Raw genomic sequence first — 230686 nt, 5'->3', positions numbered from 1 at the left:
CTTCCTGGGCGCCGACTCCCGGCTCGGCGGCACGGTCGACGACATCTCGCTCCTCACCTGGATCCCGGTCCTGGTCACCGTGCTCGCCCTGATCGTCGGGCGCCGCACGCTCCCCCGCACCGCGACGGGCTGGTCGACCTGGCTCACCGAGTCCATGCCGCGCTTCTCCAGCATCGGCGCACTGCTGTTCTTCGCCGTCGCCGCCAGCCAGGTCCTCAGCGAACTCGGCCTGGAGAACGACATCCAGCACGTGCTCGACGGCATTCAGCTCAACAAGTACGTCACGGTGCTGATCGTCGGAGTGCTGGTCGCCGTCGTCGCCGGACCGCTCTCCTCCACCGCCACTCTCACCGCGGTCGGCAAGGTCTCCCTGCTCGCTCTGGTCGGCGTCGGGGTCGACCCGGTCCTGGCCGTCACCGCGATCCTCGTCTTCGCCTCCACCGAGGGCGCTTCGGCCCCGGCATCCGGCTCGATCTTCGTCGCCGCCGGACTGACCGGAGCCAAGCCGGAGAAGACGTTCATGCCGCTGCTTGCGTACTACATGCTGCCGATCCTGTTCATCGGCTGCCTCATCGCCTGGGGCGTCCTGCCCGTCTTCGGCGCCTGACGACTCCAGCGACTCCAGCGGAAGGAAGAGGACATGTCCGCCACCACTACCACCGTCCCCCGGACACAGACCCTGTGCCGGAGGGCCTTCGTCACCACCCTCCTCATATTCCTGACCCTTGCCGCGGTCCTGGTCGGCACCCAACTCCTGGGCGTCGTCCTGATGCTGCCCGGATGGGTGTCCGGCGCGTCCGACGTGCTGCTCGTCCCCGCCATCACCGCCGCCGTCGCCTTCGGCCTCGTCGGTTTCGTCAGCAGTTACCTTGTGCCGAAGCCCGAAGACGCGGACGGCTGACCGGCCCCGTGACACCCCGCACGCAAGTACGGCCTACGAAGGCGTAGCTGCGCACGGCCAGTTGACGGAATCCGGGCACGTCGGGGGCCGCCGGCGTCCTTCCAGCTGAGTTCCGGCGGAGGTCTACGAGCTGCGGGGCTCGTGCTCGGCGGCTCGGCCGGCCTCTCGGGGTGTGAGCGTCCAGGAGGCGAGGAGGTCGAGGGCTTGGCGGGAGGCCGAGTCCGCTTCGGTGGTGTAGAGGAAGAGCGTGGTCTCGGAGTCGCCCGGCAGGGTGAGGGTTTCGTACTGCACGGTGAGTTCGCCGACGAGAGGGTGCAGCAGCCTCTTCGTGCCGTGCGTGCGCTGGTGTACGCGGTGCTGTCGCCACCAGCGGTCGAACTCCTCGCTGTGCTCCCGCAGTTCGGTGATGAGTTCGTGCGTGGCCCGGTCGCCGGGCGCGCGGCCGGCGTCCAGGCGGAGGTTCTCCACTGCCGCCCGGGCCTGGACCTCCCAGTCGATGAACAGCACCCGTGCGTCCGGGTCCAGGAAGAGCCAGCGGGCGTAGTTGCGCCCGGCCGGCGGCAGGGCGTCGAAATCGGTGAACAGCGCCTTGCCCATACGGGTCGACCCCAGGACGTCGGTACGGCGGCCCAGCACCAGGGCGGGTGTGCCCTCCAGGGAGTCCAGCAGCTGATGGAGGCCGGGGCGCAGGCGCTGCACGGTGGGCGGGCGGTGCTGCGTGGGAGCGACGGCGGTGCCGATGAGGTCTTCGAGATGCGCCTGTCCCGCGGCGTCGAGTTCCAGGGCCTGGGCGAGTGCCTCGACGACCGCGGGTGAGGGGACGATGCGGCGGCCCTGTTCGAGGCGGGCGTAGTAGTCGGCGGAGACACCGGCCAGTCGTGCCACCTCCTCGCGCCGCAATCCCGGCACACGGCGTACGCGGCCGTCGGGCGGCAGCCCCGCTCGCGCCGGGTCGCACTGGGCGCGGGCCTGTCTGAGGAAGTCGGCCAGCTCGCGGTTGCGGGAGGTCATGGAAACCAGTGTGGCCCGACGCGGCGAGCGCGAGCCCGCCTTACCTGGGACTGGCAGTCCCAGGTTGCCGGGACCGAGTCCGGGAAGGGCCGCTGATGGCGGCTTTCGGCAGGTGGAGGCGGGAGACAGTGGATTTCGCGCCGGGTCCGTCCGATCCGGCGGACCGGTCCTGAACGGACCGGTCGACAGCGAGATGCGAGGAAGAACTCATGGGTCGCATTCTGATCGTCATGTCCGCAGCCGATGTCTGGGAGCGCACCGACGGATCCTCCTACCCGACGGGTTACTGGGCCGAGGAACTGGCGGCCCCGTACGAGGCGTTCGTCCGCGCCGGGCACACCGTCGACTTCGCTTCCCCCGGCGGCGTGCTCCAGCCGTTGGACGAGCACAGCGCCGACCCCGAGATCGCCGGTGAGGACTGCGCCCGCCATGTGGCGAACGCCGAGAAGGCGCTCGGCGACTTCGGGCCGCTGCTGAAGCTGAACGAGGTCTCCGTCGATGCCTACGACGCTGTCGTGCTGCCCGGCGGACACGGGCCTGTCGTCGACCTCTTCCAGGACGGCGACCTCGGCCGGCTCCTGGCCGACGCCGAACGGAAGGGAAAGATCGTCGGTGCCGTCTGCCACGGCCCGGCCGGGCTGCTCAGCGCCGTCGACGAACAGGGCCAGTGGGTCTTCGCCGGACGCCGGATGGCCGCGTTCACCGACGAGGAGGAGCGGATGTTCGGCACCGCCGACAACGCCCCGTGGCTGCTGGCCGGCCGGCTGCGCGAGAAGGGCGCCCATCACGAGTACGGCGAGCCCTACCAGGCCTTCACCGTTCAGGACGCCAACCTCATCACCGGCCAGAACCCGGCCTCCAGCACCCCCATGGCCGACGCGGTCAACGCTGCGCTGGCAGCGAGGTGACAACTGCCCCGGCCCCAACTCCTTCGCGATCCGCCAGGAGTTGAGCCGTTCGCGCGACATCTGCGGCGCCGAACGCGGGCCCGTGCCGGTCGTACTGGTGCTGCGGAGCAGCTACAGCGCCGAACAGGATGCCCTGGTACGCATGTTGCGCAAGGAGGCGGCCGGTCCGGGCGTCGCGGTGCTCGAGTCGGTCGACCGAGCCATCGCCGCACTGGGCCGCGTCCGCCGGCTCAACGCCCGGCACAGCTGACCCCGGAGGCCGATACGTGACTCCCCCGACCACTAGTACGCCGCTCGACTCCACGCCGCGCACCAGACCGGCCACCGCGCTCACCCTGATCGCCCTGGCCACGTTCTTGTCAATGAGCGTCTGGTTCTCCGCCTCCTTCGTCGTCCCACAGCTGCAAGACCTGTGGAACCTGAGCAGCGGGGAAAGCTCACTGCTGACGATCGCCGTCCAACTGGGCTTTGTGGTCGGGGCTCTCGCCCTGGCCGCGACCGGTCTGGCCGACGCCCTTCCGGGCCGGCGCCTGATGTGCCTGGGCGCGCTGGCCGCCGCAGTGATGAATCTGGTGCTGCTGTGGGCGCCGGGCTTCACGGTCGCCGTCCTCCTGCGGGCGCTGACCGGCGCCTGCCTGGCCGCGGTGTACCCGCCGGCTCTCAAAGAGGTCTCGACCTGGTTCCGCACCGGGCGCGGCACCGCACTGGGCGTCATGATCGGGGCGCTCACGCTCGGCTCCGCGGTACCTCAACTGGTCAAAGCTACCGGCGGACTCGAGTGGCACGTGGTGATCGTCGCAACGTCGGTCCTCACCGCCACCGGCGCACTGTCGACCCTGCTGCTGCGCAGCTCCGGGCCCTACCCCTTCCCCAAATCCACCTTCAGCCTGCGAGCTGCGCTGCGGGCCGGCCGCAGCCGCCGCGTCGTGCTCGCCAACATCGGCTACGCCGGGCACATGTGGGAGCTGTACGCCATGTGGGCCTGGATCGGCACGTTCCTCGCGGGCCTGCACGGCTTCGCGGAGCGCCCGAACGGCGCGCAACTGGCCGCGCTGGCCGCGTTCGGCTGCATCGGCGTGGGGGCCGCCGGCTGTCTGATCGGCGGACGCATCAGCGACCGGTACGGGCGGGCCCAGTCAGCGCTGATCAGTCTCATCTGCTCGGGAAGCGCCGTGATCGTGCTCGCGTTCGTGCGCACCCTGCCGCTGCCGGTCGTGCTGGTGGTGTCCGCCTTCTGGGGGTTCTGGGTGATCGCGGACTCCGCCCAGTTCTCCGCCATGGTCACCGAGAGCGTCGACCAGCGCTACGTCGGCAGCGCCGTATCCCTGCAACTCGGAATCGGCTACGTGACCACCGCGGTGACGATCTACCTCGTCCCCGTCCTGGCCGACGCCAGCTCGTGGACTCCGGCACTCCTTGTCCTCGCACTGGGCCCCCTCGTCGGCATCGGGGCCCTCGTCGGCTATCTCCGCTCCTCCGCCCCACCGGCATGACACCGGCCATGCACGACACGGCCATGCCGTCCGGCCCTGCGACGCAGCCGCGCCCCTCAGTCCTCCACCACCCTGCCCCCACCCGAGGAGACCCTGGCGGCCGGCGTGAACTACAACATCGTCTGGGCGGCCTGCCTGCGCTTCGGGCACAACTTCTGCGTAGCGGTGGGGAGTCGGGAGTCGGTCGGTCATTGCGGGATGTCGGGGCGGGCCCACGGTTTGGTGCTGTTCAGCGGCGTTACGAGGCAGGTGTGCGGGGTGAGTTCTTCCGGGCGGTGAGGATGACTGCGGGGAGGAGAGACAGTGCGAAGGCGGCGCCGGCGAGAGCCAGGAGGGGGTAGCTGGCTGCGGCGACGACGATGCCGGAGGTCATGCCGCCGGTGGCGCCGGCGATGGCTATGGCGACGTCGACAACGCCCTGGGTCTTGGCGCGGGTGGCGAGGGGGACGGCGTCGGTGATGATGGCGGTGCCGCTGACGAGGCCGAAGTTCCAGCCGATGCCCAGCAGGACGAGGGCGAGGGTGAGCAGGAGGACGGAGTCGGCGGGCGCGGTGGCGGCGAGGATGCCGGCGGCCAGCAGGGTCAGGCCGGAGGCGGCGGCCATGGAGGTGGGGCCGTAGCGGTCGGCGAGGATTCCGGTCAGGGGCGAGGGCAGATACATCGCGCCGACGTGCAGGGCGATGACGAGGCCGGAGGCCGCGGTGCTGTGGCCGTGGGCGTGCATGTGCACGGGGGTCATCGTCATGATCGCGACCATGACGAGCTGGCTGAGGACCATCACCAGCACCCCGAGAGGCAGGCTGGGGCGGCGGCGTTCTGTGGACTGCGGGGTTTCGTGGGCCGGGTCCGCGGCGGTGCGGTCTGCCGCCTGCTGGTCGGCGGGGAGCGTACGGGCGAGTACGAGGGGGTCGGGCCGCAGCCAGACGAGCAGGGTGACCGCGGCCAGGGCGAACGCGACGCTGGAGATGAGGAACAGGCCGGTCAGGCGGGGCAGGGCCAGGGCGGTGGCGAGGTGTCCGGCGGGGGCGGTGAGGTTGGGGCCGACGACGCCGCCCAGGGTGGTGGCGACCAGGACGGTGGACACGGCGCGGGCACGGCGACGGGGAGTGGCGAGGTCGGTTCCGGCGTAGCGGGCCTGGAGGTTGGCGGCAGTGCCGGCGCCGTAGAAGAAGAGGGAGACGAACAGCAGGGCGGGGTTGTCGAGGGTGGCGGCGGCGATGACTCCGGCGCCGCCGAGGGCGCCCGCGACGTAGCCGGCGGCCAGGCCGGGGCGCCGGCCGCGGGCGTGGGAGATGCGGCCGATGATGACGGCGGCGAGGGCGGACCCTGCGGTGAGCAGGGCGCTGGGAAGTCCGGCCAGGGTGGTGGAGTGGAGCATGTCCTGGGCCAGGAGGGCGCCGACGGTGACGCCGGCGGCGAGCCCGACTCCGCTGAGGATCTGGGAGATCAGCAGGATGACCAGGGTGCGCTTTTGCGTCTCGGGTATGGAGGCGGGCGGGGTGGGCGATGAGGCGTCCGCCGGTGCGGCGGGGGACGTGGCCGTGGTGTTGTGCATGGTGACTCCGTTGCGGGCCTTTCGGTGACGTGGGTGGGTCACCAAGTGATCGGGATGGTGGGCCTCTTCGGCGCAGGGCGGTGTGGCCGGCCCGCAAAGCGCCCTGGGGGCCGGGGCGTTGAGGCGGGGCCGTATCAGCGCGTGGCGTTCGGTTCCGGCAGGTGCGGCAGGGCGTAGGCGTCGGCGAGGAGTTCGGTGGAGCGCAGCAGCGCCTCAGGGGTGTGGCCCACGGTGGCGAGCATGATCTCGTCGGGACGGGCTTCCTCGTGCAGACGGTTGAGGCGCGCGGTGACCTGGTCGGGTGTGCCGTGCAGGACGCTGCCGGTCCAGTGGTCGAGGATCTGCCGTTCGGCCGGGGTACAGGGGTGGGCGGCGGCCTCGTCGGGGGTGGGCAGGAGGAAGGACTTGCCGTGCAGCATGCGCATCATGCTGTGGGCGTAGCTGCGCGTCTGCCGCAGGGCCTCGTTCTCGTCGTCTGCGGCCATGACGGCGAAGCTGGCCAGTGCGTACGGTTCGGCGAGGGCTGCCGAGGGGGTGAACCGGTCGCGGTAGAGCTGGAGCGCGGCGGCGACGTCACCGGGAGAGAACTGGGCGGCGAAGGCGAAGGGCAGGCCGAGGTGGGCGGCGAGTTGGGCGGAGTAGCCGGAGGAGCCCAGCAGCCAGACCGAGGGCCGGCCGGTCGTCTGTGACAGTCCGTTCTCCTTGTCCTGGCCCGGTCCGGGGACGGCGTAGACGCGTCCGCGGTAGGGGTGTTCTGCGGGGAAGTCGTCGTCGAGGAAGTGCAGCAGTTCGTTGACCTGCTGCGGGAAGTCGCCGCCCGCTCCGGAGCGGCGCAGGGCTGCGGCGGTGGCCTGGTCGGTGCCAGGGGCGCGGCCCAGGCCGAGGTCGATGCGGCCCGGGGCGAGGGCCTGGAGCAGGCCGTACTGCTCGGCGACGATCAGTGGCGGATGGTTGGGCAGCATCACTCCGCCCGCCCCGAGCCGCAGCCGCGTGGTGTGGGCGGTCAGCCGGGCCAGCAGGACGGCGGGGCTGGAGGCGGACACACCGGGCATGGCGTGGTGTTCGGTCACCCAGTAGCGGGTGAAGCCGCGCCTGTCGGCGAGTTCGGCCAGTGCGATGCTGCCGGACAGCGCTTCGGCGGCGCTGATGCCGCGGCCGGCGAGGGCGGTGTCGAGGACGGACAGCGGCGCGGGAGCGGATCCGCGCGCCGTGCCGGTGATCGGGTCGTTCACGGGGGTTCCTTGTGCGGTGTCGCCGGACCGGTACGGGGGGTGTCGGGCCGGGGAAGGGGCCGCTGCGGTGCGCTCGTGGCGCACCGCAGCAGGGGTGTTCGGGGTCAGGCAAGTTCCACGCGGTCGATCAGGCCGGCGGTGGTGAAGGCGTCCACCAACTGCTCGCGGCCCTCGGTGAAGTGGGCCCAGCTGTCGAAGTGGACGGGCACGATGCGGCGGGCGCCCAGGACGCGTGCGGCCTCGGCGGCCTGAGTGCTGTCGAGGGTGAGCAGTTGGCCGTCCAGGGTGGGGGTACGGACCGCGCCGGCGAACAGTACGGCGGTGTCCACCGGGCCGAAGCGGCCGGCAATCTCGTGTACGAGCGGGAGTTGGGCGTTGTCGCCGCTGACGTAGACGGTGGGCAGGCCGTCACCGGTGAGAACGAAGCCGACGACCTCTCCGACGACCGGTTCGAGGTCCTCGCGCGCCCCGGGGCCGTGCAGGGCCGGAACGCCCGTGACGGTGATCGTGCCGCCGCCGGGGCGGTCCAGCTCGACGGACTCCCAGTCCTGCAGGGGGCGCGCCGTGCCGCCGAGACGGCCCGCGCCGCCGGGCGTGGTGAGGGTCAGGGGGACGTCGGCGAGCAGCGCGCGCCCCGAGGTGTCGAGGTTGTCGTCGTGCTCGTCGTGCGAGAGCAGCACGGCGTCGATGTGGCCCATGTCGGCGGGCGTGGCGGAGGAGGGTGCGGTCTTGGCGAGGCCCGAGGTGTAGGTGCCGGGGGCGTCGAAGGTCGGGTCGGTCAGCAGCCGCAGCCCGCCGTACTCGATGAGTGCGGTCGGGCCGCCGAAGACGTGGACGGGACTTGCTCGCTGGACGCGCCGGTTGCTGCCATGACGGAAACACCTCACGGATAGACTTGATGACATCCGTGACCATAGGCGTTTGTCACGGATAGAGGCAAGCTGTAACGTGAGATTCGTGAGTGAGACCGCCGCCGCCGACACCATCGATCCGGGGCTGCCACCGGCGCCGGGCGCCGAGCAGTACCCCGCACTCGACCTCGCCAACAGCGCCATCGCCCTGCCCAACGGCCAGTTCCTCGACTCGCTGGGTACGCCCTCCGGCGCCAACCAGTGGCTGGTCGACCACGACTTGGCCCCGGCGGACGCCGGCATGCAGGAGATCTGCGCGGCACGTATGCGCTCACTGCGAGAGCATGTGCGCGCCCTGCTCTCCGCCCAGGTCGGCGGCCACCCCGCACCCGCCGGCGCCCTGGCCGCCGTCAATGACGCCCTCACCCGGGTTCCCACAGCCGCTCCGCTCGACTGGGACCCCGCCCGCGGTCTGCACCGCACCGCCCCCCACCCCATCGACCAGATCGTCGACCAGGCCCTGGGCATCCTCGCCGCCGACGCCGCCGACCTGCTCACCGGACCCGACGTCGAACGCCTGACTGCCTGCCCCTCCACCCCCTGCAACCGCTACCTGCTCCGCGCCGGCCGCCGCCACTGGTGCTCGGTCCGCTGCGGCGACCGCGCCCGCGCCGCCCGCGCCCACGCCCGCCGCACCCGGGCCGCCACCGACTGAGCCCCGGCCCACTCCCCCGCCCCGGTCCGACCGTCACCGGCGACTGCCCGGGCGCGGCCCCGTACACCCTCAAGCCCCGGCATGGGCGCCCCCTGCCCTCACACCGGATATTTCCCCCTATCAACTGCTAAGGAATACACGCCCCATGAGCGCCACCTTCACCCTGCTGACCTCCGGCTACGACAGCCTCGACGCACGCAACGCCGACCGCGACGGCCGGCACAAGCCGTGGCACGTCGCCTCGACGGTCTCCCTCCTGCGCGACGGCGACACCACCGTCGTCGTCGACCCCGGCATGGTCGAGGACCGCAAGATCATCCTCGACCCGCTCGCCGCCGCGGGGATCAGCCCCGAGCAGGTCACCGACGTGGTCTTCAGCCACCACCATCCCGACCACACCCTCAACGCCGCCCTCTTCCCCCACGCACACGCCCACGACGTCTGGGCCATCTACCGCGACAACCTCTGGTACGACCGGCCCGCCGACGGCTACCAGCTCTCGCCCGCGATCCGCCTGATCGAGACTCCCGGCCACACTCCCCAGGACATCTCCACCGTCGCGGAGACCGACGAAGGGACCATCGTCCTCACCCACGCCTGGTGGACCGTCAACGGCCCCGCCGACGACCCCACCTCCGACGACCGCGAGGGCCTGCGCGCGTCACGCCGCAAGATCCTCGACCTCGAGCCCGCCCTGATCGTCCCCGGCCACGGAGCCCCCTTCACCCCCGACGAGAACACGCCCGTCTGACCCGGGAGTTCAGCCCCAGGACCGGCTCCGGCACGCCGCCGTCGCCCACCGTCTCCCCTGAGGTCCCCGGCTGACGCAACAGCCATGGCCCCCGCGAATCACAGCTGATCGCGGGGGCTTTGGCCGATCGGGCCGGCCTCCCCGACGGGGAAGGCCGGGCGCCAACTGGACCGGTACGGGGCCGAGTTCGCCGCAACCAGCCGCTGCTGTTGGTCAGGTGACGGCCGACACCTGATCATCCCCGCCAGGCGTCGGGCGCGGTCAGTTGGCGACGCGGCCGACGTGCTCGATATGGATGCAGCTGTTCGCATCGTCGATGCGATAGAGCACGCGCCAGCGATCGTGGCGCAGACGGCGGTGATCGGTGCCCCACGCGGTGGAGCCCGCAGGGCGCGGGTTGTCGGCGAGCGCGTCCGTGGCCCGGATCAATGCCGCCGCGCCCTGCGGGTCGTTCTTGAGGAACCCGGCTGCCTGATTGAGTGCGTCGGGCTCCCAGGTGACGCCGAAGGTCACAGGTCGTCCTCGGTGATGCCTGCCGCCTTCATGAGCATCTGCCGTGCTTCATCGTGCGAGACGGGCTCGGGGTTGTGGCCGCGCGAGCGCTGGAGCTCCAAGCGGGCGAGGGCCAGGGAGTCTTCGAGGTCTTCGTACTCGGCGCAGCTGATGAGCATCGCGGTAGGGGTACCTCGGTCGGTGAGGGTGATGTGTTCGTGCTGCCCGGCGCGGCGTACGAGATCGCCGAGCTGGGCGCGGGCGTCCGCAATCGCGTAGGTATCGGCCATACATCAAGTGTAACACTGGATTACACTTCGCGGATGGTGGACGGTGCCGCCAACTGCGCCGATGAGCAGCGAAGACGAAGTGGCCGTCGCGCGATCTCCGAATCTCTCGCCCGCATCGATTCCGGCGCAGCGAACTGCCCGTTTCGCCCGCCGGCCCGCCGCTCAGCGCGCACACCCCTCCCGGCCCGAAGCGACCGGAATCGCACCCCTGAACCCTCGCTCGCCCGATTCCCCCCCCGTCCCGCATCCCGGTTCCGGCGCGACGGTCCCCCGCGAAGCACACCGGAGCGTCATATTCGCCTTACGCCTCGGTGGCATCCGCAACGGGGTGGTAGCGCACATCGACCTCGGCGACGGGTTGTGAGCCGTGGGCGTGGCGCAGGCGGACCGGCCGGCCGCCGGGGTTGTCGAAGAGCCGGATGCCGTCGCCGAGCAGGACGGGGGCGATGTGCAGGTCGATTTCGTCGATCAGGCCGCGTTCGAGCAGTTGGCGGCCGATTGTCGGGGAGAGGACTTCGAGGTTCTTGCCGTCGGCGGCCTCCAGGCCGATGCGTACCGCCTCGGCCACGTCGCAGTTCAGGAACGTGACGCCGTCGGCGGGCTTGGCGTCTTCGGGGTGGTGGGTGAGGACGAAGATGGGGCGGTCCCAGACCAGACGAACGGCCCGGACTCATCACCGCGTTCCGGGCCGTTCGTCCGTCTAACCCGCAGGTCACGCCCACCGCGACACCGCAGTTTTGCCCCCGCCTCGCAGGGCGGGGCCAGCACGCCGACGTCCTCAGCCGGCTGTTACGGCGTCAGCGCCTCCTCCGCCTGGGCTGCCCGGGTCACGACCGTTGCGCCCTCCTCCCTCGTGAAGAGGTCGGCGGCGATCCAGGCGTCCGTGGTCTTGCGCACGTGGCGGAGGAAGTCGCCATGGGTGGCGAACGGGGCGGCGTCCCATACGGCGTCGAGGAAGGTGAGGCCCTCGTCGCCGGGTGAGGTGACGCCGTCGACGGGCACGTCGTAGTCCGGCAGGTTGTCGTCGCGCTTGCGGTTCGGCACCCCGGTGCGGACGGTGCCGAAGACGACCTCGGGCTCGGCCCGTCGGAAGTAGGCGGACTGGGGGCGGGTGTCGCCCGTGTAGTGGGGGCGGAGGGTGCGGCCGCCCGCCTTCAGGGTCATGTCGCCCTGCGGCGTGATCGCCGCCCGGGAGTAGTCGCCGTCGCGCTTGAGGTGGTGATAGAGCGTCAGCTCCTGGTACGAGCCCTCGGCCACCTCGCCGAGTACGGGCATCAGCAGCGGGCCCCAGAAGACGGACTGGGTGTCGGGGCGGTCGATCGCCCGCTCGACGCGGACGGTGAACGGCATCGACACCTCGACGGTGTCACCGGGGCTCCAGGTCCGGCTCAGCGTGAGGTGGCTGCCGGGCCGGGCGGAAGTACCGGGCACACGGCGGCCGTTGACCGAGACCGCGAAGCCGTCCGGGGTGCCGGCCGCCCAGCCGGGGACGCGCAGCTTGATGTCGAGCGGGCCGCTTCCGTCCACGGTCAGGGTGGTGCCCTGCTCGCGGGGGAAGTCGGTCCGCTGGGTGACGGTGAAGCCGCGCTCCTCCCAGTGCAGGGTCGACGCGACGTACAGGTTGACCCAGAGGGTCGAGTCGTCGTCGGAGCGGAAGTAGACGGTCTCCTGGTACTTGGTGCTGCTTTCCAGGCCGCTTCCGCCGCAGCAGGTCCCGGTGTTGTCGTACGCACGCTTGGCGCCGGGCGTCAGGGGCTGGAAGTACGCGAGTTGGGGGTTGTCGGTCAGGTCGGTGTCCGCTCGCTGGCCGAGCATCATGTTGACCAGGCCGCGCTCGTAGTAGTCCAGGTAGGCCGGGTCGGGGTCGAAGAGGAAGAGGTTGCGCGCCAGTTTGAGCAGGTTGTAGGTGGTGCAGCTCTCGGCGCCCTCGCCGGCGATGGCGTGGGCGATGTTGTCGCGGTTCTGGAAGAGCTCGGGGTTGGTGTTGCTCCCGGGGACGGTCCCGCTGGTGCCGCCGTGGGCGAACATGCGGTGGGGCACCACCATGCCGAAGAAGTTCTCGGCCGCGCGCCGGTAGTCGTCCTCGCCGCTGTGCTCGTGAATCCGCAGGTAGCCGACGAAGTTGGGCACGTGCGTGTTGGCGTGCAGGTGGTTCTTCCGCATCCGTCCGGGGCGGTTCGCGTCCGTGGTGACGAGGATGTCGCGGTCCTCGACGCAGGCGTCGAAGAGGGACTCGCGGTTGTCGAAGAGCTTTGCCGTCTCCAGGTACCGGTCCTCGCCGGTCAGCGCGTGGATCTCGGCGAGGACCTCGTTGATGCCGCCGTACTCCCCCGCGATGTACGTGTCCCACATCCGGTTGAGGTCGTCCCTGGTGACCGGCCCGGCGTAGTCCGGGTGGCCGATGTCCCCCCGCGTCAGCGCCAGATGGGCCCAGTCCGCCATGGTGCGGGCGACATCGAGCGCCTGCCGGTTGCCGGTGAGGGTGTACGCGTCGAGGAGGCCCCGCATGATCTTGTGCTGGGTGTACCACGGCGCCCAGGTGTCGGTGTCCGGGTCCTGGCCGTACACCGCGAACCTCGGCGGGCCCGCGCGCAGCACAGTGTCCTCGGGGAGTGCGCCCAGGTAGCCGGGGTGGACGGTTTTGCCCTCCAACGCCTTCTGGCATGCGGCGAGTTCGCGCACCATCCAGTCGAGCTTGTCCTTGTAGACCTGCTCACCCTGGTCGGCGTGGGACTGCGCGAGGCCGGTCAGATAGTGCCCCGCCCAGTGGCCGCTCAGCAGCCCGCCGTCCTCCCATCCGCCGGGTACGTCGACACCGGGCGGGTTGGGCCGCCCCGCGGTCTTGTTGAACAGCACGAGGAAGCGCCGCTCGTCGTACTCCCGCATGAATGCCTTCAGCCGGTCCCGCTTCTCCTGGAAGACACCGCGCCCCAGGGCCACTTCGGACAGCTGGAAGGGCCGTATCGGCGCGGTGCTGCCCGCCCCGACGTACCGCGGGAGGCCCTGCGCGGGCAGGCGGGACGGCGGGGGCCCCGGCGCCGCGGCGTACGCGGACGCCGGCAGGGCCCCGGCCCCGGCCATGGCGGCGGCGCCCGCGACGGAGGCGGCCATGAAGTCGCGCCGTCTTATCGGCCGACCGGAATGCGTCATGATGCGCTTGCCCTTCCTCGAACGAGTGGGAATGTGCGAGATTTCGAACTGCATTTGGCACTTCGAACCAGTCCCTTGATCTAGTGGCGGCCGGACCGCGCGTCAACACCTTGAACGAAGTGCGGTACGCGTACCGGCCGTTGGGATGGGCGTCGCGGAGGGCGCTTCGCGCTGTCCGCCGCAGCGGAGACCGGCAAAACCCCGGCGCCGGCGGGCCGGGAGACGGCCGGGGCGGCACGGATAGGATCACCGTTGGCCGAGCCCGTCGACCGCTGCCCGACGTCGAAAGGATTCCGATGTCACCCTCGCCGTTCTACGACAGCACCGCCGACTATCCCCGCGATCTTGTCGGCTACGGGCAGGACGGGTACGACCCGGAATGGCCCGGGGGTGCGCGTATCGCCGTGCAGTTCGTCCTCAACTACGAAGAGGGCGGGGAGAACAACGTGCTCCACGGGGATCCGGCGTCCGAGACGTTCCTGTCCGAGATGTTCAATCCCAGCGCCTATCCCGACCGGCACATGTCCATGGACGGGATCTACGAGTACGGCTCGCGCCAAGGGGTCTGGCGCGTTCTGCGGGAATTCGACCGGTTCAATCTGCCGCTCACCGTGTTCGGAGTCGCCACGGCCCTCGAACGCAATCCGGATGTCACCGAGGCCTTTCTCGACCGCGGCCACGACATCGCCTGTCACGGGCTCAAGTGGATCCCGTACCAGGAGGTGCCCGAGGAGACCGAACGGGCCCACATGCAGCAGGCACTCGGCATCATCGAGAAGCTCACCGGCAAGCGGCCGGTGGGCTGGTACACGGGACGGGATTCGCCGAACACCCGGCGTCTCGTCGTCGACGACGGCCGGCTCCTGTACGACTCCGACTATTACGGTGACGATCTGCCGTTCTGGATGCAGGTGAAGAACTCCGCCGGCGAAGCGAAGCCCCATCTCGTCGTGCCCTACACGCTCGACTGCAACGACATGCGTTTCGGTCTCCCCCAGGGCTACAGCGACGCCGAGCCCTTCTACCGCTACCTCTGCGACCAGTTCGACACGCTCTACGACGAGGGCGATCCGGCAGGGCTCGCCCGCCCGAAGATGATGAGCGTCGGGCTGCACTGCCGGATGGTCGGACGGCCCGGCCGGCTGCCCGCCCTGCGCCGCTTCCTCGAGTACATCGCGGCCAAGGACGACGTGTGGGTAACCACTCGGGGTGCCATCGCCCAGCACTGGCTCGACCACCACCCGTGGCCGGGGTCGTGACCGTCCGGGCCGCAGGGTGCGGGGGCCTCACCCGGCCGTGACCGGTGAGCGTGTCGCTGCTGCCCTGGTCATCCCCCGGCTTCGCCGAGTTGACCGGTGAGTGGTTTCGGTGGCTGGAGCTGCTGGATAAGGCCGTCGCCACCGACTCGGGCCATCTGCTGGGCCGGTGGACGGCCGAGGCCCGCTCCTGGGGCGCCGGCCGCGAGGAGCGGGACCGGCTGGCCTACGACGCCGAGTCCCTGCTCACCGTCTGGGGCGCCCGGCAGGCCGCCGACGGGGGCGGGCTGCGCGATTACGCCAACCGCGAGTGGTCCGGGCTGGTTTCGGGGCTCTACGCGCTGCGCCGGCGCACGTACTTCGGCGAGCTGGCCGCCGCCCTCGCCGAGAACCGCGAGCCGGAGCCGGTGGACTGGTACGCGCTGGAGGAGGAGTGGCTGCGCGGCCATCCCCCGTACGCCACCGAGCCCACCGGGGACATCGTCCGGATCGCCGGGGAGGTCAGGGACGCGCTGGGTCTGCATGCGCCGGGCCCGGACCGGGGCTGAGCGCGCCGGCTCACCGGCGACGGCGGGCGGTTCGGCCGGTCGCACGTGAGGCCGTCTTGACGCGCTCACATCACTGCGGATTGGATCAACGAGGCCGTACTGCAAGGCCGTTCAGTACGGCCGTACTCCGCTCGTCGATCCGAGGAGCCTCATGCGCACGTCCGCAGCGATATCCAGATCCGGCGCCCTCTGCACTGCCCTCACCCTCACCGTCCTCGGCGCGACGGTCGCCCTCGCGCCGACCGCCCGTGCCACCCCGCCGATCGACACCTGCGAGGTCCAGGAGAACCCCTCGTGGGACGGCTGGACGGACTACGGCGAGCTGACCCGTAGCCTGCGCTCCATCGAGCGCCGCGGCGAAGGGCGCGTACGAGTGGACAAGGCCGGGAGAACGACCGAGGGCCGCACGCTGTGGCGGGCGCGGGCCGGCCACGGCAAGAAGACCGTGCTGGTCACCAGCGCCATCCACGGCAACGAACGCACCGGCACCGAGGCCCTGTTGGAGATCCTCGACCGCCTCGGCACCTCCGGGGACCGGGACACCCGCGCCCTGCTCCGCAAGATCACCTTCGTGGCGATGCCGATGGTCAACCCGGACGGCGGCGAGCTCAACCGCCGTATGAACGTGCTCTCCTGGGACCGGGTCACCGACCGCTTCCCGCAGCTCGCGGGCGCACCGAAGGCCTGGTACCACGCGGAGGAGGGCGACGGCATCAAGAAGCCCGGCTTCGACCTCAACCGCGACTTCAGCCCTCATCTGAACTACGTGCCCAAGGCGTCGGACCTGCCGGGCAAGCAGACGGACACGGGCTTCTTCCTCTCGCCCGAGTCGCGCGCGATCCGCGACACGTACGTGCAACTGCGGCAGGAACAGGGCCGCGTGGAGACGTACGTCGACCTTCACCACATGGGCCCGTGCGACCGGCTGACGAGCGGACCGCAGGCGGGGAAGCTCATTTCCATGGCGATCGACTATCCGCCGCTCGGCGTCGAGGGCGGGGCCGAGTACAAGAAGGACTGGCCCGCTCTCGACCAGGACAAGTCGCGGCGCTACGCGCTCGCCGCCGCCAAGGGGATCCACCGCGAATACGGCATGAACCAGGCCGAGTCGGCCATCGGCCGGTACGTCCACCCCGACGAGCGCGAGTACCCCGGGCAGGGCCGCTCCGCCTTCGCGCTGAACGGTACGGGCACGGTGCTGTTCGAAGTACGGGGGCAGGCGGACGACTTGGGCGAACAGCACAAGGAAGTGTTCACCGCGTCCGTCCGCACCGGCGTGGAATCCATCATGAAGGGGGTCGCCACGGGCAGCGCCGAACGGCTCGACGGCGACGAGTTCTTCGGCCTGCCGACCTACGGCTGGGACAAGCCGAAACCGTAGGCCGGAGATCCGTCGTACCGGCCCTGTAAGGATCCGGCGGGCCCAGGACATATACGGGGTGTGGAGACCTTGAAGAGGCAGAGCAGCGACCGGGATCGCGCCGCGCGGTTCACGGCCTTGTATGTCCGCGAGCACGCGCGAGTGTGCGCCTACGTGCACCGGCGGTCGGGCGACCGGGGAGCAGCGGAGGAACTGACAGCCGAGGTCTTCCGTACTGCCTGGGAGCGCATGGTGGCGGGGCAGGACGTCGGGGCGGGATGGCTCTTCGTCACCGCACGCAACCTTCTGAGCAATCACTACCGCTCGGTGGAACGCCTCAAGGAGTTGCACCGCACCATCTCCGAGGAGTGGAGCCGCCCGCCCGCGTCCCCTCAGGACGACGCCGTTCTCGACGCCCTCGACCGGCTTGCGCCCGCACAGCGTGAGGTCCTGCTGCTGACCTACTGGGACGGGCTCAGCGCCGCGGAGGCCGGGGAAGTCCTCGGGTGCCGGGCGACGGCGGTCTGGGTCCGGCTGCATCGCGCACGCAAAGCGTTCCGTGACGTCTACGATCTGCCTCAGGAGTCCGTGTCATGCGCGTGAAGAACCGGATCAGGAATGCCAACCCCGTACCCGCCGCGGCGCCCGGGGAACTCTCGGACCGCGCCACCGGTGAACTCGCCGAGCTCGTCGGGTCCGTCGACGCCGCGCCTCCCGCGGCCGCTCAACGGCCGCGCAGGCGGGGCCTCTTGATGGCTGCTGCCGCCTGTGGCGCCGCCGCTGTCATCGGCACCACCGTCTTCACTCTCCAGCCCGACTCCCCCGGCCCCGGAAGCGACCCGGCGGGGCCCGTCCAGGGCCCGGGGGGTGGCGGTGCCGCTGCCGATGAGCCCTATTTCGACAGCACGGCCAGGCTGGAAGGAGCGGCGAACGTGATCGTACGGGCGCGGCTCGGCGACGGGCGCGAGGAGACGGCCGGCGGGGAGAGCACGACCGTGGCCCCGGCCGAGGTGCTCGCGACCGCCAAGGGCAAGCCGTCGGGGAAGGAGATCGAGGTGACCTACACGACGCCCGGTTCCGGGCCCGAGACCGCCGGGTTCACCGCCGGCGGCGAGTACGTCCTGCTGCTCGAGAAGAGCGAGGACGGAGGCTACTTGCTGGTGAACACCACACAGGGCTGGTACGGGGTCGAGGGCGGCACGGCCGTCTCCGGAAAGGACAACGACGTGGACCTGAGCGCGGGCGTGCGCAAGGCGCTCCGGCTCACCCAGCAGGAGCGGTGACACCGGACCGGTGCACCACGCATGGAGCGTGGTGCACCGGTCGGTGCGGCGCCGGGCGGCTCACCGCGAGCGCGGAGCCCGGCAGTGTGCTGACTGCGTGTTCACGGTGCTTGCCCAACTCGCTTACTGCGTACCGCTCTTGGTGCTTACCGTGTACCGCTCTTGGCGATCCTGTCCGCCCGGGTCGCCAGTTGGCCGACCTTGCCCGCGTTGTCGAAGCCTTCGCTCGACACGGCCTTGACCGTGCCGTCCTTGGCAGCGGTGTAGAGCGCCTGCTCCGGGTTGACGAGGTCGTACGGGTTCTTGCCGCCGTGGTCCGCCAGCATCAGCACGTACTGCTGCCCGCCCTTGGCGAGCCCGGTGGTGCTCTGCTCTTTGTACGTGGCGCCCTTGTAGGTGCCGCCGAGCTGGCTGACCTCGATGGTGTCCCCGGAGGCCACGTCTCCGGAGAGCGCCTGGGAGACCTTCACCTTGGACACGGTGACGATGACCGGGTCCTCTGCGGCTTCCTTCTCGGCCTTCTTGGCCTCGGCGCGTGAGAGGCCGGCCTGCGGGTCGGTGGCAGGATCGCCGCCGCCGGAGGGCTTGTCGGGCCGCATCTGCTCCACCCGGCTGCTGACGACGGTTCCCTTGACGACGGCGTCGGACTTCTTGATGACCTCGTCGAGTGAGGAGTACGCCGGGTAGTCCGCGTGGTAGACGACCGTGTCCGAAGTCGCGGCGGATTTGCTCCCGTTCGTGGACGTACTGTCCGTGGAGCAGCCGGCGGCGCCGAGTGCGGCGAGCACTGCCGTGCCCGCGATGAGGATGTTCCGTGTCGCGGTCACTTGTAGATCCTCTTCACCTCGGACTTGTCATACGACAGCGGCTTCTGCACCTTCGAGCGGTTGCGGTTGTGCTTCATGAGCGACGACTTCCTCGTGCTCGGGTTGTCGTCGAGGCTCAGCGCGTGCCCGAGTTCGTGCGTGGTGGTGCTCCGCACCCACTTGTCGTACGTGGAGATGGAGCCCGTGTCCCTGTCGATGGTCCTGGCGTTCACCTTGATCGTGAAGGACCGGTTCTTGCGGGATCCGGCCGGCGCGTACAGGCCGTACCAGCTGCTGTTGTAGCGGCTGGCCGTGAACTTGGACTTGGCGCCGGACGTGCGCTTGATGTTCGCTCCGACCTTGGCATTGTTCCAGTTGCCGCGGCCGGTGTTGAAGTACTTGACCCACTCGCCGTTGATGCCGACGGTCTTGACGCTGAACGACCGCTTGGGCATTCCGCCGCTGTAGTAGTCCGCGTGGGCCGGCGTCGAGCCGGCCAGCGTGCCCGTGACGGCCAGTGCGGCACACGCCGTGAGAGTGACCGACGCACGCGTCAGTCTTCTGGCAGCTCTTTCCATGCAGTTGTCCCCCGTTTTTCGCCATGGAGCGCGAACAACCCTCATTGCAGGGAGTGTTCGTTGCGGCCCCCTGATGGGATGCGCTGTTGCGCAGGCACAACCCTGCTGAGCCGACATGTACCAGTCAATCGTCCCCGGTCCTTTTGGCGAGAAACAGGCGCCCCTCAGGCATCACGAACTACCCGGGCACACCTCTCATCTCGCGCATACCTCATGATGATCGAGGGTGCGGGCCGCGGTCGGCGCCCACAGGAGGGGGCGGACCGTATTGGCCGGTATGCATAACAGCGCGCGGCGTCGCAGGGGATCGCGACGCAGGTGGCGCGCAGCAGGACCGGACGGCCGAACGTCAGCCATTTCCGGTCATTCTGGGCATAGTTGACCGGTTACGCCGAGTACGGGGAGACACTCGACGCGGACCCGGGACTGCCACGCCCCTCACGGAGGATCCATGGAGATATCGCCGTTCCTCGACCGGAAACTGGCCCGCCGTTTCGCCACCTACGACAGCGACGGTGACGGCTTCATCGAACGGGAGGACTTCACCTCGGCCGTCGCCCGCATGGCCGAGGAGTTCGGCCATCGGCCCGGCTCACCGGCCCGGCAACGGCTGCACGACCTGAGCCTCCAACTGTGGTCGCACCTGGCCAAGGTGGCCGACACCGATGGTGACGGACGGATCAGCAAAGCCGAGTACAAGGCCGCCTTCGCCGCCGGGCTGCTGGAAACCCCCGGCTCGTTCGACGACGGCTACCGGCCGTTCCTGGACGCCGTCATGGACATCGCGGATGCCGACGGCGACGGGAAACTCACCCAGGACGAACACGTGCGCTGGACCGGCGCCTTGATGAATCTGCCCGCCGCCGACGCGGCCGAGGTCTTCCGCCGACTGGATGGGGACGCAGACGGCTTGATCACCAGGAGCGACCTGCTGGAAGCCATCCGCGACTACTACTTCGACGACGACCCGCAGTCCACCGGAAGTTGGCTGCTCGGCCCCCTCCCGCCCCGCTGAACCTGCCACGCCCGGCGAGAGCCGCGGCGACACCGCGAGACCAGCCGGCTGCGTCGGTCTCCGGCCCCACGGCGTACGCATCGAGCTGAGGCGGGCGTGTCATGCGAGGGTGCCGGGCACCGGCCGTGCGGGGCCGGGGCGGGCGCCGGGTGTGTCAGGGACGCAGGCCGGTGAGGCGGGACTTGGTGTGCCGGACCTCCTGCTTCGAGGGTGGCACGGAGCCGGCCGCCCAGCGGTCCGCGCCCCAATTGGCGGTGAGCAGGGAGACGGAGACGCCGTGCGCGGCGAGTGCCGTGGTGTCGGCGTTGGGGACCGGCTCGGGCGCGTGCGGGTCGTAGCGGAGCTGCGGCCGGTAACACGTCGCGCACGTACCCGTGTCCGGGGCGTAGGAGACGGAGACGGTGCGCGCCGTACCGAGGTTGGTGAAGGCGACCGGACCGTCCGGCCGCGCCGGGTAGTTGACGTTCAGCGCCGTACCGGCAGGCAACAGGGGGCCACGGCCTGCCGTGGCGGCGAGCCGCTCCACGACGCGTTCGGTGAACGCCGCGGCCCGGGGTACGGACGGGTAGCGCTCCTCCTCCGCGGCGGTCAGATCCGGGCCCGCGCTCACGGCGATCGCCGGGATGCCCGCGTCCGAGGCGGCGACTGTGGCACCGACCGTTCCCGAATGATTGGCCGTGGCCCCGGTGTTCGGGCCGGCGTTGACGCCCGAGACGACGAGGTCGGGCTCGGCTCCCCGGAACACGTGCTCGACGCCGAAGGTGACCGCGTCCCCGGGCGTACCGGTGACCGACCAGATTCCCCGTTCGGCCTGCTCGGCACGGAGGGTGGCCTTCGGGGTGAGCGTCATGCCGGTGCCGCGGCCGCTCTGGTCCTCGGCGGGTGCGACGATCACCGCCCGGTGCCCCGCGTCCTTGAGGGCCGCCTGCAACTGCCGGATGTACGGGTGGCGGTAGCCGTCGTCGTTACTGATCAGGATCCGCAGCGGACGGCCGGACTCCCCCTGGTCCTGCGGCTGTTGGGCGGTGGCCGGGCCCGACCCGGTCACCAGGACGGTCGCAGCGGTCACGCTGCCGAGCACAGCGAAGGCTTGTCGTGCGGGTCTCCACATCGGTCCTCCCCGGAAGAACGGCGTCACGAGTGCGCAGCACTACAGCGCCACCCGCTCCAACTGTCAATCCGACCGGTCGGTAGGTCGGTAACGGTCCGGTGGAGACGGCCGGCGGACGCCTGCCGCCCACTCGCCGGTACGGGGGCCGCGGGGCACGCCGGGCACACGCCCGGCTGACGGGACACTCCCCCGCCCCGTGGTTGAATGTGGCCGATGTTGCGCCGTGAACTCCCCTCCGAAACCGGCGGCCTCGTGGTAAAGCACCACCCCTTGCCGCCGCTGCTCGGCTGGGGGCTCATTGCCGTCGCCTCGGTTCCGTTTCCCGCCCTGGCACTCCTGGGCGGGGTGAGCGTCGCGATTGTCGCCGTTATCTACGTGGCAGTGTTCGTGCTGCTGGCCTACGTGCTCGCGCCGAGCGCGCTGCTCGAGCACCGCCTGCACGAACACGCGGTGGTCTTCCGTACGTTGCTGCCGGGCACTCCGGTTTACGTCATTCCGCATGACACGATCCGGGCGGAGTCCATCCGGGCCGAGGCCGAGGCCGAGCGCGAGCGCGCCCAGTTGACGTTGATCGATGTTCCACAGCACCGCACGGGCGTACGCCCCCTGCCCAGCGTGGTCCTGACGGGACTGGACGTGAAACCCGCCCGCTTGCTCGGCAAGGGGCGCATCAGCTGGGACGAAGCCCGGCGTCAGGGCGAAGAGCAGCAACCGGCGGAAGGCGACGCCTCGTTGAGCAGGCTGTGCGACTGGAGGGCCGACTACCCGGACGCGGAGCGCCAGGTACAGCTGATCGGGGAAACGGTGCTCGCCGACCGGAAGGACCCGCACGGACACCCGTGAACCTGCGCCACCGCACGACGGTGACGCCCCGTTCCGGCGGGCCCTCGGTCGCGGAAGCGGGCTCTCAGTCGCGGAACGAGCCGTCGGCTCGGCGCGCATGGCGTGACAGCAGGTGGCGGCACTGCGGGCAGTGCCGCATCACGCCCCGCTTGACCACGAACGCGACGCCGGCCGTGCAGAGATACAGCAGGCCGACCGCCAGCCCCTGCACCACCCGGCCCAGCCACGACTTCGTACACGTAGCGCAGTCCCGACATCCGTCCGCCATCGCGAGTCTCCTGTTCCGCGCGTCCTCCGTGGAGCGCCGTTCTGGTGATCGGGAAGACGTGGGGAGGGTGACGGAACGTTGCCCGGGGAGCCGAGCCGGTACGCGGCGGTTACATACGACCCCCGCACGACGCACGGGCCCCTCCCCGCGCCCTGCCGGTGGAGACTCGCCGAAACCGGAATCTAACGAATTGCTACCGAACGTGGGGCCGGCCGGGAGTGCCGGGACGCCTCGGGGCTGTCGGCGTGGACAACCTGGAGCTCTCGCGTCATAACAGGTCACACGGCACATCTTCGCCGGCAGGGCACAGACGGAACATCATCGTCCTGTGAATCAACCTTCAAAAGCCGAGCACAAGTTGCACGCATCACCATCTTCAGACAGGCCCCGATGGTCTACATTGGCTCTGCTTCACATGTTTGGACACGAGGGGACAAACGATGACCCATAGGTCAAGCGCCTAGGAGAGTCGGCAGGCATGTCCCCGGCGCCGGGCGTGGGGGTCATGCTCTCGGGGCCCGGGAGGGGCCTCGGGTGTGGGGAGCACCCGAGGTTTCGACGGGTTCCCGCACACCTCGAGAGGCCGGCAGGACAGGCGAGTCCGCTGCCACCCGGCCGGGGTGTTCACATAGCGCTGCGACAGCCGGGATCGGCATGCGCGGGAGGCGGGGGGGGGCCTCCCAGGGGGAGGAACAGTGCGGCGCGGGAGGCGGGGGCCTCCCGAAGAGCGGAACACTGCGGGAGGCGGGGGCCTCCCGAGGGGCGGAACAGTGCGGGGGGCGCGAGCCTCCCGGGGGGAGGAACCGTGTGGAGCGAACACGTCGAGCCCACCGATGACTTGGGTGGCTCTGCGCAGCCGGGGGATTTAGCCGGCCCCCGTTCACCGGCGCCCGGGCGTCCGGCGGGCGGGGCGTTCGGACGGCCGGCGATCGACTGGGAGCAGCGGTACCGCCGTACCGTGATCACCAGCGATACCGTGGCCACCGCCTTCGTCGTGGCCGCGATCGGCGGCTTCTTCGGGGTCCGGGACGCGGCCAACTGGCACGAGAAATGGGGAATTCTCGCCTTCGGCACCGAACTGCTGATGCTGGGCGCGCTTGCGATGAGCCGGGCGTGGGCTCCGGCCGTGCTCGGCCAGGGCGCCGAGGAGTTCCGCCGGCTCGGACGCTCACTGTTCGCGGCGGCCGTCGTGCTGGCGCTCGGCGGGATCGCCCTCACCTCCCACAACATCAAGCTCTGGATCTTCGTCGCGATCCCGGCGGTCGCGCTCGTCACCATGACCGAGCGGTATCTGCTGCGCCTCCGGCTGCACAGACTGCGCAATGAGGGACGGTGTCTGAGACCGGTACTCGCTGCGGGGAGCCCGGCCACCGTGCTCGATCTGATCGGCCGGGCCCGCAAGTTCCCGCACCTCGGCTGGCGGGTGGACGCGGTCTGTACGACGGACGGGCTCGGAATCGACGGTGACCGGCTGGACGGAGTGCCGGTCGTCGGCCGGCTGACGGACGTCGCCCAGCACATCCGCCGCGACGGCTACCGGGTCGTCGCGGTCACACCGGACCCGCACTGGACACCGGACCGGCTGCAGCGGCTGGCCTGGAATCTCGAAGGCAGCGACACCGAAATGGTCGTGGCCCCCGTGCTGATGGAGGTGGCCGGGCCGCGGCTGCACGTCGACGCGGTGCTCGGGATCCCGCTGCTGCGGGTCAGCTTGCCGACCTTCACCGGGGGCCGCCGGGTGGTCAAAGAGGTCGTCGACCGGACGGCCGCGGTACTCCTGCTGACGCTGTTCGCGCCGCTGATGGTGCTCGTCGGGATCGTCGTGCTGGTGGACAGCCGGGGCGGGGCGCTGTACCGCCAGCGCCGGGTCGGCAAGGACGGCCGCGAGTTCACCATCTTCAAGTTCCGCACCATGGTCACCGGGGCCGATGCGGCACGTGCCGCACTGGCCGGCCTCAACGAGGGCTCGGGGCTGCTGTTCAAGCTCCGCCGGGATCCGCGGGTGACCCGGGTGGGAGCGGTGCTGCGCCGGTACTCGCTCGACGAACTGCCGCAGCTTTTCAACGTGCTCACCGGATCGATGTCGCTCGTCGGTCCGCGGCCTCCGCTGCCGGAGGAGTCCGCGGCGTACGCACCGGACATCCGGCGGCGGCTGCTGGTCAAGCCCGGGCTCACCGGCCTGTGGCAGATCAGCGGACGCAGCGACCTGCCGTGGGAGGAGGCGGTCCGCCTCGACCTGCGGTACGTGGAGGACTGGTCGCTCGCCCTGGACACAGTGATCTTGTGGAAGACGCTGCGTGCGGTGCTCCAGGGGCAGGGGGCGTACTGATGCGCGGGGGTCCGGGGTTCAACTGCCCGGCCGGCACACGAAGCGCAGGCCAAAAGGGTCTGCCTGGGGGGAGGAACGGGATATGAGGGTCAGTGTCTTAGGGCTCGGCTACGTGGGCTGCGTGTCGGCCGCGTGTCTGGCCGGCCTGGGCCACGAGGTCATCGGGGTGGACGTGAACCAGGCGAAGGTCGACCTGGTCAACGACGGCAAGGCCCCGGTGGTCGAGGAGCGGATCGGCGAACTCACCGCCGACGTCGTACGGACCGGGGCGCTGCGCGCCACCACCGACGTCCGCGAGGCGATCATGGGCAGTGACGTGTCGCTGGTCTGCGTGGGCACACCGTCCGAGCCCAACGGCAGCCTGTGCACCACGTACTTGGAGCGGGTCACCGAGCAGATCGGCGCCGCGCTGGCCGAACGCGAGGGGCAGGGCGGGCGGCACACCGTCGTCTTCCGCAGCACGATGCTGCCGGGCACCTGCCTGGACCTGCTGGTGCCGCTCCTGGAGAAGTCCGTCGGCGGCACGACCGGGGTGGACTTCGGGGTCGCGGTCAACCCGGAGTTCCTTCGCGAGGGCACGAGCGTGCGGGACTTCTTCGACCCGCCCAAGACCGTCATCGGCGAACTCGACCCGGCGAGCGGCGACGTGGTGGCGGCGCTGTACGAAGGCCTGCCCGGCGAGGTGTTCCGGGTGCCGGTCCCGGTGGCCGAGGCGATCAAGTACGCGGACAACTCGTTCCACGGCCTCAAGATCGGCTTCGCGAACGAACTCGGCGCGGTGTGCCAGGCGTTGGGGGTGGACTCGCACCAGGTGATGGACGTGTTCCTGGCCGACCGCAAGCTCAACATCAGCCCCGCCTATCTGCGGCCCGGCTTCGCCTTCGGCGGCTCCTGCCTGCCCAAGGACCTGCGCAGCCTGGTCCACGCGGCGCGGCGGGCCGACGTCTCGGTGCCGATCCTCGCCCACGTGCTGGCCTCCAACGCCGACCATCTGCAGCGCGCCGTTGACCTGGTCGAGCGCACCGGCAAGCGCCGGGTGGGCCTGTTCGGGCTGTCCTTCAAACCCGGCACCGACGACCTCCGCGAGAGCCCGCTCGTCGAGCTGGCGGAGAGGCTCTTCGGCAAGGGCTACGAGCTGAAGATCTACGACGCCAACGTGAGCCTCTCCCGGCTGATCGGCGCGAACCGCGAGTACATCGAGAACCGGCTGCCGCACCTCGCGCAGCTGCTCGCCGACTCCGTCGACGAGGTGCTCGAACACGCCGAGGTGTGCCTGGTCGGCACGAAGGACCCGGCCGTGCTGTCGGCGCTGCCCCCGGGCGGCGCTCCCGACGGACCCGTGATCGTCGATCTCGTCCGCCTTCCCGACGCCGCGGCGCGCCGGACCGAACCGGGGTACGTGGGCCTTGCTTGGTGACCCGAGGAGTGACGCGGCCGGTGGCGACGGACACGGCCGGCGTGCGCTGATCCTGGTGGAGAACCTGTCGGTGCCGTTCGACCGGCGGGTGTGGCAGGAGTGCACGACGCTGCGCGACGCGGGCTGGGAAGTGCACGTCATCTGTCCCCGGGGGAACAAGCGGGACACGGAGCCGGAGGCGGAGATCGACGGGGTGCGGATCCACCGCTACCCGCTGCGCGCGGCCACCGGAGGTCCTGCCGGCTATCTGCGGGAGTACGGAACGGCGTTGTGGCATACGCTCCGGCTGGCCCGGAAGGTCGGCCCGGTCGACGTGGTCCACGCCTGCAATCCGCCGGACCTGCTGTTCCTGCCGGCGCTGTGGCTGAAGCGGCGCGGCGCGCGGTTCGTCTTCGACCAGCACGACCTGGTGCCCGAGCTGTATCTCTCCCGGTTCGGCCGCGGCGAGGATCTGCTCTACCGCGCCGTGTGCGCGCTGGAACGGCGTACCTACCGGGCGGCGGACGTCGTGCTCGCCACGAACGAGAGCTACCGGGACGTCGCGGTGCGCCGTGGCGGCCGGCGGCCCGAGGACGTTTTCGTGGTGCGCAGCGCGCCCCAGACCGACCGGTTCCAACCGGTGCCGCCCGAGCCGGAGTTGAAGCGCGGCAAGCCTCATCTGCTGTGCTATCTCGGCGTCATGGGGCCGCAGGACGGCGTCGACTACGCCCTGCGGGCCCTCGCGAAGCTGCGCGACGAGCTCGGACGTACCGACTGGCACGCGGTGTTCGTCGGCTCCGGCGACGCCTACGTCGCGATGGTGGAGCTGTCCCGGCAGCTCGGGCTCGAGGAGCAGGTGCAGTTCACCGGGCGCATTCCGGACGCCGACCTGGTGCGCTACCTGTCCACCGCCGACGTGTGCCTCTCCCCCGACCCGCACAATCCGCTCAACGACGTGTCGACCATGAACAAGGTCCTGGAGTACATGGCCATGGGCCGGCCGATCGTCTCGTTCGACCTCCGCGAGGCGCGCGTCTCCGCCGGTGACGCCGCCCTCTACGCGCCCGCCAACGGCGAGGCCGAATTCGCCAAGCTCATCGCACTGCTGCTGGACGATCCGGAGAAGCGGGCGCGGATGGGCAAGATCGGCGAGGAGCGGATCAGCGGGCGGCTCTCCTGGCGGAACTCCCAGCGGTCGCTGCTCGCCGCCTACGCCGCTGCCTGCGGTGACCACGCTCCGGTATCGGCGGACGACCCGGGCAGGACAGGGAAGAGGCCGCACCGTTGAGCGAGGACACGATACGCCTGGTCACGATCGGACGGATTCTCCGTCGGCGCTGGCGGCTTCTCGCCGTCATCGCCATAGTGGGCGCGCTCGTCGGCTACGGCGCCTCCCTGCTGTTCCCGCCGCGGTACACGACGTCGGCGTCCGTGCTGCTGACGGGGCAGTGGGAGGAGCGCGAGCTGCTCACCCAGGCGGAGATCGCGGCCAGTTCGGCGGTGGTCGACCGCGCTGCCGTCGCGCTCGGCCCGTCCGGCGGCAGCGGCAGCGAGCTGCGGGACCGGGTGAGCGCCACGGCCGCCGACGGCAACATCATCAAGATCTCGGGTACGGCCGGCACCCCGGAGGGCGCACGGCGGCTCTCCGACCAGGTGGCCCAGCAGTTCGTCACGTTCGCCGCGCGGATCGCGGGCGACGACACCAGCTCCGAGGCGTCGGCGGGGCCCGAGGCGTTGCGGCAGAAGGTCGTGCAGACCAACCGCCGCATCACCGACCTGGCCAATTCCGCCGATCCGGGGAAAACCGTGGAGGGCGTGCAGGCCCGCACCGAGCTCGAGAAGCTGCGCACCTCGCTGCAGGAGGCCATGAAGAAGCTGGACGAGGCCGACCCGGCGACCGACAAGGCCAACATGGTCGTCATGGGGCCGGCCGCCCGGCCGACCGGCGAGGCGCCGCCGACGAGGATGCAACTCATCGTCGGCGGGGCGCTGTTGTTCTCCCTGTTCGCGGTCATCGGCCATCTCGCCGCCGCACGGGTGAACCGCCGGCTGCGCACCGAACAGGAGATCGCCGCGGCGCTGGGCTCGGCGCTGCTGGGCACCGTCGACGTGCCCGGTGAACGGCCCACGCACCGGTCCAAGGGCCGGGGCCCGCGGGCCGGGATCCGCCGGCTGCTGGGTCTCGACATCCGGTGGGACACGCCGGCCCCGCGGACGTCCGGCGACGAGGCCGGCAGACGCATCCGCTATCAACGGGTGTACGCGCGCCTCCGTGACCAACTGCCGGTCCCCCGGCGGCTGCTGGCCGTCGTTCCGGACGGCGACGAGATCGCCCGGCGGGCCGCGGGGCAGCTCGCCGCCGAGGCCGGGAGCGACGCTTCCCGGGGCTCTTCGAGCGGCGCGTACCCCGCGCTGCGGGTGGTGGGGGTTTCGGTGGACCGGCCGACGGTGCCGGACCGCGACGCCGAGTCCGGCGTGCTGGTCGTACTCAGCGCGGGCCGCTGGACCGCGGACGAGCTCGCCGGTATCGCCGCGGCGTGTGCGGACGCGGGGCACGAGGTCGTCGGCACCATCGTCGCCGGCCCGGTCCGGGCCCGGCCGGCGCAGTCCGCAGGCCAGGCCCCTCCGGACGACGCCACTTTGGCGCTCGCGGTCCACGGCCACGCGACGGGAGGTTCGGCATGACGAACACGACTTCACAGGCGTCGGCCGTCGCTCCGCTGCTGAATCTGCAGGCGCTGGTGGCGGCCGTGCGCAGACGCCGCCGTCTCTGGTGCTCCTTGGCGCTGCTGGGTCTGCTGGCCGGCGCGGTGGTGACGGTCCTGCTGCCGTCGCCGCCGACCGCGGAGACCAAGGTGCTGGTCGCGCATCAGGAGGACCAGCCGAACGACACCGGAACGCTGATGCGTACGGACGTCGAGCTGCTGGGGACCACGCGGATCGCCGAGCTGGCCCTGCATGACCTCAAGTCCCCGGAAAAGCCCGAGGACTTCATGGAGGACTACCGGGGCACCGGCCTGACCAACAACCTGCTGCAGATCGATGTGACGGGTGACAACGACGCCGACGCGGTGGCCCGGGCCGAGGCGCTGGCCGACGCGTTCGTCACGGACCATGTGCGGCGGATGCAGGCGGCCGCGAAGGCCGAGGCCAAGGCCCTGCTCCAGCAGCGTGACCGCATGCGGAACGAACTCGCCCAGGTCAACAAGGCGATCGGAGACCGGTCGCCGGAGACCGGCGCGAAGGCGCCGGCGAGCCTCGAGTCGCTCTTCGCCCGCCGGGCCGAACTCAACTCGCGGATCGCCGATTTCGACCAGCGCGCCGCGGACGCGCGCACCGGCACACCCAGGATCATCGCCGGTACGCAGATCGTGGACGCCCCGCACGCGGTACGGAAGTCCCTGGCCAAGTCCGCTGCCACCAACGCCGGCATCGGGTTCGCCCTCGGGCTCGTCCTCGGCCTCTCGCTGGCCGCGGTCGGCACGGTGGTGGCGGACCGCCCGGTACTGCGCCGGGACATCGCGGCGAACCTGGGCGCCTCGGTCATCGCCGAACTGCCGCCGCGGCGGGGCAGGCTGTGGCCGCGCCGACGGGCCCGGGCGGCGGGGACAAGGCTCACCACGACCCTGGCCCGCACCGTGCGCGACTCCGCGGAACCGGTGTCGCTGCTGGAACTGGGCTGTGCCGGCAGTACGAGCGCGATCGCCCTGGATGTCGCCAGGGAACTGGCGCCGGAGAAACCGGTGGTCGTCGTCGACGGTCTGCCGGGCTCGCAGCTCGCCAACAGCCGCCGGCAGACCGGAGATCCGGACGTGGTCGGCGGCGAGGGTGCCGCGGCTGTGCCGCACTCGACGCGCCGGCTCGGCGTCGGTTCGGTCGCGCCCGGCACGGCGTGGACCGACCTCCGGTTCCTCGGCGGCCGGACCGTGCTCGTCGTACGTGCCGGGCACGGCAGCGCCGCATGGCTGCACACCGTGGCACGGCAACTCGCCGACCTGCGCATTCCGGTGATCGGTGTGGTGCTGATCGACCCCGATCCGCGTGACCGGACCGACGGCACGCTGTGGGACGGGCTGCGCACCGCGCTGCGCGGCCGGAGCGAGCGGCCGGCCCGGCAGAACGGCGGGGGTGCCTCCCACGCCGTCGAGGCAGTGGGGGAAGGCGGGCCGCGGACGGAGCGGCAGCCGGTGTGGACGGGCCAGGAAAACGACCAGGAAGCGCGGTAAGACATGTGTGGCATCGCTGGGACTTACCGATGGCCGGAAGGGAAGGCCGTCACCGACCGGCTCACCGAGACCCTGGCCCACCGCGGTCCGGACGGGGCCGGCCGGTACGGCCACCCCGTCGGTGACGGCGAAGTGCAGCTCGGGCACCGCCGGCTGGCCATCATCGACCTGTCCGGCACCGGCGCCCAGCCGATGGTCTCGGACGGCCTCGCGCTGACATACAACGGCGAGCTGTACAACGCGCCCGAACTGCGTGCCGAGCTGGCGGCCTCCGGCGTGCGCTTCCGCGGCACCTCCGACACCGAGGTGCTGCTGGAGGCCTGGCGGCGCTGGGGTACGGACTGCCTGCCCCGGCTGCGCGGCATGTTCGCGTTCGGGATCTTCGACGAGCGCACCGGTGAACTGGTGCTTGCCCGCGACCAGTTGGGCATCAAGCCGCTGTTCCTGCTCCGGCGGGGTGCGGGCCTGGTGTTCGCCTCCGAGCTCAAGGCGCTCGCCGCCGCGACCGGTGGGTCGCTGGAGGTGGACCACGGGGCGCTGGTGGCCTCGCTGCTCTACTACTGGGTGCCGGACTCGCGCTGCGCGCTCCGCGGAGCGGAGAAGCTGCCGCCGGGGAGCTGGCTGCGGTGCCGGCCCGATGGCCGGGTGGAGCGCGGCCGTTACTGGAACCTGAAGGACGTCGCCGCCGAGGGCCAGGAGCGGGCACGTAGCGGCGAACTGCCGGACCTGGCCGCCGTCGTCGAGGAGTCGACCCGGCACCACCTGCTCTCCGACGTACCCGTGGCGACCTTCCTCTCCGGCGGCCTCGACTCCAGTTATCTGACCGCGCTGGCGGCCCGTCACCAGCCGGGGATCTCGGCCTACACGATCGGATTCCGCGCCGAGGACGCCAAGTTCGAGGCGATGCCCGACGATCTGCGCTATGCCCGGCAGGTGGCCGAGCAGTTCGGCGTCGACCTGCACGAGATCGAGATCGCTCCGGACGTGCTCGACCTGCTGCCGCAGATGACGTACCACCTGGACGAGCCGATCGGCGACCCCGCCGCGATCAACACCTTCCTGATCTGCAAGGCAGCCAGGGAGGCCGGGGTCAAGGTGATGCTCTCGGGGATGGGCGCCGACGAGCTGTTCGCCGGGTACCGCAAGCACCTGGCCAACCTGCTCGCGCTGCGCTACCAGCGCGTCCCGCGGCCCCTGCGGCGCGGGCTGTCCGCGGCCGTGGACCGGCTGCCGGTCGCCTCGGCCCGCCGGGGGTACCGGTCGGTGCGCTTCGCGAAACGGTTCCTCTCCTTCGCCGGTCTGCCGGAGGAGACCGCGTTCCGGCGCAGCTACACCATGTACGACCAGGACGAGCTGCTCGCCCTGGTCAACCCGGACCTGGCCGGGACGGTCGACGACGTGCTGACCGAGCACGCGGACATCTACGAGGACAACGAGCTCGACGACTTCGTCAACCGCATGTGCCTGGGCGACGCCCGGATGTTCCTGCCGGGCCTCAACCTCGCGTACACGGACCGCGCCAGCATGGCCGCGTCGACCGAGGTGCGGGTGCCGTACGTGGACGTCGAGGTGGTCAGGGCGGCGTTCGCCTTCCCCGGCGATCGCAAGATCGTCGGACGGCAGGGCAAGGCCGTCCTCAAGGAGGCGGCCACCTCGGTCCTGCCCCGCGAGATCGTGTACCGGCCCAAGGGCCTGTTCAGCGCCCCGCTGCGCGCCTGGATGAGCCGGGATCTGGCACCGCTGGTGCGCGAGGTCGTCAACGACGGCGAGCTCGTCAACTCCGGGATCCTGCGGCGCGACGCGCTCCAGCGGATGGTCGCCGAGGACGCCGCCGGGCAGCGGGATTTCTCCAAGCATCTGTGGCATGTGCTGACCCTCGAGTACTGGTATCGCGGCGCGACCTCTGGGTCCGGTCAGAGCACTCGGTAAACGGCTTAGGAATCAGAGGAGTTCAGGTGAAGCAGGTTGTGCAGAACTACAAGAGCGGCGAGCTGGCGGTGCTCGACGTACCGGTGCCGGGGTGCAAGCCGGGTGGCGTGCTGGTCCGCAGCGCCTACTCGCTGATATCCACCGGGACCGAGCTCATGAAGGTGTCCGAGGCCGGCATGTCGATGGTGGGCAAGGCCCGCTCCCGGCCCGATCAGGTGGCCAAGGTCATGCAGAGCGTGGCCGCCAACGGGGTGCCCGCCACCTACCGCAAGGTGATGGGCAAGCTGGACTCCTACACGCCGCTGGGCTACTCGCTGTGCGGGGTGGTCGAGCAGGTCGGCGCCGGGATCGACGATGTGAAGGTCGGCGACCTCGTGGCCTGCGCCGGCAACGAGCACGCGCTGCACGCCGAGTTGAACTGGGTGCCGAAGAACCTCTACGCCCCGGTGCCGGACGGCCTCGCGCCGCGGCACGCGGCCTTCGGCACCGTCGGGTCGATCGCGATGCAGGGCGTCCGCCAGGGCGAGTCACAGCTCGGCGACGTGGCGCTGGTCATCGGCCTCGGCCTGATCGGGCAGCTGGTCGTGCAGTTGCTGGCCGCCTCGGGAGTCCGCGTCGTCGGGGCCGACCCCGACCCGGTGCGCTGCGAGCTCGCCGAGCGCCTGGGCGCCACGGCCTGCGGCGACCCCGCGTCCGCTGCCGTGGAGGCCGCCGTCGCCGAACTCACCGGCGGTCACGGCGTGGACCAGGTGTACCTGGCCGCCGGCGGCGACAGTAACCAGCCCGTCGAGCTGGCCGCCCGGCTGTGCCGGGACCGCGGCCGGGTCGTCGACATCGGCAAGTGCCGCCTGGACCTGCCGTGGAACGCGTACTACGAGAAGGAACTCGACGTCCGGTTCTCCCGCTCGTACGGCCCCGGCCGCTACGACCCGGCGTACGAACTCGAGGGCCGCGACTACCCGATCGGCTACGTGCGCTGGACCGAGCGCCGCAACCTGGCGTGTTTCCTCGATCTCCTCGCCCTCGGCCGCGTCGACGTGGAGCCCCTGGTGTCCCACGTCGCCGACTTCGACGACGCCGTGGAGACGTACCAGCGCCTGAAGGACGGCGAACTCAAGGCCGTGGCCGTGCTGTTCCGCTACCCCGACCCCGCTGAACACTCGGCGGAAGCGGTGGCCCCGGCGGTGGCCGTGCCCGCGGTGAAGCGGTCCGGCGGCCCGGTGTCCACGCCGGCCCGGGCCGGCAGGACGCCGGTACGTCTCGCGTTCGTCGGCGCCGGGAACTACGCGACGTCGATGCTGCTGCCGCACCTGACACAGCGCGACGGCGTCGAGTTGTCCACGGTCGTCACCACGACGGCGCTGTCCGCGGCCAACGCGAAGCGGAAGTTCGGCTTCGCCGAGGCGACCACCGACCTCGACGCCGTGCTCGGCGACCCGTCGGTCGACGCGGTGTTCGTGGTCACCCGGCACAGCTCGCACGCCGAACTGACCCGCAGGGCACTGCTGGCCGGCAAGGCGGTGTTCGTGGAGAAGCCCCTGGCTCTCACCGAGGACGAGCTGGCCGGCGTGCTCGCGGCGGTGGAGGAGTCCGGCAACGACCGGCTGCAGGTGGGCTTCAACCGCCGGTTCGCACCGCTGCTGCAGGAGGCCAGGAAGCGGTTCGGGGACCGGACCGGTCCGGCGAGCCTCCGTTACCTGGTCAACGCGGGCCGGCTGCAGCACGGCAGCTGGTACCTCCAACAGGGCGCCGAGGGCTCGCGGTTCGCCGGCGAGGGCGGGCACTTCATCGACACGGCGAGCTGGCTGCTCGGGGCCGACCCGGTCTCGGTGTACGCGGTCGCCGCGTCCGGCAACGAGGACCTGCAGGTCGTGCTGCGCTACCCGGACGAGTCCACCGCCACCATCAGCTACGTCACCACCGGCCCGGCCGGCTTCCCCAAGGAGACGCTGGACCTGATCGCGGACGGCAAGGCGCTGCGGCTCGACGACTTCGTCCGCGCCTCGGTCCACGCGCCCAAGAAGTGGGTCAGTTCGCGGCTGCCCAAGGCCCGCGACAAGGGACAGAACGCCGAACTGGCCGCGTTCGTCAAGGCCGTACGGACCGGCGGGCCGATGCCGGTGCCGCTGGAGTCGCTGGTCGCCACCACGGCGGCCACCCTCGCCGTGCAGACCGGCCTGGCCGGCGGCGCGCCGGTGACGTTGGCGAGGACGCGATGACTGTGAGCTCGACGAGTCCGGGCTGGTACCTGCGACGCCTGTCCCGGATGGGACCGCGGGAGGTCGGCGGCCGGGCGGGCGACGCGGTGCGCAGACGGCGGTGGCGGTCGTCGCCGCCCGTCTGCCCGAACGTGACAGGCGCCCGGTTCACCGCGGTACTTCCCGCCGGGACGGTCGCCGCGGTGCCGCCGGACGCCGCGAAACGACTCGTCGCCGAGGCGGACCGGCTGATGGACGGGCACGCCTCGTACTTCGGGGTGGACCGCGACGACATGGCGGATCCGGACTGGTTCCACGACCCGAAGACCGGGCGCCGGGCGCCGTCGGGTCACGCCTTCGACGTGCCGTACCGGAACGAGGACGTGGCCGGGGACATCAAGCAGATCTGGGAGCCGTCCCGGCATCAGTACCTGACGGTGCTCGCCGCCGCCTACGCCCTCACCGGGGAGGTGCGGTACGCCGAGCGCGTCGCCGCACACCTGGAGTCGTGGTGGGCGGCCAACCCGCCGCTGCGCGGCGTGCACTGGATCAGCGGCATCGAGCTGGGGATCCGGCTGCTGTCGTGGGTGTGGATCCGCCGGCTGCTCGACGGCTGGGCGGGGGCGGCCGGGCTGTTCGAGGGCAACCCGGTGGCGCTGGACCAGATCTGGCACCACCAGCGCTGGCTGGCGGCCTTCCCCAGCCGGGGGTCCTCGGCGAACAACCACGTCATCGCCGAGACCGCCGGGCAGTTCGCCGCGGCCTGCGCGTTCGACTGGTTTCCCTCGTCGGCGCGCTGGCGCGCCGGCGCGCTGCGGTCGCTGGAGCGGCACCTGCGCGGCAACACCTTCCACTCCGGCCTCAACCGCGAGCTGGCCACCGAATATCACGGCCTCGTAGTGGAGTTGGGCCTGGCGGCGGTGGCCGAGGCGGACGCCGCCGGCGTGCCCGTCCCCGCGACGGTCCGGCTGGTGCTGCTGCGGATGACCGACGCGCTCGCGGCCGTCGTGGACGGCCGGCTGCGGCCGCCGCGCCAGGGGGACGCGGACGACGGGCACGGTCTGGTCGTGGACGGCGCGGGCACCGACCGCTGGGCCTCGCTGCTGGCCACCGGGGACGCCGTGTTCGGCTCTCTCCCCTGGTGGCCGGCGGCAGGCGGAACCGATGTGCGCACCCCGCTGCTGGCCGCGCTCATCCGGCCGTACGCGGCGATCGGAAACGCACCGGCCGTGACCCGGCCGGCAAGCAGGCCGGGCCACTTCGCCGACGCCGGGCTCACCATCCTGCGCGGCCGGGGCGACTCGGGAGAGATCTGGTGCCGCTGCGACGGTGGTCCGCACGGCTTCCTGTCCATCGCCGCGCACGCCCACGCGGACGCGCTGTCCGTGGAGGTCCGGCACGACGGGGTCGACGTACTCTCCGACCCGGGGACGTACTGCTATCACGGGCAGCCCGAGTGGCGGCAGTACTTCCGCTCGACCCTCGGCCACAACACCCTGCAGCTGAACGGCGGTGACCAGTCCGTCTCCGGCGGCCCGTTCCTGTGGACCCGGCATGCCCGCAGCCGTGTTCTCGTCGCGGACACGGAGGACTCCGCCCGTACGGGGACGGTCCGCTGGTGCGCCGAACACGACGGATACCAGGACTCCGTACACCGCCGCCGGGTCGAACTGGACTCCACGACAGGCGAGTTGCGGGTGATCGACGAGGTACGGGGCCCGGGTCGCGCCGTCCGTCTGGCGTTTCACCTGGGGCCCGACATCACCGCGGACCTGGTGGGAAACCGGGCGGTGCTCACCTGGACCCGGGACGGCGAGGGGCGCTCCGCGGTGCTCGACCTGCCCGGGAAGCTGAACTGGCGGGCGCACCGCGGCGAGAACGACCCCCCGCTGGGCTGGTACTCCCCCGGCTTCGGGCGCAAGGTACCCGCCACCACGCTGGTCGGCACCGCCCTCCCCGGACAGCACAGCACCGACAGTGCGCGGGAGTTCACCACCGTGCTCAAGTTCCGCGGCGAGGTGGGCGCGTGAGGTTCAGGAGGCGACAGTGGACGTGGGCGGCGGCACCGCTGACCCTGGCCCTGCTGGCGACGACCGGCTGTGAGAGCACGCCGTCGGACGCCGACGCGAAGCCGACCGCCGCGCCGAGCGCCGCGCCGACCGCGCCCGCGGCACGGGTGTGCGCCGAGCCCGCCGCCGGACCGGAGAAGGCGCCGGCGGGCGCGGTGACGGTCGACCCGGCGGTCGTCGGCGACCTGGCGGCGAAGACCAAGAGCAGCCCCGCGAACACCACGTTCTGGCTGCGGCCCGGCAAGCACAGGCTCGATCCGGACCGTTACTCCCAGGTCGTCCCCAAGAAGGGGAACCGCTACATCGGCGCGCCGGGCGCGGTCCTCGACGGCCGGAAGACCAATCAGTACGCGTTCGGCGGCAGCGCCCGCGACGTCACCATCCGCTATCTGACGGTGCAGCGTTTCGTCGCGCCGCACGACGAGGGCGTGGTCAACCACGACTCGGCCGACGGGTGGGCGATCGAGCACGCGACGATCCAGTACAACTCCGCCGCCGGGCTGATGGCCGGTTCCCGCCAGCGGGTCCGCGCCAGCTGCCTGCGCGGCAACGGCCAGTACGGCATGAACGCGTACAAGGGCACCGGCCGTCTCACCGGCCTGGTGATCGAGGGCAACGAGATCACGGGCAACAACACCGGCGACTGGGAGCGGCGGCGGGAGGGCTGCGGCTGCACCGGAGGCGTCAAGTTCTGGGCCGTCAACGGCGCCGACATACGCGGCAATTGGGTGCACGACAACCGCGGGACCGGGTTGTGGGCGGACACCAACAACAACGACTTCCGCATCGAGAACAACGTGATCGAGGCCAACGACGGTGCCGCGCTGATCTACGAGACCAGCTACAACGCGGTCGTCCGGAAGAACACAATCCGGCGGAACAACTGGGTCGAGGGCCGCAGGTACGCCGACCGCGGCGACAACTTCCCGTTCGCGACGGTCTACTTGTCCGAGTCCGGTGGCGAACCACGGGTCCGGGCCCGCACGGACAAGATCGAGGTCTCCGGGAACGTGCTGGAGAACAACTGGTCCGGGATCACCCTGTGGGAGAACTCCGACCGGTTCTGCAACAGCCCGGCCAACACCTCGTCCGGTGACTGCACCTTGCTGGTGAAGAACAAGGACCGTTGTGCGAAGCCGGCGATCGGCAAGGCACCGCTCTACGCCGACTGCCGGTGGAAGACCCAGCGGGTGGACATCCACAAGAACCGCTTCGTGCTGGACAAGTCCGTCGTCGAGTGCACGGAGAAGTGCGACCGCATGGCGGTGCTGGCCAACTACGGCACCTATCCGGACTGGTCGCCGTACAAGGGCGAGCGGGTGGCCGAGGCCATCACCGGCAAGCAGCACAACCGCTGGCACGACAACGTCTACGTCGGACCGTGGAAATTCGTCGCCCACGACCCGAGCACGGTCCTCGACTCCGGACAGTGGCAGGACACGCCGTACCGGCAGGACGCGGGCAGCACCTTCCAGCCACAGGACGGTGGTTGAGATGAGTGCGGACACACCGAAGACCGGGGCCGCGCCGAAGACCGGGGGCACGCCGAAGGCCGTCGGGATCGCCTGGGGGCTGCTGATCCTCAACACGCTCGGCTCCGCCGGAGCGGAGACCATCATTCCGCTCCCCCGCTCCCTCATCCAGCTGGTCACCATGGGCGCGCTGGTCGCCGCGTTCGCGCTGGCGCTCGCGCTCAACCTCCGGCTCCAATTCCGGCCCAGCGCCTTCCTGTTGCTGCTCACCCTGCTGGTGGTGCCGAGCGTGATCTCCAGCGCGTACCTGGAGTCCGGGCTGGGCGCGCTGTTCCGCTGCGGCCGGCTGGCGCTCTTCGCCGGCACACTGTGGCTGCTCAGCCGCTGGTGGGACGGCGGCCTGACGTTCGTCCGGCACCACATCCGGATGTACTTCGCGGTGCTCGGCTCGGTGGCCGCGGGCCTCGTCATCTCACCGGGCGCTGCCCTGCCCGAGATCTACGGCGGGCGGCTGGTCGGCGCGTTGTGGCCGCTCACCCCGCCGCAGATCGGACAGTACGCCGCGGTGATCATCGGGCTCACCGTGCTGCTCGTCCTGGGCCGCCGGACCGACAGGACCGGCGCGGCGGTGGTCATCGTGCCGTCAGCCGTCCTGCTCGCGCTGACCCATACCCGGACGGCCACGCTCGGCCTGTTCATCGGGCTGACGCTGGCGATCGGCTCGCTCGTCCTGACCAGCGCCGCGGCGCGCCGGTTCTTCGCCTGGGCGGTGCTGTGCGCCGCGGTGGCCGCGGTGGGGTTCGGCTCCCTGCTGCAGGCGTGGTTCCTGCGCGGGCAGACCCAGGAGTACCTCACCAGCCTCACCGGCCGGGCCAAGGTCTGGGACGCCCTGCTGGCGGCGCCCCGGACGGCCTCGGAGCAGCTGTTCGGCGTGGGCCTGGGCGACAAGTCGTTCGGCGGACTGCCCATCGACAACAGCTGGCTGGCCGTTTACCACGAGCAGGGTCTGACCGGCATCACCCTCGTGGCGGCGATCGTCATCGTGCTGGGCGGCGTCGCGCTGCTGCGGCCACCGTCGCTGCCGAGGGCCTGTGCGATCTTCCTGATCAGCTACTGCGCGATCGCGTCGTACACCGAGGCCGGGCTGGGCGACGCCTCGCCGTATCTGCTCCATCTGGCCCTGGCCGCCTCGTTGTTGGCGACACCCGCCGCGGCCGCGCCCCTCCCGACACCCGCAGTCCCGCGACGACGTGTGCCGCGCTGGGCCCAGAAATCAGAGGTGACCTGAGCATGCACGTACTCGTGGTGCACAACCGCTACGGCTCGGCGCAGCCGAGCGGGGAGAACAAGGTCGTCGACCAGGAGGTGGGGCTGCTGCGCGCGGCCGGCCACCGGGTCGAGGTGTTCGAGCGGCGCAGCGACGACATCGCCGCCCGGTCCCTGCCGGGCAAGGCCGCGGTGCCGCTGCTGGTGCCGTGGAACCCGGCGGTCCGCGCCGAACTCGCCGCGCGGCTCCGCACCTTGCGCCCTGACGTGGTGCACGTCCACAACGTCTTCCCGCTCCTGTCGCCCGCGGTGCTCGCCGCCTGCGCCGACGCCGGCGTGCCCGCCGTCGCCACGCTGCACAACTACACCCAGGTCTGCCCGCCGGGCACGCTGCAGCGGGACGGCCGGCCGTGCACCGAGTGCGTCGGCTCGTCGCCCATGCCCGCCGTCCGGCACGGCTGCTACCGGAACTCCCGGCTGGCGACGGTGCCGCTCGCGGTCAGCCTGTCGGTCAACCGGCGGCGGTGGTGGTCCGGCGTGGAGCGGTTCTTCTGCATCTCCGCGGCGCAGCGCGACGTCCTGGTACGGGCCGGCATGCCGGCCGAACGGCTCGCGGTGAAGCACAACTTCGTGCCGGAGCCGGGCGTCCGCAGATCGGGCGACGGCGAGCACCTGCTGTTTCTCGGGCGGCTCGCGGAGGCCAAGGGCCTGCGGCTGCTCATGGCCGCGTGGGACGAGATCGCCGCCGACGGCGGCGCGGGCGTGCCGCTCGTGATCGCCGGCGCGGGGCCGCTGGAGGCGGAGGTGACCGCCTGGGCGGCGGGCCGGGACGACGTGCGATTCGTCGGCCTGTACGACGCGGCGGAGTGCCGGCGGGCCATCGCGCGGTCGGTCGCCGTGGTGGCTCCCTCCACATGGCTGGAGGCGTTCGGCCTGGTCGTCGTGGAGGCGATGGCGGCGGGGGTACCGACCGTCGCCGCCGGTCACGGCGCCTTCGTCGAACTCGTCGAGGACGGGGTGACCGGGCTGCTGCACCGGCCGGGCGAGGCGGCCTCGCTCGCGTCCTGCATACGCCGGATCGCGGACGGACCGGCCCGCAACCGGGAGATGGGACAGGCGGCCCGGCGCCGTTACGAGCTGGGCTTCAGTCCGGCCGTCGGGCTGGAGCGCCTGGTGGAGGGCTATCGCACCGCGATCGCGGGGCGGTCCGGTGGCGGGGACAGCCCGCTGCCGGCAGGAAACGGGAACACAGGCTCGCGGCGGGGGGCCCGCGCGGGCAGGGATGGGGACAGAACATGACACAGTGCCGACTCTGCGGCTCGACGGCGACGGAGAGCGTCGTCGATCTGGGGGCGACGCCGCCGTGCGAGAGCTTTCTCGCCGCGGACCAACTGGACCAGCCGGAACCGGCGTACCCGCTGCACCTGCGGGTCTGCACCGACTGCTGGCTCGCGCAGATCCCGCCGCTGATCAAGCCGGAGGACACGTTCACCGAGTACGCGTACTTCTCCTCGTACTCGACCTCCTGGGTGGAGCACGCGCGCGCCTACGTCGCCGACGCGGTCGAGCGGGCGGAGCTCGCCCCGGACGCCTTCGTCGTCGAGGTGGCGAGCAACGACGGGTATCTGCTGAAGCACGTGGTGGACCGCGGGATCCGCTGCCTCGGCATCGAGCCGTCGGTCAACGTCGGCGCCGTGGCGCGGGACGCGGGCGTGCCCACGCTCACGGAGTTCCTGTCCCCGGAGACCGGCGCGGCCGTCCGCGCCGAGCACGGCCCGGCGGATCTGGTCGCGGCCAACAACGTGTACGCGCACATCCCCGACGTGGTCGGGTTCACCAAGGGACTGCGCGCCCTGGTCGCCGACGACGGCTGGGTCTCCATCGAGGTGCAGCACCTGCTGACGCTGATCGAGGAGAACCAGTACGACACGATCTACCACGAGCACTTCCAGTACTACACGGTCGCGTCCGCGATCCAGGCTCTCGCCAGCGGCGGACTCTCGCTCGTGGACGTCGAGTTGCTGCCCACGCACGGCGGCTCCATCCGGCTGTGGGCCCGCCCGGCCGAGGTGGCCGGCGAGCCGAGTCGGCAAGTGGCCGACGTGCTGGCCCGGGAGAAGGCCGCCGGGCTGCAGGAGCTGTCCGGGTACACCGAGTTCTCGGCGCGGGTGGCCAAGGTGCGCCGGGACCTCCTGAAGTTCCTCATCACCGCGGCCGAGGACGGCAAGACGGTCGTCGGCTACGGCGCCCCGGGCAAGGGCAACACGCTGCTCAACCACTGCGGCATCCGGCCCGATCTGCTCGCGTACACGGTCGACCGCAACCCGTACAAGCACGGCAGGTTCACGCCGGGCACCCGCATCCCGATCCTGCCGCCCGAGCAGATCGCCGCCGACAGGCCGGACTACGTTCTCGTCCTCCCGTGGAACCTGCGGGCCGAGCTCGTCGAGCAGCTGTCCTTCGTGCACGAGTGGGGCGGCCGGCTGGTCTTCCCCATCCCGGAACTGAGCATTGTCGAGGTCGAGAAGTCATGAAGGTCGTTCTGTTCTGCGGCGGTTACGGGCTGCGGATGCGCAGCGGCGCCTCCGACGACATGCCCAAGCCGATGGCGATGGTCGGACCGCGCCCGCTGATCTGGCATGTCATGCGCTACTACGCGCACTTCGGGCACACGGAGTTCATCCTGTGCCTCGGCTACGGGGCGCACCACATCAAGAACTTCTTCCTCAACTACGAGGAGACGACGTCCAACGACTTCGTGCTGCGGGGCGGGCGGACCGAGCTGCTGTCCACCGACATCTCCGACTGGACGATCACGTTCGCGCAGACCGGCGTCGAGTCGCCGATCGGTGAGCGGCTGCGCCGGGTGCGCCATCACCTGGACGGCGACGAGATGTTCCTCGCCAACTACGCCGACGTGCTCACCGACGCGCCGCTGCCGCAGATGATCGAGAACTTCGCCCGGCGCGACGCCGGCGCGTCGATGATGGTGGTGCCGCCGCAGTCGTCCTTCCACTGCGTGGATCTGGGCGAGGACGGCCTGGTGGGGGGCATCACCGCGGTGAGCGACATGCCGCTGTGGGAGAACGGCGGCTATTTCGTGCTCCGCCAGGAGGTCTTCGACCACATCCCCGAGGGCGGGGACCTGGTCGCCGACGGCTGCGGCCAACTGGCCAAGCAGGGGCGGCTGGTGGCACACCAGCACCGCGGCTTCTGGAAGCCGACCGACACCGTGAAGGAGAAGGCCGCGCTCGACGCCGGCTACGCGCGGGGCGACCGCCCGTGGGCCGTGTGGGAACGGGACGGCGCGGGGGCTGTTCTCCAGGGTGCCGCCGGCAACGGCGCCGGAGCGCGAGCGTGATCCGGCTCGGGGCCGGGCCCGTGACCCGGATCGTCGCGGTGGGCGCGCACTGCGACGACATCGCCATCGGCGCCGGCGGCACGCTGCTCGCGATGTGCCTGGCGCGCCCCGGCATCCGCGTCGACGCGCTGGTGCTCTCCGGCGGCGGCAGTGCGCGGGAGCGGGAGGAGCAGGCCGCGCTCGCCGCCTTCTGCCCGGGCGCCGAACTGCGCCTGACTGTACTGAAGTTGCCGGACGGCCGGCTGCCCGTGCACTGGGAAGAGGCCAAGTCCGCGGTCGAGGAGCTGCGCGAGCAGACCGAGCCGGATCTCGTACTGGCCCCGCGTACCGATGACGCGCACCAGGATCACCGCGGCCTGGCGCAGCTGATACCCACCGCTTTCCGCGATCACCTCGTGCTCGGCTACGAGATCGTCAAGTGGGACGGCGACCTCGGCCGGATGGGGGCGTACCAGCCGCTCTCACCCGAGATCGCCGAACAGAAGGTGCGGCTGCTGCAGGAGCACTACCCCTCGCAGCGGCACCGGCCCTGGTACGACCGGGAGGCCTTCCTCGGCCTCGCCCGGATCCGCGGCATCGAATGCCACGCGCGCTACGCCGAGGCGTTCGCCGTCACCAAATTCACGCTCGACCTGGGCGCTCCCACACCGGGCGCTCTCACTCTGGGGGACTGAACCTTGCGCGTACTGCTGACCGGACATCAGGGCTACCTGGGCACCGTGATGGCCCCGGTCCTCGCGGCCGCCGGCCACGAAGTCACCGGCCTGGACGCCGGCCTGTTCGCCGACTGCGTCCTCGGGCCGCAGCCCGCGGACCCGTCGGGGCACAAGGTGGACCTGCGCGACATCACGGCCGAACACGTGGCCGGGGTGGACGCCGTGATCCATCTGGCCGCGCTGTCCAACGACCCGCTGGGGTCGCTGGCGCCGGAGCTGACCTACGACATCAACCACCACGCGTCCGTACGGCTGGCCCGGCTGGCCAAAGACGCCGGGGTGCGGCGCTTCCTGTACGCGTCGACCTGCTCGGTGTACGGAGCCGCCGGCGGTGACGAACTCGTGGGCGAGGACGCGCCGTTGCGCCCTGTGACGCCGTACGCGGAGTCCAAGGTGCGGGTGGAGGACGACCTGCACGCGCTGGCCGACGGCGACTTCACCCCCGTGTACATGCGCAACGCCACCGCCTTCGGCTACTCGCCCCGGCTGCGCGCCGACATCGTGCTGAACAACCTGGTGGGCCACGCGCTCCTGTCCGGCGAGGTGCTGGTGCTCTCCGACGGCACCCCCTGGCGCCCGCTGGTGCACGCCGCCGACATCGCGCAGGCCTTCGCTGCCGCGCTGACCGCGCCGCGGGAAGCGGTGCACGACCGCGCGTTCAACATCGGCAGCGAGACCAACAACGTCACGGTCGCCGAGATCGCCGAGCAGGTCGCCGCGGCGGTGTCGGGCGCGAAGGTGCGGATCACCGGGGAGAACGGCGCCGACCCGCGCTCCTACCGGGTGGACTTCGCCCGCTTCCGCTCCGCGATACCCGGCTTCGACTGCGAGTGGACGGTGAAGCGGGGCGCACTCGAACTCGCCGACGCCTACCGCGAGTTCGGGCTGACACGGGAGGGCTTCGAGCAGCGCTTCACCCGCCTCGCCGTGCTGCGCGCGGCGTCCGACGCCGGCACCGTCGACGACACCCTGCGGTGGCGCCCGTGACCGGCACCACGGCCGGGGCAGCGGCCCCGGCCCCGGCCGGCGACGAGATGCACACACTGGTGGAGCGGCTCTACCCGCTCTGCCGGAGCATCACGGGCGACGGCGTGCGCGCCACCCTGGACATCGTCGGCGAGTACATCCCGCTGCGGGTGCACGAGGTGCCGACCGGGACGCAGGTGCTCGACTGGACGGTGCCGCAGGAGTGGAACATCCGTGACGCGTACGTCGCCGACGCCGCCGGCAACCGGGTCGTCGACTTCGCCGCGTCCAGCCTGCACGTGCTCGGCTACAGCGTGCCGGTGTCCGCGACCATGCCGCTGTCCGAGCTGCGCGAGCACCTGCACACCCTGCCGGACCACCCGAAGTGGGTGCCGTACCGCACCAGTTACTACAAGCCGGAATGGGGATTCTGCCTGGCCCAGGAGACCCTGGACGCGATGGCGGACGGCGAGTACGAGGTGCGTATCGACTCCACGCTCGCCGACGGCCATCTCACCTACGCCGAGCACGTGGTCCCCGGGCAGGTCACCGACGAGGTGATCGTCTCCTGCCACGTCTGCCACCCGTCGCTGGCCAACGACAACCTGGCAGGCATCGCGGTGGCGACGTACCTGGCGCGGGCGCTGGCCGAGCAAACGCCGTACTACACCTACCGGTTCATCTTCGCGCCCGGCACCATCGGGGCGATCACCTGGCTGGCCCGAAACCAGGAGCGGATGGACAGGGTCAAGCACGGTCTCGTGCTGGCCTGCGCCGGCGACCGGGGCTCGCTGACGTACAAGCAGAGCCGACGCGGCGACGCGGAGATCGACCGGGTGCTGCGGCACGTGCTGGCGGCCTCCGAACGCCCGCACCACGTCACCGAGTTCACCCCGTACGGCTACGACGAGCGGCAGTACTGCTCCCCCGGGTTCGACCTCGGTGTGGGCTCGCTCAGCCGGACCCCGTACGCCGGCTACCCCGAGTACCACACCTCGGCGGACAACCCGGACTTCGTCTCCCCGGAGGCGATGGCGGACACCCTTTCCGTCTGCCGCGAGGCGTTCGCCGTACTGGACAGGAACCGGCGGTATCTCAACCTCAGCCCCTACGGCGAACCGCAGCTGGGCCGGCGCGGGCTGTACGAAGCACTCGGCGGGCGCAGCGACACCAAGCAGGCCCAGATGGCCTTGCTCTGGGTGCTCAGCCTCTCCGACGGCGAGCACAGTCTGCTGGACGTCGCCGAACGGTCCGGGCTGCCGTTCGACACCGTCGCCGACGCGGCCGGCGCCCTGCACGGCGCCGGGCTGATCAAGGCATGAAGCCGATGGCCACCGAGGAGGAGAACACGACGGCACCGGCCGGGTCCGCCAAGCGGGCCCTGGCCGGCCGGCTGTCCTGGGGGCTGGCCGACCAGGCGGCCTCCAGCATCAGCAACTTCGTGGTGGGGGTCTACGTGGCCCGCTCGCTGGGGGTCACCGCGTTCGGCGTGTTCAGCCTGGCCTGGGTGACGTACGGCGTGGTGCTCAACGTCTCCCGCGGGCTGACCACGGACCCGCTCATGGTGCGCTTCAGCGGTGTGCCGGCCGCGAACTGGCGCGCGGCGGTGGCGCGTTCGTCGGGTACCGCGCTCGGCGTCGGCGCCGCCCTCGGCGCCGCCTGCCTGGCGATCGGACTGGCGCTCGGCGGCGACGTGGGACGCGCGTTCGCCTGCCTCGGCGTCGTGCTGCCGGCGCTGCTGCTGCAGGACGCCTGGCGGTTCGCGTTCTTCGCCGCCGGCACCGGCCGGAAGGCGTTCGTCAACGACCTCGTGTGGGCCGTCGCGCTCATTCCGGCCATGGTCGTGGCGGCCCGCGTGGGCAGCGTGTCCGCTTTCGTACTCGCCTGGGGCGCGTCCGCCGCGGTGGCCGCGGTGTACGGCTGGATCCAGTCCGGGATCCGGCCCCGCATGACCGGGGCGCGCGAGTGGCTTCGCGAGCACCGCGACCTCGGCTACCGGTACCTGGCCGAGAACGTCAGCAACAGCGGCGCCAGCCAGCTCCGCGCCTACGGGCTCGGCGCGATCGTCGGGGTCAGCGCCGTGGGGGTGATCCGGGGCTCCGAGCTGCTCCTCGGCCCGTTCCTCGCCGTGCTGATGGGGCTGTCGCTGGTCACCGTCGCGGAGGCGGCACGGGTGCTGCGGCGCGCCCCGCACCGGCTGGGCAAGTTCTGCCTCCTGCTGGGCGGCGGGCAGGCCGCCGCCGCGCTGCTCTGGGGCGCGGCGCTGCTGCTGGTGCCGGACCGGGCCGGCGAGCTCGTGCTCGGCAGCGTCTGGCACTCCGCCTCGGCGCTCATCGTGCCGGCCACGCTCGGCGTCGCGGGCGCCGGCCTCGGCACCGGCGCGGCGGCCGGGCTGCGCGCGCTCGGCGCGGCCCGGCGCAGTCTGCGCTGCCAACTGTTCGCCTCCGCCTGCTATGTCGGCGGCGGGCTCGGCGGGGCTGTCGCGGCCGGCACGGTCGGCTCGGCCTGGGGCGTCGCCGCCGCGACCGTCTGCAGCTCGGCCGTCTGGTGGCTGCAACTGCGGTCAGCGCTGCGCGAGCACCACCGCAACTCCCTTCCCGAAGTGAGGATCTCATGACCGTCCACCCCAGGCTGAGCATCGGCCTGCCCGTCTACAACGGCGAGGAGTACCTCGCCGAGGCGCTCGAAGCGCTGCTCGGCCAGACCTACGAGGACTTCGAGCTGGTCATCACCGACAACGCCTCGACCGACGGGACCCAGGACATCTGCCGCCGGTACGCCGCGAAGGACTCGCGCATCCGGTACATGCGGCTGCCGCGCAACATCGGCGCCGCGCCGAACCACAACCACGTGTTCACCCAGTGCCGCGGCGAGCTGTTCAAGTGGGCCTCGCACGACGACCTTTACGCCCGCGACCTGCTGCGGCGCTGCGTCGAGGCGCTGGACGAGCACCCTGACGTCGTCCTCGCGCACTCCCGCCAGGCCGTCATCGACGAGGACGGCAAGGTGAAGGTCCCGTACGAGTACACACTCGCCACCGACTCGCCGCGCGCGCCGGAGCGCTTCCGCAGCATGCTCTTCGAGCCCGGCGGCGACGACTTCTACGGGGTGATGCGGGCCGACGTGCTGCGCCGGGTGAAGCCGCACGACAGCTACCACCACGCGGACCGCACGTTCGTCGCCGAGATCGCCCTGCACGGGCCCTTCCACCAGGTGCCGGAGCTGCTGTACTTCCGCCGCGACCACCCCACCCGCGCCGAGCGCGCCAACCCTTCCAAGCGCTCCCGGTGCGTCAACCTGGACCCGCGCCGGGCGGGCCCGCTGCACCCGACGCCCCGGCTGCTCGCCGAGTACGTCTGGGGCTTCGCCTCCGCGGTCCGGCGGGCGCCGCTGTCCCCGGCCGAACGGCGCGCGTGCTACCGCCACATGGCCGCCTGGATGACCAGCCGGGTCCGCCCCGGCGCCGGCGAGCGGGTCGAGGACCGCGCCCCGGTCGGCCCGGGCGGACCCACCGTCTCCGTCGACGCGCTCGTGGCAGGGCGTGAGGGGAGGCAGTCGTGAACACCCCCGTACGCGTCGGCGTGTTCGGCCTCCTCGGCTCCGGCAACCTCGGCAACGACGGGTCGCTGGAGGCCGTGCTCGGCTACCTCCGCGCCGGGCATCCGGAGGCGGACGTCGACGCGCTGTGCGGCGGCCCCGAGGCCGTCGAGTCCCGCTACGGGATCCCCGCGACGCGGCTGCACTGGTACCGCGGGGAGTACCGCACCGCGTCGCGTGCGGGCTCGGTCGCGGCGAAGGGTCTGGGCAAACTCGTCGACGCCTTCCGCACCGCCGCCTGGGTGCGCCGGCACGACGTGGTGATCGTGCCGGGCATGGGCGTGCTGGAGGCCACGCTGCCGCTGCGGCCGTGGGGCTTCCCGTACGCGCTGTTCCTGCTCTGCGCGTCGGGCCGGCTGTTCGGCACCCGGGTCGCGCTCGTCGGCGTCGGCGCGGACACGATCAGCGACCGGCCGACGCGGGCCCTGGTGCGCTGGTCGGCACGGCTGGCCACGTACCGCTCGTACCGCGACGCGCTGTCCCGCGACGCGATGCGGGCGATGGGCGTGGACACCGCACGCGACGAGGTCTACCCGGACCTCGCCTTCGCCCTGCCCGCGCCCGACAGGGGCGCGGGGAACGGCGCAGAGATCAGGGGCGCGGGGAACTGCGCAAACCCCAACGCGGCCGCACCCGACACGCAAAACCAAGGCCCCCACGGGCCGGTATGCGTCGGCGTCATGGACTTCCACGGCGGCAACGACGACCGCGACCGGGCCGAGGAGATCCACCGGCGCTACCTCGACGGGACAACTCGCTTCGTCCGCGCGCTGGTTGAGGACGGCAGACCGGTCCGGCTGCTCACCGGCGACGAGTGCGACGCTCCGGTGGTCGCCGCGATCCTGGACGCGGTGGACTCGCCGCTGGTCACCGCCGCCGAAGCGGCCTCGCTCGCCGACCTGATGAAGGAGACGGCGGCCGCCGACACCGTGGTGGCGACCCGGTACCACAACCTGGTCTGCGCGCTGAAGGCCGGCACACCGACGCTCGCCCTCAGCTACGCGGCGAAGAGCGACGCGCTCATGGACCGGATGGGCCTCGGTGCGTACTGCCACCCGGCCCGCGAGGTCGACGCCGGCCAACTGCTGGACCAGTTCCGGGAGCTGGAGAAGCGCTCGGCGGAGCTGCGGCAGACCCTCACCGAGCGGAACCTGACCGCCGCACAACAACTCGCCCTCCAGTTCACCGCCTTGACCGCGGCCCTGTTCCCCGCGGCCGGCCGAACCCAAGCCCACGCGCATCGGGAGACACGATGAAAGCGACCGACGTCCCGGAGATCACCGGTGCGTTCCTGTTCGAGCCGACGCCGTACGCCGACGAACGCGGCTTCTTCTGCCGCACGTTCGACGCCGACGTGGTCCGCTCGGCGGGCCTCGACCCGGACGCCTTCATCCAGGACAGCCTGTCCCGTTCGGCCCGGGGCGTACTGCGCGGCCTGCACCTGCGCTCCGGCGCCGGCGAGGCCAAGCTGGTGCGGTGCTCGTACGGGCGGATCTTCGACGTCGTCGTGGACCTGCGGACGGACTCGCCGACCCACCGCAACGTGGCCACCTTCGAGCTGTCCGGCGAGACGCAGACGACCCTGTACATCCCGGCGGGCTGCGCGCACGGCTTCCAGGCGCTGACCGAAACCGCCGACACCTCGTACCGGATCGACCGCCCGCACGATCCGGCCGAGGACGTGACGATCGCCTTCGACGACCCGGAACTCGCCATTCCCTGGCCGCTGCCGGCCACATCGATGTCCCAGCGGGACCGTGAGGCGCCGAGCCTCGCCGAGGCCCTGCGGCAGAAGGAGAGCTGAAGTCACCATGGACAGCGAAGAGTTCGGACTTCCCCTCTCGCGGGCGGCGAACGAGCGGCTGCACGCCATGATCCCCGGGGGCGCGCACACGTACGCCAAGGGCGACGACCAGTACCCCGAGGACCTGGCCCCGGTCATCAGCCACGGCCGCGGCGCCCACGTGTGGGACATCGACGGCAACCGCTACATCGAGTACGGCTCGGGGCTGCGGTCGGTCAGCCTCGGCCACGCCCACCCGCGCGTGAACGAGGCCGCGCGGCGGGAGATCGACCGCGGTGGCAACTTCGTCCGGCCGTCCGTCGTGGAGGTCGAGGCCGCGGAACGCTTCCTGGCCACGGTGCCGACCGCGGAGATGGTGAAGTTCGCGAAGAACGGCTCCGACGTCACCACCGCCGCGGTGCGCCTCGCCCGCGCCGTCACCGGACGCCCGCGGGTGGCCATCTGCGGCGACCATCCGTTCTTCTCCACGGACGACTGGTTCATCGGCACCACGCCGATGTCCGCCGGCATTCCGGCGGCGACCACCGAGCTCACCGTGGCCTTCCCGTACGGGGACCTGGCCGCCACGCAGCAGTTGCTCACCCGGTACGAGGGCGAGGTCGCCTGCCTCATCCTCGAACCCGCAGGGCACGCCGAACCCCCGCCCGGCTACCTCCAGGGCCTCCGCGAACTGGCCGACCGGCACGGCTGCGTACTCGTCTTCGACGAGATGATCACCGGCTTCCGCTGGTCCGAGGCGGGCGCCCAGGGCCTGTACGGCGTCGTGCCCGACCTCTCCACGTTCGGCAAGGCGCTGGGCAACGGGTTCGCCGTCTCCGCGCTGGCCGGGCGCCGCGAGCTGATGGAGCGGGGCGGGCTGCGGCACTCCGGCGACCGGGTGTTCCTGCTGTCCACCACCCACGGTGCGGAGACGCACTCCCTGGCAGCCGCGATGGCCGTACAGACCACCTACGCCGAGGAGGGCGTCACCGCGCGGCTGCACACCCTCGGCGAGAAGCTGGCCGCCGGTGTCCGGGACGCGGCGGCGAGCATGGGTGTCGGCGAGCACATCGTCGTGCGGGGCCGGGCCAGCAACCTGGTCTTCGCCACCCTCGACGAGAACCGTCAGCCGTCGCAGCAGTACCGCACCCTGTTCCTGCGCCAACTCCTCGCGGGCGGAGTGCTGGCCCCGTCGTTCGTGGTGAGCAGCGCGCTCGACGACGCCGACATCGACCGCACCGTCGAGGTGGTGGCCCAGGCATGTGCGGTGTACCGGAAGGCACTTGACGCCGCCGACCCGACACCGTGGGTGGGCGGCCGGGCGGTGAAGCCGGTGTTCCGCCGGCTGGCCTGAGGCGCTGCGGTACCGGTCGCACGGTGACGGTGCGCCCTGTCAACGACGCAGCTCCGTACGGTGCTTGGCCGTATGGTGGGCCGGTCGATCGGCGACAGTCCGGCTTGTCAGCGGACCGCCATGCGGCCGGTCGGGCCGGTCAGCCAACCGTACGGTCGGCGGGCCGGTCGACAGCGCTGCCGTCGACGTTCGCCCGATCCGCGAACCGGTCCGCCGTACGGTCAACGAGCCACGCCGTCACCGGCACCACTGCCAGCCCGGTGCACCAGCCGCCCAGTACGTCGGTCGGATAGTGCGCCCCCAGCGCGACCTGCGCCCACCCCATCGCAGCACCCGCAACCACCGCCGCGGCCAACGCGATTGACGCGCCGGCCTTCCCGCCGGGCTCGGCCCGTCGTCCGACCGCGAGCAGCACGACCCCGAAGGCGAGCGCGGCAGCGAAGGCGGTGTGCCCGCTCGGGTAGGACAGGTTGGCGTCACCGTGGATGGTGCGCCCCACCACGTACTTGAGCACGGTCGTCGTCCCCACGGTGGCCACCGCGGCGGCAACGACGAACACCGCCGCGCGCGGACCTCGCAGCAGCAGGCAGCCCGTCACGGCGACCGCTATCAGCGCCACCGCCCCCACCGGCTCCGCCAAGAAGTCCGTGGCCAGCGCGATGCACCGCCAACTCCCCCGCACGCTGTCGTCCGTCGGGTCGACCAACCACCTGTCCATCGCACCAGGTTGACCCTCACCCGCATACAGCAGCCCGAGCCCGGCAACCACCAGCGCGGCGACCAAGGCCACCATCCCGAGCCACACCCGTAACCCCGACGGCAAGACCGCGGCCACCGACCGCCCGTTCAGCCGATCCACCACGCCCCCTCGACTTGTCCCAGCACGCCCGGATCCTCCCCGATCGCCACCCTAGCCGAGACCTCAACTCCGGCCGCCGCGGTCGAGTTCCGGCACGCCGCGGTCGAGTTCCGGCACCGGCGGAATCACTTCCGTCGGCCTGTCCGTCCTGGCGACGCTCCACGAGGGCGCCTTGTGGGAACACTCCCGGAAGGGCTCATTCCGGGAGGCGGGACGCCATGACGTACACACCTCAGGCCGGCGACTTCGGTCTCACGCAGATCGAAGGTCGCGTCGGGAGACTCATCAGGCTCGGTCAGTGGCTCAACGGCGACGGATTCGCCGACTACCAGCACGCATTCGTGCACGTGGGAGACGGACAAGTCGTCGAGGCCATGCCGGGCGGGGCGACACGGGCGCCTCTCGCCAAGTACGAGGCAGCGCGGGTGGCGTGGTACCGCTGCCCGCCCGCGAACGCCTCGGCCATCTGCGACGAGGCCGTGGCGCTGATCGGTACGCCGTACAGCTTCGTCGACTATCTCGCGCTGGCCGCCCTGCGCCTCAAACTGGCCCGCTCGTCACGCCTGCTGCGCAACTATGTGTCCGACAGCGGCCACTTGATCTGTTCGGCCCTGGTGGACCGGGCCTACGAACGCGGCGGGGTGAACCTGTTCACCGACGGCCGGCTGCACGGCGACGTGACCCCGCTCGACCTCTACCACCTGATCCAGAAACAACAACACGAGACCGACGCCGCGTGACCGCACCGCGGGCACCCCTGTCACTCACTGGCCGTCACCCGCCCTCTCCCGGCTGGCCGCCCCATACTCCGCGGCCCGCTTCACCAGGCGCTGCCTGAAGCGGTGCCAGACGTAAACGACGGGGACGACCACGGCGAGGATCACCCACTCACCGGCGTTGTCCGGAATGTCGAAACTACGCCTGCCGTCCCCGGGGTCGCCGGTTATCAGGTCCGCAACGAGACACAGGCCGACCGCGACGACAAAGAGCAGGAAGCCGTACGCGGGCCGCCGTTTCGGCCGTTTCAGCTTGAGGGGCAACGTCCCTCACCCCCGAAAATCCGTACCGGCCGTCCCATGCCCGCGTCTCCGTTTCCGTCTGCTCTCCTGGCGATGAATCCGGGGGACCCTAGGAGAGCGCTCAGAGGAGCGGAAAATCGATCAAGGAAACTGTCGCACGGCTCACGTACGTCCTGCGGGACCGGTCAATTCCCCGCCGGGTGGTCTTCACGGCCCGCCCTGAGCATCGGAACATCGACCCCGGCGCCAATTCACCTGCGCCCGCGAGATGTTGCCGAATTCGGCGCGAACAGCCGGAGCACGCAGCGGAGAAACACGGCACGGCCAACCCGCCCCACCGCTACTTCAACAGCCCGCCGGCGATGTCGCGGGCCTCGGCCAGGAGGCCCTCGGCGTGGATGGCGTGGTGGGCGAAGGCTCCCTCCAGGAGGAGGAAGAGGTGGCGGGCCAGGCGTTCGGGGGTGGCCGTCGCGGGACGGTCCTCGGCGATGAGCTCGCCGAGCCGTTCCTCCACGGAGGTCTTGTGGTAGCGGATGATGCCGTACGCCGCGTGGTCGGCGGGCAGTTCGGCCGCCGCGTTGAGGAACGCGCAGCCGCGGCCGACGGTGCGGGCGTCCTCGGCGTACATGTCGAACACGGCCAGGGCGCGGGGCCGCTCGGCGGCGGCGAGGCGCTCCTCCAGCCGCCGCCACCAACGCGAGTGACGGTTCTTCAGGTAGGCCGCGACCAGCATGTCCTTGGAGCCGAAATTGTTGTAGAGAGTGCGTTTCGTCACACCCGACTCGGCCGCGATGGTGTCCACGCCGACCGCGTGGATACCCCCGTCGTAGAACAGGTCCGACGCGACCAGGAGTATTCGCCGCGCCGCCGGGGTCAACTCCGCCGCGTCGGCCACTACTTGTTCCATGAGCGGCCCTTTGCCCTTCATTGACCTTCACAGGCCTGTGTAGCTAGTCTGAATCGCGAAAGTTATACAGGTCAGTATAGGGGGTTGGTTGTCATGTCGAGGTGGTTCCGTAACGCATTCGCGGTTCTTCGTGACTTCGCGCGGGCGGTGGATGCCGGCCACGCGATCCGTCACGGTTCGCCCGTCTCCAAGTACGCGCAGCAGCACTGCTACACGACGGCGAGCTGACCGCTCCTCGTATCCACCCCGACGGCCGTTCCGCGGCCACGGGAAAACGCCCGGCCCGGTTTCGTCCGGCCGGGCGTCACACAGTGAGGGGCCCCGGAAGCGTTCACGGGTGCTGGGCACAAATCGGCAGCCTTCCCGTTCCGGGGCACGCACTTGATGACGGCGCCCCCGCAATTCGGCCCTGGCCCCGTACCACCGGCACGATCGCCTCGCACCGCGCGACGCCACCGCTCGACGCCGCCACCACCCCGAGAGCCGTCCGAGCGCCGTCCTGGTACTGTCCGACCGCCGTCCGCGACCCGCCAACGCGCCTGCCCGGCCGCGACGTTCGGCCGTCGACGATCTCTCGACGGATCCGCTACCGCGAACACCACCACCGGCCCCCGTACTCACTGGCCGGGTCGGTGCCCCCGAAGTGCCAGAAGACGGAGGGGCATTGGGCTGCCGCGCCGAGCAGGCCGAAGTCCTCGCTGCCGCCCAGCGGCGCGCCCAGCTCGTGCACCAGCGTCCCCGTGGCGGACAGCGCTTCCATCACGCGCGGTGTGGCCTGCGGGCTGTTGAGGGTGAGGGGGAAGCTGTCGTACGTCTCCACCGCGGGCGGCCTGGGCGTACCGGATGCCTCGGCCTCGCAGCGGATGACGCGCCGTACGGTCTCGAGCGCGTCCTCGCGGGCCTGTTGGCCGTACGTACGCAGGCTGAGGAGCAGTTCGGCGCTGTCCGGAATGATGTTGGCGGCGGAGCCGGCGTGCAGGGCCCTGGGGGTCAGCACCGTGGCGGGGGTCCGCGAGGCCTGGCGGGCGGAGTAGGTCTGCAGCCGCAGCACCACGGCCGACGCCAACACCACCGGGTCGACGGCCTGGTGGGGCATGGAGGCGTGGCCGCCCGCGCCGTACAGGGTGACGCGCAGGCTGTCCGCCGCGGCCATCAGCAGCCCCGGCCGGGTGGGTTGATGCCCGAGGCGACGAGGTCGGGCCTGGCCTGCCGGAAGACGTGCTCGACGCCGAAGGTGACCGCGTCGCCAGGTGTGCCGGTGACCGACCAGATGCCCCGTTCGGCCTGCCGCGCGCGAACGGTGGCGTCCGGCGAGAGCGTCATGCCGGTGCGGCCGCTCTGGTCCCCGTCCGGCGCGACGATCACCGCCTGCTGCCCCGCGTCGCGGAGCGCTGCCTGCAGCTAGCGGATGTACGGGTGACGGTAACCGTCGTCGTTACTGATCAGAATCCGCAACGGACGGTCGGACTGCTGCGTACGGAGGGACTCTTGCGTGGGCCCCAACTCATCACCCTCCTACGACTGTTGGGCTGTGGCCGGACCCGATCCGGCTACCAGGACGGTCGCAGCGGTCACGCTGCCGAGCACAGCGAAGGCTTGTCGTTCCGGCGGCCTGCGTTCCGCTCATGGTCGAGCGCGCTCGGGGAAATCGCTCACGGCGTTCACAATTCGGCGCACCGTGTCCTTCGACGGCGGGAATATGCGTCGGCAGACGGACTGCCGGATGACTCGCCGGTGAAAAGCGTCACACCGCCACCGGAGTCAGGATTCCGGGAATGCAGCGCGCCCTTTTACGGCGCATGCGAGGGCGGCATTCGACAACGCGGCGGCGCGGACCGTCAGGGACGGCGCAGCCACCAGGAGACACCGTGGCCGACCGCCACGTAAATCACCGCGGGCAGCCCGTAGTTGAGGACGGCGCGCAGAACGTCGTTGTCCATGGTGAAGATGTTCTGGGCCCACCCGCCGAGCCAACCGGCCAGATCCCGTACGAACTCCACGAAGGGATTCGCCTCGTTGGCATCGAATACGTACAGCAGGATCCACAACGCCAGGAAACCGGCGGCGACATCCGCGAGGGGCTGGATGACGAAGGCCGCACGCCGGGCGGCGGTTCCGCCCTCGGATCTTTGACTGCCGGAACTCGGGTCATCCGCCGCGGAATCGGGGCCGGGCCGGTACGGCGACGCCTCCTGAGCAGGCCCCCGGCCGGGAGCATTGACCGGGTTCCCGTATCCCGGAACGGGGCCGCCCGCCGGGTTCGCATATCCGGCTGCGGGACCGCCCGCCGCATCCCACGGAGCCGGGCCGCCCGCCGGGGGCGCGCCGGCCGTTCCGTGCCCGTACCGGGCGTATTCGTAGCCCGGCGCCGGTGCGTTGAAGGCGTACGCATCACCCGGTCCCGGCACGTTGGAGGGGTACGTATAGCCCGGCCCCGGCACGTTGGAGGCGTACTCGTAACCCGGCCCCGGCACGTTGGAGGGGTGTGCATGGCCCGGTCCCGGCGCGTTCGCGGGGTATTCGTAGCCGTACCGCCCCGGCCCGTAAGCATCCGCAGGGCTCCCGTGAGCGGGGCCCGGAGCGTGCGCCGGATTCCCGTAGCCGGAGCCCGACATGCCCTGGTCGTACATGCCCTGGCCGGACATGCCGGAGCCGGACATGCCCTCGCCGTACATGCCGGGCGCGTACATGCCCTGGTCGTACATGCCCGGGTCGTAGGCGGGGCCGGGGTCCTGCCGAGGGGCTCCGGGGCCGGGGCCGTACGGCAGATGTCCGGGGCCGGGAGTGTGCGGCGGGTACTCCGGGCCGGGGCCGCCCTGGGGGTGGGTGCGGCCATGGGGTGGCTGCGCGGGGTCGGTGTTGCTCACGGGGTCCCAATCCGGCGCGTGTCACGCCTTGGCTGCGAAAAATGCGGCCACGGCCGATGCCTCCCCGGGGAACTCGCACCGCGGCCCGTGGAGCGATGTGCGTGCCCACATTCCTTCTGCGCTGCAAAGCCGGCCGGGCGTTACACATGCTTCTCGATCTGCCCCTTTTCGGAGTCCGCGAGAAAGTCTGACTGGTTTCTCCTGCGAGAGTGACGCGTGATCACACTCCGGCGCTGAGAAGAGTGCGCCGACTGGTCATCGGCGGCAGCGGAAGAGGTTCCCACGTCCCCCGTTCCTCGGTCCGCTCCTGCGGCGCGAGTGGCAGCGGTGTCCGCGCCACTCGCGCCGCAGTCCATTCGGAGAATGGGGGAAGCCGGGGCCGGCCACCCCCCACAGGAGGCGACCCCGGCTGAGCGAAACGTATCAACGTCTCGCCTCTCCCTCAGCGGCGAGAGCTTCCAGAACGTTACCCGGCACGACAGGCCTTCAGAAGAATTCGTCGCCCGGGTCAATCAATATGCGGCCCGCGCCACCTTCCCCCGCACATTTCCTGCACAAGGAATCGGCCGGTAATTCATCTCCCTCACCGCACGCGCCGCTCTTCCTCCTCGTGCCCGGGGTCAGTCAGTCACCGTAGCGATCCGTCCGTCCTTCGCCGCGCGTGCGAGGGCGTCGTGGTCCCGCTCGTTCTGGTCGGCGTACAGCTCCGCGAACTCCGCGACCGCGTGGTCGAAGGCGTCGCCGCGGCCCAGGTAGGCGGCGATGGCGATGCGGTCGCCGGAGCGCGCGTGGCCGCGGGCCAGCGCTTCGCCGCACACCCGGCCGAAGAGCCGCATGGTCCTGGGCACCATGACATCGGCCTGCGCGATGGCCTTCCAGTCCCGCATCTGGCGTACGTAGAAGTCCCGCCGCTGCCCGTCGATGCCGTCGGCCCGCTCCCAGCCCAGGAAGATGTCGCTTGCGGCCTGCATCAGGCGCTGTCCCTCCACGACCCGCTGCCCCTGGTGGGAAAAGGCGCCGGGCGCGGTGTACTTGGCGAGCACCGACTGTCCGGCCTCCTTGGCCTGCAGCAGCAGCGGGTCGTTCTCGTCCCTGCCCAGCAGGAGGATGATCCAGCACCGGGTGCCGACGCTGCCCACGCCGACGACCTTGCGGGCCATATCGACCACGCGGTACTGCTGCAGCAGCGACCTGCGGTCCGAGGAGAGGCTGCGTGCGTAGTGGTCGACCAGGGACCTGAGTTGCTGGTCGAGCCGGTGCCGTGCGGTGTCCGGCAGCAGGTCCTGCAGGGGCACCACCAGCGGAGGGTCCGCCGCGATGCGCAGCTCGCCGTCCACGCGCCGGGTGAGTTTGGCGGAGGCCTGGAGGTGGTCCCGGGTGCGGGCCTTGGCGAGCGTGCGGGAGAACCGCTCGCGGGCCCCGCTGTCCAACTCGCCTGCCAGCGCCGCGTACAGCTCGTCCGCGTCGGTGTGCGTGTACCACACCTCCAGATGGCGCATACCGGCCAAGGCGGCCATGGACTCGCGGTAGGCGCGGACGGTGCCGCGTACCACGGCCGAACGCTGCTTGGCGGAGAAGCCGTTGCCCCGACCGGCGACGGCGAAGCTGGCCGCCAGCCGCTTGACGTCCCATTCCCAGGGCCCGGGATGTGTCTCGTCGAAGTCGTTGATGTCGAACATCAGGTGCCGCTCGGGCGAGGCGAGGAGACGGAAGTTCAACAGGTGGGCGTCGCCGCACAGTTGGGCCGTGACGCCGGTGACGGGCGTGGTGGCCAGATCCGCGGCCATGAGTGCCGCGGAGCCGCGCAGGAAGCGGAAGGGGGACTCCAGCATCCGCCCGTAGCGCAGCGGCACGAGTTCGGGAAGGCGAGTGGCGGAGTGCTCCTCCAGCACCGCCACCGGGTCCGGCCTTTCGGGCCCGGTGGCGAAGTGCGCATGGCTGTCGCGTGGCACACGGGCGCGAACCGCCTTGCCGTGCGCTGCACGCTCCGCCGCCGTGTGAAGACTGCTCCCGGTCCAGGTCATGGCCAACGCCCCCATTTTCGACAGGAGTTCACAGACGGCCGGCGGACGTACGGAAACGTCGCCGGACGGCAGGCGCCGGTCCGCTCCCCCGGGCGGCTCCGGGCCCGCCGCGGATTCGACTGTGCCGTCCGCTCGTCCGCGGAGCATCACACGACGGAGGTGAGCCACGAGTTCACCCGCCGGGTGTGTGGCCGCGGGCGCTCCGCGGAGCGACGGTGGAGCTCCGGCTGTCACGGAGGCAGGCGCGAAGACACTGACGGACGCGGGCAGTTCGGACGCGGGCAGTTCGGACACGAGCAGTCCGGGGCCCGAGCAGTCCGGGACGCGGCCGTTGTCGGTGACGGTTCACATCGAGCACAGGGAGCGGCTCATGGAGGCACTGGCGGGGCTCGTCGTCGCCGTGGTGGTGGCGGCCTATGCGCTGTTCTCCTCACGGGCGGCCGTTTTCGCGGTGTCCGGACCGATGGTGTTCGTCGCGGCCGGTGTCGTGCTGGGCCCGCTGGGCATCGGCATGATCAGCGCCGAGCGCGATGTGGAGGCCGTTCAGGTGCTGTTCGAGGCGGCGCTGGTACTGGTGCTGTTCGGCGACGCGGCCGCGGTCGGCGCCAAAGACCTGCGCCGGGGCGGCTTCGTGCCATTGCGGCTGCTCGCCATCGGACTGCCGCTCACCCTCGCTTTCGGCTGGCTGGCCGCCTGGCCGCTGATGCCGGACCTCGGCCTGTGGCAACTCGCCCTGATCGCCGCCGTGCTCGCGCCGACCGACGCCTCGCTGATCCAGCCCGCCATCACCGACCTGCGGGTACCGCCTCTGATACGTCAGGGGCTGAACGCGGAGAGCGGACTCAACGACGGGCTGGCCGTGCCGTTCTTCGTGGTCTTCCTCGCCGCCGCGGGAGGGAGCATGCACGAGGCCGAAAGTCCCGGCGTGGGCGAGGTGTTCGCCCTCGCGCTGGTGGCGTCCACCGTGTGCGGGGCGGCTCTCGGCGCGCTGGGCGGGATGACGCTGGCGTGGGTGCGGCGACGCGGCTGGGCCGGCGGGGAATGGCTGCGGATCTTCCCGGCCGCGCTGGCGCTCGCCTCCTTCACCGCCGCCGACGCCCTGCACGGCAGCGGCTTCATCGCCGCCTGGGTCGCGGGCCTGGCCTACGCCACCGCGGTACGCCGCAGCGCGTCGCGGGACACCGCGGCCGGTGACACCAAGGCCACCACCGGCACCGGGGGCGGGGCCGAGACCGGGGCCGGGGCCGACACTCCCGCGGTGCCCGTCTTCACCGGCTTCACCAATCAACTCGGGGCGCTGCTGGCGGTGTTGTCGTACTTCGCCTTCGGCGCCGTGCTGCTCGATCCCGCGCTGGAGGACCTGACCTGGCAGATGGCGGTGTACGCGGTGCTCAGCCTCACCGTCGTACGGATGCTGCCGGTCGCCCTGTCCCTGCTGGGCTCGGGTCTGTCCAGGCCCACCGTGGCGTACCTGGGCTGGTTCGGGCCCCGCGGTCTCGCCTCGATCGTGCTGGCGCTGCTGGTGTTCCAGGAGGACATTCCCGGCGGCGGTGAGGTGTCCGCGGTCGTGGCCCTGACGGTGGGGCTCAGCGTCGTGACCCACGGCCTCAGTGCCGGATACCTGGCCGCACGGTACGGCCGCTGGTACGACGCCGCTGCGGCGCGTGACCCCGCGCTGCGCGAGAAAGGCCTGGCACCCGGCCCCGGCGGGCAGACCGCTTCCCGGGACTGATCCGGGGCGAGGGCCGGGGGCCTCACCGGCCTGCCCGTGCCCCGGGGCCGCCGCGTACACGCCGTGGCCTCACCCGCGCGAGGTGAGGCGCCCGCCCGGCGGAACGTGGCGGGCATGAGCACGTACGGGCCGGGTCACGGCGGCGGCACCGGGGCGTCGATGGTACGGCGGAGACGGCCGCCGGCCCGTCGCCTCACCTTCCGCGGGTGAGGCCCCGCGGCGGAAGCTCCGCGACGGTGGCGGACACGGCGGAGGCGCTCCGCCCGGCAGGCGGTCCGACGAGGGGTGCGGCGCCATGAGCGGTGGCACGAACGGCGGTTCGGGCAGTGACGGCGGTCCGGGGGCGGACCCGGCCCCGGAGCACGGCGACCGGAAGCACGACGGGGGGCAGCGCCACGGAGCGGAGCACGACGGGGCGAAGCGTGCCGGAGACGGAGCGCCGCCCGGCCCCGGCGCCTCGCCGGACGAGCGGGCCCTGCGGGCCGAGGTGGAGCGGCTGCGTGCCGAGGTGGCCGGACTGCGCGACCGGTCGCGGACCGAGGCGCGGCGCCGCTCCCTGCTGCTCACCTTCCGCCGGGTCCTGGCCGCCGTACTCATCGCGCTCGTGGCGGTGTGCACCGTCAGCTCGGTGGTGGGCCTGTGGGGTGCGCGGACAACTCTCAACACCGACCGCTGGGTTGCGACGGTCGGCCCGCTCCCCCGGGACCCCGACGTCAACGCGGCCGTCTCCGCCTACCTCACGAAGCAGGTCTTCACCTCGCTCGACGTCGAGAAGCGGCTGAAGGACGCGCTGCCGCCCCGGGCGGCGTTCGTGGCCGGGCCCCTCACCGACCAGGTGCACACCCAGATGCGCACCCAGGTCGCGCGGCTGCTGAAGACCGGCACGTTCCAGGACCTGTGGCAGGGCGCGAACCGCCGGGCCCATGCGCGCATCGTCGCCGTACTGGAGGACCGCGACGAGAACGTACGGGTGCGGGGATCCACCGTCACCCTGAACCTGCTGCCGCTGGTCAACAACGCGCTCACCGCGCTGGAGGCCCGGCTGCCGCAGCTGTTCGGCAAGAAGCTGGACCTGCCGACACTCACCTCGGGTCAGCTGCCGGCCGGCCTGCACGAACGGGTCGAGAAGGCGCTGGGGGTGACGCTGCCGAAGGACTTCGCGCAGATCACCCTCTACAACAGGGACGAGCTCGGGCAGCTCCAGCAGGCCGTGCTCCTCTTCAAGCGCGGACTGGCGGGCCTGGTCGTCGGCACGGTCGTACTGCTCGGCCTGGCCCTGTGGATCTCCCCGGCCCGGCGGCGCACACTGCTGCAGCTGGGGCTGTGGCTGGTGGTGACGGTGACCGTGCTCACCTCCGTTCTGCGTGCCGTGCGGGACCAGTTGCTGGGCCAGGTGCCCGAGGGGATCTACCGGGAGGGCGCCCGTTCGGCGATGGTGCAGGTATTCACCATCCTGCGGGAACGCGGCGACCAGGTGCTGTGGTTCGGCATCGTCCTCGCCGTGCTGGCCTACGCGGTCGGCCCCGGCCGGCTGCCGCGCGCGGTACGCCACCACACCGCCCAAGGGGCGCGCGCCGTCCGCGTGTTCAGCGCCGACACCACCCGCCGGCTGGGATCCGCTACCGGAGTGCGGGAGTGGATACGGCGGCACGCCGACGTCCTGCGGGTCGGCGGGATCGTTGTGGCCGCCCTGTGCGCACTGCTGCTGTCCTCGTGGAGCGGCCTGCTCGTCGTCGCCGCCCTGCTGGCCGTGTACGAGCTCGCCGTCACGCTCCTGGCCCGGAGCTCCCCCACACCGAGCGACCCCCGCGAACCCGCACCGCAGCCCCACTGACGGACCTCGAAGGCCGGCGCGACGAGACGTCCGGCTCGGGGGCCGTGCCGGGACGAGCCGGCCCGACGTACGTGCGTGACCGCTGCGGGCCGGCTCGAAGCGGGCGCGTTTCTACGGCTTGGCCGCGCCGGCGGTCGCGCCGCTGGGCGTGGAGGTCGCGCTGAGCAGGAGGCCCTTGGTCTCCGGGGCGAGGCGGTGGGAGACGATGCCGCCGACGAGGCAGATGGCCGCCGCGATGAGCACCGTGCCCGCCATGCCGAGGGCCCCGACGGACAGCGGCAGCAGGAACGTGCCGGCGGCCGCGCCGACGCGCGAGGCCGCTGTGGCGAAGCCGACACCGGCTCCGCGGATCTCCGTGGGGAAGACCTCGCCCGGGTACACGCCCGCGAGCGTCGTGGAGACGGCGTTGGCGACGGAGAAGACGAGGAAGCACGCCAGGATGAGGACGGCCGAGGGATGGGGGACCAGGCCCACGACCGCCAGGGCGACGGCGGAGATCCAGAACGGCGGGACGGCGAGCTTGCGGCGGCCGACGCGTTCGACGAGCAGCACGGAGATGACCGCGCCGACGACCACGACGCCGTTGATGGCGAGTGCACCGGTCAGGCCGTTCTTGATGCCGAGTTGCTCCAGCACGCTCGGGGCGAACGTCCCGATGGCGAAGTACGGGGTGACGTTGCAGACCCAGAAGGTGCAGACGAACACCGTCGTCTTGAGGTGGTCACGGGAGAAGATCTTGCTGAAGCCCTGTGCCCCGGACGGTGTCCGGGTCCCCAGGTCCCGCTGTTCCGCTTCCTCCATGAACTCCTGCGCCACTGCCGTGGCTTCCTCGGTCCTGCCGCGGCTCATGAGCCAGCGGGGGGATTCCGGGATGCCCAGGCGCAGCAGCAGGACGAGCACCGACGGGATCGTGCTGAGGGCGAGGATGAGGTGCCAGTCGACCGACGTGGACGTCTGCAGGGCGTACCCGGCGGAATAGGCGATGAGATAGCCGATGTACCAGGCGACTTCCTGGAAGGCCAGCAGCTTGCCGCGCAGCCGCGCCGGCGAGAACTCGGCGAGGAGCGGCCAGCCGATGGAGTAGTCGGCGCCGATGGCTATGCCCATCAGGACGCGGACCAGGAAGAGTTGCCATGCCTCGCCGACGAAGAACTGGGCGACGGAGCCGACGAGGAAGACGAGGAGGTCGACCGTGAACATCGGTCGGCGGCCGAATCTGTCGGCGAGCCAGCCGCCGAGCGGCCCGCCGATGAAGATACCGATCAGCGCGGAGGCCCCGATGAGGCCCTCCCACGTGGCGGACAGGCCGAGGTCCTTCGTGATGGCGGGCATCACCAGGCCGATGCCGCCGAGAATGAACCCGTCGATGAACATGCCACCGGCGATCACGACACTGAGCCTGGTGAGGAACCGGGCCTTCTTGGGGGACAGCGGAGCCGGCCGGCCTTCGGGCACAGCGGTGGCGCGGGCAGAGGTCTGGGTCAAGGTATTTCCTGGTCCGGGGGTGAAGAGAAGCTGCGCCGAGGGGGCCCGGGCGGGTGAGGGAGCACGGAGGCTCCGCAGCTTCGCCTGGCCACGAAAACAACAGGTCGCCGTCACGAGGACACGACAGGTTGTCCGGCATTCGAACGCAGCGTCCGAGAACATGCCAGCCACAGTCGATCACCGTCAAATGCCGCGTGGCTGTGAGCCGCCCGGCACAGGCGCCCTGAGCTGCGGAATCTGTGGGGTACGCCACCCGCGGGACCGTCAGCCCCCGGCTCCGGGCGGCCCGTCGACCCGCCGACTCCGAGCGGTCCGGGCGGTCCGGCGGTCCGGCTCGTAGGGAGACGTGGCGCCGCTGCCCGGCGGAGCGGCCGATGCCGGCGGCTCCCCGTACCGGCCGTGGTGTTTCCCTCACGGGAGGGGCGGCGGGCCGTGCAGGGTGGGGCGTATGACGTCACCCGCAGAGCTGCTTCGTTCCTTCGCCCGCACCCGCGCCTCGCTCGACGGCGAGGAGGTCACGTACTGGTGGTCAGGAGACGTGTACTCCTGGGCCCCCGACGAGCCCTATCAGCGTGTCTTCGGCTTCGAGGGGCTCAACGTCGCCCGCCTCATCGAGGACGCCGAAGCCGGCCCCGACGCGTACCAACTGCTCACCCGCGAAGCCGCGTTCTTCCTGGACCCCGCGAGCCGCGAGATCCTGGAGACCTGGCAGGATCTGCCGGTGGTGCACATCTGGAACGACCCGGCGAACCAGAAGTGGCGCCCCTTCCCCGTCCCGGCAACCGAGTTGGGCGGGCAGGTCTGCTTCAGCCTGGAGATCCCGCTCTCGTACCCCTCGCCGCTGCCGGTGGCCGAGTATCCCCTCCACTCGGCCGGCGACACGTACAAGGCCCTGGAGTGCTTCCAGTTCTTCGCCGACCGCGCCGACCTGGCCGGTACGGCGCCCAGTGTCCCGGCCACCATGTCGTGGACGCGGATGTCGCCGTGGCTCCCGTGGATGGCCCGCGGTCAGCGGCCCGGCGGCCTCACCTTCCACTGCCGGGGCCGCAAGCTCGGCTCGTACGACGAGGTCCCCGAGCGCACCCGTGCCTATATCGCCGGCCGCCACCCGGAGTTCGCCCACGCCCCGGACAAGTGGAGCGAGCCGAACGAGACCAGCTGGACGTACTTCCGCAGGCTCAATCCGCCTAAGTAGCCGATCCGCCGAAGTAGCCGCGGCACCCGCCGAAGCCGTCCCGGCCGGGCGCGCGTGCCCTCGCCGGCACGGGTGCCCGGCGTCGGCGGGGCACGGTGAACCCGCCCCGCCGCAGAGCCTCTTCACACCCGCCCGCCGGCAGTCGTCGCGGTCTCCCGGCTCTCCGGCGCCGGCGGAGGCACCGGGCGGCTGCCCGTACCGTGCGTGCCGCTCGCTTGCTCCCGCCGCCGGCGGTGGGCCTTCGTCCACGCCAGTACGGCGCCCGCCGTCGTCGCGACCACGCCGAGTGCGGGGGCTCCGAGAGTGAACGTGCGCTGGAGGGAGGCCGCGGCGGCGTAGCCGCTACCGGCCTCGGCCGTGGCCCACACCACGGCGGCCGTCACGCTGTAGGGGGCGACGCGGCGGTAGGGCAGGCGGGTGGCGCCGGCGAGGTGGGGAGTGAGGGTGCGGACCACCGGGATGAAGCGGCCCAGGAAGACGGCGTGGCCGCCGCGGCAGTCCATGAGCGCCTCGGTGCGCTGCCAGACGGAGGCGGGCAGGCGGCGGCCCAGCCGCCCGGTGCGTACGCGGGGTCCCAGCACGCGACCGGTCCGGTAGGCCAGGAAGTCGCCGGCCACCACCGTGGACGCGGCGGTGGCGATCAGCCCGAGAAGGCTCAGCTGTCCGGTACGGGCCAGTCCGCCGGCCGCCAGCAGCAGCGTGAGCGTGGGGACGAACGCCCCGATGAACAGCACCGATTCGGCCAGGACGACCACCACGACGAGTGCGTAGGCACCGGCGGGAGGCACCTGGTCCAGGGCGCCGACGACCGCGATCAACGGGCTGCCCCGGCTGCGGGGCGAGGACGCGGAGCAGCGGGCGCGGGCCGCTGGAGCCGCCAGACCCTGGCGGGAGGCAGGTTGGCCCGCACGGTCCGGCAGCCGGTGGCGTACCGCCGCTGACAGCCGGCCAGATTCTCCTCCACGGCCCGGTGCCGGCGCGTCTGGGGGCCGGAGGCCGGCAGGGCGCGGGCCTGACGGGTGCCGGGATGGGCGAAGTAGGTCAACGTGTCCCCAGGGCGCAGGAGTTCGAGGTACCGCTCCATGATCACCTGGACCTGGTGAGGCGCGAAATCCGCGAAGGGCGGACCGGAGACGATGGCGTCGTAGGCCCGGTCGGCCTCCATGTCCTCGACGCGCCGGGTGAGGCGGCGGGCGGACCCCGCCCGGCCCGCCGCCTCGGTGCAAGATACGTGTCGCTGCGGTCAGTTGGAGGTCAGTCCGCCGTCCACGGCCAGCGCCGACCCCGTGGAGAACGAGGCGCGGTCGCTGCACAGCCACAGGGCCGCCTGGGCGATCTCGACGGGCTCGGCCATGCGCTTCTGCATCTGGCGGGCGACGAAGGCCGTCTCCAGCTCGGGGTAGTTCTCGACCGCTTGGTCGATCATGTCGGTGCGCGTGGTGCCGACGACGAGCGTGTTGATACGGATGTTGTGCGCGGCGTACTCGGCGGCCGCGGCCCTCGTCAGGCCGAGGACCGCGTGCTTGGCGGCGACGTAGGGCACGGGCGCTCCTGTGGCCACCATGGCCGCGCTGCTGGCCGTGTTGACGATCGCGCCCTTCCCCGCTTCGAGCATCACCGGGATCTGTGCGCGCATGCAGTTCCAGGTGCCGCGTACGTTGACGTCCATGGTGCGGTCGAAGACGGCCTGGTCGAGCTCGTGGAGAGGCGACAGGTCCGTGCCGGCGAAGCCCGCGTTGTTGAAGGCCGCGTCCAGTGCGCCGAAGTGTTCCCGCGTCGCGTCCACGGCGCGCTGCACGTCCTGGGCGTCCGAGACGTCACCCGCGCTGACGGCGGCCTGGGCGCCCGAGTCCCGTAATTCCCCGGCGAGTTGCTTCAGTACGTCCTCCCGGCGGGCCATCAGCAGGACTGCCGCTCCCTCGGCGGCGAACAGACGGGCTGCCGCCTCGCCGATACCGCTCGACGCACCCGTGATCATGACGGCCTTGCCGTCCAGCATTCCCCTTGTGTCACTCATATCGCGAGTAAAGCCCCTGCGGCCCCCGGGTGACACCCCAAGAGCCGGGCGGCACCGGGGAGTTGCCCACGGCCAGAGGCCGACGGCGGGCCCGGGCCCGGAGGGGCCTCAGCTGGCCGGCGCGGCAGGGTTCGTCTCGTGGACCAGGTGTCTGATCGCGTCCATGAGGGCGCGGGCCCGGGCGGTCTGGCGGATGCCGGTGGTCTGGGCGAGGACCAGGTCGAGCGGGGGGTGGTCGTTGGTGAGGGGGAGGGCGACGACCTCGCCGCCGCCGTACGTCTGGGAGGTCGCCGGGCGCTGGTTGAGCAGGGAGAAGCCGTGGCCCCTGGCGACGAGGGAACGTACGGCTTCGTAGCTCTGCGAGCGGTGGCGTACGACCGGTGTGGCGCCGGTGGCCTTCACCAGGGAGCGGAAGTAGTCGCGGCTGTAGGGCAGATCGAGGAGGACGAACGGCTCGTGCGCCAGCTCCGCCAGGTCCACCGCCTTCCGGCCGGCCAGCGGGTGGTCCGGGGCGACGATCGCGTGGGCGGGGACGTGCGCGAGGGTCTCCCGTGCGACGTCGTCGCCGAAGCCCAGGTCGTAGCTGAGGGCGAACTCGATCCGTCCGGCGCGCAGCGCCTGCTCCAGTTCCGTGGCCTCGGCCTCCGTGACGCTGACCTCGATTCCGGGGTGGCGCGTGGCGAACTCGTCCAGCAGGGCCGGGAGATGGAAGGGCGCGAGGGTGATGAAGCAGCCCAGGGCGACCGGCCCGGTGAGCGCGGTCCCGGAGTCGCGTGTCTCGTCGGCGACTTCCTGGGCGTGGGCCAGCAGCTTCCGCGCCTCGCGCAGCAGGCGCACCCCCGCGGTGGTGAGGGTGAGGCCCTTGGCCCGGTGCCGGATGAAGAGCTGGACGCCCAGGGCGTGTTCGAGGTTGGACACGGCGGAGGAGACCGCGGACTGGGCGATCACCAGCCGCTCGGCGGCGGCCGTCATGCTGCCGGTCTCGGCCGCCACGGTGAAGTAGCGCAGCTGGACCAGCGTGAATCCCACGGGCGTGCTCATGGAGCTCTTCTCTCCGTCCTCCGCGCATCAGTTTTTCAGTGAAACGCGCTCGCAATTCACTGCTTTACCGATGCTACGTGGCGCACTCCCGGCACCGCCTCACCCTCACGCCGATGCCGGTGCCGGTGAGACGGTGTCGTCCGGGCCGGCTAGCGGGGCTCCGGGACCCGGCCGTCGGACGCCTTCCCGGCCTCGCCGTCGGGCACGTCCTCGGGGCGCAGCAGGGAAGATCCTGTGGTTTCCCGGAGGGTGAGGGCGGCGACGAGGCCGCCGACGGCGAACACCATCAGGTAGATGCCGGGCAGCAGGGTGCTGCCGGTCGCGGAGATGAGCACGGTCATCAGGTAGGGCACCGTGCCGGCGAAGAGGGCGGCGGTGATGTTGTAGGCGATGGACAGGCCGCTCTGGCGGGTGCGGGTGGGGAAGATCTCCGCCGACCACACCGCGTACGTACCGAGGATCGCCGCCAGCACCACGCCGAGCAGCAGACCGGCGATCCAGGTCCCGGCGACTCCGGTCCGCATGAGGAGGAAGGCCGGGGCGGAGATGACCAGGAGGGCCGCTGTCGCCCCGACGAAGACCGGCTTGCGTCCGACGCGGTCGGACAGGAGGCCGAACGCGGGGACGAGCACCAGCCCCAGCAGCGAGATCGCGGTGGTCAGCAGGGCGGCGCTGTCGGCCGAGTGGCCGAGGTAGTCGGTCTCGTAGGTGACCAGATAGGTGAGCACCATGTAGAAGGGCACGTGCATGGCGGTCATCAGGCCCGCCGCCTGGAGCAGTTGGCGCTTCTCCGTACGCAGCAGTTCCCGTACGGGGCTGCGGGGGACGGTGTCGTTGGCTTCGAGTGCCCGGTACTCGGGGGTGTCCTCGATCTTGTTGCGGATGATGAAGCCGATGACGCCCAGCGGCGCGGAGATGAGGAAGGGGATGCGCCAGCCCCAGGAGGTCAGCTGCCCGTCGTCGAGTCCCGTCGACAGCAGCAGGAAGACGAACGAGCCGGCGAGGAAGCCGAGCAGGGATCCGACCTCCAGCCAGCTGACCCCGAATCCGCGGCGGCGCCGCGGGGCGCTCTCGGCGAGGAAGCTGGCCGCGCTGCCGAACTCGCCGCCCGCGGCGAAGCCCTGGACCAGGCGCAGCACGAGCAGGAGTACGGGCGCTGCGATACCGATCGTCCCGTAGCCGGGGAGCAGGCCGATCGCCAGGGTCGCGCCGGACATCATGAAGATGACCAGGGACAGGGTGCGCTTGCGGCCGATCCTGTCGCCGAGCGGTCCGAGGACCATGGCTCCGATCGGCCGGATGCCGAAGGACACGGCGAACACGCCGAACACGGCGAGGAGTCCGGTGGTGCTGTCCTCGGCAGGGAAGAACACGGTCGCGACGGTGCCGGCGAGATACGCGTAGGCAGCCCAGTCGAACCAGTGCACGAACACGCCGATGGCGCCTGCGGCAACGCTTCTGCGCAAGGCGACCGCGTCGGCGGCCGCTTCCGGCCCGGTCGTCGTGGCGCCGGTGTGAGAGGTGGTCATGCACGCCTCCTTGGGGGAAGGGGGAGAAGCCTGGGCTGTGCGGGTGCGACGGGGGCCGTGCCGTCAGAGGGCGGGCAGGCCGGTCAGGGAGGCGGGGCTGGTGAGTACGTGGAGTTCGGCCTCGGTCAGCAGGTCGCGCTCGCGTATCAGCTCCAGCGCCGGCCTGCCCGTATGGTGGGCCTCCAGTGCGAGGGCGCAGGCCGTCTCGTAGCCGAGCGCGGGGCTGAGCGCGGTGACGAGACCGGTGGACGCGGCGACGGTTTCGGCGAGGTGCTCCCGGTTGGCGGTGATGCCGCGTACGCAGTGTTCGGTGAGGACGCCGATGCCGGCGGTGAGGTGGTCGAGGCCGGCGCTCAGGCTCCGGTAGATGACCGGCTCGAAGGCGTTGAGCTGGAGCTGGCCGCCCTCCGCTGCGAGGGTGACGGTCACGTCGTTGCCGATGACCTCGAAGGCGATCTGGTTGACCGCCTCGGGGATCACCGGGTTGACCTTGCCGGGCATGATGGACGATCCGGCCTGCCGGGCGGGCAGGCCGATGTCGCCGAACCCGGCCTGCGGGCCCGAGGACAGCAGCCGCAGATCGTTGCAGATCTTGGACAGTTTCACGGCGACGCGCTTGAGCACGCCGGACAGTTGGACGAACACGCCGACGTCCTGGGTGGCCTCGATGAGGTCGGAGGAGGACACCAGCGTCGGGATGCCCGTCAGCCGGCGCAGGTGCTCCACCGCGCATTCGCGGTAGCCCGGGCGGGAGTTGAGGCCGGTGCCGATCGCCGTACCGCCGAGGTTGAGTTCGTGCAGCAGCAACCGGGCCTCCGCCAGCCGCTGTTCGTCCTCGGCGAGGGTGACGGCGAAGGCGCCGAACTCCTGGCCCAGCGTCATGGGCACGGCGTCCTGCAACTGGGTGCGGCCCATTTTCAGCACGTCGGTGAACTCGGCGGCCTTGGCGGCGAACGCCTCGCGCAACGCGGCCAGCGCGCCCAGCAGTTCGGCGATGTGCGCGTCGAGAGCCAGCTTCACCGCCGTCGGGTAGACGTCGTTGGTGCTCTGCCCGAGGTTGACGTGGTCGAGGGGGTGCAGCGCGGCGTACTCACCGCGGGAGTGTCCGAGCAGTTCCAGGGCGCGGTTGGCGATGACCTCGTTGGCGTTCATGTTGGTCGACGTGCCGGCGCCGCCCTGGATGAGATCGACCGGGAAGTGGTCGTGCAGCGCGCCGTCGCGGATCTCGGCGCAGGCGTCGGCGATCGCCGTCGCCAACGTGTCCTCCAGCGCGCCCACTTCGGCGTTCGCGCCGGCCGCGGCGTGCTTCACGGCCGCCAGGGCGCGGATGAGGTGGGGACGGGCGGCGAGGGTCTCCCCGGTGAGCGGGAAGTTGGCCACCGCACGCGCCGTGTGCGCCCCGTAGTAGGCGTCCACCGGTACGTCGACGTCGCCGAGCATGTCGTGTTCCACGCGGTGGGATGCAGTGTGTTCCACGCGGTGGGATGCAGCGCGTTCCACGCGGTGGGATGCAGCGTGTTCCACGCGGTATCCGTCGCCCGCCGCGGCGACCGCGCCCGTCATGCCGCCGCTCCCCCGCCCGGTGCGGCCCGGTCGATGCCGGTCCAGGCCAGCGCGATCGCCCCGTCGAGCAGGGCCCGTTGGGCCTGGCCGCCCACGCAGAACGCGGCGAACTCGTGCTGGTGGTTGGTGGCGGGCAGCGAGCCGATCCCGATGTAGGGGTGGATGGCCGGCACCACCTGCGACACGTTGCCCATATCGGTGGAGGCGCGGTTCATCCGGGCGGCCTGCCCCGGCGGCGCGAACTCCCGCCCCAGGTCCAGGGCGTTGGAACGGTAGTGCCCGAGTGCCGTCTCGTCGGTGCGGAACTCCGCGTACGGCTTGCTCTCCGCCTCGACCTCCAGCTCGCACCCGGTCGCGAGGGCCCCCGCCTCGAAGGCCCGCATGACGCGTGGTTCCAGCTCGGCCAGTTCGGCGAGGGTCTCGGCCCGTACGTACCAACGCCCGCTCGATCGCTCGGGTATGGCGTTGGGGGCGTCCCCGGCGTGGGTCACCACGCCGTGCACCCGCGCCGAGGACGGCAGCTGCTGGCGGAGCAGACCGATGGCGACCTGGGCCACCGTGAAGGCGTCCGCCGCGTTGATCCCGGACTCCGGATAGGCGGCGGCGTGCGCCGACTTCCCGGTGTAGGAGATCCTGGAGTGGCTGACCGCGAACGGGCGGGCCTCGGCGACGTCGACGGGCCCCGGGTGCACCATCATCGCGAGGTCCACTCCGGCGAAGGCCCCACGGTCCAGCATGTCGATCTTGCCGCCGCCGCCCTCCTCGGCCGGCGTGCCGTAGACCTCGACGGTGAGGCCGGCCTCGTCGGCGACGGCGGCCAGGCCGAGCGCTGCACCGACCGAGCTCGCCGCGATGAGGTTGTGCCCGCAGGCGTGGCCGAGGCCGGGCAGCGCGTCGTACTCGGCGCACAGCGCGATCCGGGTGGGCCCGCTGCCGAACCGCGCCAGGAACGCCGTCTCCAGGCCGAGATAGGACGAGGTGACGTCGAATCCTGCGCGGTCCAGCAGCTCCGGTACCGCGGCAGCGGCCCGGTGCTCCTCCCAGGCGGTCTCCGGGTCGGCGTGCAACTGCTCGGACAGGCCGGTCAGTTCCCCGGCCCGGCGGTCGACCGCGTGCCGGGCCGCCTCCTTCAGCGCGGTCATCGCTCGTCGCCCGGGACGCCGTACGAGGGGGAGGTCGCGGGGTCCAGGCCGCGGCGTACGTAGTCGTCGCGCTGCGGCAGCCAGACGTCGACGAGTTCGCCGAGCCGGTCGATCGGGTCGTCCGCCCAGTCCACCCGCAGATCGGTCACGCGCCAGTCGACGTCGGCGACGACCGCCATGCCCGCGGAGTGCACGGGACCTTCCTCGCCGCCGGCCGCGATGGCGGCCTTCATGGCGGCGAGCAGCCGTTCCTCCAACTCGCCCGTGGCGCCGGCGAACGCCTCCAGGAGGACGCCGGGGATGTGCTCGCCGGAGAGCATGTTGCCGGCCGCCACCGCGCCGTCCGCGGTGGCGGAGGCGTGCGTGCCCAGCGTGTGCGGCCCGCTGTAGGCGAACCCGGGCCCGGAGCGGCCCAGCACCGTCAACTGGCGGTAGTCGATGGTCTCCTTGTTCCGGGGCGCGCCGGTGACGTCGCCCAACGCACGCTGTGCGTCGCCGTGTTCGGCGAGTCCGGCGAGCAGGCTCGTACCGAGGGTGGGGTCGGTGATGTTCTGCGAGGACGCGGCGCCGACACCCGGGCGCAGATGGGCGCAGCGGGCCGCGACCGCCGGGCTCGACGAGCTGACCGCCATGCCGAACCGCTCGCCGTCGCGTGCCACCAGGGAAAACGTCATGCCTGCTCCTCCTTCGGGATCACTGCGACCGCGTCGATCTCGCACAGCCACTCCGGGCGGGCCAGTGCCGACACGACGAGGCCGGTCGAGATGGGGTGTACGCCCTTGGTCCAGCGGCCCACCGTGCGGTACACCGCTTCGCGGTAGCGCGGGTCGATCAGATAGATCGTCAGCTTGACCAGGTGCTCCATGCGGCTGCCCGCTTCTTCGAGCAGCATCTTGATGTTGGCCATGGCCTGTTCGGCCTGGGCCTCGGCGTCACCGATGCCGACCGACTCGCTGGTGTCGAGGTCCTGGCCGATCTGGCCGCGGACGTAGACGGTGTCGCCGGCCACGACGGCCTGGCAGAGGTCGTTGTCGAGGCTCTGCTCGGGGTACGTGTCGCGGGTGTTGAACGGCCGGATCCGGGTGTGCCCGCCGGCGACGATCGGGGCCCTCTTCCCGTGGCCCTCGCTCGTGGAGGTCATCAACTGCTCCTCAGTTCTGCTGCGTTGCCGGCACGGCGCCGGGCCGGTCGGTGCGATCGGTGGTCCGGTCGGTGGCGTCGGTGCGGTCGGTGGCGTCGGTGCGATCGGCGGTCCGGCCGCCGGCCCGGTCGGTGGTCCCGTACGCGAGGTAGCCCCGCCGGGTGGTGATGTGGTCGGCGACGTACCTGGCGTCGTGCCAGACGCCCCAGATGAAGCTCGACCCGCGGCGGGAGAGCCAGGGCAGGCCGAGGAAGTAGACCCCGGGTTCGGAGGACACTCCCCGCCGCTGCCGCGGCCGGCCCTTCTCGTCGAACGCGTCGGCCTTCAGCCAGCTGTAGTCGGCGGCGAAGCCCGTCGCCCACACGATCGAGGTGACGCCGGCCTCGGCCAGGTCGAGCTCCAACCGGGGGTCGGTCACACATTCCGGGTCCGGTCCGAGCACGTGGGCCTCCGGCTCCTCGGGAAGGCCGAGCCCGTTGCGTTCCGCGTACTCGTCGGCCGCCCGCAGGAGTTCGAGGTACTTGGCGTCGCCGCCCGCGATGTTCTCGGCGAGGTCCGGCGCGAAGCGCAGTACGCCGTCGTCGTACGAGGCGGTCATGCCGACGAGTTCGATGCCGGTGCCGGCGAGGGCGCGGAAGTCCACGGTGTGTCCGCCGCGGGCGCCGCTGACCGCGATGGTGACGTGTTCGGCCCCCGCGGGGGGCGTCTCGGCGTCCCAGCGCCCGAGCACGCCGAGCCACCAGCAGAAGTCACGTCCGCGGTACTCGCGGGGCGGACGGTCGTGCGGGCCGACGGAGAGGAAGACCCGGCGGCCGGACCGGCGCAGCTCATCGGCGATCTGGACGCCGGAGGAGCCGGCCCCGACCACGAGGACCGCGCCCTCGGGCAGTTGCTCCGGATTGCGGTAGCCGCTGGAGTGGATCTGCGTGGGGACGGCGCCGTCCGGGACGACGGGCGGGATCACGGGCCGCTGGAACGGACCGGTCGCCGCCACCACGAAGCGCGCGTCGATGGAGCCCTCCGACGTCTCGACCCGGAAACCGGGCCGGCCCTCGTGCCGTTCCACCGAGTTGACCTCGACACCGCACCGGACGGGGGCACCGATCTTCTCGGCGTACGCGACGAAGTAGTCCGCGACCTGCTCCTTCGAGGCGAAGGCATCGGGGTCGACGTCGGTGAACTCCAGCCCGGGGAACCGGTCGTGCCACGCGGGCCCGTTGGCCACCAGCGAATCCCACCGCTCCGAGCGCCACCGCTCGGCTATCCGGTGCCGCTCCAGAACAACGTGCGGTACGCCGTGGGCTCCCAGGTGCTCACTCATCGCCACGCCTGCCTGGCCGGCCCCGACGACGACGACTTCGGTCTCTTCACTCGGCACTTCCGCCTCCAACTCGTGCGGCAGTCCATCCCGGTGTCGCGTCGACCCCGCTGCCGCACGAGAAATCCTGAGCCGGACCCGAATTTCTGTCCAACAGATGTTTCCGTTCCAGCCCATCTGATTTATAGATACGGACCGCACAAGAAAAAAGGGGCCGGGCTCACAGACCCGGCCCCCTTTCCGTACGCGGCGTCACGAAGTGGCGGCCCCCGCGGGGGTCTTCAGGCGCGGGAGTACCCGGTCGGCGAACAGCTGGAGGCTGCTCCAGCCCGCGTCGATGGGGAGACCGCCGCACAGCGGGTGGAGGATCAGGGCGCCGAGCGGGCCCTGGGACCGCGCCTCCGTCACGCACTCGTCGGGGGTCAGGCAGCGGTAGACGCCCTCACCGCGCAGCTGTTCCACCGACTCGGTGGCATGTGAGGCGGCGGCGGAGCTGATCTCCGGGCGCTGCCAGGTCGCATACGTACGCGCCTCGTGGAGGAGGTGCCTGCCGTGCTCGGCCCAGAACCGGTCCGGGTCCTCGGCGCAGAACACGAACTGCGAACTGCTCGGCGGCAGCAGTGCGAAGCCGCCCTCGAAGCCTTCCTCCGCGCTCAACGCGTTGTAGGTGTCGGCCAGTTCGGGGAGGTGGTCGGCGGAGAAGAACGGCAGCCGCAGCCGTACGGCACGGCGTACGGCGGCCATCGACGTGCCGCCGACCAGCAACGGAGGATGCGGCCGGCTGTACGGGGGCGGGGTGACCCGTACGGTGCGGCCGCGGTATTCGAAGGGTTCGCCCGTCCACGCCGCGAGGAGGGTCTCCAGCACTTCGTCCTGGAGGCGGCCGCGGCGCTTCCACTCGCGGCCGAACATCTCGTACTCCTCGGGCCGGTACCCGATTCCCGCGACCAGGCTGAGGCGGCCGCGCCCGATGTGGTCGAGCACGGCCACCTCCTCGGCGAGGCGCAGCGGGTCGTACAGCGGTGTGATCAGCGCGCTGACCATCACCGGGAGTCGCCGCGTCGCCCCGAGCACCGCACCCGCGGTCGCCAAGGGAGCCGGGCTCCAGCCGTCCTCGGCGGCATGGTGTTCCTCCAGGGTCACCATGTCCAGCCCGGCTTCCTCGGCGAAGGCTGCCATGTCCACCGTCGCGCGATAGCGCGCGGCCACGTCCTCTCGCTCCAGACCGGGAGTCACCTGGTTGAAGCGCAGCACCGAACTCGTCACCGAACACCCCCACGCGAAGATGGATTCGGGTGTGGATATCAGCCGCCGGTGAAGACAACAAGAGATACGCGCCCATGGCAGCGGCCCCGGCTCACGACAGCCCGGGGCGTTGCTCGCTCACTGGCCGTCGACGACGCCCGACTTCGCGATCCGCACGTCCGCCTTGGTGGCGCCGCTGCGCGAGCCCTGCGACTCGATGGTCTTGACCAGGTCCATGCCCTCGACGACCTCGCCGAAGACGACGTGCTTGCCGTCCAGCCAGTCGGTGACGACGGTGGTGATGAAGAACTGCGAACCGTTGGTGTTCGGCCCGGCGTTGGCCATGGACAGCTGGCCCGGCTTGGTGTGCTTCAGCTGGAAGTTCTCGTCGGGGAACTTCTCGCCGTAGATGCTCTTGCCGCCGGTGCCGTCGCCACGGGTGAAGTCACCGCCCTGGAGCATGAAGCTGGGGATGACCCGGTGGAAACCGGAGCCCTCGTAGCCGAAGCCGTGCTCGCCCGTGGCGAGCTCGCGGAAGTTCTTGGTGGTCTTGGGGACCACGTCGTCGTACAGCTTGAAGACGATCCGCCCGGCGGGCTCGTCGTTGATGGTGATGTCGAAAAAGACGTTGCTCATGGAAGCATCCTCACATCCCGCTCGGGCGAGCCCGACATCGTCCCCCTCTCTCGGCGCGTACGAGGACGCCGCGGCGGCTCCGAAACCGTCCGCGGCGCCCTCGTCCGGAACGGAGGGTCAGGGCCGTGTCACCGTGAAGGCGGGACGGCCGGCCGGCAGTGTCACCGTGTTCTGGCGCAGATACGTGTCCAGGTACGGCGACCGGTTACCGGCGGTGGCGGCGTCGTCGGACGGGTCGTCGAGGGACAGCGCGAGCCGCGCGTCCTTGACGCGGATCGTCTCGCCCGACGGCGTGTCACGCCATGAACCGGTCTGGATGGAGCCCGTCTCGACGGCCAGCACGTGCCCGGCCTTCAGGGTCCAGTCGGTCGACTTGAGCTCGACGCTCAGCCGGCCCGAGCGCAGCAGGGAGACCTGTTCGTCGAACATGACGGCCTTCCCGTCCGGGGCCACGTCGTACAGCTTGACCATGACGTTGCCCTTCCCTCCGGCCGTCAGGTCGACCCGCGGTGTGCCGGTGATGCGCACGTCCTTCTTCAGCGGCGCGGACCAGGTGAAGAAGCTGGAGGTGACCTCACCGGCCTGCTGTTTCTTCACCGTCCCCTTGGCGAGGCCCGGCGGGGCGGTCTGGCCGGTGGCGGGCGCCTTCTCCATGTCTCCCCCGCCGGACGACCGGCCGGGTTCCGGGCTGCGCGAGAGGCCCGCTGCCGTACGCGCTGAGGCGCCGCCGTCGTCCACGTACGAGCCGCTGCCGAGCGGCAGGGTGGCGGACCGTTCCTGTGCCGGCCAGGTCTTCTGGCCGCGCCAGGCGCCGGTGGAGTCCTCCACCGCGTACGACGGGTAACGCGCGGACGGTTTCTTGTTCTTGAGGTACTGGTCGTAGAAGGACAGCGTCTCCTCGTACCAGCCCTCGCGGCCCATGGCCAGGCGCCCGTCCCCGGTGCGGTCCCCGCCGCGGACGTGGTCCCACTGGCCCAGCCAGCCGCGCTCGGGGCCCTTGTGGTTGCGGAGGTACTCCTGCATCTCCTCCGGCTTGGTGTTGGGTTCGATGAAGCCCTGGGTGACGAACAGCGGGGTGTCGCTGCCCTTCGCCGCCTTCGCGAGGTCGCGGGAGGTCCAGTGCGGGTCCTTCCGGTCGGATATGCGGTATCCGGCGGAGTTCCCTGTGAGGCACTGCGGATGGGCGTCCTCGTACCGGGCGTTGGCCTGGTAGCGGGGGTCGTCGTCCGCCAACGGGTCCATGGTGGCGATGGAGTTGTAGGCGTCGGCGGTGCCGGTGACGTTCGGCCGCGGCACACCGTTGGAGTAGATGTAGGGATACATGTCCCACAGCGGTTCCTGGGAGACGACGGCCTTGAGGGCCTTCTGGTCCAGGTTGTTGCCGATGAGCCCGGTGACCGCGTCGTACGACTTGCCGTACATGCCCACCGCTCCCGTCGACCACGGCCGGCTCGCGGCCCAGTCGACCGACGCCTCGACGTCGGCCTGTTCGCCGGGTCCGCCCCAGTCGAGGCAGCCGGTGGAGCCGCCGAAGCCGCGCAGGTCCACTATGACGAAGGCGTAGCCCTTGTCGAACAGGTCGGTGCCCTCGATGAAGTCCTGGAACCGGTTCGAGGGGCCGGTGTGCGTCCAGCCCTCGGGGCCACTCTGCCCGCTGTGCGCGAAGTAGGGGCCGACCGACAGGATCACGGGCACCTTCTTACCCTTGGGCAGTCCCTCGGGCCGCAGGACGTCGGCGTGCAGTTCGGTGCCGGAGCCGTCGGAAGAGGGGAAGTAGTGCTGTGTCCATTCCGCGCCCTCGGGAACGCGGTCGTTCTCCTCATGCGTGACGGGGTCGTCCGCCGTGGCGGACGACCCCGTCCTGGTCTGCGCCGTGCTTGCCTGTGCCGTTTTGGCCTGACGCGTTTTGGCCTGACGCGTTTTGGCCTGACGCGTTTTGGCCTGACGCGTTTTGGCCTGCGCCTTTTCGGTCTGCGCCTTTTCGGCCTGCGCCTTCGGGGTCTGTGCCGAGGCTGTGGGGGCGGCGAGCGCGCCGGTCAGCGCCAGGGTGGTGACGAGTGCGGCGACGGCCCGGACGGCCGCGCTGGGTCTCTTCACATGCTCCTCCCGGAGTGGTGGGTGCGGGATGGTGCAGGTGGCGCCGGTCGGGCAGCGGCCGTCGCGGCGCCGGAGCGAGGCGACGAGGAACAGCCGTACACACGAAGGGGATTCGCTCGCGCGTACGACCAGAGCCGACGGCGAGTGAGCCTATGATCAGCCGCAATGAGCGTCAATGTGGCGGACTGGCCCACGAGTTACCGATGTGCAGGATTCGGACACAGCGCCGGGGCCGGGAGGGGGCGTCAGCCGCCTCCGCCTGCCGGGTCGCCGCCGCCTCCACCGGACTTCTGGTCGATAACGATCTTGTCCCGCAGCGCCCGCGTCTGCCAGAACTCGTCCACCGCGGGCCGCAGTTCACCGCGTACGGGGCCCGGTACCTTCAGCTTCCGGGCCAGCCTGGTCGCTTGGACCAGCGCGAACAGCGCCCGGGTCCGCCCGTCCTGGAGTGCGGCGGCGGGCTCGCCCCACAGCGTCGCCAGCCGGCGTTCCCGGAAGTCCTTCGCCAGGACCCGGTAGCGGATGTTGGGGACGAAGAACCCCATGACCTTCTTGCCCACCGTCGACTCCACGGCACCGGCGGCGCCCAGGGAACGTGCCGTCAGTTCCTCGGTGGTGGTCCCCCAGAAGGCGAGCCAGCGGGAGACCCGCACCGGGCCCTCCTGCGGTCCTGGCAGTTTCGCCAACGCGCCGTCCAGCAGCGGGTTCCCCGCGTCGGGGCCCAGCCGGACGATCCGGTCGCGGTCCTCTGCCACCAGCCCGGCCGCCTCCAGATCGAGCAGCACGGCGGCCGCCAGACCCCAGCGCAGATGGCGCCGGTTGACCGACGGGTGGCCCCGCTGCGGGTCGAGCGTCACGAGCAGCAGCTCCTCCGCCAGCGTCGGCATGGAGGCGTCGTCCCGCAGCATGGTTCCTCTCTCGTTCCTCGTCCGGGCCCGGCCGTCCCGGGCCCGGGGAACCTTACGACCGGACCGCCTCCCCGGAGTCACCGGCCCCGCACAGGTGGCCGAGGGCCGCTATTTGGCGTCGGCGTAGCACTCGACGGCCGCGACGGCGAAGGCAAAGCTCACCGGGGTGTCCCCGAAGGCGGCCCGGCCGGCGCGGTCTCCGGCGACGCGGATCGCTTCGGTCACGCGCGCCGTCTCCTCCCGGGGGCAGTGCACGATGACCTCGTCGTGCTGGAAGAAGACCAACTCCGCCTCCAGGTCCGAGAGTTCCTGGCGCAGCGCGGCGAGCATGAGCACGGCCCAGTCGGCCGCACTGCCTTGTACGACAAAGTTCCGGGTGAAGCGGCCGCGGGCTCTGGCCGTGCCGCCGGGCCGGGGGCCGCCGTCCGTGTCGCCCGTCTCCGCGGCGTCCTCATCCTCACCGGACTGTGTGGCCGGCGGGCAGGTGCGGCCGAGGAAGGTCCGTACGAGGTGCCCCTCCTCCCCTTCCCTCGCGGCCTCGTCGACGTGGGCCACCGCGGCGGGAAAGCGCCGGCGCAGCGTGGCGAGGTTCTTCAGACCGTCGCCGCTGGTCTGCCCGTAGATCGCGCCGAGCAGGGCGAGTTTCGCCTGCTGCCGGTCGCCGGAGAACGCCCGTTCCGACAGGGCCGTGTACAGATCGTCCCCGGTGGAGGCCACCGCCATCAGTCCGGCGTCGCGGGAGATGGCGGCGAGGACCCGCGGCTCCATCTGTGCCGCGTCGGCGACCACCAACTGCCAGCCGGGGTCGGCCACCACGGCCCGCCGCAGCACTTTGGGAATCTGCAGGGCGCCGCCGCCCTGGGTCGTCCATCTGCCCGACGGGGCACCCCCGGGCAGATACTCGGCGTGGTGCCGGCCCTTGCGCACCCAGGACTGCAGCCACGACCAGCCGTGCGCCGTGTAGAGGCGGTACAGCTTCTTGTACTCCAGCAACGGCGCGACCGCCGGGTGGTCGACGGTGCGCAGTTCCCAGGCGCGTGTGGAGGTCAACTGCACCCCGGCACGGGCGAAAGCGCGGAGGATGTCGGCCGGCAGATCGCACCGCACCCGCGCATCCGGCCCGAAGGCCCGGGAGACCTCCTCCTCCAGCTGGACCAGGCGACGCGGCAGACCCCCTCCCCCGTACCGCTCGCCGAGCAACTCCTCCAGCACGGCCCGGTGCACGTCGGCGCGCCACGGCACTCCGGCACGGTGCATCTCGGCGGCCACGAGCGTGCCGGCCGACTCGCCCGCCAGCAGCAGCCGCAGCCGGCCCGGGTGCTCGGCGGCGGCCGTACGTCTCAACTGCCCGGCGTAGACCTCCAGCAGAGCGGTGAGCGGGTCGGTGCCTTCGGGAAGGGGCGGCGGCCCCGCGTCGAAGAGCGACGGTTCGGGGTCTGCCGCGAGGGAGGCCGACGGGGGATCGTCGGGGACGGGCAGCCCGTGCAGCCGGGCCCAGGCGGCGGGGAGCGACCGGGGTGCTCCCGCACTTCCCTCGCTGCCCAGCAGCAGGCTCTCGGCCGTCTCGACGTCGTAGCACCGCTCGACGCGGACGCCGGCGTCGAGCAGCCGCGGATACAGACCGGGGGTGGAACGCCACACCCAGCGTGCGGCTTCGGGCCGGCGGCGGACGGCCTCGGCGGGCGAGGATTCCGTGACGACCGGTCCCGCGGGGCGGCCCCTGCCGTCGAGAGGGCAGACCTGGACGCGCCCGTCGTCCGCCTCGGCGAGCGCCCAGCGCACCGCCCCCTCGTCCGCTCTCGCACGAGGGGAATCCTCGGCCTCGGCCTGCTCACCCACCATCCGGCCGAGTCTGCCACCCGCCGCTGACAGTCCCCTGCCGCGCCGCTCCCCCGGTCAGCGGTGGGTCGCGGTCGGGGTCCAGCGCACCGGCAGGTGCGTCACGCCGTTGATGAAGTTGGAGCTCAGGCGGACCGGTGGACCGTCGGGCTCCAACTCCGGGAGGCGGGTGAGCAGTTGGGTGAAGAAGATCCGCATCTGCATACGGCCGAAGTGCGCGCCCAGGCACATGTGAGGGCCCTGCCCGAAGGCCAGGTGGTCGTTGGGCGTGCGGGTGATGTCGAACCGGTACGGGTCGGGGAAGGCGCGCTCGTCGAAGTGCGCGGACGCGTGGTAGACCACGACTTTGTCGCCCCGCGCGATCCGCTGCCCGGCGAGCTCGGTGTCCCGCGTGGCGGTGCGGCGGAAGCTGAGCACCGGCGGGTGCCAGCGCAGGATCTCCTCGACGGCCGACGGTACGAGGCCGGGGTCGGCGCGCAACTTCCGGTAGGCGCCGGGGTGTTCGAGGAGGGCGAGGACACCGCCGGGCAGGGCGCTGCGCACGGTGTCGTTGCCGGCGATCACGACGAGGAAGAAGAACATCGCCAGTTCCTCCTCGCTCAGCAGACGCCCGTCCTCGACGGTGGCGGTGGCCAGCGCGGTCATCAGGTCGTCCGCGGGGTGCCGGCGCTTGTACCGGGCCAGCTGGTGCGCGTAGTCGAACATGTCGCGCAGCATCGCGGGTGAGCGCGGGTTGACGGGGCGTCCGTCGGCGTCGCGTACGACCTCGGCGTGTTCGGGGTCCTGGTAGCCGATGACCCGGTTGGTCCACTTCAGCAGCAGGCCGCGGTCGGAGGCGGGGACGCCGAGCAGCTCGGCGAGGTTGGCGAGCGGGAAGTCGTCGGTGACCTCGACGGGCAGGTCGCAGCTCCCGCGTGCGGCGACCGCGTCCAGCAGGGCGGTGGCGCGTGCCGTGATCTGCTCGCTGAACTGTTCCAGCCGCCGCCGGGTGAAGAGCGCGGCGGCCAGCCGGCGGATCCGGCTGTGTCCGGGCGGGTCCATGTTGAGGATCATCCGGCGGATGAAGTCGAGGTCGTCGGGGGCCGGGTCGCGGATCTGGGTGGCGCCGAGCCAGGACGAGTAGACGGCGGGGTCGCGCAGTACGTCACGGACATCCTGGTGGCGCGTGACGGCCCAGTACCCGGGCCCGGCCGGCCAGTCGTCCACGGCGTGTTCGTCCTGCCGGCACACGGGCGCCTCGTCCCGGAGGCGGCGGAAGCTGTCGTGCGGGATGCCGCGCGCGAACACGCGCGGGTCGAACACGTCCGGTACGGCCGCGGGTTCGGCCATCAGTGCCTTCCGAGGAAGCGCTCGACACTGGTCGCGAGCGCCACCGGGGATTCGTCCATCGCGTAGTGCCCGGCGTCGGGGAAGACCTCGAGTTCGAGGTTCGGATACCAGCTTCCGAAGGTCGCCCGCATGGTCTCGGCGCCCAGCGCCGGGTCGTGGCTGCCGGCGATCACGAGGATCGGTACGTCGCTGCCCTTGATCTCGGCGTGGAAGTCGGTGCCCGCCCAGGCGGCCAGGTAGGCGGCGAACGCGTCGCGGTCCGAGTGCTCCCGCGAGTGCCGCACCATGGCGTCCAGCCAGGTGCCGGTGAGCCGGTTCCCGGTGGTGAAGTCGATGATGGCGCGGCGGTTTCCGGGGCTGTCGGCGGCGCCGCCGAACAGCTGCCGGCCCTGCTCGTCGAACGGCACACCGCTCGCGGGCACCGGCGACACACCGACGAGTGCCCGCACGCGCTCCGGCGCGTCTGCGTACACCCGCTGCATGAACGAGCCGCCCATCGAGTGCCCGAGCAGCGAGAACCGGTCGGCGCCCAGGTCGTCGGCGGCGGCCAGGACGTCGCCCGCCACTTCGGCGGCCGAGAACTCGCCGGTCTCGCCGCGGCGGTCGCCGTAGCCACGAAGGTCCAGGAACACGTAGCTGAACGCCTCGTGGTCCAGGTGCGGCAGCAGGGCCTGCCACGACTGCGACGAGCCGAACCAGCCGTGCAGCACCAGCACGGTGTGCGCTCCGCTGCCGACACGTTTGACGCCCATGTCCCGCCCCTCACCGTCGAGTTGACACTCCGGGAGATGGTAGGCGCTGCGCGGAGGGCGCCGCGAGATGCCGTCGTTGCCTGCGGCTGCGCCGTGGCCGGCAGCCCAGTTCCCCGCGCCCCCAGGGGCGCGCCGAGCGGGCGTGACCTGCTGTGTCAGACTGGCGAGGATGCCGTCGCTGAACATGGCCCCGGAGCCCATCACGGTCGACCCGCCCCATGCGCCGAGCCGGCCCCTGATGACCCAGTCCTGGCTCGATCTGGCCTTCCTCCACTGGGCCGCCGATCCCTCGGACGTCGCGCCGCTGCTGCCGGCCGGTACGCGTCCGGACACGCTGGACGGTGTCACGTACGTGGGGCTCGTCGCGTTCCGGATGCACCGTGTGGGCTGGTTCAGTCTTCCCGGCATCCCGTACCTCGGGTCCTTCCCGGAGACCAATGTCCGGCTGTACTCCGTGGACGCCCACGGCCGGCGTGGTGTCGTCTTCCGCTCCCTGGACGCGTCCCGTCTGATCCCCGTGGCCGTCGCCCGCGCCGCGTTCCGCCTCCCCTATGTGTGGTCGAGGATGGCGGTCCGCCGGGAGGACGACACGGTCACCTACACCAGCCGCCGGCGTTGGCCCGGTCCCCGGGGCGCGCACAGCGAGATCTCCGTACGGGTCGGCGAACCGGTCGAAGAGCCGTCCGCTCTGGAGCACTTCCTGACCGCCCGCTGGGGCATGCACAACGCGTTCTTCGGCCGGTCGATGTACCTTCCGAACTCGCACCCCCGCTGGCCGCTGCACCGTGCCGAACTCCTGCACTGCGACGAGAACCTGGTGACGGCGGCGGGCCTGCCCGAACCTGCCGGGGAGCCCGTGAGCGTGCTGTACTCCCCCGGCGTCCCGGTCCGCTTCGGACGCCCGCCCCACAAACCGGCGGGCATCCCCACACCGTGAGCCGGACCGTGTACGGCGCGGTCCCGTGAACGGCCGTGGGCCGCGGCTCCCGGCGGGGAGGCGCGGCCCACGGTTCAGCGGTTGTGCTCAGTGCTCGGTGATCAGGCGAGGTCGAAGCGGTCCAGGTTCATGACCTTGTCCCACGCCTGGACGAAGTCCTTCACGAACTTCTTCTCGGCGGCGTCGCTCGCGTAGACCTCCGCGACCGCGCGCAGTTCGGCGTTCGCACCGAAGACGAGGTCGGCGCGGGTGCCGGTCCAGCGCACCTCGCCGGAGGCGTCGGTGCCCTCGAACTCGTCCTGCGCCTCGGTGGTCGACTTCCACGTGGTGTTGTAGTCGAGCAGGTTGCGGAAGAAGTCGTTCGTCAGGGTGCCCGGCCGGTCGGTGAGCACGCCGTGCTTCGTCCCGGCGGTGGTGGCGTCCAGGACGCGCAGGCCGCCGACGAGGACGGTCATCTCGGGGGCGCTCAGCGTGAGCAGGTTCGCCCGGTCGACGAGCAGGTACTCGGCCGGCAGGCGGTTGCCCTTGCTGTGGTAGTTGCGGAACCCGTCGACGGCCGGCTCCAGCGCCTCGAACGACTCCGAGTCCGTCTGCTCCGCCGAGGCGTCCACACGGCCCGGCGTGAACGGCACCTCGATGCCGTGGCCGGCGTCCCTGGCCGCCTTCTCGATGGCCGCGCCGCCGCCCAGCACGATCAGGTCGGCCAGCGAGACCTGCTTGCCGCCGGACGCCGAGGAGTTGAAGGAGCTCTGGATGCCCTCCAGCGCGCGCAGCACCTGCGCCAGGTCCTCCGGGTTGTTGACCTCCCAGTTGCGCTGCGGCTCCAGGCGGACGCGGGCACCGTTGGCGCCGCCCCGCTTGTCGCTGCCGCGGAAGGTGGAGGCGGAGGCCCAGGCGGCGGAGACCAGCTGGGAGACCGTGAGGCCGGTGCCGAGGATCTGCTGCTTGAGGGCGGCGACGTCCGCGGCGTCGATCAGCGCACCGGTGCGCTCCGGCAGCGGGTCCTGCCAGATCAGCGTCTCGGAGGGGACCTCCGGGCCCAAGTAGCGGACGACCGGGCCCATGTCACGGTGCGTCAGCTTGAACCAGGCGCGGGCGAAGGCGTCCGCGAACTCCGCGGGGTTCTCGTAGAAGCGCCGCGTGATCGGCTCGTAGATCGGGTCGTAGCGCAGCGAGAGGTCCGTGGTGAGCATCGTCGGACGGTGCTTCTTCGCCGGGTCGTGCGCGTCCGGGACGATCTCCGGGGCGTCCTTGGCGATCCACTGGTTGGCGCCGGCCGGGCTCTGGGTCAGCTCGTACTCGTACTCGAAGAGGTTCTTCAGGAAGCCGTTGCCCCACTGGGTCGGGGTGCTGGTCCAGGTCACCTCCAGGCCGGAGGTGATGGCGTCCTTGCCCACGCCGGTGTTGAACGTGCTCTTCCAGCCGAGGCCCATCTGCTCCATCGGGGCGGCCTCGGGGTCGGCGCCGACGTTGTCGTCCGGGCCCGCGCCGTGGGTCTTGCCGAAGGTGTGGCCGCCGGCGATGAGGGCGACGGTCTCCTCGTCGTTCATGGCCATCCGGCCGAACGTCTCGCGGATGTCGCGGGCCGCGGCGACCGGGTCCGGATTGCCGTTCGGGCCCTCGGGATTGACGTAGATGAGGCCCATCTGCACGGCGCCGAGCGGGTTCTCCAGCTCGCGGTCACCGGTGTAGCGCTGGTCGTCGAGCCAGATGGTCTCGGGACCCCAGTACACGTCCTCCTCGGCCTCCCAGGCGTCCTCGCGGCCGCCGGCGAAGCCGAAGGTCTCCAGACCCATCGACTCCAGCGCCACGTTGCCGGTGAGGACGAGCAGGTCGGCCCAGGAGATCTTCTCGCCGTACTTCTGCTTGACCGGCCACAGCAGACGCCGGGCCTTGTCCAGGCTGGCGTTGTCCGGCCAGCTGTTGAGCGGCGCGAAGCGCTGCTGCCCCGAACCGGCGCCGCCGCGGCCGTCGCTGATCCGGTACGTGCCGGCGCTGTGCCAGGCCATACGGATCATCAGCGGGCCGTAGTGGCCGAAGTCCGCGGGCCACCAGTCCTTGGAGTCGGTGAGCACCTGGGCGATGTCCTGTTTGACCGCGCCGAGGTCGAGGGATTCGAACGCCTCGGCGTAGCTCCACTCCTCGCCCATCGGGTTGGCGACGGGGGGATTCTTGGCCAGGATCTTCAGGTTGAGACGGTCGGGCCACCACTGGCGGTTGCCGCCGCCCTGGGTCGGGTGCGGGGCGCGTCCGTGCGCGACCGGGCAGCCGCCGGCTTCCGCGGACTCTGCGGCGGTTGCGTCATTGTTCTCGGGCATGGGAATCCTTCCGTGCCGGACGGTTCACGGTTTTCGGAACTGGAGGTGGTGACTGGGGGTGATGGAACGGACGCGACGGGACCGCAGTTGACGGCCCCGGCCGCGCCGAGGACTGCGACACCGGGACACGGCCCTCGAACCGGGCCGGACTGCCCGCCGGTTCGGCGTGACGGCATCACCGGACAGGCCAGCCGCCGGGACTGGCACGTCTGTTGAACCGTCTGGCATTTCCCTTGCCGCCGTCCTGTCCCTTGGCTCACGCTGGAGCCGATCCTACGGTGGACAGAGTCCAAGTCAATACGAAACCCAGGCCGTACGGATAGTGGTTTCGCAGAATTTCGTCAGGCGACGCACGGACGGGTGGTAGGCATGAGTGACCTGCTGGAACGGCTGCGCAGTCGCGGCTGGCGGATGACCGCGCAACGCCGGGTGGTCGCCGAGGTGCTCGACGGCGACCATGTCCACCTCTCCGCGGACGAGGTGCTGGAGCGCGCCTCCGTCCTGCTGCCGGAGATAGCCCGCGCGACGGTCTACAACACCCTCGGCGAGCTCGTCGCACTGGGCGAGGTGACCGAGGTGTCCGGCATCGGCCGCGCCAAGCTCTACGACCCCAACGCTCGCCATCCGCACCACCACTTGGTGTGCTCCGGCTGCGGCATCATCCGCGACGTCCGCCCCGGCGGAGACCCCCTCGCCGCCCTCCCCGACTCCGAACGCCTCGGCTTCACCGTCCACGCGGCGGAGGTGACATTCAGAGGCATCTGCCCGAACTGCGGTGCGGCGTGAGGGGGTTGGCGGCATCGGCGCCGAGTGCTCCGGGAGCGGCCACGGACAGGCAGCGACCACGGCGTGCGGCGAGCGCCGCGCTCGCCGTCAGTTCGGCCTGGGCCGCGTGGACAGGACCCGCCCCGGCACGGTGGCGCGTCCCGCGATCACGTCGTCGAACCTGCGGCGGATCCGGCCGCGGGCGACGAGCAGTTCGTACACGCTCCACCCCGCCGCGAGCGCACCGGCCGCCGCGACCGCGACACCGAATCCCTCACGTCCACCGGAGAGCTGCCCGTACGCGATGCCGTTGTCGATCTGGCTGACCTTGACCGGGATCGTGGTGCCGGGCTCGGCGACCACGGGCAGCGTACGGCCGGTCTCGCGGGCGCCGTTGACGGTCCAGTTGCCATAGCAGGTGACATGGTCGTGGCGTCCGTCGGACTCGCACCTGGTGACATGGGCGGTCGCGGGAGTCGTCGGAACGAGCGCCGGGGCAAGGATGCTGGCGGCCCCGGTGAGGGTGAGAACCCCGAAGAAGAAGCCGATTCCGACGAGGCAGCCGGGCCTGCGGCTGAAGCGGCGGCTCTCGTAGTGGGAGAGTCCCACGACGCGCGTCGTGGGCATCGCGCGCAGCAGCGTGACCGGGATCAGCAGCAGCGGCGTGAGGAGCCGGGCCGCGTTCCACCCCGTCGTCGGATAGATCGTCCCTGCGGGCCAGGAGACGATCAGGAGGGCCAGCAGCCCCCAGAAGGGCACGGCGAGGACGCGCCGCACCATGCGTGCGACGCGCGCCTTGCGGACCGCGGCCTCGGCCGGCAGCCCCTGGCCGCCCTGTTCGGACATGAACTCTCGCTCCTGGGTGTGTCGGTGGCCGCCGGCAGACGGCATGGTGTCCGCACGCGGTCAGCCTGCGATGGCCGCTACGGGTGGGCCTGCGGTTACGGCTGCGCTTACGCCTGCGGGCGCACGATGAGCTGTTGTTGGGCGGACCCGACCGCCCCGTTCACGTCGTGGAGGACCGTGCTGGTCACGCCCTGGCCCGTGGCGCCGAAGACCACACTCGTGTCGAGCCCCGTCCAGCCGCCCGCGGGCTGCCGGTGGAAATGGAGAGACAAGTCGACGTTGGGGAACAGCCATTCCTCCGGGGGCCGACGGACGGCGATCCCGTTCGCGGTGTCGACGAGGGCGACGAAGTTCGCCATCGGACTGCTCGGCTCGCCCTGGACGACGGCGAGCGGCGTGGAGAGCCACACCGTCGTACGGCCGGGCTGCGGCGTACCGACGGGCCGGGCCTCGACGGCCGCGATGTACCCGCCGGACCAGCGGGAGGACAGGTCCCAGGAGGGCAGCCCTTCGGGGGCGGGCAGTGGCCCGGCCGCCCCGCCCGCCACCTCGCTCGTGTCCCCGGCCGCGAGGAGCCAGGCGCGGGCGCGGACCACGGGCCGTTCCGCGATGGTCACCGTGGCCTCGATCAGTTCGATGGTGCGGCCCGGCCGGACCGTCTCCACGGTGACGCGGGTCTCGTCGAGGGCGATCTTCCCGAGGATGTCGAAGCTGATCCGGCTGAGCAGCATGTCCGGCCGGTTCTGCGGAGCGAGATGACGGTCCATCTCATGGACGATCAGAGCGCTGACCGGGCTGAAGTGCTGCTCGTCCCTGCGCCACGCCCCGCTGACATGGGCTGTCGGCTTGTAGAGCCCCTCGTCGATGCGCTCGTAGAAACCGGCCGCGACTGTCTCGCTCAACGCAATCCTCCCCGGACACCACGCGCGTCGCCCACGGTCTCCCGTCCGGCCGACGCCGCGGAAAATGTACCGACCACGCGCACCAGCCTTTCATGCGAAGTCGGCGCCGGGCACGCGGGCTTCCCCTGCGTAGTCGTTCGGTTCAAGACGCAGACGATGGCCCCGGTCACGATCTAAGCTACCGGCCACAGAGGCGGTAGGGGCTACAGAGGCGAGGTGGGCTCGTGCGTTTCTGGTGCGGTGCGACCGCTCAATTGCCGGCCACCATGCGGCACCTGAAGTTCGACACGCTGACCAACCGTCACGGCTGGCCGACGCCGTTCACATCCTGTTACCGACTATTCAGCCGGAGACGGGATTTCCTGCCTCCGCGATTCGTCGTGCGGTGACATCCTCGCCACCGGAGGAGTCGGCAGCAGGAGGCGCCCTTCGCGCACACGTCAGGCGCATGCCGGGGCCCAGGACAGGGATGCGGGCCATCTGTTGGCGGGACGGCATCCATCGGGCCCCGCTCGGCCCGCGGCGGCCTCCGGAAGGCCGAGCAGGGGAAAAGCGCCACGTTCGCGCGATCATCCGGGCTTAACAGTGACTACGGGGGAACCCTGCGAGGTTATGGCCACACCGACCAGAGAGGGGGAAGCGTTGAACGACCAGGACGCGCGCGTACTGCTCGTCGCGGATTGTGAGGGCGCCGAGGAGATGGTCAAAGACCTTGAGCGCCACGGGTTCGAGACCGAAAAGGTGCAGACCGGGCCCGAGGCCATGGCCACCCTCCGCAAGTTCGACGTCGTACTCATCGATCTCGACCTCGACGACTTCGACGGACTCACGCTCTGCAAGAAGGTCCGGGACGCCAGCAGTGTCCCCATGATCGGTTTTGCTTCCCTGCACGAGCTGGACCGGGTGCTGGCCCTGGAAGGGGGGTGCGACGACTGCATCTCCAAGCCCTACCCCAGCCGTGAACTCATGGCGCGCCTCGGGGCGTTGCTGCGCAGGGCCCGTGCGACGCTCCAACCGGTGCTCGTCGCGGGCCAGTTGGAGATCGACCCCAATCTGCGCAAGGTACGGGTGGGCGGCCGGCTCATCGGACTGACCCGTAAGGAGTTCGAGCTGCTTCATCTGCTCGCCGCCGAGCCGGGGAAGATCTTCTCCCGGTCCGAACTGCTGCAGCGGGTATGGGCCTACGACACCCTGGACCCGGAAGTGACGTCGCTGGCCAGCCGGACCATCGACACGCACCTGAGCAGCATCCGCAAGAAGCTCGGTTCCGCGCAGTGGATCGTCACCGTCCGGGGAATCGGCTTCCGGTTCAGCAGGGAGACGGTCTCGGAGGAGTCGAACTGGGATGAGGGGGCGGGCCGTTCGGAGGACGAGGCGGTGTAGGAGCCGGGTGCGGTGTCCACCGTCCGGAAGGGGAACCGTGGCGGGAGGGGCCGCGGCGCGATGTCAACGGCCGGCCTGGGCGTCGGACGGCTGCGCGGCCGGGGTGGCGAAGCCGTCCTCGTGCAGCGCCTCGGCGGTGGCCGTGCCGGTGACGCCGGCGACGGGTCCTTGATAGAGGACCTGCCCGCCGTGCCTGCCGGGTCCGGGACCGAGGTCGATCATCCAGTCGGCCCGCCGGATGACGTCGAGGTTGTGCTCGATCAGTACGACGGTGTGCCCGTGGTCCACCAGCCCGTCGAGGAGGCCGAGCAGGGTGTCGATGTCCTGGAGGTGCAGGCCGGTGGTGGGCTCGTCGAGGATGTAGAGGGCCGGGCGCGTGGAGTCGCGGAGCTCCTTGGCGATCTTCACGCGCTGGCACTCGCCTCCGGAGAGCGTCGTCAGCGGCTGGCCGAGGCGGAGGTAGCCGAGCCCCACCTCGTCGAGGTGGCGCAGCGCCCTGACGATCGCGCGGTCCCCGAGCCGGTCGATGGCCTCGCTGATCGTGAGGTCGTCGATGTCGGCGATGGACAGCCCGTCGACCGTGTACTGCAGGACCTCGGGGGTGAACCGGCGTCCCTGGCAGGTCTCGCAGACCGTTGCCTGCTCCTCCATGAAGGCCAGGTCGGTGTAGATGACTCCGAGGCCCTTGCAGTCCGGGCAGGCGCCCGTGGAGTTGGAGCTGAAGAGGCCGGCCGAGACGCCGTTGTGGCGGGCGAAGAGCTTGCGGACGGGGGCGGCGATCCCGGTGTACGTGATGGGCGTCGAGCGGCGGTTGGCGCTGACGGGTTTCTGGTCGATGACGACGGCGTCGTGCTGGGCGATGAGTTCGTCCGCGAGGCTGGTCTTCCCGGAGCCGGCCACGCCGGTGAGCACGGTCATCACGCCGGTGGGGATGTCCGCGGTCACGTTCTTGAGGTTGTTGCGGGTGGCGTCGGCCAGGGTGATGTGCTCCCCCGGAGTACGCGGATCGTCCTTGACGGGCCGGTGCTGTGTCAGCGCGGCGGCCGTGGCGGTCCCGGCCCGGCACAGCCCGTCGAAGCTGCCCTGGTAGACGAGCGTGCCGCCTTGTTCGCCCGCGCCGGGTCCGACCTCGATGACCTGGTCGGCGATGGCCATGACCGCGGGGTCGTGCTCGACGACCAGGACGCTGTTGCCCTTGTCCCGCAGCTGCCCCAGCAGTTCGGTCATGGCGGAGACGTCGTGGGGGTGCAGTCCGACGGTGGGCTCGTCGAACACGTAGATCATCTCGGTGAGGCTGCTGCCCAGGTGCCTGAGCGTCTTGATGCGCTGCGACTCGCCACCGGAGAGAGTCGGGGTGCCGCGGCCGAGGTGGAGGTAGCCGAGCCCGATGGTGACCATCGCCTGGAGCCGGTCGCTCAGCGCGGCCACGACCGGCGCCACGCTCGGCTCGCCCACCCCCTTGACCAGCCCGGCGAGTTCGCTGACTTCCATCCGCGCCAGCTCGCCGATGGTGTGGCCGAGCACCGTGGCGGTCCGGCTCTCCTTGTTGAGGCGGTCCCCCTGGCAGTCCGGGCACACCTCGGAGCGGGTGAACCTGGCGAGCGTCTCCTTCTTGCGCTCGGACATGTCGTCGGAGCTGCGCAGGTAGATGCGCTCGAACCGCTCGACCACGCCCTCGTAGTCCTTGGGCAGCTTCTTCGCCACCGCTCCGGCGGCTCCGGTGCCGTACAGCAGCGCGTCCCGCTCGTTCCGGCTCCAGTCGCGCAGCGGCGTACCGAGCGGGAAGACGCCGATATCGGCGAAGTTGGAGTACCAGTAGCCGCCGGTGGCGAACCCGGGCAGCAGTACGGCGCCCTCGCTCAGCGACTTGTCCGGGTCGACGAAGCGGTCGACGGCGCTGGCCACGACCTCGCCGAGGCCGGAGCAGGTGGGGCACATGCCGGCCGGGTCGTTGAACGAGAAGGAGGTGGCCTCGCCGACGTGCGGGGTGCTCACCCGGGAGAACAGCAGCCGGAGGTAGGTCCAGATGTCGGTGATCGTGCCGACCGTGGAGCGGGCGTTCCCGCCCAGCCGCCGTTGGTCGATCACCACCACCGGGGAGAGCCCCTCGATGTGGCCGACCTCGGGACGGGCCCATTTCGGCAGGCGGTTGCGGATGTACGGCGGGTAGGTCTCGTTGAGCTGGTAGCCGGCCTCGGCGGCGATGGTGTCGAACACCAGGGACGACTTGCCCGAGCCGGACACCCCGACGAAGACCACGACCTGCGACCGGGGCACCTCGACGTCGAGGTGCCGCAGGTTGTGGGTGCGAGCTTCGCGGATCCGGATGCTCTGATGCGCCATAGTCACGACCGTAGGACAGGATGCGGCCGGAAAACGGCCGCCATTTCTGTGAGGCTGGGTCCGTGGCTGACGTGATGCAACGGACCCTCGCCCTGCTCGTCGTGCTGCAGTCGGGCAAGAGGTTCACGAGCGAGGAGCTGGCGGCCCGGCTGGACGTCCCCGCGCGTACTCTGCGGCGCGACATCGGACGGCTCCGCGGCTACGGCTACCCGGTCGAGACGCAGCCGGGGCCGGGCGGCTACTACCGGCTCGCGGCCGGGCAGGCCATGCCCCCGCTGGTCCTCGACGACGACGAGGCCATCGCGACCCTCCTGGGCCTGGCCGCGCTCGGCTCCACCGGCAGTGCGAGCGAGGGCAGCATCGACGACGCGGCGATCCGCGCCTACGGCAAGGTGGACCAGTATCTGCCCAAGCGGCTGCGGCCCCGCGCGGCCGCGCTGCGCGCCAGCCTGGAGACGATGCCGACGCCCGCCCCCAGCACCAGTGCGCAGACCGTGAGCACGCTCGCCGAGGCGATCGCGCACGAGCGCGTGGTGACGTTCGACTACGTGGGGGCGAGCGGGCAGGCCACCACACGCCTGGTCGAGCCGCACCGTCACATCCATCTGCACGAGCGCTGGTATCTGCTGGGCTGGGACATCGACAAGGAGGACTGGCGCGTCTTCCGCCTCGACCGCGCCGCCCAACTGCGGGTGCTGAGCCGCACGTTCTCGCTGCGCCCGCTGCCGGCCGAGACCGGCCTCGACTATCTGCGCGAGGGCATCAACAGATACCGGCAGCGCGTGGTGCTGACCATCGAAGCGCCCATGGCGGCGGTTGCCGACGCCTTCACCCGTCAGGACGTCGACCTGACCGCGCTGGAGGGAGGCGGCACCCGTGCCGTGCTCGTACTCGACTCCTGGCAGTGGCTGCTGCCGGCGCTCGCCTTCCTCGACGCCGACGTCACCGTCGAGGAACCCGAGGAATTCCGCGTGGCCTTCCGGCAGTTCGGCGCCCGCCTCGGCCGCGCCTGATCCGTCCCGGCGCGCGGCACAGTGCGGCATCACGCGCGCGACAGCTCCAGGACCGCCCGGACCGCGGACTCCAGCGCGTAGTTCATCGACCCGCCGTTGGGTTCGTAGGCGGTGTGCTCGCCGGCGAAGTGCAGGCGGCCCTCCGGACGTCGGGCGTGCTCCATGAGTTCGTGGTGCCCCCGCTCCGGGAGGATGTACGCGCCTTCGATGTGGCGCTCGTTGTCCCAGGCGATGGACGTGCCCAGCTCGAAGTTCTCCCGCGCCCCGGGAAGCACCCGCTCGGTCTCGGCGAGCGCGAAGTCGATGCGCTCCTCCTCGCCCATGCTCGCCGCCGCCTGCGCGGACCAGCCGCTGAGCCAGCATTCGAGGATCTTGCGGCCCTCCGGACGCCGCGGCGTGGCGTCGCGGATGGTCCCGACCGGTCCGTCCGTGGACAGCATCAGCTGCTTCTCCGGCCAGAACTGACGGCGCATCTGGAGGGCGATACGGGTGGCCGACGCGTACCGCATCCGGCGCATGGTCGCGTGCTTCTCGGCCGACAGCCCGGCCATCGCCAGGTTGATGCGCCGCATCCCGCTGAAGGGCGCGGTGACGATGACGCGGTCCGCGCTCAGCGACCGGAGGCGGTTGCGGTCGAGGAAGGTCACCTGCGCCTCGTGGTCGTCCTGCGCGATGCGCACCACGGGCGCCCGGTAGACGACGCGGTCCGCGATCCTGCCGGCCAGGGCTCGGGCGAGCATGTCGGTGCCGCCCTTGATCTTGTTCCACCGGGTGCCCTCGTCGAACAGGGAGCGGGGGCCCGATTCGTAGCGGGCCCACGCCATCGCCGAGGCGGAGCCCAGTTCCCCGCCGCGCATCTCCAGGAACAGCGGCTCGATCAGGCTGACCGCGGCGGCGGAGGCGCCCCGGCTCTCCAGCACCTCGCTCACCGACAGGCCGTCGAGCTCCAGCAGTTGGGGCGACACGCTCCAGTCCGGCGACAGGAGTTCCGGGCCGATCTCCTTGTTCGGGCCGGTGACGTACCGGGCGACCATCTCCTCGACGCTCAGGTCCTTCTCGTGCGGGTGCAGACCGAGGAGGGGGGCGTGGTCGGCTGTCCTGTCCGGCTGAATCCGGGTGCCGCTGCGGTGGTAGGAGAAGTCCGTGCCCACCAGGTCGCTCGGCTCGGTCTCCAGGCCCGTCTCCCGGAGGTAGTGCACGGTGTAGTCGCACTGGTTGGTGACCGTCATCGCGCCGGCCTCGGAGCGCAGCCCGTCGGAGAAGGGGGCGCGCAGCGTTCTGGTGCGGCCACCGGGGTGGTCGGAGGCCTCCAGCACGGTGACGCGCGTGCCCTGCTTGGTCAGCTCGTGGGCGGCGCCGAGGCCGGCCAGTCCGGCGCCCACGACGATGACGTGGTCGATGCCGTGGTGGGGCGGGAGGCCGGTCTCGAAGGCGGTCTTCGTCTCGTTCTGCGTCGGCCAGGACACTGTCGTCCTTTCGTCTCGGTCGCCCGAACTCCGGGGTCTGGGTGGGGTGTTGTGCGGCGTGCCGGTGCGCCTTCGTGCCGCCCGGCGCGTTGGACGCCGAAGGCGTCACGCGTAGACGGTGGCCCGGGCCGCGGCCGCGGGGCGGGCGACGCCGGGGAGGCCCTCGCCGCTCAGCGCCGCGGTGAGGGCGTCGACGGTGACGGGTACGAGGAGCAGCCCGTTGCGTCCGTGCCCTGTGGCCGCGAACAGCCCGTCGGGGCCGACGGGACCGAGCAGCGGCACGTTGTCCTCGGTGCAGGGCCGGAACGAGGCGGCGGTCTCCTCCAGGGCGTAGTCGGCGACGCCGGGCAGCACCTGCTCCACGTCGGTGAGCAGATTGCGGACCCCACCGACGAGCACGTCCGCGTCGAAACCGGCCTCGTGGTGGGTCGTCGCCCCGACCACCAGCCGTCCCCCGGGCCGCGGCACCACGTAGACGGGCCGCCCCTCGACCGCCGTGCGGACGGTGTGCGCCGGGGGCGGCGGCGACGAGGGGCGGGCGCGGATCCGCAGGATCTCGCCCTTCACCGGCCGCACCCGGTCCGCGAGTACCGGGTGCAGCGCCGACGACCAGGCCCCGGCCGCGACCACGACGCGTTCGGCGGCGAGCAGTTCGCCCCCGGCCTCGACGCCGGTGACCCGATCGCCGTCGTCGACGACCCGGGCGCCCTGCGCGCGGCAGGTGATCACGCCCTGCGTCTCACAGGCGGCGGTGAGCGCCGCGAGCAGTGCGCGGTTGTCCACGGCGAGATCGCCAGGTACGGCCAGGCCGGCGCGCACCGACGGGGCGAGGGCGGGCTCGCGGCGGCGGGCCTCGGCCCCGGTGAGCGGCTCGATGCCGTGGTGTCCGCGGTCCTGGAAGTGCTTGACCATCCGGTCCAGGGAGGCGACATCGGCGGAGTCGACGGCCACTTGGAGAATGCCCTCGGTCCGCAGCCCCACCGGGCGGCCGGCGTCGGCCGCCACCGCGTCGGCGAACGCGGGCCAGCGCGCCACCGAGGCGGAACCCATCTCCAGGACCTCGGGCTCCCCCGCCCACGCCTCGGTGACCGGCCCGAGCATGCCGCCGGCGACGCGCGAGGCCCCGCTGCCGGGCTCGGGGTCGAGCAGCACCACTTCGCCGGCCACGCCCTCACGGGCCGCGGCCCAGGCGACAGCGGCGCCGACGGCGCCCGCGCCCACGACGACGAGCCGGTCCCGTACGGCCGTTGCGGACAGCTGCCGGATGCCGTCGTGCGGTGCGGGGCCCTGGTCCCGGGCGGTCTTCGTCTCGTTCTGCGTCGGCCAGGACACTGTCGTCCTTTCGTCGGGGCACCGGAACACCGGGTGCGGAAGGGGGTGTTGTGCGGGGCGTCAGGGCGCCTTGCCGCCCTCGTCGGCGACGGATGCCGTCGTGGCCGGGACGGACTGCCGGAGTGGGGCCGCGCGCTGCCGGAAGTCGGGGGTGAGGGTCGCGGCCCCGACCGCCGCCATGACCGCGCCGATCCACAGCGGCGCGGACAGGCCGAGCCCCGCGTCGAGGCTCAGGCCGCCGAGCCAGGGCCCGATGGCCACACCGACGTTGATGGCCGACCCGTTGAGGGCGTTGACCAGCGCGCCGTTGTTGGACACCGACATCACGCGGGCGGCCATCGCGGGGTTGAGCGGCAGCCCGATCAGGCCGAGCAGCACGGTGGCCACGACCGACGGCACCTGGTGGGTGAGCGTCAGCGCGAACCCGGTCAGCACGATGATCAACGCGATGAGCCCGCCGAGCAGGATCTGCCGCGTATGGCGGTCCGCGAAGCGCCCGACGACGGTGTTGCCCACCACGGTCGCCACGCCGTACACGCCGAACAGCAGGGGCACGGTGGACGGCGAGAAGCCTCCGGCGTCGGTGAAGATCGGGGACAGAAAGCTGAACCCGGTCACGACCGACCCGATGACAAGGGCGTTGGTCGCGTACGCGCCCCACAGCCGCGCGTTGCGCAACACCCGCATCTCCGACGGGAGATCGAGCGCCTCGCTGTCCCGGCCGGCCGGGACCTTCAGCGCGACCGCGCCGACGCACAGCAGGGCCAGTGCTGCGACGATCCAGAAGCTCGCCCGCCATCCGAAGTGCTGCTGGATGAGGGTCGCGGCGGGCAGTCCGATGACCTGGGCCACCGTGATGCCGCCGTAGAGGACTGCCATCGCCCGGCCGCGGCGCTCGGCGCCGACGAGCCGTACGCAGACCGCGGCGCCCACCCCGAAGAAGGCCGAAGCGGCCAGCGCCGTGATCACCCGCGCCACGACGAGCACCCAATAGTCCCCGGCCAGTGCGCCGATCGTCTGGCCGATCACGAACACGACGAGCAGCCAGACCAGCGAACGCTTCGGCTCGATCCTGCGCATGGCGACGGTGAGCAGCGGGCCGCCGACGACCATCCCGAACGCGAAGACCGAGATCAGGTAGCCGACGGCGGCGACGGAGACGCCGAGGTCGCTGGAGATCCCCGGGATCAGCCCCGCCACCATGATCTCTGTGGTGTTGAGGGCGAAGATCGCAACGCCCAGCACATACACGGCAACCGGCATGGCTCTCACTGGTCCGTCGGCAGGGCGAACGCGCTCCACCGGTTGCCGGCCGGGTCCAGGAACTGGCCGATCACCAGGCCGTTGGCGTCGGGCACCGGTCCCATCACCCGGATTCCGCCGGCCGCTTCGGTGCGCTCCAGTACGTCGGGGACGTCGGCGACGCGCAGTCCGGGGATCGCGTAGTCGCTCATGCCCTCCATCCCCGACAGGTCGAGGACGCCGCCGATCTCACCGAGCCCGGGGGCCTGGATGCTGTAGTAGGCCACGCCTTCGGCCGCCGTGTCGCGTTCGGTGCTCCAGCCGAACGCGCCCAGGAAGAACTTCTGCGTCGCGGCGAGGTCGGTGGTGCCGATCTCGAAGAACGCGGTCGCGTTCAGCCCGGGGGCGGCGGGAGCGGGCGGAGACGGTACGGCGGGCTCCAGCAGCCCGAGCCGGTTGCCCCGTACGTCGAGGATCGCCGCGTGGATGTCGCCCGCCGGTGTGCGCTCGGGCTCGTCGGCGAGTGTGGCGCCCAGCGGCTCCAGGGCGCGGACCGTCGCCGCGGCGTCGGAGCACACCACGCTGACGCACAGCGCGTCCCGGTCGCCGCGGCGCAGCGCCCCCATGCTCGTGGCGGCGCCGGGCGCGGTGATCGTGCTGTACGCGTCGCCGCTCCCGGCCGCGTCGAAGGTCCAGCCGAAGAGCTCCTGGTAGAACTCCCGGCTGCGCGACGGTTCGACGGCCGTGATCTCGAACCAGCCCACCCTCGCCGGGTGCGCGTCCGACGTGCTCATCAACTCTCCTGACTTCCTTGGGTGTTCGGGGGCCGCTGTGTGCCGCGGGCCCCTTGCGTTGCGCAAGTGACGGTCGGGCGCCCGGGGTTCAGTGCGTCAGGTCGAGGCTCACGTCGGACTCCTGCAGCCAGAAGTCGAGCCGTACGGGGGTCTCGTCCTGGAGGGCGCGCTTGGTCATCGACGACGGCACGCCGGGGTCCTCGCCGAGCTGCCGGTGCACCGCGTCCAGGTCGAACAACGGCAGCGCCGGCGAGGCCGGTTCGGCGACGATCTTCTGCAACTGCTCGCGCAGCGCCGCGTCGTAGCCGGAGTCCTGGGTGGAGGGGTAGGGGGCCTTGCTGCGTTCCACGATCGACCGGGGCATCAGGTCCTGGGTGGCCGCACGGAGCAGGCTCTTCTCCCGGCCGTCGAAGGTCTTCATCGACCAGGGCACGTTGTAGACGTACTCGACCAGGCGGTGGTCGCAGAAGGGGATGCGCTCCTCCACGCCGTTGGCCATGCTCAGCCGGTCCTTGCGGTCCAGGTTGATCGGCAGGAACCGGGTCATGTTCAGATAGGTGGCCGTCCTCATCCGCCGGTCCGCGGCGCTCTCGCCCTCCAGGTGCGGCACCTCGGCCACGGCCGTGCGGTACTCGTCGGCGATGTACTCGGGGAGGTTCAGCTCGCGGACCAGGTCGCGGTCGAGGAAGGCGGTGGACTGTTCCTCGACGGTCTTGTCGCCCAGCGCGTGCCAGGGAAAGGTGTCGGCCTCCACGGCCTTCCGGTCGTGGAACCACAGGTAGCCGCCGAAGAGTTCGTCCGCCGCCTCTCCGGACAGGACGACGGAGGCCTCCTCGCGGATCGCCCGGAACAGCAGGTAGATGGACGGGCCGTGGTCGCCGATGCCGTAGGGCAGGTCCAGGGCCTTCCACACCGCGGCCCGCGTGTCCGGGGCGGCGAGGTCCGCGGTGTTCAGGGTGACTTCACGGTGGCTGGTGCCCACGTGCCGGGCCAGTTCCGCCACGAAGGGGGCGTCGGGGTCGGCGCGCATCGGCTCCGGCTGGAAGTTCTCCACGTGGCCGGCGAAGTCCAGGGAGAAGGTGCGCAGTTGGCGGCTCCGGGTGGGGTCGAGAGCGTTCTGCGCGAGGGCGGTCAGCGCGCTGGAGTCCAGGCCGCCGGACAGCAGGCTGCACAGCGGGATGTCGGCCACGAGCTGCCGGGTGACGGTGTCGTCGAGCAGTTCGCGCACCGTCCGTACGGTCGTCGCCCGGTCGTCGGTGTGCTCCCGTACGGGCAGTTCCCAGTACTTCTCCTCCCGGCGTTGGCCGTTGCGCACCCGCAGGAGGTGTCCGGGCCGTACCTCCCGCATCCCCCTCAACGGTGTCCGGCCCGGGATGCGGAGGAACGAGCAGATCTCCCGCAGCCCGTCCAGGGACAGGGCGGCCTTGGTGTCCGGGTGGGCGAGGATCGCCTTGGGTTCGGAGCCGAAGAACAGGCCGTTGTTGGTGGGGTAGTAGAACAGCGGCTTGATGCCCAGGCGGTCCCGGTACAGCAGGACTTCGTCACTGCGGCCGTCCCAGATCGCGAAGGCGAACATGCCGTTCAGCCGCTCCACGAAGTCCGGGCCCCACTCCAGATAGGCGCGCAGCACCACTTCGGTGTCGCACCGGGTACGGAACCGGTGGCCGCGTTCCCGCAGTTCCCCGCGCAGTTCCTGGAAGTTGAAGACCTCGCCGCTGTAGCAGATCGCGGCCACGGGCTTCCCGTCGGCCGTGGTCTCGGGGGTGACCATGGGCTGCGCGCCGTGTGCGGGGTCGATCACCGCCTTGCGCCGGTGCCCCAGCGCCGCGTGCGGGCTCAGCCACACCCCTTCGTCGTCCGGCCCGCGCAGCGCCAGGGTGTCCACCATCTGCTGGACGACGCGGCCCTCGGTGGTCAGATCGCGGTCGAAATCAACCCAGCCGGTTATTCCGCACATCGCACTCTCCTTGGACGTAGGTGACATCGAACGGGGACGTCGTCGGCCGCCGCACCGCGGGCGTCGGGTCACGCGTCACGGGCGTCAACTCACCCGGACCGGCAGGGTCTCCAGGCCGCGCGTGATGCTGTTGGGGCTGCGTGTGGGCTCCCCGGCGAGTTCGAGCGTGTCCACCCGTTCGGCGAGCGCGCCGAAGAGGGCGTGGGCCTCCATCGTGGCGAGCGCGCGGCCGGGGCAGTTGTGGACGCCGAAGCCGAACGCGACGGTGTCCGAGGGGTTCCGGCGCACCCGGAAACTGTCGGGATCGGAATAGTGCCGCTCGTCCCGGTTGGCCGAACCGTAGGAGAGCACCACAGTGGATCCGGCGGGGATCGTGACGTCGTCGAGCTCCACGTCGCACGTGGTCACCCGGGCGAAGGTCTGCACGGGCGCCTCCATGCGCAGCCCTTCGAGGAACGCGCCGGGGACGGCCGACGGGTCCTCGCGCACCTCCGCCCACTGGTCGGGGTGCCGGGCCAGGAGCCACAGGGTGCTGGAGATGCCGGCGATGGTGGTGTCGACGCCGGCGCACGCGTAGGCGCTCATCGTCATCAGCGCCTCGTTCTCCGTCACTTCACCGCGCTCGACCGCCGCCCACACGATCTGGCCGAAGCTGCCGGGAAGCAGCTTCGCGGGCGTCGCCTTGGTGGTGAGGTACCGCATCAGCTCCTGTACGTCGGGCAGTGAGGAGGACTGGAAGTCGCCTGCGGGGCCCATGAAGTTGAACGCGCCGAGCGCCCAGTCGAGGATCTGCTCGCGCTGCTCGTCGCGGGGGAAGCCGATGAGGTCCAGGACGATGTCGACCGGCAGCTTGCGCGCGAAGTCGCGGACCCCGTCGAACGTTCCGCGCGCCACGAGGTCGTCGGCCATCTGCCCGGCGAGGCGCTCCAGGTCGTCGGCGACGCCGCGCACGTACTTGGGGCGGAGCGCCTCGTCGAAGACCTTCCGGACCGCTTTGTGCCGCGGCGGGTCCATCCCGAGGATCGACCCGTCCATCATCTGGTTCGTCGTCGGGTTCATGGCGACGCCCTCGGCGGAACTGAACCGCTCCCAGTCCACGAGCGCCGGGCGGACGTGTTCGTACCGGAAGAGGCCGTAGAAGCCGTAGCGGGTCAGGTGGACGGCGGGGCCGAGGCGGCGCAGCGCCGCGTAGTGGGGGTAGGGGTCCCTCAGTGCCGCGGGGGAGAAAAGGTCCACGTCGCTTTCGGGCATCAGGCCCGGTGTCGTGGCTGTGGTCATCTCTGGGTCACTCCCGCCGGCGTCAGTTCGGCCGGGCCGCGAGGTCGTAGAAGCAGATCCGGGGGCCGGCGCCGGGGCGGGTGAAGACCTGCCGGCAGGTCAGCTCGGACCTGTCGAAGACGTCGAACCAGGCGGACCTGTCGCGCGGGAGGCCCTGCCCGCTCAGCACGTGGATGAGGAAGAAGTCGTCGTCGTTCTCCCGGCCGTCGTAGCGCAGTTCCGGCTCGCCGACCAGCAGGATCTTCAGCTGCGGCAGCATCGTCGCCATCTGGTCGAGCAGGTCCACGACGGCCTGTTCGCCGTGCCGGAAGTGCTCGTGCAGCGCGCTCATCATGCACAGGCCGTCCGCCTCGCGGCACACGTCCGGCCAGGTCTCGGGGGCGAAGGCGTCCCCCACCACGAACTCCACCCGGTCGGCGACGCCGGACTGCACTGCCAGGTCCCGCGCCCAGGCGATGGCGTCCGGGTCGATGTCGATGCCGATGCCGGTCAGCGACGGGTCGCGCACACAGGCGTCCACGATCAACTGCCCGCCGCCGCAGCCGGCATCGAGCATGCGAGTGACCTGGCGGCCCTGCATGGCCTGGAGCACGGCCGGGGTGTGGAAGAAGGAGAACAGTGTGGCGCAGTGCGCCCCGAGCGCCCCGCCGTCGCGGACGACGTCCTTGCCGTAGACCGCCTCCCCGCTGAGCAGTTCACCGAGCCGGCTGGTCACACCGCCGTACGCCTCGACGTAGATCCCGAGCCGGGCGAGTGAGATGTCGCTGGTCAGGCACTCCCCCAGCTGGGTCAGTACGTACTCCTCCCCCTGGGTCTGCACGATGCCGCGCTGCTCCAGGTAGCGCAGGAAGCCGGGCCCGACCTCGGGGTTGATCCCGTCGAGCAGGCCGTTTCCGGGCTGCCGCGGTCCGTTGCGCAGCCGCTCCAGCAGCGGCGTGGTGGAGAGCGCGTGCACCGCGTGGCACACGTGCATGGCGCTGATCATCTCGGGCAGGTCGGAGAGTGTGAACTTCTGCCATTCCCGCCGCTGTTCCGCGTCCTGCAGTTCGACGATCGGCGGCGTGCTGTTGGTGGGCGTCACGGGTTGCCGTCCTTTCACAGAGTGCACGGAGGGGTCGGAGCCGGTCGCTACGCGCAGCCCGCGTACGCGTGCCGGCCGCGGGGGCTGGCGGCCGCGCGGACGAACTCCCCGTCCGGGGTGAATCCGGCCGCGCAGACCCGCCCCAGCGAATAGGCCGGTACGAGTTCCACCTCGTGGCCGCGCCGCCGCAGCGCCTCGACCGTCTCCGGCGCGCAGGTCTCCTCGGCCACCAGCACCCCGGGGCGGAAGGCGTGCGGGGTGAAGGACGCGGGGACCTGGTCGGTGTGGAAGGCCGTGGTCTCGGTCGCGTGCTGGAGGTCGAGCCCGAACTCGACGGCGTTGAGGAAGAATTGCAGCGTCCACTGGTCCTGCCGGTCGCCGCCCGGTGTCCCGAAGGCGAGGAAGGGCCGGCCCTCGCGGAGCACGATGGTGGGGCTGAGGGTGGTGCGTGGCCGTTTGCCGGGCTCCAGCGAGTTCGGGTGCCCGGGGGTGAGGTACATGGACTGGCCGCGGGTGCCCAGCGGGAAGCCGAGACTGCCGATGGCCGGGGAGCTCTTCATCCAGCCGCCGCTGGGGGTGGCGGCCACCGTGTTGCCGTGCCGGTCCACCACGGTGACCGTGCACGTGTCGGCCTTCGCGGTGGTGGCCTGGAGGATGGTCGGAAGTCCGTTGCGCAGCTGGGAGATGACCTCCGAGTCGGGCTCGGTGTCCTCCGGCGCGGCCGGGGGCACGAGGTACGGCGTGCGGCCGTCGGGGGATCCCGGCCGGAGGGTGAGCGCGGCGGACTCCCCGGCCAGGGAACGCCGTTGCCGCGTGTACTCCGCGGAGAGCAGGGTGTCCAGCGGCACGTCGGTGAAGGCCGGGTCGCCGTACCACGCCTCGCGGTCCGACATGGCGAGCTTCGTGCACTCCGCCACCGTGTGCATGTAGTCGGCGCTGCCCTGCCCCATGGCCGGCAGGTCGAACCCCTCCAGCAGAGCGAGCTGTTGAAGGAAGACCGGGCCCTGCGACCACGGTCCGGGCTTGAAGACCTGGTGGGGTCCGTACGCGCGGCTCGTCGCGCTCCGCACGGTCGGCTCCCAGCGGGCCAGGTCCTCACCCGTGAGCAGCGCCTGGTGGCGCCGGCCGGTCGCGTCGAGCATCGGCCCGGAGGCGAGGAAGTCGGAGATCTCCTGCGCCACGAAGCCCTGGTAGAAGGCCTGTCGGGCGGCTTCGATCTGCGTCTCGCGGTCGGCCGAGGCGGACTCGGCGGTCTTCAGCAGCCGCTGGTAGGTCCGGGCGAGCGTGGGATTGCGGTACCGGCTGCCGGCGGCGGGGGCGGGCCCGCTGGTGAGGTACGTGCTCCCGGAACCGGTCCACTCGTCGCGGAACAGCGGGGCGAGCGTGCTGATGGCCAGGGCGGTCTCGGGCATCAGCGGGAAGCCGTCCGACGCGTAGCCGATGGCCGGTTCGAGCACGTCGGCGAGGTGCATGGTCCCGAACTCCGAGAGCAGCCGCATCCATCCCCCGAACGCGCCCGGCACACAGGCGGGCAGGAGCCCGGAGCCGGGGATGCTGTTCAGGCCGAGCCCGTCGAAGGCCTCGATGCCGGCGGCCCGCGGCATCGGGCCCTGGCCGCAGATCTCCTGGACGTCCTCGCCCCCGGCCCGGTGGGCCACGATGGACACGTCCCCGCCGGGCCCGTTGAAGTGCGGCTCGACGACCTGGAGGACGAAACCGGCGGCGACGGCGGCGTCGAAGGCGTTGCCGCCGTCGTCGAGGATGCGCATGGCCGCGGACGACGCGAGCCAATGGGTGCTGGCGACGGCACCGACGGTGCCGTGGAGTTCCGGCTTGGACGGCAGCATGGAGCTACTCCCAACTGCTGGGACGACGTGTGCGGGCAGGAGCCGCGCGGTGCGGCCAGGGCCTAGCCGTTCGGGAAGATTCCGGGGCCCGGCGTGAGGAGGGCGTCGGGGTCGTAACGCTTCTTGGCGGCGCGGAAGGCGGGCCAGGCGTCGCCGAAGTGGGCGCGCCAGTCCTGCGCGGTGAACCGTACGGAGCCGATGGGGTAGAGCACCGCGCCGTAGTGGTCGCGCGCCCGGGCGAACCAGCGGTCGTTGCGCTCCAGCATCTCCTGTACGTATGCGGGGTCGTGGGAGGCGGCGGTGGTGTTGATGTCGAGGATGTACACCCAGGGCGAGCCGTCCGGCTCCGGCCGCGGAGGGTGCGGCCTCGTCAGATGTGAGCGCCGCTGCGGGTAGATGAGGCTGATACCGCAGGGCCCCAAGTCGCGTTCGGTGAGCTTCGGGTGGACCTCGGCGACGTAGTCCTCCATGGCATTGCCGGGCAGCCACACGTCGTACCAGGGCTTGGCGAGCCCGTCCCACTGTGCGCTCTCCCGCATCTGCCCGACCAGGCGGTCGATGGTGAAGACGTAGTCCAGGTAGGAGCTGTCCTCGACGTGCGGTGTGGCCTCCACGCCCGCGAGGGCGGTCCCGTCCTGCGGCAGTTCATCGGGGTCGTGGACAACTGTCGCGTACAGCTGGTGAGTCGGCTCGGCGCCCGGCGGTCGCAGCGTCGCGTAGACGTGGTCGATGTCCGGTTGCTCGATGAGGGTGCGCAGGTCGCGGAAGAAGGCGGCGTTGTCGGTGTGGCCCAGCACATAGGTGCGGGCGCGCTCCTTGGCCGGGACGAGGTCGAGTACGGCCTTGGTGATCACGCCGCACTGACCGAGGCCGCCGAGGACCGCTTCGAACAGGTCGGCCCGGTGCTCGGCGGAGCAGCGCTCGATGTCGCCGGTCCCGGTCACGACCTCCAACTCGCGTACGTGGTCGCCCTGCAGGCCCGTACGCAGCGCGCCGACGAGGCCGCCCAGGCCGCCGACCGAGAGCGTGCCGCCCACGCTCAGCTCGGTGTACGCGGTGATCGCCGGCGGTGTCAGCCGCGGGGAGTGCTCGTAGGCCGCGGTGACCAGGTTCTTCCAGAGGACGCCGGCCCCGACCTCGGCGACGTCGGGGCCCAGGGAGTGGATCTGGTCGAGGGTGCGGGTGTCGATGACGAGGCCGTCGCAGAGGGTCTGGCCGAGGGTGGTGCTCCCCCTCCCCTGGACCGAGGCCGTGATGCCGTGGATGCGGCAGAAGCGGATCATCGCGGCGACGTCCCGTGCCGAGCGGGGCCGCAGCACCGCACAGGGGGTGTGCGCGGCGATGTTGCCCAGGTCGGTGGCGTAGGCCTGCCGCGAGGGTCCGTCGAGGAGGAGGTCGCCCTCCAGCGCGGGTGCGGCGGCGAACGTGCGGCCCGTCCGCTCCGTCGTGCTCTCCCGGGACGGGACCCACGCTCGCTCGTCCGGGTCGAATCCCATGGCTGCGGCATTCCCCGGGGAATCCGGGCGGGACATAGGTTTCCTCCCTCGGTAACGGCAGCCTGACGGGCGGCAGTTGTGCCTTTGCTCTGCCGTCGATGCCGAAAATCGTATCCGGCCGCGGCGCGGGAAACCTTCGGAACTCCCTAAACTTGCTGTCAGGGAATCTTTAGACAACCGGGGCCGCACGCGAAAGGCCGTTCCGGGCGGGCGAGTTCACCGTCCCTGCCGCCCGCCGCAGTACGGAGGCGGGGCCGGCGGACCTGTTGAATGACAAAATGTCTCACAGTCCGTGGTGGAGCCACCCGGAGCCACCGGCGCCCGACCGAGGGTGACTTGAGAAGGACTTAAGCATCCTCTGATTGTTCCGGGCGCGCTCGGTGATACAGCATTTCTGGTGCCCGCCGGCCGCCCCTCCGCGGAGGTTCCGGAGGCGCCGGCAGGATTCGCGGCGGTGGCGTAATGCCAGCCGACTCCTCGCGACGAAAGGGACTCGATGAACGCGCTTGCCATCGCCCCTAAACTTCACCACGTCGCCATTCAGACCGATGACGTGGATTCCACGACCACGTGGTACCAGGAATTCCTCGGGGCCGAGGCGCAGTGGACACTGAGTACGTTCTCTCCGCTCACCCACTCCCGGCTCCCCGGGATCGGAAAGCTGGTCGAACTGAAGGTGGGGGACGTACGGTTCCACGTCTTCGACCGGGACCGGCACACCCGGAACGGGCCCGGCCCGAACGACTACCAGTTCCAGCACCTCGGGATCGTCGTGGACTGCCACGAGGACCTCGTCACGCTGCGGGAGCGCTGGCTGCGGCTGCGGGAGCGCGAGGACATCCGGTGGAGCCGGGACGAGCCTCCGTCGGACATCGTGACCGACGACGACGGGATGCAGAGTCTCTACGTCCTCGACCCCAACGGCCTCGAAATGGAGTTCATCCACTTCTCGGGTGAGGTCCCGGGAGAGACTCCGGCGGAGACCACGGGGGAGACACCGTGAACGGCGGCCAGGGACAGCAGCCGGAATCCGGCCAACAGGAGCCTCCCGTACTCCAGTTGCGACCGCTGTATCTGCCCGAGGCGGGCCGGCCCTTCGAGCCCCCGGCCCACGAGGAGTCCGATGACGAGGCCGTGGACCAGGGCGTCGCGGACTACAACGTCTTCGGTACGCACCCCGTCGAGGCGGAACGGGTCTTCTGGTACCGGTGGATCACCGGGCATCAGGCCTCGTTCGCCCTGTGGCGCGCGATGCACGAGCTCATCGGGGACTCCCCCGACACCATGCCCGGCCGCCCTCAACTCGACCTGCTGGCCGCCTGCGTCGACGCCTACAGCGCGATGCTGCTCTACTCCTCCACGGTGCCCCGCGCCCACTACCACAGCCACATCCGGCGCCGGATGGCGCTCCAGCACCCGGCCATCAGCGGCACCTGGGCCCCGGACTACCGGCCCGTACGCCGCATCTTCCGCGGCAAGCTGCCCTGGCAGGGCGATCCGGCGTGCGAACCGCTCGGCACCGCCGTGGCGCGCAACGCCGCGGCCCACGACTACATCGCCGCCCATCTCGTCCCGGACGGGCCCTCCCTCCTCCAGCAGTCCATCGGAACCCCGGCGATGACCGTCTCGCGGGAGAAGGAGGAGCTGTACGACAACCTCTTCCTCACCGTGCGCCGCCCCATCGGCCGCGTCCGGTTCATCGGCCAACTCCGCGCGCGCGTCGCCATGGTGGGCACCGACCTGGCGCACAACGGCCTGTACCCGAACGTCGAGGGGCACCACCATCCGGTCGTCACCGGGCACTCCGGCGGCATCATGATGACGCTCGTGCCCGGCGCGCTGCGGGCGCTCGACGAGGCGACCGCGCGGATCGCCGAACAGCAGCTCCAGGGTGTCGGCGCATGAGGCACGGCATCGTGCTGCTCCCCGAGCACGAATGGAAAGTGGCGGCCGAGCGCTGGCGGCTGGCGGAGCAGCTCGGGTACGACCACGCCTGGACCTACGACCATCTGATGTGGCGCTGGCTGGCCGGCCGCCGGTGGTACGGCGCGATCCCCACCCTCACCGCGGCGGCCACGGTCACCCGCACCCTCAAGCTGGGGCTGCTGGTGGCCACCCCCAACTTCCGTCACCCCGTGGTGCTCGCGAAGGACCTCGTCAGTGTCGACGACATCGCCGGAGGGCGCCTGATCTGCGGGCTGGGGGCCGGCGCGCCCGGCTACGACGCGAGCGTCCTCGGCGCAGCGCCGCTGAGTCCCCGGGAGAGCGCCGACCGGTTCGAGGCGTTCGTCGAACTGCTCGACAGCGTCCTCGTGCACGGCGGCGACGGGGCGGACTCGCCCTGGTACCCGACGTCCGGAGCCGACTTCCACCCCCGGTCCGGGGACGGGCCGCGGCTGCCGTTCGCGCCGGCCGCGACCGGACCGCGGGGCATGGCGCTCACCGCACGCTTCGGGCAGTTCTGGGTCACCTCCGGCCCGCCCGCCGACTTCGGAGGGCGCCCGCTGCGCGAGGTCATGCCGGTGCTGCGGGAGCAGATACGCCGCGTCGACGCGGCGTGCGAGCGCGCCGGCCGGGACCCGGCCACACTGCGCCGGCTGTTCGTGGCCGATGCGGCGGTGGGCGGCATCACCGCGTCGGTGGCCGCCTACGAGGAGGCCGCCGGCGTGCTGGAGGAGGCCGGCTTCACCGATCTCGTCGTGCACTGGCCCCGCCCCGAACCGCCGTACCAGGGCGACGAGGAGACCCTCATCGCCTTCGCCGAGAAGCAGCTACAGGGTGAACGATGCAGGTGACGACGGTGGACATGTTCGGCACTGCCCCCGGCCGCGGCAGTGCCCTCAACGTCCTGCTCCCGGACGGCCCGTGCGACGACGAGGCGCTCGCCCACGCCGCCGCACATGCCCGCACCACGGGAGAGGCGGTCGAGAGCGTCCTGGTCGGCGACTGCTCGAAGGCGGAACGGACCTTCACCTCGCGGATCTTCAACACCGGCGGGGAGACCCCCTTCGCCACGCACTCGCTGGCCGGTACGGCCGCCTTCCTGGTCGACAGGGGGCACCTCCCCGCGGGTGAGGTCGGCCGCAGGACCGAGGAGGGCTGCCAGTGGCTGCGCACCGACGGCCACACGGTCGAAGTGCCCTTCACCGGGCCGGCCGTCGACCACGAAATCCCGGCCGATCCCGCCCTGTTCGGCCCGTACGGCGGCACTCCGCGGGTGTGCGGAGCCGGCAGGGGGTTCACCTTCCTCCGCGTGGCCGACGACCCGCGGGCGCTGCCCGCCCCGGACGCCGCGCGCATGGCGGAGCTCGGCCTTACCGACCTCACGCTCTTCCGCTGGGACCCGCACCACCGGGAGGTCCTGGCGCGCGTGTTCGCACCCGGGTTCGGGCTCCCCCAGGACCCGGGGTGCCTCCCGGCGGCAGCCGCGCTCGGGCTGGTCCCGCTGGGCCTGGACGACGGCGGCAGCGGGCCGGTGACGGTCCGCCAAGTCACCCCGTACGGCACCGAGTCGGTGCTGAACTGCACCGGCTCGGTGCACGACGGCACAGCCGAGGTGCGGGTTTCCGCGCGGGTCTGGACCGGCGAGGGCCGGGCCGGGAGCCACAGCGACAGCGACAGCGGCCGGAAGGTGAGTGAGGGATGACGGAAGCGCCGGAGCCCCGCACGGCCACGGCGCCCGCGGAGAACGAGGCGCGGCGCCGCGACGCCCTCGACCCGCTCTCCGCCTTCGCGCGCACGTACGCCACCGACGGCACCGTGCACCTCAACGGGAACTCGCTGGGCCCGCCGCGCACGGATCTGACCGGTGAGCTGGAGCGCGTCGTGCACGGCCAGTGGGGGCCCCATCAGGTGCGGGGCTGGTTCCGCGACGGCTGGCTCGACCTGCCCCGCACCCTCGGGGACAAGCTCGCGGCCCTGCTCGGCGCGGCACCCGGGCAGATCGTGGTGGCGGGCGAGACGACCTCGACGACGTTGTTCAACGCCCTTGTCGCCGCCTGCCGTTTGCGTACGGAGCGGCCCGTCCTCCTCATCGAGGCCTCCTCCTTCCCCACCGACCTCTACATCGCGCACTCGGTGGCCCGGCTGCTGGGGCGCCAGGTCGTCACCGCGTCCGGCGAGGGCTTCGACTCCTTCCTCCGCGAGAAGGGCGATGAGGTGGCGGCGGCACTCGCCGCACCCGTCGACTTCCGTACCGGGGAGCGGCGCGGGATCGGGCCGACCACCGCGCTGTGCCACGCCGCCGGGGCGGTCTCCGTGTGGGACCTCAGCCACGCCACCGGTGTGCTGCCGGTCGAACTCGACGCCCACGAGGTGGACCTCGCTGTCGGCTGCGGATACAAGTACCTGGGCGGCGGCCCCGGCGCTCCGGCGTTCCTCTACATCGCCTCCCGCCTCCAGGAGGCGGTGGACCTCCCGCTGTCGGGATGGCACGGGCACGCCGAGCCCTTCGCCATGGCGCCCGTTTTCGAGCCGGACCCCGGCATCGACCGGGGCCGTACGGGCACTCCCCCGCTGCTCAGCCTCGTCGCACTCGACCACGCCCTCGACCCGCTGCTCGCCGTGGGCGTGCACGCGCTGCACGAACGCAGCCGTCGCCTCTCGGAGTTCTTCCTGGAGTGCTTGGAGCGCAGCCGTCCCGGTCTGCCGGCGCAGCTCGTCTCGCCCCGGGACGCGGACCGCCGGGGCGGGCACCTCGCGCTGCGGGTCCCGGACGCGGAGGCGGTCGAGGAGGCGCTGGCCGCGCGCGGAGTGCTCGTCGACTCCCGGCCCCCGGACCTGGTCCGCTTCGCCTTCGCTCCGCTGTACGTGACACACGAGCAGGTGCGGCGCGCGGTCCACGAGCTGTGTGACGTAGTGAAGGAGGCACGGTGACCCAGGCGCACGAGTACGTGGCCTACGGCCGCATGGACGAACTGCACGCGCTGCAGCAGCCGCGCAGCAACGCTCGCGGCGAGCTGAACTTCCTCCTGATCAGCCATGTCAAGGAGTTGCTGTTCCGGGCCGTGACCGACGACCTGGACCAGGCGCGGCAGGCGCTGCACAAGGACGACCCGGCCGGCGCGTGCGTGGCGCTGATGCGCGCCACGCGCACCCAGCGGGTGCTCGTGGCCTGCTGGGAGTCGATGAACGGCATGTCGGTCGACGAGTTCGTGGCCTTCCGGCACGTGCTCGACGACGCCTCGGGGGTGCAGTCCTTCGCCTACCGCGGACTGGAGTTCGCGATGGGCAACCGGCCGCCCGGCCACGTGAGTTCGGCCTACGCCGACGGCTACCAGTCGTTACGCGTCGAGCTGTCCAAGCCCTCGCTGTACGACGCCGCGCTGGCCTATCTGACACGGCAGGGCTTCGCGGTCCCGGAGCACTGCGTGGAGAAGGTGCCCTGGGAGCAGCACGAGCCGGACCCCGGAGTCGAGGACGTCTGGCTGGAGATCTACCGCGATCCGCACGCGTACCCCCGGGCACACCGGCTGGCGGAGTCCCTGCTGGAGGTCGCCTACCAGTTCTCGCACTGGCGCGCCGCCCATCTGCTCGTCGTGGAGCGGATGCTCGGCGGCAAGAGCGGCACGGGAGGCAGCGACGGCGCGGCCTGGCTCCGGGAGATCAACGAGCACCGTTTCTTCCCCGAGCTGTGGACCTTCCGCACCCGGCTCTAGAGGCACGTGAGGCGAACAGGAGCGCCGCGGAAGCACGTTGAAGGAAGTACGCCACCACCGCGTTGGGAGCTGCGTGATGACGAAGCCGGTTGACCTCAGTTCGCTCGTCCCGGTGCTGTTCGGGTTCGCTGCCTTCCAGCAGCTGCGCGCCGCGTCCGAACTGCAGCTGTTCGAGTATCTGACACTGAACGGCCCCTCCGGCAGTGACGAGGTCGCCACCGGGCTGGGGCTGCCGCCCAAGTCCGCGCGGACCCTGCTGCTGGGCACCACGGCGCTCGGTCTCACCGAGCGCACCGGCGACCGCTACACGCCGAGCGAAACGCTGCGTGCCGCGATCGACGACGGCACCTGGCCGCACATCCGCAGCATCATCGACTTCCAGCAGCGGGTGTCCTACCTCCCCGCGCAGGAGTACGCCGAGTCCCTGCGCACCGGCAAGAACCTGGGCCTCAAGCACGTACCCGGCTCGGGGAGCGATCTCTACACCCGGCTGGAGGAGAACCCGGAGCTGGGCAACCGCTTCTACCGGGGCATGCACGCCTGGTCGGAGCTGTCGAACCCGGTGCTGCTGGAGCAGGTCGACTACCGGCCGGTGTCCCGCGTGCTGGACGTCGGCGGCGGCGACGCGGTCAACGCGATCGCCCTGGCGCGCGCCCATCCCCATCTGAGGGTGACGGTGTTCGATCTGGAGGGCGCCGTCGAGGTGGCCCGGGACAACGTCGAGGCCGCCGGGCTCGGCGACCGGATCGATGTCGTGGCCGGCGACATGTTCGGCGAGCCGCTGCCCCACGGCCACGATCTGGTGCTGTTCGCCCACCAGTTCGTGATCTGGTCGCCGGAGCAGAACGCCACGCTGCTCAAGCGGGCCTTCGAGGCGCTCTCCCCCGGCGGCCGGGTGGTCGTCTTCAACGCGTTCGCCGACGACGACGGCGCCGGCCCGCTCTACACCGCGCTGGACAACGTGTACTTCACGGTGCTGCCGTTCGAGGAATCGACGATCTACCCATGGCGTGACCACGAGGAGTGGCTCTCCACCGCCGGGTTCGTGGACATCACGCGCACCCACAACAAGGGCTGGACACCGCACGGCGTCGTCGAGGGGCGCAAGCCCGGTGCGTGAGCCCAGCCTGCTGGACCGGGAGTACTCGCCCAGTTCCCTCGCCCGGGATCCGGCGGGGACGCTGCGGCGGTACCGGACACGCAGCGACGCGGCGCGGGCACGGCTGGAGGTGCGCGAGGCCGTGCCGTACGGCGCCGCCGCCGTCGAACGCTGCCACCTCTTCCCCGCTCCCCCGGCCACCCGGCCGGCGGCCGGCTCCCCGGCGCTGGTCTTCGTGCACGGCGGCCACTGGCAGGAGTCCGGCATCGAGGACGCCTGCTTCGCGGCGGAGCACACCGTGGCGCACGGCTGCGCCTTTGTGGCGGTGTCCTACGGGCTCGCACCGGCGCGCACCGTGCCGCAGATGATCGCTTCGGTCCGTACAGCGCTGTCGTGGCTGGCCGCCTCCGCACCGCGGTACGGCATCGATCCGGACCGCCTGCACATGGCGGGCAGCAGCGCGGGGGCCCACCTGCTCGCCGCCGCGCTCGCGCACCCGAAGGCTCCGCGGGTACGCGGCGCCTGCCTGCTCAGCGGCCTCTACGACCTCGGCGAGATCCCGCGCACCTACGTCAACGACGCCGTCGGCCTCACTCCCGGACTCGCCCGCGCGTGCAGCCCGTTGGCCATGTCCGCGCCGCGGTGCGACCGGGTCCTGCTCGCGGTCGGCGAGTACGAGACGGGCACGTACCTGCGCCAGCAGCAGGAGTACGCGGCGCACCTGGCCTTCCTCGGTGTCCCGGTGACCACGCACACGGTGCCCGGCCGGGACCACTTCGACCTGCCGTTGGACCTGGCCGACGCGGCGGCGCCGTTCGGCCGCATCACCCTGCACCACCTGGGCCTGGCGGAATCCCCCACCGAATAAGGAACGGTGACTTCACGCGATGACACACCCAGTGACCACCACGCCGCCACCGGCCGCGACGACGGAGACCGCCACCGCGGCCGGGTCCACCACCACGGAGACGATCGCCGACGCCTTCGAGCGGACGGCGCGCGAGTACGCCGCGCACGAGGCGCTCTCCGACGGCGGGACGACCTTGACGTATGGCGAACTGGACGCGCGCGGCAACCAGTTGGCGCGGGTGCTGCGCGAGCGGGGGCTCGCCCCGGGTGAGCACGTCGGGGTGCACTTCGACCGCGGCCTGGCGACCTGTCAGGTCTTCCTCGGCATCCTCAAGGCCGGACTCGTGGTGGTCCCCTTCAACCCCCGCCATCCCGCGGAGCACACCGCGCGGATGTGGCGCCTCGCCGGGCCCTCCCTGACGGTGACGGGCGCCGGGGCCCCCGAGGGCATCCCCTCCGGTGCGTGCCTCCCGCTCGACGACCTGCTCGCCGACGCCTCGGCGGCGTCCGGCGCACCCGTACCGCGCGAAGTGGACGCGCAGGCACCGGCGTTCCTGCTGTTCTCCTCGGGCTCGACCGGCGAGCCCAAGGGCGTCGTCATCGCCCACCGGGGCATCTCCCGGGTCTCCCGGCACCTCACCGGCTTCACGCCCGGACCGGGCGACCGCTTCCTGCAACTCGCCCAGCCGGCCTTCGCCGCCTCCACCACCGACATCTGGACCTGCCTGCTGCGCGGCGGCCGGCTCACCGTCGCCCAGCAGGACGTGCCGCAACTCGGCGACCTCGCCCGGCTCGTGGAGCGCGAGCGGATCTCGGTGCTCAACCTCTCCGTGGACCTGTTCAATCTGCTCGTCGAGCACCACCCGGAGACCGTCGCCCGGGTCCGTTCGGTGATCGTCAGCGGTGACTTCCCCTCAGCACGCCACATCGAGCAGGCACTGGCCGCCGTCCAGGACGGTGACCTGTTCAACGCCTTCGGCTGCACGGAGAATTCGGCGCTCACCGCGGTGCACAAAGTCACCGCGGAGGACCTGTCCACGGCCGAGATCCCGGTCGGGAGCCCCATGCCGGCCGTCGAGATGACGGTACGCACCGAGACCCTCGACCTCTCGCCGCCCGGCGAGATCGGCGAATTGTGCATCGCCGGCGACGGCCTCGCACTGGGCTACCACGGCGATCCGCAGCTCACCGAGCGCAAGTTCGTCCGGCACGAGGGCCGGCGCTGGCTGCGGACCGGCGACCTGGCCAAGCTGACCGGGGACGGCGAGATCGTACTGGCCGGCCGCACCGACCAGATGGTCAAGGTGCGCGGGTTCCGCGTCGAGCCGCGGCACGTCGAGATGGCCGCCGAGACGGTACGCGGCGTCGCCCAGGCGGTCGCCCAAGCCGTACCCGGCGACGGTACGACGGACCGGCTCGCCCTGTGGTGTGTGCCGGCGCCCGGCCACGAACTCGCCGAGCGGGACCTGCTGGAGGAGCTGCGGGGACGCCTGCCCGACTACATGGTCCCCTCGGCTGTCCTCGTCCTCGACGCGCTGCCGCTCAACGCGAACGGCAAGATCGACCGCAAGGAGCTGTCCTCGCGTCTCGCGGCCCGCGCCACCGGCCGCACCCGCGACGGCACGAAGCACGACACGCTGACCACGGTCGTGGCCTCCACGCTGGCGGACGTGCGCGGGGGCGAGGAGACCGGCCCGGACGAGGGGCTGCTCGAAAGCGGGATCACCTCACTGCACCTGATCGACCTGGGCGCCCGGCTGGAGGACGTGGTGGGGGTCGCCCTGGCCCCCGACGAAATCGTCGGAGCCGGCACCGTACGCGGCGTCGCCGACCTGATACGCACCAAGCGGGGGCGAGGCTGATGACCGCTCCCACACGCCAACCCCCGCTCGCGGCAGAGCGTTTCCCGGCCTCCCCGGCCCAGACGGGCATCTGGTTCGCGAGTGTCTCCGGGGCGGACCCCACGGCGTACAACCAGCCCCTGCTGCTGCGCCTCGGGGTGCCGCTGGACCACGCCCTGCTGGTCGAGGCGCTGCACGCCGTGCACCGGGAACACTCCGCGCTGCGCACCACGTTCGAGATGGACGCGGGCGGCGAACTGAGCCAGATCGTGCACGGCGTACTCGACCCGCTCGTCGAGGTGCGCGAGCACACCGGCCCGGACGCCGAGGAGTGGCTGGCCGAGCAGGCGGCCCAGGTCGCGGCCACCGCCTTCGACTTGTACGCCGGGCCTCTCGTGCAGGTGCGGCACCTGCGCCTCACCGATCAGGGCCGCAGTGTGCTGGTGTTCAACATCCACCACACCGTCTTCGACGGCATGTCCTTCAAGCCCTTCCTCAGCCGGCTCGAAGCGGCCTACACGGCGCTGGCGCAGGGACGCCGACCGGACGGGCAGGCACCGCGCCAGGCCGTCGACGCGTACACCCGCTGGTCCGAGCAGTGGACCGGCGCGGGAGTACCGGACTACTGGCGCGCGAAGCTCGCGGACGCCCCCGCGCCGGCCCCCGTCGGCCTGCCGGGTGAGGGCCCGACCCGGCACATCACCCGGCAACTCGCCCTCGACGACGAGCTGTCGGCGCGGGTGAGCGACTTCTGCCGGGCCGAGGCCCTCACCAGCAGCATGTTCTTCCTCGCCCTCGGCTTCCTCCTGCTGCACCGGCAGACCGGGCAGGACGACACCCTCCTCGGCATCCCGGTCAGCGTGCGGGACAGCGGGGACGCCGAGGTCCTCGGACACCTCACCAACACCGTCGTGCTCCGGCACCGGTTGACCGACGGGGCGACCGTGCGGGACGTGCTCCGCGCGGTGAAGGGGGAGGTCCTGGAGACCCTGCGGTACCGGCACACCCCGCTGGAGGCCGTGGTGAGCGACCTGCGCGCCTCCGGCGCCGAACTCGGCAGCGCAGGCGACCTGTTCAACGCCATGGTCACCGTGATGCCGGCCGGCTCGCGCCGGCTGGACCTGCGCGAGTGGGGCGCCGACACGTGGGAGCACGTACCGGGAGGAGCCAAGTACGACCTGGCGATCGTGGTGGACGAGACGCCGGACCACTACACGCTGATCGTCGAGCACACGACGGCCGCGGCCGACGGCGAGAGCTTCACCGGCCACCTCGCCCGGCGGCTGCGGACGCTGGTCGAGGCCGCGCTGCACAGCCCGGACACGCCGGTCCGCGAGATGCGCTGGACCGGCGACGAGGAGGAGGCGGCGCTCGCGGAGTTCTGCGCCCGCCGGACCGACGCACCGCGGCTGGGCACCGAGCTGACCGAGGACCTGTTCACCGCGGCCGCCGAAGCGGCACCCACGGCCCCGGCCGTCGTGGCGGACGGCACGACGACGGACTACGCCGAACTGGCCCGGCGGGCCGACGAGATGGCGGCGGGCCTGGCCGGCCGGGGCATCCGCGCGGGCGCACCCGTCGCGGTGCTGATGCGCCCCGGCGCCGGACTCGTGGTCACCATCCTCGGAATCCTCCGGGCCGGCGGCAGCTACGTCGTCCTCGACGCCGGACACCCGGCAGAGCGGCTGAGCTTCGCCCTCCACGACTGCGGCGCGGGCATCCTGGTGCGCGGGGCCGGGGCCGACCTGACAGACGTGGAACTGCCCGAAGGTCTGGAGGTCGTCGACGTGCCCGGGATCAGCCGCCCGGGAGCCGCGCCGGACCGGGGGCGCAAGTCGCCAGAGGACACGGCGTACATCGTCTACACCTCCGGCTCCACGGGACACCCCAAGGGCGTGCCGCTGCCGGAGACGACGCTGGCCAATCTGGTGCGCAACCAGGAGATCCTCTCCTCCGGCCGCCCGATGACCACCCTGGCGTACATGCCGCCGGCCTTCGACGTGTTCACCCTGGAGGTCTTCGGGACGCTGTGCGCCGCGGGCACGCTGGTCATCCCGCCCGCGAGCGCCCGCACCGACTTCGGGGAACTGGCCGCGCTCATGGCGGAGCAGCGCGTCGAGCGGGCCTACCTCCCCTATGTCGCGCTCCGCGAACTCGCCGCCGCCCTGCGCGCGTTCGCGGTGGACCTCCCGGACCTGCGCGAGGTGTACGTCACCGGCGAGCGGCTGGTGGTGACCGAGGATCTGCGCGAGATGTTCCGCCGGAACCCGGAGGCCCGGCTGATCAACGCCTACGGTCCCTCCGAGGCGCACCTGTGCAGCGAGGAACGCCTCCCCGCCGACCCCGACGCCTGGCCCGCCCTCCCCTCGATCGGCTGGGTGGTCGCGGGAGTCGACGCGTACGTGCTCAGCGACGCCGAGGCCGCGCAGCGCGCTCCGTTCGGCGTCGAGGGGGAGCTGTGCATCGCGGGGCCTGTCGTCTCGCCCGGCTACATCGGCCTGCCGGAGAAGACGGGCCGGTCCATGGTGCCCGACCCGTTCGCGCCGGGGCAGCTGATGTACCGCACCGGTGATCTGGTCGTCCTGGCGGCGGACGGGCGCCTGCACTACCGGGGCCGGGAGGACGACCAGGTGAAGATCCGCGGGTACCGCGTGGAGCCGGGTGAGGTCGAGGCGGCGCTGGAGCGGGAGTTGGAGGTGGACGCGGCGGCCGTGCTCGTCGTTCCCGCCGGCGGTGACCGCGTCCTGCACGCGTTCGCGCAGAGCGACGCGCCGCTGCCGCCGGACTGGCGCGGGCGTCTCGGCGCCGTACTGCCGGACTACATGGTGCCCCGTCAGGTCACCCGCGTCGCCGCCTTCCCCCTGACACCGAACGGAAAGACCGACCGCCGGGCGCTGGAGGCGATGCTGCACGCCGGTCCCCTGCCGGACAGTGGCGAAGGCGACAGCGAGGGTGCCTCGGATGCCGAATGGACCGATGCCGAGCGGGCGATGGCCGGACTGTGGGCGCAGCTGCTCGGGCACCGGCCCGCCACCCCGGACCTGGACTTCTTCGAGCAGGGCGGGCACTCCCTGCTGGCCGCCCGGCTGCACCGGCTGGCCAGGGAGCACTTCGGCTCCGACGTCGCGCTCTCGGCGCTGCTGAGCACACCGACGGTCCGCGGCATGACCCGCAGCCTCGGCGGCGAAGGGGACACCGGCCTGCCGGACCTGCGCCGCGAGGCCCGGCTGCCGCGACTGGCCGTGGGCGAACGGCGCCCGCCGGTACGGGAGAAGGTGCTGGTCACCGGGGCGACCGGCTTCCTCGGCAGCCATCTCGTGGAGGAACTGCTGCGCTCCGGGCACCGCGTGGCCTGCCTCGTCCGCGCCGGCAGCGAGGAAGAGGGGCGCGGCCGCCTGCGCGCGACGTTCGAGAAGTTCGCGCTCGACGCCTCCGGGACCGAGGACGTCGAGATCTGCCCCGGCGACCTCACGCGGCCGCACTTCGGCCTCGGGGAGGCGTACGAGGCGTGGGCACGCGAAGTGAGCGAGGTCTACCACGCGGCGGCACACATCAACTTCGTCGCCCCGTACCACACGGTGAAGCACACCAACGTCGACGGTATGCGGCGACTGTTGGACTTCTGCGGGGTCAACTGCACACCGCTGCGCGTCATTTCCACACTCGGCGTCTTCCCGCCGGACTCCACGGAGAGCCCGGTCGAGGAGGGCTCGGTGCCGGGCGATCCCGCGTCGCTGGGCATCGGCTACTCGCAGAGCAAGTGGGTCGCCGAGCATCTGGCGCGGCAGGCAAGGGAGTTCGGCCTGCCGGTCACGGTGCACCGTGTGGGCCGGGTGGCCGGGCACAGCCGCAGTGGTGCCTGCCGGCACGACGACTTCTTCTGGCTGCAGATGAAGGGGTTCGCGGCGCTCGGCCGCTACCCGGAGGACCTCGCGGGGATGCCGGCCGTCGATCTGCTCCCCGTGGACTACGTGGCGCGGGCGGTCGTCCGGCTGTCCGAGGACCGGCCGGAGAACGAGGACTGGCATCTCTTCCACGCGCGCGGACTCACCTGGGACGAGATCCTCCGGGCGATCCGCGCGGAGGGGCATCCCCTCGACCCGGTGCCACCTGCCGACTGGATGGCCGCGCTGGAACGGCAGGTCGAATCAGGCGACCGGGGATGGGGGTTGGGGCCCCTGGTGCCCCTCATGCGGGAGGGCGCGATGCGCCTGGGCGACCTCTCCTTCGCCAACGCCAAGTCCGCGTCGGCCCTGGCAGACGCCGGATGCCCGTTCCCGCCGGCGGACACCGGCTGGGTCCGTCAGATGTTCGCGTACTTCCGCACGCTCGGCGCGGTTCCGCAGCCGGGCGGGTCACCCTCGGAGGAGCACCATGCCTGAGCCGGCCACACGCTCAGTGGTGATCATCGGCGCCGGCCCTGTCGGCTGCGCGCTGGCCACGCTGCTGCGGCGGCAGGGCCTGGAGGTCGACGTCTTCGAACGGGAGGAGGAGTCGGTCGAGTCGGGGTCGGGCAATTCCTTCAACCTGACCCTCACCTCACGCGGCCTCGACTGCCTGCCCCGGTCGGTCAAGCGCCGCCTGTACCTGCAGGGTTCGGTGCTGGTCAAGCGGATCATCCACCACCGTGACGGCGCGATCTCCACGCAGCCCTACGGCACAGCGGACGCCCACCATCTGCTGTCCATCCCGCGCCGGGTCCTCCAGGCCATCCTGCGCGACCACGCGCTGCGGGCGGGCGCCCGCATCCACTACGGACGCAAGTGCGTGGACGTGGACACCGCCCGCCCGGCCGCACTGCTGCAAGGACGCGACGGCGTCGGCACATGGGTTCCGGCCGACCTGGTGACCGGCTGCGACGGGGCCAACAGCGCGGTACGGGAGGCCATTTCCCGTACGCACCCCGACGACATGTGGGTCACCCGCGACACCATCGACCACGGGTACGCCGAGATCACCATGGAGTACCGGGGCGCCGACCCGAGCGGCATGCACCTGTGGCCGCGCGGCGACCATTTCCTCCAGGCCCAGCCGAACCGCGACCAGACCTTCACCACGAGCCTGTTCAAACCGCTGGCCCGGGACACCCCGCGGCGGCAGTTCGCGGAGCTGTCCTCACCCGGCGCCATACGCGACTACTGCGCCACTGAGTTCCCCGACGTGTTCGACCGGATGCCCGAGGTCGGCCAGGAGCTGATGTCGCACACACCCGGCAGGCTCCGCATCGTCAGCTGCGCCCCTCATCACCACAGGCGCGCGGTGCTCGTCGGGGACGCGGCACACGCCGTCGTCCCGTTCTTCGGGCAGGGCATCAACTGCAGCTTCGAGGACGCGGCCACGCTGTCGGGGCTGCTGGAGAACGCCCGGTACGGGGCCGGCGACGGCGACGAGGCCGTGGTGGAGAACGTGGTCGAGAAATACAGCGGAACGCGGGTCGCGGCGGGACACGCGCTGGCGGAACTGTCCCTGCGCAATCTCCAGGAACTCTCGGCGCACGTCACCAGCGCCTCGTTCCTCCAACGCCGCGCGCTGGAGCGCCGGTTGCACGAGCTGTACCCGGATCTCTACACCCCGCTCTACCAGTTGGTGGCGTTCACCAGCATTCCTTACGACGCCGTGCAGCAGCGGCACCACAGGCTCAGTTCGGCGCTCGACTCGTTCTGCCGGGGCCGGGATCTGCGAAGGGAACAGGACACCATCATCACCGAATTCGTCGAGAAACACGGCGCCGAGCTCCTGCGCGACGAGGAGCGCACGGGGTGAACGCCGCACCGGAGACCGGCCGAGGAAGCGAGGCGAGCATGCACGTCGCCGTCACCACACCGACCGGAAACGTCGGCTCACGCGTCACCCAGCTGCTGATCCAGGCAGGAGTACGGCCCACGCTGCTGCTCCGGGACCCCTCGAAGCTCAGCCCCGAGCTCCGGGAGACGGTCCGGACCGTGCAGTGCGATCAGCGCGACACCGACGCGGTCGTCGAGGCCACCGAAGGCGTCGACGCGCTGTTCTGGGTCGATCCGCCCACCACCGACCCGGACCCGGTCGCCTCCCATGCCGCGCTGGGGGCCAACGCCGCACAGGCCATCGCGCGCAACGGCATCCGCCGGACCGTCTTCCAGAGCAGCGTGGGCGCCGAGAAGCGCCACGGCGTCGGCGAGATCGACGGACTCGCCCGGACCGAGGAGCAGCTCGACCGGCTGGCGGCCCCCGTCCTCCACCTGCGGTGCGGCTACTTCTTCTCGAACCTCCTGCTCAGCCTCGACCAGCTGAGACAGGGCCTGTTGCCCACCACCTTCCCCCTGGACCAGCCGATCCCCTGGGTCGCCCCGCGCGACATCGGGGACATCGCGGCCGCCAGGCTGCTCCATGACGGGTGGTCGGACCGGCACGTACAGGCGGTCCACGGCCCGTGCGACCTCACGTTCACGCAGGCAGCGGAGATCATCTCGGAGGCCACGGGCAAACCGGTCAAGGCAGTCGGGATCAGCGACGCCGAGTTCCGGCAGGCGCTCTCGGACCAGGGGCTCACCACCGAACAGACCGAGGCGATGGCCGGTATGCCCGCCGGACTGAGGCAGGACTTCACCCCCGAGAACGAGCGGTCCGTCCTCACCACGACCCCGACCGGCCTCGGCGCCTGGGCCCACACCGTGCTGCGCCCGCTTCTCCCGTGACCCGCACCAGGAGGTACCACATGTTGCTCGACGTCCGGCCGGCGCGGCAGTCCGCCCCGGCGAAAACCCTGACCGAACGGGCCCGCGCCGACGGGGTCGAATTCCTGCTGGCGCTGTTCGTCGACCTCACCGGCAAGCCGTGCGCCAAGCTGGTGCCGGTCTCCGCGTGCGAGCAATTCGAACGCGACGGCGTGGGATTCGCCGGGTACGCGGTGGGCGCGCTGGGGCAGCAGCCGCACGATCCGGACGTGGTCGTCCTGCCCGACGCGGCCTCGTACACCCCGATACCGCATGTGCGTCGGGGGCTTGCTCTGGTGCACTGCGACCCGCATGTGGAGGGGCGGCCCTGGCCCTACGCGCCGCGTGTCATCCTCCGGAACCTGCTGGCCCGCGCCTCCGCACGCTCGCTGGAGCTGCGGGCCGGTGCGGAGATCGAGTACTTCCTGGTCACCAGGGAGGACGGCGGGCGGCTGCGCGTCGCGGACGTACGCGACGACGCCGCACGCCCCTGCTACGACGCCCGTGGCCTGACCCGGATGTACGACCACCTCACCGAGGTCTCCTCGGCGATGAACACCCTGGGCTGGGGCAACTACGCCAACGACCACGAGGACGCCAACGGCCAGTTCGAGCAGAACTTCGCCTTCGCCGACGCGCTGACCACCGCCGACCGGGTCATCACGGCCCGCTACCTGATCTCGACGCTCGCCGAGGCCCGCGGCATGACCGCGACCTTCATGCCCAAGCCCTTCGCCGACCGCACCGGTTCCGGGATGCACCTGCACCTGTCCCTGTGGGACGGCGACCGGCCCCTCTTCCCCGCCGACGGCGAGGGCTCCGACGCACACGGCCTCGAACTCTCCACCGTGGCCTACCAGTTCCTCGCGGGGGTCCTCGACCACGCCCCGGGGCTGCAGGCCGTACTGGCGCCGACCGTCAACTCCTACAAGCGCACGAACGCGACGTCCACCCGCTCGGGAGCCACCTGGTCACCGCGGCGGGCGACCTACGGCGGCAACGACCGCACCCAGTACATCCGCGTACCCGACGGCGACCGGATCGAGCTGCGCGGCGCCGACGGTGCGACCAACCCCTACCTGGCGCTGGCGGCGGCACTGGCCGGCGGACTCGACGGTCTGGACCGCGAACTCGACCCGGGCGCACCGGGCCTGCCCGGGGCGCCGCCCCGTACGGACCGCCCCGAACTGCCCCCCACGCTGCTGCACGCGGTGGAGGCGATGTCCGCGGACCCGGTGATCACGGGCGCGCTGGACGTCGCCGGGGCCGGGGTGAGCGAATACTTCGCCGGGCTCAAGCGCGAGGAGTTCTTCGACTGGCACACCGGTGTCGACGACTGGGAGATCGACCACTACCTCACAGCCTTCTGACGCGGGGCCGTCAGGAGCTCGACGCATACCAACTGCGGTGCGACCAACGGGAGTTCACCATGACATCAACGGCCGTCCCGCACGTCGGCCATCTCATCGGCGGCGAGATGACCGCGCCCGCCACCACGCGGCCCGTGCACGACCCCGGGCGGCTCGACGAGGTCGTCGCCGAGATCGCCGTCGGCACCCCCGACGATGTGGACCACGCCGTACACCGCGCACACGAGGCATTCCTCACCTGGCGGCACGTCTCGGCAGCCGAACGCGTACAGCAGTTGCTGAACGCGGCCGACATCCTCGCGAAATCGGCCGGCGAACTGACTCCGCAACTCGTGCGCGAGCACGGCGGACTCGCCCGGGAGGCGCACGACGACTTCACGCTCGCCGCCGGCTTCGTACAGCACACCGCCTCGCTCACCGAGGAGTTCCTGGAGCCCGTCCAGTACGAGGACGAGGAGAGCTTCATCAGCCTCGAAAAGGTCCCGCGCGGTGTGGCGGCAGCGATCGTGCCGTGGAACCTGCCGGTCGTACTGGCCATGATGAAGCTGGCCCCCGCGCTGGCCACCGGCAACACCCTGGTGCTCAAACCGTCGCCGTACGCCCCCGCGGCACTCGCCCTCGCACTGAGCCGCATGTCCGCGCTCCTGCCGCCCGGGGTCCTCAACGTGGTCCAGGGCGGAAGCGACGTCGGCGCCGCGCTCTGCTCCCACCCGCTGGTCCGCAAGATCGGCTTCACCGGCGGCACCGGGACGGGCCGCAAGGTCCTCGCCGCCGCCGGCGAGACCGTCAAGAACGTCACTCTCGAACTCGGCGGCAACGACCCTGCGATCGTGCTCGACGACGTCGACATCGACGCCGCGGTCGACCGGATGCTGCCGGGCGTCTACACGCGCAGCGGTCAGATCTGCTTCGCGGTCAAGCGCGTCTACGTGCCGCGCGGGATATACCGGCGTTTCGCCGACGCCTTCTGCGAGCGCGCCGACGAGTACGCGGTGGGCCACGGCCTCGACCCGGACGCCGGGCTCGGACCGCTCAACAACGAGGCGCAGTACGAGAGGGTCCTCGGCCTGCTGGAGCGCACCCGCAACTCCGCGGCGGACCTGGTCAGGCTCGGCCACAAGCTCGACCCGGACGGCTGGGACAACGGCTACTACGTCCTGCCGCACGTCGTGCGCGAGGCCGAGCACACCGACGCCGTCTCCCGCCGGGAACAGTTCGGCCCCGTCGTACCGCTCATCGCCTACGACGACGAATGGCAGGCGCTGGAGTGGGCCAACGACAGCGAGTACGGGCTGGGTTCATCGGTGTGGACCCGCGATCCGGACCGCGGGCTCGCCCTGGCCCGCCGCGTCGAGGCCGGCAGCACGTTCATCAACTCCCACTCCTCCGCGTCCCTCGACCTGCGCATGCCCTTCGGCGGCGTCAAACAGAGCGGCATGGGGCGCGAGTTCGGCGTCAGTGGTCTGTCGGCCTACGTCGAGGACCACAGCATCCGCCGGCTGAAGTACGCCGGGTGACCGCGACGGCGCGCGAGAAGGGCCACGGCAGACCAAGTTGTCTTGCCGTGGCCCTTCGACATGCGTGCGGCCGGCGGTCGCCCGGCCCGGTCAGCGCTTGGGTTCGCGGGTCCATACCTCCAGGTCGGGGATGTCGGCGGTGGTCGGGGCCCAGCCCCAGGAGCGGAACGCGGCGCGCGCCGGGGCGTTCTCGGGAGGGATCAGGGTGGCGAGCAGGTTGGTGTCGACGCGGGTCAGGAGGCGTTCGTGGAGGCGGGCCGCGATGTGGTTGCGGCGGCGTGAGGGGAGCACCATCAGCTCGGCGAGCACGAAGACACGTCCGGAGGCGATGAGTTCACCCACGTCGTCCGCCACCACTCCGCGGAGGGCCTGCCACCAGCCGCCGTCGTCACGGGGCACGGGATAGCCGTAAATGCAGCCGGTCAGATACGTCTCGCCGACGACCAGCATGTCGAACCCGGGGCGCTGTACTTCATCGGCGAACCGGTTCAGGAAGTCCCGCCGCCGCGGGGGCTGCTCGGGTGGCTCCTGCGCCGGCGGTTCGCGGTAGGCCGCCACGTACAGGTCCGCGATGGCCTCGCGCTGCTGATCGGCCTGCCATCGGGAGAATCGCCGCAAGAAGACCTCTGCCTGTGCCATGCCAGCATCGTGCCAGCGTGAAGCCCCCGGAGGAATGCCGGAACGCCGTACGGTGCAGGCTTCGGCCAACGCGCCCCGGACCGTACCGGCCGTACACTGAGCGAGGGCCCCACGGGGAGGGCTGCTGCCTTCACCCACCGTCCCCAACTCACAACTGAAGAAGGAATCATGATTGCTCCGCAATCAGTAACGCAGTCCCTGCGCAGAGCCGGACTGATCGCCGGCGCCGGGCTCTTGTTGATGACCGTGCTGGCGGTGTTCGGCAACTTCGGCGTTCTGGAACGGCTCGTCACCGACAATGACGCGGCACGGACAGCCCGGGACATACGTACCTCCGAAACCCTGTTCCGGCTCGGCATCATCAGCCTGTTCCTCGTGGCCGTCCTCGACGTGATCGTGGCCTGGGCGCTGCGCACCTTCTTCGAGCCGGCGGACAAGGGCGTCTCCACCCTCGCGGCCTGGTTCAGGCTCGCGTACGCGGGCGTCTTCATGGTCGCCATCGCGCAACTCGTCGGTGCGCTCTCGCTCTTCACCGATTCACACGCGGCGCGGGGTTACAGCGCGGACCAGCTCCGCACACAGGCGTTGGAGAAGACCGAAGCCTTCCAGGACCTGTGGCACGCCGGTCTTCTCCTCTTCGGCATCCATCTGCTCCTGATCGGATACCTGGCCTTCGTCTCCGCCCACGTGCCCAAGCTGCTGGGAATCCTGCTCGCCGTCTCCGGGATCGGCTACCTCGTGGACGGGTTCGGCACCCTCGCAAGCGCCGGCTACACGGCCGACGTTGCCCAGTTCACTTTCATCGGCGAGTTCTTGCTGATGGTCTGGCTTCTGGTCAAAGGCCGGAAAGTCACGCTGCCCCATGCGACGACACCGCCGACGATGACCGTCGAACACCCCGAAAAGACCCCCGCGGGCTGACCGTTCGGCCAGGCGAACAGTGACCGCCGCGGCCCGGTCAGGGAGGGTCACCCGGTGGGGCGGTGCTCCATCTCGTACTCCTCACCCACGGCAATGGTGCGCACGAAGCCGGCCTTGCGGTAGAACGCCTCGGCGCGGCCGTTCTCCCCGTGCACGAACAGCCGTACGCGGCTCACGTCCCGCTGCGCCAGTCCCCAGGCGACCGCGGCCCGGAACAGGTCCCGCGCCACGGTGCCGCCCCTGTGCTCCTTCCGCACGAAGACCCCCACGATGTGGGCCTGCCGGTGCTCGACGCGCTGTCCGGTGAAGTCCTCTCCCCCGGGCTCCTCCACCACCACGGTCACCGTGCCCGCCCAGTCGCCCAGGGAGTCCTCGGCGACGAACTGCCGGTTCGGCCCTCCCGCGGAGGCCCTGGCCGTGCGGTCCTTCCAGAACGCGTCGGGCCGGCCCCGGGCCTGCTCGTAGGTCTCGAGAAAGGAGATGGACGCCAGCGGATCCCGCAGTGCCTCCAGCCGCAGCGCCTTCACCGCGGGCCAGTCCTCCGCCCGCACCTCCCTGATCACACAGTCACCGCCCATACCGCCATGGTTCGGCCGGCCACGCCATACCCGCAACTGATTTCGGGGCGCGCCCCCTCCCTGCTGAGAGCTTGTACGCGTCAGGCCTTGCCGAGGGGCTGTTTCTGGTGGCCGAGGCGGTCGATGGACAGTTCCATGACGTCGCCGGGCGCCAGGTAGGGGAAGCGGCCGGACAGGGCGACGCCTTGCGGGGTACCGGTGTTGACGATGTAGCCCGGCTCCAGGACGAGGTACTGGCTGAGGTGGTGGACGATCTCGGCGACCGAGAAGATCATGTCGGCGGTGCTGGAGTCCTGCCGCGGCTCACCGTTCACCCAGGAGCGCAGGCGGAGTTGCTGGGGGTCTCCGGCCTCGTCGGCCGGGACCAGCCAGGGGCCGAGCGGGTTGAAGGTCTCGCAGCACTTGCCCTTGGACCACTGGCCGCCGGACTGCTCGGTCTGGAAGGCGCGTTCGGACACGTCGTTGGAGACGGCATAGCCGGCCACGTACTCCAGTGCCTCCTCGGGAGAGGCGAGGTAGCGGGCCCTTTTGCCGATGACGACGGCCAGTTCGACCTCCCAGTCGGTTTTCTCCGCACCGCGTGGAACGAGCACCTCGTCGTACGGCCCGACCACGGTGTCGGGGGTCTTGAAGAACAGGACGGGCTGCCGCGGCGGGGCGTCGCCGGATTCCGCCGCGTGTGCCGCGTAGTTCTGGCCGATGCACAGCACGGCGCCGGGGTCGGCCAACGGCGCCCCGGTGCGCTGCCCTTGGACGTCCAGCAGGGGCAGCTCGCCGGCGGCGAGCGCGCGGCGCGCGCGGGTGATGCCGTCGGCGGCGAGGAAGTCCGCGGTGACGTCGGGGGTGAGCGGGGAGAGGTCGAAGACGCGGTCCGCGTCGTCGAGGACGGCGGGGCGTTCGGCTCCCGGCTGTCCGAAGCGGGCGAGACGCATGGGTGTCCTTCCGTACGGGGGCGTGTCAGTGGGTGTAGGGGCGTTGGAGCGCGCAGTCGGGGTTGAGGCGTACACCGAAGCCGGGGGTGTCGGGGAGGGTGAGCCGGCCGTTCACCGGGACGGGCTCGTCCAGCAGCAGCGGGCTGAACATCGGCACGATCTCGTCCGCCTTCGGCGCCATCATCAGGAACTCGGCGAACGGGCTGTTGTGACGGGTGATCACGAAGTGGTACGAGTACACGCTCGATCCGTGCGGCACCACGAGCGTGCTGTGCGCGTCGGCCAGCGCGGAGATCCGTACGAGCTCGGTGAGGCCGCCGCACCAGCCCACGTCCGGCTGGAGGATGTCGGCGCACCCCATCTCCAGGAGCATGCGGAAGCCCAGCCGTCCCGCCTCGTGTTCGCCGGTGGTGCACAGCATGCCCGGCGGCATGTTGCGGCGCAGTTCCGCGCAGCCCCAGTAGTCGTCGGGCGGCAGGGGCTCCTCGATCCAGCGCACGCCGAGGTCGCGCAGGCTGTGCGCGAGGCGGGTGCCGTAGGGGACGTCGAGGGACATCCAGCAGTCGTAGGCGAGGAAGAAGTCGTCGTCGCCGATGCGTTCGCGCATGTCGCGCATCGCCTCGATGTTGGCGCGCAGTCCTGCCTCGCCCTCGGCGGGCGCGTGGTGCAGGGGCATCTTGCCGCCGATGAAGCCCATCTGTGCGGCCAGGTCGGGGCGGGCGCCCGTCGCGTAGAAGACCTGCTCTTCGCGTACCGGCCCGCCGAGCAGCGCGTACACCGGTTCCTCGCGGAGCTTGCCGAGCAGGTCCCACAGGGCGAGGTCGACGCCGCTGATGGCGTTGAGCACCAGGCCCTTGCGCCCGTAGAAGAGGGTGGCGCGGAACATCTGGTCCCAGATGCGCTCCAGTTCACCGGCCGGGGCGCACTCCACGAAGCGGGCGAGGTGGCGTTCGATGATCCAGGCGGCGGGTTCGCCGCCGGTGGTGACGGCGAACCCGGTGGTGCCGTCCTCTGCCTCCGCCTCGACGACGAGGGTGCCCAGCACGTTCAGCCCGAAGCTCTGCCGGCTCTCCCGGTACTCCGGGTAGACGGACATGGGCGTGGCGATCCGGTCGTCGATCCAGTGCCCGTCGGGCTGGTCGTGGTAGTCGGCGCCCGCCGCGGCGTCGACGGTGTACGCGCGGAGGCTGCGGATGCGCGGGAGTCGCGGGCTCATGCGGAGGTCTCCAGAGGAGTGCGGGCCTGCTGTGCGGTGGCCGATTCGCCCTGGGGCGGGGCGCCTTGGGGGTAGACCAGCACTTTGCTGGCCTGGTCGGTGCCCTCGGCCAGGGCGGTGAAGCTGCCGGCCGCGCCGTCGAGTCCCACTCGGCCTTCGACGAGCGCTGACAGGTCGAGGTCGGTCTCGGCCACCCAGCGGGCGGTCTGCGCGAATTCACCGGCCGAGTAGCAGAAGCTGCCGATGACCGAGCGTTCTCCGGTGCTCAGCGCGTACGCGGGGATCTCGACCCGCTGGGCGTGCATGCCGACCAGCACGATGCGCGAGCCGAGGTCGGTGACGGCCAGGGCGTCGGCGAGAGTGCCGGTGGCGCCCACGGCGTCCAGGGTGAGGGTGGGCGCTCCGGCGAGGGCCTGGGTGACGCGCGGCCCGAGTTCGCCCGCGGCGGGGTCGAGGGCGGTGAGGCCCAGCCGTTCCAGCAGGGCACGGCGCGCGGGGTGCGGTTCGCTGACGGCGACCGCCTCGGCGCCCAGCCGCAGCGCGGCCAGGGCCGCGGCCTGCCCGATGGGCCCACCGCCGATCACCAGGACCCGGTCGCCGGGGACGCAACTGCCGCGCACCGCCGCGTGATAGCCGACGGCGAGAGGTTCCACGAGGGCGCCGTACTCCACGGGGGTGCCCTCGGGAAGGGGGACGACATTGGCGGCGGGGACGGTCATCAGCTCCGCGAAGGCGGAGCGCAGGGCGGGGTCGACGCCGATCACCCGGCGGGCGGGGCAGCGTTGCTGCGCCTCGGCGGTGCACGCCGCACAACTCCCGCAGGCGATCACGGGGTTGACCGTGACGAGCTGTCCCTCCGTGAGGCCGCTGCCGTGCGTCGCGGTGCCGAGCGCCGCGATGTGGCCGACCGTTTCGTGGCCCATCACCTGGCCGGCGAAGCGCCGTCCGTTCTCGCCGGTGAACCCGTGCAGATCGGAGCCGCAGATGCCGGTCGCGACGATACGTACCAGGACGTGGCCCGGTTCCGGTTCGGGGGCGGGCAGGTCCTCGACGTCGAGCTGCCATTCCTTCTTCATCACCAGTGCGCGCATCAGGTGTTCACGGCCTCCTCGCTGGAGTGGACGGCGGACGGGGCAGGGGTGCGGGGGCGGTTGCGGACGCCGAACGCCCACAGCAGGGCGGCTCCGGTGAGGGTCACCGCGGCGATGACGTACAGCCCGGCGTTCGTGGAGCCGGTGGCGGAGTCGGCCCAGGCCTTGACGTTCGGGGCGACGAAACCCCCGACGGAACCGATGGAGTTGATCAGGGCGATGCCGCCGGCCGCGGCGGCTCCGCTGAGGAACGCGGTGGGCAGTGTCCAGAACACGGGCTGTACGGCGATGAATCCGGCGGCGGCCAGACACAAAGCGGCCAGGGCGAGGGCCGGGCTGTCCGCGGCGGCCGACCCGGCGATCCCGGCGGCGCCGAGGACCAGGCAGCCTGCCGCCACGGGGATGCGGCGGCCCGTACGGTCGGCGATCCGTCCTGCCACCAGCAGGCCGATGAGGGCGCACACCCACGGGATGGCCGTGACCAGGCTGACAGTGAACCCGACGGGGCTGCCGACGAGTTCGGCGACCTGCAGGGGCAGGAAGAACGTCACCCCGTACACCGAGACCTGCACCACGAAGTAGATCAGCGCCAGGTGGGCGATACGTCCGCTGAACAGGCCGCGCAGCCCGGTGTGGGCCGGGTGACCGGCAGCTTCGGACTCCAACTCCGTCTCCAGCGCCTCCTGTTCGTTGGAGGTCAGCCACCGGGCGTGGCGGGGACCGTCGGGCAGCAGCGCGAGCGCGGCCATGCCCACGGCCACGGTCAGCAGCCCCTGCACGAGGAAGAGCCACTGCCAGCCCAACAGGCTTGCGGTGCCGCCCAGTTCCAGCAGCACGCCCGAGAAGGGGCTGCCCAGGATGAAGGCAAGCGGCGCCCCGAAGTAGAACAGCGCCATGACGCGCCCCCGGTGGGCCGAGGGCACCCACAGCGTCAGGTAGTAGATGACGCCGGGGAAGAAGCCGGCCTCCGCGACGCCGAGCAGGAAGCGCAGCACGTAGAAGGCCGTGGCGGTGTGCGCGAACATCATCGCGGCCGACACCAGTCCCCAGCTGATCATGATGCGGGCCATCCAGACGCGGGCGCCGAACCTGCGCATCAGCAGGTTGCTGGGCACCTCCAGGCAGACGTAGCCGAGGAAGAAGATCCCGGAGCCGAACGCGTAGGCGGCCGTACTCAGTCCGGTGTCGGCCTGGAAGGACTCCTGGGCGAAGCCGATGTTCACCCGGTCCAGGAAGGCGAGCACGTACATCAGCAGCAGGAACGGGACCAGCCGCCGCTTCACTTTCCCGACGCCGGAGGCGACGGCCCCGGCCCGTGGAGGTTCACCGGCGGCCGGAGGGGCACCCCGCGGCGACCGTGGTGGGCTGTCGTCCATCGCCCATCCCTTCTCCGAGTCGGCGGCACCCGGCACCGGGGCGGCTCCCCTGCGGCGCACACCGAGAAGGACACTTGAAAAGTTCCCCCATGTGAACTAACGTCTTCACACGGGAACTTCACTCAGTGGAAGCGATCACTCAGCGGGTGTCAATACCCGCGACGAGCCCGGCGGGACGCGCGACATGGAGGGCGCCGTGGAAGAGCAGCAGGCGGGAGCGGTGAAGTCCGCGGACCGGGTTCTGTCGATCCTCGATCTGGTGGCGGACCGCGGGCCGGTCCGCTTCACCGACGTCACCGGCGCGCTCGGGCTGCCGCGCTCCAGCGCCCACAAGCTCCTGGCGACCCTCGCCCAGCGCGGCTATCTGGAGTTCGACGAGGAGACCAGGCGCTACGGGCTGGGGCTTCGCCTGTGGCACCTCGGCCAGGCGTACACGGGTCATGCCGAACTCGAGCAGCAGGCCCGCCCGTTGATGCACGAGCTGGCCGCGGAGACCGGCGAGACTGTTCAACTGGCCCGGCTGGACGGCGTGTTCAACGTCTACATCGCCATAGCCGAGTCCCCGCGCCCCATGCAGCTGGTCTCCCGCGTGGGCTCCCGGCTGCACGCGCACGCCACCGGCGTGGGCAAGGTGCTGCTGTCCGGACTGGAGCCGGAGGAGGCGCGGCGCCGGCTCGCCGCGCAGGACCTCCCCCGCTTCACCGCCCACACCGTCACCAGCGTCGCGGAACTGCTGAGCGTCCTCGACGGCGTCCGGGAGGCGGGCTGCGCGGAGGATCAAGAGGAGTACGTGGAGGGCTGCCGCTGCGTCGCGGTGCCCGTCCGCGGCCTGGGCGGCGCGACGGTCGCCGGGATGTCGGTCTCCATGCCCTCGTTCCGCTGCGACGACGCCACGGCGCGCGCACACCTGGGCGCGCTGCGCGCGACGGCGGAGCGGCTGGAGCGGCTCATCCGCGAGTGAGCGCCGGCCCCCGGGGGCTCACCAGCGGCCCGACGCTCCACCGCACGGGCGGTGGTCAGTTCCCGGGGTCGGCGGGCAACGTGCGGCGCAGGGGGACCGGTTGCCACCACGTCACGCGGCGCCAGGCCCATTCCAGCGGGCCGTAGCGGTGGCGGGCCAGCCACCAGCGGCTGACGGCACACTGGGCGGCCAGGATGACCAGGGCGAGGAGCGGCACCAGCGCCCACTGCGTGGAGCCCTCCAGGTGCAGCAGCGGGGAGGCGGCCAGTACGAGGAGCGTGGCGGTGACGTAGTTGGTGAGCGCGGTACGGCCCAACGGGGCGCAGAACCACTCCAGTTGGCGCCCCAGGGGCGTGCGCAGGAGCAGGAGGAACCCGGTCACCAGCGCCAGCGCCATCACCAGCCCCGCGAGGGCGGAGGAACGGGCACCGATACTGTCCGTACGGGTGGCGTGCTGCCACACGGCGCCCGCCACGGCTGCCGGCGCCGCGAGGGCGAAGACGACGGCGAGCTGGCGCGTGCGCTCGTGGAGGGTGTCGGCGATGTCGTAGCGGGCGGTGGCCGCGCCGAGCAGGAACAGGCCGGGGATCAGCGCCATGCCGCCCGAGGCGAGCGTGAGCCCGGCAGCGGTGACGGCAGTGCCGGCCACTGCGAGCAGCCACCGCGGCAGCCAGGTCGACGGCAGCAGGACGATCAGGCCGACGACGGCGTACGGCAGCAACGCCTCGCCGGGCTGCAGCAGTTGGTGCCCGGCCCCCAGCAGCGCCAGCGCCACCAGCCGCCGCAGCAGCAGGACGCGGGGCCGGGCGCTGCGTGCGGCGGCACTGTCGTGGAACAGCATGAAGCTGAGGCCGAAGAGGAAGGAGAAGACGGGGAAGAATCGCTGCTCGACGGTCAGCTCCAGCACCTGGGCCACAGGGTCGAGCGAGCCTCCGTCCCTCAGCTTCGGCATGCCGGCGAGCTGCGGAATGTTGGTCAGGAGAATGCCGCACAGGGCGAACCCGCGCAGCGCGTCGAGCGCCTCGATCCGCGGTCTGCGCGTACGGGAGCCGGCACGGGGCGTGGCGTGCGAGAGGACTGTCATACGCGACACCCTCCCGGTCCGCCCACCACCCCCGCCTCGGCCACCCGGCCGGTCCCCGCACCACCCCCTCGGCCGAAAGTACGGCCCCCGCCTGTCGGGGCGTATGACGCCGGGAGAAGACCCCGCGGGCCCATCCCGGCAGCGCGCCGACGGGCCGTAGCCGCCCACGACGAAGCCGGCTCGCGAGCTGCCGAGCCACAAGCCCGCCCGGGCGATTCCCTCGGCGGCGCCGAACGGGCCGCTGGACTCGTCGACTTCGCCCGCCACGGCTCTCGGCTCGCGGCAGGCGGCAGGCAGGCGGGCCCAGCCGTGCCGGCGGCCAGGTGCAGGGGCCGGACACAGATGCCGGCTGACGGGGTCAGGGGGCGCCGCCGGGCCGCGAAAAACCCGGCGGGCGGCGCCCCGCCTCCTCACAGCAACGCGTCGGCCGTGATGGGGAGTTGGCGTACGCGGCGGCCTGTGGCGTTGAAGACCGCGTTGGCGATCGCGGGGGCCACGCCGACGTGGACCACTTCGCCGATGCCCTTGACGCCGAGCGGGTCGGCCCTGGGGTCCTCGCCCTCCAGGTAGATCGCCTTGACGGCGGGGACGTCGGCGTTGACGGGTACGAGGTAGTCGGCGAGGTTGGCGTTGACGATCCGGCCGTCGCGCGGGTCGGTTTCCGTGTGCTCCAGCAGGGCCGTGCCGATGCCGCCCACGATGCCGCCGACGGCCTGGCTGTCGGCCAGCTTGGGGCTGATGATGCGGCCCGCGTCGTACACGCCCAGCATGCGGCGTACGCGGACCAGGCCGAGCGTCGCGTCGACCGCCACTTCGGCGAAGGTCGCGTTGTAGGCGTAGAAGGAGTAGCGGGCCTTGCCCGTCGGCGGGGCGAACGAGCCCGTGGCGGTCAGGTGGCCGCGGCCGTTGCGTTCCAGCAGCCGCCGGTACGTCTCCCCGCGCGCCGGTTGGCCTGCGACATGCAGCCGCCCGCCCCGGGCCACGACGTCGTCGGCCGGCACTCCGTGCAGGGGCGACTCCCCGTCGTTCACCGCGAGTTGGATCGCCTGTCGGCGGACCTGGTCGCAGCCGTCGAGGACCGCGGAGCCGACGCTGGCCATCGTCATCGACCCGCCGTGCGGCGGGGTCGGCGGGAACAGGGAGTCGCCCAGCCGGAAGGTGACATGCCGCATCGCGAGCCCCAGCGCGTCGGCGGCGACCTGGGTCTGCGAGGTGTACGTGCCCGGGCCCATGTCGCTGGAGGCCGCGCTCACTTGGGCGGTGCCGTCGGCCTCCAGCCGTACGCGGGCCTGGGCGGTGTTGCGCGCGGTGTCGTACACACCGGCGGCCATGCCCATCCCGATGAGCCAGTCGCCCTCGCGCCGGGCCCGCGGCTCCTGGGCGCGGCGGTCCCAGCCGAACTCCCGCGCGCCGACCGTGTAGCACTCGCGCAACCGCCGTGTGGAGAAGGGCAGTTGGGACGCCTCGTCCTCGTCCGGTTCGTTGCGCCGGCGCAGCTCGATGGGGTCGATGGCGAGGCGGTCGGCGAGTTCGTCCATGGCCGACTCGATGACGAACGACGCGGTCGCGTAGCCCGGACCGCGCATGTAGATCGGGGTGTTCACGTCCAGCGGCACGGTCCGGTACGACTGCCGCACGTTGCGGGTGCTGTAGAGCATCTGCCCGGGGTTCAGGACGGCCTCGGTGAACTTCTCGTACGACGAGGTCTCCGCGTCCAGGTCGTGCAGCATCGCCTTCAGCCGGCCCCGCCGGTCCGCGCCCACCCGCAACCGGTAGGTATAGGCGGGCCGGTGGCCGGCGCCGAAGTACATCTGCCGGCGGGTCAGGGCCAGCTTGACCGGCCGCTTCACCACCCGTGCCGCCAGCGCCGCCGCCACGGTGTGCGGCCAGCACCGCAGTCCGCTGCCGAACGCGCCGCCGACGAACGGCGAGATGACCCGTACGGAGTCCATGGGCAGGCCGAAGACCTTCGCCAGCTCGGTCTGCGTGCCGACCACCCATTGGGTCTTGTCCCACACGGTGAGCTTGCCGCCGCTCCAGCGGGCGACGGTGGCGTGCGGCTCCATCGGGTTGTGGTGGTTTCGGGCGGTGCGGTAGTCGAGGTCCATCCGCACAGCCGCCGAACGGAAAGCCTCTGCCGCGTCGCCCCGTTCGTACGTCGTCGGCTCGTCCGCGTCGGCCTTCTCCAGCTCGGTGGACGGCTGTTGGGCGTCGTAGCCGACCTCGACGAGGCGGGCCGCGTGCTGGGCGGCCTCCAGGGTGGTGGCGACGACCACCGCGACCGGCTGGCCGTGGAAGCGGACCCGGTCGTCCTGGAAGACGCGCAGCCGCTGCCCCTCGGGCGGGTTGTTCGACTCCTTGTTGTCGCGGTAGGGCAGCTCCGGCGCGTTGCGGTGGCTGAGCACTTCCAGCACTCCGGGCTGGGCCAGCGCCTTGCCCGCGTCGACACGCGTGATGCGGCCCTTGCCGACATGGCTGTCGACGAGGACGGCGTGCACGCTGCCCTCGACGTCGTGCTCGGCGGCGTACTTCGCCTGACCGGTCACCTTCAGCCGCCCGTCCACGCGGGAGAGCGGCGCGCCGACGGCTGCCTGCGGCTGGGGGCTCATTCGCTCTCTCCTACGATGCGCAGTTGGCGTTCGACGGTCCGCTTCAGCAGGTCTACCTTGAACCGGTTGTGCCGCAGCGGGCGGGCCCCGTCCGCTGCGCGCGAGGCTGCCGCGGCCCACAGGTCTCCCGAGGGGCGTTCGCCGACGAGGTGCCGCTCGACGGCCGGCAGCCTCCACGGAACGGTGGCCACTCCCCCGGCGGCGACCCTCGCCTCGCGGATCACGCCACCGCGTACGTGCAGCGCGACGGCGGCCGAGGTGAGGGCGAACTCGTACGATTGCCGGTCGCGCACCTTCAGATAGCCCGACGCCAGCGGGCGCGGATGCGCGGGTATCTCCACCGCGGTGATCAACTCGCCTTCGCGCAGGGCCTGTTCACGCTCGGGCGTGCTGCCCGGCCGCAGCAGGAAGTCGGCGAAGGCGACACGGCGCGCCCCGTCGGGCCCCTGCACGTGCACCGTCGCCTCCAGCGCGGCGAAGGCGACGGCCACGTCGGAGGGGTGAGTGGACACGCAGTCCCGGGAGGTGCCCAGAATCGCGTGGCTGCGGTGGTAGCCCTCCCGCGCCGCGCAACCCGAGCCGGGCTCGCGCTTGTTGCAGTTAGCCGTCACGTCCCGGAAGTACGTGCAGCGGCTGCGCTGCATGATGTTGCCGCCGACGGTGGCCATGTTCCGCAACTGGGCGGAGGCGCTGAGCTCCAGCGCCTGCGAGACGGCCGGGTACAGCCTCCGTACCTCGGGGTGTGCCGCCGCCTCGGCCATCGTGACCAGCGCGCCGATGCGCAGTCCGCCCTGTTCGGTGAACGTCACCCCGTCCAGGGGCAGTTCGCTGATGTCGACCAGCGTGCCGGGCCGCTCCACGCTCTCGCGCATGAGGTCGACCAGCGTGGTGCCGCCGGCGATGAACCGGCCGCCACGCTGCGCCTCAGCGACTGCCGTACGGGTGGTGGAGGCTTTGGTGTAGGTGAAGGGATACATCGCGACGCCTCATTTCCGGCCCGCGGTCTGCTCGACCGCGCGCACGATCTTCGGGTAGCAGCCGCAGCGGCAGATGTTGCCGCTCATCCACTCCCGGATCTCCTCCGGGGAGCCGGTGTGCTGCTCGCGGATGCATCCGACGCCGGACATGATCTGTCCGGGTGTGCAGTAGCCGCACTGGAAGGCGTCCTCGTCGATGAACGCCTGCTGGAGCGGGTGGAGTTCGTCTCCCTCGGTGAGGCCCTCGATGGTGGTGACCTCCGCGCCCTCCAGCCGGACGGCGAGGGTGAGGCACGCGTTGACCGGCTCGCCGTCCACGAGCACGGTGCACGCGCCGCAGGCTCCCGCGTCACAGCCCTTCTTCGAACCGGTCAGGTCCAAGTGCTCGCGCAGCAGGTCCAGCAGGGACGTGCGGTTGTCGATACGGACCGCGTGCCGTACGCCGTTGACGTGCAGCGACACCTCGGTCGACGGGGCGGCCGCGGCGGCGGAGCCGGTACCCGCCCACGACCGGGCGGCGACCCCGCCGGCGACCACGGCCGTACCCACCGCCGAAGCGGCCACGAACGTACGCCGCGTCGGAGCGGCCCCCTCCTCGCCGGCGGGCGACGCGGGTGGTGCGGGATCTATTGCGGGAATCTCGGAAGTCATGGGCACCATGGCTTTCACTGCAGAAGGAACACGGATATCCATCGGGCGCGAAGCGCCAACACGCGTACGGCCAGGGTGAGTTGGCCTGGAGATGCGGTGAAGGTGTTGCGGTACGTGCGGCCGGGCTGACGTCAGTTGAGCGGGACGCCCGTGTGGCTCTCCAGGGCGTCCAGAAGCCAAGTCCGGAACTCCTCGTCCAGCGAGGCGGGGTGCGGGGTCTGCACCTGCCGGTGGTACCAGTAGCCGCCGGTACGCGGAGTCACGTCCTCGTGGGTCGCGAGCCACACCTGTGTCCGGGACCCGGCCGTCAGGTCGTCCGACGCGCCGGGGCCGCCCATGCGCGTGGGGACCCAGCCGGGGTCGACCGCGTGGCTCGTCGTCCCCTCCCACCGCGACGCGAGCGCCAACGCGAGGGCAGTGACCCACAGTTTGGTGTCGTCGTAGCCGGCGGTGCCGGACGTCAACTGCCGCAGGTCGGTGGAGCCGGTCCGGTGCATGGAGCTGCTGAGATAGACGAGCCGGTCCGGCTTCTCCATCAGAGCCGTCAGCACGTACGGCGCGACGATGTTCACGGTGGTCACGTCGGGAGAGCGCATGACCCCGGCGTTGTGGATGACGGTGTCGAACCGGCCGAATGCGGCGGCCTGTTGGGCGACTGAGCGGATCTCGTCCGGCTCGGCGAGATCCCCGGTGACGATTCCTTTCCACCGGCCGGCGGCGTCCTCGTCGGTGAGCCGGGCCCGGTTGCGTACGTGGAGGACCACGTCGTGCCCGTCGTCGGCCAACGCGTCCGCTGTGTCGCGCCCGAGGCCACTGGCCGCCCCGGTCACCAGGATCCGTGCCATGTCGATCGCCTCCTGTTCTCTGGGATGGCCGGGCCGCCCGGCGGCCGGGCGGCCCGTACGGCGTGGGCCGGAAGGACAGCGTGGCTCAAAAGGTGAGCATGGCCTTGATGGCGCGGCGTTCGTCCATGGCCCGGTAGGCCTCGGCGGACTCCTCCAGGGGAAGGGTGAGGTCGAAGACCTTGCCGGGGTTGATCTTCCGCTGCCAGATCAGATCGATCAGCTCGGGCAGGAAGTTGCGTACGGGGGCGGGGCCGCCGAGGACGTGGACCTGGGAGAAGAAGAGCTCCTCGCCGCTGAGTTCGACGTCGTGGTTGACGCCGACGAAGCCCATGTGTCCGCCGAGCCGGGTGGAGCGGAGGGCCTGCCGCATCGACTCCTGGGTGCCGACCGCCTCGACGACGGAGTGGGCACCCAGCCCGCCCGTCAGCTCCTTGACCTTCGCCACGCCGTCGTCGCCGCGTTCGGTGACGATGTCGGTGGCGCCGAACTCGCGGGCGAGCTTCTGCCGCGGCTCGTGCCGGCTCATCGCGATGATCCGCTCCGCGCCGAGCTGCTGGGCGGCGAGTACCGCGAGCAGGCCGACCGCGCCGTCGCCGACGACCGCGACCGTCTTGCCGGGCCCGGCCTCGGCGGCCACCGCACCGAACCAGCCGGTGCCCAGGACGTCGGAGGCGGCCAGCAGGTCGGGGATCATGTCCGCGTCCGGGGTGCCCGGCAGCGGTACGAGGGTGCCGTCGGCGTGCGGGATCAGGGCGCGCTCGGACTGGGTGCCGACCGCGGCCATGAACACACGGTGCACACAGGACGAGGGGTAGCCGGAGCGGCAGATCTCGCAGGTGCCGCAGGAGGCGACGAACGAGCCGACCACGTACTGGCCGGGCTTGACGCTGGTGACCTCGTCGCCGACTTCCTCGACGACACCGACGTACTCGTGGCCCATCGGCATCGGCTGGTCGACGGACTCGATACCGCGGTAGGGCCACAGGTCGGAGCCGCAGACGCAGGTGGCGGAGAGCCGGATGACCGCGTCCGTGGGGGCGGTGATCTTCGGGTCACCGGTCTCTTCCACCCGGACGTCACCGGGGGCGTGAAGGATGGCTGCGCGCATGGGGGTTGTTCCTTAGGTGTCGGGATTGCTGTCGAGATTGCTGTTGCAGCGGCCGGGGCCGCATGGGGGGCGTGGGGCGGGTGCCCTGTCGTCAGCCGTTCCGCACACCCCCGGCACCGGCATCCGCGTGGCCCCACAGGACGGAGGCCGCCCGGCGGCGGTGGATGAGCGCGATCGTGACGGTGGGGATCAGGGTCAGCGCGGCGACGGCGGTGCCGACCGCGGCGGGCCCGGTCGCGCCGAGGGAGGAGTCGAGGGCGTGGCCGGCGATCCATGAACCGACTGCCGTGCCCAGGTTGAACGCCGAGACGGTCAGGGCCGACCCCAGCGTGGGCGCCCGGCCCGCGTAGCGGACGGCCAGGGAGATCAGCACCGGGTTGGCGCCGAGCCCGAACAGTCCCAGCAGGGCCACCAGCGCGATGGTGGGCGCCGCGAAGCCGGACAGCAGGCAGATGCCGAGCAGCAGGAGCGTGCTCATCGCGGCCGCGCCGATGGTCGTCGCGTACGGGCGTACGTCCCCGAGGCGGCCTCCCAGGAGGAAGCCCGCCAGCGCGCCGGTGCCGAAGCCGACCAGGACCAGCGGAACCAGTCCGGCCGCGAGGTGGGCGCGGTCGGTCAGCAGCGGCGAGATGTAGGAGTACGTCGACATCACGCCGCCCGTCGTGGTCGCGCAGGCCGCCAGCGCCAGCCACAGGCGGCCGGAGCGCAGTGCGGACACCTCGGACCGTATCGACACCGCCTGGTGGTCGGGGCCGTCGTGGGGGACGCAGCGCGCGATCAGCACCGTGGCGGCAATGGCGAGGACGGCCAGCGCCCAGAACGGGCCCCGCCAGCCCATCAGTTGACCGGCGAAGGCACCGGCCGGTACGCCGACGACGTTGGCGAGCATGGCGCCGGCGCCCACCACGCCCAGGGCGCGCGAGCTCGCGGCGGGACCGGCGGCGCGGGCGGCCACCACGTTGGCCACCGCCCAGAAGGCGCCGGTCGCCATGGCCGTCAGGAACCGCGCTCCCAGCAGCAGCGCGAAGCTGGAGCCGACCGCGACGACGACATGCCCGACAGCGAACACGACCAGGGCCAGAATCAGCGTCCAGCGCCGGGGCAGCCGCAGCGTCAGCATCGCCATCAGCGGGGCGCCGACGACCATGCCCAGAGCGAAGACCGTGATCAGCAGACCTGCCTGGCTCACACTCACCCGCAGGTCGCCCGCGATCCCGGGCAGCAGGCCCGCCACCACGAACTCGGTCGTGCCCATCAGGAACGTGCCCAACGCCAGCACGTAGGTCACCGGCGGCAGCCGGCGGGGCGTACGTCCGCGCTCCTCAGCGCGTACGTCGCCGGGGGCGTCGTCGAGGACACCTCCTCGCGTACTCATTCTCTCGTCTCCACACGGGGGTCGTGGTCAAGCGGCCGACACCCACGAAACCCCCCTCGTGGCGCGCGGAGAAGGTCGAGGTTATGGGGGGTACAAGCTCAACCTCCCTCCCCGGCCGTGCGTGACTACCGTGGAAGGCATGGACCACAGCGCCGACAACCGCGACGACATCCGGGACTTCCTCGCCAGCCGGCGCGCCAAGATCACCCCGGAGCAGGTGGGGCTGCCCACCAGTGGCCGGCGACGGGTTCCGGGGCTGCGGCGCGAGGAGGTCGCGGTGCTCGCCGGTGTGAGCACCGAGTGGTACACGCGGCTGGAGAAGGGCCACATCAGCGGCGTCTCGGAGGACGTCCTCGAGGCGGTGACCCAGGCGCTGCGGCTGGACGAGGACGAGCGCACCTACCTGTTCGACCTGGCCAGGGCCGCCCGGCCGGCCCGGCGCGCCCCGCAGCGCCGCAAGGACGTCGAGATCCCGCCGTCCGTCCAGTGGATGCTCGACTCCATGACGATGTCCACCGCCTTCGTACGCAGCGGCCGCGGGGACATCGTCGCCTCCAACGCGCTGTGCCGTGCCCTGTTCGCGCCGATGTTCGCCAGCGACACCACGGACGAGCGTGGCCGCCCCAACTTCCCCCGCTACTTCTTCCTCGACCCGGGCTCACAGCACTTCTTCGTCGACTGGAAGAACGGCGCGCAGGCCACCGTCGCACTGCTGCGCGCCGAAGCCGGGCGCGAGCCCCAGGACCGGGCGCTGCGCGAGCTCATCGGCGAACTGTCCACGCTCAGCCCCGAGTTCCGCACCATGTGGGCCGCGCACGACGTACGCATCCGCCACGACGGCATCAAGCGCCTCCAGCACCCCGAGGTCGGCCGCCTGGAACTGACCTACCGCGCCCTGGACCTGCCCGTGTCCGACCGCGCGGTGCACGAGTTGACCCTCTACACCGCCGAACCGGGCACCACCTCCGAGGACCGCCTCAAACTCCTCGCCAGCTGGACGGCCCCCCAACCCGAGGCATCCCAGTCCGAGGCACCCCGGCCCGAGGCACCCCGGCCCACCCGTCAGAGCTGAACGTCCTCCGACTCCGGCCCCCCGCTCCCGGGCCGGGGACGGAGCAGGGCTGCGACCTGCGAGGAGGCGCGCCTCTGCCGTACGGCGGACGCGTCAGCCCAGGTCCGGTGCCGCGCGCAACTCGACGCGGTCGCCGGGCCGTTCCATCTCCAGCAGCACGATCTCGTTGCGTCCGCGGCGCCACAGCGGGGCCGGGGCGTAGAGGGTGACCTGTGGGCCCAGCGACCAGTAGCGGCCGAGCGCGAAGCCGTTGAGCCAGACCATGCCCTTGTCCCAGCCGGGGAAGGCGAGGAAGCCGTCGGCGACCTGATCCACCGTCAAGGTGGCCCGGTGAAAGGCGGGTCCGCTGCTTGCCGGCGCTTCGGTGTCCTTGCGGAAGCGGACGGCGGACAGGTCGTCGAGGGGCAGGGAGCGGATGTCCCACTGGCGCAGTTCCTCGTCGCCGAGGAGGACCTTGCCGGTGATGCCCTTCGGATCGTTGAGCCCGGGCCCGAAGTTGACCCGTCCCGTGGGGTCGACCAGCAGGTCGAGGGTGGCGGGGCCGGAGCCGGCGGTGACGTCCACGGTGCCGTGCGGCTGGTTGCGGTCGAGAGTGCCGGTCTGCTTGCCGTCCTGGAAGACCAGTGCCCGGTCGCCGAGCCCGGTGACCTTCAGTTTCGCGGTGTCACGCGGCCCGGGCAGGCGGGTGCGGTAGTGGATGAGCCCCCAGGCCTGTCCCAGCGCTTCCATGTGCACGGGCCCGTCGGTGCGGCGGTGCACCGGGCCGCTCAGCTGGTCGAGGCAGTCCGCCAGCGGGACCGAACCGGCCGTGCGGGCCGTCTGCGCGGGCATCCGGGGCGGCGTGGGCGGAAGCGGACCGTCCGGCAGCGGGGCGTACTTGCCGATCACTTCGCGGATCGCGTGGAACTTCTCGGTGAGTTCACCGGACTCGCCGATCGGGGCGTCGTAGTCGTAGCTGGTGACGGTCGGCTGATAGTGCTCGCCGTCCATGTTGGCGCCCGCGTACCAGCCGAAGTTGCTGCCGCCGACGGCCATGTAGAAGTTGATCGAGGCGCCTGCCTTGAGCATCTTCTCCACGTTGCCGGCCGTCTCGGCCGGGTCGGTGGTGTGGTGCTGCTCGCCCCAGTGGTCGAACCAGCCGTTCCAGTATTCGGTGCAGAACAGCGGGTCGTGCGGGCGGAACTCGCGGAACTCGGCGAACGGTCCGGTGGGATCGCCGTCGAAGTTGACGGTGGCCAGCAGGTCAGGGAGAGTGCCCGCCTCCAGCATCTCCCTGGTCGGCCCGTTGGAACAGAACAGCAGGCTGTCGATGTTCCGCGCGCGCATGCTGTCCTTCAGATGCTCCAGATGCGCGTGATCGTCGTCGTAGCTGCCGTACTCGTTCTCCACCTGCATCGCGATGACCGGCCCGCCGCGGGTGGCCTGCAGGTCCACGAGGCGCGGCAGCAGAGTGCCGAACCACTCGTCCACGGCGCGCTCGTACACCGCGTCGGAGCGGCGCAGCGGCTGGTCCTTGTCGTCCTTCAGCAGCCAGGCGGGCAGTCCGCCGAAGTCCCACTCGGCGCAGATGTACGGGCCGGGCCGCACGATGGCCTTGAGCCCCGCCTCCTCGGCGGTGCGGACGAAGCGGACGAGGTCCCGCCAGCCGGTGAAGTCGGTTGTTCCCCGGCGCGGTTCGTGGACGTTCCAGGCCACGTACGTCTCGACGGTGTTGAGGCCGAGCGCCCGCATCCGTATCAGCCGGTCGCGCCAGTCGCGCGGGTGCGTGCGGTAGTAGTGGAAAGCGCCGGAGAGGATCCGGAACGGCTTCCCGTCCAGCAGGAACTCCCCGTCGCGCACGGTCAGTCCGGACGGCTCGTCCGCCTGGGCCAGCACCGCACGGCTGTCACCCAGCACTCCGCTCACCGCGGCGGCGCCCACAGTGGCCGCGCCGAGGAAGCCCCGTCGGCTGAACTGCGTCATGCTCACTCTCCTCGCTCGGAATGCGACGACCGGACACAGCACGCTGCCGGGCGGCGGGCGCCCGACGGCCCAACGCCCGGCGGCCCGGCCCCACCCGGCGGAAACCGGCAAGGCACCGGCAAGGCGCCCGCTAGGCGAGCAGCCGCTGCCAGTCGCGGTGGCCCAGCGTGCCGTCGAGGGTGCGGGTGCCCGAACGGTGCAGTGTCTCCACGGCTTTGGCGACCTCGCCGTGCCCGCGCGGCCGCATCGCGGGCGTGATCAGCGGCCAGATGTCGGAGCCCAGGTAGCCGGTCTCGTCGGCCTGCCGGTGGTACGCGGCGGAGCAGCTGTGCCGCTTGATGCCGTGCCGGTCGGCGAGGGTGGCCACGGCCCTCCGCGTTTCGGCGCCGAAGACGCCGTCCACGGGGAGCGAGTCGAACCCGGCGGCACGCAGCAGGTGTTGGGCCGCGCGCACCTGTGGGCCGGCGTCGCCGGGACGCAGCAGCGGCCAGGCGAGGGATTCCCGGGAGGACGGGGCCCCGCGGGCACCGCTCACGGCGTCACGCAGCTCCTGGAGCCGGCCGTAAAGGGCGTCGCCGGGGCACGCCGTGGAGTTGAAGTCGCGGTGGCCCTTGATGTTCTCGGCGGGTGTGCCGTATTGGCCGGCGATCCAGCCGACAAGGTCGACGAGGGAGTCCCACTGCGCCCGGGGGACGCTGGCGCTCCGGTAGTCGCCCTCGTTCTCGATGCCGATGACCTCGCTGTTGTGGCCGCCGACGTTCGCGCCCTGCACATGCCGGTTGCCGCTGCGGACGGCGCCCAGGCTCTGGTGCCGCCCTTCGAGGACGAAGCCGCCGCGCGAGTTGGTGAACTGCTGGCCGGTGTCGCTCCAGCCGTTGGTGTCCATGTGGAAGTTCTGGATCTGGCGGCAGATCGCCTTCGCGTGCTCCAGCGAGTAGTTCTCACTGTTGCCCGGCTCGTAGGTGTGGTGCACCACGATGTACGTGGGCACGCGGTCCAGCACCACGATCGGGGAGGAGGGCGCGCGTGCGGCCCACTCGGCGGTGGTGAGGATGCGGGGCTCGGCCCGGGCGGCGCGCTTCCCGGCGGGGGAAGCGTGGGCCTCGGCGACGGTCCCGAGACCGAACGCGCCCGCCGCGGAGAGCGACAGGCCGCCTCTCAGCAGGGCGCGTCGTCTGAATTCGGAGTGCGCAGCCATGTCGGTCTCCTTCGGCACGGTGGGGGTGAGGACTTGCGCTGGAGCTCGTCGACGTGCCAGTAAAAGCAAACCTGCATGTACGCGACAACACTTTTCACGCATGACAACAGGAAGGTTCCGCATACTGGTGGAACATACCTGTGCAAATCACCCTCAACCGAACATCCGGCTCGGCGTGGTCGGACGAGGAGAGCCCCGTACCCGCCCTCACCGCACCGGATCTGCACATGGTGATGTGCCGTGCGTTGTGCACCGTCACCTGTGCGCCGTGCGGAGCTGCACCGTTGGCGGGAGAATCGAACCCCCTGCGCTGCTCTCCGCGCGCCAGGAGTGGACCGGATATACCGCCGGCCCGCGGCGTGTGCACGCCTCCTGTGCGGCTACCTGCTCCTCGTCCGCGTCCCTCGCGCCGTACGCGTCACTCGGCGCCGTACGCGTCACTCGCTCAGCTCGGCCTCCCAGTTCGCCCGCTGGATACGGGTGTCCAGCAGCCGCAGCTCCTGGGCGAGTTCATCGGCCTGGGCCCGCAGTGTGCTGACGGGGAGGGCGGCGAGCATGGGCAGTTCGGAGCGCATCTGGCGGTATCCCCGCTGTCCGGCGCCGGCCGCCGCGTCCGCGGCGGCGCCGACCAGGCTGTGCCGCAGGCGCAGTACGTCGCGCCGGGCGAGGGCCGCGGTCAGGGTCTGCGGTACGGTCTCGTCGCCCGGCAGGGTCACCGTCGCGTTCGTCCGGTTGATGCGCGCGATCAGCGCCTCCAGGCGTGCCAGGTCCGCGTCGGCCTGTTCCAGCAGCTCGGCGGCGTTCTCCGCCGGCTCCTCGCCCTCCTGGTAGCGCGCGTTGCCCACGACGCGGCTCCGCAACTGCTCGACGCGCCGGGCCAGTTCGGCGCGCTCGGCCAGTGCCTCGGCAAGCTTCACTGTCCCACCCCCATGATCTCGCTCGTACCGACTGCCGCAGTATGCACGTCCGGACGGCCCCGCCGCCTGCCTTTTTCCGGTGCCCCGTTCACCTCCCCCGCACCTGAAACCGACCGCGCACCCCGAGCGGCCACGTACCCGCCCGCCGCCGGCGCGCCCAACTGCCCGGCACCCCGCCCCGGGGGCTCACCCCTCACCGAGCAGCCCCGCACCCCCGGCGCACCGGGCCACCCCGACGCCCCCCCACATCGGCGCACCGGCACCGGCAAACCGGCGCCCATCACACCGCACAAGGGCCGCACCGCTCGCCGAGCGGCCACGCCCCCGCCGGCGCGCCCAACTGCCCGCCACCCCGCCCCGGGGACTCACCCCTCACCGAACGGTCACGCGCCCCGTCGGCGCGCCGACCGCCCCGCGCGGGCGCACCCGCCCGAGGGGCACCCCGCCCAGGGGGTTCACGCCGCACCGAGCGCCCCGCACCCCCGGCGCACCCGGCCACCCCGACGTACCCCCACACCGGCGCACCGGCGACGCCAAGCTTCCCCGCCCCCCGCCCCCCACCCCTCGCGGCCGGCCGCCCGCCAGGGCGTAATCGTGGGGGAGATCACTGGTGCGCTGGTCAGGGGTGGGTAGCCGAAGGGTGTACGGGGCGTCCTCCTTCCCGTGGGGCGTCCGTGACGTCACGGCTGACACGAGCGGGAGCGATACGAAGGGCTCATCGGTGTGAGCAAGCGAGCGACGAATTCGGTCCAGACCGCTGCCCATTGGGGCGTCTACCGGGTGGAAACGGACGCGGAAACGCACGAGGTCGTCTCCACCACGGGCGTGCCGTTCGACCCCGACCCGTCCCCGATCCAGCACAGTCTCCCCGAGGTCGTACGCGACGGATTGCGCATCGACCAGCCGTACGTACGTGAGGGCTATCTGCGCTCGGGAAGGGACAGCCGGCGCGACCGGGGCTCCGAGGCCTTTGTTCCGGTCAGCTGGGACAAGGCCCTCGATCTGGTCTGTGAAGCGCTCGTCTCGGCCAAGGAGACGCATGGGAACACCTCGCTCTACGGGGGTTCCTACGGCTGGGCGAGCGCCGGCCGCATGCACCACGCGCCCAGTGTGCTGAAGCGGTTCCTTTCGCTGTTCGGGGGCTACGTCGACAAGTCCGGGAATCACAGTTACGGGGCGGCGCTCGGTGTCATGCCCCACATTCTGGGCCGGGACGACATCGACCGTCTGGTCGTGCGCTGGAGTGAAGTCGTCGCCCACACACGGCTGATGGTGATGTTCGGCGGGGCCGCGCTGAAGAACGCGCAGATCGACCCCGGCGGGGCGGTCAATCACGACAGCGCGGGCTGGTTCGCCGCAGCACGTGCGGCGGGCATCGAGGTGGTCAACATCAGCCCGAGCCGGGAGGACATGCCGGACGCGTCGGGCCCGGAGTGGATTCCCCTGCGGCCGGGCACCGACACCGCCATGATGCTCGGCCTCGCCCACACCCTCATCAGTACGGGACATCACGACACCGCGTTCCTGAATCGCTGTACGGCGGGCTATCCCGAACTGGAGGCGTACATTCTCGGCGCGGAGGACGGGGTCCCCAAGGACGCCGCCTGGGCCGCGGACATCACAGGTGTCGAGGAATCAGTCATCACCGGACTGGCTCACCGGATGGCCGCCACCCGCACGCTGGTCAATACGAGTTGGTCGGTACAGCGGTCCCAGCACGGGGAACAGCCCGTCTGGATGACCGTCGCGCTCGCCGCAATCCTCGGGCAAGTCGGCCTGCCCGGCGGAGGGTTCAGTTTCGGATTCGGCGCCGTGAGCGGAATCTCCCTCAACAGGGCACCCGGTATCCCCCGCCCCAAGATGCATCTGGGCACGAATCCGGTGGATCTGCGGGTCCCGGTGGGCCGGGTCTCCGACATGCTGCTCAATCCCGGTGGCAGGCTCGAACACCACGGCACCGAGATCGAGTTGCCGCACACCGAAGTCGTCTACTCGGCCGGCGGCAATCCGTTCCACCACAATCTCCATCTGAACCGCTTCCTCGAAGCCTGGAAGCAGCCCGGTACGGTCATCGTCCACGAGCAGTGGTGGAATCCGCCGGCCAAGTTCGCCGACATCGTGCTGCCCTCCACCACGGCCCTGGAGCGCAACGACATCGCCGCCGCGGAGAACAGCACGTACTGGATCGCCATGCACCGGGCGGTGCCCCCGTACGCGCAGGCGCGCTCCGATTTCGACATCTTCAGCGACCTGGCCGACCGCCTCGGATTCGGCCCCGAATACCACCACCACCGCAGCGAGATGGAATGGCTGCGGCACATGTACGACGAGGCGTCCGTGACGGCTCGCGAACGCGGCTACGACCCGCCGCCGTTCGACGACTTCTGGAGCAGGGACTCGTACGAATTCCCCGTTCCCGAGGTCGAACCCACCGTCCTCGCCGACTTCCGCGCCGATCCCGAAGGGGCGCCCCTCAACACCCCTTCCGGGCGTATCGAGTTGGCCAGCGAGACGATCCGCTCGTACGGCTACGAGGACTGCCCGGCGCACCCCGCGTGGCTGGAGCCCGCCGAGTGGCTCGGTGGCGGACTCGCCGGCCGGTATCCGTTGCATCTGCTGACGAACCAGCCCAGGAACAAGCTGCACAGCCAGCTCGACCACTCCTCCCACAGCCGCGCGGAGAAGGTCGCGGGACGCTCACCTTTCGCCATGCACCCGTCCGACGCGGCGGCGCGAGGGCTCGAAGAGGGCGATGTGGTGCGGGTGTTCAACGACCGCGGGGCCTTCCTCGCCGGTGTCCGCCTGACCGACAGCCTCCGGCCGGGTGTCGTCCAGGTCCCCACCGGGGCCTGGTACGACCCGGAGGCGCCCGGAACCTCCGGCAGCCTCGACAAGCACGGCAATCCGAACGTCGTCACCCGGGACGCCGGCACGTCCCGCCTCACCCAGTGCTCCAGTGCCCAGACCTGCCTCGTCGAGGCCGAGAAGGTGGCCGATCCGCCCGCCGTCACCGCCTTCGACCTCCCCCGGATCGTTCCGCCCGAGCAGCCCTGAGCACGCCGGTCACGCCGGTGCCGCCGGCAGGCGGTCGCGGCGCAGTTCAGTACGCGAAGCGGCGTACGGACTCCGGGTGGAGGACGACGCGGAGCTGGTCGGCGGCCTGTATCGCGGCGAGGTCGGCGATCCGCGCCGGGTCGCCGAGGTCCCAGTAGCGGGCGGCGAGGCGGGAACAGAGGTCGTGCACCCCGCCGGCCTCCACCGTGACACGTCCGGTGACGGACACCCAGCGCTCGCGCTCGCCAACCGGTGCGGCCACGACGAGCGAGGCGCGGGGGTCGCGGCTCAGGCGGCGCACCTTCAACGAGTCCGGTTCCGTGAAGAGTTGGACCGTCCCCTCAGCGGTGGCCTCGAACCACACGGGCCGGGGCTGTGGCGGCTGCGTGCCCCCGGCCACGGAGAGGAATCCGTGCAGGGGGCGTCCGAGGAATTCGAGGTCCTCGGCGGTCAACAGGCTGGTGGCGGTGCTCATGTGGTCCCTTTCGGAAGAGGTCGGAAGAGGGAGGACGAGAGCGGGTTCAGCGCCGCCAGGCTCCGGCGGCCGCGGCCCGTACGGCGTAGTCCTCGAAGGTGCGGGGCTCGCGCCCCAGTACGGTGGCGACGCCGTCCGTCGTTCCGGCGATGGCGCCGCTCTCCATCAGCTCGAACATCGCGGCGAGGTGGCGCGCGTCGTCCTCGCCCCAGCCCTCCTCGACGAGCCCGGCGATGTACTCGGCGGGGGAGATCTCCTTGTACGCGAGGGGCCGCCCGGACGCCCGGGAGATCAGCTCGACGGCCTCGGCGAAGGTCAGCGCGCGCGGCCCGGTCAGCTCGTACGTACGCCCGGCGTGCCGGCCGGGCTCGGCCAGCACCGCCGCCGCGGCGTCGGCGACGTCCTCCAGGTCGATGAACGGTTCGGGAACCGCTCCCGCCGGGAGCGCCAACTCGCCCGCGGCCAGCGGGGCGTGGAAGAGGTCCTCGTCGAAGTTCTGGTCGAAGTTGGACGGCCGCAGAACGGTCCACTCCAGTGCCGAGTCGCGCACGGCGTCCTCGGCCGAGCGCATGTCCCACCCGAACGCGGAGTCGCCCCAGGTGTCGGCGCCGTGCCCGGAGAGCAGGACCAGACGCCGTACGCCGGCGGCCTCGGCCCGCGCCACGAATTCGTGCACAGGGCCTGGCACGGCCGGGGGTACGACGTAGGCGGCGGTGATGCCCCGCAGGACCGCGTCCCAGCCGTCGGGGTCGGTCCAGTCGAAGCGGGCCGGGCTGGTCCGGGAGGCGGCGCGTACCTGCGTACCGCGCAGCCGCAGCCGGGCGGCGACCCGCCGGCCGGTCTTGCCTGTGGCGCCGAGGACGAGGGTCGTGTCGTTGTTCATGTCGTTACGCATGGCAGCGATTCAACGGTGTCCGCTCAGACGATTCCATGGGTGAGAGGCCGGATCACCTTTGTCATCGTCTAACCTCGGTGGAGTGGACGCTTTCGGTGACCTCTTCCGCGGGATGCGGGCCCAGGGCTCGCTGTTCGGCAGTTCGACCCTGTCCCCGCCCTGGGCGCTGCGCTTCGTGGACGGCGCGCCGCTGACGCTGTGCACCGTCCTCGGCGGCGAGGGCTGGATCGTGCCGGAGGACCGTCCGCCCGAACAGCTCCGCGCGGGCGAGACGGTCATCGTGCGGGGGCCCGCGCCGTTCACGTTCGTCGACGAGGTCGGCACGCGGGCCGAACCGGTCGCGTGCGGCGAGCACTGCGCGACGCCCGAGCAGGGCGGGACCCGGCACCGGCTCGGCTGGAACGACCGCTGCGGGGACGCCGGTGACGGCGCCACGACCCTGATCGTCGGCGCCTATCCCGTGCGCGGCGAGATCAGCCGCAGGCTGCTGGACGCGCTGCCCGTCGTGCTGCGCGTGGGCGCCGGGGGCACAGGTGACGCCGTGCTGGAGCACCTCGCCGCCGAGGCCGCCGTCGACGCGCCGGGCCAACAGGTCGTGCTCGACCGGCTGTTGGACTGGATGCTGGTCTGCACGCTGCGCGACTGGTTCGACCGGCCCGGCGGTGAGCCGCCGGCCTGGTACGCCGCCCAGCGGGACCCGGTGGCCGGCGACGCGCTGCGCCTGCTGCACGCGGAACCGGCGGCGCCCTGGACGGTCGCCTCGCTGGCCGGCCGGACCGGCGTGTCGCGGTCGACGCTGGCCAAGCGGTTCACCGATCTGGTCGGCGAACCGCCGCTGACCTACCTCGCCCGCTGGCGCATGACGCTCGCGGCCGACCTGCTGGCCGAGCGTGAGGCGGCTACGGTCGCCGAAGTCGCCCACGCGGTCGGGTATTCCGACGCGTTCGCGTTCAGCGCGGCGTTCAAGCGGATCCGGGGCGTCAGCCCGAGCGAGTTCCGGCGCACAGGTGCGGTCGCCCCCGAGCGGCCGGCCCGCCCGCCTCTCGACGCACCGCAGCTCACGCAGCCGTCAGCGAGGTGAGGATGGTGCGGACGGTGTCCTCCGTGAGGCCGGGGTGCAGGAAGGCCAGCCGCAGCACCGTCTCGCCCTCCCACACGGTGGGGGTGATGAACGCGGTCTGCTCGGCGAGCAGTTGCTTGCACCAGGCGTCGTAGTCGGCGGGCTGCCATCCCTCGCGGCGCAGCAGTACGACCGACAGTTCCGGCTCGCGCAGCACCTCCACTCCCCCGGTGTTCCGCGCCAACTCGGCCGTACGCAGGGCGAGTTGGTGGCCGCGGCGTACGGCGTCGCGGTAGGCGTCGGTGCCGTTTACGGCGAGGGAGAACCACAGGGGCAGCCCGCGCGGGCGGCGGGTGAGGTGGTACGCGTAGTCGCTCGGGTTCCATTCGGTCCCGCCCTCTTCTCCCTCGTCGCCGTGGATGACGTCGAGGTAGGAGGCGTCCTGGGTGTGGACGGCCCGGGCGAGCTGGGGCTGCCGGTAGAGCAGGGCGCCGCAGTCGAAGGGCGCGAACATCCACTTGTGCGGGTCCATGACGAGGGAGTCGGCGTGCTCGATGCCGGCCATCTTCTCCCGCAGTTCGGGTACGAACAGCGCGCCGCCGCCGTACGCCGCGTCCACGTGGAACCACAGGTCGCGGGCGCGGGCCTGTTCGGCGGCGCCCGCGAGGTCGTCGATGAGTCCCGCGTTGGTGGTGCCGGCGGTGGCGACGACGGCCACGACCGGTGCGCCGCCGTCGCCTTCGGCCGCGTCCAGGGTGGCGCGCAGGCCCTCGCCGGTCATGCGGTGGTCGTCGGTGGGCACGACGAGCGCGTCGATACCGAGGATGTGGAGAGTGTTGCCCACGGAGGAGTGCACCTGGTCGCTCACCGCGATGCGGACCGGTGCGTGGCCGGTGAGGCCGAGGCGGCGGCGTCCGGTGTCGCGGGCGACGACGAGCGCGGAGAGGTTGCCGGCCGAGCCGCCGCTGACGAAGCAGCCGCCTGCCGATTCCGGCATTCCGGCCAGCCGGCCGAGGAGCCGGAGCACCTGGTTCTCGGCGGCGATCGCTCCGGACGCCTCCAGCCAGGAGACGCCGTGCAGCGAGGAGGCGGCGAGCACCATGTCGAAGAGCGCGGCGGCCTTGGTGGGTGCGCCGGGTATGAAGGCGAGGAAGGCCGGGTGGTCGCAGGAGAGGACGGTGGGCTCCAACTCGCCCGTGTACGTGCGCAGTACGTCGCCCGCCGGGCGGGGGCCCGGGCCGATGGCGTCCTTGAGGGCGAGGCTCAGCTCCTCCTGGTCGCCGAGCCTGCCGAGCGGGGGTTCCGGGAGGCTCAGCCGGTGCCGCAGATGGTCCATGATCTGCTCGGTGAGGCTCTCGTCGTAGCTGTGCACGGGGGGCTCCTGCGGGGGTGCGGTCGGGAGGAGGGCTCTTTGATTGGATCTCGATGGACCCAATCAGCGAGGCTACGAGCGCCACCCGCTCCGGTCAACAGCCGCCGCCCCGCCCCTCCCGCCGCGAGGCCCGGTTCACGTCTGCCGGGCGAAGTGGTCGAGCAGGCGGAGGAACTGGCAGTAGGAGTCGCCGAGATGAGCCCGCATGGCCGCCTCGGCGCGCTCCCCGTCCCCCGCGAGCACGGCGTGCGCGATGGCCTCGTGCTCCTCGCGGAACACCTGGCCCAGGTCGCCGCCCTCGCCGTACACGACCTTCCAGTCGGAGCGCAGCCACAGCGCGTTGCCGCCGATGAACATCTCCGCGCGGGCCCTGGCCACCGCCTCGCGCACCACCTCGTTGCCGCCGGCCGCCGCCACGGCGAGGTGGAAGCGGCTGTCCACACGGTGGTAGGTCTCCAGATCCCCGACCGGCTCCTCCACCAGCCGCACGAGCTCCCGCCGGTCGCCCGTGGCGCCCCGCTCGGCGGCGAGCCGCGCGGCCAGGGGTTCGACGGCCTGCCGGTACTCCATGTAGTCCCGCAGCGTGGCGCGGAACTCCGCGTCCACGGCGGCCCGTTCGGCTGACGCCCGCCGCGCTCCCCCGCCCGTACCCGGGGCGGACTCGGCGACCCGGGTGCCGCCGGACCGCCCCAGGGTCGTCACCACCAGCCCCTCCTCCGCGAGCTGCCGCAGCGCCTTGCGCACGGTGTTGCGGCCCGCGCCGAAGGCTCCGGCCAGCTCCCGCTCGGTGGGCAGCCGCTCCCCCGCCTCCAGGCCGCCGAGCGCGATCCGTTTGCGCAGCGCCTCGGCGACGACGGCGTGCGACGGAGGGCGGGTGAAGGGCGTGGCCTCCTCCCGCTCCCCGGGTGCTTCCCGTCCGCCGTGCCGGTCCTGCCCGGACGCCTTGCTGGCCCCGCGTGGCACCGCGTCACTCTCCTTCATCGCCCGGAAGCCTCCATCTCGCGGAAGCACTCCATGAATTGGTTCCTCCGGATCCTATTGACACCCCCCGGGGAGGGCCATAACGTCACCCGGCATTAAAGGGTCCAGTCGGATCCATTCCAGTGTCCCCCGCCACGCTGCCCGCCCGCCACTCCGACAAGGAGCCCGGACCGATGAGCCCAGCCGCAGCCGGCCCCGCCGACCGTGCCGCCCCGACCGGCCCCACCACAGCACAGCCGAAACGCTCCAACCCCTGGAAGGTGGCCGGTGCCTCGCTGATCGGCACCAGCGTGGAGTGGTACGACTTCGGCATCTACGCCACGGCCTCCGCGCTCGTCTTCCCCGAACTCTTCTTCCCCGGGACCGACCGCGCCGTGGGCGTACTGCTCTCCTTCGCCACCCTGTTCGTCGGCGCGCTCGGACGCCCGCTCGGCGCGGTCCTCTTCGGGCACATCGGCGACCGGTACGGCCGCAAGAAGGCCCTGATCTGGTCCATGCTGCTGATGGGCGTCGCCACCGTCGCCATCGGACTGCTCCCCGGCTACGCCTCGCTCGGCGTCCTCGCCCCCGCGCTGCTGGTGACGATCCGCGTGATCCAGTCCCTCGCCGTCGGCGGCGAGTGGGGTGGCGCCGTCCTGTTCGCGGTCGAGCACGCCCCGCCCCGCCGCCGCGCGTTCTTCGGCTCCTTCCCCCAACTCGGCGACGGTATCGGCTACTTCCTCTCCACCGGCGTCTTCGCCCTGGTCGGCCTCCTGGGCCGGGACGCGCTCCAGGACTGGGCCTGGCGCGTCCCCTTCCTGCTGTCCGCCGTGCTCATCCTCGTCGGCCTGATCATCCGCACCACCATCGACGAGTCCCCGGAGTTCGAGGCCGCGCGGCGGGCCGAGGAGCGGGAGGCCAAGGAATCGGCCCCCGTCGTCGAGGTGATACGCGGCGCGTGGCGCACCTGGCTGCTGGCCACCGGCGCCTTCCTGATCACGGTGGGCGGCTACTACGTCGTCGTCACGTTCATGTCCCAGTACGCCGTCGACGCGCTCGGCTTCTCCGCCTCGGAGGCCGCGGGCGCGGGCACCGCCGCCTCCGTCGTCATCATCGTGTGCACACCGCTGGCCGCGATGGCCGCCGACCGGTACGGGCTGCGCCGCGTGACCCTCCTCGGCATGCTGCTCCATCTGGCCGTGGCCTTCCCGATGTTCTGGCTCGCCGGGACCGGCTCGCTGCCCGCGCTGTGGGCGGCCATGTGTCTGCCCATGCTGGCGAGCACCATCGCGTACGCCTCGATCGGCACCCTGATCTCCGGCTGGTTCGCGCCGCGCGTGCGCTACACGGGGCTGTCCCTCAGCTTCCAGCTCGCCGGAATGCTGGGCAGCGCGGCACCCTCGGCGGCGAGCTGGCTCTACTCGGCCTCCGGCGACTCCTGGGTGCCGGTGGCCCTCGCCTTCGCCGCCACCGCGGGCGTCAGCTCCGGCTGCCTCCTGCTGCACAAGAGGCTCACGCCCGCCGCCGAAGTCCCCGGGCCGCGTACGGAATCCCCCGGCCCCGTGGACAAGCACCGCACACCGCAGAGCAAGGAACCCTCATGAGCACCGCCCCCGACCTGATCCTCACCAACGCCCGCGTGCACACCGTCGATCCGGCGCTGCCGGAGGCCGAGGCCGTCGCGGTGCGCGGCGGCCGGATCACGGCGGTGGGCACCGCCGCCGAGGTGACCGCACTCGCCGGACCCGGTACCGAGGTCCGGGACCTCGCCGGACGGCTGCTGCTGCCGGGCTTCGTCGACGCGCACAACCACGTACGGCTCGGCTCCGACACCGACAGCGCCCAACTCGCGGGCGCCGGCACCCTCCAGGAGGTGCACCGGCGCATCGCGGAATGGGCCGCGGCCCACCCGGACGCGCCGTGGATCGAGGGGGAGGCCTTCGACTACGGCGCCATCCCCGGCGGCCGCATGCCCACCGCCGCCGACCTGGACCCGGTGACAGGCGACCGCCCCGCCATGATCTTCACGTACGACGTGCACAGCGTCTGGCTCAACACGGCCGCGCTGCGCCGCCTGGGCATCACCCGGGAGACCCGTCAACTGCCCTTCGGCGTCGTGGAGAAGGACCCGGCCACCGGCGAACCGACCGGCTTCCTCACCGGTTTCGCCGTCCTCGGCCTGGCCCGGGACGGACAGCGGGCCCTCGCGGAATTCCTGCCGTGGGCCGGTACGGAGCGCCGCTACAAGCGGCTGACCGCCTCCCTCGACATGGCCGCAGCGCACGGCCTGACCACGGTCGTCGAGCCGCAGAACTCCCTCGACGACCTGCACCTGTTCACCCGGGCCCGGCGCGAGGGCCGGCTGCGCTCCCGCCTGGTGGCCGCGCTCTTCCACCCGCGCGGTACGACACCGGCCGAGCTGGACGAATTCGCCGCGGCGGCCAAGGAGTTCGACGACGACCGGCTGCGGGTCGGGCCGCTCAAGCTCTACATCGACGACGTGGTCGAGCCGCACACCGCCGCGCTCTTCGAGCCGTACGCCAACGAGCCCGGCAACCGCGGCAGCACCTTCTATCCGCCCGAGGAGTTCGCCCGCGTCCTCACCGAACTGGACCGGCGCGGCTTCCAGACCTTCACCCACGCCACCGGCGACCGCGGCATCCACACCGCGCTCGACGCGCACGCCGCGGCCCGTACGGCCAACGGCCCCCGGGAAGCCCGCCACCAGATCGTGCACGTGGAGTGCCTGCACCCGGACGACGTACACCGCTTCGCCGAACTCGGCGTGGTGGCCTGCATGCAGCCCCGGCACGGCGCCCCGGACGTGGCGGGCCCCGGCAAGGACTGGGCCGAGGGCATCGGAGCGCAACGCTGGGCGCACGCCTGGGCGTTCCGCTCGCTGCGCGACGCCGGCGCCCGGCTGGCCTTCTCCTCCGACTGGAACGTCGCCGAGATGGACCCCCTCGCCCACCTCTACACCGCCGTCACCCGCCGCTCCCCCGACGGCGGCGAGCCCTGGATACCGGAGCAGGCCATCACGCTGCCGGAGGCCATCGAGGCCTACACGCTGGGCAGTGCGTACGCCAACTTCTGTGAGCACGACCGGGGTTCGGTCACGGTGGGCAAGTACGCCGACCTGGTGGCCCTCTCCCACGACGTCCTCGCCCTGGGCCCCGAATCCCTCAAGGAGGCCACCGTGGACCTGACCCTGGTCGGAGGCGAGGCCGTCCACACGCGCTGACGACGCGACGCCGGGCCGACTCACCGGGAAAGCTCCGGCGCCCCCGGAGAGGGCTCCGGTCGGGCAGAATCCAGCGCATGAAGTACGTGTTGCTGATCTGCGACGACGAGTCGGTGTCGCCGTCGAACGAGGAGCTCGCGGCGGATCCCGTGCACCAGGCGTGGGCGGCCGACCTGGAACGGCGGGGCTGCGAGATCCTCGGCGCCCGGCTGCGTCCGGTGGTGGACGCGACGACCGTACGGGTCCGTGACGGTGAAACGCTCGTCTCGGACGGGCCGTTCGCCGAGACCAAGGACTTCGTCGGCGGCTTCGTCGTCGTCGAGTGCGCGGACCTGGACGAGGCGATCGGGATCGCCGCCGGGCATCCGTACGCACGCTGGGGCGGGGTCGAGGTCCGCCCGGTCTGGGAATGACAGCGCCCGGCCACCGGGTCCGGACGGCGGTCGAGGCGGCCTACCGGGACGAGTGGGGGCAGGTCGTCGCCACCCTGATCGGGCTGACCGGGGACTGGGACCTGGCCGAGGACTGCGCGCAGGAGGCGTTCGCCGCCGCGTTGCGGAGCTGGCCGCGCGACGGCGTACCGCGCCGGCCGGGCGCCTGGCTCACCACCACGGCCCGCAACCGCGCCGTCGACCAGCTGCGCCGCGACGCCGCGGGGACGGCCAAGCTGCGTCAACTCGCCGCCCTCGCACGCGAGCCGGAGGAATCACAGCCGCAGGAGACAGGGGCGGAGGACGTGCCGGACGAGCGGCTGCGGCTGATCTTCACGTGCTGTCATCCGGCGCTGCCGTTCCCGGCGCGGGTCGCGCTCACCCTGCGGACGCTGGCCGGCCTGAGCACCGCGGAGATCGCCCGGGCCTTCCTGACGGCCGAGCCCACGATGGCGCAGCGCCTGGTCCGCGCCAAGCGCAAGATCCAGGAGGCGGGCATCCCGTACCGGGTCCCGCCCGCGGGGCTCCTCCCCCAGCGGCTCCCCGCCGTCCTCGCGGTGCTCTACCTGATCTTCAACGAGGGCTACGACGAGACAGAGGGCGAGACCGGGGGCGAGAGCGGCGACGAGGGCGGCACGCGCCGGGACCTGACGCCCGAGGCCATCCGGCTGGCACGGGTCCTGGCCCGGCTGATGCCGGACGAGCCCGAGCCGCGCGGCCTGCTCGCGCTGATGCTGCTGCACGAGGCCCGGCGCGCGACCCGTACGGACGACGGCGTGCTGGTCACGCTGGAGGACCAGGACCGGTCCCGCTGGGACGGGGCGCTGATCGCCGAGGGTGTGGCGACGCTCGACGGGGCGCTGGCGATACGGCGGGCCGGGCCGTACCAGGTGCAGGCCGCCATCGCCGCCTGCCACGCCACCGCGCCGGACGCGGCGGGCACGGACTGGCCGCAGATCGCCGCGCTGTACGCCGAGTTGGGCCGGCTGGCGCCGTCGCCGGTGGTGGACCTCAACCGTGCCGTGGCGGTCGCGATGGCGGACGGGATTCCGGCCGGTCTGGCGCTGGTCGACGAGCTGACGGCGTCCGGCCGCCTCGACGGATACCACCTGCTGCCCGCGACCCGCGCCGACCTGCTCCGCCGGGCCGGCCGTACCGCCGAGGCCGAAGCGGCGTACGAGGAGGCCCTGAAGCTGGCCCCGACCGAGCCCGAGCGCCGCTACCTGACCCGGCGCCTCGGGGAGCTCTGACGGCAGCTCCGACTCCGGCTCCCAACGGCAGCTCTGGGGCAGTCCCGGGGCGCCGGAAATTTCTCCGCCGACGGTGTCGATCCGGGGCGGCGCCCTTCGTCGGTGGAGTGAAAGACCCCACCGGGGACGGAACAGCCCACCGGGGACCGGAACGAAGGAGAAACCCCATGACCACCGACCAGAACGCACCCGAGGTCGTCGACCGGGCCACCTGGCAGGCCGAGCTGGACGCGCTGCGGGTCCGCGAGAAGGCACACACCCACGAAGGCGACGCGATCGCCGCGGCGCGGCGGCGGCTGCCCATGGTGGAGGTGGACGCGGCCACCACGCTGACCGGTCCCAAGGGCCCGGTCACGCTGCTGGAGACGTTCGAGGGCCGCAGCCAGCTGCTCGCCTACTACTTCATGTGGCACACCGGCCGGCCCGCCGCCGAGCAGTGCCCGGGCTGCACGTTCTTCACCTCGCAGGTCCGCGAACTGTCCCCGCTGCACTCCCGCGACGTCACCTACGCCACGTTCTGCCAGGGCCCGTACGAAGAGAGCGTCCGCTACCGGGACTTCATGGGCTGGGACATGCCCTGGTACTCGGCCCGGGAGTCCCTGGACACGCTGATGGCGGGGCGGGGCCCGTTCATGCTGGCCGCCTATCTGCGGCAGGGCGACCGGGTGTTCGAGACGTACTGGACGACCGGCCGCGGGGTCGAGGCCATGGCCAACGGCTCCGCGCTGCTGGACAGGACGGTCCACGGACGCCAGGAGGGCTGGGAGGACTCCCCTCTCGGATGGCCGCAGAGGTGGACGGGAGACGACCAGCCGATGAGCACCGACGGCCTCCCTCTCGCGCAGTGGGCGCGCCGCGGCGCAAGCTGCTGCTCCGACACCCCCGGCACGGCCGGGAACTGACGCACCGGCACACCGAACTCACTCCGCGGCGACCGCGATCGTCTCGCCGTCGACGTCGTGGCAGGGGCGGCTGCGGTCGGCGATCACCGCGTACAGCACCGCACCTGCCAGGGCGCCGATGAACCAGGAGAACCCGGCCACGGCGTGGAACGCGGGCACCAGGGCGAGCACGACGGCGAGCGCGGCGGAGGGGATGAACGCGCCGACGGCGCGCGGGTTGTAGCCGCGGCGGTAGTGGTATTCGCCCTGCGGGTCCTCGGTGTAGAGGTCCGGGACGTTCACCCGGGACTTCCGCAGCAGCCAGTAGTCCGCCATGATCACGCCGAACAGCGGCCCGAGCAGGGCGCCGAGTCCGCCGAGGAAGTAGTTGACGACGACCGGGCTGTTGTAGAGGTTCCAGGGCAGGATCACCAGGCCGATGACGGCGCTCACCACACCGGCGCGGCGGAAGTTGAGCCGGCGCGGGAAGAGGTTGACGAGCGCGTAGATCGGCGCGACGAAGTTGGCCAGCAGGTTCACCGCGATGGTCAGCACGACGAGCGCGAGCGACGCGAGGACGAGCAGGAACATGTTCGGGATGGTCCGGACGATGTCCTCGGGGCTGGTGACCACGTGCCCGTTGAGCTTGAACTGTGCCCCGCTGAGGACCACGACGATGCCCGCGAAGAAGAGCATGTTCACCGGAATGCCGACGACGTTGCCCCGGATGATGGAGCCGCGGCTCTTGGCCGCCCGGGTGAAGTCGCAGAAGTTCAGGACGAACGTCCCGTAGATCACCACCCACAGTGCCGCGCCCTGGAGGATCTGCAGCCACATCGCGCCGCCGGTGAGCGGGGCGTCGGTGGACAGCGAGATGGAGCCGTCGGCGCGGACGAACATCCACACCGCCAGCGCGCACATGGTGATCAGGGTGGTGGGCGCCGCGACGGCCATGTACCGGCGGATCATCTGCATGCCGTAGCTGACGATGACCACCTGGAGCGCCCACAGCGCCAGGAACGTGAGCCAGCCGAGCGCCGAGAGACCCAGCGCGGAGTGCGAGTCCAGCCCCTTCAGCCCGGGTGCCATCGCCAGGACCAGGGATTTCAGCACCGAGGCGGCCAGATAGGTCTGGATGCCGAACCAGGCGATGGCCACGGCCCCGCGGACGAGCGCCGGGATTTTCGCTCCCTTGATGCCGAACGCGATGCGGCTCATCACGGGGAACGGGACGCCCGTCTTGTGGCCCATGTAGCCCGACAGCGTCAGCAGCAGGAAGAGCAGGACGGACGCGAGGACGAAGGCCAGCAGGATGCCCCACACGCTCAGCCCGAGCGCGAAGAGCCCGAGGGCGAACGCGTAGTTGCCGAGGCTGTGCACATCGTTGGCCCACAGCGTGAAGACGTTGTACGCGCCCCAGCGGCGCCCGGCCTTCTTGGTCGGCGCGAGGTCGTAGGTGTACAGAGCGGAACTGGAGGGGTCGGTGCTTTCCGCGGCGGAACGGCCGTCGATGGCAGTCATGAACTGCCTCTTTTCACTGTGCGGGATCCGTGTTCCTGGAATGGGAAAATGACGTTAAAGGGGCCCTGGGGGCGGGTCAAGGGACGGGGTCGTGCGACCCTCGCCACATGAACATGCCCGGCCGGCGGTGACGTCCCGAGGGACCGGACCCGCCGCGTGAGCTGGGATCGACGGGCGACAGCGAGGCGTCAGGACCATGAGCACCGATAATGAGGGGATGCCCGATCAGCACGGCCGCGGCCCCGTCGCCAAGGTGCGATCGCGCCTTTCCGGACGCGGGTCCAGCATCGCCGGACGCGTCCTCGCGCTGCTGATGCTCATCGTCGTGCTGCTCGTCGTCACGGGCCTGTCGGCCCTCGTGGTGCAGGCCCGGCAGCAGAGCGAGGACAAGGCCGAGGCACAGGCACTGGGTGTCGCCCAGTCGTTCGCCAACGCGCCGGGCACCGTACGTGCGATGACGTCCTCCGACCCGACCGCGACGCTCCAGCCCAGGACAGAACGGGTCCGGAAGCTCTCCGGCGTCGGCATCATCACCACCTATGACACCCGGGGCATCCGCTGGAGCAGCAGCCCCCGCCCCGACCTGATCGGCGAGCACGTCATCGGCCCGTACAAGAAGGCCGCCCGGGGCACACCCTTCGTCCAGAACTTCACCGGCAACCTCGGCCGCCAGGTGAACGCCGTCGTGCCCGTCTTCGGCCCGCGGCACGAGGTCGTCGGGATAGTGTCCGTCGGCATCACCGTCGAGAAGGTCAACGCCGTGGTGGCCTCCCAGCTGCCGGTGCTGCTCGGGTCCGGCGCCGTGGCGCTCGTCCTGGCAGCGGGCGGTGCGGCGCTGATCGGGGCACGGCTGCGGCGGGACACTCACGGCCTGGGTCCGGCGGCCATGTCCCGGATGTACGAACACCATGACGCGGTGCTGCACGCGGTCCGCGAGGGCGTGCTGGTCGTCGGGGCCGACGGGCACCTGCCCCTGGTGAACGACGAGGCACGCCGGCTCCTCGGCGTGCCCCTGGGCGCGGAGTACCACCGGCTCGCCGAGCTGGAACTGCCCGCCGACATCTCCGAGTTGCTGACGTCCGGCCGCCTCGCCACCGACGAACTGCACCTGGTGGGCGGCAGACTGCTCACCGTGAACGTCCGCCCCACGGCGCCGTACGGCGGGCCCGCCGGCACGGTGGCGACGCTGCGCGACACGACCGAGCTGCGCAGGCTCTCCGGCCGGGCCGAGGGCGCGCGGGAGCGGCTGATGCTGCTCTACGACGCGGGCCTCAACATCGGCACCAGCCTCGATGTACAGCGCACCGCCGAGGAACTGGCGGAGGCCACGGTGCCCCGCTTCGCCGACCTCGTCACCATCGATCTGGCCGAACCCCTGCTCCGTGCCGACGAGCCGGAGGCGGGGTCTCTCCTGCTCAGCAGGGCGGCCGTACGCGGAGCCGCGGAGGACGGCCCGGGCACGCGGCTCGGCGAGCGCGTCACCTACCCCCAAGGCTCCCCGCAGGCACAGGCGTTGGAGACGGCCGAAGCGGTCCTCGAAGCCGATCTGCGGCAGGCGCCGGAGCGGGCGGCACCGGGCTCCGACACGTACGGGGAGCTGCTGGTCCCGGAGGAGTCCTCGGAAGCGCACTCGCTTCTCGTCATCCCGCTGCGGGCGCGCGGCACCGTGATCGGGCTGGCCGGCTTCTGGCGTGTGCACCGGTCCGACGCGTTCGAGCCGGACGATGTGCGGCTGAGCGAGGAACTGGCCGGCCATGCGGCCGTGTGCGTCGACAACGCGCACCGGTACGCCCGCGAGCACGCCACCGCCGTCACGCTGCAACGCAGCCTGCTCCCGCGCGGGTTGCCCCAGCAGAACGCCTTGGACGTCGCCCACCGCTATCTGCCGTCCCGCTCCGGCGTCGGCGGCGACTGGTTCGACGTACTCCCCCTGTCCGGAGCCCGCGTGGCCCTGGTCATGGGCGACATCGTGGGGCACGGCCTGCACGCCGCCGCCACGATGGGCCGGCTGCGCACGGCAGTGCACAACTTCTCCTCCCTGGACCTCTCCCCCGACGAACTCCTCGAACATCTCGACGAGTTGGTGACGCGACTCGACCAGGACGAGGACGGCGTCGACGACGGCAACCCGGTGGCCGGAGCGACCTGCCTGTACGCGGTGTACGACCCGGTGACCGGCAAGGCCACCGTGGCGAGCGCCGGTCACCCCGGGCCCGCCATGGTCCACCCCGACGGCACCGTCCTCCTGCCCGACGTGCCCACCTCCCCGCCCCTGGGAACGGGCGGGCACCCCTTCGAGACGACAGAGCTCCGACTGCCCGAAGGGACACGGCTGGTGCTGTACACCGACGGCCTGCTGGAGGACCGGCACCGTGCTCCCGGAGCGGGTACGGAACTGCTGCGGACCGCCCTGGCCGAGGCGTCCGCCCAGGACCCGGAGGACATGTGCCGGGAGGTGTTCGAGTCCGTACGGCCCGCACAGCCCGAGGACGACGTCGCCCTGCTCGTCGCCCACTCCCGCCTGCTCGGCCCCGACGAGGTCGCGGAGTGGGACCTCCCCCAGGACCCGGCAGCCGTCGCCCGCATCCGCGGGGCCTGCCGCGAGCAGCTGGAGACGTGGGGCCTGGAGGACTTCGCGTTCACGACGGAACTCATCGTCAGCGAGCTGGCCACCAACGCGATCCGCTACGGCGCCGAACCGGTGCGCGTACGGCTGCTCCGTGACCGGCAGTTGATCTGCGAGGTGTCCGACGGCAGCAGCACCTCGCCCCATTTGCGGCGGGCCGCCGCGACGGACGAGGGCGGACGCGGCCTGTTCCTCATCGCGCAGTACGCGCAGCGGTGGGGCACGCGGTACACGGCGCGGGGCAAGGTGATCTGGGCCGAACAGTCCCTCCAGGACGGCCAGTCCGAACCCGCGGTCGAGATGTCGGGCGACGACCTGCTGGACCAGTGGGACGACGCGGCGTGGTGAAGCGCGGGCACTGAACGCCGTTCCGGCCGGAGAAATCGGCGGTGAATTCGGCGTGCGCAGGCGGGCCGTGAAAATTTCCGGCGCGGAATTCCGGTACGGCACCCGAGCAGCGCGCCGAGGCATTCACACGACCCCGCAAACCCGGTGTGCCGCGACTCGGGGGCGCTCGGGACGCCTCGCCCCGGGCGAAGGTACGCGCAGGTCACGCCCCGTACCATGAGCAGATGTCACACCCGGGGCGGCCCGGATTCCTACAGATGCTCAAACCGTGCCGCGAGTTTCCCGGACTGTTCTTCGATTCGCCCGCACCCCCTTTCCGTGCGGCGACACGTGTGCTTAGGATCCCGGTCACCGAACGGCCATATCAGCGAGAAAGATGAGTCGCCGTCATCGGCTCGCCGCGACTCCGGAGGAGCGCGCGGCCTTCCGCAGAGCGCACGAACGGGCATGCCGCCATGCCCTGAACTCCGTCGAATGTCGAAGGAATCCATGAACGCGCAGCCGACGACCACGGCAGAGGTCTCTGCCACAGAACCGGGGCAGCAAGACGGCTCCGGTGGACTGCAGGCCGGCCTCAAGAACCGCCATCTGTCCATGATCGCCATCGCCGGTGTCATCGGCGCCGGCCTGTTCGTCGGATCCGGGTCCGGCATCGCCGCCGCGGGACCCGGCATCCTCCTGTCCTACGCCCTGGTCGGCATGATGGTCGTCTTCGTGATGCGGATGCTGGGCGAGATGTCCGCTGCCGACCCCGCCTCCGGCTCCTTCTCCGCCTACGCCGACCGGGCGTTGGGCCGCTGGGCGGGCTTCTCCATCGGCTGGCTCTACTGGTTCTTCTGGGTCGTGGTGCTCGCCGTCGAGGCCACCGCGGGCGCCGCCATCCTCGCCGGCTGGATGCCGGCCGTACCGCAGTGGGCCTGGGCGCTGATCGTGATGGCGGTGCTGACCGGCACCAACCTGATCTCGGTGGGCTCGTTCGGCGAGTTCGAGTTCTGGTTCGCGGGCATCAAGGTCGTCGCGATCGCGGGGTTCATCGTGGTCGGCGGGCTCGCCGTGTTCGGCCTGCTGCCGGGCGTGGACACGCAGTCGGCGTCGCTGTCCCACCTCACCTCGCACGGCGGGTTCCTGCCGAACGGCCCGGGCAGCATCCTCACCGGCGTGCTGCTCGTCGTGTTCTCGTTCATGGGCAGTGAGATCGTCACCCTCGCCGCGGGCGAGTCCCCCGATCCGCGGCGCGCGGTCGTCAAGGCCACCAACAGCGTCATCTGGCGCGTGACCGTGTTCTACCTCGGCTCCATCTTCGTCGTGCTGTGCCTGGTGCCGTGGAACTCCGACTCCCTGACGGAGAAGGGCAGTTACGTCGCGGCGCTCGACGCGCTCGCCATCCCGCACGCGGGCCAGATCATGAACGTGATCGTGCTGACCGCTGTGCTCTCCTGTCTCAACTCGGGCCTCTACACCGCCTCCCGCATGGCGTTCTCGCTCGGGCAGCGCGGCGACGCGCCGCGTGCCTTCGCCCGCACGAACAAGCGGGGCGTGCCGCAGGCGGCGATCCTCTCCTCGGTCCTGTTCGGCTTCGTCGCCGTCTTCTTCAACTACGAGTGGCCCGACACGGTCTTCGCGTTCCTCGTCAACTCCTCCGGTGCTGTGGCCCTGTTCGTCTGGCTCGTCATCTGCTTCACGCAGCTCCGCATGCGGCGCATCGTGCTGCGGGACGCGCCGGAGAAGCTCGTCGTCCGCATGTGGCTGTTCCCGTACCTGACGTGGGCGACGATCGGGATGATCTCGTTCATCCTGGTCTACATGCTCACCGACCCGGACGCCCGCGAGCAGTTGGTGCTGTCGCTGCTCGTCGCCGTGCTCGTGGTGGCCGTCGCGCTCGTACGCGACCGGCTCGCCAAGCGCCGCCGCGAGGACGCGCCCACCCGCTCGTAGCCGCCCCACCTTCGCGCAACCCCCGGCCCCGCAGGCGCACTTGGCGCCTGCGGGGCCGTTCGTGTCACGGCGCCGGAGTGCCGCGCTCGCTCGCTCCCGTTCAGCAGCAGTCTGTTCCGCCGTCGTCGAACGCGCTCAGCCGGCAGAAGCAGGAGGCGGAGATGGCGACGTCCGCCGTGGCGACGGCGATGTCACGCTGGAGGGTGATCTGCCGGGCCTCGTCGTGCCTGCCGAGCCTGGTGAGGCACTCGTGCAGCCCGTGCAGGCTCCACACGTTCTGGGGGTGGGTGCGCCGCCGGGACAGGGTCCGGTCGAGGCAGAGGTCGGCGCGGTAGATACCGGCGGCTTCCTCGATCCGTTCCTGTTCCATCAGGAGTGCCGCGTAGGCGTGCCGGACGGGCTGGAGCCAGGCCGGCGGGTCCGTGTACGGGAGGGCGTCCTCGAGTTCGATCGCGCGGCGCAGCGCGGCGAACGCCTCCTCGATGTTGCCCTTGCGGTACTCCAGTTCACCGTCGAGCATGCCGGCCGCGACCTTGAGGACGTCGGTCTCCTTGGCGGGTACGGCATTCCACCGGCTCTCGGGCACGGTGGCGCGGGCGGCGGTGAATTCGGCGCGGGCGGCCTCGGCCTCGGGTATGCGGCCGAGTGCGGCGAAGGCGATGCCTCGGGCGTAGTGGATCATCGCGGTGGTCGAGCAGAACAGCTTCTCGTCCTGCGGGAGTTCCAGAGCGAGGATGTCGTGCCAGCGGCCGAAGCGGATCAGCGCGTGCGGGAGCGTGGTGCGGTAGGTCTCGACGAGATCGGCCATCGGGGGTGTGGTGGGCCGGAGCACCTCGGGGGTGATGAGTTCGTCGAGCCGGCGGGCCGCCTCCAGGGCTTCGTGCGACTTGCCGGCCATCATCGCGCCGTAGGACCGCACGCACAGATTGTGCACGCGGTAGGCCCAGTACCAGCCGCTGGGGTTCTCGCGGGCGAAGTACCTGTCGTCCGCGGCGGCCGCGTCGCCGTTGGAGTCGACCACGCGGCGCCAGTCGCCGCAGGCGGCGTCGATGTGGGTGGCCATGTGCGCCATGTGCCCGCCGTCCGGGGCCGCATGGCGCAGCCGGTCGGCCGCGGGAAGGGCGGCCTCGGGGTGGGGGGACATCTCCATCAGGTGGATGTACAGGTGGTTCAGAGCCGGGTGCTTGCCGCTGCCGGTCCTGGCCAGCGCGTTCTCGATCACCTCGCGGGCCTCGACGGTGCCGTAGCCCACCGGTTCCCCGCTGTCCAGGTCCCACAGAGCGCGGGGGCTGACGCACATCAGCGCGTCGGCGAAGAGTGCCGCCGCGTCCGGATCCTCGCTGTGGGCCCGGTGGACCGGGCGCATCGCTTCGGCATAGGCGACGTCGAGCCGGTGGAATTCTTCCGGCGTCCCGGGCACGGTGTCGGCTCGGAAGCGGGCGGCGAGGGCTTCGACGAGGCCCTGTTCGAACGGCGTGGCGTGCCGGGATGCCGTACGGGCCCGCTCCAGCGAGGCATGCGCGCGGGCGAAGGCGGCCTCCAGTCCTGCGCGGTCGAACATGCGCCATGCCTTGTTGTAGTTGGGCCCCACGGCGAACGCGATGCCCCAGTGCGCCATGGCGCACTCCGGGTCGTGGTGGACGGCCTTCTCGAAGCAGCGGACCGCCTCCTCGTGGTTGAAGCAGTACGCCCACAACAGGCCCCTGTCGAACCACAGTTGCGCGTCATCGGACGAGGTCGTCACTCGGCGGCGGTGCTCACCGAGGTCGTAATAGGTGTCGGGCACGGTGTCGTCACAGGTGTCGGGCACGGTGCGGAACTCCGATCGGCTGGCGTGCTGGTGCCGGTCCGGCTGAGGCCGGCGGGGGCGGTCAGGTCCGGTTGCGGTCGAGGAAGTCCGCGATGAGCGGGGCGATTTCCGGCAGGTGGGTGTCGAGGGCGAAATGGCCGGTGTCGAGGAGATGGAGTTCGGCGTCGGGCAGGTCACGCAGGTAGGCGCGGGCTCCGGGTTCGGTGAAGAAGGGGTCGTTGCGCCCCCAGGTGATGAGGGTGGGCGGGGTGTGCCGGCGCAGCCACGCCTGCCAACGGCCGTAGCGCGCGATGTTGGCGGGGTAGTCGAAGAACAGGGCGAGTTGGGCTTCCTTGCGGCCCGGCAGATCCAGGAAGTGCTGGTCGAGGGTCCAGCCGTCCGGGGCGATCGGGGCCGTGTCGGCGACGCCCGTCTCGTACTGCATGCGGGTGCCCTCCAGGGTGAGGAAGCCCCGGAGGGTGTCCTCGGCGCCGGGCTCCTCGGGGCTCAGGGTGAGGATGCCGCGGGCGGCGTCCGAGAGCCCGTCCTCGTACGCGTTGCCGTTCTGCGTGATCAGTCCCGCGATCCACTCGGGGTGACGTTCGGCGAGGCGGAAGCCGACGGGCGCGCCGAAGTCGAAGACGTACATCACGAACCGCTCCAGGCCCAGCTGTTGGAGGAAGCCTTCGGTGATGTCGGCGAGCCGGTCGAACGAGTGGGTGAAATCGTCCGGCGTCTCGGTGTGTCCGAACCCGGGAAGGTCCGGGGCGATCAGGCGGTACTGGGCACCCAGCACGTCGATGAGGCGCCGGAACTGGTGCGCGAGCCGCTGGCCTGGACCTGGTCAACACCCGCCCGACTATTGGCGAACTGCTCGTCACCCCGGAGGACCTCCGTCACTGGCTGGACCTGCAGGCCGAGCGGCTGCCGGAGGTGCCGGCGCGGATCACCACCGAGGAGCTGTACGCGGTGCACGCCCTGCGGGAGCACGCCGCCCGCGCCCTCGAACACGCCCGCCACGGCACCCGTCCCCCCGAGGCCGACCTCGACGCGCTCAACGAGGCGCAGCGCGCCGCGCCCGCGATCAGCGAACTCGCGTGGAACGGGACAGCGGTCACCGTGGCGCGTCGGCGCGTCGGCGCGCCGGGGCGGCGGGAGAGCGGCTGATCGCGTGGCTCGCCGAGGCCGTCGCCGCGCTGCTGGGGGACCCGGACGTCACCAGGATCCGCCAGTGCGAGGCCTGCGACTGCGTGTTGCTGTTCCTGCCGGCCCATCCGCGCCGCCGCTGGTGCTCGGCGGCCCGCTGCGGCAACCGCGCACGCGTGGCCCGGCACTACCAGCGCCACAAGGCCGACTGAGCGCAATTCCGCACGGGCCGTCGTGCCGGGTCACTGTCAGGCGTCGCGGGCCGACTGCAGGAGGTGGTCGCGTACGAGGCCGACGTGCGGGTTGGCCGAGGAGCCCGGCCGCTGCACGAGGAAGGCCGTGTTGATCGGGGCGTCGTCCGGTTCGTGGAGCAACACCAGGGCGCCGGAGGCCAGTTCGGCGGTACACAGGTAGCGGGGCAGCACGCTGAAGCCGGCGCCGCCCGCCACCGCCGCCTTCACCGCCCGCAGGTCGGGCACGGTGACGGCAGGGTCGCAGGTGAGGCGCTTGCCGAAGACGTGCCGCCAGTAGCGGCGGACGATCGGCATGTCCTCGGCGTACGAGACGAGGGGCACGCCGTGCAGTGCCGCGGGGCCCTCTGTGGCGACCCGCGAGCCGATGCGCCGCGCCCAGGACGGGGCGGCGACCAGGACGAACTCCTCGTCGGCGAGCGGCACCGAGGCCAGGGTGCGGCCGCGCGGCCGTACGGTCGCCACCACCAGATCGTGCCGCCCGGCGCGCAGCGCCTCCAGCAGATCGTCGGTGAGGCCGAAGGTGGTCCGCAGCCGTACGCCCTTGTCGATCAGCGGGGCGAGCGTGGGCAGCACGCAGTGCGAGAGGTACTCCGCCGGGCCCGCCAGATGGACGGGCTCCGCTTCGCCCTCGCCGAGCAGGCCGCCGGGCCCGCCGACCGCACCGAGCGCGTCCATCGGCTCCACGATCCGGGCCGCCAGCTCGTCCGCGAACGCGGTCGGGGCGACGCCGCGCGGCAGCCGCTCGAACAGCTCCCTGCCCAACTGCCCCTCCAGGGCGCGGATCTGCGTGGTGACCGTGGGCTGCGACAGGCCCAGCATGCGGGCGCCCGCGGTGAAGGCACCCGACCGGTACACCGCGAGGAACGTGCGCAGCAGATTGAGATCGGTCAGGCCCGCGCCGCGTCCCTGCTGCCCATTGGATTCCCTATCCGTCACATGGACGAGCCTATTGGATTCCTATGCGCGGGGAGACCTAGCGTGGGGCCATCGCCGCGCTGACACTCTGCGCACGGAGCGTCAGAGCCGTCAGAGCACCGGAAACGCCGACCGTCCCCGATCCGCACGCGGATCCGCACCCACCGGAGAACACCCCATGTCGAAGATCCTCTTCGTGATGACCGGCGTCGACTACTGGACGCTCGCCGACGGCACCCGTCACCCCACCGGTTTCTGGGCCGAGGAGGCCGTCGCCCCGTACGAGGCGTTCACCGCCGCGGGCCACGAGATCACCGTCGCCACCCCCGGCGGCGTCGTGCCCACCGTCGACCGGGGCAGCCTCGCCGCCGAGGCCAACGGCGGCCAGGAGAACGCCGACCGCATCGCGAACACCCTCGCCTCGATCACCGAAATGCAGTCCCCGGTGAAGCTGGAGGACGTACGCCTCGACGACTACGCCGCCGTCTTCTACCCCGGCGGCCACGGCCCGATGGAGGACCTGGCCGTCAACGCCGACTCCGGCGAACTGCTCACCCGCACCCTGGAGTCGGGCAAGCCGCTCGGTGTGGTCTGCCACGCCCCGGCCGCGATGCTCGCCGCGACGAAGGCCGACGGCGGCAACACCTTCGCCGGCTACGACGTGGCCGCGTTCACCAACGCAGAGGAGGCCCAGGCCGGCCTCGCCGACCAGGCGAAGTGGCTCCTCCAGGACCGCCTCGCCGAGGCCGGCGTGAACGTCGGGGAAGGCGAGCCCTGGGCGCCGTACGTGGTCGTCGACCGCAACCTGGTCACCGGCCAGAACCCGGCCTCCTCCGCGCCGCTCGCCGCCGAAATGCTCAAGAAGCTGGCCTGAACGGCATGGCCACCGACCGGCTCGACGAGGTCCTCGACGCCACGTACGACTGCCTGACCAGGTACGGCGTACGGCGCACCACGATGGACGACATCGCAGGCGCCATGGGCGTGTCCCGGTCGGCGGTCTACCAGTACGTCCGCAACAAGGACGACGCCTTCCGACGGCTCGCCGGGCGCCTGCACGACCAGGCGCTCGCGCGGGCCCGGGAGGCGGCGGACGCGGACGCCCCGTACGCCGAGCGCCTGCGGGGCGTGCTGGCCGCCAAGCTCGGCCTGGTCCTCGAACTGTCCGGCGACTCCCCGCACACCGCCGAACTCCTCGACGACAAGGCCCGGTTGTGCGGCGACATCTGCACCGCCTTCACCGCGGAGCTGCGGCGCCTGCTCCTCTCCCTCTTCGGCGAAGCGGGCACCGTCTCCGGCGTCGACCCCGCCGAAGCCGCCGACATCTGCCTCGCCCTCGTCACCGGCCTCGAATCGGTGGCCGACGGACGGCAGTTGCTCACCCCCGCCACCACGGCCCTCCTCACCGGCCTCCTCGGCACCCCGGCCGGAACCCCGCACGCCGGGCACGCCTGAAGGCCGCCGCGCGTCGCACTCCTTGGCCCCGTGCCCCCGCCACGGCATGCTGAGCGGCACACGAGGTGATCACCGCACGAGCGTGCCGCGCGTCGCCCCGCCGCCGGCAACGGCCTCTCCGCTGCCGGTTCCGGCGGCGACGGAGGCCGGGAAGGAGGCGCCGATGACCACCGTGCCCGCGCCCGGACACACCCTGTCCGTACGCCAGATACTCGCCCTGGAGCGCATCGCGGCCGGCGAGCCGGAGGTGGTGGCCGGCGCCGACCACCTCGACCGTCCCGTCCGCTGGGTGCACGTCGCCGAGGCGGCCGACGTCGGCGTCATGCTCAGCGGCGGCGAGATGGTCCTCACGACGGGCGTGCTGCTCGCCGACGACGTCCGCAGCCAGACCGCGTACATCGACGCCCTGCACCGCGCCGAGGCGGCGGCCCTCGTGCTGGGGCTCGGCCGGGCGTTCCCCGCGGCCCCTGAGCCCATGCGGCGGGCCGCCGAACGGTACGGGCTGCCGATGGTCGTGCTCCACCGCCCGTTCCCCTTCGCTGAGTTGACGGAGGAGGTCCAGTCCCGGCTCGTACGGCGGAAGTTCGCCGCGGTCAGCCTCTCCGAGGGCATCCGTACGGCGCTGACCGGGCTCATCACGGCCGGTGCGCCCCTGCAACAGCTGCTCGACGAGGTCGCCTCGCACAGCGCCTGCCCGGTCGTCGTCACCAACCTCGCCCACCGCGTACTGGCCACCGCGGGTGAACGGCCCGCCGTGGACGACGTGTTGCGCGACTGGGACCGCATCACGCGGCAGCCGGGCGGGGTCGACGGCGAGGGGTGGATCCGCACCGACCTCGGCGGCCGGGGGGAACGCTGGGGTTCGGTCGTGCTGTGCGGGTACCGCGGCGACGATCCGTCCGGGCGGGTGCTCGCCGAGCGCACCGCCGAGGCCCTCGTGCTGCACCGGCTGCTCTCCGGCCCGGGCGCCAGCTGGGAGGAGCAGTCCGCGCAGTCCCTGCTCGCCGACCTGGTCTCCGGGGCCGTTCCGGCGCGTCAGCTGCTGCCCCGCGCCCGCGCCGCGGGCCTTCCGGTGAACCGGCGCACCTTCGTACCCCTGGTCGTACGGGACGGCGACCCGGCTCAACTGGACCGGGTTCTGCGCCTGCTGGACCTGCCGGGGCTCGTCGCCGACCTGGCCGAGCGCTCCACCGCCGTCTTGCTCAGCCTCCCCCGCGACCAGCCCGCCGACCCGCTCACCGCGCACTTCGCCGCGAGGCTGCGCGCAGAGACGGGCGAGCGCGCGGGGGCGGGCGGGACCGGTGAACGGGCCGGTACGGGCGAGCCGGCCGTCGTCGCCGCCGGCCCCGTCTGCACCGGCTGGGCGGACGTGCCCGGAGGGCTGCGCGAGGCGCTGCACGTCGCCGACGCCGCGGCCGGCGCGCCGCCCCACCTGCCGACGCCGCCGGTCGTACGGCTCCGCGACGTACGGCTGCGGGGCCTGGTGCGGCTGTTGCGCGACGACCCGCGCGTACAGTCCTTCGCGGAGCGGGAGTTGGAGGGGCTGCTGCGCTCCGACGGCGCGGACGGGCTGCTCCCGGTGCTGCGCACCTATCTCGCCACGGGCCGCAACAAGTCGCGGACCGCGGAGCTCCACCACATGAGCCGGCCGGCGCTCTACCGGCGGCTGGAGGCCGTCGAGTCGCTGCTCGGCGTCGGCCTGGACGACTTCGAGCAGGCCGTGTCGGTGCACATCGCGCTCCTCGCGTACGACGCTCAGCGCGCGTGACAGCGTGCAACGCGATGCGGCCGGGGACGTGACACGCTGCGACTCGGCCGCCGGGGCCGGGGTTCCTATCGTCGTGGGCTTACCCGAACCCCGCTGAGCTGGAGGTCCGATGAGTTCCGCGAGTCCGATGAGTTCCGCGAGTCCGACGAGTTCCGTGATCCGCGCCGCCGTGTTCCAGACCGCCTGGACGGGCGACAAGGAATCGATGATCAAGGTGCACGAGCAGGCCGTCCGGGACGCCGCGGCCGAGGGCGCCCGAGTGCTGTGCTTCCAGGAGCTGTTCTACGGCCCGTACTTCTGCCAGGTGCAGGACGCGAAGTTCTACGAGTACGCCGAGGCGATCCCCGACGGGCCGACCGTACGGCGCTTCCAGGACCTGGCCCGCGAGCACCGCATCGTGCTGGTCCTGCCCATGTACGAGGAGGAGCAGCCGGGCGTCCTCTACAACACGGCGGCCGTGATCGACGCCGACGGCAGCTACCTGGGCAAGTACCGCAAGACGCATCTGCCGCAGGTGGAGGGGTTCTGGGAGAAGTTCTACTTCCGCCCGGGCAACAGCGGCTGGCCCGTGTTCGACACCGCCGTCGGCAAGGTCGGCGTCTACATCTGCTACGACCGGCACTTCCCGGAGGGCTGGCGCGCGCTCGGCCTGGAAGGCGCGCAGATCGTGTTCAACCCGTCGGCCACCAGCCGCGGCCTGTCCCGCTATCTGTGGGAGCTGGAGCAGCCGGCCGCGGCCGTCGCCAACGAGTATTTCGTCGGCGCCATCAACCGGGTCGGCGTGGAGGAGCACGGCGACAACGACTTCTACGGCACCTCGTACTTCGTCGACCCCGAGGGTCAGTACGTGGGCGAGCCGGCCGACGACAAGGCGCCCGAACTCGTCGTCCGCGACCTGGACATGGCGAAGCTGCGCGAGGTCCGGGACCGCTGGCAGTTCTACCGCGACCGTGCCCCGCAGGCGTACGAGCCGCTGACCCGCCCCTGAACACCGGCCTCTGGAGGAGAACATGAGCTCCGCCCGTACCGTCATCCGCGGCGGTCTCGTCGTCACTGCCGCCGACGAGATGCACGCCGACGTCCTCGTCGAGGACGGCCGTGTCGCGGCCCTCGCCACGAGCGGCAGCGAGAGCGCCGCTTCCTGGTCGGACGCGAAGGTCATCGACGCCCGGGGCAAGTACGTCATCCCGGGCGGCATCGACGCGCACACCCACATGGAGATGCCGTTCGGCGGCACGTTCGCCGCCGACACCTTCGAGACCGGCACCCGCGCGGCGGCCTGGGGCGGCACCACCACCATCGTCGACTTCGCCATCCAGGCGAAGGGGCACACGCTGCGCGAGGGGCTGGACGCCTGGCACGCCAAGGCCGAGGGGCAGTGCGCCGTCGACTACGGCTTCCACATGATCGTCTCCGATGTCCACGACGAGACGCTCAAGGAGATGGACCTGCTCGTCGGTGAAGGAGTCACGTCCTTCAAGCAGTTCATGGCCTACCCGGGCGTCTTCTACTCCGACGACGGGCAGATCCTGCGCGCCATGCAGCGGGCCGCGGACAACGGCGGGCTCATGATGATGCACGCCGAGAACGGCATCGCCATCGACGTCCTGGTCGAACAGGCCCTGGCCCGGGGCGAGACGGACCCCCGCCACCACGGACAGGTCCGCAAGGCGCTGCTGGAGGCGGAGGCGACACACCGCGCGATCAAACTCGCGCAGGTCGCGGGGGCGCCGCTGTACGTCGTCCATGTGTCGGCGCAGGAAGCGGTCGCCGAGCTGGCGCGGGCACGGCGCGACGGTCTGCCGGTCTTCGGCGAGACGTGCCCGCAGTACCTGTTCCTGTCGACGGACAACCTCGCCGAGCCGGACTTCGAGGGCGCGAAGTACGTCTGCAGCACGCCGCTTCGCCCGCGGGAGCACCAGGCCGCGCTGTGGCGGGGCCTGCGGACGAACGACCTCCAGGTGGTCTCCACGGACCACTGCCCGTTCTGCTTCAGCGGACAGAAGGAGCTGGGCCGCGACGACTTCTCCAGGATCCCGAACGGCATGCCGGGCGTGGAGAACCGGATGGACCTCCTGCACCAGGCGGTCGTCGACGGGCACATCTCGCGCCGCCGCTGGATCGAGATCGCCTGCGCCGCGCCGGCCCGGATGTTCGGCCTGTACCCGAAGAAGGGCACGATCGCGCCCGGCGCGGACGCCGACATCGTCCTCTACGACCCGCACGCCGAGCAGACGGTCTCGGCGGCCACGCACCACATGAACGTCGACTACTCGGCGTACGAGGGCAAGCGGCTGACCGGACGGGTGGAGACGGTCCTGTCGCGCGGCGAACCCGTCATCACCGGGCGGGAGTTCACGGGACGCGCCGGACACGGCACGTACACGCCGCGCGACACCTGTCAGTACCTCGGCTGAGCAGCACCTCGGCTGAGCACCGCACCGCAACGAAGGGGCACTTCATGGACTTCGGACTCGTCCTCCAGACCGACCCGCCCGCCTCCGGCGTCGTGGACCTGATGAAGCGCGCGGAGGACGCCGGCTTCACGTACGGCTGGACGTTCGACTCGTGCGTGCTGTGGCAGGAGCCGTTCGTCATCTACAGCCGCATCCTCGCGGAGACCGAACGGCTCACCGTCGGCCCGATGGTGACCAACCCGTCGACACGTACGTGGGAGGTCACCGCCTCCACGTTCGCGACGCTGAACGACATGTACGGCAACCGGACCGTGTGCGGCATCGGCCGCGGCGACTCCGCGATGCGCGTCGCCGGGCGCAAGCCCAACACGCTCGCGCGGATCAGCGAGGCGATGAAGGTCATCCGCGCGCTGGGCCGCGGTGAGGAGGCCGACCTCGGCGGCACGGTGGTCCGGTTCCCGTGGGTGCGCGATGGCGCCGAACTGCCGGTGTGGATGGGCGCGTACGGGCCGAAGGCGCTGAAGATGACCGGCGAGGAGGCGGACGGCTTCATCCTCCAGCTCGCGGACCCGTTTCTCACGGAGTGGATGGTGAAGGCCGTACGGGACGCGGCGACGGCGGCGGGCCGCGACCCGTCCGACGTGAAGATCTGTGTCGCGGCGCCCGCGTACGTCACGGAGGACGACTCCCCCGGCGCTCTCGCCCACGCGCGGGAGCAGTGCCGCTGGTTCGGCGGCATGGTCGGCAACCACGTCGCGGACCTGGTGGAGAAGTACGGGCAGGACACGGCGATGGTCCCGCAGGAGCTCACGGACTACATCAAGGCCCGTTCCGGCTACGACTACGCCCACCACGGCCGCTCCGGAAACCCGGACACAGCCTTCGTCCCGGACGAGATCGTGGACCGCTTCTGCCTGATCGGCCCGCCCTCCGCGCACGTGGAGAAGCTGCGCGCACTGCGGGAGTTGGGCGTCGACCAGGTCGCCGTGTACGCGATGCACGACGCGAAGGAAGCGGTGATCGAGGCGTACGGGCGCGACGTCATCCCGGTGGCCTGACCGGCACGTCTCCGGACCTTGGAGCCGTAACACCCGTGCCCGACGGGTCAGTTGACCGTACGGGGAGGCTGCCGGCGGCGGCGCGCTGACCGGCAGCCCTCGTGCGTTTCGTCAAGCCCATCCCACCCATGTCTCACATAGTGATATTGGCCGACCGGTGCATGAGATACATGAGATCTTTGGGGGCATGTCCGCAGCAACCACCAGCCCAGACCGGAGACCCGTCAACCCGCGATCCCGCGTGCTCATCGCGAGCCTCATCGGCACGACGATCGAGTTCTACGACTTCTACGTCTACGCGACCGCCGCGGTACTGGTCTTCCCCGCGCTCTTCTTCCCGAGCAGCGACCCGACCACCGCCCTGCTGTCCTCCTTCGCGGTATTCGGTGCCGCGATGGTCGCCCGCCCGATCGGCGCGATCGTCTTCGGACACCTCGGCGACCGTCTCGGCCGCAAGGGCACCCTGGTGGTATCGCTGCTCACGATGGGCATCGCCACGTTCCTCATCGGCGTGCTGCCCACGTACGCGCAGGCCGGCTGGATCGCCACCGCGCTGCTGGTGCTGATGCGGATCGCGCAGGGCTTCGCGCTCGGCGGCGAGTGGAGCGGCGCGGCGCTGGTCGCCACCGAGAACGCACCGAAGGGCAAGCGCGCCCTGTACGGCACGTTCCCGCAGCTGGGCGCCCCGCTGGGCTTCATCCTCGGCAACGGCCTCTTCCTGCTCATCGGCGCCCTGCTGCCGTCGGCGGCCGGCGCCGACCCCTCGCAGCCCTCCGAGGCCTTCCTCAGCTGGGGCTGGCGCATCCCGTTCCTGTTCTCCGCGGTGATGGTCGTCATCGGCCTGTGGGTGCGGATGCGCCTCCACGAGTCGGAGACCTTCACCAAGACCCGTGACACGGGCAAGGTGCGGAAGCTGCCGCTGGCCACCGTCTTCAGCAACAACTGGAAGCAGCTGCTGCTCGGCACCTTCGCCATGCTCGCGACGTACGTGCTCTTCTACCTGATGACCACGTTCTCGCTGAGCTACGGGCGTGCCGCCACCGACGCCCCCGTGCCCGGACTGGGGTACAGCTACACCACGTTCGTCCTGATGATGATCTTCGGCGTGCTGTTCTTCGCCGTGTTCACCCTCGTCTCGGGCCCGCTCGCCGACAAGTACGGCCGGCGCATCACCCTGATCTGGATCACCGCCGCGATCGTGGTGTTCGGCCTCGTGTGGGTGCCGCTGCTCGGCCTGGGCACGCTCGGCGTGGTGCTGTGGCTGGTGCTCGGCTTCACCCTGATGGGCATGACCTTCGGCCCGATGGGCGCGCTGCTGCCCGAGCTCTTCCCGACGAGCGTGCGCTACACCGGCTCCGGCATCGCGTACAACGTCGCCTCGATCCTCGGCGCGGCCGTCGCGCCGTTCATCGCGGTGGCGCTGTGGGAGGCCGCCGACGGCTCACCGTGGCTGGTCGGCGTCTACCTCTCCTCGATGGCCGTCCTCACGCTGATCGCGCTCCTGCTCGGCAAGGAGACCAAGGACATCTCCCTCGACGACGAGAGCTCCGCGACGGCCCAGGAAGAAACCCCCGAGTCGATCACCTCCCCAACAAGCTGACCAACACCCCCGGAAACGGCCCCCCTTCACGTGAGGGGGGCCGTTTTGCGCCCCGACAGGGGCGCGGGGCTGTACTCAGCGGGGGACGACCCCCGCACCCCCAGCCGGAGAACACGCCCCGACAGGGGCGCGGGGAACTGCGCAAACCCACAGCGCGGCCGCACCCGCAAACCCCGGCCGAGGAGAACGGCCCGGATCAGGGGCGCGGGGAACTGCGCAACAAGGGGCGCGGGGAACTGCGCAAACCACAGCGCGAGCCGCAGCCGCCGGCCCCCCTCGCAGGGCTGGACTCACCGGAGGTGGATCCCCGCCCCCGGCCCCAACGGCAGATCCGCCACGTAGAACACACCAAGCACCGTCAGCCACGCCACAAGGAACGGCACGGTGAAGATGGCCAGCCGGGACAGCAACGTGCCCAACTGCGCCGAGGGCTCGTACCGCCGCAGCAGCGCGAGAGCGAGGAAAAGGTACGGGTTCATCGGCGTGATCATCTGAGTCGCCGAGTCACCGATCCGGAACGCCGCCTGCGTGACCGCGGGTTCCAGCCCCAGCAGCATGAACGTCGGCACGAAGACCGGTGCCATGAGGGACCACAGCGCGGACCCGGAGGTGATGAAGAGGTTCAGCACGCACACCAGCAGGACGAACACCAACAGCCCGGCGAATCCCGTCAGTCCGACGGCCTTGAGCAGCGCCGCGCCCTTGACCGCCAGCAGCGTCCCCGCGTTCGACCACTCGAAGAGGCCGATGACCTGGCTGATGATGAAGATCAGCACGATGTACCCGGACATCCCCGTGACCGACTGCGCCATGATCTTCGGTACGTCGTCCGCCGACCCGAGGCTGCGCACCGTCACCCCGTACACGACGCCCACCAGCAGGAACGCCACGAACAGGATCGGCACCACCCCGTCGAGCACCGGCGAGGGCACCAGCGAACCGCCCGGGCCGCGCAGCGGACTGCCGGGCACCAGCCAAGCGGTCAGGACGACGGCGCCGTACCCGAGGACCGCGAGCAACGCGCAGAGCAGGCCCCGCTTCTGACGCGGCGTCACCTCCGTGGTCGCCTGCGGCCGCTCCGCCGCGGCCGAGGCCCCGGCGGCCGCCGCCTCCGGTTCGACGTCCGGGTCGGTGACGCCGTCGCCGGTGGGGGCGGGCAGCCGCGGCTCCAGGACACGGTCGGTGAGGAAGCCGCCGAGGAGTGCGAGAAGGACACTGGCGGTGGCGGTGAAGAAGTAGTTGACGAGGATGTGGGTGGCCACGCCGTCGACGTTGGGCAGTACGTCGGCGGCCTTCTCCGTGATCCCCACGTACAGCGCGTCCAGCGCGCCGATGGTGAAGCCCGCCGCGTAGCCCGCGCACACCGAGGCGAAGCCGCCGACGAGTCCGGCGACCGGATTGCGGCCCGCCGCCTTGAACGCGAGCGCTGCCAGCGGCGGGATGACGACGATGGCGATGTCGCTCATGAGGTGCGCCTGGCAGGCGATGAACGCCACCGCGTACGGCAGCAGCCGGGCCGGCGCGCGGGCGATGGAGATCCGGACGGCCGCCTCCAGCAGCCCGGTCCGCTCCGCGACGCCGACCGCCATCATCATCAGCAGGACCGTGCCGAGCGAGGGGAAGCCGGTGAAGTTGGGGATCAGGTTGGCGAGCAGCCAGCGGGCCCCCTCACCGGTCAGCAGCCCGTGCACCGGGAGCGTCTTGTCGTCGCCGGGGACCCGTACGGTCACGTCGGCTGCCGCGAGCGCGGTGGTGGCGAGCGCGAGCAGCGCGAAGAGGACGGTGAACAGGTAGAAGGGGTGCGGCAGTCGGTTGCCGCCACGCTCGATCAGTCCGAGTGCCCGGTCCAGGAGCCCGCCGCCCGGCGCCGCTTCGGCCGCGGCCGCGTCTCTGGCGCTGTTCTTCGTCTTCATGGTGCGCGCCTTCTCACTCGGCCGGGGTGGCGGGCAGCAGGTTCTTGCGGACGGTGCCGCGCTGGAGCACGCCGACGACGTGCGCGGGGTCGCCGAGCAGCTCGATCTCGGTGAGCGGGTCGACGTCGCACACCACCAGGTCGGCGTCCTTGCCCGCTTCGAGCGTGCCGGTCCGGTCCTGGAGGCCGAGGAGTTCGGCGGCCTCGCGGGTGCCGGCGCTGATCGCGGCGAGCGGGGACATGCCGAGCCGTACGAGGTGGCCGAGTTCGCGCAGGTTGCGGCCGTGCGGGCACATCGCGGCGTCGGTGCCCATCGCGATGCGGACGCCGTCGGCGATGGCGGCGGCGATGTTCTCCTGTGTGATGCCGGACCAGCGGATCTTCTTCTCGTAGTGGTACGGGGCCATGGTCGACTTGTCGATTCCGTCGAAGACCGTGGAGAGGGTGGGGACGATGAACGTGCCGCGTTCGCCCGCCAGTTCACGGGCCTGCGCGTCGAGTCCGTAGCCGTGCTCGACGCTGGTGACGCCGCCGCGGACGGCGTTGAGTATGCCCGCCGTGCCCTGTGCGTGCGCGGCGACGGGGCGGCCGCCGTGCCGGGCGGCCTCGTCGACGACCGCGCGGATCTCCTCCTCGCTCAGGCCCTCGTCGTCCGGCTGGTCGTGCGGGCTGCCCATGCCGCCGGTGGCGCACAGCTTGATCACGTCGGCGCCCTCGCGCAGCAGCCGCCGCACCCCGATACGGGCCTGGTCGGGGGTGTCCACTATCTCGCCGATGCCGTCGCTGAGGTCGACGCCGCACGAGGTGCTGAAGTCGGCGTGCCCGCCGGTGTGTCCCATGATGCGTACGGCGGTGTGCAGCCGCGGGCCCGCCGTCATCCCCTCGGCCTGTGCGGTACGGAATCCGGCCGGGATGCCGCCCAGGTCGCGGGCCGTGGTGACCCCCGCCTCCAGCGTCAGCCGCATCCGCTCGGCCGTACGGAACACCCGCAGGGTGGCGTCCTCCTGGAAGCGGCGGCCCAGGTCGTTGGGCGTACCGGCGCCGAAGTGCACGTGGGTGTCGATGAATCCGGGCAGCACGGTGCGGCCCGCCACGTCGAGCGTGGGCACTCCGGCAGGCAGCGCGGGCTCGCGCCCGGCGGGCCCGACATGGGTGAGCGTCCCGTCCTCCCCGATGTGCAGCACCTGGTCGTCCACGGGCCCCGCGCCGGTGCCGTCGATGACACGGGCGCCGATGAGGCGCGTGACGGTGGCGGGGGCGGGAGCTGCGGAGGTCACGGGAGGTCTCCTCACGTAGGGATCCGGAATGGGGATACGGTCAGTTGTCCGCATGACGACGAAGTGAAATCGCCGGAATCCGTCAACACAAGGCATCCCGGCGCAGGATGGCGAAAGGGCTCGGGAATGCAGGGATCTGCCGCGACCGGAACGGGCCCGCACTCCGCCGTCACCCGGCGGCCTCGCTCGACGGCCGCCTGCACGGGCCCGGTTGCCGTACCCGGCGATCTGGACGAACTGGACCGGGCGCTGATCCACGCCCTGCAACTCCGGCCGCGCGCCCCGTGGACGCTGCTCGGCTCGGTGCTGGGCGTCGACCCGGTGACCGTCGGGCGCCGCTGGGAGCGGCTGCGCGCGGGCGGGTACGCCTGGGTGGACGCCTACCTCTCCCCCGCGCACACGGACGCCGTGCACGCGCACGTGGAGATCGTCACCGACGGGGCGCGGCTGGCCGCGATATCGGGCGAACTCGCCGACGACGCCGAGGTGATGAGCCTCAAGCAGACCTCCGGCTCCCGGGATCTGCTGGCCATCGTCGCGGCCCGCGACCTGGGGCTCCTGGTGGACTACGTGTCCGAGCGGGTGTGCCGGATACCGGGCGTGTCCGCCACCCGCATCCACGTGATCACCATGGCGCCCTTCGAGGGCAACAAGTGGCGGCTGCGGGCGCTGAATCCGGCCCAGCGGGCCCGGCTGGCGGAGCCCGATCCGGACCGGCACGGATCGACGGGCCCGCTCACGCCGGTGGACCGGCGGATCGCCGTCGCGCTGGGCCGGGACGGGCGGATGCCGCTGAACGAACTGGCCGCCGAGGCCGGCACCAGCGTGGCGACCGCACGCCGCCGGCTGCGGGGGCTCTCGGCGAGCGGCCGGCTCTCGCTGCGCTGTACGGTCGCCCGGCCGCTGTCCGGATTCCCGGTCTCCGCGGTCTACTTCGCCGCCGTCCCGGCGCAGCACCTGGACGCCGCGGTCCGCGCCCTGCGTACGCTCCCCGAACTGCGGCTGTGCACGGTCACCGCGGGCCCGCACAACCTGATCCTCGACATGTGGCTCCGCGCCCTCCCGGACGTACACGCCCTGGAGGTACATCTGGCCCGCGAGCTGCACGAGCTGGAGCTCCAGGTCCACGAACGCGCGGTGGTGATGCGCACCGTCAAACACGTGGGCCGGGTGCTGGACGCGCGCGGCTTCGGAGTGAAGGCGGTCCCGGTCGACTTGGGCGACTAGCGCCGAGGAGGCCGACTACCTGGCCGAGCTCATCGACGCCTCCCCGGTCGTCTCCCTCGAGGGCCCGATGGCGGAGAACGACTGGCACGGCCGGCGCGAGCTGACCGCCCGCGTCGGCGACCGCTGCCAGCTACCGGCGACGACGTGTTCTGCACCAACGAGACGCTGCTCCGCTTCGCGGGCCACTCCGCCCTGTGCCGGGCGTGAACAGCGGTCACAGGCAGAACCCACCCGGGCCCCGGACCGCCGGCCGAAACGATGCCACCGCCCACACCGCGACGCGGGCGGTGGCGACCCCTGCCCGCTACGACACTGACGCCGCACCAAGGCACATCACCACTCGCACTTCCATGACTCGGTACTCACTCCGGGGTGGGATACGCAGGTCAGGGTGCGAGACAAGGCGCCCCTGGGACTTCAGGGGGCACCCCCGGACCGGCCGGGTCCACGAGCGCGGTGACATCCCCGGCTGACTGGGAGAGGCAGTCGACGGTACCGACCGGGTCCGGGTCGGCACTGGCGGGTGAGGCAAACGCCCCCAGGAGCCCAAGGCTCGCCAGAGCCACAGCAACAGTGCGAAGCATGATTCCCCTGCTTTCAGGTCGAAGGAACACGACCACCGTTCCCCGACGAACACGAAGCGCACCGGAACCTCACCCGGACGGACGGCAATCGGCGGCACGGCACTGCCGCCGCCGGGTGTGACACAGCTACAGCACGTCACCCGCGAAGCAGGGGGCCGTGTGAAGGGCAGCGTTCCGCTGGATACGCTGCTGTGCATGGCCAACTCCTATGCGGGGCTTGCTCGTTACTACGACCTCATCATGACGTCGGGTTACTACGATTACGTCGCGTTCGCGCAGGAGCTGCTGACTCACGTAGGAAATCGTCGGCATCTGCTGGAGTTGGGAGTGGGAACCGGACTGGTCTGCGAGAAGCTGCTGGAGCTCGGCCCGCCCGACCTCCGGATCACGGGAATCGATCACACCGAGAGCATGCTGGCCCTCGCGCGTGAGCGGCTGGGCCGGCGAGTGCGACTCATCGGGCAGGACATCGTCGAGACGGCGCTGCCGTCAGCTGTCGATGCGGCCTTCCCCGTCGGCGGTATCTGGTACGGCCTCCAGGACGAAGGACGCATCTGGCTGGGCAGCCATCTACTGGAGGAAGACGAAGACATCAGGGGCTTGAAGAACCTCGCCGATGCCCTTCCTTCAGGCGGGATGCTCCTGCTGTCCGTCCAGAGCCGGCACCACTCCTATCGCCGGGCGCTGCCCGGCGGGCTCACCTACGCACAGCAAATTCACGACGAAGGAAATGGCCGGTTCGTCAAGGACTATTCCGTTCTGAGTGACGGAGAAGTGCTGGCACATCAACGCTCCCCGTTCCGCCTGCGTACCCAGGAAGAGGGTGACCGCTTGCTGGCCGAGTGCGGGTTCCACTCCATGGGCGGGGGATCCGACGGATTGTTCCTTCGGTACCTCCGGCTCTAGCCTCGATCTTGCGTGAGGGGCCATGGACGGAGTCGGCGGACCTTTTCTCTTTCCAGGGGCGGGAACAAGGACCTCAGAATTCCTCATGCTCGCTGGTCCGCTCGGGAGCGGGCTGCGCCGGCGCCCGGGCAGTCAACTCCTCTCGCGGGCAGAAGCGCAGCGCATCCGCCGCTTCCTGCACCGCCCGCGCCAGCCGTACCCGGCCCTTGACGGCGCGGGACGGTACGGGCGGCAGCAAGTGCACGTCCACCGACAGCTCCCGCAGGGAGAGCACGGCCCAGACGGCCCGGCCCAGCGTCAGCTCGTAGGAGGCTGCGGTGGCCGGATCGCGGTCCGGGGTGGCGTAACGCAACACCACGGGCTGCACCGGAGCCTGGGCGCCGATGGCGGCCTGAAACATTGGGGAGTGGTAGCGGGCTCCCGCCGCCCCGCATCGGGTGCCCCCCTCGGGAAAGAGCACGACCGACGTCCCGCCCCGGAGAGCCCCCGTCACGGCCGAGGTCACCGTGCGCAGCACAGGCAGACTGGCGTCGGAAAGGAAGAACGCACAGCCCTTGTCCCCGAGCTTCCCGAGCACCGGCCACCCGTTCACCTCCCCCTTGGCGATCACCGGCATGGGTTGGAGGGCATAGAGGACGATCACATCCAGCCAGGAGATGTGGTTGCTCACCACCAGGCTGCCGGGCGCGATGAGCGCACAGGACTGCTCCGAGCTCCGGACCGGCGTACGGACGGTCATCCGGATACCGAGCGCACGCAGCATCCGTCGGCACGCGGTCTGCAAGAACCGCTGCCCGCGCCGGGTTTGGGGCCCGCAGCCGGGCAACAGCAGCACCGGCAGGCAGCCGAGCACGGCCAACGATGCGCCGCCGCGCAGGAGACGCCGCGGCAGCGTGACGGTGCGTTGAGGCTCGACGCAGTCGGGCGAGCACGGCTCCTCTCCGTGCCCGGGAAACCGGCCGCCGTCCGGCAGGCGTGGGGGTGGTACGGGGGAAGGTCGGGGCTGAGTCTGCATGGTCAGGCGTCAACTTCCGGTGGCGGCGGGCAGCATGGCAGCAGGGGCGGGCATGCAGCGGCGGGACGGCCGACACGAACCGACCGTCCCGGCACCGGGCTCAGCAGGTGGTCGCGCTCGCCGCTGCGGACGCCTCTTCGCTCAGCCGGCGGACGAGTTGTTCCAGGGTGCAGGACGGGTCGATGTCATCCAGCTGCTGGCCGGTCTCGTCCTCGACGATGACAGACATCTCCGCCAGGGCGAGCGAGTCGACCTCGAGCTGCTCCAGCGTCGCCCCGGGGGTGATCTCCTCCGGCGACACGTCGAACTCCTCGACGAGGTAGGTCTTCAGCTTTTCGTAAAGCGTGGTCACGGCTGCTCCCCGGCCATCGAATCGCGCGAACTGTCGCTACCTCATCGGAACTTCCGGCGCGGCTCTTGAAGCCTTCCCGTCCAACAGGCGACGCCCACGCGGGTGAGATCTGCCGCCCGGGCCCGCGCGACGAAAAAACGCGACACCGGTGGTGCCAGGAAGCCGATGCGAAGCAGCCGGCTCGCTGGGCAGTAGGCCATAGGTGTTCTCCGGCCGTCCTCTCGGCACGTCAGTTGTGCCGGTGAGGGGACGCGGCCCGACAGTTCCGGTGTGACCACTGCGATCATGGACCTGTCGTCCTCACAGTCCCCTGCCCCGATGTTCCGCCAGGAGCATCGATGACATTCCGGGAGCGGAAAGAACAGCCCCCGCCCAGTGGGGACTTCACCGCTGAAGGATCACCGCTCGGCGTCCCGGCGCCACCCGCGCCGGCCGCGTCCCTCCGACTTCAGCGCACGGCCGAGGCCGTCATCCCGGCCGGACACCCGCCGTTGGGGCCCCAACCCCCGTGGAAACCCGTCTCGCCCTGCGGTCCCGGCTGTCTGACGGGAACGCCCGGCTCGGTCAGGGCGGTTCGGAGCTCGCTGCGGGCGGCAAGCGCTGTCGTGACCTTCGCCTCCACGTTCGTACTGGCCTGGGCCGACTCGGTGCTCTTCGGCCGTGGAGACCGGGGGCTGCGTCCGATGTTCCGGCTCCTGCTGCGAGCCCTGGGCCTGCAGGTAGAGGTGCATCATCCGGAGGGGGCCGCGTCGCCCCTCCCGCCGGTGGGCCGCGGGGAGTTGCTGGTCAGCAACCACATCTCCGTACTGGACTTCGCCGCTCTCAACACCGTCGCGCCCACCCGGCTGATCGCCAAGAGTGAGCTGAGTTCCTGGCCGGTGATCGGCATCATGGCCAAGGCACGCGCCAGCATCCTCTTCGACCGTGCGGTTCCGAGGTCCCTGCCGCTTGCGGTCCGGGAGGTGGCGGCGGCTCTGCGCTCGGGTACGACGGTGGGGCTCTTCCCCGAGGGCACCATCTGGTGCGGCAGCGCGGGCGGGCGCTACCGCTCTGCGTTCTTCCAGGCGGCCATCGACGCCGGGGCACCGGTGCGTCCCGTGGTGCTGCGCTACCGCCTCGGCAGGCACGCGCCGGCCACGGACCTGTCGTACGTCGATACGGTCGGTGCCGCTCTGCGCCGGGTGCTGGCCGCACGGGACGCAGCGCTGGAGATCCATGTACTCCCCCGGATTCTCCCGCGGTCCGGCGAGAACCGCAGGGCCTTTGCCGCACGGGTGCAGGAAGCTGCGGACGGGTGGCGATTCCCGCCCGACGTGCGGTGAGCACGGCACCTGCCGCTCCGCCTGACGGCACAGACGCACGTGGAGATCAATCTCCTGACCGGGAAAACCTGCCCACTTCCCACAACGACGCCGTGCGCGAGTTGCACCGCCGGAACACAGCAGCCCCACGGCGAGCAGGGTCAGCCCGCGGCCAGGACGAGTGCGGCGTTCTGGCCCCCGAAGCCGAAGGAGGAGGACAGCGCCGCGTCGAAGGAGACCCGACGGGGCCGGTCGCGGGCGAAGTCCAGCTCCCACCCCGTCTCCTGCTGCTGCAAGTTGGCCTGCGGTGGAATCTCCTGCCGCTCCAGCGCCAGCACAGTCAGCGCCGCCTCGATCGCGCCCGCCGCACCGAGGGAATGCCCCAGCACGCTCTTGGGAGCGGCGACGGGCGGAGGGCTGCCCCCGTAGAGCCGGTGCAGTGCCTGGGCCTCGGCCGCATCGCCCACCGGGGTCGACGTTCCATGGGCGTTGACGTGTCCGATGTCTCCGGGTGCGCATTCCGCGTCCGCCAGTGCGGCTCGCATGGCCGCCTCCGCCTGCGCACCCTCCGGCGCCGGTGCCACCGGGTGATGGGCGTCGGCCGAAGCACCGTACCCGCACAGCAACGAGCGGATGCGTGCCCGCCGCCCGCGTGCGTGCGCGGCCTTCTCCAGGACGAGGACAGCCGCGCCCTCGCTGAGGACGAACCCGTCCCGCTCAGTGTCGAAGGGGCGGGAGGCCAGGTGCGGTTCGCCGGTACGGGAGGAGAGCGCACGCAGCTGCGCGAAACAGGTGGCGGTCATCCGTGAACGGGCCGACTCGCTGCCACCCGCCAGCACCACGTCACACCGTCCCGCCAGCAGCATGTCCCGTGCCACCCCGAGCGCTGTGGCACCGCTCGCGCAGGCGCTGGAGACGGTGAAGTTGGGGCCGCGGGCGCCGGTGTCGATGGCCACCTCGCCTGCCGCCATGCTGGGGATACTGCGCGGCAGCGCCAGGGGCGAGACCCGGGCGGCCCGCCCGCCCCCCAGGTGCCCGAACTCCGCGACGTACGTCTCCAGGCTGTTGCTGCCCACTCCCAACACCACCCCGACCCGCTGCGCGAACCGGCCGCTCAATGGCGCCAGGCCGGCGTCACGCAGCGCCCGGCGGGCCGCCACCAGCCCCATCTGCTGGAAGCGGTCCAAGCGCCGGGCCAGCCGTCTTCCCAGTTCCCCTGCCGGGCCGAAGTCCTGGACACGGCAGGAGAAGTCGACGGGCAGCCCCTCGAGTTCCGGGTCGGTGGTGGCGAGGGAGCGGCCTGCGTTCATCGTCGACCAGACTGTGTCCTCGTCCGTTCCGGCGGGGGTGACGAGGCCGAGCCCGGTGACGGCCACCTCAGCGCGCGCGTTCACCGGCCGCCACCTCCCGCAGCGTGTGGGCACCAGCCGGGGTCCCGGCGAACGGGGTCCGCCCTGCATGTCGTGCGCCCATGACGGCACGGGGGTGGGCGAGTTCGGACACTGCCGGGCTCCATTCGGTGGGGGCGCGCTGCAGGGTTCGGCAGCCGACAGGCCCCAGGTCAGGGGACGGACGACCGCTCGATGACGGCTGTACGCCACCCTTCCGGACAATTCACCCGAAGCAGCGGGCGACATGCTCACCACGTCCGAAGAGAATCCCAAGGTGTGGCGTCGGTGCGGGAAGCGGCATCCTCGCTGCGGGAAGCCTCGCCTCCGCGCAGCGAGCAGCACCCTGGCGGCTGGAGAGCGGCGGTTTCACGGGCAGTTGACGACTTGGGCCGCGTAGCTCAGTCCGGCGCCGAAGCCGAGCAGCAGGACAGGGTCTCCCGGCGCGAGCTCCCCGCCCCGACGCAACGCGTCCAGTGCCATGGGTACGGAGGCGGCAGAGGTGTTGCCGGCCTCCGTGATGTCCCGTGCCACTACTGCCTGTTCCGCGCCGAGCTGTCCTGCAATGGCTTCGATCATGCGCAGGTTGGCCTGGTGCGGCACGAACCCCTTGAGGTCGCCTGGCTGGAGCCCGGCCCGCCGGCAGGCCTGCCGCGCGACATCGGCCAGCGAGTCCAGAGCCCAGCGGTAGACGGCCCGGCCCTCCATTCGCAGCTGTCCCTCGCCCGCCGGGATGGTGATCAACCCGGCCCGGGTCCCGTCGCTCCCCCACACCGTCGGGTGAATCCCGGGGCGCTCCGCGCGCGTCACCAGCGCGGCACCGGCACCGTCCGCGAACACCGGGGCCGTGTCCCGGTCCCCCGGATCGACCCAGTCGGTCATCCGCTCCGCTCCGACCACCAGCATGCGGTGCGCGGTGCCCGCCTTGATGAGCCCGTCGGCCACCGCGAGCGCGTAACAGAACCCGCCGCAGGCTGCGTTGAGGTCGAAGACGCCGGGTGAGCCGAGACCGAGCTCGGCAGCCACCCATGCGGCGGTGCTGGGCATCGGAGACGGCGCGGAACAGCTGGCGACCACGACCGCGTCCACTTGATTCGCTGTCACACCGCTCTCGGAGAGCGCCTTACGCGCGGCGGCCGAGGCCATCGCACACACCGATTCGCCCGCGTCAGCCACACCACGTCTGCGGACGCCGACACGTCGCTCGACCCACTCCGCGTCCACCGCCCAGCGCGAGGCGAGCTCGCTGCTCTCCACGCTGCGTGCCGGACGGTAGGAGGCCACAGCCGCAAGGTGGGAGCAGGGTGCGGGGGTATCGCGCCGCGAGAGTGCAGCAGACGCGTGGAGGTTCTCGGTCACATAGATCATCTTGACCGCACCAACGACACAGCGACCGCATGACGCCCCGGGCCATCCGCATTACAGGCGACATTGCTCCTTCTCAAGCCGAACGCCGTGTTCTCCAGGCCAGCACGCCGAGGACGCAGACCGCCGGCACTGCAATGCACCTGACAGCACGGCGGATTCGCTTCTGTGCGGTCGGCGCCCCGGCCGCCGACCGCACATCAGGAGCCCCGCGAGCAGTCCGGGACGGCACGTCCCCCGACCCGCTCCTCGCGAAGGCGCCAGGAGGCAGTGCGAGCTGGAGAATCGTCCGCCAGACGCTCCCGAGCTGATGGTGAAGCTTCCCGGTGTTGTAAGGCAGCCCGTACGACTCGCAGACTGCACGGACGTGGCACGCGATCTGCGGGTAGCGTCGTGACGGGATGTCGGGGAACAGGTGATGCTCAATCTGATATCCGAGATGCCCGCTCAGAACGTGGAACACCCTCCCTCCGGAGATGTTCGCAGTTCCCATCAGCTGGCGATAATACCAATGGCCACGGCTCTCACTTTCAGCCTCCTCTTCTGTGAACATCACCGTCCCGGCGGGAAAGTGGCCGCAGAAGATGATCGACGAGGCCCAGATGTTGTTGAGGACGACAGCGAGGACGTTCCCCACCAGAGTGGAGCGGAACTGCTTCCCGGTAAGCCCTGGATACAAGAAGGTTTCCCGCAGCACCGTCTGAGATACCTTGCGCCTGACCCGTCGCGCGACTTCGCGGCTGTCCGACCACCGCTCCTCACCTTGGAGGCATCGGGTCATTTCCCCGTAGTGAAATCCGATGAGCCAGTCGAACAGCAGCATCAGGAAGAGGAAGTAGACCGGGTTTCCCAGGCAGTAGGGGCGCCACGGCTGTTCCTCGCTCATGCGCAGGACGCCATAGCCGATGTCCGGGTCTTTTTCGAGAATGTTGGTGTAGGCGTGATGCAGGTAGTTGTGCATGTATCGCCAGTTCTCGGAGGGGCAGAACGCGGAACCCCACTCGAACGACCGGGATCTGACGCTCGGGTCGTGCGTCCAGTTGTACTGTCCGTGCAGGACATTGTGGCCGATTTCCTCTGTACTCAGGATGTGAGCGAGGGAGAGGCAGGCGACTCCGGCAGCCCAGGCCGGGCGAAAATTACCGAAGAACATCAGGCCACGGCCGGCCAGTTCCACACGCGCCTGGATACGCATGACCCTCCGGATGTACTCGGCGTCAGGAGCACCGAGGTCATCCACAACCTGCCGGCGGAGGGCATCCAACTCCCGGCCGAATTCTTCTACCTGATGTGGTGTGAGCTGGAGAATCGGATGTTCCCTGGATGTGGCCATGCGACCCTCTCCTCTTCTCTGCCTACTACAGGTCCACTTCGACGTCGCCGTATGGGACGGTGACGCACAACTGGATTTCCTGATTGGCCGCGTCGAGCACCTCTCCGGTGGGCAGGTGCCGGACGACCCCCGAGATCTTGGTTGCGGTGCACGTCAGACAGCTTCCCGCTCGGCATCCAACGGATGTGCGCAGGCCACACGCCTCCGCCTCTTCCAGCAGCGGCACCCCGGAGGAAGGGCGCCGCAGCCCGCTCCGTACGAAGTGCACCTGCGCACCGGCGCCGTCGGGACGCGTCGCGACCGCAGGAGAAGTGAAGGATTCGGTATGGAGGCGGTCGCTCATCCCGCGACACGCCCACAGGCCGCGGACGTCCGCAACAAGGCTCGACGGCCCCCACACATAGGCCTCCGCGTCGGCGAACTCGGCGGCGACTTCCCTGAGATGCTCGGCACAGAAGCGTCCGTGCAGCGCACCGTCGGGTGTACGGGTTGCCACGGTGAGCGCGTCACCACGTGCCGCGTACATCGCCACTTCGTCCGCGTACGGCATGGGCTGTGATACGCGGCCATAGTGCAGCAAGGCGATACGGCCCGCATATTCCTCGTCGCGAAGCGTTCGCAGCATGGAGACCACCGGTGTGATCCCGCTTCCACCGCTGATCAGCAAGATTCGCTCCGGGCGCGGGCGCACGAGGGTGGACGACCCCATCGCCTCGCTCACGAAGAACACCATTCCCGGGTGAGCACACTTCTTGAGGAACGGCGTGACCACGCCGGACGGATTCACCCTGGCAGTGAACTCGATCAACCCGTCCCGTCGATGAGCCGAGGAAGCAAGAGAGAAACACCGGTATGTGCGCACGCCGTCGACATCCACGCCGAAACGAATGTATTGACCTGCCTGAAAACCACGCCAGCCGAGGCCCGGCTGCAACGTCAACGTCACCGATTCGGGTGTCTGGTGGACCACTTTCCGCAACACCGCTCGCGTCTCGTGAATCGTCCAGAGGGGGCTGAGCGCGTTGAGATAGTGGTCCACCCCGTGTGGTCCGGCCAGGGACTCGATGAACCATGAAGTGAGAAGACTGCGGACAAGTCTCAAAGCCATCCCTGGAACTGGTGCGGAAGGGAGCGACTCAAAGCCACTGGGAAGTATCCGGCCGACCATGCGTGGCGCACTCTACAGCAGGACTTCACTCAGGTCTTCGACCATGCATCGTGTGTTGGTTGCCGGAAAATCTCTCGAGCGGGACGGAAGCGACCGGCAACCTCCTCGACCGGTACGACAATGACTTCTCACACCTGGTGTCGCCCGATGGGCTGGTTCCCTGCCGCTCTCCGTCTTGGAGCACAGCCCGTTGGGCAGCCCTCCTGCCGTCACAGTGACGCACCGGCCATGCAGAAATGCAGGCCGGGGAACGGAGACCCGGACATGACGCAGACGACCGACGTCAAGTGCGACCGACTCTTCGCCCTGTACGACGCCGACGGCGATGGATACATCACCCGAAACGACATCCACCTGCTGCTGCGCTCCCTTCTCGGCAGCGCCGGGCTGGACGCCGACTCCTCGAAGGGCCTCGCCGTGTCACGGGAGTTCGCCGACGTGTGGGAGGAACTGGCCAACTTGGCAGACGCCGACTCCGACGGTCGCGTCACTCGGGACGAGTACCGCGCCGCCATGGCGGGGCTGCCACCGGAGGCCGCGCGCCTGCACGAGGCCTACCGGCGGGCCCTGGGCGCCTGGTTCGACGTCCTGGACACCGATGACGACGGCTCGCTCCCCGCCGACTGGCTCGCCGGCATGTACGCCCACGGCGACATCCCGGCACAGGACGCGGCGGAGGCGGTACGCGCCATGGATACCAACGGCGACGGCTTCATCGAACGCGACGAATTCGTCGCCATGTGGATGGACTTCTTCACCAACGGGGACGCGGAGGCTCCCAGCAGCCGGCTGCTCGGACAGCTGGCATAGCGCCGGGAAGACTGCGGCGAGAAGACCTGCCGCCCGCACCGACCAGCCGGCACGCGCCCGTCCGGACCCGTCGGCGAACCCCTGTACGGGCCCGGGCGGGCAGCCCTCAACCCGCCCCTGCCAGAAACCTGATCACGCCGCGAGCGCCACGGAGCATCATGTCTCACGCCGCCATCCCCTCCGCCCCGGGCCGCCTGCCGGTGGTGGGCCACGCCTGGCGCTTCCTGCACCGTCCGCAGACCTTCTGGGCTTCGCTGGCCGCACACGGGCAACTGGTACGCATCAGAATGGGATCCGCCGACATGGTAGTCGTGTGCGACGCCCACCTGACCAAGCAGGTACTTCAGGACGACCGCGCCTTCGACAAGGGCGGCACCATCCTGGAGGACCTGGAACAGGCCATCGGCCCGAACCTCATCTGCGCCCCCGCCGGCCTTCACCGTCGGCAGCGCAGACTGGTGCAGCCGGCGTTTCACCACTCCCGACTGCCCGCGTACACCCGCATCATGGCCCGGCACGCAGAGGCCATGGCCGGCAGCTGGCAGGACGGGGAGATCCTCGATGTCCCCGCGTCGATGATGAATTACTCCATGGGGCTCCTCGTGGATGCGATGTTCGGCCGGAAGCTGCCGCCCGAGGACCAGGCGAGGGCGGCGAAGGACATCGACACCCTGCTGCGCGGGCTCCAACTGCGCTTGTGGATGCCGAAAGCCGCACGCCTGCCATTCCTCGGAGGCCGGCAGTACGAGAAGGCCCGCCACCGTCTGAAGGAGCTGGTCCAGGGCGTCGTCGATGCCCATCGCAGCAGCGCGACGCAGGACGACCATGCCCTCCTCCCCCTGCTGATGGGAGCCGGTTGCACGGACGAGGCGCAGGGCGACGAGGTCCGGCAGTTCTCGGACGAGGAACTGACCGGTCAGGTGCTGGTCTTCTTCATCGCCGGGGTGGAGACCGTGGCGGCCACGTTGTCCTGGGCGGCACACCGGCTGGCGGCGGATCCCGGACTGCAGGCCGCGGCGCATCGGGAAGTCGACACCGCACTGGCCGGGAAGTCGCCCGCGTACGAGAACCTGCGCCGTCTGGACCTCCTCGACCGGACCGTCCGGGAAGTCCTGCGCCTCCACCCACCGGCGCCGGCGGCCTACCGGGTCACGACCAGGGAGACGATGCTGGGAGAGCACCAGCTGCCCGCCGGCACCACTGTCGTCTACTCGCCACAGCTCCTCCACCAACAAGTGCCGGACGCACGACAGTTCCGGCCCGAACGGTGGACGGGCTCAGCCGATTCCACGCAGCGTGCCCACTTCATCCCCTTCGCCGGCGGGGCCCGCCGGTGCATCGGAGAGCAATTCGCCCTGTCCGAGGCCTCCACCTGCCTGGCAACCGTGCTCTCCCGATGGCAGCTGAGTCCGGTGGACGACCGGCCCGTCAAGCCGTCTCTCCTGCGGGGGACGGCCCCACCCCGGCGTCTACGCCTGCGGGTGACGGCTCGTCAGTCACCGCACCCCACACCTGGGCCCGGGACCCCGGCGAACCGCAGCGGGAAAACCGCGCGGGACGACAGCCCTTGAACCGCCCCCGCCGCCACCACCGACCGACACTCGACACACGGAGCGCATCATCACCACGAAGGCCACCGGACGGTTGGAGGACCGCGTCATCCTCATCACGGGCGCGGCACGGGGGCTGGGCGAACACGCGGCCCGCCTGTTCGCCCAGGAGGGAGCCAAGGTCGTACTGACCGACGTCCTGGACGACCTCGGCGAGGCACTCGCTGCGGACCTGGGCCCTCGACAAGCGCGTTACATCCGCCTCGACGTGCGCACCGAAGAGGGCTGGTCCGCCGCCGCGGATGCCGCTGTCGACACCTTCGGCAAGGTCGACGGGCTGATCAACAATGCCGGCGTCCTGTGCGGCGGCCCGCTGACGGCGATGTCGCTGGAGGATTTCCTTCAGGTCACCTACGTCAATCAGGTCGGATGCTTCCTCGGCATCAAAACCGTCGCCCCGCTCATCGCCCGGGCCGGCGGCGGAACCGTGGTCAACACCGCCTCATACGCCTCCCTGACCGGAGTGGCAGGCTACGGCGGCTACACTGCCAGCAAGCACGCCGTCCTGGGACTCACCCGAGTCGCCGCACTCGAACTCGCCGGGGACGGCATCCGCGTCAACGCGATCTGCCCCGGCGCCATCGACACACCGATGACCAACCCCGCCCGCCTGGACCCCGGCGCCGACCCCGCTCCCGGAACGGCCGCACTCGACGACACTTGCCGGCGGCTGACCCAGCTCAAACGAGTGGGACGCCCCGAGGAAGCTGCCCGCCTGCTGCTCTTCCTCTCCACTTCCGACTCCTCCTACATCACCGGCCAGCACGTCGTCCTCGACGGCGGCTGGCTGGCCGGGGTACACCTCGACTGAAGACAGGCAGCTGCGCGTTGCCAACGGTGGGTTGGTGGCGCGCAGCACCTACGAGGAAGCAGCCATGCGGCGGGCGTTGACGCCCGGCGGCGTCAACTCGTGGGGACGGTCGGTGGGATGGAATCGCGTTGCCGGGCAACCGGATGATCCGCATCATGCGTCTCTCCTGTTCCGGACCGTGACGGCGCCGGGTATCGCTATCCGTCTCATGACCTGGAGAAGACCCGTGGCGCACGACGAACGCGACCAGTCCGACGAGCATCCCCAGGCGCCGTGGTGGTGGGGCATCGGCCCGCTCGGGGCCGTGCTCCTCATCGTCGCCGGAATCGGCTGGGCGCTGTGGGAGTTCCTGGGGGCCGCCGCCGCGGACAACCCGGCGGCCGGCTACCAGGGGAGCAAAATCGTCGCCGTCGGGCTCGTGCTCCTCGGCGCAGCCGTCCTGGAGCGCTTCCGCAGCCGTCGTGCGCGTGCGCCCGAGGCGGACGACCGGCAGAACGGCTAGGGCAGGCCGGTCCGCTCCGGGACCGGTCCGGTACATGGTCATCGCGCGGCCGGAGCTCCTTTGTACGGAGCCCGGCCGCGCGTTGGTGTGCGCGCACGCTCGTGGAGTCCACCGGGGCGGCGCGGGCAGTGACGTACGGGGCCCGAAACGGTTCCGAAACCTCCGCAGGTCGTTCCGGGACACGCAGGGGCGCCATGAAAGATCCGCGTGAACTCGGCGTACGACCCCTTGCCAAGCCGAGTTAGTACGTGTTCGGATTAATTCCGTCGGGCGCCGTTTCCGGGCGCCGTTTGCGCTGGTCAGCCCCTATGCGAGGGGCCAATTCCGCCCTGCCCTCCACCACTTCGGCCTGCCCTCGTCACGTCACGTCACGCACCGGGAGGACCTGTCATGTTCGATCTTTCGTCCGTCGATCTGCTCGACGCCTTCACCCGCGAACTCCGGCTCTGCAAGGTCCAGAACGGCGAGCACGTCGTCGTGCTCGCGGAGCCCGACAGCCGCGGGGACTACGTCGCGGCCGCGTTCGGCGCGGCCAAGTCGCTGGGCGCGCACGTCATCGCGGCGACCGTGCCCGGCGGCAGCCCCGCGCCGATGCCCAGTACGCACACCGGCGCGGGCCCCGGCCTCGCCTCCGTGCTCAACGACTCCGCCGCGCAGGACCTGCTCAAGTCCGCCGACCTGGTCGTGGATCTCACCCAGGAGGGCTTCATCCACGCGCCCGTCCAGCAGGAGATCCTCCGGGCCGGTACGCGGATCATCTTCGTCTGCGACGCGCCCGACGTCCTCGTGCGCAACATGCCGAAGGAGAGCGACAAGCAGCTCGTACTGCGCGACACGGAGCTGCTGAAAACGTCGCGGACGATGCGAGTGACGTCGGCCGCCGGCACCGATCTGACCGTGCAACTCGCGGGCTCCAAGCCCGAGTTCCAGACGGGCTTCGCCGACGACCCGGGCCGCTGGGACCACTGGCCCAGCACGATGGTGCTCTGCTGGCCCGAGATCTCCGACGGGCAGATCGTGCTGGCCGAGGGCGACATCCTGCTGCCCTTCAAGGAGTACGTGCACTCCCCCGCCACGCTGCACATCGCGGGCGGCCGTATCGACAAGGTCGAGGGCGGCGCCGAGGCGCGGATGCTGGAGACCTTCTTCGAGGACGCCGACGACCAGTGGGCCCGCTACCTCTCCCACATGGGCTGGGGCCTGATGCGCTCGGCCGACTGGTTCGCGACGGCCATGTACGGCAAGGGCGACCTGATGGGCATGGACGCGCGCGCCTTCGCGGGCAACTTCCTCTGGTCCACGGGGCCGCACCCTGTGCTCGGCCGGGAGTCGTACGCGCATCTCGACATCGCGATGCGTAGCTGCACCGTTTCGGTGGACGGTGCGGAGGTGGTCACCGGGGGCGAACTCACGGAGCGCTGAGCGCCCCCGGGGGATGCGATGCGCGCCTTCGGCGCAACAGATTGCGCCCACGCGGCGGAGCCGCATATGACACAGCCCCGCGCCCCCTATTCGGTGCCCCCGCGCCCCCTATTTCAGCATCCGAACTTGCCCTGAGGAGAGTCGTCTTGGCGCTCAGTCAGTCGTTTGAAGCCACCGTTGTCGGTGGAGGTCTTGGTGGGCTCACCGCTGCGTTGGCGTTGCGTCAGCGTGGTGTGCGGGTCACCGTTCTGGAGCAGGCGGCGCAGCTGGGTGAGGTGGGTGCCGGTATTCAGACGGCGCCGAACGCCAGCAGGCTGTTGCTCGGCATGGGGCTGCGCAAGCAGCTGGAGGCCATCCACACCGAGCCGCTCGACCAGGTGCGGCGGCGGTGGAAGGACGGCAGCATCGTCGGGCTCACGTCGCTGGGGCAGCACTGCAAGGACACGTACAACGCGCCCTATTGGCACTATCACCGGGCCGATCTGCACCGGGTGCTCATGGACGCGTGCACCGAACCGGACGGCCCGGGGCCGGCTGTCGTGCTGCGCACCAGCAGCCGTGTGACGGAGCTGGACCGTACGGTTCCCGAGCGGCCCGTCGCGGTCACCGGGAATGGCGAACGGTACGCGGCCGATGTGCTCATCGGCGCCGACGGCATCCGGTCGAACGTGCGGGACCTCATCGGCGCCGAGGACACCCTCGAGTTCTCCGGGGAGATGTGCTATCGCGCGCTGATCCCCGGGGACTCGATCGCCGCGGACCCGGCGACCCGCTGGCTGGTGGACCGCTTCCAGAGCACCATCTGGTACGGCCCGGACCGGCACTTGGTGCACTACATGATCCGCGGTGGCGAGCATCTCAACATCGTGGCCATCGTGCCCTGTACGGACGAGGTCGCCGAGAAGTGGACGGTGCCGTCCTCCTCGGCCGAGCTGGCGGCCGCGTACCCCGGCTGGGACGACCGCGTGCCGGCGATGCTGTCCAAGGCGAAGGACGACGACGTCTCGTGCTTCGCGCTCTACTACCGGCGGCGCGACCCCGTCTGGCAGGACGGCCGGGTGGCGCTGCTGGGCGACGCCTGCCACGCGATGCTGCCGTACCAGGCGCAGGGCGCCTCGCAGGCGATGGAGGACGCGGCCGTGCTCGCCGAGGAGTTGGGCACGGTCACGGCCGGCGGCATCGAGGAGGGGCTGCGCCGGTACGTCGACCGGCGGGCCAGGCACGCGGGGATGGTGCAGGAGGCCTCGCTGCGCAACAAGACCTTCTACCACTTCCCCGACGGCCCCGAACAGCAGGAGCGCGACGAGCTGTTGCGGGCCGGCTTCAGCGGGGAGTCCGACGTCTCCTACGACTGGCTGTGGAGCGGCACGCCGCTGCGGGACGCCGACACGACCGCGTTCTCCTACCAGTTCGCGCGCTGAACCACCCCTCCGTCCCCGTCCCCGGCTCCGCGAGGTGTTCCCGTGAAGACAGGCGATCAGATAGTGCAGGAGCTCCCCTGGAGATGGGGAGTCCAAGGAAAGATCTTCGTCATCGGTGGCCTCGGCTATCTCTTCGACGCGTACGACATCGCCCTCAACGGCTTCCTGATGCCGCTGCTCGGCAAGGACTTCGAACTGGGCCTCAGCGCACGGGGGTTCGTGGCGACGGCGAACCTCGTGGGGATGGCCGTCGGCGCCATCGTGTGGGGTGCGATCGCCGACCGGATCGGCCGGAAGAAGGCGTTCAGCGCGACGCTGCTGATCTTCGCGCTGTTCTCCGTGTTCGGGGCGCTCTCCCCCAACTACGGGATCTTCCTGCTGTTCCGCTTCCTCGCGGGCGTCGGCCTGGGCGGCTGTATCCCCGTGGACTACGCGCTGGTGAGCGAGTTCTCGCCGAGGAAGCACCGGGGCCGGATCCTGACCGCGCTCGACCTGTGGTGGCCCATCGGCGTCACCCTGTGCGGGCTGGCCTCCACCGCGCTGATCCCGCTCGACGGCAACTGGCGCTGGATGCTGGCCACGATGGTGCTGCCCGCGCTGCTGCTGTTCTGGGTGCGGCGCGGCGTGCCCGAGTCGCCCGTCTATCTCACCAAGGCGGGCCGTGAGGCCGAGGCCCGCGTGGTCATCGACGATCTGGTGGCGCGGACGGGTGCGACGCCGGAGCCGTACGCCGTACCGGAGCCCGTACTGCGGGACACGTCGGGCGGACTGCGCGCCGGCGTCGAGCAGTTCCGCCGGCTGTGGACCCACAGTCCGCGCATCACGTCGGTCGCCTGGCTGCTGTTCATCACCATCATGCTCGTCTACTACGCGGCGCTGACCTGGATGCCCTCGATCCTCAAGGAGCAGGGTTACGGCGACACCGCGTCGTTCACCGGCACCACCCTGATGAGCGGCGTCGGCATCGCCGGCGTGCTGGCGTCCACGTGGCTGGTGGACGTGGTGGGCCGCAAGTGGCTGATCGGCGTCTCCGCTCCCGTGGCGACGGCCGCGCTGGTCGGCTTCGCGCTGGTGCTGGAGGTGCAGGCGGCGGCGCTGGTCGGGATCGCGGTGTTCGGCTTCCTGATCCAGCTCACGATTCCGGCGCTGTACGCGTACGTCTCCGAGCTCTATCCCACGCCCCTGCGTGCCAGCGGGTTCGGCTGGGCGTCGTCCGTCAGCCGGATCAGCACCGGGTTCGCGCCGATGCTGTTCGGTTCGCTGATGTGGCCGCTGCTGGGGCTGCCGCTGACGTTCGCGGTGCTCGGTGTGGTGGTGGTCGCCGCCGTGCTGTGGATGGCCGTCGCGGCGCCGGAGACGAAGGGGCGCGAGCTGGACGCCGGCCACGTGACGGCGGGCCCGCCCGCGGAGCCGGACAAGCGGGAGGTGATCCCACAGTGAAACCCGCCCCGTTCACGTACCACCGGGCACGCGATCTCGACGGTGCCGCCCGGCTGCTGGCCGAACTGGCCGGCGCCGGGGGCGAGCCGAAGGTGGTCGCGGGCGGCCAGAGTCTGGTCGCCATGATGAACTTCCGGCTGGCCCGCCCCGACCATCTGGTCGACATCGCCGGGCTGGACGCGCTGCGTGGCATCCGCGCCGGCGCGGACGGGAGCCTGCGGATCGGCGCCCTCACCACGCACCACGACGTGGAGTCCGCACGGGGCCTCGGGCCCGGCTTCGCCGTCCTGCGGGACGCGATGCGCTGGGTCGGCCACCTTCCGATCCGTACGCGCGGCACGGTCGGCGGCAGTCTGGCGCACGCCGACGCGACGGCCGAGTGGTGCCTGCTGGCGCTGCTGCTCGACGCGGTGCTGGTGGCGCACGGCCCGGCCGGTGAACGCCGCATCGACGCGCGGGACTTCTTCCACGGCTACTACACGACCGCACTGGAGCCCGACGAGCTGCTGACCGAGGTCGTCTTCCCGCGTCCCGCACCACACGCGGCACTCACCGAATTCGCCCAGCGGCACGGGGACTTCGCGACGGTCGCCGCGGCCGTCGACCTCGATGTGGCGCCCGACGGGCGCACGGTGCGCGGCGGGCGCGTCGCGCTGGGCGGCGTCGCCGCGCTGCCGGTACGCGTCCCGGAGGCGGAACAGGTGCTCGCCGAGGGCGGGTCGGCGGAGAGCGGACTGTTCGCGGCGTGCGCGGCGGCAGCGGCGGAGGCGGTCGATCCGCCCGGCGACGCCAACGGCAGTACGGAGTACCGGCGCGGCCTCACCCGCACCCTGGTGGCGCGCGCCTGCGAGGAGGCGATGGCCCGATGAGTTCAACCCGCCCCGGGACCGGCCTGGTCGGTGCCTCTGTCGGCCGCCGCGAGGATCCCCGGCTGCTGACGGGACGCGGCCGGTTCACCGACGACATCCATCTGCCCGGCACGCTGTACGCCGCGTTCGTCCGGGCGACCGTCGCGCACGCCACGGTCACCTCGCTCGACCTGTCGGCGGTACGTGAAGTGCCGGGCGTGGTCGCGGCGTTCAGCGCGGACGAGCTGAAGCTGGACGACATCACCGCACGCCTCGACCGTCCCGCCGCCGAGTTCGTGACGACGAGCATGCCGGTGCTGGCGCGCGACCGGGTGCGGTACGCGGGCGAACCCCTCGCGGTCGTCGTGGCCCGCGACCCGTACGCCGCCGAGGACGGGCTGGAGGCGGCGCGCGTCACGTACGGGGCCCGTACCGCCGTCACCTCCGACACCCAGGCCCTCTCCCCCGGCGCGCCGCTGGTGCACGACGAGGCGGAGGCCAACACCCTCGTGGACGTCTCGATGTTCGCGTCCGAGGGCATCGACGAGGTCTTCGAAAGTGCCCACCGGGTCGTCCGCGTCGAGTCCCGCACCGGGCGGCAGAACGCGCTGCCGCTGGAGACGCGGGGTGCCGTCGCCGCCTGGGACGACCGCGAGCGGCAGCTCGTGCTGCACACCTCCACGCAGGTCCCGCACCAGGTGCGTACGGTCGCGGCCCGCTGCCTCGGCCTGGACGAGAGCGCGGTGCGCGTGATGGTGCCCGACATGGGCGGCGGCTTCGGCCTCAAGTGCGTCGTGGGGCGCGAGGAGATCGCCGTGGGCGCGGCCGCGCTGCGGCTGGGCCGGCCCGTGAAGTGGACGGAGGACCGCAAGGAGGCGCTGACCGCCTCGTTCCTGGCGCGCGAACAGCACTACGACGTACGCGCGGCGTTCGACGCGGAGGGCCGGATCCTGGGCCTGGACGCGGACATCGTGTGCGACATGGGCGCGTACTCCTGCTATCCGTTCACCGCCGGCATCGAGCCGCTGATGGCCTCGGCGGAGATGCCGGGCGTCTACACGGTCCCCTCGTACCGGGTGCGCGCCCGCGCCGTCACCACCAACAAGGCGCCGACCGCGCCGTACCGGGGTGTGAGCCGCCCGCAGTACGTGATGGTGATGGAGCGGCTCTTCGAACGGGCCGCGCGCGAGCTGGAGTTGGACCCGGTCGAGATCCGCCGCCGCAACCTCATCACCGACTTCCCCTATACGGGCGTCAACAACGTGACGTACGACCCCGGTTCGTACCGTGAGTCGCTTGATCTGTGCGAGCGGACGCTGCGCGAGGAGGGCTGGTACGCGCGCCGGGAGGAAGCCGCCGCCGAGGGGCGGCACCTGGGCATCGGCTACTCGTGCTTCAGCGAACGTACGGGCTACGGTTCGGCGGCGTTCGCGCAGCGCAAGATGGAGGTCGTCCCCGGCTTCGATATCTCCGAGGTCCGGATGGACACCAGCGGCGCGCTGACCGTGACCACGGGCACCATGAGCCACGGCCAGAGCCACGAGACGACGATGGCACAGATCGCCGCCGAGGCGCTCGGACTCGACCTCGACAAGGTGCGCCTCCATCAGGGCGACACCGAGCGGATCACGTACGGCTGGGGCACCTTCGCCAGCCGCTCGATCGCGATCGGCGGCAGCGCCGTACGCCTCGCCGCCGCCAAGCTCGGCGAGAAGCTGCGGCTGCTGGCGGCGGCCCGCTGGGACGTGCCCGCCGACCGTACGGAACTGGCGCGCGGCGGAGTGCGGCACGCCGACGACGGCCGCTTCCTCAGCCATGAGGAGCTGGCCGAGGTCGCCTATCTGAAGTCCCACCTTCTGCCCGACGGCATGGAGCCGGGGCTGGCGGCGACCGCGTCGTTCGACGTCACGAGCGACGGCACGTTCTCCAACGCCACCCACGGCGTCGTCGTCGAACTCCACGAAGGCACGGGGCAGGTGGAGATCCTGCGCTACGTCTGCGTCGAGGACTGCGGCGTCGCCATCAACCCCCAAGTGGTCGAGGGCCAGTGCCGGGGCGGCATCGCGCAGGGCATCGCCGGCGCGCTCTTCGAGCAGGTCACCTACGACGAGCAGGGCGAACCGTCGGCCACCAGCTTCATGGACTACAAGGTGCCGACCGCGCTGGAGATCCCCGACATCGGCATCCAACACCTCGAAACGCCCTGCGAGTTCACCGAGACCGGCGCCAAGGGCGCGGGCGAGGGCGGCACCATCGGCGCCCCCGCCGCCGTCCTCAACGCGGTCAACGACGCGCTGCGTCCCACGGGCGTCGAGCTGGACAGCACGCCCGTCACCCCGGAGACCGTCGCCCACGCACTGGAGCACGCCTGATGCCGGACATCACCGAACAGCCGCCGGGACAGCAGTTGTTGGCCCTCACCGTGAACGGGGAGCGCCACGAAGTGCTCACCGAATCGCGCCGCACCCTCGTGGACGTACTGCGCCACGACCTCGGGCTCACCGGCACCCATGTCGGCTGCGAGCACGGCATCTGCGGCGCCTGCACCGTCCTGGTCGACGGGGCGCCGGCGCGGGCCTGCCTGATGTTCGCCGCGCAGGCCGAGGACGCCGAGATCCGTACGGTCGAGGGGCTCGGCGGCGGCCCGGACGGGCGCGAACTGGGCGATCTGCAGCGGGCTTTCACCGAGCATCACGGACTCCAGTGCGGCTTCTGCACGCCGGGCTTCCTGATGCTCGCCGAGGGCTATCTCGCCGAGCGCCCGGAGGCGACCAAGGAGGAGATCCGCGAGGTGGTCGCCTCCAACCTGTGCCGGTGCACCGGTTACCAGACGATCGTCGAGGCGATCGACGACTGTGCAGCACGCCGCAGGGCGACTGCCTGCGAGGAGGTTTCATGCAGCTCAGCAACGCCGTCCCGGTGAGCGCACCGCCCCGGGAGGTCTTCGCGCTCGTCAACGACGTCGAACGTGTCGTCTCCTGCATGCCGGGGGCCGCGCTCGAAGGGCGTGAGGGCGACGACGGCTGGCGGGGCCGGGTGAAGGTCAAGGTCGGCCCGATCACGGCCGCCTACGCGGGTACCGTCCGCTTCCTGGAGGTCGACGAGGAGGGCCGTACGCTCCGCGTCCAGGCGCGCGGCGCCGACACGCACGGCAGCGGCGACGCCGAGGCCGCCGTACGGCTGGAGGTCGCCGAGGCCCCGGACGGCACCTCCGAACTGCGCCTGGAGACGGACCTCGTGATCCGGGGCAAGATCGCGCAGTTCGGCAAGGGCGCGGTGGCCACCGTCTCGGACAAGATCCTCCAGCAGTTCGCGCGCAACCTGGGCGCGCTGCTGACCGGCCAGGGCGGCGCGCCGCAGCCCACGGCGCCCACGTCCGGCACACCTCAGCCCGCCCCGGCCGCGCCCGCTGTCTCGCCCGCCGCCGCTGCTCCCCAGAACGAACTCGACGGCCTCTCGATGATCGTCGGACCGGCTCTCAAGAAGTACGGGCCGGCCGTCGGCGCCTTCGCCTTCGGCCTGTTCGAGGGCTGGCTGCTGGGCCGGGTCGTCACGCACGAGAGGGAGCGTCGCCGGTGAGCACGTACGGAAACGAGACCGATGCGACGTACGAACGGGCCGGCTTCGGCGCGCGGGTGACGCGCGGCAGCCGCCCCGCGCTCGTCGTCGTGGATCTGACGCGGGGCTTCACGGAGCCGGCGTTCCCGTCCGGCGCCGACCTGACCGGGGTCGTGGGAGCGGCGTCCGAGCTGGCGGAAGCCGCGCGGCGTACGGGAGTTCCGGTGATCTGGACGGCGATCGCCTACAGCGAGGCCGAGGCGAAGGGCCACTCGGTCACCTGGCTGGAGAAGGCCCCGGGGATGCGCGCCCTGGTCGAGGGCAGCCCGGCCGTGGACCTCGACCCCCGGCTGCCCCGGCACGAGGAGGACCTGCTGGTCGTGAAGAAGGGCGCGTCGGCGTTCTTCGGCACCGGCCTCGCCGCGACGCTCACCGGGCTCGGCGCCGACACGGTGCTGGTGTGCGGCGCGACGACCAGCGGCTGCGTACGGGCCACCGCCGTCGACGCGGTCCAGTCCGGCTTCCCGGTCCTGGTGCCCCGCGCGGCGTGCGGCGACCGTGCCCAGGGCCCGCACGACGCGGCCCTGTTCGACGTCCAGGCCAAGTACGGCGACGTCGTCGAGCAGGACGACGCGCTCGGCTACCTCCGCTCCCTCTGACGAGCCCGCTACCTCCCGCGCCCCGCCCCCTCCGACACTCTCCGACCCGCTTCAGGAGCTCCCCTTGTCCCATCCCGCACCGCCGCCCCGCTTCCTCACCCCCGACGCCGCGGCCGACCTGGCCGGCATCCCGGCCGTCAGCCGCTGGGCCGACCATGACGGCCTCCGCCTCCACGTCCTCGACTACGGCGGCGACGGCGTCCCCCTCCTCGTCCTCCCCGGCATCACCAGCCCCGCCGTCACCATGGACTTCGTCGCCCGCGAACTGGCGGGGCCCGCCGGCGAACTCGCGGTCCCCGTACGGCCGCTGGTGCTGGACGTGCGCGGGCGCGGGCTCTCCGGCGACGGCGACTCGTACACGCTGGAGGCGTACGCCGAGGACACCGAAGCCGTCATCGACGGGCTCGGCCTCGAACGGCCGCTGCTGCTCGGGCACTCGATGGGCGCCCGGATCGCCGCCGCCACGGCCGTACGCGGCAAGGCCGCGCTGCGCGGCGCCGTACTGGCCGATCCGCCGATGAGCGGTCCCGGGCGCGGCCCGTACCCGACGACGCTCGACGCCTTCCTCGGGCAGCTCGCCGAGGCCCGCCGCGGCACGGACGCCGAGGAGGTGGGCCGCTCGTGGCCCCGCTGGGCGGTGCGCGAACGGGGGCTGCGCGCCCGGTGGCTGGCGAGCTGCGGCGAGGACGCGATCCGCGGCACGCACCGGGGCTTCGAGGAGGAGGACTTCTTCGACTGGTGGCCGTCGGTTCCCGTGCCGACGGCGCTGCTGTACGGCGCGGACAGCCCCGTCGTCACGGCGGAGGGCGCCGCGGAGGCCGCCCGTACGCTGCCCGGCGCGCGGCTCACGGAGATCCCGGACGCCGGCCACATGGTGTTCTGGGACAACCCGCGGGGCGCGCTCGACCTGCTGCGCGCCGCGCTGCGCGGCCTGCTCGGCTGAGGTCTCAACTGCCGTGGTTGAGTGGGCGCATGGCTGACAACTCCGCCCCCCTCACGACGGCACCAGAAGCGCTCACGGCCGCCCCCGGCTACCAGGTCAGACGCCTCTACCAGGCGTATCTGGCCGTGTGGGTGCGCGCCGTGGACCCGACGCTGACGGGCCCGCAGTTCGCGGTGCTGACCGCGGTGCACGCCGCGCCGGGCAGCGACCAGAGCTCGATGGCGTCCGCCGTGGCCCTGGACACCTCGACCATGGCGGACGTCGCCCGGCGGCTGGAGAAGCGCGGCCTGCTGGAGCGCCGCACGGCGGCGGCCGACGGGCGCCGGAAGCTCCTCTACCTCACCGGACAGGGCGAGCAGACCCTGCGTGAGGCGAACGACCGCGCCCGGGCGCTGGACGAGCGGCTGCTCGACCCGTACCCGCCCGAGCGCCGCGACGAGCTCCTGCGGGAGCTCACCGCGCTCGCCGACCACTGGGAGTCGCTGAGCGGGGACACGTAACGACCGACCACCCTCCGGAGGACCCGTGACGGACCATCACATCGGCATGATCGTCCCCAGCTCGAATCTCACGATGGAGACGGAGCTGCCGCGCATGCTGCGCGCCCGCGAGGAGGCGCTCCCCGGGGACCGCTTCCTCTTCCACAGCAGCAGGATGCGGATGAAGCACGTCACGCCGGAGCAGCTGCGCGCGATGAACGGGCAGACCGAGCGTGCCGCGCTCGAACTCGCCGACGCCCGGCCCGATGTGGTGGCGTCCGCCTGCCTCGTCGCGATCATGGCGCAGGGTCCGGGCCACCACTGCACCGCGGAGGGGGAGATCACGGCCGCGCTCCGTTCCGAGGGCTCGGAGGCACCCGTGGTCTCCAGCGCCGGCGCGCTGCTCTCGGCGGTCGAGGCGCTGGACGCGAAACGGGTCGCGGTGATCACCCCGTATATGAAGGAGCTCACGGCGACGGTCGTGCACTACATCGAGGACGCCGGGACCGAGGTGGTGGACGCGCTCAGCCTGGAGGTCCCCGACAACCTCGCGGTCGCCCGCCTCGACCCGGACGACCTGCGCGAACACTGGCGCAGGCTCGACCTGTCGGGCGCCGACGCGATCGTGCTGTCCGCCTGCGTGCAGATGCCGTCGCTCTCCGCGATCCAGTACGTCGAGGACGCCTCGGGCCTGCCGGTCCTCTCGGCCGCCACGGCCACGACGCACAGGATCCTCACCGAACTCGGCCTGCCCCCGGTCGTGCCGGACGCGGGCCGCCTGCTGGCAGGCTGACACCCGCGTCCCCCTGCCCGGCCGGGATCGGTGCGGGCCGGGTCAGTGCATCCCGGCGAACCAACGGGCGTTGCCGGCCACGGCCTTGCGGTAGGTGTCTCCGTGGCCGGTCGTGCCGTGGTTGACGACCTTTCCCGTACCGCCGTGCGCCGACAGGTCCTTGGCGCAGCTCACGGTGTTGCCAAGCGGGACGTCACGGTCGCCGTAGGAGGTGTGCAGCCGTACCGGTACGCGCGGACCCCACTCGCACACCCCGTCGTTGAGGCGGATCACCCGGGCCAGCGTGCCCGTGGGCCGCTGCAGCCGGTCGTACCACTTCGGCGTCAGCAACTCCTTGATGTTCCCCGGCAGTTGGGTGACGATCTCGTCGTCCTTGTGCTCGCCGTCGAAGAGTCGCCCGACGCGGTCGGCGTACGGGGCGCGGAACACGTCGCGCGGGTGGGCGTAGAGCGGATGCAGCCTGTTCTGCGCGGTGAGGAAGTAGGAGAGGTAGAAGGCAGCCGACGTGCCGTCTATCCGGCCGTCGAACATGCCGGGCAGCTCCTCGCCCTCGATGTCGTACGGCCCGGACACCGGCGCCAGCGCCCGCAGCCGGAACCGGGGGTCGGCGCCGCGGCTCAACTCCCGTCCCAGCGCCATCGCGACCTGCCCGCCCTGCGAGAAGCCCGTCGCGTACACGTCGCCGGTCAGCTGCCTGCCGTACCGGGGCGCGGCCGTACGGGCGGCGCGCAGCGCGTCCAGGGACGCGGACACCGAGGAGCGGGTGTCCACGTAGGGGTGGTGGCCGGGGCCGGTGCCCAGCCCCAGATAGTCGGGGGCGACGGCGGCGAGCCCGCCGGCGGCGTACAACAAGGAGCCCAGCGCGGACAGATCGTCCCCGCCGGACGGGGCGTAGCCGCGGTAGGCGAGCGTGCCGTGGGTCTCGGACACCGCGTCGAGCCGGCGCGCGCCGCCGTCGGGAAGCATCAGTAACGCGGAGGCGGTGGTGGGTGCGCCCTGCGGGGTGATCGTGGCGTACGTGAGGCGGTACGAGGTCGCCGCGTACCGCGCGGCCGGCGCGTCCACCTTGTTGCCCGACATCAGCTTGTCCACCTGCGCGCGGGTGTAGTGGCGGGTCCGCTCGACGCTCAGCAACGTCCCTCTGGCGCGCTGCTCCGTTCCCAACGCCTGTGTGCCGCCCGCCTGTTGACCGGTTCCGCTGTCCTCCGCGCGGTGCGCGTCGGCCGTGGCGTCGGCGAGGGGCAGGGTGAGCGAGGCGAGGACAGCGGCGACGGCGAGGGTGGCGGCGCTGCGGCGGCGCGCGCTCATGTCCGCTGCGGTACGTGCGGTGCGACGGGTGGGCTCGTGGGAAGTCATGTCACGAAGCATGCAGCCGGAGCGCCGCCCGCGGCAGACAGCCAACACCCGTCCCGAGGTGGGGTTTCCCCCAGGGATCCCGGTGCGCCGCGGGGCATGACCCGGCCGCACGGCTCCCGTTCATGTGCCGGTGTCGTCCTGGGCGGCCTGCGGACGCAGCGCGTCGACGAGGAGGTCGAGCAGGCGGTCGGCCTGCTCCGGCGTGCCGTTGGCGCCCGTGGAGAGGAAGAGCCCCAGCAGCATCATGGTGACGTCGTCCGGTGCGATGTCACCGCGCAGCGAGCCGTCCTCCGCGCCACTCGCGAGGAAGGTTCCGATGGTGGCGGTGAGGCGTTCGCGGGTGGCCGGTGTCGCGATCCGGCCGGTGGCCCAGCCGGTGCGCAGCGTGTCCCCCAGCCCGCGCTTCGTCGCGAAGAACGCGGCGTACCGCTCCATCCAGGCGCGCAGCGCGGCGTCCGGCGGCATCCGGTCGAGCAGGGCGGGGGCGCTGCCGGTGACGGCGTCCAACTCGGCGGCGTACACGGCCTCGACGAGTGCCTCGCGGGTCGGGAAGTTGCGGTAGAGCGTGCCGATGCCGACACCCGCGTCGCGGGCGATGTTCTCCAGCGGGACCGAGTCGTCGGCCGCGGTGAAGGCGGCCTTGGCGGCGGCGATCAGCTTCTCGCGATTGCGCCGCGCGTCGGACCGCGCGGGCCGGTCGCGGGGCGTGCCCGGTGGCGTGGAGTCCGAGGGCGTGGGATCCGGCGACATCAAAACGGAGGCACCTCCGGTAGTGCTACAGTCGATGGAGCGGAGGCTCCTCCGCTTTCCCTCCATCGTCTCACGAGGGCGGCATTGTCATGACTACGAACAGCACTCCCTCCTCGCGGTTCACCGCCACCGGCACGCAGCGCGCCGGAGGCGCGGGCCGCCTCGGCGAGCACACCGTCTCCCGCGTCGGATTCGGCGCGATGCAGCTGGAGCGCCTGCACGACGACCGCGACGCCGCCGTCGCGCTGGTGCGCCGCGCGGTCGAGCTCGGCGTCGACCACGTCGACACCGCGCAGTTCTACGGCGACGGCTTCGTCAACGGCGTCCTCCGCAACGCGCTCCGCCCGCAGGACGGCGTCCTCCTGGTGAGCAAGGTCGGCGCCGAACCCGACCCCGTAGGACCCCTCCCCCTGCGCTCCGCGCAGCGCCCCGAACAGCTGCGGGCCGGCGTCGAGGACAATCTCAAGACGCTCGGCGTCGAGCAGATCCCGGTCGTCAACCTGCGCCGCATGGACAGCGGCCCCGGCCTCCGGCCCGAGGGCGACCAGATCGTCGAACTCGACGACCAGCTCGCGGAGATGACCGCGCTGCGCGACGAGGGCAAGATCGGCGCGATCGGCCTGAGCAGCGTCACCCTCGACGGACTGCGCCGCGCCCTGCCCGCCGGCATCGTCTGCGTCCAGAACGCGTACAGCCTCGTGGCGCGCGACGACGAACCGATGCGGGAGCTGTGCGCGGCGGAACAGATCGCCTGGGTCCCCTACTTCCCGCTCGGCGGGGCGTTCCCCGGCCTGCCGAAGGTGAGCGACGAACCGGCCGTCCAGTCCGCCGCACAGTCCCTCGGCGTCAGCACCGCACAGGTCGGCCTCGCCTGGCTGCTCCAGCACGCCCCGGACGTCCTCCTCATCCCCGGCACGTCGAACCCGGCGCACCTCGAAGCGAACGTCGCGGCGGGCGGCATCACCTTCGATCCCGCCACACAGACGGCGCTCGACGCCGTCGAGTCACAGGGCACAGACATCCCGTTCGACTGACCAGCACGGCCTCGCGCGGTCGGTCGCCGCGCCCGGTCCGTACCCGTCGGCGTACGGGACCGAGAGGCCCCCGCCGCTACTCGAACGCGCCGGCCGCCTCCCGCAGTGCGTCGGCGAGCACTTCCGGCGCGTCCGGGCCCGGCGGCCCGGGGCGGTAGGTGACGGCGCGGAGGGGGCCGGTCCAGCGGTGTACGCCGTGGCGCTCGTACAGCGGCCAGGACACCGGTGACTTGCGGTCGACGCCCACGCTGATGCCCTGGAACGGGGCCATGCCGATGAGCTGGTGGACGGAGTCCGTACGCGCCCGCTCCTGTCCGTCGACGGACAGGGTGAAGCGCCAGCGGAGTCCGGGCTCGGCGGTGGCGGCCAGCCGGATCAGGCGGGCGCCGGGGGCGAGCGGCCCGGCGTCGGTCTCCCGGAGGGCGCCGTACTCGTTGTAGGCGAAGCGGAGCCGGCCGCCCTCCACGTACAGGCTGTAGCCGCCCCCTTGGTCGCCGTGCGAGACGAGGACGCCCTCCTCGCCCGGCCGGTACGGGCCGAGTTCGGCCTCCACGGTGAAGGAGCGGAAGGCGATGAGCCGCGAGGAGCGGTAGCGCTCCAGCTCCGGGGTGCCGGGGAGGAGGGTGACGGGGCGGGTGAGCCGCTCCTCGCCGGGGCCGCGGCGGGCCATCGCGCCGGAGGCGTCCGGCAGCGGGAACACGCCGTTGCGCCAGGCCGCCTCCTCCCACGCCGCCGCCAACTCCTTGACCAGCTCCGGGCGTTCGGCCGACAGGTCGTGGATCTCCGTCGGGTCGGTACGGATGTCGTACAGCGCCCACTCCCCGTCGTCGTACGGGTCTCCCGGGCGGTGCAGGGTGACGATCTTGTGGCCGTCCCGGTAGTAGCTGCGGTTGCCGGTCATCTCGCAGTACTGCTCGCCGTGGGTGCTGCCGGCCCGTGCGTCGGTGAGGACGGGCGCGAAGCTGACGCCGTCCTGCTCCTGGACGGGATGCCCCGCCCGCGCCAACGGGCGGTCGACTCCGGCCAGTTCCAGCAGAGTCGGTGCCACGTCGGTGACGTACTGGTACTGGTCGCGGATGCCGTCGTCCCCGTCGTCGCGGGGCAGCCCGGCGGGCCAGGACAGCACGAACGGGACGCGTACGCCGCCCGCGTACGTGTGCCGCTTGTAGAGCCGGAACGGCGTGTTGGAGGCCATGGCCCAGCCGCGCGGATAGTGCACGAGGCTGCGCGGCCCGCCGATGAGGTCCGGGTCGCGGGCGACGTCGGGCTGCCAGTCGTCGGGCAGCCGGGGGTGGTGGGCGAAGCGGCTGAAGTAGCTGCGGGAGCCCTCGGCGCCGCCCTCTCCGCTGCCGCCGTTGTCGGCGGTGAACACGACGATGGTGTTGTCGAGTTCGCCGAGGGCGCGCAGCGTGTCCAGGAGCCGGCCGAGGTTCTGGTCGACGTTGTCGACCATCGCCGCGTAGACCTCCATATAGCGGGCATAGAGCCGCTGTTCGTCCTCGTCGAGTTCGTCCCAGGCGGGTACGTCGAGCCCGTTCTCGGTGTTGCGCTCCGGCAGTTCGGCATCCGGCGGGAAGAGTCCGGCCTCCTTCTGGCGGGCGAAGCGCTCGGCGCGCAGCACGTCCCAGCCCTCGTCGTACCGGCCGCGGTGCCGGGCGATGTCCTCGGGCCTGGCCTGGAGCGGGGCGTGGACGGCGTTGTGTGCCAGATAGAGGAAGAAGGGCTTGTCGGCGTCGTGCGCGCGCAGCCCCTTGATCATGCCGACGGCCTGGTCTGTGAGGTCGTCGGTGTAGTAGTAGCCGTCGGGGAACTCGTCGATGTCCAGCGGGCTGTTGTCGCGTACGAGCTGGTGCGGGTGGAAGAGGTTCGTGAGCCCTTCCAGGACGCCGTAGTACTGGTCGAAGCCTTTCTGGAGCGGCCAGTTGGCGCGGTCGGCCGCCGCGTGCGAGGACGAGTCGCGGGCCAGGTGCCACTTGCCGACGGCGTACGTGGCGTAGCCGCCGTCGCGCAGCGTCCGGGCGAGGGTGGGGATGTCGTCGGCGATCTCCATGCCGTAGCCGGGGAAGCCCGGGTCGGCGTTGGCGACCATGGCGTAGCCGACGCGGTGCGGGTTGCAGCCGGTGAGCAGCGCGGCGCGGGCCGGGGAGCACAGCGGCTGCGTGTGATAGTTCGTCAGCCGTACGCCTCGGTCGGCGAGTCCGTCGAGCACCGGGGTGGGGACCTCGGAGCCGAACGGGCCGACGTCCCCGAAGCCCATGTCGTCCAGGTAGACGACGACGATGTTCGGGGCTCCCTGCGGCGCTGTGCGCGGCTGCGGCCAGGCCGGTTCCGAGTCGGCGAAGGTGCGGCCGACGCGGCCGGGGAAGCCGGCGTACGGGTCGCGGCGGGTCGCGGGGCTGTCGGACGAGGCTGCGGTCACGCTGCGGTCTCCTCGGTTCGGGGTGCTCATGCGGAGGCGCCCGCGGTGACGACGGCACGCGGCTCGGGGTCGGGTGACGCCGCCACCAGGGCCTGCGTGTACGGGTGTTGGGGCCGCGCGCAGATCTCGTCGGCGGGGCCTGTCTCCACGACGCGGCCCTGGCGCATCACCGCGACACGGTGGCTGACCTGCCGTACGACGGCCAGGTCGTGTGCGATGAACACCATCGCGAGGCCGAGGTCGCGTTGCAGATCGGCGAGCAGGTTGACGATCTGCGCCTGGACGGAGACGTCCAGCGCGGAGACCGGTTCGTCGCAGAGGAGGACGGACGGTTCGAGGGCCAGGGCGCGGGCGATGCCGATCCGCTGCCGCTGGCCGCCGGAGAAGGCGCGGGGCCGGCGCGCTGCGGCGGACGGGTCGAGGCCGACGAGCGTGAGCAGTTCGGCGACGCGTTTCTCCCGTCCGGCTCTGTTCCCGTGCAGCCCGTGCGCGCGCAGCGGTTCGGCGATGCTCTCGCCCACCGTCATCCGGGGGTTGAGGGAGGCGTACGGGTCCTGGAACACCATCTGTACCTCGCGCCGGAGCGTGCGCAGGGCGCTGCGGGACGGGCGCAGGACGTCTTCGCCGCGCAGCCGGTACGTGCCGCCGTCGGCGGGGTGCGCGTGCGCGAGGATCCGGGCGAGGGTGGACTTGCCGGAGCCGGACTCGCCGACGATGCCGAGGGTCTCCCCCGCCTCCAGCCGCAGCGACACGCCGTCCACGGCGGTGAGCCGGGCGCCCTTCCCCGCGCGTCCCCGGCGGCCGAACTCCTTGCGCAGGCCCTCCACTTGGAGCAGGGGAACGGGGCCCGGCTCTCCGGCGTCCTCGGCCCCGCTCCCGGAGAGCGCGGAGGCGACGCCCTCCAGACTGTGCGGGCTCTCCGGCCGCCGCAGCCCCTCCAGCACGTCCGCCTCCGGATGATGGCAGGCCACACGGCCCTCCGCGCTCGTGTTCAGCGGCGGCTCCTCCGTACGGCAGTGGTCGTCCGCGGCCGGGCAGCGCGCGGCGAAGGCGCAGCCCGTGACGGGTACGGACAGGTCGGGCGGGCTGCCGGGGATGCCGGCGAGGCGGGTGCCGGACGGGGAGGACAGCCGGGGTACGGCCGCCAACAGGCCCTGGGTGTACGGGTGCCGGGGGCGGGTGAGGACCTGTTCGGTCGGGCCGTCCTCGACGACGGCGCCCGCGTACATCACCATGACCCGCGCGCAACTGCGGGCGACGACGCCCATGTTGTGCGTGATGAGCAGCAGGGCCGTTCCGGTGCGTTCGTTGAGTTCGGTGAGCAGGTCGAGGATCTGTTCCTGGACGGTGGCGTCGAGCGCTGTCGTGGGTTCGTCGGCGATGAGCAGGTCCGGTTCGTTGGCGAGGGCCATGGCGATGAGGACGCGCTGCCGCTGGCCGCCGGAGAACTGGTGCGGGTGGTCGTCGACGCGGCGTGCCGCGTCGGGGATGCCGACCAGTTCGAGGAGTTCCACGGCGCGGGCCCGGCGGGCCGTACGGTTTCCCCGGCCGTGGGCGCGCAGCACCTCGTCGAGGTGGGTGCCGACGGACAGGACCGGATTCAGGGACGTCATCGGGTCCTGGAAGATCATCCCGATGCGGGCGCCGCGTACGCCGCGCAGCGACTCCCCCTCGGCGGTGGCGAGTTCGGTGCCGTCGAGCCGTACGGAGCCGTGGGTGATCCGCCCCGCGCCGGGCAGCATCCGGGTCAGCGCCAGCGCGGTCGTGGACTTGCCGGAGCCGGACTCGCCCACCAGCGCGACGGTCTCGCCCCGGCGCAGGTCGAAGTCGACGCTCCGTACGGCGGGTACGCCGGGGCCGCCCTCCGCAGCGGGGAAGGCCACGCGCAGGTCGCGTACGGCGAGCAGGGGTTCGGGGGAATCCGGTGCGGGACCGGCCGGTTCGCGGGGTGCGGCGCTCGGGGCCGGTCCGGTCGTCCCGGCTCGGGAGGAGGAGGGCGGGGTCATCGGCGGATCTCCCGGTTCAGGGCCTCGGACAGGAAGGACAGGCCGAGGACGAGCACGGTGACGGACAGCAGCGGTCCCGCCGCGTAGAACGGGGCCTGGGCGAGGTAGGGCAGCGCCTGGCTGAGGGTGCTGCCGAGGGAGGGTTCGGGCGGGCGGACGCCGACGCCGAGGAAGCTCATGGCGCCTTCGAGGAAGACCGCGACGGTGAGCGAGACGGCGGCCTGGACGACGAGCGGGTCGGCACAGTTGGGCAGGATGTGCCGGACCAGCAGCCGGAACCGTCCGGTGCCGCCCACGCGCGCGGCCACCGCGTACTCACGTTCCCGCTGCACAAGGATTCCGCCGCGCAACTGCCGCCCGAACAGCGGCGCTTCGGCCAGCGCGATCACGAGGATCACCGGCAGCCGGCCCGGGCCGAGGACCGCGGTCACGGCGAGGGCGAGGATCAGCCCGGGGAAGGACAGGATCAGGTCGAAGGCCCGCTGGACCGCCGAGTCGAGCACCGGGTGCACGGCGGCCAGGAGGGCGAGGGCGCAGCCGAGCAGCGCCCCGGCCGGCACGGCGAGAGCGATGATCTCCACGTCCGTACGGATCCCGTACAGCACGCGGCTGAACAGGTCGCGGCCCAAGTCGTCGGTGCCGAGGGGGTGTCCGGGCGTCCCGGGGGTGGCGAGGGCGTGGGCGCTCTGCGCGGTCGGGTCGTGCCCGGCGAGCAGCGGCGCGCACAGCCCGGCCAGGACGACGAGGCCGACGAGCAGGGTGCCCGTACGGCCGCGCGGGGTGGCGAGCGCGGCGAGGTAGGCGTGCCGGGGACGGCGGCGTACGGGAGCCGGGGCCGGGTCGGTCGTCCCGGGCGGCGCTGAGGTCGTGGACAAGGTGATCACTCCCACCGGATCCGGGGGTCGAGCCAGGCGTGCACGACGTCCGTGAGCAGTTGGATGACGACGAAGAAACCGACCAGGAGCAGCAGGAGGTCCTGGACGAGGGGGTAGTCGCGGCCGTTGAGGCCCTGTTCGGCGAGCTGGCCGAGTCCGGGCCAGGCGAAGATGGCCTCCACAAGGACGGCGCCGCCCAGGAGTTGGCCGGTCTGGAGTCCGACGAGGGTGACGACGGGCGGCAGGGCGTTGGGCAGCGCGTGCCGCCACAGCAGCCGCCGCCGGGACACGCCCGCGGCGGTGGCGGTGCGGATGTAGTCCTCGGTGAAGGCGTGCTCCAGGCTGTCGCGCAGATAGCGGCCGAGGACGGCGGCGCTGGGCAGGGACAGGCACAGCGCCGGCAGCAGCAGGTACTGCCACTCCAGGTCGGGCGCCTCGGCCAGGCCGGTCCGGCCGCCGGAGGGCAGCAGCCGCCAGGCGACCGCGAAGACCAGCACCAGCAGCACGCCGGTGACGAAGGGCGGAACGGCGAGGGCTCCGGTGGTGAGGGCGCGTACGAGGGCCTGTACGGGGCGGCGGCGCGCGGTGGCGCCGAGGATGCCGAGCAGTCCGCCGAGTACGAGGCTGAACAGCAGGGCGCCCGCGGTCAGTTCGGCGGTGGCGCCGAGGCCGTCCCGGATGAGGTCGGCGACATTGCCGCCGACCGCGTAGGAGGGGCCGAGGTCGCCGCGCAGGAGGTCGCCGATCCACGCCACGTACTGCGCGAACAGGGGCTGGTCGAGGCCGAGTTCGTGGCGGATGGCGGCGACGGCTTCGGGGCCGGCGTCCGGGCCGGCGAGGACGGAAGCGGCGTCGCCGGGCACCAGACGCAGGATCGCGAAGATGAGGAACGAGGCGACGAACAGGACGAGGAGCGCGGACGGTATCCGCTTCAGAAGATAGGAGCGCATGTCAGACCAGGTAGGCGTCGTCGAGATGGAGGTAGCCGAACTTGCCGAGGCCCACGCCGCGCAGCCGTTTGGAGGAGACCTGCACCTGGTCCTCGATGGCGAGGTCGATGATGAACGCCTCGTCGAGGAGCAGGTCGGCGACCTTCTGGTAACGGGCGTGTGCCGCGGCCCCTTCGTTCTCCTTGTGCTGCCAGGCGTCGTGGACGGCTTCGGTGTACTCCCGGGAGCGGAAGTGGGAGGTGTTCTTGGCCTCGTTGAAGGGGTACGCGCTGACCGCGAGGGTGGACGGCTGGACCTGCGCGAAGCCGTGACTGTTGATCCACAGCGTCGGCATCGTGCCGGAGATCAGCCTGTTCTGGAACTCGGCGTCGTCGTACGGCCGCAGCTGCGTACGGATGCCCGCCTGCCGCAGGTCGTACTGCACGATCTGCGCGATGGAGGCGATCCGCGGCTGCGTGGAGTGTCCGAGGGGGATGGTCTGCTTCGGGTCGACGCCGGAGGCGCGCAGCAACTCCCGTGCCCTGCCCGGGTCGTGGCGGTAGTGGGTGCGGCTGGCCTCGCTGTGGACGGGGGACGAGCGGGGCCAGGGGGCGGCGGAGGCCAGTCCGTAGCCGCCGAGGGCCTGGTCGACGACGCGTTCACGGTCCACGGCCCAGGCGACGGCCTGGCGGAACAGCTTCCGGTCGGCGGGCTCCTTGCCGACGTCGGCGCCGACGTACACCGCTCCGTTGCCCGTCGAGTAGCGCTTGATGGCGAAGCTGGGGTTGTTCTTGAGGGTGGCGACGTAGTTGCCGGGGACCTGGAGGGAGAGCTGGGCCTGGCCGGAGCGCAGGGCCGAGAGGAGGGCGTCGGGCTGGGTGTAGAGGCGCAGTTCGACGGAGTCGAGGTAGGGCCGGCCGGGCCGCCAGTACCGGTCGTTGCGGCGCAGGCTGAGCCGGCTGCCGGGCTGCCAGCCGGTGAAGCGGAACGGTCCGGTGCCGTTGAGGCGGCGCCCCTTGACGGTGTCCTCGATGGTGAACCGATCCGGGATGATCATGAACTCGAACAGGTCGAAGAGGTTGCCGACCGGGTGTTTGAGTTTCAGGACCAGCTCGTGGTCGCCGCGTTTCTCGAACCCCGTCACCACCTTTGCGGTGGAGGCGAGTTGGGCCGAGCGCTGCGGGTCGGTCAGGTTCCGTATCGCGAAGATGACGTCGTCGGCGGTGAAGCGCCGGCCGTCGTGGTACGTCACATCGTCGCGCAGCCGCAGCGTGATGCTGCGCCCGTCCTCGGAGTACGTCCAGGAGCGGGCGAGCTCCGGGCGCGGGGTGAGGCTGTCGTCGTAGCGGGTGAGGGTGTTGAACACGAGGCCCTGCTGGAGGGGTTGGGCGCTCTGGGTGAACAGCAGCGAGGGCTGGAATTCGAGCGCCGTTCCCACGGTGAGGTCGCCGGAGCGGCGGGGCCCTCCGCCGCCCCGCCCCTCCGCCACGGACACGGCGGACCGGCAGCCGGCCAGCCCGCCGCCGGAGGCGAGCAACAGGGCCGCTGCGCCGCCACCGCGCAGGGCGGTACGGCGGGGCACGAGGCCGGAAGGTGGAGAGGGAGCGCGCGCGTGCATGCAGGACGCCTCATTCTTTTCGCTGCGGCAGAAAGAAACGGGAAATGGGGTGTACGGAAAACAGGGGCGTTCGGAAACGTCAACGGGCGCCCCGCCGGGACGCGTTCGCAGCACGGAACGCGCGACAAAGGGGACGTCCGGAACTTCCGGAAAGGGAAAGGGTTCGGTGTGTGGCACACCGGGAGCGTCCGGCCGGCCGTACGGCGGCGGCTCAGCTCTTCAACGGATTACCGCGACGCGGACAACCGCAGGTCAACCCGCACAGACCGCGCTGGACTGCCGACAGAGGTCGACGTGCCAGCGGGATACGAGGCGCAGGTGGGAAGTCACGCGCTGAAGAATGTCAGTGCCGTCCGCGCTGGTCAACACGCGTGCTCCGCACGGCAGTCGTCATCCTCACGGAAACATTGACGGCGTGTTGCCGGAGTTTTGCAGCGGCCTCTTGAACAGCTCGTTCATCCAGACTGTGGCGGCGGCCACAGGAAGCGTTTCGGGTCCGGCATGCGGGACGACGATGCGTTCCGGGTCGGCGCACACATGCGAGTGTTCCGTCGCCGCCGACCGCAGCTCGTCCAGATAGACGTCATGCGTCAGGCAGGAGCGTTCGGTGACGACGACCAGGTCGGGGTTGAGTACGTCGAGCAGCAGTCCCGTGGCACGGCCCACCGCGCGCGCCCTCTCCCGCAGCAGCCCGTCCGCGCGTACGTCCCCGGCGGCCGCGGCGTCCAACAGGGCTTCGGGGCCGGGCAGTTCGGTGATTCCCCGGGTGCGGGCCGTACGGCCGAGCACCGTGTCCGACACGGTCGCCTCCAGGCAGCCGGTCCGCCCGCAGGGGCACCGCGCCGTGCTGTCGGGCACCGGCAGGTGCGCCACGTCACCGGCTCCCGCGCCGGGGCCGCTGTGCACGACGCCGGCGATGGCGAGCGCCGCGTCCACCACGTTCCCGACGAACAGGTGCAGCATCGACCGCCGCGCCTGCGCGCGCCCGAAGAGGAGCTCCGACTGGGCGACGGCACGCGCGTGGTTGTCGACCCGTACGCGTACCCCGGTGTGCCGTTCCAGCTCCCGGCCCACGGCTTCGTGCCGCCAGCCGAGGGCGTCGTGCCGTACGGCGGTCGCGGTCGCCGGATCGACCCATCCGCCGAGCGCCGCGCCGACCCCCAACAGGGGCCCGGTGGCGCTCCGTTCGGCGAGGAACCGGGCGAGGGCGCGTCCGACGTGGCCCAGCAGCTCCTCGTGCGGGATGCCGTGGTGCGGGAACGTCCGCCGCTCCACGACCCGGCCACGCAGGTCGACCAGGCAGAACGTGGACTGCGGTACGCCGATGTGCACCCCGCCGGTGACCGGGCCGCCGGCCGCGCCGGGGGTCAGCTCCACGGGGATCTGCGGGCGGCCCACACCGTTGCCCGTGGGGAACTCGGCGGCGTCCCGTACCAGCCCCAGCCGCACCAGGTCCGTGCACTGCCGGGACACGGCGGCGGGGCTCAGCCCGGCGCGGCGCGCGATGCCGCTGCGGGACACCGGGCCGTGGTCGAGCACGGTCCGCAGCACGAGCGCGGCGTTCGCCTCGCGGCGTCCGTCGCCGACGGTACGGGGAGCGTGCTGCGGGATGGTCGTCACGGTCGGATCCGTCCTCTCCGGAAGCCTGGGGAGCCTGGCGGAGCACCCAACATGCACGGAACGCACGGGCGTTGGCGAGTACGGAGCGTGCCCGGTGGGACGCGGATCACGTGTTCCGTGACCGGCGTATTGCAGTGTCGTGAACTGCGCGGCCGGGCCCTTGACCTGCCCGCCGCGACCCGGCGAGGCTCCAGTGCATGACCGCGACGACCGGCACCGCACCGCGGCCCCACGACACCCCGGGGCGCCACGCCCCGCAGGCGTGTCGCTGTCGCAGCGTGTGACGTTTCCGCGGCGGCGATGACGCGCCACGGCCGGGGTCCGGCCGCGAACCGGCCGCGTTCCGTGGGTGACCGTCCCACGCGTCACCGCCCCGCCACCGGGTGAGCTCCCGCTGCACCTGGCGCGCTCACCCGCCTCGCCGCCTCCCGTACAACCGCGGCCTGTTCGCGACGCCGCCGCGTACGTACTCGCCCAGCCACCTCCCGTACAGCCGTGGCCTGTTCACGACGTCACAGCGCACCCGCACAACGGCACCCCACCGCCTTCCCACCACCCGCACCGGATTACTTCCGCTCCGAGCGCATTCAATTGCAGCGCGACACAGCGCATCCCACGGCTCGGGGCTGCTCACCACAGAGAGGGTTCTCATGACCACCGCACCCGCCAACCCCGCCGCCTCCCCCACCCCGTCGACCACGTCCGCCGCCGAGGCCGCCGCCCACGCGGGGCTGACCGTGGAGAAGGTGGGCGGACGCGTCGGCGCCGTCGTGTCCGGGGTCCGGCTCGGCGGCGACCTGGACCCGGCGACCGTGGCCGCCGTACGCGCCGCGATCCTGGAGCACAAGGTCGTCTTCTTCCGCGACCAGCAGCACCTGGACGCCGACAGCCACGAGGCGTTCGGCCGGCTCCTCGGCACGCCCGTCGCGCATCCGACCGTGCCGTCCGTCGACGGCAGGTACGCCTTCGGCATCGACAACTCGCACGGAGCCCGCGCCAACCAGTGGCACACGGACGTGACGTTCGTGCCCGCCTACCCGGCGTTCTCCATCCTGCGCGCCGAGGTCGTGCCCCCGTACGGCGGCAACACCGTCTGGTCGAACACCGCCGCCGCCTACAACGAGCTGCCGGAACCGCTGAAGATCCTCGCCGACAGCATCCGCGGCGTGCACACCAACGACTTCGACTACGCCGCCGTACGTCCCGACGCACCCACCGCGGCCCGCGAGCAGCACCGGAAAGTCTTCACCTCCACCACCTTCCAGACCGAGCACCCCGTCGTGCGGGTGCACCCGGAGACCGGTGAACGCACCCTGATCCTGGGCAACTTCCTCCAGAAGCTCTCCGGATTCCGGGGCCGCGACTCGCGCCTGCTCATCGACGTACTCCAGTCGCACGTCGAGCGGCTGGAGAACACGGTGCGCTGGCAGTGGCGGGCCGGAGACGTGGCCATCTGGGACAACCGGGCCACGCAGCACTACGGCCTCGACGACTCCGACGCGCACGAGCGCACGCTGCGCCGCGTGACCATCGACGGCGATGTGCCCGTCGGCACCGACGGCCGCCGGTCCGTGCTGCTGTCCCCAGAGGCCGTCCCGGACCCGGACCACGGCATCGCCTCCGGTGCCTCGACGGACGGCGACGTCGCCCAGCGCTGATCCCGCACAGCCCGCCGGGTGTAGGCCATTGGGCCGGCACCCGGCGGTCCGGTGACAGGCTCGGGACAGAACGCGTACCCACCCGGGTTATTTTGCCGGGGTGTTGACGAAAATCGACAGATCTTCGCATGCTGTACGGCATGCCGTCCCGGGGGCGGATCTCCGCCGGCGGGTCCTGCCGGCGATCTGGACGACGACGAAGGACTTCACTCATGACCAGTTCCGAGAACAGGCCGCGCGTCGGCCGACGGTCCCTGCTGGCCGGCGCCGCGGGGTCGCTGGGCGTGGCCGCGCTGGCCACGGCCGCCGCGCAGGCGGTACCGGAGAAGGGCGTACAGGCAGGCTCCGCGAACGCCCGCGCGTACCCGCCGAACCGGCCCGAGCTGGAGCCGTACGGCCTCGCGGACACGTCACAGGACCTGTGGCCGCGTGAGGACAACTCCTTCATCCTGCCGCTGGAACAGCGCCCGCACGACAAGGAGTTCGGCCGCGTCTGGATGCGGGACACATACGTCAACTGCTTCGAGGTGGACGGCCGCCCGCTGTACGTGGCGACCGGCACCACCCGCGCGCCCGGCCTCGACGCGGCGGGCCCGTGGAACGACGGCATCTACGTGTGGCTGGCCCGCTCCCTGCGCGGGCCGTGGAAGCTGGCCGACACGACCGGCGTCCGGCCCGGCGCGGCGAAGGGCAAGGTGTGGTCGCCGGAGTTCGCCGGGGAGAACAAGCCCGGCCGTACGGTGGTCGCCCCGTGGCAGGAGTACTGGGAGGACGACGGCCAGTTCGGCAAGCGGGGCAACGCCTGGGCGCCGGAGCTGCACTACTTCCGCGGCAAGTGGTACATCGTCGCGTGCATGGGCGACCACTCCAAGAAGGTCGGCTCGTTCATGCTGGTGAGCGACGGCGGCGTCGAGGGCCCGTACCGGGTCGTGCAGGGCAACCTGGAGAAGCCCTTCGGTGAACCGGTCCCCGGCGGGCCGGCCTTCATCAAGCCCGGCGCCTATCACCACATCGACGGCGGCCTCTACTCCGAGGGCGACACCGCGTGGCTCGTGCTGCACAACAACCTGTACGCGAAGTTCCGCGACGACATGGAGGACATCGTCCCGACGAAGGACCTGCCCCGCTTCCGGCAGACGCCGTACAAGCCCGAGCCGTATCTGGAGGGCGCGTACGTGTTCAAGTACGGCGGCAAGTACTTCCTCGTGCACGCCGCGTGGGACTGGGAGTCCGAGGACGGCAAGCGGCACGCCTACGACAACCCGGGTGCCGGCCGCAAGCAGTACCAGTACGACGCGATCGTCGCCGTCTCGGACCACTTCGAGGGCCCGTACTCCAAGCGGTGGACCGCGGGCGTCGGCGCCGGGCACAACAACTTCTTCGAGGACCACAAGGGCGGCCTCTGGGCGACGTTCTTCCGCAACCCGGCCGGCGGCTACTGGTCCCACCCCTCGCGCAAGCCGGACGCCGCCGTCGCCGGTGTCGTCCGCCTGGAATGGACAGGCCCGGAAGGCAACCGCCTGTACGTGAAGCGGCGCGGCCAGGGCTGAGTCCGGGACACAGGCCGGGGCACAAGCCAGCCGCAGGACCGCGTGCCGCACGCATGAACTCACATGCGTGCGGCGCCCGTTCTGATGGCTTCGCGGATGCGGAAGTACGTGCCGCAGCGGCAGATGTTGCGGAGGCCGTCGAGGTCGGCGTCGGTGATGTCGCGGCCCTCGGCGGCGGCGCGGCGGGCCAGTGCGACGGCAGCCATGATCTGGCCGGGCTGGCAGTAGCCGCACTGCACGACGTCGTGGTCGAGCCATGCCTGCTGCATCGGGTGCAGGTCCTTGCCGACGGTGGCCGGGAGGCCCTCGATGGTGGTGACCTCGTCGCCCGGCTCCAGTTCCCCGACGGGGACCGCGCAGGGGTTGACCGCCTTCCCGTTGAGGTGGCTGGTGCACGCCTTGCAGACGTTGATGCCGCAGCCGTATTTCGGCCCGGTGATGCCGAGGAGGTCGCGCAGCACCCACAGCAGGCGTACGTCGTCGGCCGCGTCGACGGTGACCTGTTCACCGTTGACGCGGAACGTGTGCTCGGGCATGCGGCTCTCCTCGTCCAGCGGTGTGTGAACTGCGCGTTCAGCGTGCGTACTTCAGGCCGTCCTTCGGGGACTGCGGGACCGGCGGAACGGTGGGTTTGGGTTCGAAGGCGAGCGTGCCGTGGTTGACGGGGAAGCTCGTGGGCATCGTTCCGGTCGCCCGCCCGTACGCGCAGGCGACGGCCGCCATCGACCCGGCAACGCCCAACTCCCCTGCCCCGCCGGGCTCTTCGGACGTGTCCGGCATGACGATGATCTGCAGTTCGGGCGGGCTGTTCCACTGCCTCGTGTAGAAGTAGTTGTCCCAGCTCGCTTCGAGGAAGTATCCGTCGCGCAGATGGAGGCTGGAGGTGAGGGCCAGCGCGATGCCGTCCATGACGCCGCCCATCATCTGCGCCTCCAGGCCGCGCGGGTTGACGGCGAGGCCGACGTCCACGGCGAACACGGCCTTGGTGACGCGTGGCCCGGTCACCCCGTCGCGGATGGGCCGGCCGACCGTACCGGGCCGGCAGTCGATCTCCACCAGCGCGGCGCTGACCGCCTTGTACTCGGCGTGGAAGGCGATGCCCTGCGCCGTGCCGTCCGGCATCTTCCGGCCCCAGTCGCCGGCTTCGGCCACCTTGTCGAGCACCGCGCGGGAGCGGTCGTCCCGCAGGAAGTCGCGCCGGAACCGGTACGGGTCCTTGCCCATTTTTCCCGCCAGCCGGTCGACAATGAGCTCCCGGGCACAGGTCACATCGGGAGAGTAGACGTTGCGCATGCTGCCGGTGTTGAAGCTCTTGTCGGTCTCGCTGAGCAGCCGGTCGTTGACGCCGAAGTCGTACGACATCGTCTGGCTGAGCTGGAAGAACGTCTCGGAGAAGCCGATGTCGCCGACGGGCAGGCGGGCCGCGGTGGCGGTGATGATCTCGCCGAGCCCGTGGCCGAGGTCCGTGGCGACGCTGGTGTGCCGCTGCCGGTAGCTCAGCACGGTGTCGCCGGCGTAGGCGACGCGTACCCGCGAGGTCGCCATCGGGTGAGTGCGGCCCTGGCGGGAGTCGTCGGCGCGGTGCCACATGAGCTTCACGGGTCTGCCGGTCTTCTGCGAGACCTCGGCGGCCTCCAGCGCGGCGTCGAAGAACAGCTTCCGCCCGAACGATCCGCCGCCCTCGGTGACATGCACGGTGACCTTGCCCGGCGGCAGGCCGAGCTTGGCGGCGATGGACTGGCGGGCGACGATCGGCGACTTGAGGGACGCCCAGATCTCGGCGCGGCCCTCCCGTACGTCGGCGACCGCGCAGTTGGGCTCCAGCGCGCTGTTGCTGCGGAAGTGGAAGGTGAACGTGCCCTCCACGGTCCGCGTCGGCGGCCTGGGCCCCAACGGCAGCTCCGCCGCGGCCAGTTCCTCGCGCACGGTCGCGTCGGACTTTCCCTCGGCGGTGCCCGGCCTCCAGGCGATCCGCAGGGCCCGTACGGCGTCGACGCACTGCCCGAACGTCCCGGCGCGCACCGCGACCCCGGTGGAGATCTCCACGACGTCGGTGACGCCCGGCATGCCGCGCACCTCCGCGAGGTTGGCCACCGGTCCTGGCCCGCCGTTGATGGTCGGCGGGCGGCACACCATCGTCGGCTTCGCGCCCGGTACGTCGAGGTCCATGGCGAACTTCTTGCGCCCGGTCACCGCCTCCAGCGCGTCGACCCGGTTGTGCGGTCTGCCGATGACGGTGAACTTGTCGCGCGGCGTGAGCGTCACGTGTACGCGGCGGTTCCGCGTACTCGCGGCCTTCCCGGCGAGCGCGCCGATACCGACGCGCGCGCCGGAGGGGCCGACGACTTCCCCGGCCTGCAGTGTCAACTCATCTACCGTGGCCCTGAGTTCGGTCGCCGCAGCCTCCAGGAGTCGCTGCCGGGCGAGAGCCGCGGCGACCCGGATCGGGGTGTAGGTCGAGATGGTCGTGTTGGAGCCGCCGGTGAGCTGGTTGAACACCAGCTCCGGCCGGGCGTCGGCCAGCGTGACCCGTACCCGCTCCAGGGGTACGTCCAGCTCCTCGGCGATCAGCATGGCCGTCGACGTGGTGATGCCCTGCCCCACCTCGGCGCGCGGCAGCGCGAACGACACGGTGCCGTCCCGGTGGACCTCGACGGTGACGAGGTTCGCGGTCGGCAGTGCCGCCGCGGTCATCATGTCGTTGAGGTCGAGCAGTTCAGTGACCTCCGGCGACGGCACGCCGTCCGCGGCGGCCGGGTGCGCGGGCCCGAGTTCGGCAGCAGCCACCAGAGTCGGAGCCGCCAACAAAAACCCAAGAAACCCCCGCCGCCCCAACGCCTCCGCGGGCCCGCCACTCTCACGCCCCGTCACCTCCTGCTCCCCTCGGACGGGTTGACCCCGAGATTCCCGCTCCCCGGACCGCCCGACGCCCTCACCTGCCCCCTCGCTCTCGCGTCCCGTCATCGCCCGCCTCCCTCCGACGGGTTGAGAGCAGGCCTCACGATCCTCAGGCCGCCCGACGCCCTCACCCCGCCCCGCGCCCGCACTCCCCGTCATCCCCCACCTCGCTCGGTCCGGTCCGTGCCGGGCATCGCGAGCCCCGGGCCGCCCGAAGCCCCCATCCCGCCCCGCACCCTCTCCGCCTCTCATCTCCCGCCTCACTCCGGCCGGTTGACGACGGGGATCTCGATCTTGGTCTCTTTGCCCTTCGTCAGGTACATCAAGATGTACTGGCGGGCCGCCTCGTCGATGACCCACGCGCCCTCGGGCACCAGCGGCCGCGGGATGAGGCCCTCGCGGAACTTCACCAGCGCCGGCCACGCGGCGCTGATCGCCGGTTCCCAGACCGGCTCACGCGGGATGCCGTCCCAGTCGGCGACCTCGTCGCCGACCAGGTAGCGGGCGAGCGCGTTGCACAGCGGACGGCTGACGCTGCCGGGGCTGGTCTGCTCGGCGAGCTGGCCGAGGAGGATGTCCGTCAGCTCGACGCCCTCGCGCGTGGGCCCCATCGCCGGCGGAAGGACCTGGTCGGACTGGGAGTTGGCGGCGTCCCACGTGGCGGGAACGTACTCGTTCCTGATGCCGAGCATGTGCGCGGTCACCTGCCACACGTGCAGATACGCCTCCGCTTCATCAGCAGTGATCGGCACCTTCCACTCGCGCATCTTGCGCATGGCGTACGTCGGCAGGGTGTGCCAGGTGACCAGCATGTCGTTCTGGCTGATCGGTACATCGCCCTTCCAGTGCGGCGACTGCCGCAGCAGGTGCCGGACCGCCGCGTGCACCAGCCGGGTCTTCACGGCCTCGACGACGCAGGAGCCGTCGGGCCGGTACGCGTTCAGGGAGCCGACGGCGAAGCCGAGCATGCTCGTCTTGGCGACACGGTCCTCCATGTCCGCGCCGCCCTTGGACCAGTAGACCGAGCGGGCCTCCGCGGGGATGGCGGTGCTGAGCATGCCGCCACCCACGCCGTTGAGCAGATTGAGGTACAGGCCCCGGGTCTTGTTGAACTCGGCGGCGGCCTCCAGCTTGTCCCGGTCGGCCCAGGACGGCAGTCGACGTGCCTCGTTCATGAACGTCCGCAGGTCGCGCGGCAGTCCGTCCGGCAGCGCCTGGTCGTTGCGTTCCCAGTCCCACAGCAGCCGGTTGACCTCGGGGACGGCACCGCGGTCGAGGAGCGAGGCGAGAAGCGTGTCGGCCTCCTCGTCCCACACCCAGCGCGGGTCGGCGCCCGTACCGGAACCCGCGACCGAACTGCTCGGCGCCCAGGTCCAGTTCATCGGAGGGCGCGCCTGGGCCGGGGAGGAAAGGCCCAGGGCTCCCAGCGTCCCCAGGGCCCCGCCCGAGGCCAGGATCCTGCGCCTGCTGATGTCCGACATGCTCTGATCTCCTCTTCGTTTCCGCGTGCTGTACGGGACGTGGAGAACTGCTCTCAGGACGGCCGGTTGGCCTGGGGGATCTCGATGCTGATCGGCCGCGCTTCGGACAGGAACAGCAGGGCCGCCTTGCGCAGGAACTCGTCGAAGGTCCAGTACGCCTCCGGCGCCGCCGGGAAGGGCAGCAGTCCCTCGCGGACGGCGACGAAGGGGCCCCAGGCTGTCTTGATCAGCGGGTCCCAGACCGGTTCGCGGGGGATCTCCAGCCATTCGGCGATGCGGTCGCCGAGCATGAAGCGGGTGAACGCGCCGAGCACGGGTGCGCTGAGGACGCCTCCGTCGACGGAGGCGCCGAGGTGCAGCAGGATGTCGGCCAGCTTGACGCCCTCGGATGTCGGGGCGAGTACCGGGTCCAGGACCTGCTCGGCCTGTGCGTCGGCCTCGTCCCATGTCGCGGGGATGTACTCGTCCTTGATGCCGAGCATGTGCGCGCTGACCTGCCACGAGTGCAGGAAGGCGGTGGACTCGGAGGCGGGAATGGGCACCTTCCACGCCGTGAGCTTCCGGTGCACGGTCGTGGGCAGGCTGTGCCAGGTGACCATCATGTCCCGCTGGCTGATGGGGATTTCCTCGTCGGCGACGCCCGGCCAGTGCGGGGACTGCGGCAGCAGGTGGCGTACCGCCGCGTGCACCAGCCGCGTCTTGACGCAGGTCACGATCATCTCGCCGTCGGGCTGGTAGGCGTTCCTGGAGCCGATGTCGTACCCGAGTTTGGCGGTCTTGGAGATGCGGTCCTTCATGTCCGCGCCGCCCTGCGAGTAGTAGACCGCGCGCGCCTCCTTGGGGATGACCGTGCTCATCATGCCGCTGGCCAGCCCGTACAGAACGCCGAGGTAGAGCCCCCGCTTCTCGTTGAAATCGACGGCGGTGGCGAGCTTTCCGCGGTCGGCCCACGACGGCAGCCGGCGGGCCTTCTCCATGAAGTCCCGCAGATCGCCCGGCAGTCCGCCGGGCAGCGGCTGGCCGTTCTTGGTCCAGGTCCGCAGCAGCTCGTTGACCTCGGGTACGTCGCCCCGGTCGAGCAGCGAGGCGACCAGTTCGTCCGCCTCCGGATCCCACACCCAGCGCGGGTCGGCGCCCGGTCCCGCGCCCGCCACGGATCCTGTGGGCGACCACGTCCACGCCGCCCGCGCCTGCCCGGCCGAGACGGCGCCCAGCGCGCCGGCCGCGCCCAACACCCCGCCCGCTCTCAGCATGTTGCGCCTGCTGACATCTGCCATGTCTTCGCTCCTCACTCCCAGAGGCCGCGAGCACCCCTCCTGATACGCTGATACAAATTCTGCATCCGCGTTTCACGGCATAACAGCACACGCCCGGAGCCACGACAAGTCCTCGCGCACCAGGGGTCGTTGAGGATCACAGGGAGGACGCGGTCCGCCGCGCGCGGATCTCGCGGAGCTCGGTCTACCGCCGGTTCCTCGTCCCCATGCCGGAACCGCCGACGCGCCGCGAGTCGCGCTGACACAGATCGTCAACTGATTGATTCTCACGGGACTGGTCGCTTCCCCGGTCCTGCGGAAGGGTTCCAAGAAGGCGGCAGTGCGGCGTTCGCGCACTCGATCCGCTGGACCGCGCCGAGTGTTCCGGCGTACTCACGAGAGAAGGAAGCACCCCCTATGCGCGCCCTTGTGGTCGCTCACGGCGACGCCGGACCCGTCCGGTTCGCCCATGTCGAGGAGCCCGTACCGTCCGCCGGTGAGACGTTGTTGGAGATCCGGCACATCGCTCTCAACTTCGGGGAGCTGAACTACGTGGACCAGTGGCC

The 230686-nt window shown here is 71.4% G+C and carries 195 protein-coding genes and 1 pseudogene (2 of these 196 only partly in view); 101 read left to right on the top strand and 95 right to left on the bottom strand.

What is annotated here, in order from left to right; genetic code table 11:
- Positions 1-607 carry the 3' portion of a TRAP transporter large permease subunit gene (locus tag AC3AGO_RS32745; protein WP_487823906.1) on the top strand. Its footprint begins 740 nt before the window's first position, so only the last 607 of its 1347 coding nucleotides appear in the window; the start codon falls outside the window, past its left edge; the stop codon is at positions 605-607.
- 33 nt (positions 608-640) lie between these two features.
- The gene (locus AC3AGO_RS32740) at positions 641-901 is read left to right on the top strand and encodes a hypothetical protein (protein WP_487823905.1); all 261 of its coding nucleotides are present in this window, start codon (positions 641-643) and stop codon (positions 899-901) included.
- 123 nt (positions 902-1024) lie between these two features.
- Here the strand turns inward: AC3AGO_RS32740 and AC3AGO_RS32735 are convergent, their stop codons facing one another.
- Positions 1025-1912 carry a helix-turn-helix transcriptional regulator gene (locus AC3AGO_RS32735; protein WP_487823904.1) on the bottom strand — a complete coding sequence of 296 codons (888 nt, stop codon included), beginning with the start codon at positions 1910-1912 and terminating at the stop codon, positions 1025-1027.
- Between the two features lie 209 nt (positions 1913-2121).
- On the opposite strand from AC3AGO_RS32735, the gene AC3AGO_RS32730 reads away from it, so the two are divergent.
- The 3 genes from AC3AGO_RS32730 to AC3AGO_RS32720 are packed head-to-tail and all read left to right on the top strand — an operon-like array spanning position 2122 to position 4313.
- Positions 2122-2820 carry a type 1 glutamine amidotransferase domain-containing protein gene (locus tag AC3AGO_RS32730; RefSeq protein ID WP_487823903.1) on the top strand — a complete coding sequence of 233 codons (699 nt, stop codon included), beginning with the start codon at positions 2122-2124 and terminating at the stop codon, positions 2818-2820.
- Between the two features lie 40 nt (positions 2821-2860).
- The gene (locus AC3AGO_RS32725) at positions 2861-3070 is read left to right on the top strand and encodes a hypothetical protein (RefSeq protein WP_487823902.1); all 210 of its coding nucleotides are present in this window, start codon (positions 2861-2863) and stop codon (positions 3068-3070) included.
- 16 nt (positions 3071-3086) lie between these two features.
- A complete protein-coding gene (locus AC3AGO_RS32720) occupies positions 3087-4313 on the top strand; it encodes an MFS transporter (protein ID WP_487823901.1) in 1227 nt (408 codons plus the stop codon).
- Between the two features lie 238 nt (positions 4314-4551).
- Here AC3AGO_RS32720 and AC3AGO_RS32715 read toward each other — a convergent pair whose 3' ends face one another.
- The 3 genes from AC3AGO_RS32715 to AC3AGO_RS32705 form a co-directional block, all read right to left on the bottom strand.
- Positions 4552-5868 carry an MFS transporter gene (locus tag AC3AGO_RS32715; protein ID WP_487823900.1) on the bottom strand — a complete coding sequence of 439 codons (1317 nt, stop codon included), beginning with the start codon at positions 5866-5868 and terminating at the stop codon, positions 4552-4554.
- A 134-nt stretch (positions 5869-6002) separates the two neighbouring features.
- The gene (locus AC3AGO_RS32710; protein WP_487823899.1) at positions 6003-7100 is read right to left on the bottom strand and encodes an LLM class flavin-dependent oxidoreductase; all 1098 of its coding nucleotides are present in this window, start codon (positions 7098-7100) and stop codon (positions 6003-6005) included.
- A 104-nt stretch (positions 7101-7204) separates the two neighbouring features.
- Positions 7205-7987, bottom strand: a complete 783-nt coding sequence (locus AC3AGO_RS32705; protein WP_487823898.1) for an MBL fold metallo-hydrolase — start codon at positions 7985-7987, stop codon at positions 7205-7207.
- Positions 7988-8057: 70 nt separating this feature from the next.
- On the opposite strand from AC3AGO_RS32705, the gene AC3AGO_RS32700 reads away from it, so the two are divergent.
- Both AC3AGO_RS32700 and AC3AGO_RS32695 read left to right on the top strand, forming a co-directional pair.
- Positions 8058-8666 (top strand): CGNR zinc finger domain-containing protein, encoded by a 609-nt coding sequence (locus AC3AGO_RS32700; RefSeq protein WP_487823897.1) that lies wholly within the window; start codon positions 8058-8060, stop codon positions 8664-8666.
- Positions 8667-8811: 145 nt separating this feature from the next.
- A complete protein-coding gene (locus AC3AGO_RS32695; protein ID WP_487823896.1) occupies positions 8812-9417 on the top strand; it encodes an MBL fold metallo-hydrolase in 606 nt (201 codons plus the stop codon).
- 261 nt (positions 9418-9678) lie between these two features.
- Here AC3AGO_RS32695 and AC3AGO_RS32690 read toward each other — a convergent pair whose 3' ends face one another.
- From AC3AGO_RS32690 to AC3AGO_RS32675, 4 genes are all read right to left on the bottom strand, one after another.
- Positions 9679-9930, bottom strand: coding sequence for a type II toxin-antitoxin system RelE family toxin (locus tag AC3AGO_RS32690; RefSeq protein WP_487823895.1), 252 nt, complete (start codon positions 9928-9930; stop codon positions 9679-9681).
- Positions 9927-10199 carry a type II toxin-antitoxin system prevent-host-death family antitoxin gene (locus AC3AGO_RS32685; RefSeq protein WP_487823894.1) on the bottom strand — a complete coding sequence of 91 codons (273 nt, stop codon included), beginning with the start codon at positions 10197-10199 and terminating at the stop codon, positions 9927-9929. The genes AC3AGO_RS32690 and AC3AGO_RS32685 overlap by 4 nt, the downstream gene beginning before the upstream one ends.
- 301 nt (positions 10200-10500) lie before the next feature.
- Complete coding sequence (locus AC3AGO_RS32680) at positions 10501-10836, bottom strand: dihydrofolate reductase family protein (protein ID WP_487824897.1); 336 nt, start codon at positions 10834-10836, stop codon at positions 10501-10503.
- Between the two features lie 152 nt (positions 10837-10988).
- Positions 10989-13349, bottom strand: a complete 2361-nt coding sequence (locus AC3AGO_RS32675; protein WP_487823893.1) for a glycoside hydrolase family 127 protein — start codon at positions 13347-13349, stop codon at positions 10989-10991.
- A gap of 296 nt (positions 13350-13645) precedes the next feature.
- On the opposite strand from AC3AGO_RS32675, the gene puuE reads away from it, so the two are divergent.
- From puuE to AC3AGO_RS32650, 5 genes are all read left to right on the top strand, one after another.
- Entirely contained in the window at positions 13646-14608 is a 963-nt protein-coding gene (puuE, locus tag AC3AGO_RS32670) for an allantoinase PuuE (protein ID WP_487823892.1), read from the top strand.
- A 44-nt stretch (positions 14609-14652) separates the two neighbouring features.
- The gene (locus tag AC3AGO_RS32665; RefSeq protein WP_487823891.1) at positions 14653-15153 is read left to right on the top strand and encodes an alpha-N-acetylglucosaminidase C-terminal domain-containing protein; all 501 of its coding nucleotides are present in this window, start codon (positions 14653-14655) and stop codon (positions 15151-15153) included.
- Positions 15154-15304: 151 nt separating this feature from the next.
- Positions 15305-16534 carry a M14 family zinc carboxypeptidase gene (locus tag AC3AGO_RS32660; protein ID WP_487823890.1) on the top strand — a complete coding sequence of 410 codons (1230 nt, stop codon included), beginning with the start codon at positions 15305-15307 and terminating at the stop codon, positions 16532-16534.
- 60 nt (positions 16535-16594) lie between these two features.
- Positions 16595-17116 carry an RNA polymerase sigma factor gene (locus AC3AGO_RS32655; RefSeq protein ID WP_487823889.1) on the top strand — a complete coding sequence of 174 codons (522 nt, stop codon included), beginning with the start codon at positions 16595-16597 and terminating at the stop codon, positions 17114-17116.
- On the top strand, positions 17107-17796 hold the full coding sequence (locus AC3AGO_RS32650; protein WP_487823888.1) for a hypothetical protein: 690 nt from the start codon (positions 17107-17109) through the stop codon (positions 17794-17796). The genes AC3AGO_RS32655 and AC3AGO_RS32650 overlap by 10 nt, the downstream gene beginning before the upstream one ends.
- A 146-nt stretch (positions 17797-17942) precedes the next feature.
- Here AC3AGO_RS32650 and AC3AGO_RS32645 read toward each other — a convergent pair whose 3' ends face one another.
- Both AC3AGO_RS32645 and AC3AGO_RS32640 read right to left on the bottom strand, forming a co-directional pair.
- Positions 17943-18623, bottom strand: a complete 681-nt coding sequence (locus AC3AGO_RS32645) for a hypothetical protein (RefSeq protein WP_487823887.1) — start codon at positions 18621-18623, stop codon at positions 17943-17945.
- Positions 18620-19180 (bottom strand): hypothetical protein, encoded by a 561-nt coding sequence (locus tag AC3AGO_RS32640; protein WP_487823886.1) that lies wholly within the window; start codon positions 19178-19180, stop codon positions 18620-18622. The genes AC3AGO_RS32645 and AC3AGO_RS32640 overlap by 4 nt, the downstream gene beginning before the upstream one ends.
- 451 nt (positions 19181-19631) lie before the next feature.
- On the opposite strand from AC3AGO_RS32640, the gene AC3AGO_RS32635 reads away from it, so the two are divergent.
- Positions 19632-20195, top strand: coding sequence for an EF-hand domain-containing protein (locus AC3AGO_RS32635; RefSeq protein WP_487823885.1), 564 nt, complete (start codon positions 19632-19634; stop codon positions 20193-20195).
- Positions 20196-20349: 154 nt separating this feature from the next.
- Here AC3AGO_RS32635 and surE read toward each other — a convergent pair whose 3' ends face one another.
- Positions 20350-21264, bottom strand: a complete 915-nt coding sequence (gene surE, locus AC3AGO_RS32630; RefSeq protein ID WP_487823884.1) for a 5'/3'-nucleotidase SurE — start codon at positions 21262-21264, stop codon at positions 20350-20352.
- 255 nt (positions 21265-21519) lie between these two features.
- Between surE and AC3AGO_RS32625 the strand changes: the two genes are divergently transcribed.
- Positions 21520-22149 (top strand): hypothetical protein, encoded by a 630-nt coding sequence (locus AC3AGO_RS32625; protein WP_487823883.1) that lies wholly within the window; start codon positions 21520-21522, stop codon positions 22147-22149.
- A 64-nt stretch (positions 22150-22213) separates the two neighbouring features.
- On the opposite strand, the gene AC3AGO_RS32620 is transcribed toward AC3AGO_RS32625, so the two are convergent.
- Positions 22214-22417 carry a hypothetical protein gene (locus AC3AGO_RS32620; RefSeq protein ID WP_487823882.1) on the bottom strand — a complete coding sequence of 68 codons (204 nt, stop codon included), beginning with the start codon at positions 22415-22417 and terminating at the stop codon, positions 22214-22216.
- Positions 22418-23255: 838 nt separating this feature from the next.
- Here AC3AGO_RS32620 and AC3AGO_RS32615 point away from each other — a divergent pair.
- The 21 genes from AC3AGO_RS32615 (at position 23256) to AC3AGO_RS32515 (ending at position 51079) form a co-directional block, all read left to right on the top strand.
- Positions 23256-24746 carry a sugar transferase gene (locus AC3AGO_RS32615; protein WP_487824896.1) on the top strand — a complete coding sequence of 497 codons (1491 nt, stop codon included), beginning with the start codon at positions 23256-23258 and terminating at the stop codon, positions 24744-24746.
- 82 nt (positions 24747-24828) lie between these two features.
- Entirely contained in the window at positions 24829-26163 is a 1335-nt protein-coding gene (locus tag AC3AGO_RS32610; protein ID WP_487823881.1) for a nucleotide sugar dehydrogenase, read from the top strand.
- Complete coding sequence (locus AC3AGO_RS32605; protein ID WP_487823880.1) at positions 26153-27430, top strand: glycosyltransferase family 4 protein; 1278 nt, start codon at positions 26153-26155, stop codon at positions 27428-27430. The genes AC3AGO_RS32610 and AC3AGO_RS32605 overlap by 11 nt, the downstream gene beginning before the upstream one ends.
- Positions 27427-28827: a Wzz/FepE/Etk N-terminal domain-containing protein gene (locus AC3AGO_RS32600; RefSeq protein WP_487823879.1), complete on the top strand. Its 1401-nt coding sequence runs from the start codon at positions 27427-27429 to the stop codon at positions 28825-28827. Before AC3AGO_RS32605 ends, AC3AGO_RS32600 begins: the two co-directional genes overlap by 4 nt.
- A complete protein-coding gene (locus tag AC3AGO_RS32595; RefSeq protein ID WP_487823878.1) occupies positions 28824-30368 on the top strand; it encodes a Wzz/FepE/Etk N-terminal domain-containing protein in 1545 nt (514 codons plus the stop codon). Before AC3AGO_RS32600 ends, AC3AGO_RS32595 begins: the two co-directional genes overlap by 4 nt.
- A 3-nt stretch (positions 30369-30371) precedes the next feature.
- Positions 30372-32297 carry an asparagine synthase (glutamine-hydrolyzing) gene (gene asnB, locus AC3AGO_RS32590; protein WP_487823877.1) on the top strand — a complete coding sequence of 642 codons (1926 nt, stop codon included), beginning with the start codon at positions 30372-30374 and terminating at the stop codon, positions 32295-32297.
- Positions 32298-32323: 26 nt separating this feature from the next.
- Positions 32324-34516, top strand: a complete 2193-nt coding sequence (locus AC3AGO_RS32585) for a bi-domain-containing oxidoreductase (RefSeq protein ID WP_487823876.1) — start codon at positions 32324-32326, stop codon at positions 34514-34516.
- Positions 34513-36525 carry a heparinase II/III family protein gene (locus AC3AGO_RS32580; RefSeq protein WP_487823875.1) on the top strand — a complete coding sequence of 671 codons (2013 nt, stop codon included), beginning with the start codon at positions 34513-34515 and terminating at the stop codon, positions 36523-36525. The genes AC3AGO_RS32585 and AC3AGO_RS32580 overlap by 4 nt, the downstream gene beginning before the upstream one ends.
- Positions 36522-38057: a right-handed parallel beta-helix repeat-containing protein gene (locus tag AC3AGO_RS32575; protein WP_487823874.1), complete on the top strand. Its 1536-nt coding sequence runs from the start codon at positions 36522-36524 to the stop codon at positions 38055-38057. Before AC3AGO_RS32580 ends, AC3AGO_RS32575 begins: the two co-directional genes overlap by 4 nt.
- Position 38058: 1 nt before the next feature.
- The gene (locus AC3AGO_RS32570) at positions 38059-39324 is read left to right on the top strand and encodes an O-antigen ligase domain-containing protein (RefSeq protein WP_487823873.1); all 1266 of its coding nucleotides are present in this window, start codon (positions 38059-38061) and stop codon (positions 39322-39324) included.
- Between the two features lie 2 nt (positions 39325-39326).
- A complete protein-coding gene (locus AC3AGO_RS32565) occupies positions 39327-40601 on the top strand; it encodes a glycosyltransferase (protein WP_487823872.1) in 1275 nt (424 codons plus the stop codon).
- Positions 40598-41836, top strand: coding sequence for a class I SAM-dependent methyltransferase (locus AC3AGO_RS32560; protein ID WP_487823871.1), 1239 nt, complete (start codon positions 40598-40600; stop codon positions 41834-41836). The genes AC3AGO_RS32565 and AC3AGO_RS32560 overlap by 4 nt, the downstream gene beginning before the upstream one ends.
- Positions 41833-42663: a glycosyltransferase family protein gene (locus tag AC3AGO_RS32555; protein ID WP_487823870.1), complete on the top strand. Its 831-nt coding sequence runs from the start codon at positions 41833-41835 to the stop codon at positions 42661-42663. The genes AC3AGO_RS32560 and AC3AGO_RS32555 overlap by 4 nt, the downstream gene beginning before the upstream one ends.
- The gene (locus tag AC3AGO_RS32550) at positions 42660-43337 is read left to right on the top strand and encodes a PIG-L deacetylase family protein (RefSeq protein ID WP_487823869.1); all 678 of its coding nucleotides are present in this window, start codon (positions 42660-42662) and stop codon (positions 43335-43337) included. Before AC3AGO_RS32555 ends, AC3AGO_RS32550 begins: the two co-directional genes overlap by 4 nt.
- A gap of 3 nt (positions 43338-43340) precedes the next feature.
- Positions 43341-44366 carry an NAD-dependent epimerase/dehydratase family protein gene (locus AC3AGO_RS32545; RefSeq protein ID WP_487823868.1) on the top strand — a complete coding sequence of 342 codons (1026 nt, stop codon included), beginning with the start codon at positions 43341-43343 and terminating at the stop codon, positions 44364-44366.
- A 47-nt stretch (positions 44367-44413) separates the two neighbouring features.
- Positions 44414-45667, top strand: coding sequence for a DUF4910 domain-containing protein (locus AC3AGO_RS32540; RefSeq protein WP_487824895.1), 1254 nt, complete (start codon positions 44414-44416; stop codon positions 45665-45667).
- Positions 45664-46962 carry a hypothetical protein gene (locus AC3AGO_RS32535; protein ID WP_487823867.1) on the top strand — a complete coding sequence of 433 codons (1299 nt, stop codon included), beginning with the start codon at positions 45664-45666 and terminating at the stop codon, positions 46960-46962. The genes AC3AGO_RS32540 and AC3AGO_RS32535 overlap by 4 nt, the downstream gene beginning before the upstream one ends.
- Positions 46959-47906, top strand: a complete 948-nt coding sequence (locus tag AC3AGO_RS32530; RefSeq protein ID WP_487823866.1) for a glycosyltransferase family 2 protein — start codon at positions 46959-46961, stop codon at positions 47904-47906. The genes AC3AGO_RS32535 and AC3AGO_RS32530 overlap by 4 nt, the downstream gene beginning before the upstream one ends.
- Entirely contained in the window at positions 47903-49198 is a 1296-nt protein-coding gene (locus AC3AGO_RS32525; protein WP_487823865.1) for a polysaccharide pyruvyl transferase family protein, read from the top strand. Before AC3AGO_RS32530 ends, AC3AGO_RS32525 begins: the two co-directional genes overlap by 4 nt.
- Positions 49195-49746: a dTDP-4-dehydrorhamnose 3,5-epimerase gene (gene rfbC, locus AC3AGO_RS32520; RefSeq protein ID WP_487823864.1), complete on the top strand. Its 552-nt coding sequence runs from the start codon at positions 49195-49197 to the stop codon at positions 49744-49746. The genes AC3AGO_RS32525 and rfbC overlap by 4 nt, the downstream gene beginning before the upstream one ends.
- Positions 49747-49753: 7 nt before the next feature.
- Positions 49754-51079 carry a glutamate-1-semialdehyde 2,1-aminomutase gene (locus AC3AGO_RS32515; RefSeq protein WP_487823863.1) on the top strand — a complete coding sequence of 442 codons (1326 nt, stop codon included), beginning with the start codon at positions 49754-49756 and terminating at the stop codon, positions 51077-51079.
- Positions 51080-51218: 139 nt separating this feature from the next.
- Here the strand turns inward: AC3AGO_RS32515 and AC3AGO_RS32510 are convergent, their stop codons facing one another.
- Positions 51219-51929 carry a phosphatase PAP2 family protein gene (locus AC3AGO_RS32510; RefSeq protein ID WP_487824894.1) on the bottom strand — a complete coding sequence of 237 codons (711 nt, stop codon included), beginning with the start codon at positions 51927-51929 and terminating at the stop codon, positions 51219-51221.
- A gap of 227 nt (positions 51930-52156) precedes the next feature.
- On the opposite strand from AC3AGO_RS32510, the gene AC3AGO_RS32505 reads away from it, so the two are divergent.
- Positions 52157-52678, top strand: coding sequence for a hypothetical protein (locus AC3AGO_RS32505; RefSeq protein ID WP_487823862.1), 522 nt, complete (start codon positions 52157-52159; stop codon positions 52676-52678).
- 24 nt (positions 52679-52702) lie between these two features.
- Here the strand turns inward: AC3AGO_RS32505 and AC3AGO_RS32500 are convergent, their stop codons facing one another.
- The 6 genes from AC3AGO_RS32500 to AC3AGO_RS32475 form a co-directional block, all read right to left on the bottom strand.
- On the bottom strand, positions 52703-52978 hold the full coding sequence (locus AC3AGO_RS32500) for a hypothetical protein (RefSeq protein ID WP_487823861.1): 276 nt from the start codon (positions 52976-52978) through the stop codon (positions 52703-52705).
- A 319-nt stretch (positions 52979-53297) separates the two neighbouring features.
- Positions 53298-53864 carry a TetR/AcrR family transcriptional regulator gene (locus AC3AGO_RS32495; RefSeq protein WP_487823860.1) on the bottom strand — a complete coding sequence of 189 codons (567 nt, stop codon included), beginning with the start codon at positions 53862-53864 and terminating at the stop codon, positions 53298-53300.
- A gap of 586 nt (positions 53865-54450) precedes the next feature.
- Positions 54451-55017, bottom strand: a complete 567-nt coding sequence (locus tag AC3AGO_RS32490; protein WP_487823859.1) for a peptidase dimerization domain-containing protein — start codon at positions 55015-55017, stop codon at positions 54451-54453.
- On the bottom strand, positions 55017-55265 hold the full coding sequence (locus AC3AGO_RS32485) for a 5'/3'-nucleotidase SurE (RefSeq protein ID WP_487824893.1): 249 nt from the start codon (positions 55263-55265) through the stop codon (positions 55017-55019). Before AC3AGO_RS32485 ends, AC3AGO_RS32490 begins: the two co-directional genes overlap by 1 nt.
- A gap of 437 nt (positions 55266-55702) precedes the next feature.
- The gene (locus AC3AGO_RS32480; protein WP_487823858.1) at positions 55703-56731 is read right to left on the bottom strand and encodes a hypothetical protein; all 1029 of its coding nucleotides are present in this window, start codon (positions 56729-56731) and stop codon (positions 55703-55705) included.
- Positions 56732-57351: 620 nt separating this feature from the next.
- Entirely contained in the window at positions 57352-58770 is a 1419-nt protein-coding gene (locus AC3AGO_RS32475) for a DUF2252 domain-containing protein (protein WP_487823857.1), read from the bottom strand.
- A gap of 355 nt (positions 58771-59125) precedes the next feature.
- Here AC3AGO_RS32475 and AC3AGO_RS32470 point away from each other — a divergent pair, with 355 nt between their 5' ends.
- Both AC3AGO_RS32470 and AC3AGO_RS32465 read left to right on the top strand, forming a co-directional pair.
- On the top strand, positions 59126-60487 hold the full coding sequence (locus AC3AGO_RS32470; RefSeq protein WP_487823856.1) for a cation:proton antiporter: 1362 nt from the start codon (positions 59126-59128) through the stop codon (positions 60485-60487).
- 295 nt (positions 60488-60782) lie between these two features.
- Positions 60783-62321, top strand: coding sequence for a hypothetical protein (locus tag AC3AGO_RS32465; RefSeq protein WP_487823855.1), 1539 nt, complete (start codon positions 60783-60785; stop codon positions 62319-62321).
- 111 nt (positions 62322-62432) lie between these two features.
- Here AC3AGO_RS32465 and AC3AGO_RS32460 read toward each other — a convergent pair whose 3' ends face one another.
- Positions 62433-63806: an MFS transporter gene (locus AC3AGO_RS32460; RefSeq protein WP_487823854.1), complete on the bottom strand. Its 1374-nt coding sequence runs from the start codon at positions 63804-63806 to the stop codon at positions 62433-62435.
- A gap of 448 nt (positions 63807-64254) precedes the next feature.
- Between AC3AGO_RS32460 and AC3AGO_RS32455 the strand changes: the two genes are divergently transcribed.
- Positions 64255-65001 carry a DUF1838 family protein gene (locus tag AC3AGO_RS32455; RefSeq protein ID WP_487823853.1) on the top strand — a complete coding sequence of 249 codons (747 nt, stop codon included), beginning with the start codon at positions 64255-64257 and terminating at the stop codon, positions 64999-65001.
- 122 nt (positions 65002-65123) lie between these two features.
- On the opposite strand, the gene AC3AGO_RS32450 is transcribed toward AC3AGO_RS32455, so the two are convergent.
- The 17 genes from AC3AGO_RS32450 to AC3AGO_RS32370 all read right to left on the bottom strand — a co-directional run bounded on the left by AC3AGO_RS32450 (position 65124) and on the right by AC3AGO_RS32370 (position 83558).
- Positions 65124-65819, bottom strand: coding sequence for a DedA family protein (locus AC3AGO_RS32450; protein ID WP_487823852.1), 696 nt, complete (start codon positions 65817-65819; stop codon positions 65124-65126).
- Positions 65816-66166 carry a hypothetical protein gene (locus AC3AGO_RS32445; RefSeq protein ID WP_487823851.1) on the bottom strand — a complete coding sequence of 117 codons (351 nt, stop codon included), beginning with the start codon at positions 66164-66166 and terminating at the stop codon, positions 65816-65818. The genes AC3AGO_RS32450 and AC3AGO_RS32445 overlap by 4 nt, the downstream gene beginning before the upstream one ends.
- A gap of 78 nt (positions 66167-66244) precedes the next feature.
- Positions 66245-67018 carry an SDR family NAD(P)-dependent oxidoreductase gene (locus AC3AGO_RS32440; RefSeq protein WP_487823850.1) on the bottom strand — a complete coding sequence of 258 codons (774 nt, stop codon included), beginning with the start codon at positions 67016-67018 and terminating at the stop codon, positions 66245-66247.
- 108 nt (positions 67019-67126) lie between these two features.
- Entirely contained in the window at positions 67127-68059 is a 933-nt protein-coding gene (locus tag AC3AGO_RS32435) for a LysR family transcriptional regulator (RefSeq protein WP_487823849.1), read from the bottom strand.
- Between the two features lie 149 nt (positions 68060-68208).
- Complete coding sequence (locus AC3AGO_RS32430) at positions 68209-69588, bottom strand: MFS transporter (RefSeq protein WP_487823848.1); 1380 nt, start codon at positions 69586-69588, stop codon at positions 68209-68211.
- Between the two features lie 63 nt (positions 69589-69651).
- Positions 69652-71064, bottom strand: a complete 1413-nt coding sequence (locus AC3AGO_RS32425; protein ID WP_487823847.1) for an aspartate ammonia-lyase — start codon at positions 71062-71064, stop codon at positions 69652-69654.
- An 83-nt stretch (positions 71065-71147) separates the two neighbouring features.
- On the bottom strand, positions 71148-72293 hold the full coding sequence (locus tag AC3AGO_RS32420) for a M20 family metallopeptidase (protein WP_487823846.1): 1146 nt from the start codon (positions 72291-72293) through the stop codon (positions 71148-71150).
- Positions 72290-72967, bottom strand: coding sequence for a DUF1028 domain-containing protein (locus AC3AGO_RS32415; protein WP_487823845.1), 678 nt, complete (start codon positions 72965-72967; stop codon positions 72290-72292). Before AC3AGO_RS32415 ends, AC3AGO_RS32420 begins: the two co-directional genes overlap by 4 nt.
- Positions 72964-73434 carry a RidA family protein gene (locus tag AC3AGO_RS32410; RefSeq protein ID WP_487823844.1) on the bottom strand — a complete coding sequence of 157 codons (471 nt, stop codon included), beginning with the start codon at positions 73432-73434 and terminating at the stop codon, positions 72964-72966. Before AC3AGO_RS32410 ends, AC3AGO_RS32415 begins: the two co-directional genes overlap by 4 nt.
- A 10-nt stretch (positions 73435-73444) precedes the next feature.
- Positions 73445-74812, bottom strand: coding sequence for a flavin-containing monooxygenase (locus AC3AGO_RS32405; RefSeq protein WP_487823843.1), 1368 nt, complete (start codon positions 74810-74812; stop codon positions 73445-73447).
- A gap of 192 nt (positions 74813-75004) precedes the next feature.
- Positions 75005-76018, bottom strand: coding sequence for an LLM class flavin-dependent oxidoreductase (locus tag AC3AGO_RS32400; protein ID WP_487823842.1), 1014 nt, complete (start codon positions 76016-76018; stop codon positions 75005-75007).
- Between the two features lie 117 nt (positions 76019-76135).
- The gene (locus tag AC3AGO_RS32395; RefSeq protein ID WP_487823841.1) at positions 76136-76633 is read right to left on the bottom strand and encodes a peptidylprolyl isomerase; all 498 of its coding nucleotides are present in this window, start codon (positions 76631-76633) and stop codon (positions 76136-76138) included.
- A gap of 117 nt (positions 76634-76750) precedes the next feature.
- On the bottom strand, positions 76751-78730 hold the full coding sequence (locus tag AC3AGO_RS32390; protein WP_487823840.1) for a CocE/NonD family hydrolase: 1980 nt from the start codon (positions 78728-78730) through the stop codon (positions 76751-76753).
- Positions 78731-78975: 245 nt separating this feature from the next.
- On the bottom strand, positions 78976-79638 hold the full coding sequence (locus AC3AGO_RS32385; protein WP_487823839.1) for a GOLPH3/VPS74 family protein: 663 nt from the start codon (positions 79636-79638) through the stop codon (positions 78976-78978).
- A 108-nt stretch (positions 79639-79746) separates the two neighbouring features.
- A complete protein-coding gene (locus tag AC3AGO_RS32380; RefSeq protein ID WP_487823838.1) occupies positions 79747-81480 on the bottom strand; it encodes a bifunctional 3'-5' exonuclease/DNA polymerase in 1734 nt (577 codons plus the stop codon).
- A gap of 54 nt (positions 81481-81534) precedes the next feature.
- Positions 81535-82806 (bottom strand): cytochrome P450, encoded by a 1272-nt coding sequence (locus tag AC3AGO_RS32375; RefSeq protein WP_487823837.1) that lies wholly within the window; start codon positions 82804-82806, stop codon positions 81535-81537.
- A complete protein-coding gene (locus AC3AGO_RS32370; RefSeq protein WP_487823836.1) occupies positions 82806-83558 on the bottom strand; it encodes an alpha/beta fold hydrolase in 753 nt (250 codons plus the stop codon). The genes AC3AGO_RS32375 and AC3AGO_RS32370 overlap by 1 nt, the downstream gene beginning before the upstream one ends.
- Positions 83559-83727: 169 nt before the next feature.
- On the opposite strand from AC3AGO_RS32370, the gene AC3AGO_RS32365 reads away from it, so the two are divergent.
- Entirely contained in the window at positions 83728-84495 is a 768-nt protein-coding gene (locus AC3AGO_RS32365) for a YqjF family protein (protein ID WP_487823835.1), read from the top strand.
- A 101-nt stretch (positions 84496-84596) separates the two neighbouring features.
- Here the strand turns inward: AC3AGO_RS32365 and katG are convergent, their stop codons facing one another.
- Positions 84597-86813 (bottom strand): catalase/peroxidase HPI, encoded by a 2217-nt coding sequence (katG, locus tag AC3AGO_RS32360; RefSeq protein WP_487823834.1) that lies wholly within the window; start codon positions 86811-86813, stop codon positions 84597-84599.
- 369 nt (positions 86814-87182) lie between these two features.
- Between katG and AC3AGO_RS32355 the strand changes: the two genes are divergently transcribed.
- Positions 87183-87599 carry a Fur family transcriptional regulator gene (locus AC3AGO_RS32355; RefSeq protein ID WP_487823833.1) on the top strand — a complete coding sequence of 139 codons (417 nt, stop codon included), beginning with the start codon at positions 87183-87185 and terminating at the stop codon, positions 87597-87599.
- A gap of 87 nt (positions 87600-87686) precedes the next feature.
- Here AC3AGO_RS32355 and AC3AGO_RS32350 read toward each other — a convergent pair whose 3' ends face one another.
- Both AC3AGO_RS32350 and AC3AGO_RS32345 read right to left on the bottom strand, forming a co-directional pair.
- Positions 87687-88424 carry a hypothetical protein gene (locus AC3AGO_RS32350; RefSeq protein WP_487823832.1) on the bottom strand — a complete coding sequence of 246 codons (738 nt, stop codon included), beginning with the start codon at positions 88422-88424 and terminating at the stop codon, positions 87687-87689.
- A gap of 107 nt (positions 88425-88531) precedes the next feature.
- Positions 88532-89332, bottom strand: coding sequence for a thioesterase family protein (locus AC3AGO_RS32345; protein ID WP_487824892.1), 801 nt, complete (start codon positions 89330-89332; stop codon positions 88532-88534).
- 636 nt (positions 89333-89968) lie between these two features.
- Between AC3AGO_RS32345 and AC3AGO_RS32340 the strand changes: the two genes are divergently transcribed.
- Complete coding sequence (locus AC3AGO_RS32340) at positions 89969-90709, top strand: response regulator transcription factor (RefSeq protein ID WP_487823831.1); 741 nt, start codon at positions 89969-89971, stop codon at positions 90707-90709.
- Positions 90710-90772: 63 nt separating this feature from the next.
- Here the strand turns inward: AC3AGO_RS32340 and AC3AGO_RS32335 are convergent, their stop codons facing one another.
- On the bottom strand, positions 90773-93052 hold the full coding sequence (locus AC3AGO_RS32335; RefSeq protein WP_487823830.1) for an ATP-binding cassette domain-containing protein: 2280 nt from the start codon (positions 93050-93052) through the stop codon (positions 90773-90775).
- Positions 93053-93114: 62 nt separating this feature from the next.
- Between AC3AGO_RS32335 and AC3AGO_RS32330 the strand changes: the two genes are divergently transcribed.
- Positions 93115-94065 (top strand): helix-turn-helix transcriptional regulator, encoded by a 951-nt coding sequence (locus AC3AGO_RS32330; RefSeq protein ID WP_487823829.1) that lies wholly within the window; start codon positions 93115-93117, stop codon positions 94063-94065.
- A 29-nt stretch (positions 94066-94094) separates the two neighbouring features.
- On the opposite strand, the gene AC3AGO_RS32325 is transcribed toward AC3AGO_RS32330, so the two are convergent.
- From AC3AGO_RS32325 to AC3AGO_RS32285, 9 genes are all read right to left on the bottom strand, one after another.
- Positions 94095-95531 carry a flavin monoamine oxidase family protein gene (locus AC3AGO_RS32325; RefSeq protein WP_487823828.1) on the bottom strand — a complete coding sequence of 479 codons (1437 nt, stop codon included), beginning with the start codon at positions 95529-95531 and terminating at the stop codon, positions 94095-94097.
- A gap of 105 nt (positions 95532-95636) precedes the next feature.
- Positions 95637-96863, bottom strand: coding sequence for a glycine oxidase ThiO (thiO, locus tag AC3AGO_RS32320; protein ID WP_487823827.1), 1227 nt, complete (start codon positions 96861-96863; stop codon positions 95637-95639).
- 60 nt (positions 96864-96923) lie between these two features.
- A complete protein-coding gene (locus tag AC3AGO_RS32315; RefSeq protein ID WP_487823826.1) occupies positions 96924-98126 on the bottom strand; it encodes an MFS transporter in 1203 nt (400 codons plus the stop codon).
- Positions 98127-98131: 5 nt separating this feature from the next.
- Positions 98132-98899 carry a VOC family protein gene (locus AC3AGO_RS32310; RefSeq protein WP_487823825.1) on the bottom strand — a complete coding sequence of 256 codons (768 nt, stop codon included), beginning with the start codon at positions 98897-98899 and terminating at the stop codon, positions 98132-98134.
- Between the two features lie 88 nt (positions 98900-98987).
- A complete protein-coding gene (gene asnB, locus AC3AGO_RS32305; RefSeq protein ID WP_487823824.1) occupies positions 98988-100856 on the bottom strand; it encodes an asparagine synthase (glutamine-hydrolyzing) in 1869 nt (622 codons plus the stop codon).
- Positions 100857-100940: 84 nt separating this feature from the next.
- The gene (locus tag AC3AGO_RS32300) at positions 100941-102134 is read right to left on the bottom strand and encodes a cytochrome P450 (protein WP_487823823.1); all 1194 of its coding nucleotides are present in this window, start codon (positions 102132-102134) and stop codon (positions 100941-100943) included.
- Positions 102135-102156: 22 nt separating this feature from the next.
- Entirely contained in the window at positions 102157-103215 is a 1059-nt protein-coding gene (locus AC3AGO_RS32295; protein WP_487823822.1) for a methyltransferase domain-containing protein, read from the bottom strand.
- A 47-nt stretch (positions 103216-103262) separates the two neighbouring features.
- Positions 103263-105062: a gamma-glutamyltransferase family protein gene (locus AC3AGO_RS32290; RefSeq protein WP_487823821.1), complete on the bottom strand. Its 1800-nt coding sequence runs from the start codon at positions 105060-105062 to the stop codon at positions 103263-103265.
- A gap of 62 nt (positions 105063-105124) precedes the next feature.
- Positions 105125-106558, bottom strand: coding sequence for an FAD-binding protein (locus AC3AGO_RS32285; protein ID WP_487823820.1), 1434 nt, complete (start codon positions 106556-106558; stop codon positions 105125-105127).
- Between the two features lie 496 nt (positions 106559-107054).
- Here AC3AGO_RS32285 and AC3AGO_RS32280 point away from each other — a divergent pair, with 496 nt between their 5' ends.
- From AC3AGO_RS32280 to AC3AGO_RS32215, 14 genes are all read left to right on the top strand, one after another.
- Positions 107055-107561 (top strand): VOC family protein, encoded by a 507-nt coding sequence (locus tag AC3AGO_RS32280; RefSeq protein ID WP_487823819.1) that lies wholly within the window; start codon positions 107055-107057, stop codon positions 107559-107561.
- On the top strand, positions 107558-108463 hold the full coding sequence (locus AC3AGO_RS32275; RefSeq protein WP_487823818.1) for a hypothetical protein: 906 nt from the start codon (positions 107558-107560) through the stop codon (positions 108461-108463). Before AC3AGO_RS32280 ends, AC3AGO_RS32275 begins: the two co-directional genes overlap by 4 nt.
- On the top strand, positions 108460-109353 hold the full coding sequence (locus tag AC3AGO_RS32270; RefSeq protein WP_487823817.1) for an LLM class flavin-dependent oxidoreductase: 894 nt from the start codon (positions 108460-108462) through the stop codon (positions 109351-109353). The genes AC3AGO_RS32275 and AC3AGO_RS32270 overlap by 4 nt, the downstream gene beginning before the upstream one ends.
- Positions 109344-110204, top strand: a complete 861-nt coding sequence (locus tag AC3AGO_RS32265; protein WP_487823816.1) for a hypothetical protein — start codon at positions 109344-109346, stop codon at positions 110202-110204. The genes AC3AGO_RS32270 and AC3AGO_RS32265 overlap by 10 nt, the downstream gene beginning before the upstream one ends.
- Complete coding sequence (locus AC3AGO_RS32260; protein WP_487823815.1) at positions 110201-111433, top strand: aminotransferase class V-fold PLP-dependent enzyme; 1233 nt, start codon at positions 110201-110203, stop codon at positions 111431-111433. Before AC3AGO_RS32265 ends, AC3AGO_RS32260 begins: the two co-directional genes overlap by 4 nt.
- The gene (locus AC3AGO_RS32255) at positions 111430-112215 is read left to right on the top strand and encodes a tryptophan 2,3-dioxygenase (protein WP_487823814.1); all 786 of its coding nucleotides are present in this window, start codon (positions 111430-111432) and stop codon (positions 112213-112215) included. Before AC3AGO_RS32260 ends, AC3AGO_RS32255 begins: the two co-directional genes overlap by 4 nt.
- Before the next feature lie 76 nt (positions 112216-112291).
- Positions 112292-113335, top strand: a complete 1044-nt coding sequence (locus AC3AGO_RS32250) for a methyltransferase (RefSeq protein WP_487823813.1) — start codon at positions 112292-112294, stop codon at positions 113333-113335.
- Positions 113328-114182, top strand: a complete 855-nt coding sequence (locus AC3AGO_RS32245; protein ID WP_487823812.1) for an alpha/beta hydrolase — start codon at positions 113328-113330, stop codon at positions 114180-114182. The genes AC3AGO_RS32250 and AC3AGO_RS32245 overlap by 8 nt, the downstream gene beginning before the upstream one ends.
- Positions 114183-114201: 19 nt before the next feature.
- Complete coding sequence (locus tag AC3AGO_RS32240; protein ID WP_487823811.1) at positions 114202-116025, top strand: non-ribosomal peptide synthetase; 1824 nt, start codon at positions 114202-114204, stop codon at positions 116023-116025.
- A complete protein-coding gene (locus AC3AGO_RS32235) occupies positions 116025-120386 on the top strand; it encodes a non-ribosomal peptide synthetase family protein (RefSeq protein WP_487823810.1) in 4362 nt (1453 codons plus the stop codon). Before AC3AGO_RS32240 ends, AC3AGO_RS32235 begins: the two co-directional genes overlap by 1 nt.
- Positions 120379-121767, top strand: coding sequence for an FAD-dependent oxidoreductase (locus AC3AGO_RS32230; protein WP_487823809.1), 1389 nt, complete (start codon positions 120379-120381; stop codon positions 121765-121767). Before AC3AGO_RS32235 ends, AC3AGO_RS32230 begins: the two co-directional genes overlap by 8 nt.
- Entirely contained in the window at positions 121764-122678 is a 915-nt protein-coding gene (locus AC3AGO_RS32225; protein ID WP_487823808.1) for an NmrA family NAD(P)-binding protein, read from the top strand. Before AC3AGO_RS32230 ends, AC3AGO_RS32225 begins: the two co-directional genes overlap by 4 nt.
- A gap of 20 nt (positions 122679-122698) precedes the next feature.
- Positions 122699-124066, top strand: coding sequence for a type III glutamate--ammonia ligase (glnT, locus tag AC3AGO_RS32220; RefSeq protein WP_487823807.1), 1368 nt, complete (start codon positions 122699-122701; stop codon positions 124064-124066).
- A 59-nt stretch (positions 124067-124125) separates the two neighbouring features.
- On the top strand, positions 124126-125583 hold the full coding sequence (locus AC3AGO_RS32215; protein ID WP_487823806.1) for an aldehyde dehydrogenase family protein: 1458 nt from the start codon (positions 124126-124128) through the stop codon (positions 125581-125583).
- Between the two features lie 90 nt (positions 125584-125673).
- On the opposite strand, the gene AC3AGO_RS32210 is transcribed toward AC3AGO_RS32215, so the two are convergent.
- Positions 125674-126222, bottom strand: coding sequence for a GNAT family N-acetyltransferase (locus tag AC3AGO_RS32210; RefSeq protein ID WP_487823805.1), 549 nt, complete (start codon positions 126220-126222; stop codon positions 125674-125676).
- A 168-nt stretch (positions 126223-126390) separates the two neighbouring features.
- On the opposite strand from AC3AGO_RS32210, the gene AC3AGO_RS32205 reads away from it, so the two are divergent.
- Entirely contained in the window at positions 126391-127143 is a 753-nt protein-coding gene (locus tag AC3AGO_RS32205) for a DUF4386 domain-containing protein (RefSeq protein ID WP_487823804.1), read from the top strand.
- 47 nt (positions 127144-127190) lie between these two features.
- Here AC3AGO_RS32205 and AC3AGO_RS32200 read toward each other — a convergent pair whose 3' ends face one another.
- The 5 genes from AC3AGO_RS32200 to AC3AGO_RS32180 form a co-directional block, all read right to left on the bottom strand.
- On the bottom strand, positions 127191-127721 hold the full coding sequence (locus AC3AGO_RS32200; RefSeq protein ID WP_487823803.1) for an N-acetyltransferase family protein: 531 nt from the start codon (positions 127719-127721) through the stop codon (positions 127191-127193).
- 80 nt (positions 127722-127801) lie between these two features.
- A complete protein-coding gene (locus AC3AGO_RS32195; protein WP_487823802.1) occupies positions 127802-128653 on the bottom strand; it encodes a fumarylacetoacetate hydrolase family protein in 852 nt (283 codons plus the stop codon).
- A gap of 25 nt (positions 128654-128678) precedes the next feature.
- Positions 128679-129869: an L-rhamnonate dehydratase gene (gene rhmD / locus AC3AGO_RS32190; RefSeq protein ID WP_487823801.1), complete on the bottom strand. Its 1191-nt coding sequence runs from the start codon at positions 129867-129869 to the stop codon at positions 128679-128681.
- Entirely contained in the window at positions 129866-130960 is a 1095-nt protein-coding gene (locus AC3AGO_RS32185; protein WP_487823800.1) for a zinc-dependent alcohol dehydrogenase, read from the bottom strand. The genes rhmD and AC3AGO_RS32185 overlap by 4 nt, the downstream gene beginning before the upstream one ends.
- Positions 130960-132372, bottom strand: a complete 1413-nt coding sequence (locus AC3AGO_RS32180; protein WP_487823799.1) for an MFS transporter — start codon at positions 132370-132372, stop codon at positions 130960-130962. The genes AC3AGO_RS32185 and AC3AGO_RS32180 overlap by 1 nt, the downstream gene beginning before the upstream one ends.
- Positions 132373-132532: 160 nt before the next feature.
- Between AC3AGO_RS32180 and AC3AGO_RS32175 the strand changes: the two genes are divergently transcribed.
- The gene (locus AC3AGO_RS32175; protein ID WP_487823798.1) at positions 132533-133297 is read left to right on the top strand and encodes an IclR family transcriptional regulator; all 765 of its coding nucleotides are present in this window, start codon (positions 132533-132535) and stop codon (positions 133295-133297) included.
- A 55-nt stretch (positions 133298-133352) separates the two neighbouring features.
- Here the strand turns inward: AC3AGO_RS32175 and AC3AGO_RS32170 are convergent, their stop codons facing one another.
- The 7 genes from AC3AGO_RS32170 to AC3AGO_RS32140 all read right to left on the bottom strand — a co-directional run bounded on the left by AC3AGO_RS32170 (position 133353) and on the right by AC3AGO_RS32140 (position 141946).
- A complete protein-coding gene (locus tag AC3AGO_RS32170) occupies positions 133353-134381 on the bottom strand; it encodes a DUF418 domain-containing protein (RefSeq protein WP_487823797.1) in 1029 nt (342 codons plus the stop codon).
- 410 nt (positions 134382-134791) lie between these two features.
- Positions 134792-136990: a xanthine dehydrogenase family protein molybdopterin-binding subunit gene (locus tag AC3AGO_RS32165; RefSeq protein WP_487823796.1), complete on the bottom strand. Its 2199-nt coding sequence runs from the start codon at positions 136988-136990 to the stop codon at positions 134792-134794.
- Complete coding sequence (locus tag AC3AGO_RS32160; protein ID WP_487823795.1) at positions 136987-137967, bottom strand: FAD binding domain-containing protein; 981 nt, start codon at positions 137965-137967, stop codon at positions 136987-136989. Before AC3AGO_RS32160 ends, AC3AGO_RS32165 begins: the two co-directional genes overlap by 4 nt.
- Positions 137968-137976: 9 nt before the next feature.
- Positions 137977-138618 (bottom strand): (2Fe-2S)-binding protein, encoded by a 642-nt coding sequence (locus AC3AGO_RS32155; protein WP_487823794.1) that lies wholly within the window; start codon positions 138616-138618, stop codon positions 137977-137979.
- Between the two features lie 131 nt (positions 138619-138749).
- On the bottom strand, positions 138750-139463 hold the full coding sequence (locus AC3AGO_RS32150; protein ID WP_487823793.1) for an SDR family NAD(P)-dependent oxidoreductase: 714 nt from the start codon (positions 139461-139463) through the stop codon (positions 138750-138752).
- 85 nt (positions 139464-139548) lie between these two features.
- Positions 139549-140571, bottom strand: a complete 1023-nt coding sequence (locus AC3AGO_RS32145) for a zinc-dependent alcohol dehydrogenase family protein (RefSeq protein ID WP_487823792.1) — start codon at positions 140569-140571, stop codon at positions 139549-139551.
- A gap of 91 nt (positions 140572-140662) precedes the next feature.
- A complete protein-coding gene (locus AC3AGO_RS32140; RefSeq protein WP_487823791.1) occupies positions 140663-141946 on the bottom strand; it encodes an MFS transporter in 1284 nt (427 codons plus the stop codon).
- 139 nt (positions 141947-142085) lie between these two features.
- On the opposite strand from AC3AGO_RS32140, the gene AC3AGO_RS32135 reads away from it, so the two are divergent.
- Positions 142086-143018, top strand: coding sequence for a helix-turn-helix transcriptional regulator (locus tag AC3AGO_RS32135; RefSeq protein WP_487823790.1), 933 nt, complete (start codon positions 142086-142088; stop codon positions 143016-143018).
- A 93-nt stretch (positions 143019-143111) separates the two neighbouring features.
- Here the strand turns inward: AC3AGO_RS32135 and AC3AGO_RS32130 are convergent, their stop codons facing one another.
- The 3 genes from AC3AGO_RS32130 to AC3AGO_RS32120 form a co-directional block, all read right to left on the bottom strand.
- Complete coding sequence (locus AC3AGO_RS32130; RefSeq protein WP_487823789.1) at positions 143112-144980, bottom strand: glycoside hydrolase family 35 protein; 1869 nt, start codon at positions 144978-144980, stop codon at positions 143112-143114.
- 130 nt (positions 144981-145110) lie between these two features.
- Positions 145111-146178, bottom strand: coding sequence for a peptidoglycan recognition protein family protein (locus AC3AGO_RS32125; RefSeq protein WP_487823788.1), 1068 nt, complete (start codon positions 146176-146178; stop codon positions 145111-145113).
- Between the two features lie 437 nt (positions 146179-146615).
- A complete protein-coding gene (locus tag AC3AGO_RS32120) occupies positions 146616-147095 on the bottom strand; it encodes a DIP1984 family protein (RefSeq protein WP_487823787.1) in 480 nt (159 codons plus the stop codon).
- Positions 147096-147818: 723 nt separating this feature from the next.
- Here AC3AGO_RS32120 and AC3AGO_RS32115 point away from each other — a divergent pair.
- A complete protein-coding gene (locus tag AC3AGO_RS32115; protein WP_487823786.1) occupies positions 147819-150149 on the top strand; it encodes a molybdopterin-dependent oxidoreductase in 2331 nt (776 codons plus the stop codon).
- A gap of 46 nt (positions 150150-150195) precedes the next feature.
- Here AC3AGO_RS32115 and AC3AGO_RS32110 read toward each other — a convergent pair whose 3' ends face one another.
- Positions 150196-150624 carry a pyridoxamine 5'-phosphate oxidase family protein gene (locus tag AC3AGO_RS32110; RefSeq protein ID WP_487823785.1) on the bottom strand — a complete coding sequence of 143 codons (429 nt, stop codon included), beginning with the start codon at positions 150622-150624 and terminating at the stop codon, positions 150196-150198.
- A 46-nt stretch (positions 150625-150670) separates the two neighbouring features.
- Positions 150671-151507 (bottom strand): NAD(P)H-binding protein, encoded by an 837-nt coding sequence (locus AC3AGO_RS32105; RefSeq protein ID WP_487824891.1) that lies wholly within the window; start codon positions 151505-151507, stop codon positions 150671-150673.
- 94 nt (positions 151508-151601) lie between these two features.
- Here AC3AGO_RS32105 and AC3AGO_RS32100 point away from each other — a divergent pair, with 94 nt between their 5' ends.
- On the top strand, positions 151602-152600 hold the full coding sequence (locus AC3AGO_RS32100; protein WP_487823784.1) for an AraC family transcriptional regulator: 999 nt from the start codon (positions 151602-151604) through the stop codon (positions 152598-152600).
- Here AC3AGO_RS32100 and AC3AGO_RS32095 read toward each other — a convergent pair.
- Positions 152578-153951, bottom strand: a complete 1374-nt coding sequence (locus AC3AGO_RS32095) for a pyridoxal phosphate-dependent decarboxylase family protein (protein WP_487823783.1) — start codon at positions 153949-153951, stop codon at positions 152578-152580. The genes AC3AGO_RS32100 and AC3AGO_RS32095 overlap by 23 nt on opposite strands.
- A gap of 135 nt (positions 153952-154086) precedes the next feature.
- Positions 154087-154914, bottom strand: a complete 828-nt coding sequence (locus tag AC3AGO_RS32090; RefSeq protein WP_487823782.1) for a FadR/GntR family transcriptional regulator — start codon at positions 154912-154914, stop codon at positions 154087-154089.
- A gap of 191 nt (positions 154915-155105) precedes the next feature.
- Between AC3AGO_RS32090 and AC3AGO_RS32085 the strand changes: the two genes are divergently transcribed.
- From AC3AGO_RS32085 to AC3AGO_RS32065, 5 genes are all read left to right on the top strand, one after another.
- Entirely contained in the window at positions 155106-156515 is a 1410-nt protein-coding gene (locus tag AC3AGO_RS32085) for an MFS transporter (RefSeq protein WP_487823781.1), read from the top strand.
- The gene (locus AC3AGO_RS32080) at positions 156512-158152 is read left to right on the top strand and encodes an amidohydrolase (RefSeq protein WP_487823780.1); all 1641 of its coding nucleotides are present in this window, start codon (positions 156512-156514) and stop codon (positions 158150-158152) included. The genes AC3AGO_RS32085 and AC3AGO_RS32080 overlap by 4 nt, the downstream gene beginning before the upstream one ends.
- Positions 158153-158229: 77 nt before the next feature.
- A complete protein-coding gene (locus AC3AGO_RS32075; protein WP_487823779.1) occupies positions 158230-158565 on the top strand; it encodes a YciI family protein in 336 nt (111 codons plus the stop codon).
- Positions 158562-159833: an RNA polymerase sigma factor gene (locus AC3AGO_RS32070; RefSeq protein ID WP_487823778.1), complete on the top strand. Its 1272-nt coding sequence runs from the start codon at positions 158562-158564 to the stop codon at positions 159831-159833. The genes AC3AGO_RS32075 and AC3AGO_RS32070 overlap by 4 nt, the downstream gene beginning before the upstream one ends.
- A gap of 167 nt (positions 159834-160000) precedes the next feature.
- A complete protein-coding gene (locus AC3AGO_RS32065) occupies positions 160001-160735 on the top strand; it encodes a DUF899 family protein (protein ID WP_487823777.1) in 735 nt (244 codons plus the stop codon).
- Between the two features lie 18 nt (positions 160736-160753).
- Here the strand turns inward: AC3AGO_RS32065 and AC3AGO_RS32060 are convergent, their stop codons facing one another.
- Positions 160754-162235 carry an NCS1 family nucleobase:cation symporter-1 gene (locus AC3AGO_RS32060; RefSeq protein ID WP_487823776.1) on the bottom strand — a complete coding sequence of 494 codons (1482 nt, stop codon included), beginning with the start codon at positions 162233-162235 and terminating at the stop codon, positions 160754-160756.
- Between the two features lie 196 nt (positions 162236-162431).
- On the opposite strand from AC3AGO_RS32060, the gene AC3AGO_RS32055 reads away from it, so the two are divergent.
- Both AC3AGO_RS32055 and AC3AGO_RS32050 read left to right on the top strand, forming a co-directional pair.
- The gene (locus AC3AGO_RS32055; protein ID WP_487823775.1) at positions 162432-165209 is read left to right on the top strand and encodes a SpoIIE family protein phosphatase; all 2778 of its coding nucleotides are present in this window, start codon (positions 162432-162434) and stop codon (positions 165207-165209) included.
- A gap of 489 nt (positions 165210-165698) precedes the next feature.
- Entirely contained in the window at positions 165699-167144 is a 1446-nt protein-coding gene (locus AC3AGO_RS32050; protein ID WP_487824890.1) for an amino acid permease, read from the top strand.
- A gap of 100 nt (positions 167145-167244) precedes the next feature.
- Here AC3AGO_RS32050 and AC3AGO_RS32045 read toward each other — a convergent pair whose 3' ends face one another.
- Positions 167245-168954 carry a hypothetical protein gene (locus AC3AGO_RS32045; protein ID WP_487823774.1) on the bottom strand — a complete coding sequence of 570 codons (1710 nt, stop codon included), beginning with the start codon at positions 168952-168954 and terminating at the stop codon, positions 167245-167247.
- Positions 168955-169015: 61 nt separating this feature from the next.
- Positions 169016-169729: an alpha/beta fold hydrolase gene (locus tag AC3AGO_RS32040; protein WP_487823773.1), complete on the bottom strand. Its 714-nt coding sequence runs from the start codon at positions 169727-169729 to the stop codon at positions 169016-169018.
- A 38-nt stretch (positions 169730-169767) separates the two neighbouring features.
- On the opposite strand from AC3AGO_RS32040, the gene AC3AGO_RS32035 reads away from it, so the two are divergent.
- Both AC3AGO_RS32035 and AC3AGO_RS32030 read left to right on the top strand, forming a co-directional pair.
- Positions 169768-170100 (top strand): ABATE domain-containing protein, encoded by a 333-nt coding sequence (locus AC3AGO_RS32035; RefSeq protein WP_487824889.1) that lies wholly within the window; start codon positions 169768-169770, stop codon positions 170098-170100.
- A complete protein-coding gene (locus tag AC3AGO_RS32030) occupies positions 170031-170291 on the top strand; it encodes a CGNR zinc finger domain-containing protein (RefSeq protein WP_487823772.1) in 261 nt (86 codons plus the stop codon). The genes AC3AGO_RS32035 and AC3AGO_RS32030 overlap by 70 nt, the downstream gene beginning before the upstream one ends.
- A 36-nt stretch (positions 170292-170327) precedes the next feature.
- Here the strand turns inward: AC3AGO_RS32030 and AC3AGO_RS32025 are convergent, their stop codons facing one another.
- Complete coding sequence (locus AC3AGO_RS32025) at positions 170328-171269, bottom strand: LysR family transcriptional regulator (RefSeq protein ID WP_487823771.1); 942 nt, start codon at positions 171267-171269, stop codon at positions 170328-170330.
- A 157-nt stretch (positions 171270-171426) separates the two neighbouring features.
- On the opposite strand from AC3AGO_RS32025, the gene AC3AGO_RS32020 reads away from it, so the two are divergent.
- The 7 genes from AC3AGO_RS32020 (at position 171427) to AC3AGO_RS31990 (ending at position 179546) form a co-directional block, all read left to right on the top strand.
- Positions 171427-172122 (top strand): type 1 glutamine amidotransferase domain-containing protein, encoded by a 696-nt coding sequence (locus AC3AGO_RS32020; protein WP_487823770.1) that lies wholly within the window; start codon positions 171427-171429, stop codon positions 172120-172122.
- Between the two features lie 5 nt (positions 172123-172127).
- Complete coding sequence (locus AC3AGO_RS32015) at positions 172128-172703, top strand: TetR/AcrR family transcriptional regulator (protein WP_487823769.1); 576 nt, start codon at positions 172128-172130, stop codon at positions 172701-172703.
- Positions 172704-172866: 163 nt separating this feature from the next.
- The gene (locus tag AC3AGO_RS32010) at positions 172867-174471 is read left to right on the top strand and encodes a PucR family transcriptional regulator (RefSeq protein WP_487823768.1); all 1605 of its coding nucleotides are present in this window, start codon (positions 172867-172869) and stop codon (positions 174469-174471) included.
- 109 nt (positions 174472-174580) lie between these two features.
- Complete coding sequence (locus AC3AGO_RS32005; protein ID WP_487823767.1) at positions 174581-175459, top strand: nitrilase-related carbon-nitrogen hydrolase; 879 nt, start codon at positions 174581-174583, stop codon at positions 175457-175459.
- 22 nt (positions 175460-175481) lie between these two features.
- The gene (gene hydA, locus AC3AGO_RS32000; RefSeq protein ID WP_487823766.1) at positions 175482-176888 is read left to right on the top strand and encodes a dihydropyrimidinase; all 1407 of its coding nucleotides are present in this window, start codon (positions 175482-175484) and stop codon (positions 176886-176888) included.
- A gap of 44 nt (positions 176889-176932) precedes the next feature.
- Positions 176933-177946, top strand: a complete 1014-nt coding sequence (locus tag AC3AGO_RS31995) for a TIGR03842 family LLM class F420-dependent oxidoreductase (RefSeq protein WP_487823765.1) — start codon at positions 176933-176935, stop codon at positions 177944-177946.
- A gap of 187 nt (positions 177947-178133) precedes the next feature.
- The gene (locus AC3AGO_RS31990; RefSeq protein ID WP_487823764.1) at positions 178134-179546 is read left to right on the top strand and encodes an MFS transporter; all 1413 of its coding nucleotides are present in this window, start codon (positions 178134-178136) and stop codon (positions 179544-179546) included.
- Between the two features lie 290 nt (positions 179547-179836).
- On the opposite strand, the gene AC3AGO_RS31985 is transcribed toward AC3AGO_RS31990, so the two are convergent.
- Complete coding sequence (locus AC3AGO_RS31985) at positions 179837-181459, bottom strand: AbgT family transporter (RefSeq protein WP_487823763.1); 1623 nt, start codon at positions 181457-181459, stop codon at positions 179837-179839.
- A gap of 13 nt (positions 181460-181472) precedes the next feature.
- Positions 181473-182735 carry a metal-dependent hydrolase family protein gene (locus AC3AGO_RS31980; protein ID WP_487823762.1) on the bottom strand — a complete coding sequence of 421 codons (1263 nt, stop codon included), beginning with the start codon at positions 182733-182735 and terminating at the stop codon, positions 181473-181475.
- A gap of 126 nt (positions 182736-182861) precedes the next feature.
- Here AC3AGO_RS31980 and AC3AGO_RS31975 point away from each other — a divergent pair, with 126 nt between their 5' ends.
- From AC3AGO_RS31975 to AC3AGO_RS31965, 3 genes and pseudogenes are all read left to right on the top strand, one after another.
- Positions 182862-183962, top strand: a complete 1101-nt coding sequence (locus AC3AGO_RS31975; RefSeq protein ID WP_487823761.1) for an Lrp/AsnC family transcriptional regulator — start codon at positions 182862-182864, stop codon at positions 183960-183962.
- A pseudogene (gene eno / locus AC3AGO_RS31970) lies at positions 183958-184136 on the top strand (phosphopyruvate hydratase); the annotation flags it as partial. The gene AC3AGO_RS31975 and the pseudogene eno, both read left to right, overlap by 5 nt.
- A 605-nt stretch (positions 184137-184741) precedes the next feature.
- Positions 184742-185452 carry a class I SAM-dependent DNA methyltransferase gene (locus AC3AGO_RS31965; RefSeq protein WP_487823760.1) on the top strand — a complete coding sequence of 237 codons (711 nt, stop codon included), beginning with the start codon at positions 184742-184744 and terminating at the stop codon, positions 185450-185452.
- Positions 185453-185525: 73 nt separating this feature from the next.
- On the opposite strand, the gene AC3AGO_RS31960 is transcribed toward AC3AGO_RS31965, so the two are convergent.
- The gene (locus AC3AGO_RS31960) at positions 185526-186305 is read right to left on the bottom strand and encodes a lysophospholipid acyltransferase family protein (RefSeq protein ID WP_487824888.1); all 780 of its coding nucleotides are present in this window, start codon (positions 186303-186305) and stop codon (positions 185526-185528) included.
- A 262-nt stretch (positions 186306-186567) separates the two neighbouring features.
- Positions 186568-186819, bottom strand: a complete 252-nt coding sequence (locus AC3AGO_RS31955) for an acyl carrier protein (protein ID WP_487823759.1) — start codon at positions 186817-186819, stop codon at positions 186568-186570.
- A 605-nt stretch (positions 186820-187424) separates the two neighbouring features.
- Between AC3AGO_RS31955 and AC3AGO_RS31950 the strand changes: the two genes are divergently transcribed.
- Positions 187425-188141 carry a lysophospholipid acyltransferase family protein gene (locus AC3AGO_RS31950; protein ID WP_487823758.1) on the top strand — a complete coding sequence of 239 codons (717 nt, stop codon included), beginning with the start codon at positions 187425-187427 and terminating at the stop codon, positions 188139-188141.
- A 140-nt stretch (positions 188142-188281) separates the two neighbouring features.
- On the opposite strand, the gene AC3AGO_RS31945 is transcribed toward AC3AGO_RS31950, so the two are convergent.
- The 4 genes from AC3AGO_RS31945 to AC3AGO_RS31930 all read right to left on the bottom strand — a co-directional run bounded on the left by AC3AGO_RS31945 (position 188282) and on the right by AC3AGO_RS31930 (position 193245).
- Positions 188282-189514: a beta-ketoacyl-[acyl-carrier-protein] synthase family protein gene (locus AC3AGO_RS31945; RefSeq protein WP_487823757.1), complete on the bottom strand. Its 1233-nt coding sequence runs from the start codon at positions 189512-189514 to the stop codon at positions 188282-188284.
- Between the two features lie 363 nt (positions 189515-189877).
- On the bottom strand, positions 189878-190876 hold the full coding sequence (locus tag AC3AGO_RS31940; protein WP_487823756.1) for a beta-ketoacyl-ACP synthase 3: 999 nt from the start codon (positions 190874-190876) through the stop codon (positions 189878-189880).
- A 73-nt stretch (positions 190877-190949) separates the two neighbouring features.
- Complete coding sequence (locus AC3AGO_RS31935; RefSeq protein WP_487823755.1) at positions 190950-192206, bottom strand: fatty acid desaturase family protein; 1257 nt, start codon at positions 192204-192206, stop codon at positions 190950-190952.
- Positions 192207-192231: 25 nt separating this feature from the next.
- The gene (locus AC3AGO_RS31930) at positions 192232-193245 is read right to left on the bottom strand and encodes a flavin reductase family protein (protein ID WP_487823754.1); all 1014 of its coding nucleotides are present in this window, start codon (positions 193243-193245) and stop codon (positions 192232-192234) included.
- A gap of 393 nt (positions 193246-193638) precedes the next feature.
- Here AC3AGO_RS31930 and AC3AGO_RS31925 point away from each other — a divergent pair, with 393 nt between their 5' ends.
- From AC3AGO_RS31925 to AC3AGO_RS31855, 15 genes are all read left to right on the top strand, one after another.
- A complete protein-coding gene (locus AC3AGO_RS31925; protein ID WP_487823753.1) occupies positions 193639-194184 on the top strand; it encodes an EF-hand domain-containing protein in 546 nt (181 codons plus the stop codon).
- 158 nt (positions 194185-194342) lie between these two features.
- On the top strand, positions 194343-195755 hold the full coding sequence (locus AC3AGO_RS31920; RefSeq protein ID WP_487823752.1) for a cytochrome P450: 1413 nt from the start codon (positions 194343-194345) through the stop codon (positions 195753-195755).
- 73 nt (positions 195756-195828) lie between these two features.
- Positions 195829-196605 carry an SDR family NAD(P)-dependent oxidoreductase gene (locus AC3AGO_RS31915; RefSeq protein WP_487823751.1) on the top strand — a complete coding sequence of 259 codons (777 nt, stop codon included), beginning with the start codon at positions 195829-195831 and terminating at the stop codon, positions 196603-196605.
- 226 nt (positions 196606-196831) lie between these two features.
- Complete coding sequence (locus AC3AGO_RS31910; RefSeq protein ID WP_487823750.1) at positions 196832-197107, top strand: hypothetical protein; 276 nt, start codon at positions 196832-196834, stop codon at positions 197105-197107.
- A 390-nt stretch (positions 197108-197497) separates the two neighbouring features.
- The gene (locus tag AC3AGO_RS31905) at positions 197498-198529 is read left to right on the top strand and encodes a 2,5-dihydroxypyridine 5,6-dioxygenase NicX family protein (protein ID WP_487823749.1); all 1032 of its coding nucleotides are present in this window, start codon (positions 197498-197500) and stop codon (positions 198527-198529) included.
- Between the two features lie 146 nt (positions 198530-198675).
- Entirely contained in the window at positions 198676-199950 is a 1275-nt protein-coding gene (locus AC3AGO_RS31900; RefSeq protein WP_487823748.1) for an FAD-dependent monooxygenase, read from the top strand.
- A 42-nt stretch (positions 199951-199992) separates the two neighbouring features.
- Entirely contained in the window at positions 199993-201390 is a 1398-nt protein-coding gene (locus tag AC3AGO_RS31895; protein WP_487823747.1) for an MFS transporter, read from the top strand.
- Positions 201387-202259, top strand: coding sequence for an FAD binding domain-containing protein (locus tag AC3AGO_RS31890; protein WP_487823746.1), 873 nt, complete (start codon positions 201387-201389; stop codon positions 202257-202259). Before AC3AGO_RS31895 ends, AC3AGO_RS31890 begins: the two co-directional genes overlap by 4 nt.
- Entirely contained in the window at positions 202256-204610 is a 2355-nt protein-coding gene (locus tag AC3AGO_RS31885; protein WP_487823745.1) for a xanthine dehydrogenase family protein molybdopterin-binding subunit, read from the top strand. Before AC3AGO_RS31890 ends, AC3AGO_RS31885 begins: the two co-directional genes overlap by 4 nt.
- Complete coding sequence (locus tag AC3AGO_RS31880; protein ID WP_487823744.1) at positions 204610-205161, top strand: (2Fe-2S)-binding protein; 552 nt, start codon at positions 204610-204612, stop codon at positions 205159-205161. The genes AC3AGO_RS31885 and AC3AGO_RS31880 overlap by 1 nt, the downstream gene beginning before the upstream one ends.
- Complete coding sequence (locus AC3AGO_RS31875; protein ID WP_487823743.1) at positions 205134-205817, top strand: SRPBCC family protein; 684 nt, start codon at positions 205134-205136, stop codon at positions 205815-205817. Before AC3AGO_RS31880 ends, AC3AGO_RS31875 begins: the two co-directional genes overlap by 28 nt.
- The gene (locus AC3AGO_RS31870; protein WP_487823742.1) at positions 205814-206455 is read left to right on the top strand and encodes an isochorismatase family protein; all 642 of its coding nucleotides are present in this window, start codon (positions 205814-205816) and stop codon (positions 206453-206455) included. The genes AC3AGO_RS31875 and AC3AGO_RS31870 overlap by 4 nt, the downstream gene beginning before the upstream one ends.
- Positions 206456-206519: 64 nt before the next feature.
- A complete protein-coding gene (locus tag AC3AGO_RS31865) occupies positions 206520-207398 on the top strand; it encodes an alpha/beta fold hydrolase (protein ID WP_487823741.1) in 879 nt (292 codons plus the stop codon).
- A gap of 29 nt (positions 207399-207427) precedes the next feature.
- A complete protein-coding gene (locus AC3AGO_RS31860; RefSeq protein WP_487823740.1) occupies positions 207428-207898 on the top strand; it encodes a MarR family winged helix-turn-helix transcriptional regulator in 471 nt (156 codons plus the stop codon).
- A 25-nt stretch (positions 207899-207923) separates the two neighbouring features.
- Positions 207924-208670: a maleate cis-trans isomerase family protein gene (locus tag AC3AGO_RS31855; RefSeq protein ID WP_487823739.1), complete on the top strand. Its 747-nt coding sequence runs from the start codon at positions 207924-207926 to the stop codon at positions 208668-208670.
- A 42-nt stretch (positions 208671-208712) separates the two neighbouring features.
- Here AC3AGO_RS31855 and AC3AGO_RS31850 read toward each other — a convergent pair whose 3' ends face one another.
- Both AC3AGO_RS31850 and AC3AGO_RS31845 read right to left on the bottom strand, forming a co-directional pair.
- Entirely contained in the window at positions 208713-210026 is a 1314-nt protein-coding gene (locus AC3AGO_RS31850; RefSeq protein ID WP_487823738.1) for an acetylxylan esterase family protein, read from the bottom strand.
- A 120-nt stretch (positions 210027-210146) separates the two neighbouring features.
- Positions 210147-210776 (bottom strand): TetR/AcrR family transcriptional regulator, encoded by a 630-nt coding sequence (locus tag AC3AGO_RS31845; protein WP_487823737.1) that lies wholly within the window; start codon positions 210774-210776, stop codon positions 210147-210149.
- Between the two features lie 89 nt (positions 210777-210865).
- Here AC3AGO_RS31845 and AC3AGO_RS31840 point away from each other — a divergent pair, with 89 nt between their 5' ends.
- Positions 210866-211810 (top strand): aldo/keto reductase, encoded by a 945-nt coding sequence (locus tag AC3AGO_RS31840; protein ID WP_487823736.1) that lies wholly within the window; start codon positions 210866-210868, stop codon positions 211808-211810.
- Positions 211811-211886: 76 nt separating this feature from the next.
- Here the strand turns inward: AC3AGO_RS31840 and AC3AGO_RS31835 are convergent, their stop codons facing one another.
- The 7 genes from AC3AGO_RS31835 to AC3AGO_RS31805 form a co-directional block, all read right to left on the bottom strand.
- Complete coding sequence (locus AC3AGO_RS31835) at positions 211887-214259, bottom strand: arylsulfatase (protein WP_487823735.1); 2373 nt, start codon at positions 214257-214259, stop codon at positions 211887-211889.
- The gene (locus AC3AGO_RS31830; protein ID WP_487823734.1) at positions 214256-216235 is read right to left on the bottom strand and encodes an ABC transporter ATP-binding protein; all 1980 of its coding nucleotides are present in this window, start codon (positions 216233-216235) and stop codon (positions 214256-214258) included. The genes AC3AGO_RS31835 and AC3AGO_RS31830 overlap by 4 nt, the downstream gene beginning before the upstream one ends.
- Positions 216232-217110 (bottom strand): ABC transporter permease, encoded by an 879-nt coding sequence (locus AC3AGO_RS31825; RefSeq protein ID WP_487823733.1) that lies wholly within the window; start codon positions 217108-217110, stop codon positions 216232-216234. The genes AC3AGO_RS31830 and AC3AGO_RS31825 overlap by 4 nt, the downstream gene beginning before the upstream one ends.
- 5 nt (positions 217111-217115) lie before the next feature.
- A complete protein-coding gene (locus AC3AGO_RS31820) occupies positions 217116-218060 on the bottom strand; it encodes an ABC transporter permease (protein WP_487823732.1) in 945 nt (314 codons plus the stop codon).
- A 1-nt stretch (position 218061) separates the two neighbouring features.
- Complete coding sequence (locus AC3AGO_RS31815) at positions 218062-219657, bottom strand: ABC transporter substrate-binding protein (RefSeq protein ID WP_487823731.1); 1596 nt, start codon at positions 219655-219657, stop codon at positions 218062-218064.
- A 252-nt stretch (positions 219658-219909) separates the two neighbouring features.
- Positions 219910-219987, bottom strand: coding sequence for a putative leader peptide (locus tag AC3AGO_RS31810; protein ID WP_487824887.1), 78 nt, complete (start codon positions 219985-219987; stop codon positions 219910-219912).
- Positions 219988-220053: 66 nt separating this feature from the next.
- Positions 220054-221277: an ROK family transcriptional regulator gene (locus AC3AGO_RS31805; RefSeq protein ID WP_487823730.1), complete on the bottom strand. Its 1224-nt coding sequence runs from the start codon at positions 221275-221277 to the stop codon at positions 220054-220056.
- Positions 221278-221927: 650 nt separating this feature from the next.
- On the opposite strand from AC3AGO_RS31805, the gene AC3AGO_RS31800 reads away from it, so the two are divergent.
- On the top strand, positions 221928-222935 hold the full coding sequence (locus AC3AGO_RS31800; RefSeq protein WP_487823729.1) for a TauD/TfdA dioxygenase family protein: 1008 nt from the start codon (positions 221928-221930) through the stop codon (positions 222933-222935).
- A gap of 212 nt (positions 222936-223147) precedes the next feature.
- Positions 223148-224485 (top strand): family 43 glycosylhydrolase, encoded by a 1338-nt coding sequence (locus AC3AGO_RS31795; protein ID WP_487823728.1) that lies wholly within the window; start codon positions 223148-223150, stop codon positions 224483-224485.
- A 59-nt stretch (positions 224486-224544) separates the two neighbouring features.
- Here AC3AGO_RS31795 and AC3AGO_RS31790 read toward each other — a convergent pair whose 3' ends face one another.
- From AC3AGO_RS31790 to AC3AGO_RS31775, 4 genes are all read right to left on the bottom strand, one after another.
- Positions 224545-225021: a (2Fe-2S)-binding protein gene (locus AC3AGO_RS31790; RefSeq protein WP_487823727.1), complete on the bottom strand. Its 477-nt coding sequence runs from the start codon at positions 225019-225021 to the stop codon at positions 224545-224547.
- Positions 225022-225058: 37 nt separating this feature from the next.
- Positions 225059-227293, bottom strand: a complete 2235-nt coding sequence (locus AC3AGO_RS31785) for a xanthine dehydrogenase family protein molybdopterin-binding subunit (protein WP_487823726.1) — start codon at positions 227291-227293, stop codon at positions 225059-225061.
- Between the two features lie 350 nt (positions 227294-227643).
- Positions 227644-228864: an oxygenase MpaB family protein gene (locus AC3AGO_RS31780; RefSeq protein WP_487823725.1), complete on the bottom strand. Its 1221-nt coding sequence runs from the start codon at positions 228862-228864 to the stop codon at positions 227644-227646.
- Positions 228865-228917: 53 nt separating this feature from the next.
- A complete protein-coding gene (locus tag AC3AGO_RS31775) occupies positions 228918-230141 on the bottom strand; it encodes an oxygenase MpaB family protein (RefSeq protein WP_487823724.1) in 1224 nt (407 codons plus the stop codon).
- Positions 230142-230537: 396 nt separating this feature from the next.
- Here AC3AGO_RS31775 and AC3AGO_RS31770 point away from each other — a divergent pair, with 396 nt between their 5' ends.
- Positions 230538-230686 carry the start of a zinc-binding dehydrogenase gene (locus tag AC3AGO_RS31770; RefSeq protein ID WP_487823723.1) on the top strand. The gene runs 760 nt beyond the window's last position, so 149 of the gene's 909 nt are visible here — the first part of the coding sequence; it begins with the start codon at positions 230538-230540; its stop codon lies beyond the right edge, outside the window.

Source organism: Streptomyces sp. BL1 (assembly GCF_057628045.1).
This window is presented reverse-complemented; position numbering and strand designations above follow the sequence as displayed.

What these genes read in the sequence shown, in the direction of transcription:
- AC3AGO_RS32540 (WP_487824895.1), top strand. Translation starts at nt 44,414, where the DNA reads ATGCACACACTGGTGGAGCGGCTCTACCCGCTCTGCCGGAGCATCACG.
- AC3AGO_RS32505 (WP_487823862.1), top strand. Translation starts at nt 52,157, where the DNA reads ATGACGTACACACCTCAGGCCGGCGACTTCGGTCTCACGCAGATCGAA.
- AC3AGO_RS31925 (WP_487823753.1), top strand. Translation starts at nt 193,639, where the DNA reads ATGACGCAGACGACCGACGTCAAGTGCGACCGACTCTTCGCCCTGTAC.
- asnB (WP_487823824.1), bottom strand. Translation starts at nt 100,856, where the DNA reads ATGTGCGGAATAACCGGCTGGGTTGATTTCGACCGCGATCTGACCACC.
- AC3AGO_RS31830 (WP_487823734.1), bottom strand. Translation starts at nt 216,235, where the DNA reads ATGACCCCGCCCTCCTCCTCCCGAGCCGGGACGACCGGACCGGCCCCG.
- AC3AGO_RS32235 (WP_487823810.1), top strand. Translation starts at nt 116,025, where the DNA reads ATGACCGCTCCCACACGCCAACCCCCGCTCGCGGCAGAGCGTTTCCCG.
- AC3AGO_RS32240 (WP_487823811.1), top strand. Translation starts at nt 114,202, where the DNA reads ATGACACACCCAGTGACCACCACGCCGCCACCGGCCGCGACGACGGAG.
- AC3AGO_RS31780 (WP_487823725.1), bottom strand. Translation starts at nt 228,864, where the DNA reads ATGTCGGACATCAGCAGGCGCAGGATCCTGGCCTCGGGCGGGGCCCTG.
- AC3AGO_RS32610 (WP_487823881.1), top strand. Translation starts at nt 24,829, where the DNA reads ATGAGGGTCAGTGTCTTAGGGCTCGGCTACGTGGGCTGCGTGTCGGCC.
- AC3AGO_RS32020 (WP_487823770.1), top strand. Translation starts at nt 171,427, where the DNA reads ATGTCGAAGATCCTCTTCGTGATGACCGGCGTCGACTACTGGACGCTC.
- AC3AGO_RS31800 (WP_487823729.1), top strand. Translation starts at nt 221,928, where the DNA reads ATGACCACCGCACCCGCCAACCCCGCCGCCTCCCCCACCCCGTCGACC.
- AC3AGO_RS32435 (WP_487823849.1), bottom strand. Translation starts at nt 68,059, where the DNA reads ATGAGCACGCCCGTGGGATTCACGCTGGTCCAGCTGCGCTACTTCACC.
- AC3AGO_RS32335 (WP_487823830.1), bottom strand. Translation starts at nt 93,052, where the DNA reads ATGGCGCATCAGAGCATCCGGATCCGCGAAGCTCGCACCCACAACCTG.
- AC3AGO_RS32200 (WP_487823803.1), bottom strand. Translation starts at nt 127,721, where the DNA reads ATGGGCGGTGACTGTGTGATCAGGGAGGTGCGGGCGGAGGACTGGCCC.
- AC3AGO_RS32380 (WP_487823838.1), bottom strand. Translation starts at nt 81,480, where the DNA reads ATGGTGGGTGAGCAGGCCGAGGCCGAGGATTCCCCTCGTGCGAGAGCG.
- AC3AGO_RS32580 (WP_487823875.1), top strand. Translation starts at nt 34,513, where the DNA reads ATGACTGTGAGCTCGACGAGTCCGGGCTGGTACCTGCGACGCCTGTCC.
- rfbC (WP_487823864.1), top strand. Translation starts at nt 49,195, where the DNA reads ATGAAAGCGACCGACGTCCCGGAGATCACCGGTGCGTTCCTGTTCGAG.
- AC3AGO_RS32185 (WP_487823800.1), bottom strand. Translation starts at nt 130,960, where the DNA reads ATGCGCGCACTGGTGATGAAGAAGGAATGGCAGCTCGACGTCGAGGAC.
- AC3AGO_RS31875 (WP_487823743.1), top strand. Translation starts at nt 205,134, where the DNA reads ATGCAGCTCAGCAACGCCGTCCCGGTGAGCGCACCGCCCCGGGAGGTC.
- AC3AGO_RS31795 (WP_487823728.1), top strand. Translation starts at nt 223,148, where the DNA reads ATGACCAGTTCCGAGAACAGGCCGCGCGTCGGCCGACGGTCCCTGCTG.
- AC3AGO_RS32495 (WP_487823860.1), bottom strand. Translation starts at nt 53,864, where the DNA reads ATGGAACAAGTAGTGGCCGACGCGGCGGAGTTGACCCCGGCGGCGCGG.
- AC3AGO_RS32010 (WP_487823768.1), top strand. Translation starts at nt 172,867, where the DNA reads ATGACCACCGTGCCCGCGCCCGGACACACCCTGTCCGTACGCCAGATA.
- glnT (WP_487823807.1), top strand. Translation starts at nt 122,699, where the DNA reads ATGTTGCTCGACGTCCGGCCGGCGCGGCAGTCCGCCCCGGCGAAAACC.
- AC3AGO_RS32660 (WP_487823890.1), top strand. Translation starts at nt 15,305, where the DNA reads ATGCGCACGTCCGCAGCGATATCCAGATCCGGCGCCCTCTGCACTGCC.
- AC3AGO_RS32285 (WP_487823820.1), bottom strand. Translation starts at nt 106,558, where the DNA reads ATGGGATTCGACCCGGACGAGCGAGCGTGGGTCCCGTCCCGGGAGAGC.
- AC3AGO_RS31920 (WP_487823752.1), top strand. Translation starts at nt 194,343, where the DNA reads ATGTCTCACGCCGCCATCCCCTCCGCCCCGGGCCGCCTGCCGGTGGTG.
- AC3AGO_RS31935 (WP_487823755.1), bottom strand. Translation starts at nt 192,206, where the DNA reads ATGGCCACATCCAGGGAACATCCGATTCTCCAGCTCACACCACATCAG.
- AC3AGO_RS31775 (WP_487823724.1), bottom strand. Translation starts at nt 230,141, where the DNA reads ATGGCAGATGTCAGCAGGCGCAACATGCTGAGAGCGGGCGGGGTGTTG.
- AC3AGO_RS31885 (WP_487823745.1), top strand. Translation starts at nt 202,256, where the DNA reads ATGAGTTCAACCCGCCCCGGGACCGGCCTGGTCGGTGCCTCTGTCGGC.
- AC3AGO_RS31905 (WP_487823749.1), top strand. Translation starts at nt 197,498, where the DNA reads ATGTTCGATCTTTCGTCCGTCGATCTGCTCGACGCCTTCACCCGCGAA.
- AC3AGO_RS32060 (WP_487823776.1), bottom strand. Translation starts at nt 162,235, where the DNA reads ATGACTGCCATCGACGGCCGTTCCGCCGCGGAAAGCACCGACCCCTCC.
- AC3AGO_RS32015 (WP_487823769.1), top strand. Translation starts at nt 172,128, where the DNA reads ATGGCCACCGACCGGCTCGACGAGGTCCTCGACGCCACGTACGACTGC.
- AC3AGO_RS32715 (WP_487823900.1), bottom strand. Translation starts at nt 5,868, where the DNA reads ATGCACAACACCACGGCCACGTCCCCCGCCGCACCGGCGGACGCCTCA.
- AC3AGO_RS32145 (WP_487823792.1), bottom strand. Translation starts at nt 140,571, where the DNA reads ATGCGCGCAGCCATCCTTCACGCCCCCGGTGACGTCCGGGTGGAAGAG.
- AC3AGO_RS32595 (WP_487823878.1), top strand. Translation starts at nt 28,824, where the DNA reads ATGACGAACACGACTTCACAGGCGTCGGCCGTCGCTCCGCTGCTGAAT.
- AC3AGO_RS32570 (WP_487823873.1), top strand. Translation starts at nt 38,059, where the DNA reads ATGAGTGCGGACACACCGAAGACCGGGGCCGCGCCGAAGACCGGGGGC.
- AC3AGO_RS32070 (WP_487823778.1), top strand. Translation starts at nt 158,562, where the DNA reads ATGACAGCGCCCGGCCACCGGGTCCGGACGGCGGTCGAGGCGGCCTAC.
- AC3AGO_RS32160 (WP_487823795.1), bottom strand. Translation starts at nt 137,967, where the DNA reads ATGTATCCCTTCACCTACACCAAAGCCTCCACCACCCGTACGGCAGTC.
- AC3AGO_RS32535 (WP_487823867.1), top strand. Translation starts at nt 45,664, where the DNA reads ATGAAGCCGATGGCCACCGAGGAGGAGAACACGACGGCACCGGCCGGG.
- AC3AGO_RS32415 (WP_487823845.1), bottom strand. Translation starts at nt 72,967, where the DNA reads ATGACGTTTTCCCTGGTGGCACGCGACGGCGAGCGGTTCGGCATGGCG.
- AC3AGO_RS32195 (WP_487823802.1), bottom strand. Translation starts at nt 128,653, where the DNA reads ATGCGTCTCGCCCGCTTCGGACAGCCGGGAGCCGAACGCCCCGCCGTC.
- AC3AGO_RS32310 (WP_487823825.1), bottom strand. Translation starts at nt 98,899, where the DNA reads ATGAGCACGTCGGACGCGCACCCGGCGAGGGTGGGCTGGTTCGAGATC.
- AC3AGO_RS32560 (WP_487823871.1), top strand. Translation starts at nt 40,598, where the DNA reads ATGACACAGTGCCGACTCTGCGGCTCGACGGCGACGGAGAGCGTCGTC.
- AC3AGO_RS31835 (WP_487823735.1), bottom strand. Translation starts at nt 214,259, where the DNA reads ATGAGCACCCCGAACCGAGGAGACCGCAGCGTGACCGCAGCCTCGTCC.
- AC3AGO_RS31975 (WP_487823761.1), top strand. Translation starts at nt 182,862, where the DNA reads ATGCAGGGATCTGCCGCGACCGGAACGGGCCCGCACTCCGCCGTCACC.
- AC3AGO_RS32210 (WP_487823805.1), bottom strand. Translation starts at nt 126,222, where the DNA reads ATGGCACAGGCAGAGGTCTTCTTGCGGCGATTCTCCCGATGGCAGGCC.
- AC3AGO_RS32620 (WP_487823882.1), bottom strand. Translation starts at nt 22,417, where the DNA reads ATGGCGGACGGATGTCGGGACTGCGCTACGTGTACGAAGTCGTGGCTG.
- AC3AGO_RS32470 (WP_487823856.1), top strand. Translation starts at nt 59,126, where the DNA reads ATGGAGGCACTGGCGGGGCTCGTCGTCGCCGTGGTGGTGGCGGCCTAT.
- AC3AGO_RS32695 (WP_487823896.1), top strand. Translation starts at nt 8,812, where the DNA reads ATGAGCGCCACCTTCACCCTGCTGACCTCCGGCTACGACAGCCTCGAC.
- AC3AGO_RS32445 (WP_487823851.1), bottom strand. Translation starts at nt 66,166, where the DNA reads ATGGAGGCCGACCGGGCCTACGACGCCATCGTCTCCGGTCCGCCCTTC.
- AC3AGO_RS32685 (WP_487823894.1), bottom strand. Translation starts at nt 10,199, where the DNA reads ATGGCCGATACCTACGCGATTGCGGACGCCCGCGCCCAGCTCGGCGAT.
- AC3AGO_RS32440 (WP_487823850.1), bottom strand. Translation starts at nt 67,018, where the DNA reads ATGAGTGACACAAGGGGAATGCTGGACGGCAAGGCCGTCATGATCACG.
- AC3AGO_RS32265 (WP_487823816.1), top strand. Translation starts at nt 109,344, where the DNA reads ATGCAGGTGACGACGGTGGACATGTTCGGCACTGCCCCCGGCCGCGGC.
- AC3AGO_RS32410 (WP_487823844.1), bottom strand. Translation starts at nt 73,434, where the DNA reads ATGACCTCCACGAGCGAGGGCCACGGGAAGAGGGCCCCGATCGTCGCC.
- katG (WP_487823834.1), bottom strand. Translation starts at nt 86,813, where the DNA reads ATGCCCGAGAACAATGACGCAACCGCCGCAGAGTCCGCGGAAGCCGGC.
- AC3AGO_RS32290 (WP_487823821.1), bottom strand. Translation starts at nt 105,062, where the DNA reads ATGCTGCCGTCCAAGCCGGAACTCCACGGCACCGTCGGTGCCGTCGCC.
- AC3AGO_RS32215 (WP_487823806.1), top strand. Translation starts at nt 124,126, where the DNA reads ATGACATCAACGGCCGTCCCGCACGTCGGCCATCTCATCGGCGGCGAG.
- AC3AGO_RS32135 (WP_487823790.1), top strand. Translation starts at nt 142,086, where the DNA reads ATGGACCACAGCGCCGACAACCGCGACGACATCCGGGACTTCCTCGCC.
- AC3AGO_RS32065 (WP_487823777.1), top strand. Translation starts at nt 160,001, where the DNA reads ATGACCACCGACCAGAACGCACCCGAGGTCGTCGACCGGGCCACCTGG.
- AC3AGO_RS32055 (WP_487823775.1), top strand. Translation starts at nt 162,432, where the DNA reads ATGAGCACCGATAATGAGGGGATGCCCGATCAGCACGGCCGCGGCCCC.
- AC3AGO_RS31985 (WP_487823763.1), bottom strand. Translation starts at nt 181,459, where the DNA reads ATGAAGACGAAGAACAGCGCCAGAGACGCGGCCGCGGCCGAAGCGGCG.
- AC3AGO_RS32110 (WP_487823785.1), bottom strand. Translation starts at nt 150,624, where the DNA reads ATGAGCACCGCCACCAGCCTGTTGACCGCCGAGGACCTCGAATTCCTC.
- AC3AGO_RS32735 (WP_487823904.1), bottom strand. Translation starts at nt 1,912, where the DNA reads ATGACCTCCCGCAACCGCGAGCTGGCCGACTTCCTCAGACAGGCCCGC.
- rhmD (WP_487823801.1), bottom strand. Translation starts at nt 129,869, where the DNA reads ATGAGCCCGCGACTCCCGCGCATCCGCAGCCTCCGCGCGTACACCGTC.
- AC3AGO_RS31860 (WP_487823740.1), top strand. Translation starts at nt 207,428, where the DNA reads ATGGCTGACAACTCCGCCCCCCTCACGACGGCACCAGAAGCGCTCACG.
- AC3AGO_RS31815 (WP_487823731.1), bottom strand. Translation starts at nt 219,657, where the DNA reads ATGCACGCGCGCGCTCCCTCTCCACCTTCCGGCCTCGTGCCCCGCCGT.
- AC3AGO_RS32075 (WP_487823779.1), top strand. Translation starts at nt 158,230, where the DNA reads ATGAAGTACGTGTTGCTGATCTGCGACGACGAGTCGGTGTCGCCGTCG.
- AC3AGO_RS32170 (WP_487823797.1), bottom strand. Translation starts at nt 134,381, where the DNA reads ATGACAGTCCTCTCGCACGCCACGCCCCGTGCCGGCTCCCGTACGCGC.
- AC3AGO_RS32530 (WP_487823866.1), top strand. Translation starts at nt 46,959, where the DNA reads ATGACCGTCCACCCCAGGCTGAGCATCGGCCTGCCCGTCTACAACGGC.
- AC3AGO_RS32395 (WP_487823841.1), bottom strand. Translation starts at nt 76,633, where the DNA reads ATGAGCAACGTCTTTTTCGACATCACCATCAACGACGAGCCCGCCGGG.
- AC3AGO_RS32140 (WP_487823791.1), bottom strand. Translation starts at nt 141,946, where the DNA reads ATGAGTACGCGAGGAGGTGTCCTCGACGACGCCCCCGGCGACGTACGC.
- AC3AGO_RS32625 (WP_487823883.1), top strand. Translation starts at nt 21,520, where the DNA reads ATGTTGCGCCGTGAACTCCCCTCCGAAACCGGCGGCCTCGTGGTAAAG.
- AC3AGO_RS32730 (WP_487823903.1), top strand. Translation starts at nt 2,122, where the DNA reads ATGGGTCGCATTCTGATCGTCATGTCCGCAGCCGATGTCTGGGAGCGC.
- AC3AGO_RS32355 (WP_487823833.1), top strand. Translation starts at nt 87,183, where the DNA reads ATGAGTGACCTGCTGGAACGGCTGCGCAGTCGCGGCTGGCGGATGACC.
- AC3AGO_RS32455 (WP_487823853.1), top strand. Translation starts at nt 64,255, where the DNA reads ATGACGTCACCCGCAGAGCTGCTTCGTTCCTTCGCCCGCACCCGCGCC.
- AC3AGO_RS32315 (WP_487823826.1), bottom strand. Translation starts at nt 98,126, where the DNA reads ATGCCGGTTGCCGTGTATGTGCTGGGCGTTGCGATCTTCGCCCTCAAC.
- AC3AGO_RS32675 (WP_487823893.1), bottom strand. Translation starts at nt 13,349, where the DNA reads ATGACGCATTCCGGTCGGCCGATAAGACGGCGCGACTTCATGGCCGCC.
- AC3AGO_RS32150 (WP_487823793.1), bottom strand. Translation starts at nt 139,463, where the DNA reads ATGGCACGGATCCTGGTGACCGGGGCGGCCAGTGGCCTCGGGCGCGAC.
- AC3AGO_RS31990 (WP_487823764.1), top strand. Translation starts at nt 178,134, where the DNA reads ATGTCCGCAGCAACCACCAGCCCAGACCGGAGACCCGTCAACCCGCGA.
- AC3AGO_RS31880 (WP_487823744.1), top strand. Translation starts at nt 204,610, where the DNA reads ATGCCGGACATCACCGAACAGCCGCCGGGACAGCAGTTGTTGGCCCTC.
- AC3AGO_RS32420 (WP_487823846.1), bottom strand. Translation starts at nt 72,293, where the DNA reads ATGACCGCGCTGAAGGAGGCGGCCCGGCACGCGGTCGACCGCCGGGCC.
- AC3AGO_RS32430 (WP_487823848.1), bottom strand. Translation starts at nt 69,588, where the DNA reads ATGACCACCTCTCACACCGGCGCCACGACGACCGGGCCGGAAGCGGCC.
- AC3AGO_RS32740 (WP_487823905.1), top strand. Translation starts at nt 641, where the DNA reads ATGTCCGCCACCACTACCACCGTCCCCCGGACACAGACCCTGTGCCGG.
- AC3AGO_RS31790 (WP_487823727.1), bottom strand. Translation starts at nt 225,021, where the DNA reads ATGCCCGAGCACACGTTCCGCGTCAACGGTGAACAGGTCACCGTCGAC.
- AC3AGO_RS32165 (WP_487823796.1), bottom strand. Translation starts at nt 136,990, where the DNA reads ATGAGCCCCCAGCCGCAGGCAGCCGTCGGCGCGCCGCTCTCCCGCGTG.
- AC3AGO_RS32230 (WP_487823809.1), top strand. Translation starts at nt 120,379, where the DNA reads ATGCCTGAGCCGGCCACACGCTCAGTGGTGATCATCGGCGCCGGCCCT.
- AC3AGO_RS32490 (WP_487823859.1), bottom strand. Translation starts at nt 55,017, where the DNA reads ATGGCCGCGGCGGACAGCCTGCGCGTCACCCTGTACGGCGCGGGCGGC.
- AC3AGO_RS31965 (WP_487823760.1), top strand. Translation starts at nt 184,742, where the DNA reads ATGGCCAACTCCTATGCGGGGCTTGCTCGTTACTACGACCTCATCATG.
- AC3AGO_RS32050 (WP_487824890.1), top strand. Translation starts at nt 165,699, where the DNA reads ATGAACGCGCAGCCGACGACCACGGCAGAGGTCTCTGCCACAGAACCG.
- AC3AGO_RS32555 (WP_487823870.1), top strand. Translation starts at nt 41,833, where the DNA reads ATGAAGGTCGTTCTGTTCTGCGGCGGTTACGGGCTGCGGATGCGCAGC.
- AC3AGO_RS32005 (WP_487823767.1), top strand. Translation starts at nt 174,581, where the DNA reads ATGAGTTCCGCGAGTCCGATGAGTTCCGCGAGTCCGACGAGTTCCGTG.
- AC3AGO_RS32300 (WP_487823823.1), bottom strand. Translation starts at nt 102,134, where the DNA reads ATGACCACAGCCACGACACCGGGCCTGATGCCCGAAAGCGACGTGGAC.
- AC3AGO_RS32155 (WP_487823794.1), bottom strand. Translation starts at nt 138,618, where the DNA reads ATGACTTCCGAGATTCCCGCAATAGATCCCGCACCACCCGCGTCGCCC.
- AC3AGO_RS31840 (WP_487823736.1), top strand. Translation starts at nt 210,866, where the DNA reads ATGACTACGAACAGCACTCCCTCCTCGCGGTTCACCGCCACCGGCACG.
- AC3AGO_RS32105 (WP_487824891.1), bottom strand. Translation starts at nt 151,507, where the DNA reads ATGAACAACGACACGACCCTCGTCCTCGGCGCCACAGGCAAGACCGGC.
- AC3AGO_RS32365 (WP_487823835.1), top strand. Translation starts at nt 83,728, where the DNA reads ATGCCGTCGCTGAACATGGCCCCGGAGCCCATCACGGTCGACCCGCCC.
- AC3AGO_RS32565 (WP_487823872.1), top strand. Translation starts at nt 39,327, where the DNA reads ATGCACGTACTCGTGGTGCACAACCGCTACGGCTCGGCGCAGCCGAGC.
- AC3AGO_RS32635 (WP_487823885.1), top strand. Translation starts at nt 19,632, where the DNA reads ATGGAGATATCGCCGTTCCTCGACCGGAAACTGGCCCGCCGTTTCGCC.
- AC3AGO_RS32370 (WP_487823836.1), bottom strand. Translation starts at nt 83,558, where the DNA reads ATGGGCGTCAAACGTGTCGGCAGCGGAGCGCACACCGTGCTGGTGCTG.
- AC3AGO_RS32350 (WP_487823832.1), bottom strand. Translation starts at nt 88,424, where the DNA reads ATGTCCGAACAGGGCGGCCAGGGGCTGCCGGCCGAGGCCGCGGTCCGC.
- AC3AGO_RS32205 (WP_487823804.1), top strand. Translation starts at nt 126,391, where the DNA reads ATGATTGCTCCGCAATCAGTAACGCAGTCCCTGCGCAGAGCCGGACTG.
- AC3AGO_RS31995 (WP_487823765.1), top strand. Translation starts at nt 176,933, where the DNA reads ATGGACTTCGGACTCGTCCTCCAGACCGACCCGCCCGCCTCCGGCGTC.
- puuE (WP_487823892.1), top strand. Translation starts at nt 13,646, where the DNA reads ATGTCACCCTCGCCGTTCTACGACAGCACCGCCGACTATCCCCGCGAT.
- asnB (WP_487823877.1), top strand. Translation starts at nt 30,372, where the DNA reads ATGTGTGGCATCGCTGGGACTTACCGATGGCCGGAAGGGAAGGCCGTC.
- AC3AGO_RS31940 (WP_487823756.1), bottom strand. Translation starts at nt 190,876, where the DNA reads ATGATCTATGTGACCGAGAACCTCCACGCGTCTGCTGCACTCTCGCGG.
- AC3AGO_RS32650 (WP_487823888.1), top strand. Translation starts at nt 17,107, where the DNA reads ATGCGCGTGAAGAACCGGATCAGGAATGCCAACCCCGTACCCGCCGCG.
- AC3AGO_RS31850 (WP_487823738.1), bottom strand. Translation starts at nt 210,026, where the DNA reads ATGACTTCCCACGAGCCCACCCGTCGCACCGCACGTACCGCAGCGGAC.
- AC3AGO_RS31845 (WP_487823737.1), bottom strand. Translation starts at nt 210,776, where the DNA reads ATGTCGCCGGATCCCACGCCCTCGGACTCCACGCCACCGGGCACGCCC.
- AC3AGO_RS32515 (WP_487823863.1), top strand. Translation starts at nt 49,754, where the DNA reads ATGGACAGCGAAGAGTTCGGACTTCCCCTCTCGCGGGCGGCGAACGAG.
- AC3AGO_RS32280 (WP_487823819.1), top strand. Translation starts at nt 107,055, where the DNA reads ATGAACGCGCTTGCCATCGCCCCTAAACTTCACCACGTCGCCATTCAG.
- AC3AGO_RS32080 (WP_487823780.1), top strand. Translation starts at nt 156,512, where the DNA reads ATGAGCACCGCCCCCGACCTGATCCTCACCAACGCCCGCGTGCACACC.
- AC3AGO_RS32260 (WP_487823815.1), top strand. Translation starts at nt 110,201, where the DNA reads ATGACGGAAGCGCCGGAGCCCCGCACGGCCACGGCGCCCGCGGAGAAC.
- AC3AGO_RS32270 (WP_487823817.1), top strand. Translation starts at nt 108,460, where the DNA reads ATGAGGCACGGCATCGTGCTGCTCCCCGAGCACGAATGGAAAGTGGCG.
- AC3AGO_RS32085 (WP_487823781.1), top strand. Translation starts at nt 155,106, where the DNA reads ATGAGCCCAGCCGCAGCCGGCCCCGCCGACCGTGCCGCCCCGACCGGC.
- hydA (WP_487823766.1), top strand. Translation starts at nt 175,482, where the DNA reads ATGAGCTCCGCCCGTACCGTCATCCGCGGCGGTCTCGTCGTCACTGCC.
- AC3AGO_RS32640 (WP_487823886.1), bottom strand. Translation starts at nt 19,180, where the DNA reads ATGGAAAGAGCTGCCAGAAGACTGACGCGTGCGTCGGTCACTCTCACG.
- AC3AGO_RS32250 (WP_487823813.1), top strand. Translation starts at nt 112,292, where the DNA reads ATGACGAAGCCGGTTGACCTCAGTTCGCTCGTCCCGGTGCTGTTCGGG.
- AC3AGO_RS32375 (WP_487823837.1), bottom strand. Translation starts at nt 82,806, where the DNA reads ATGGCCGAACCCGCGGCCGTACCGGACGTGTTCGACCCGCGCGTGTTC.
- AC3AGO_RS32130 (WP_487823789.1), bottom strand. Translation starts at nt 144,980, where the DNA reads ATGACGCAGTTCAGCCGACGGGGCTTCCTCGGCGCGGCCACTGTGGGC.
- AC3AGO_RS32125 (WP_487823788.1), bottom strand. Translation starts at nt 146,178, where the DNA reads ATGGCTGCGCACTCCGAATTCAGACGACGCGCCCTGCTGAGAGGCGGC.
- AC3AGO_RS31820 (WP_487823732.1), bottom strand. Translation starts at nt 218,060, where the DNA reads ATGCGCTCCTATCTTCTGAAGCGGATACCGTCCGCGCTCCTCGTCCTG.
- AC3AGO_RS32385 (WP_487823839.1), bottom strand. Translation starts at nt 79,638, where the DNA reads ATGCTGCGGGACGACGCCTCCATGCCGACGCTGGCGGAGGAGCTGCTG.
- AC3AGO_RS32465 (WP_487823855.1), top strand. Translation starts at nt 60,783, where the DNA reads ATGAGCGGTGGCACGAACGGCGGTTCGGGCAGTGACGGCGGTCCGGGG.
- AC3AGO_RS32475 (WP_487823857.1), bottom strand. Translation starts at nt 58,770, where the DNA reads ATGGGGGCGTTGGCCATGACCTGGACCGGGAGCAGTCTTCACACGGCG.